193 protein-coding genes, 5 tRNA genes, 4 pseudogenes and 1 riboswitch (1 of these 203 cut by a window edge) are annotated in these 228,566 nt (G+C 71.8%); of the genes and pseudogenes, 68 read left to right on the top strand and 134 right to left on the bottom strand.

Features of this window, described 5'->3' with window-relative positions; translation table 11 throughout:
• Positions 1-1,052, top strand: the 3' portion of a protein-coding gene (locus ACFWWU_RS05415; RefSeq protein WP_384139245.1) for an MFS transporter. The gene continues 565 nt to the left of window position 1, outside the view; only the last 1,052 of its 1,617 coding nucleotides appear in the window; its start codon lies off the left edge, out of view; the stop codon is at positions 1,050-1,052.
• A 92-nt stretch (positions 1,053-1,144) separates the two neighbouring features.
• Here ACFWWU_RS05415 and ACFWWU_RS05410 read toward each other — a convergent pair whose 3' ends face one another.
• Positions 1,145-1,729 (bottom strand): flavodoxin family protein, encoded by a 585-nt coding sequence (locus ACFWWU_RS05410; protein ID WP_384139241.1) that lies wholly within the window; start codon positions 1,727-1,729, stop codon positions 1,145-1,147.
• Between the two features lie 123 nt (positions 1,730-1,852).
• Here ACFWWU_RS05410 and ACFWWU_RS05405 point away from each other — a divergent pair, with 123 nt between their 5' ends.
• On the top strand, positions 1,853-2,239 hold the full coding sequence (locus tag ACFWWU_RS05405) for a winged helix-turn-helix transcriptional regulator (RefSeq protein ID WP_384139238.1): 387 nt from the start codon (positions 1,853-1,855) through the stop codon (positions 2,237-2,239).
• A gap of 56 nt (positions 2,240-2,295) precedes the next feature.
• Here the strand turns inward: ACFWWU_RS05405 and mutM are convergent, their stop codons facing one another.
• From mutM to ACFWWU_RS05360, 9 genes are all read right to left on the bottom strand, one after another.
• Positions 2,296-3,156 (bottom strand): bifunctional DNA-formamidopyrimidine glycosylase/DNA-(apurinic or apyrimidinic site) lyase, encoded by an 861-nt coding sequence (mutM, locus tag ACFWWU_RS05400; RefSeq protein WP_384139235.1) that lies wholly within the window; start codon positions 3,154-3,156, stop codon positions 2,296-2,298.
• Between the two features lie 120 nt (positions 3,157-3,276).
• A complete protein-coding gene (gene rnc / locus ACFWWU_RS05395; protein ID WP_384139232.1) occupies positions 3,277-4,089 on the bottom strand; it encodes a ribonuclease III in 813 nt (270 codons plus the stop codon).
• A gap of 20 nt (positions 4,090-4,109) precedes the next feature.
• Complete coding sequence (rpmF, locus tag ACFWWU_RS05390) at positions 4,110-4,283, bottom strand: 50S ribosomal protein L32 (protein ID WP_015036448.1); 174 nt, start codon at positions 4,281-4,283, stop codon at positions 4,110-4,112.
• A gap of 2 nt (positions 4,284-4,285) precedes the next feature.
• On the bottom strand, positions 4,286-4,993 hold the full coding sequence (locus ACFWWU_RS05385; RefSeq protein ID WP_384139582.1) for a YceD family protein: 708 nt from the start codon (positions 4,991-4,993) through the stop codon (positions 4,286-4,288).
• Positions 4,994-5,066: 73 nt separating this feature from the next.
• On the bottom strand, positions 5,067-6,128 hold the full coding sequence (locus ACFWWU_RS05380; RefSeq protein ID WP_384139229.1) for an ATP synthase F0 subunit B: 1,062 nt from the start codon (positions 6,126-6,128) through the stop codon (positions 5,067-5,069).
• 110 nt (positions 6,129-6,238) lie between these two features.
• Positions 6,239-6,718 (bottom strand): pantetheine-phosphate adenylyltransferase, encoded by a 480-nt coding sequence (gene coaD / locus ACFWWU_RS05375; RefSeq protein WP_314620756.1) that lies wholly within the window; start codon positions 6,716-6,718, stop codon positions 6,239-6,241.
• A gap of 26 nt (positions 6,719-6,744) precedes the next feature.
• Positions 6,745-7,329, bottom strand: coding sequence for a 16S rRNA (guanine(966)-N(2))-methyltransferase RsmD (gene rsmD, locus ACFWWU_RS05370; RefSeq protein WP_384139226.1), 585 nt, complete (start codon positions 7,327-7,329; stop codon positions 6,745-6,747).
• 67 nt (positions 7,330-7,396) lie between these two features.
• Entirely contained in the window at positions 7,397-9,607 is a 2,211-nt protein-coding gene (gene recG / locus ACFWWU_RS05365; RefSeq protein WP_384139223.1) for an ATP-dependent DNA helicase RecG, read from the bottom strand.
• Between the two features lie 40 nt (positions 9,608-9,647).
• Positions 9,648-11,369 (bottom strand): DAK2 domain-containing protein, encoded by a 1,722-nt coding sequence (locus ACFWWU_RS05360; protein WP_384139220.1) that lies wholly within the window; start codon positions 11,367-11,369, stop codon positions 9,648-9,650.
• A gap of 143 nt (positions 11,370-11,512) precedes the next feature.
• Here ACFWWU_RS05360 and rpmB point away from each other — a divergent pair, with 143 nt between their 5' ends.
• Positions 11,513-11,698 carry a 50S ribosomal protein L28 gene (gene rpmB / locus ACFWWU_RS05355; protein ID WP_003957616.1) on the top strand — a complete coding sequence of 62 codons (186 nt, stop codon included), beginning with the start codon at positions 11,513-11,515 and terminating at the stop codon, positions 11,696-11,698.
• Between the two features lie 135 nt (positions 11,699-11,833).
• Here rpmB and thiD read toward each other — a convergent pair whose 3' ends face one another.
• Together thiD and ACFWWU_RS05345 are read right to left on the bottom strand one after the other, a co-directional pair.
• Positions 11,834-12,652, bottom strand: a complete 819-nt coding sequence (thiD, locus tag ACFWWU_RS05350) for a bifunctional hydroxymethylpyrimidine kinase/phosphomethylpyrimidine kinase (RefSeq protein ID WP_384139217.1) — start codon at positions 12,650-12,652, stop codon at positions 11,834-11,836.
• The gene (locus ACFWWU_RS05345) at positions 12,649-13,611 is read right to left on the bottom strand and encodes a thiamine-phosphate kinase (protein ID WP_317599510.1); all 963 of its coding nucleotides are present in this window, start codon (positions 13,609-13,611) and stop codon (positions 12,649-12,651) included. The genes thiD and ACFWWU_RS05345 overlap by 4 nt, the downstream gene beginning before the upstream one ends.
• Before the next feature lie 233 nt (positions 13,612-13,844).
• On the opposite strand from ACFWWU_RS05345, the gene ACFWWU_RS05340 reads away from it, so the two are divergent.
• Together ACFWWU_RS05340 and ACFWWU_RS05335 are read left to right on the top strand one after the other, a co-directional pair.
• A complete protein-coding gene (locus ACFWWU_RS05340; protein ID WP_015036438.1) occupies positions 13,845-14,078 on the top strand; it encodes an Lrp/AsnC family transcriptional regulator in 234 nt (77 codons plus the stop codon).
• A 20-nt stretch (positions 14,079-14,098) separates the two neighbouring features.
• Positions 14,099-14,596, top strand: a complete 498-nt coding sequence (locus ACFWWU_RS05335) for a DUF3515 domain-containing protein (RefSeq protein WP_384139213.1) — start codon at positions 14,099-14,101, stop codon at positions 14,594-14,596.
• Between the two features lie 77 nt (positions 14,597-14,673).
• Here ACFWWU_RS05335 and ACFWWU_RS05330 read toward each other — a convergent pair whose 3' ends face one another.
• From ACFWWU_RS05330 to ACFWWU_RS05320, 3 genes are all read right to left on the bottom strand, one after another.
• A complete protein-coding gene (locus ACFWWU_RS05330; RefSeq protein WP_384139210.1) occupies positions 14,674-15,813 on the bottom strand; it encodes a D-alanine--D-alanine ligase family protein in 1,140 nt (379 codons plus the stop codon).
• A 124-nt stretch (positions 15,814-15,937) separates the two neighbouring features.
• Positions 15,938-16,939, bottom strand: coding sequence for an NAD(P)H-dependent glycerol-3-phosphate dehydrogenase (locus tag ACFWWU_RS05325; RefSeq protein ID WP_079039181.1), 1,002 nt, complete (start codon positions 16,937-16,939; stop codon positions 15,938-15,940).
• Complete coding sequence (locus ACFWWU_RS05320) at positions 16,936-17,688, bottom strand: lysophospholipid acyltransferase family protein (RefSeq protein WP_384139207.1); 753 nt, start codon at positions 17,686-17,688, stop codon at positions 16,936-16,938. Before ACFWWU_RS05320 ends, ACFWWU_RS05325 begins: the two co-directional genes overlap by 4 nt.
• A 126-nt stretch (positions 17,689-17,814) precedes the next feature.
• Here ACFWWU_RS05320 and cofC point away from each other — a divergent pair, with 126 nt between their 5' ends.
• Both cofC and ACFWWU_RS05310 read left to right on the top strand, forming a co-directional pair.
• Positions 17,815-18,462, top strand: a complete 648-nt coding sequence (gene cofC, locus ACFWWU_RS05315) for a 2-phospho-L-lactate guanylyltransferase (RefSeq protein ID WP_384139204.1) — start codon at positions 17,815-17,817, stop codon at positions 18,460-18,462.
• 10 nt (positions 18,463-18,472) lie between these two features.
• Positions 18,473-18,682 carry a hypothetical protein gene (locus ACFWWU_RS05310; protein WP_150265720.1) on the top strand — a complete coding sequence of 70 codons (210 nt, stop codon included), beginning with the start codon at positions 18,473-18,475 and terminating at the stop codon, positions 18,680-18,682.
• Positions 18,683-18,766: 84 nt separating this feature from the next.
• Here the strand turns inward: ACFWWU_RS05310 and ACFWWU_RS05305 are convergent, their stop codons facing one another.
• From ACFWWU_RS05305 to leuC, 4 genes are all read right to left on the bottom strand, one after another.
• Positions 18,767-19,477 (bottom strand): HU family DNA-binding protein, encoded by a 711-nt coding sequence (locus ACFWWU_RS05305; RefSeq protein ID WP_384139201.1) that lies wholly within the window; start codon positions 19,475-19,477, stop codon positions 18,767-18,769.
• Between the two features lie 143 nt (positions 19,478-19,620).
• Positions 19,621-19,848, bottom strand: coding sequence for a hypothetical protein (locus ACFWWU_RS05300; RefSeq protein WP_030325570.1), 228 nt, complete (start codon positions 19,846-19,848; stop codon positions 19,621-19,623).
• A gap of 104 nt (positions 19,849-19,952) precedes the next feature.
• Positions 19,953-20,546, bottom strand: a complete 594-nt coding sequence (gene leuD / locus ACFWWU_RS05295; protein WP_384139197.1) for a 3-isopropylmalate dehydratase small subunit — start codon at positions 20,544-20,546, stop codon at positions 19,953-19,955.
• Positions 20,547-20,552: 6 nt separating this feature from the next.
• A complete protein-coding gene (gene leuC, locus ACFWWU_RS05290) occupies positions 20,553-21,977 on the bottom strand; it encodes a 3-isopropylmalate dehydratase large subunit (protein ID WP_384139194.1) in 1,425 nt (474 codons plus the stop codon).
• Between the two features lie 140 nt (positions 21,978-22,117).
• On the opposite strand from leuC, the gene ndgR reads away from it, so the two are divergent.
• Complete coding sequence (gene ndgR / locus ACFWWU_RS05285) at positions 22,118-22,834, top strand: IclR family transcriptional regulator NdgR (RefSeq protein WP_017235973.1); 717 nt, start codon at positions 22,118-22,120, stop codon at positions 22,832-22,834.
• Positions 22,835-22,975: 141 nt separating this feature from the next.
• On the opposite strand, the gene ACFWWU_RS05280 is transcribed toward ndgR, so the two are convergent.
• The 9 genes from ACFWWU_RS05280 to ACFWWU_RS05240 form a co-directional block, all read right to left on the bottom strand.
• Positions 22,976-23,048, bottom strand: a tRNA-Glu gene (locus ACFWWU_RS05280).
• Between the two features lie 41 nt (positions 23,049-23,089).
• A tRNA-Gln gene (locus tag ACFWWU_RS05275) sits at positions 23,090-23,161 on the bottom strand.
• A 14-nt stretch (positions 23,162-23,175) separates the two neighbouring features.
• Positions 23,176-23,248, bottom strand: a tRNA-Glu gene (locus ACFWWU_RS05270).
• Between the two features lie 84 nt (positions 23,249-23,332).
• Positions 23,333-23,405, bottom strand: a tRNA-Glu gene (locus tag ACFWWU_RS05265).
• A gap of 41 nt (positions 23,406-23,446) precedes the next feature.
• Positions 23,447-23,518 (bottom strand) — tRNA-Gln (locus ACFWWU_RS05260).
• A 93-nt stretch (positions 23,519-23,611) separates the two neighbouring features.
• Entirely contained in the window at positions 23,612-24,334 is a 723-nt protein-coding gene (locus tag ACFWWU_RS05255; RefSeq protein ID WP_384139191.1) for an HAD family hydrolase, read from the bottom strand.
• A 116-nt stretch (positions 24,335-24,450) separates the two neighbouring features.
• Positions 24,451-25,926 carry a glutamate--tRNA ligase gene (gene gltX / locus ACFWWU_RS05250; protein ID WP_384139188.1) on the bottom strand — a complete coding sequence of 492 codons (1,476 nt, stop codon included), beginning with the start codon at positions 25,924-25,926 and terminating at the stop codon, positions 24,451-24,453.
• Positions 25,919-26,713: a fumarylacetoacetate hydrolase family protein gene (locus ACFWWU_RS05245; protein ID WP_384139186.1), complete on the bottom strand. Its 795-nt coding sequence runs from the start codon at positions 26,711-26,713 to the stop codon at positions 25,919-25,921. Before ACFWWU_RS05245 ends, gltX begins: the two co-directional genes overlap by 8 nt.
• A 90-nt stretch (positions 26,714-26,803) precedes the next feature.
• A complete protein-coding gene (locus tag ACFWWU_RS05240; RefSeq protein ID WP_384139183.1) occupies positions 26,804-27,034 on the bottom strand; it encodes a hypothetical protein in 231 nt (76 codons plus the stop codon).
• Positions 27,035-27,605: 571 nt separating this feature from the next.
• Between ACFWWU_RS05240 and ACFWWU_RS05235 the strand changes: the two genes are divergently transcribed.
• The 8 genes from ACFWWU_RS05235 to ACFWWU_RS05200 all read left to right on the top strand — a co-directional run bounded on the left by ACFWWU_RS05235 (position 27,606) and on the right by ACFWWU_RS05200 (position 38,338).
• Entirely contained in the window at positions 27,606-31,487 is a 3,882-nt protein-coding gene (locus ACFWWU_RS05235; RefSeq protein ID WP_384139180.1) for a nitrate- and nitrite sensing domain-containing protein, read from the top strand.
• A gap of 9 nt (positions 31,488-31,496) precedes the next feature.
• Positions 31,497-31,910 carry a roadblock/LC7 domain-containing protein gene (locus ACFWWU_RS05230; protein WP_015036421.1) on the top strand — a complete coding sequence of 138 codons (414 nt, stop codon included), beginning with the start codon at positions 31,497-31,499 and terminating at the stop codon, positions 31,908-31,910.
• 132 nt (positions 31,911-32,042) lie between these two features.
• A complete protein-coding gene (locus ACFWWU_RS05225; protein WP_384139177.1) occupies positions 32,043-32,447 on the top strand; it encodes a DUF742 domain-containing protein in 405 nt (134 codons plus the stop codon).
• The gene (locus ACFWWU_RS05220; RefSeq protein ID WP_317599476.1) at positions 32,428-33,018 is read left to right on the top strand and encodes an ATP/GTP-binding protein; all 591 of its coding nucleotides are present in this window, start codon (positions 32,428-32,430) and stop codon (positions 33,016-33,018) included. The genes ACFWWU_RS05225 and ACFWWU_RS05220 overlap by 20 nt, the downstream gene beginning before the upstream one ends.
• 371 nt (positions 33,019-33,389) lie before the next feature.
• Entirely contained in the window at positions 33,390-36,713 is a 3,324-nt protein-coding gene (locus ACFWWU_RS05215; RefSeq protein WP_384139173.1) for a nitrate- and nitrite sensing domain-containing protein, read from the top strand.
• A 7-nt stretch (positions 36,714-36,720) separates the two neighbouring features.
• On the top strand, positions 36,721-37,134 hold the full coding sequence (locus ACFWWU_RS05210) for a roadblock/LC7 domain-containing protein (protein WP_053725133.1): 414 nt from the start codon (positions 36,721-36,723) through the stop codon (positions 37,132-37,134).
• Positions 37,135-37,227: 93 nt separating this feature from the next.
• The gene (locus ACFWWU_RS05205) at positions 37,228-37,776 is read left to right on the top strand and encodes a DUF742 domain-containing protein (RefSeq protein ID WP_384139170.1); all 549 of its coding nucleotides are present in this window, start codon (positions 37,228-37,230) and stop codon (positions 37,774-37,776) included.
• Entirely contained in the window at positions 37,757-38,338 is a 582-nt protein-coding gene (locus ACFWWU_RS05200) for an ATP/GTP-binding protein (protein WP_024756258.1), read from the top strand. The genes ACFWWU_RS05205 and ACFWWU_RS05200 overlap by 20 nt, the downstream gene beginning before the upstream one ends.
• Positions 38,339-38,499: 161 nt before the next feature.
• On the opposite strand, the gene ACFWWU_RS05195 is transcribed toward ACFWWU_RS05200, so the two are convergent.
• The 5 genes from ACFWWU_RS05195 to ACFWWU_RS05175 all read right to left on the bottom strand — a co-directional run bounded on the left by ACFWWU_RS05195 (position 38,500) and on the right by ACFWWU_RS05175 (position 47,459).
• A complete protein-coding gene (locus tag ACFWWU_RS05195) occupies positions 38,500-38,703 on the bottom strand; it encodes an acyl-CoA carboxylase subunit epsilon (protein WP_384139168.1) in 204 nt (67 codons plus the stop codon).
• 15 nt (positions 38,704-38,718) lie between these two features.
• Positions 38,719-40,302: an acyl-CoA carboxylase subunit beta gene (locus ACFWWU_RS05190; protein ID WP_024756260.1), complete on the bottom strand. Its 1,584-nt coding sequence runs from the start codon at positions 40,300-40,302 to the stop codon at positions 38,719-38,721.
• 163 nt (positions 40,303-40,465) lie between these two features.
• Positions 40,466-42,802, bottom strand: a complete 2,337-nt coding sequence (locus ACFWWU_RS05185; RefSeq protein WP_384139165.1) for a polysaccharide lyase 8 family protein — start codon at positions 42,800-42,802, stop codon at positions 40,466-40,468.
• 132 nt (positions 42,803-42,934) lie between these two features.
• On the bottom strand, positions 42,935-46,819 hold the full coding sequence (locus ACFWWU_RS05180) for an endo-alpha-N-acetylgalactosaminidase family protein (RefSeq protein WP_384139162.1): 3,885 nt from the start codon (positions 46,817-46,819) through the stop codon (positions 42,935-42,937).
• Between the two features lie 130 nt (positions 46,820-46,949).
• Positions 46,950-47,459, bottom strand: coding sequence for a hypothetical protein (locus tag ACFWWU_RS05175; RefSeq protein ID WP_384139159.1), 510 nt, complete (start codon positions 47,457-47,459; stop codon positions 46,950-46,952).
• A gap of 264 nt (positions 47,460-47,723) precedes the next feature.
• On the opposite strand from ACFWWU_RS05175, the gene ACFWWU_RS05170 reads away from it, so the two are divergent.
• Positions 47,724-48,341 (top strand): YceI family protein, encoded by a 618-nt coding sequence (locus ACFWWU_RS05170; protein WP_384139579.1) that lies wholly within the window; start codon positions 47,724-47,726, stop codon positions 48,339-48,341.
• A 127-nt stretch (positions 48,342-48,468) separates the two neighbouring features.
• On the opposite strand, the gene ACFWWU_RS05165 is transcribed toward ACFWWU_RS05170, so the two are convergent.
• Together ACFWWU_RS05165 and ACFWWU_RS05160 are read right to left on the bottom strand one after the other, a co-directional pair.
• A complete protein-coding gene (locus ACFWWU_RS05165) occupies positions 48,469-49,626 on the bottom strand; it encodes a serine hydrolase domain-containing protein (protein ID WP_384139156.1) in 1,158 nt (385 codons plus the stop codon).
• A gap of 41 nt (positions 49,627-49,667) precedes the next feature.
• Complete coding sequence (locus tag ACFWWU_RS05160; protein WP_384139153.1) at positions 49,668-50,114, bottom strand: DUF4267 domain-containing protein; 447 nt, start codon at positions 50,112-50,114, stop codon at positions 49,668-49,670.
• A gap of 197 nt (positions 50,115-50,311) precedes the next feature.
• Between ACFWWU_RS05160 and ACFWWU_RS05155 the strand changes: the two genes are divergently transcribed.
• Positions 50,312-50,503: a hypothetical protein gene (locus ACFWWU_RS05155; RefSeq protein WP_384139150.1), complete on the top strand. Its 192-nt coding sequence runs from the start codon at positions 50,312-50,314 to the stop codon at positions 50,501-50,503.
• Between the two features lie 48 nt (positions 50,504-50,551).
• Positions 50,552-51,700, top strand: a complete 1,149-nt coding sequence (gene dnaN / locus ACFWWU_RS05150) for a DNA polymerase III subunit beta (RefSeq protein WP_384139147.1) — start codon at positions 50,552-50,554, stop codon at positions 51,698-51,700.
• 60 nt (positions 51,701-51,760) lie between these two features.
• On the opposite strand, the gene ACFWWU_RS05145 is transcribed toward dnaN, so the two are convergent.
• From ACFWWU_RS05145 to sigJ, 5 genes are all read right to left on the bottom strand, one after another.
• On the bottom strand, positions 51,761-53,098 hold the full coding sequence (locus ACFWWU_RS05145; RefSeq protein WP_384139144.1) for a hypothetical protein: 1,338 nt from the start codon (positions 53,096-53,098) through the stop codon (positions 51,761-51,763).
• Between the two features lie 105 nt (positions 53,099-53,203).
• Entirely contained in the window at positions 53,204-54,835 is a 1,632-nt protein-coding gene (gene cimA / locus ACFWWU_RS05140; RefSeq protein WP_384139141.1) for a citramalate synthase, read from the bottom strand.
• Positions 54,836-55,118: 283 nt separating this feature from the next.
• Positions 55,119-56,459, bottom strand: coding sequence for an MFS transporter (locus ACFWWU_RS05135; protein ID WP_384139138.1), 1,341 nt, complete (start codon positions 56,457-56,459; stop codon positions 55,119-55,121).
• A gap of 75 nt (positions 56,460-56,534) precedes the next feature.
• Positions 56,535-57,080 (bottom strand): TetR/AcrR family transcriptional regulator, encoded by a 546-nt coding sequence (locus ACFWWU_RS05130; protein WP_384139576.1) that lies wholly within the window; start codon positions 57,078-57,080, stop codon positions 56,535-56,537.
• Between the two features lie 185 nt (positions 57,081-57,265).
• Complete coding sequence (gene sigJ, locus ACFWWU_RS05125; protein WP_384139136.1) at positions 57,266-58,192, bottom strand: RNA polymerase sigma factor SigJ; 927 nt, start codon at positions 58,190-58,192, stop codon at positions 57,266-57,268.
• A gap of 126 nt (positions 58,193-58,318) precedes the next feature.
• Between sigJ and ACFWWU_RS05120 the strand changes: the two genes are divergently transcribed.
• Positions 58,319-58,714: a hypothetical protein gene (locus ACFWWU_RS05120; protein ID WP_384139133.1), complete on the top strand. Its 396-nt coding sequence runs from the start codon at positions 58,319-58,321 to the stop codon at positions 58,712-58,714.
• On the opposite strand, the gene ACFWWU_RS05115 is transcribed toward ACFWWU_RS05120, so the two are convergent.
• From ACFWWU_RS05115 to ureA, 3 genes are read right to left on the bottom strand one after another with little or no spacing between them, the layout of a single operon-like run.
• Positions 58,689-59,705, bottom strand: coding sequence for an agmatine/peptidylarginine deiminase (locus ACFWWU_RS05115; protein WP_384139130.1), 1,017 nt, complete (start codon positions 59,703-59,705; stop codon positions 58,689-58,691). The genes ACFWWU_RS05120 and ACFWWU_RS05115 overlap by 26 nt on opposite strands.
• A gap of 23 nt (positions 59,706-59,728) precedes the next feature.
• Entirely contained in the window at positions 59,729-61,411 is a 1,683-nt protein-coding gene (locus ACFWWU_RS05110) for an urease subunit alpha (protein WP_384139127.1), read from the bottom strand.
• Positions 61,411-62,121 (bottom strand): urease subunit gamma, encoded by a 711-nt coding sequence (ureA, locus tag ACFWWU_RS05105; RefSeq protein WP_384139124.1) that lies wholly within the window; start codon positions 62,119-62,121, stop codon positions 61,411-61,413. The genes ACFWWU_RS05110 and ureA overlap by 1 nt, the downstream gene beginning before the upstream one ends.
• Before the next feature lie 147 nt (positions 62,122-62,268).
• Between ureA and ACFWWU_RS05100 the strand changes: the two genes are divergently transcribed.
• Complete coding sequence (locus ACFWWU_RS05100; protein WP_384139121.1) at positions 62,269-63,693, top strand: cytosine permease; 1,425 nt, start codon at positions 62,269-62,271, stop codon at positions 63,691-63,693.
• A 3-nt stretch (positions 63,694-63,696) separates the two neighbouring features.
• Here ACFWWU_RS05100 and ACFWWU_RS05095 read toward each other — a convergent pair whose 3' ends face one another.
• The 4 genes and pseudogenes from ACFWWU_RS05095 to ACFWWU_RS05080 form a co-directional block, all read right to left on the bottom strand.
• The gene (locus ACFWWU_RS05095) at positions 63,697-64,785 is read right to left on the bottom strand and encodes a branched-chain amino acid aminotransferase (protein ID WP_384139119.1); all 1,089 of its coding nucleotides are present in this window, start codon (positions 64,783-64,785) and stop codon (positions 63,697-63,699) included.
• Between the two features lie 259 nt (positions 64,786-65,044).
• On the bottom strand, positions 65,045-66,085 hold the full coding sequence (locus ACFWWU_RS05090; RefSeq protein WP_317599419.1) for a 3-isopropylmalate dehydrogenase: 1,041 nt from the start codon (positions 66,083-66,085) through the stop codon (positions 65,045-65,047).
• A gap of 80 nt (positions 66,086-66,165) precedes the next feature.
• Positions 66,166-66,297, bottom strand: coding sequence for a hypothetical protein (locus ACFWWU_RS05085; RefSeq protein ID WP_329621017.1), 132 nt, complete (start codon positions 66,295-66,297; stop codon positions 66,166-66,168).
• 263 nt (positions 66,298-66,560) lie between these two features.
• A pseudogene (locus ACFWWU_RS05080) lies at positions 66,561-67,455 on the bottom strand (LysR family transcriptional regulator).
• 119 nt (positions 67,456-67,574) lie between these two features.
• Here ACFWWU_RS05080 and ACFWWU_RS05075 point away from each other — a divergent pair.
• Together ACFWWU_RS05075 and ACFWWU_RS05070 are read left to right on the top strand one after the other, a co-directional pair.
• Entirely contained in the window at positions 67,575-68,576 is a 1,002-nt protein-coding gene (locus ACFWWU_RS05075) for a zinc-binding dehydrogenase (protein ID WP_384139115.1), read from the top strand.
• 20 nt (positions 68,577-68,596) lie between these two features.
• Positions 68,597-68,773, top strand: a pseudogene (locus tag ACFWWU_RS05070) (PadR family transcriptional regulator); the annotation flags it as partial.
• Between the two features lie 34 nt (positions 68,774-68,807).
• On the opposite strand, the gene ACFWWU_RS05065 reads toward ACFWWU_RS05070, so the two are convergent.
• Positions 68,808-69,344, bottom strand: a complete 537-nt coding sequence (locus tag ACFWWU_RS05065) for a GNAT family N-acetyltransferase (protein ID WP_384139113.1) — start codon at positions 69,342-69,344, stop codon at positions 68,808-68,810.
• A gap of 111 nt (positions 69,345-69,455) precedes the next feature.
• Between ACFWWU_RS05065 and ACFWWU_RS05060 the strand changes: the two genes are divergently transcribed.
• Positions 69,456-70,337 carry an alpha/beta fold hydrolase gene (locus tag ACFWWU_RS05060; protein WP_384139110.1) on the top strand — a complete coding sequence of 294 codons (882 nt, stop codon included), beginning with the start codon at positions 69,456-69,458 and terminating at the stop codon, positions 70,335-70,337.
• An 80-nt stretch (positions 70,338-70,417) separates the two neighbouring features.
• Here ACFWWU_RS05060 and pruA read toward each other — a convergent pair whose 3' ends face one another.
• Entirely contained in the window at positions 70,418-72,049 is a 1,632-nt protein-coding gene (gene pruA, locus ACFWWU_RS05055) for an L-glutamate gamma-semialdehyde dehydrogenase (protein ID WP_384139107.1), read from the bottom strand.
• Between the two features lie 30 nt (positions 72,050-72,079).
• The gene (locus ACFWWU_RS05050; RefSeq protein ID WP_384139104.1) at positions 72,080-73,006 is read right to left on the bottom strand and encodes a proline dehydrogenase family protein; all 927 of its coding nucleotides are present in this window, start codon (positions 73,004-73,006) and stop codon (positions 72,080-72,082) included.
• Positions 73,007-73,190: 184 nt separating this feature from the next.
• Here ACFWWU_RS05050 and ACFWWU_RS05045 point away from each other — a divergent pair, with 184 nt between their 5' ends.
• Positions 73,191-74,303 carry a PucR family transcriptional regulator gene (locus ACFWWU_RS05045; RefSeq protein ID WP_384139101.1) on the top strand — a complete coding sequence of 371 codons (1,113 nt, stop codon included), beginning with the start codon at positions 73,191-73,193 and terminating at the stop codon, positions 74,301-74,303.
• Between the two features lie 28 nt (positions 74,304-74,331).
• On the opposite strand, the gene ACFWWU_RS05040 is transcribed toward ACFWWU_RS05045, so the two are convergent.
• The 7 genes from ACFWWU_RS05040 to ACFWWU_RS05010 form a co-directional block, all read right to left on the bottom strand.
• A complete protein-coding gene (locus ACFWWU_RS05040; protein WP_384139098.1) occupies positions 74,332-74,913 on the bottom strand; it encodes a TetR/AcrR family transcriptional regulator in 582 nt (193 codons plus the stop codon).
• A gap of 89 nt (positions 74,914-75,002) precedes the next feature.
• Positions 75,003-76,592 carry a phosphoglycerate dehydrogenase gene (serA, locus tag ACFWWU_RS05035; RefSeq protein WP_384139095.1) on the bottom strand — a complete coding sequence of 530 codons (1,590 nt, stop codon included), beginning with the start codon at positions 76,590-76,592 and terminating at the stop codon, positions 75,003-75,005.
• Between the two features lie 266 nt (positions 76,593-76,858).
• The gene (ilvC, locus tag ACFWWU_RS05030) at positions 76,859-77,860 is read right to left on the bottom strand and encodes a ketol-acid reductoisomerase (protein WP_024756290.1); all 1,002 of its coding nucleotides are present in this window, start codon (positions 77,858-77,860) and stop codon (positions 76,859-76,861) included.
• 119 nt (positions 77,861-77,979) lie between these two features.
• Positions 77,980-78,507: an acetolactate synthase small subunit gene (ilvN, locus tag ACFWWU_RS05025; protein ID WP_121833425.1), complete on the bottom strand. Its 528-nt coding sequence runs from the start codon at positions 78,505-78,507 to the stop codon at positions 77,980-77,982.
• Positions 78,508-78,538: 31 nt separating this feature from the next.
• The gene (locus tag ACFWWU_RS05020) at positions 78,539-80,389 is read right to left on the bottom strand and encodes an acetolactate synthase large subunit (RefSeq protein WP_384139092.1); all 1,851 of its coding nucleotides are present in this window, start codon (positions 80,387-80,389) and stop codon (positions 78,539-78,541) included.
• A 229-nt stretch (positions 80,390-80,618) separates the two neighbouring features.
• Positions 80,619-83,486: a putative bifunctional diguanylate cyclase/phosphodiesterase gene (locus tag ACFWWU_RS05015; protein WP_384139089.1), complete on the bottom strand. Its 2,868-nt coding sequence runs from the start codon at positions 83,484-83,486 to the stop codon at positions 80,619-80,621.
• Positions 83,487-83,927: 441 nt separating this feature from the next.
• Positions 83,928-84,893 (bottom strand): 2-hydroxyacid dehydrogenase, encoded by a 966-nt coding sequence (locus tag ACFWWU_RS05010; protein WP_384139086.1) that lies wholly within the window; start codon positions 84,891-84,893, stop codon positions 83,928-83,930.
• A 75-nt stretch (positions 84,894-84,968) separates the two neighbouring features.
• On the opposite strand from ACFWWU_RS05010, the gene ACFWWU_RS05005 reads away from it, so the two are divergent.
• The 3 genes from ACFWWU_RS05005 to ACFWWU_RS04995 all read left to right on the top strand — a co-directional run bounded on the left by ACFWWU_RS05005 (position 84,969) and on the right by ACFWWU_RS04995 (position 87,604).
• On the top strand, positions 84,969-85,991 hold the full coding sequence (locus ACFWWU_RS05005) for an aldo/keto reductase (protein WP_384139083.1): 1,023 nt from the start codon (positions 84,969-84,971) through the stop codon (positions 85,989-85,991).
• Positions 85,992-86,129: 138 nt separating this feature from the next.
• Positions 86,130-87,284 (top strand): PQQ-dependent sugar dehydrogenase, encoded by a 1,155-nt coding sequence (locus ACFWWU_RS05000; protein WP_384139080.1) that lies wholly within the window; start codon positions 86,130-86,132, stop codon positions 87,282-87,284.
• Positions 87,281-87,604, top strand: coding sequence for a DUF6191 domain-containing protein (locus ACFWWU_RS04995; protein WP_384139077.1), 324 nt, complete (start codon positions 87,281-87,283; stop codon positions 87,602-87,604). Before ACFWWU_RS05000 ends, ACFWWU_RS04995 begins: the two co-directional genes overlap by 4 nt.
• Here the strand turns inward: ACFWWU_RS04995 and ACFWWU_RS04990 are convergent.
• The 6 genes from ACFWWU_RS04990 to ACFWWU_RS04965 form a co-directional block, all read right to left on the bottom strand.
• Complete coding sequence (locus ACFWWU_RS04990; protein ID WP_384139074.1) at positions 87,488-90,544, bottom strand: AAA family ATPase; 3,057 nt, start codon at positions 90,542-90,544, stop codon at positions 87,488-87,490. The genes ACFWWU_RS04995 and ACFWWU_RS04990 overlap by 117 nt on opposite strands.
• A gap of 7 nt (positions 90,545-90,551) precedes the next feature.
• A complete protein-coding gene (locus ACFWWU_RS04985) occupies positions 90,552-90,746 on the bottom strand; it encodes a hypothetical protein (protein ID WP_384139071.1) in 195 nt (64 codons plus the stop codon).
• A 161-nt stretch (positions 90,747-90,907) separates the two neighbouring features.
• On the bottom strand, positions 90,908-91,495 hold the full coding sequence (locus ACFWWU_RS04980; protein ID WP_384139068.1) for a hypothetical protein: 588 nt from the start codon (positions 91,493-91,495) through the stop codon (positions 90,908-90,910).
• A gap of 35 nt (positions 91,496-91,530) precedes the next feature.
• Positions 91,531-92,106 carry a GNAT family N-acetyltransferase gene (locus ACFWWU_RS04975; RefSeq protein ID WP_384139066.1) on the bottom strand — a complete coding sequence of 192 codons (576 nt, stop codon included), beginning with the start codon at positions 92,104-92,106 and terminating at the stop codon, positions 91,531-91,533.
• Entirely contained in the window at positions 92,084-94,342 is a 2,259-nt protein-coding gene (locus ACFWWU_RS04970) for an MMPL family transporter (protein WP_384139063.1), read from the bottom strand. Before ACFWWU_RS04970 ends, ACFWWU_RS04975 begins: the two co-directional genes overlap by 23 nt.
• Positions 94,343-94,541: 199 nt before the next feature.
• Entirely contained in the window at positions 94,542-96,641 is a 2,100-nt protein-coding gene (locus ACFWWU_RS04965; protein ID WP_384139060.1) for a phosphocholine-specific phospholipase C, read from the bottom strand.
• Between the two features lie 293 nt (positions 96,642-96,934).
• Between ACFWWU_RS04965 and ACFWWU_RS04960 the strand changes: the two genes are divergently transcribed.
• On the top strand, positions 96,935-98,872 hold the full coding sequence (locus tag ACFWWU_RS04960; RefSeq protein ID WP_384139057.1) for a protein kinase: 1,938 nt from the start codon (positions 96,935-96,937) through the stop codon (positions 98,870-98,872).
• Positions 98,873-98,946: 74 nt separating this feature from the next.
• On the opposite strand, the gene gatB is transcribed toward ACFWWU_RS04960, so the two are convergent.
• The 10 genes from gatB to mnmA all read right to left on the bottom strand — a co-directional run bounded on the left by gatB (position 98,947) and on the right by mnmA (position 110,757).
• Entirely contained in the window at positions 98,947-100,458 is a 1,512-nt protein-coding gene (gatB, locus tag ACFWWU_RS04955; protein ID WP_384139054.1) for an Asp-tRNA(Asn)/Glu-tRNA(Gln) amidotransferase subunit GatB, read from the bottom strand.
• 16 nt (positions 100,459-100,474) lie between these two features.
• Positions 100,475-100,708 (bottom strand): hypothetical protein, encoded by a 234-nt coding sequence (locus ACFWWU_RS04950; protein WP_328491032.1) that lies wholly within the window; start codon positions 100,706-100,708, stop codon positions 100,475-100,477.
• Between the two features lie 5 nt (positions 100,709-100,713).
• Entirely contained in the window at positions 100,714-102,213 is a 1,500-nt protein-coding gene (gatA, locus tag ACFWWU_RS04945; protein WP_317599378.1) for an Asp-tRNA(Asn)/Glu-tRNA(Gln) amidotransferase subunit GatA, read from the bottom strand.
• Positions 102,214-102,219: 6 nt separating this feature from the next.
• On the bottom strand, positions 102,220-102,516 hold the full coding sequence (gene gatC / locus ACFWWU_RS04940) for an Asp-tRNA(Asn)/Glu-tRNA(Gln) amidotransferase subunit GatC (protein ID WP_015036350.1): 297 nt from the start codon (positions 102,514-102,516) through the stop codon (positions 102,220-102,222).
• Positions 102,517-102,609: 93 nt separating this feature from the next.
• A complete protein-coding gene (locus tag ACFWWU_RS04935; RefSeq protein ID WP_384139051.1) occupies positions 102,610-104,748 on the bottom strand; it encodes a putative bifunctional diguanylate cyclase/phosphodiesterase in 2,139 nt (712 codons plus the stop codon).
• 310 nt (positions 104,749-105,058) lie between these two features.
• Positions 105,059-107,266 (bottom strand): NAD-dependent DNA ligase LigA, encoded by a 2,208-nt coding sequence (ligA, locus tag ACFWWU_RS04930; RefSeq protein ID WP_384139048.1) that lies wholly within the window; start codon positions 107,264-107,266, stop codon positions 105,059-105,061.
• A gap of 32 nt (positions 107,267-107,298) precedes the next feature.
• On the bottom strand, positions 107,299-108,318 hold the full coding sequence (locus ACFWWU_RS04925; RefSeq protein WP_384139045.1) for a methionine synthase: 1,020 nt from the start codon (positions 108,316-108,318) through the stop codon (positions 107,299-107,301).
• A complete protein-coding gene (locus ACFWWU_RS04920) occupies positions 108,315-109,019 on the bottom strand; it encodes an SDR family oxidoreductase (RefSeq protein ID WP_384139042.1) in 705 nt (234 codons plus the stop codon). Before ACFWWU_RS04920 ends, ACFWWU_RS04925 begins: the two co-directional genes overlap by 4 nt.
• Positions 109,020-109,026: 7 nt before the next feature.
• Complete coding sequence (locus ACFWWU_RS04915) at positions 109,027-109,566, bottom strand: TIGR00730 family Rossman fold protein (RefSeq protein WP_384139039.1); 540 nt, start codon at positions 109,564-109,566, stop codon at positions 109,027-109,029.
• Between the two features lie 51 nt (positions 109,567-109,617).
• On the bottom strand, positions 109,618-110,757 hold the full coding sequence (gene mnmA, locus ACFWWU_RS04910; RefSeq protein ID WP_384139036.1) for a tRNA 2-thiouridine(34) synthase MnmA: 1,140 nt from the start codon (positions 110,755-110,757) through the stop codon (positions 109,618-109,620).
• Positions 110,758-110,817: 60 nt separating this feature from the next.
• Between mnmA and ACFWWU_RS04905 the strand changes: the two genes are divergently transcribed.
• Entirely contained in the window at positions 110,818-111,477 is a 660-nt protein-coding gene (locus ACFWWU_RS04905) for an N-acetylmuramoyl-L-alanine amidase (RefSeq protein ID WP_384139033.1), read from the top strand.
• 39 nt (positions 111,478-111,516) lie between these two features.
• Here the strand turns inward: ACFWWU_RS04905 and ACFWWU_RS04900 are convergent, their stop codons facing one another.
• From ACFWWU_RS04900 to ACFWWU_RS04850, 11 genes are all read right to left on the bottom strand, one after another.
• Positions 111,517-112,680 (bottom strand): cysteine desulfurase family protein, encoded by a 1,164-nt coding sequence (locus tag ACFWWU_RS04900; RefSeq protein WP_384139030.1) that lies wholly within the window; start codon positions 112,678-112,680, stop codon positions 111,517-111,519.
• Between the two features lie 91 nt (positions 112,681-112,771).
• The gene (locus ACFWWU_RS04895; protein ID WP_384139027.1) at positions 112,772-113,638 is read right to left on the bottom strand and encodes a thioesterase family protein; all 867 of its coding nucleotides are present in this window, start codon (positions 113,636-113,638) and stop codon (positions 112,772-112,774) included.
• 23 nt (positions 113,639-113,661) lie between these two features.
• The gene (locus ACFWWU_RS04890) at positions 113,662-114,339 is read right to left on the bottom strand and encodes a trimeric intracellular cation channel family protein (protein WP_384139024.1); all 678 of its coding nucleotides are present in this window, start codon (positions 114,337-114,339) and stop codon (positions 113,662-113,664) included.
• A 198-nt stretch (positions 114,340-114,537) separates the two neighbouring features.
• The gene (locus tag ACFWWU_RS04885) at positions 114,538-115,674 is read right to left on the bottom strand and encodes an ABC transporter ATP-binding protein (protein ID WP_384139573.1); all 1,137 of its coding nucleotides are present in this window, start codon (positions 115,672-115,674) and stop codon (positions 114,538-114,540) included.
• Between the two features lie 8 nt (positions 115,675-115,682).
• Positions 115,683-116,789, bottom strand: a complete 1,107-nt coding sequence (locus ACFWWU_RS04880; protein ID WP_384139021.1) for an ABC transporter ATP-binding protein — start codon at positions 116,787-116,789, stop codon at positions 115,683-115,685.
• A complete protein-coding gene (locus tag ACFWWU_RS04875) occupies positions 116,786-117,784 on the bottom strand; it encodes an ABC transporter permease (RefSeq protein ID WP_317599346.1) in 999 nt (332 codons plus the stop codon). Before ACFWWU_RS04875 ends, ACFWWU_RS04880 begins: the two co-directional genes overlap by 4 nt.
• Positions 117,785-117,898: 114 nt before the next feature.
• Positions 117,899-119,671: an ABC transporter substrate-binding protein gene (locus ACFWWU_RS04870; protein ID WP_384139016.1), complete on the bottom strand. Its 1,773-nt coding sequence runs from the start codon at positions 119,669-119,671 to the stop codon at positions 117,899-117,901.
• Positions 119,672-119,790: 119 nt separating this feature from the next.
• Positions 119,791-120,828, bottom strand: a complete 1,038-nt coding sequence (locus ACFWWU_RS04865; protein ID WP_384139013.1) for an ABC transporter permease — start codon at positions 120,826-120,828, stop codon at positions 119,791-119,793.
• A 363-nt stretch (positions 120,829-121,191) separates the two neighbouring features.
• The gene (locus ACFWWU_RS04860; RefSeq protein WP_384139010.1) at positions 121,192-121,983 is read right to left on the bottom strand and encodes an enhanced serine sensitivity protein SseB C-terminal domain-containing protein; all 792 of its coding nucleotides are present in this window, start codon (positions 121,981-121,983) and stop codon (positions 121,192-121,194) included.
• Between the two features lie 89 nt (positions 121,984-122,072).
• Positions 122,073-122,813: an enhanced serine sensitivity protein SseB gene (locus ACFWWU_RS04855; RefSeq protein ID WP_384139007.1), complete on the bottom strand. Its 741-nt coding sequence runs from the start codon at positions 122,811-122,813 to the stop codon at positions 122,073-122,075.
• Between the two features lie 139 nt (positions 122,814-122,952).
• Complete coding sequence (locus ACFWWU_RS04850; RefSeq protein ID WP_384139005.1) at positions 122,953-123,621, bottom strand: AAA family ATPase; 669 nt, start codon at positions 123,619-123,621, stop codon at positions 122,953-122,955.
• A 151-nt stretch (positions 123,622-123,772) separates the two neighbouring features.
• Positions 123,773-123,871: riboswitch (glycine riboswitch) on the top strand.
• Between the two features lie 172 nt (positions 123,872-124,043).
• On the opposite strand from ACFWWU_RS04850, the gene gcvT reads away from it, so the two are divergent.
• The 5 genes from gcvT (at position 124,044) to ACFWWU_RS04825 (ending at position 129,126) form a co-directional block, all read left to right on the top strand.
• Entirely contained in the window at positions 124,044-125,168 is a 1,125-nt protein-coding gene (gene gcvT, locus ACFWWU_RS04845) for a glycine cleavage system aminomethyltransferase GcvT (protein ID WP_384139002.1), read from the top strand.
• 98 nt (positions 125,169-125,266) lie between these two features.
• Entirely contained in the window at positions 125,267-125,644 is a 378-nt protein-coding gene (gcvH, locus tag ACFWWU_RS04840) for a glycine cleavage system protein GcvH (protein ID WP_384138999.1), read from the top strand.
• A 31-nt stretch (positions 125,645-125,675) separates the two neighbouring features.
• Complete coding sequence (glyA, locus tag ACFWWU_RS04835) at positions 125,676-126,944, top strand: serine hydroxymethyltransferase (RefSeq protein ID WP_384138996.1); 1,269 nt, start codon at positions 125,676-125,678, stop codon at positions 126,942-126,944.
• Between the two features lie 159 nt (positions 126,945-127,103).
• A complete protein-coding gene (locus ACFWWU_RS04830) occupies positions 127,104-128,474 on the top strand; it encodes an L-serine ammonia-lyase (RefSeq protein WP_384138993.1) in 1,371 nt (456 codons plus the stop codon).
• 76 nt (positions 128,475-128,550) lie between these two features.
• Positions 128,551-129,126, top strand: a complete 576-nt coding sequence (locus ACFWWU_RS04825) for a DUF7010 family protein (RefSeq protein WP_384138990.1) — start codon at positions 128,551-128,553, stop codon at positions 129,124-129,126.
• A 14-nt stretch (positions 129,127-129,140) separates the two neighbouring features.
• Here ACFWWU_RS04825 and ACFWWU_RS04820 read toward each other — a convergent pair whose 3' ends face one another.
• The 8 genes from ACFWWU_RS04820 to ACFWWU_RS04785 form a co-directional block, all read right to left on the bottom strand.
• Positions 129,141-130,058: a CopD family protein gene (locus tag ACFWWU_RS04820; protein WP_384138987.1), complete on the bottom strand. Its 918-nt coding sequence runs from the start codon at positions 130,056-130,058 to the stop codon at positions 129,141-129,143.
• Positions 130,059-130,126: 68 nt separating this feature from the next.
• Positions 130,127-130,342 (bottom strand): EF-hand domain-containing protein, encoded by a 216-nt coding sequence (locus tag ACFWWU_RS04815; RefSeq protein ID WP_384138984.1) that lies wholly within the window; start codon positions 130,340-130,342, stop codon positions 130,127-130,129.
• A 95-nt stretch (positions 130,343-130,437) separates the two neighbouring features.
• Complete coding sequence (locus ACFWWU_RS04810; protein WP_384138982.1) at positions 130,438-131,622, bottom strand: hypothetical protein; 1,185 nt, start codon at positions 131,620-131,622, stop codon at positions 130,438-130,440.
• The gene (locus ACFWWU_RS04805) at positions 131,622-132,401 is read right to left on the bottom strand and encodes a polysaccharide deacetylase family protein (RefSeq protein WP_384138979.1); all 780 of its coding nucleotides are present in this window, start codon (positions 132,399-132,401) and stop codon (positions 131,622-131,624) included. Before ACFWWU_RS04805 ends, ACFWWU_RS04810 begins: the two co-directional genes overlap by 1 nt.
• Before the next feature lie 397 nt (positions 132,402-132,798).
• Complete coding sequence (locus ACFWWU_RS04800) at positions 132,799-133,305, bottom strand: ATP-binding protein (RefSeq protein WP_384138977.1); 507 nt, start codon at positions 133,303-133,305, stop codon at positions 132,799-132,801.
• A gap of 70 nt (positions 133,306-133,375) precedes the next feature.
• On the bottom strand, positions 133,376-134,143 hold the full coding sequence (locus ACFWWU_RS04795) for an enoyl-CoA hydratase/isomerase family protein (protein ID WP_384138974.1): 768 nt from the start codon (positions 134,141-134,143) through the stop codon (positions 133,376-133,378).
• A 117-nt stretch (positions 134,144-134,260) separates the two neighbouring features.
• A complete protein-coding gene (locus tag ACFWWU_RS04790) occupies positions 134,261-135,529 on the bottom strand; it encodes an Ig-like domain-containing protein (protein WP_384138971.1) in 1,269 nt (422 codons plus the stop codon).
• Between the two features lie 205 nt (positions 135,530-135,734).
• Positions 135,735-136,901 (bottom strand): Ig-like domain-containing protein, encoded by a 1,167-nt coding sequence (locus ACFWWU_RS04785; protein ID WP_384139570.1) that lies wholly within the window; start codon positions 136,899-136,901, stop codon positions 135,735-135,737.
• A gap of 235 nt (positions 136,902-137,136) precedes the next feature.
• On the opposite strand from ACFWWU_RS04785, the gene glgX reads away from it, so the two are divergent.
• A complete protein-coding gene (gene glgX, locus ACFWWU_RS04780; RefSeq protein ID WP_384138969.1) occupies positions 137,137-139,338 on the top strand; it encodes a glycogen debranching protein GlgX in 2,202 nt (733 codons plus the stop codon).
• A 38-nt stretch (positions 139,339-139,376) separates the two neighbouring features.
• Here the strand turns inward: glgX and ACFWWU_RS04775 are convergent, their stop codons facing one another.
• The 4 genes from ACFWWU_RS04775 to ACFWWU_RS04760 are packed head-to-tail and all read right to left on the bottom strand — an operon-like array spanning position 139,377 to position 143,038.
• Positions 139,377-140,030 carry a response regulator gene (locus tag ACFWWU_RS04775; protein ID WP_384138966.1) on the bottom strand — a complete coding sequence of 218 codons (654 nt, stop codon included), beginning with the start codon at positions 140,028-140,030 and terminating at the stop codon, positions 139,377-139,379.
• Positions 140,027-141,337 (bottom strand): sensor histidine kinase, encoded by a 1,311-nt coding sequence (locus ACFWWU_RS04770; protein WP_384138963.1) that lies wholly within the window; start codon positions 141,335-141,337, stop codon positions 140,027-140,029. The genes ACFWWU_RS04775 and ACFWWU_RS04770 overlap by 4 nt, the downstream gene beginning before the upstream one ends.
• 40 nt (positions 141,338-141,377) lie before the next feature.
• Entirely contained in the window at positions 141,378-142,136 is a 759-nt protein-coding gene (locus ACFWWU_RS04765; RefSeq protein ID WP_384138960.1) for an ABC transporter permease, read from the bottom strand.
• A complete protein-coding gene (locus ACFWWU_RS04760) occupies positions 142,133-143,038 on the bottom strand; it encodes an ABC transporter ATP-binding protein (protein ID WP_384138958.1) in 906 nt (301 codons plus the stop codon). The genes ACFWWU_RS04765 and ACFWWU_RS04760 overlap by 4 nt, the downstream gene beginning before the upstream one ends.
• A gap of 158 nt (positions 143,039-143,196) precedes the next feature.
• Here ACFWWU_RS04760 and ACFWWU_RS04755 point away from each other — a divergent pair, with 158 nt between their 5' ends.
• From ACFWWU_RS04755 to ACFWWU_RS04730, 6 genes are all read left to right on the top strand, one after another.
• Positions 143,197-144,990: an ABC transporter ATP-binding protein gene (locus tag ACFWWU_RS04755; RefSeq protein WP_384138956.1), complete on the top strand. Its 1,794-nt coding sequence runs from the start codon at positions 143,197-143,199 to the stop codon at positions 144,988-144,990.
• Positions 144,987-146,837 carry an ABC transporter ATP-binding protein gene (locus ACFWWU_RS04750; protein WP_384138953.1) on the top strand — a complete coding sequence of 617 codons (1,851 nt, stop codon included), beginning with the start codon at positions 144,987-144,989 and terminating at the stop codon, positions 146,835-146,837. The genes ACFWWU_RS04755 and ACFWWU_RS04750 overlap by 4 nt, the downstream gene beginning before the upstream one ends.
• A 310-nt stretch (positions 146,838-147,147) precedes the next feature.
• Positions 147,148-147,354 carry a TetR/AcrR family transcriptional regulator C-terminal domain-containing protein gene (locus ACFWWU_RS04745; RefSeq protein WP_384139567.1) on the top strand — a complete coding sequence of 69 codons (207 nt, stop codon included), beginning with the start codon at positions 147,148-147,150 and terminating at the stop codon, positions 147,352-147,354.
• A gap of 221 nt (positions 147,355-147,575) precedes the next feature.
• Positions 147,576-149,606 carry a M4 family metallopeptidase gene (locus tag ACFWWU_RS04740; RefSeq protein WP_384138951.1) on the top strand — a complete coding sequence of 677 codons (2,031 nt, stop codon included), beginning with the start codon at positions 147,576-147,578 and terminating at the stop codon, positions 149,604-149,606.
• A 90-nt stretch (positions 149,607-149,696) separates the two neighbouring features.
• Complete coding sequence (locus tag ACFWWU_RS04735) at positions 149,697-150,353, top strand: response regulator (protein WP_384138948.1); 657 nt, start codon at positions 149,697-149,699, stop codon at positions 150,351-150,353.
• Positions 150,346-151,866 (top strand): sensor histidine kinase, encoded by a 1,521-nt coding sequence (locus tag ACFWWU_RS04730; RefSeq protein WP_384138945.1) that lies wholly within the window; start codon positions 150,346-150,348, stop codon positions 151,864-151,866. Before ACFWWU_RS04735 ends, ACFWWU_RS04730 begins: the two co-directional genes overlap by 8 nt.
• A 6-nt stretch (positions 151,867-151,872) precedes the next feature.
• On the opposite strand, the gene glgP is transcribed toward ACFWWU_RS04730, so the two are convergent.
• From glgP to ACFWWU_RS04700, 6 genes are all read right to left on the bottom strand, one after another.
• Positions 151,873-154,428, bottom strand: coding sequence for an alpha-glucan family phosphorylase (gene glgP, locus ACFWWU_RS04725; protein WP_384138942.1), 2,556 nt, complete (start codon positions 154,426-154,428; stop codon positions 151,873-151,875).
• 133 nt (positions 154,429-154,561) lie between these two features.
• Positions 154,562-155,974: an FAD-dependent monooxygenase gene (locus ACFWWU_RS04720; protein ID WP_384138940.1), complete on the bottom strand. Its 1,413-nt coding sequence runs from the start codon at positions 155,972-155,974 to the stop codon at positions 154,562-154,564.
• A gap of 19 nt (positions 155,975-155,993) precedes the next feature.
• Positions 155,994-157,100, bottom strand: coding sequence for a monodechloroaminopyrrolnitrin synthase PrnB family protein (locus ACFWWU_RS04715; protein ID WP_384138937.1), 1,107 nt, complete (start codon positions 157,098-157,100; stop codon positions 155,994-155,996).
• 183 nt (positions 157,101-157,283) lie between these two features.
• The gene (locus ACFWWU_RS04710) at positions 157,284-158,717 is read right to left on the bottom strand and encodes an MFS transporter (RefSeq protein WP_384138934.1); all 1,434 of its coding nucleotides are present in this window, start codon (positions 158,715-158,717) and stop codon (positions 157,284-157,286) included.
• Positions 158,714-160,144: a 4-hydroxyphenylacetate 3-hydroxylase family protein gene (locus ACFWWU_RS04705; RefSeq protein WP_384138932.1), complete on the bottom strand. Its 1,431-nt coding sequence runs from the start codon at positions 160,142-160,144 to the stop codon at positions 158,714-158,716. The genes ACFWWU_RS04710 and ACFWWU_RS04705 overlap by 4 nt, the downstream gene beginning before the upstream one ends.
• Positions 160,145-160,297: 153 nt before the next feature.
• Positions 160,298-161,299, bottom strand: a complete 1,002-nt coding sequence (locus ACFWWU_RS04700; protein WP_384138929.1) for an AraC family transcriptional regulator — start codon at positions 161,297-161,299, stop codon at positions 160,298-160,300.
• A 118-nt stretch (positions 161,300-161,417) separates the two neighbouring features.
• Between ACFWWU_RS04700 and ACFWWU_RS04695 the strand changes: the two genes are divergently transcribed.
• The 5 genes from ACFWWU_RS04695 to glgB all read left to right on the top strand — a co-directional run bounded on the left by ACFWWU_RS04695 (position 161,418) and on the right by glgB (position 170,505).
• A complete protein-coding gene (locus tag ACFWWU_RS04695) occupies positions 161,418-162,359 on the top strand; it encodes an SDR family oxidoreductase (RefSeq protein WP_384138926.1) in 942 nt (313 codons plus the stop codon).
• 314 nt (positions 162,360-162,673) lie between these two features.
• The gene (locus ACFWWU_RS04690) at positions 162,674-164,659 is read left to right on the top strand and encodes an alpha-1,4-glucan--maltose-1-phosphate maltosyltransferase (RefSeq protein WP_384138923.1); all 1,986 of its coding nucleotides are present in this window, start codon (positions 162,674-162,676) and stop codon (positions 164,657-164,659) included.
• Positions 164,656-166,350, top strand: a complete 1,695-nt coding sequence (treS, locus tag ACFWWU_RS04685; protein WP_384138921.1) for a maltose alpha-D-glucosyltransferase — start codon at positions 164,656-164,658, stop codon at positions 166,348-166,350. Before ACFWWU_RS04690 ends, treS begins: the two co-directional genes overlap by 4 nt.
• 233 nt (positions 166,351-166,583) lie before the next feature.
• Positions 166,584-167,933: a maltokinase gene (locus tag ACFWWU_RS04680; protein WP_384138918.1), complete on the top strand. Its 1,350-nt coding sequence runs from the start codon at positions 166,584-166,586 to the stop codon at positions 167,931-167,933.
• Between the two features lie 301 nt (positions 167,934-168,234).
• Positions 168,235-170,505 carry a 1,4-alpha-glucan branching enzyme gene (gene glgB, locus ACFWWU_RS04675; protein ID WP_384138915.1) on the top strand — a complete coding sequence of 757 codons (2,271 nt, stop codon included), beginning with the start codon at positions 168,235-168,237 and terminating at the stop codon, positions 170,503-170,505.
• Here the strand turns inward: glgB and ACFWWU_RS04670 are convergent.
• Both ACFWWU_RS04670 and ACFWWU_RS04665 read right to left on the bottom strand, forming a co-directional pair.
• Complete coding sequence (locus ACFWWU_RS04670; protein ID WP_384138912.1) at positions 170,492-172,726, bottom strand: HelD family protein; 2,235 nt, start codon at positions 172,724-172,726, stop codon at positions 170,492-170,494. The genes glgB and ACFWWU_RS04670 overlap by 14 nt on opposite strands.
• A 108-nt stretch (positions 172,727-172,834) precedes the next feature.
• Positions 172,835-173,542: a DUF4386 domain-containing protein gene (locus ACFWWU_RS04665; RefSeq protein ID WP_384138909.1), complete on the bottom strand. Its 708-nt coding sequence runs from the start codon at positions 173,540-173,542 to the stop codon at positions 172,835-172,837.
• Between the two features lie 84 nt (positions 173,543-173,626).
• On the opposite strand from ACFWWU_RS04665, the gene ACFWWU_RS04660 reads away from it, so the two are divergent.
• Positions 173,627-174,328, top strand: coding sequence for a TetR/AcrR family transcriptional regulator (locus tag ACFWWU_RS04660; protein ID WP_384138907.1), 702 nt, complete (start codon positions 173,627-173,629; stop codon positions 174,326-174,328).
• Between the two features lie 56 nt (positions 174,329-174,384).
• On the opposite strand, the gene ACFWWU_RS04655 is transcribed toward ACFWWU_RS04660, so the two are convergent.
• The 4 genes and pseudogenes from ACFWWU_RS04655 to ACFWWU_RS04640 form a co-directional block, all read right to left on the bottom strand.
• Positions 174,385-174,726, bottom strand: a complete 342-nt coding sequence (locus ACFWWU_RS04655) for a thioredoxin family protein (protein ID WP_384138904.1) — start codon at positions 174,724-174,726, stop codon at positions 174,385-174,387.
• Between the two features lie 5 nt (positions 174,727-174,731).
• Entirely contained in the window at positions 174,732-175,160 is a 429-nt protein-coding gene (locus ACFWWU_RS04650) for a MerR family transcriptional regulator (protein ID WP_384138901.1), read from the bottom strand.
• Between the two features lie 101 nt (positions 175,161-175,261).
• Positions 175,262-175,663: pseudogene (locus ACFWWU_RS04645) on the bottom strand (nitroreductase family deazaflavin-dependent oxidoreductase); the annotation flags it as partial.
• A gap of 100 nt (positions 175,664-175,763) precedes the next feature.
• The gene (locus tag ACFWWU_RS04640; RefSeq protein ID WP_384138898.1) at positions 175,764-176,294 is read right to left on the bottom strand and encodes an Lrp/AsnC family transcriptional regulator; all 531 of its coding nucleotides are present in this window, start codon (positions 176,292-176,294) and stop codon (positions 175,764-175,766) included.
• Between the two features lie 67 nt (positions 176,295-176,361).
• Between ACFWWU_RS04640 and ACFWWU_RS04635 the strand changes: the two genes are divergently transcribed.
• Together ACFWWU_RS04635 and ACFWWU_RS04630 are read left to right on the top strand one after the other, a co-directional pair.
• On the top strand, positions 176,362-177,294 hold the full coding sequence (locus tag ACFWWU_RS04635; RefSeq protein WP_384138896.1) for an NAD-dependent epimerase/dehydratase family protein: 933 nt from the start codon (positions 176,362-176,364) through the stop codon (positions 177,292-177,294).
• Positions 177,294-178,175, top strand: a complete 882-nt coding sequence (locus ACFWWU_RS04630) for an aldo/keto reductase (protein WP_384138893.1) — start codon at positions 177,294-177,296, stop codon at positions 178,173-178,175. The genes ACFWWU_RS04635 and ACFWWU_RS04630 overlap by 1 nt, the downstream gene beginning before the upstream one ends.
• 385 nt (positions 178,176-178,560) lie before the next feature.
• Here ACFWWU_RS04630 and ACFWWU_RS04625 read toward each other — a convergent pair whose 3' ends face one another.
• Positions 178,561-179,970: a cation:dicarboxylate symporter family transporter gene (locus ACFWWU_RS04625; protein ID WP_384138890.1), complete on the bottom strand. Its 1,410-nt coding sequence runs from the start codon at positions 179,968-179,970 to the stop codon at positions 178,561-178,563.
• Positions 179,971-180,120: 150 nt separating this feature from the next.
• Here ACFWWU_RS04625 and ACFWWU_RS04620 point away from each other — a divergent pair.
• The 4 genes and pseudogenes from ACFWWU_RS04620 to ACFWWU_RS04605 all read left to right on the top strand — a co-directional run.
• A pseudogene (locus ACFWWU_RS04620) lies at positions 180,121-181,701 on the top strand (ATP-binding protein); the annotation flags it as partial.
• A 713-nt stretch (positions 181,702-182,414) separates the two neighbouring features.
• Positions 182,415-183,110, top strand: a complete 696-nt coding sequence (locus ACFWWU_RS04615; RefSeq protein ID WP_384138887.1) for a response regulator — start codon at positions 182,415-182,417, stop codon at positions 183,108-183,110.
• A gap of 145 nt (positions 183,111-183,255) precedes the next feature.
• Complete coding sequence (locus ACFWWU_RS04610) at positions 183,256-183,864, top strand: helix-turn-helix domain-containing protein (protein WP_384139565.1); 609 nt, start codon at positions 183,256-183,258, stop codon at positions 183,862-183,864.
• A gap of 143 nt (positions 183,865-184,007) precedes the next feature.
• The gene (locus ACFWWU_RS04605; protein ID WP_384138884.1) at positions 184,008-184,748 is read left to right on the top strand and encodes a tyrosine-protein phosphatase; all 741 of its coding nucleotides are present in this window, start codon (positions 184,008-184,010) and stop codon (positions 184,746-184,748) included.
• On the opposite strand, the gene ACFWWU_RS04600 is transcribed toward ACFWWU_RS04605, so the two are convergent.
• From ACFWWU_RS04600 to ACFWWU_RS04570, 7 genes are all read right to left on the bottom strand, one after another.
• The gene (locus ACFWWU_RS04600; RefSeq protein WP_384138881.1) at positions 184,745-186,034 is read right to left on the bottom strand and encodes a benzoate/H(+) symporter BenE family transporter; all 1,290 of its coding nucleotides are present in this window, start codon (positions 186,032-186,034) and stop codon (positions 184,745-184,747) included. The two genes, ACFWWU_RS04605 and ACFWWU_RS04600, sit on opposite strands and share 4 nt — an antisense overlap.
• Positions 186,035-186,135: 101 nt before the next feature.
• Positions 186,136-187,260, bottom strand: coding sequence for a PLP-dependent aminotransferase family protein (locus tag ACFWWU_RS04595; RefSeq protein WP_384138879.1), 1,125 nt, complete (start codon positions 187,258-187,260; stop codon positions 186,136-186,138).
• Positions 187,261-187,291: 31 nt separating this feature from the next.
• On the bottom strand, positions 187,292-188,365 hold the full coding sequence (locus tag ACFWWU_RS04590; protein WP_384138877.1) for an alpha-hydroxy acid oxidase: 1,074 nt from the start codon (positions 188,363-188,365) through the stop codon (positions 187,292-187,294).
• 128 nt (positions 188,366-188,493) lie between these two features.
• Entirely contained in the window at positions 188,494-189,261 is a 768-nt protein-coding gene (locus ACFWWU_RS04585) for a sulfite exporter TauE/SafE family protein (protein WP_384138874.1), read from the bottom strand.
• Positions 189,262-189,330: 69 nt separating this feature from the next.
• Complete coding sequence (locus ACFWWU_RS04580; protein ID WP_384138871.1) at positions 189,331-190,140, bottom strand: TauD/TfdA family dioxygenase; 810 nt, start codon at positions 190,138-190,140, stop codon at positions 189,331-189,333.
• Between the two features lie 612 nt (positions 190,141-190,752).
• On the bottom strand, positions 190,753-191,856 hold the full coding sequence (locus ACFWWU_RS04575; RefSeq protein ID WP_384138868.1) for a helix-turn-helix domain-containing protein: 1,104 nt from the start codon (positions 191,854-191,856) through the stop codon (positions 190,753-190,755).
• Positions 191,857-192,129: 273 nt separating this feature from the next.
• Positions 192,130-193,155, bottom strand: coding sequence for an ATP-dependent 6-phosphofructokinase (locus tag ACFWWU_RS04570; protein ID WP_384138866.1), 1,026 nt, complete (start codon positions 193,153-193,155; stop codon positions 192,130-192,132).
• 341 nt (positions 193,156-193,496) lie between these two features.
• Between ACFWWU_RS04570 and pta the strand changes: the two genes are divergently transcribed.
• From pta to ACFWWU_RS04550, 4 genes are all read left to right on the top strand, one after another.
• A complete protein-coding gene (pta, locus tag ACFWWU_RS04565; RefSeq protein ID WP_384138863.1) occupies positions 193,497-195,590 on the top strand; it encodes a phosphate acetyltransferase in 2,094 nt (697 codons plus the stop codon).
• Positions 195,587-196,825 carry an acetate kinase gene (locus tag ACFWWU_RS04560; RefSeq protein WP_384138861.1) on the top strand — a complete coding sequence of 413 codons (1,239 nt, stop codon included), beginning with the start codon at positions 195,587-195,589 and terminating at the stop codon, positions 196,823-196,825. The genes pta and ACFWWU_RS04560 overlap by 4 nt, the downstream gene beginning before the upstream one ends.
• Before the next feature lie 82 nt (positions 196,826-196,907).
• Positions 196,908-198,338 carry a pyruvate kinase gene (gene pyk / locus ACFWWU_RS04555; protein WP_384138858.1) on the top strand — a complete coding sequence of 477 codons (1,431 nt, stop codon included), beginning with the start codon at positions 196,908-196,910 and terminating at the stop codon, positions 198,336-198,338.
• Positions 198,339-198,469: 131 nt separating this feature from the next.
• Entirely contained in the window at positions 198,470-198,982 is a 513-nt protein-coding gene (locus tag ACFWWU_RS04550) for a hypothetical protein (protein WP_384138856.1), read from the top strand.
• 75 nt (positions 198,983-199,057) lie between these two features.
• On the opposite strand, the gene ACFWWU_RS04545 is transcribed toward ACFWWU_RS04550, so the two are convergent.
• The 4 genes from ACFWWU_RS04545 to ACFWWU_RS04530 form a co-directional block, all read right to left on the bottom strand.
• Positions 199,058-200,440, bottom strand: a complete 1,383-nt coding sequence (locus ACFWWU_RS04545; protein ID WP_384138853.1) for a hypothetical protein — start codon at positions 200,438-200,440, stop codon at positions 199,058-199,060.
• Complete coding sequence (locus tag ACFWWU_RS04540) at positions 200,430-200,999, bottom strand: DUF6114 domain-containing protein (protein WP_384138850.1); 570 nt, start codon at positions 200,997-200,999, stop codon at positions 200,430-200,432. Before ACFWWU_RS04540 ends, ACFWWU_RS04545 begins: the two co-directional genes overlap by 11 nt.
• 105 nt (positions 201,000-201,104) lie before the next feature.
• A complete protein-coding gene (locus tag ACFWWU_RS04535) occupies positions 201,105-201,773 on the bottom strand; it encodes a DUF6230 family protein (RefSeq protein WP_384138847.1) in 669 nt (222 codons plus the stop codon).
• Positions 201,774-202,378: 605 nt separating this feature from the next.
• A complete protein-coding gene (locus ACFWWU_RS04530) occupies positions 202,379-203,350 on the bottom strand; it encodes a tetratricopeptide repeat protein (protein WP_384138844.1) in 972 nt (323 codons plus the stop codon).
• Between the two features lie 321 nt (positions 203,351-203,671).
• Between ACFWWU_RS04530 and ACFWWU_RS04525 the strand changes: the two genes are divergently transcribed.
• Both ACFWWU_RS04525 and ACFWWU_RS04520 read left to right on the top strand, forming a co-directional pair.
• Positions 203,672-204,301: a TetR/AcrR family transcriptional regulator gene (locus ACFWWU_RS04525; protein ID WP_384138842.1), complete on the top strand. Its 630-nt coding sequence runs from the start codon at positions 203,672-203,674 to the stop codon at positions 204,299-204,301.
• A 96-nt stretch (positions 204,302-204,397) separates the two neighbouring features.
• On the top strand, positions 204,398-204,817 hold the full coding sequence (locus tag ACFWWU_RS04520; RefSeq protein ID WP_384139562.1) for a PPOX class F420-dependent oxidoreductase: 420 nt from the start codon (positions 204,398-204,400) through the stop codon (positions 204,815-204,817).
• A gap of 199 nt (positions 204,818-205,016) precedes the next feature.
• On the opposite strand, the gene ACFWWU_RS04515 is transcribed toward ACFWWU_RS04520, so the two are convergent.
• From ACFWWU_RS04515 to ACFWWU_RS04500, 4 genes are all read right to left on the bottom strand, one after another.
• Entirely contained in the window at positions 205,017-206,717 is a 1,701-nt protein-coding gene (locus ACFWWU_RS04515) for a methylmalonyl-CoA mutase (RefSeq protein ID WP_384138839.1), read from the bottom strand.
• 85 nt (positions 206,718-206,802) lie between these two features.
• A complete protein-coding gene (locus ACFWWU_RS04510; RefSeq protein WP_384138837.1) occupies positions 206,803-207,135 on the bottom strand; it encodes a DUF3817 domain-containing protein in 333 nt (110 codons plus the stop codon).
• 89 nt (positions 207,136-207,224) lie between these two features.
• Entirely contained in the window at positions 207,225-207,734 is a 510-nt protein-coding gene (locus ACFWWU_RS04505) for a MarR family winged helix-turn-helix transcriptional regulator (RefSeq protein WP_384138834.1), read from the bottom strand.
• A gap of 42 nt (positions 207,735-207,776) precedes the next feature.
• The gene (locus tag ACFWWU_RS04500; RefSeq protein WP_384138831.1) at positions 207,777-209,195 is read right to left on the bottom strand and encodes an MFS transporter; all 1,419 of its coding nucleotides are present in this window, start codon (positions 209,193-209,195) and stop codon (positions 207,777-207,779) included.
• Between the two features lie 163 nt (positions 209,196-209,358).
• Between ACFWWU_RS04500 and ACFWWU_RS04495 the strand changes: the two genes are divergently transcribed.
• Positions 209,359-210,351, top strand: a complete 993-nt coding sequence (locus tag ACFWWU_RS04495) for a DUF5937 family protein (RefSeq protein WP_384138829.1) — start codon at positions 209,359-209,361, stop codon at positions 210,349-210,351.
• Positions 210,352-210,426: 75 nt separating this feature from the next.
• Positions 210,427-211,455: a glycoside hydrolase family 6 protein gene (locus ACFWWU_RS04490; protein ID WP_384138826.1), complete on the top strand. Its 1,029-nt coding sequence runs from the start codon at positions 210,427-210,429 to the stop codon at positions 211,453-211,455.
• Between the two features lie 17 nt (positions 211,456-211,472).
• On the opposite strand, the gene ACFWWU_RS04485 is transcribed toward ACFWWU_RS04490, so the two are convergent.
• The 7 genes from ACFWWU_RS04485 to ACFWWU_RS04455 form a co-directional block, all read right to left on the bottom strand.
• Positions 211,473-213,434 carry a galactose oxidase-like domain-containing protein gene (locus ACFWWU_RS04485; RefSeq protein WP_384138823.1) on the bottom strand — a complete coding sequence of 654 codons (1,962 nt, stop codon included), beginning with the start codon at positions 213,432-213,434 and terminating at the stop codon, positions 211,473-211,475.
• A 3-nt stretch (positions 213,435-213,437) separates the two neighbouring features.
• Entirely contained in the window at positions 213,438-215,252 is a 1,815-nt protein-coding gene (locus tag ACFWWU_RS04480; RefSeq protein ID WP_384138820.1) for a glycosyltransferase family 2 protein, read from the bottom strand.
• Positions 215,253-215,342: 90 nt separating this feature from the next.
• Positions 215,343-216,038 carry a TetR/AcrR family transcriptional regulator gene (locus ACFWWU_RS04475; protein ID WP_384138817.1) on the bottom strand — a complete coding sequence of 232 codons (696 nt, stop codon included), beginning with the start codon at positions 216,036-216,038 and terminating at the stop codon, positions 215,343-215,345.
• Positions 216,035-216,718, bottom strand: a complete 684-nt coding sequence (locus ACFWWU_RS04470; protein ID WP_384138815.1) for a DUF4166 domain-containing protein — start codon at positions 216,716-216,718, stop codon at positions 216,035-216,037. The genes ACFWWU_RS04475 and ACFWWU_RS04470 overlap by 4 nt, the downstream gene beginning before the upstream one ends.
• Entirely contained in the window at positions 216,715-217,437 is a 723-nt protein-coding gene (locus tag ACFWWU_RS04465; RefSeq protein WP_384138812.1) for a hypothetical protein, read from the bottom strand. Before ACFWWU_RS04465 ends, ACFWWU_RS04470 begins: the two co-directional genes overlap by 4 nt.
• Before the next feature lie 155 nt (positions 217,438-217,592).
• Positions 217,593-217,886, bottom strand: a complete 294-nt coding sequence (locus ACFWWU_RS04460; protein WP_384138809.1) for an MTH1187 family thiamine-binding protein — start codon at positions 217,884-217,886, stop codon at positions 217,593-217,595.
• Positions 217,883-218,236 (bottom strand): DUF3817 domain-containing protein, encoded by a 354-nt coding sequence (locus tag ACFWWU_RS04455; RefSeq protein WP_384138806.1) that lies wholly within the window; start codon positions 218,234-218,236, stop codon positions 217,883-217,885. Before ACFWWU_RS04455 ends, ACFWWU_RS04460 begins: the two co-directional genes overlap by 4 nt.
• Before the next feature lie 107 nt (positions 218,237-218,343).
• On the opposite strand from ACFWWU_RS04455, the gene ACFWWU_RS04450 reads away from it, so the two are divergent.
• Genes ACFWWU_RS04450 through ACFWWU_RS04440 form a run of 3 tightly spaced genes read left to right on the top strand, consistent with a single transcriptional unit; the run spans position 218,344 to position 220,414 of the window.
• Positions 218,344-218,982 carry an AIM24 family protein gene (locus ACFWWU_RS04450; RefSeq protein ID WP_384138803.1) on the top strand — a complete coding sequence of 213 codons (639 nt, stop codon included), beginning with the start codon at positions 218,344-218,346 and terminating at the stop codon, positions 218,980-218,982.
• Positions 218,982-219,632: an AIM24 family protein gene (locus ACFWWU_RS04445; protein WP_384138801.1), complete on the top strand. Its 651-nt coding sequence runs from the start codon at positions 218,982-218,984 to the stop codon at positions 219,630-219,632. The genes ACFWWU_RS04450 and ACFWWU_RS04445 overlap by 1 nt, the downstream gene beginning before the upstream one ends.
• Positions 219,629-220,414, top strand: a complete 786-nt coding sequence (locus tag ACFWWU_RS04440; protein WP_384138798.1) for an AIM24 family protein — start codon at positions 219,629-219,631, stop codon at positions 220,412-220,414. Before ACFWWU_RS04445 ends, ACFWWU_RS04440 begins: the two co-directional genes overlap by 4 nt.
• A gap of 34 nt (positions 220,415-220,448) precedes the next feature.
• Here ACFWWU_RS04440 and ACFWWU_RS04435 read toward each other — a convergent pair whose 3' ends face one another.
• A complete protein-coding gene (locus ACFWWU_RS04435) occupies positions 220,449-221,651 on the bottom strand; it encodes an RNA-guided endonuclease InsQ/TnpB family protein (protein ID WP_384138795.1) in 1,203 nt (400 codons plus the stop codon).
• 290 nt (positions 221,652-221,941) lie between these two features.
• Between ACFWWU_RS04435 and ACFWWU_RS04430 the strand changes: the two genes are divergently transcribed.
• Positions 221,942-222,418, top strand: coding sequence for a MarR family winged helix-turn-helix transcriptional regulator (locus ACFWWU_RS04430; RefSeq protein WP_384138792.1), 477 nt, complete (start codon positions 221,942-221,944; stop codon positions 222,416-222,418).
• 62 nt (positions 222,419-222,480) lie between these two features.
• Here ACFWWU_RS04430 and meaB read toward each other — a convergent pair whose 3' ends face one another.
• Together meaB and ACFWWU_RS04420 are read right to left on the bottom strand one after the other, a co-directional pair.
• On the bottom strand, positions 222,481-223,437 hold the full coding sequence (gene meaB / locus ACFWWU_RS04425; RefSeq protein WP_384138789.1) for a methylmalonyl Co-A mutase-associated GTPase MeaB: 957 nt from the start codon (positions 223,435-223,437) through the stop codon (positions 222,481-222,483).
• Between the two features lie 35 nt (positions 223,438-223,472).
• Positions 223,473-224,675 carry an acetyl-CoA C-acetyltransferase gene (locus ACFWWU_RS04420; protein WP_384138786.1) on the bottom strand — a complete coding sequence of 401 codons (1,203 nt, stop codon included), beginning with the start codon at positions 224,673-224,675 and terminating at the stop codon, positions 223,473-223,475.
• Positions 224,676-224,813: 138 nt separating this feature from the next.
• On the opposite strand from ACFWWU_RS04420, the gene mce reads away from it, so the two are divergent.
• Positions 224,814-225,266: a methylmalonyl-CoA epimerase gene (gene mce, locus ACFWWU_RS04415; RefSeq protein WP_024755277.1), complete on the top strand. Its 453-nt coding sequence runs from the start codon at positions 224,814-224,816 to the stop codon at positions 225,264-225,266.
• A 185-nt stretch (positions 225,267-225,451) separates the two neighbouring features.
• The coding region (gene scy / locus ACFWWU_RS04410; protein WP_384139559.1) for a polarized growth protein Scy at positions 225,452-228,566 on the top strand (3,115 nt) is incomplete at its 3' end.

The raw sequence follows: 228,566 nt of genomic DNA, 5'->3' as shown, positions 1-228,566 counted from the left end.
GTGGCATCGCCGACGCCCCGAGCGAGGAACGCCCCCGCATCGATCTCGTCGGCGCCGTGCTCTCCGCCCTGGGGATCGGGGTCTTCGTCTACGGCGTCCTGCGCTCGGACGAGTGGGGCTGGCTCCGGCCGAAGCCCGACGCGCCCTCGCTGCTCGGGATCTCCCCGGTCGTCTGGATGATGCTCGCGGGGCTCCTGCTGATCTGGCTCTTCCTCCGCTGGGAGGCCCGGCTCGTGGAGCGGCGCCGGGAGCCGCTCGTCGACCCGGCCATGCTGCGCAACAGACAGCTCACCGGTGGGCTGACGATGTTCTTCTTCCAGTACCTCGTGCAGATGGGCGTGTTCTTCGTCGTACCGCTCTATCTGTCGGTCGCCCTGGGCCTGTCCGCGCTCATGACCGGCGCCCGTCTCCTACCGCTCTCGCTCACCCTGCTGGCAGCCGCGGTCCTGATCCCCCGCTTCCTCCCGGACGTCTCCCCGCGGCGGGTGGTGCGGCTCGGCATCCTCGCGCTGCTCGTCGGCGCGGTGATCCTGATGGGCGCGCTCGACGCGGGGGCCGGTGCGGAGATCGTCACGGTGCCCCTCCTGTTCGTCGGGCTCGGCATGGGCGCGCTGGCGTCCCAGCTCGGGTCGGTCACCGTGTCCGCGGCGCCGGAGGAGCAGAGCGCGGAGGTCGGAGGCGTCCAGAACGCCGTCACCAATCTCGGTGCCTCGATCGGCACGGCACTCGCCGGGTCGATCATGATCGCCGCGCTCACGTCGTCGTTCCTGACCACCGTGGACCAGAACCCGGCGGTACCGGCCGAGGTCACGAGTCAGGCGACCGTCGAACTCAGCAGCGGTGCGCCCTTCCTGTCGGACGCCCAGCTCACGACCGCCCTCGACGAAGCCGGCACGAGCCCGGAGGTGACCTCGGCCGTGCTGGACGCGAACGCCGACGCCCGGCTCGACGGCCTGAAGGCCGCACTCGCCGCCCTCGCCTTCGCCGCCGTTCTCGCGCTCTTCTTCACCCAGCGGATCCCGACGACCCAGCCCCGCGCGCCGACAGCGTAGCGACGGACGGCCACGGTGTGGGCGCCTACGCGGAAGGGCCCGGTCACCGCAGTGGTGGCGGGGCCCTTCCGCGTACGGTTACGTTCCGGACGTCAGGCGGCGGCCTTGCCCACGACGAAGGTGCGGGCGGTCGCGGCGACGCGGTGGCCGAGGTGCTCCGCGGTGGCGACATCCGCCTTGTGGACGCCCTCGGGGCCCAGGTCGGTGTGGGTCTGGGCGCCGGCGCCGGAGAAGAAGCCGAGGCGGTTGAGGTCGTTCTCGGAGGCCTCGCTGCTGTTCCAGCCGGGCTTCAGGCCGAGGTTGACCCAGGTCATGCCGTGCTGCCCGGCGAGGGTCTGGAAGAACTGCAGGGTGTGCAGCTTGTCACCGCTCTTGGAACCGGAGTTGGTGAATCCGGCGGCGAGCTTGTCCAGCCAGGCGTCGGTGAACCAGCGCTTCGAGGTGGCCTCGGCGAACTGGTGGAAGGCGCCGGAGGCGGTGCCCATGTAGGTCGGGGAGCCGAAGACGATCGCGTCGGAGGAGTCGAGCAGCTCCCACTCGGCGTCGGTGATCCCGTCGACCTTGATCAGGTGGACGGTGGCGCCCGCGTCGACGGCACCGTCGCGGACGGCTTCGGCGAGGACGGCGGTGTGGCCGTAGCCGGAGTGGTAGGCGATGGAGACGACGGGGGTGGTCACAAGAAGCTCCTCGAAGGTCTGCGGGGGGTACGACCAGAAGTAGAGCACTAACTTTTGGAAAGCGCAAGAAGATGGTTAGCGCTGCCGTGGCGGTAAGCGCTGCACGCGAGTACGGTGGTGGGCATGACTGACGACCTCGCCTACGACGTGTTCGCGCGGGCCTGCCCGTCGCGCGGCACGCTGGAGCATGTGACGGGCCGCTGGGGCAGCCTGACCCTCGGCGCCCTGTACGACGGGACGTTCCGCTTCAACGAGCTGCGGCGCCGGGTCGACGGCGTGAGCGAGAAGATGCTGTCGCAGACCCTCCACGCCCTGGAGCGCGACGGCCTCGTCCACCGGGACGCGCAGCCCACGAACCCGCCGCGGGTCGATTACCGGCTCACCCCACTCGGCCGCGAGATCGCGGAGCGGCTGATCGGGCTGATCCAGCTGGTCGAGGACCGCATGCCGCAGGTCGAGGCGGCTCGCGTGAGGTACGACGGGGAGCGCGCGGCCCCGGTCACGGCCTGACCGTCACGGACCCGATCGTCACGGACCCGACCGTCACGGCCTGATCGGCCGCCCCGTCACGCGCTCGGGCGCGGCGGACGCTGGCAGCGCGGGCAGAAGTAGCTGGAGCGGTTCATCCAGGGGCGTCGGCGCATCGGCGTACCGCAGCGGTGGCACGGCTCGTCCTCGCGCCCGTAGGCGTCGAGCGAGCGGTCGAAGTAGCCGGACTCGCCGTTGACGTTCACGTAGAGGCTGTCGAAGCTGGTGCCGCCGACCGCGAGGGCTTCGTTCATCACGTCCCGGGCGTGCCCGAGGAGCTCCGCCGAGCGCGGCCGGGTGATCGTGGCGGTGGGCCGGTCGTAGTGCAGCCTGGACCGCCAGAGCGCCTCGTCCGCGTAGATGTTGCCGACGCCGCTGATCAGCGACTGGTCGAGCAGGGCCCGCTTGACGGTCGTACGGCGCTGCCGCAGCGCGCGGTGGAACGCGGCCTCGTCGAACTCGGGGTCCAGCGGGTCCCGGGCGATGTGCGCGATGACGTCCGGCAGCCCGTCGGGGGTCTGGTCGTGCAGCGAGAGCCCGCCGAAGGTGCGCTGGTCGACGAAGCGGAGTTCGGTGCCGGCCGTATCGTCGAAGCGGATCCGGACGCGGAGGTGCTTCTCGTCGGCGGCGTCCTCCGGCTGGACGAGCAGCTGGCCGCTCATGCCGAGGTGCCCGAGCACGGAGGTGCCGGTGTCGGCCAGCGGCAGCCACAGGTACTTGCCGCGCCGCCGCGCCACCTCGAACCGCTGCCCCTTCAGCCGCGCGGCGAAGTCCGCGCCGCCCGTCGGATGGCGCCGTACGGCCCTCGGGTGCAGCACCTCGACCTCGGTCACGGTCCGCCCGGCGACCCAGCGCTCCAGTCCGCGCCGTACGACCTCGACCTCGGGCAGCTCGGGCACGGGGACTCCTCCGGACGTCTTCGATCGACAGCGCTTCAACCCTACCGGCGGACACGCGGGGGAAAAGACGAGAACCCCGCCCTGGGGGCGGGGTTCTCGGGAAGCGGTGGACGAAGGCCGTCAGGCCGTCGCACCGTTCGCGGACGGAGAGGGGTCGGCGACCTCTCCCGTGCCGGCTTCGGCAGCGGCCTTGGCCGCCGCCACGCGCTCGTCCGCGGCGGCGCGAATCTCGCGCCACGCGGACTCCGCGGCCTGCTGTTCCGCTTCCTTCTTGCTGCGGCCGGTGCCGGTGCCGTACGAGACACCACCGACGCGGGCGGCAGCAGTGAAGACCTTCTCGTGGTCCGGGCCCTCTTCGGTTACGAGGTACTCCGGCACACCCAGGCCCTCGGCCGCGGTGAGCTCCTGGAGACTGGTCTTCCAGTCCAGGCCGGCACCGAGGTTCGAGGACTTCTCGATCAGCGGGTCGAAGAGCCGGTGAACCAGCTCGGACGCCGCGTCGAGGCCCTGGTCGAGATAGACCGCGCCGATCACCGCTTCAAGGGTGTCGGCGAGGATGGACGCCTTGTCCCGGCCACCCGTGCCCTCTTCGCCCCGGCCGAGCCGGATGAAGGAGCCGAGTTCGAGGCCGCGACCGACCTCCGCAAGTGCACGTGAGTTGACCACCGCGGCCCGCAGTTTGGCCAGCTGGCCTTCGGGCAGGTCGGGGTGGGTGCGGTACAGCGTGTCCGTGACCACCAGGCCGAGCACGGAGTCCCCGAGGAACTCCAGCCGCTCGTTGGTGGGCAGACCGCCGTTCTCGTACGCGAACGAACGGTGAGTCAGTGCACGCACCAGAAGGGCGGACTCGAGCTGATAGCCGAGCCGCCCTTCCAGAAGCGTGTGGGACGAGGCATGGTCCGTCTTGTCGTCCGTCTTGCGGGACTCAGACATTGCGCCTCTCACCAGCCCAATCAGACCGAGAGGACCTGGCGCTTGTTGTAGGTGCCGCAGCTCGGGCACGCGATGTGCTGCAGCTTCGGCTCCTGGCAACGCTCACACGAAACCAGGGTGGGGACCGCAGCCTTCCACTGCGACCGGCGGTGGCGCGTGTTGCTGCGCGACATCTTCCGCTTCGGAACAGCCACGGCTACTTCTCCTGCTTCTCGGCGGCGCTTCGGACGTCCCCGTCAGAGGCTTTGCCGCTCATGTTGTCCTTCTCATCGGTTCCCAGCGAACCGGCGAGTCCCTGCAATGCCGCCCAACGGGCGTCGACGGCATCATGGTGGTGGCCCGGGTTCTCGTTCAGGTTGGCTCCGCATTCGGAACACAGACCCGCACAGTCATCCCGGCACACCGGCTGCATCGGCAGTGCGAGCACCACCGCATCACGCAGCATGGGTTCGAGGTCGAACATGCCGTCCTCGAGGGGGGTCATGCTCTCGTCTTCCTCGGCTTCGTCGTCCGCGGCCGCCTTGGAGCGGCCCCGGTCGTCGGAGTCGGGGTACGAGAACATCTCCTGGAAGTCCACGTCGAGCTCCAGCTCGACGGGCTCCAGACACCTTACGCACTCCCCCTCGGCCGATGCACGGGCGGTGCCTGTGACAAGCACCCCTTCCATGACCGACTCAAGACGGAGATCGATTTCCACGGGAGCGCCCTCGGGCACTCCGATGACCCCTTCGACGCCGAGGGCCGTGGGGGCCTCGGCGGAACGCGAGAGCCGCTGGAGGGCGCCAGGACGCCGCCCCAGCTCGTGCGTGTCGAACACGAGGGGGTTGCGGTGGTCGAGGCGCGTGCTCAGGGCTCTTCCTGCTTTCGAATCGTGAGGGGGCTGCCAGAAGCGGGCAGCGAGGATCGCGGAATACGCGCGACCGAAGAGCCAGGATACTGGACGCTTCGCCCAGGGCCCAATCCGGGCCCCGTGCCCCTTACTGCCCCTGTTCGTACCGGCGCAACTGCTCCAGGTCGATCATGCCCGTGTCGAAGAAACTGGTCTCGTCGAGCGCGGCGGCCGGCTGCTGCTGCGGGGCCTGGGGCTGGTACTGGTGCTGCTGCGGCTGCTGCTGCTGCTCGTAGCCGTACTGCCCCTGGTAGGCGTACGGGTCGGGCTGCTGCTGGTAGCCGTACGGGTCCGGCTGCTGCTGGTAGCCGTACGCCTGGTCCTGCTGCGGCTGCTGATGCTGCTGGTACGCGTAGGGGTCGGGCTGCTGCTGGGCCGGGATCTGCGCGGGGGCCTGCGCGGGGACCGGGACCGGCTGGGGGTCGGCGAGCTCCGCGAGCCCGGCGAGGTAGTCGGCGTCGCTCGTGTGCACCGTGCCGCCGAGGCCGTCCTGGGCGGCCATGTGCTCGCCGAGGTCGTCGGAGGCGATCCGGCCGTGCAGCTTCTGCCGGCCGCGACCGACGGCCTCCAGGGTCTTGCTGAGGACCGCTTCGAAGGCGCCCAGCTTGGCGTCCACGTACTCGTCGGCCCGCTGGATCAGCGTCTGCGGGTCCGCGCTGTACTCGGGGGCGTCCTCGTCCGCGTAACCGTCCTGGTCGAGGCCCGGCCCGCGGCCGAGGAGCTTCTCGCGGCCCCGGTCGACGGAGCCGATGGTCTTGTTGAGGACGACCTCGAAGTTCGCGAGCTTGGAGTCGACGTAGTCGTCGGCCTCGGCACGGACCTCCTCGGCCTCGCGGCGGGCCTCGGCGAGGATCCGGTCCGCCTCGCCCTGCGACTCCCGGGCGACCTGGGTGTCGGAGACGATCGAGCCGCGCTCGGCGTGGGCGGCCTCGATGATCCGCTCGGCCTCCTGGCGGGCCTGCTCGACCAGCTGCTCACGGCCGCCGATCAGCTCCTGGGCCTGGGCGAGGGAGCCGGGCAGGGCGTCCCGTACCTCTTCGAGCAGGGAGAGCAGCTCGGCGCGGTTGACCACGCAGGATGCCGACATGGGCATGGAACGGGCGCCCTGAACGGTCGCGACGATCTCGTCGAGCTTCTTCTGCACGTCCACCGGGTGCTCGCCACTCTCTACAGCTGGATGGAGACGGACGGGACGACTGTAAGGGCAGTCGGCTCCCGTCCGACACCAGGTGACGGAGCGTCAGTGGAGGTGGCCGCGTGTCACTTCCGCGCGAGGCGCTCGGTCAGCCGGCCGAGGACCTGCGGCGGGACCAGGTGGGAGACGTCGCCGCCCCAGGCCGCCACCTCCTTGACCAGCGAGGAGGAGAGGAAGCTGTACGTCGGGTTGGTGGGGACGAAGAGGGTCTCCACGCCCGAGAGGCCGATGTTCATCTGCGCCATCTGCAACTCGTAGTCGAAGTCGCTGACCGCGCGCAGGCCCTTGACGATGGCGGGGATGTCCCGCTGCTTGCAGAAGTCGACGAGCAGTCCATGGAAGGACTCCACCTCGACGTTGCCGAAGTCGGCGGTGACCTCGCGGATCAGCTCGATCCGCTCGTCGACCGTGAACAGTCCCTGCTTGGACTGGTTGATCATCACCGCGACGTGTACGACGTCGTACAGCTTGGAGGCGCGGGCGATGATGTCGAGATGTCCGTTGGTGATGGGGTCGAAAGACCCCGGACAGACGGCGCGGCGCAACGTGAGTCCCTCGCTCTCCGGTCCGGTCATGGTGCGTCTTCGCACGTAGAGGCGGCGCGACCGTACCAAAACGTTCCCTCGCCGTAACGACGGGCCCGCAGTGGCTCGAATCCGGCCGGCCAGCCGAACTCCCCGCCTCGGGTGCTGCGCTCCACGGTGACGAGGGCATCGTCCGTGAGCCAGCCTTCCGAGCGGAGTGTGAGGAGGATCTCGCGAAGATCGTCGTCCGCGACGGCGTACGGGGGGTCGAGGAAGACCAGGTCGTACGGGTCGGCCGGGGCCGGTCCCGTCACGATCTGCTCGGCCTTGCCGGTCCGCAGCTCGGCGCCGGGCAGGCCGAGTGTCCTGATGTTGTCGCGGATCGTCTTCGCGGCGCGGGGCTCGGCCTCGACGAGGAGCGCGTGGACCGCGCCCCGGGAGAGCGCTTCGAGCCCGACGGCGCCGGAGCCCGCGTACAGGTCGGCGACCCGGGTCCCGTCGAGGGTGCCGAGGAACGCCTCCCAGGTGGAGAAGAGGCCTTCGCGCGCCCGGTCGGAGGTGGGGCGGGTGCCGGTGCCGGGGGGCACGGCAAGTCGGCGTCCGCCGGCGGTGCCGGCGATCACGCGGGTCATCGGTGTCCTCGTTCTCCGTAAGCCATTGCGTTCGCAACAGCTTAGGGCGGTTGCCGCCGCCCCGGGGTCAGCCCTTCTCCAGGTATTCCTCCCGGTCCTTGTCGAGCAGGGCTTCGAGGGCGGTGCGCAGTCCGGGGTGGGCGGTGAGGTCCGGGTCGGCGAGGACGAGGGTGGTGGCCTCCTCGCGGGCGGCGGCGATGACCTCCTCGTCGTCGATGACGGTGAGCACCTTCAGGGAGGAGCGGACGCCCGACTGGGCCTGGCCGAGGACGTCGCCCTCCCGGCGCTGTTCGAGGTCGATGCGGGAGAGCTCGAAGCCGTCGAGGGTGGCGGCGACGGCGCCGAGGCGCTGCCGGGCGGGGCCGGCCTCGGGCATCTCGGTGACGAGGAGGCAGAGGCCGGGGGCGGATCCGCGGCCGACGCGGCCGCGGAGCTGGTGGAGCTGGGAGACGCCGAAGCGGTCGCCGTCCATGATCACCATGGCGGTGGCGTTGGGGACGTTGACGCCGACCTCGATGACGGTGGTGGCGACGAGGACGTCGAGCTCGCCGGCGGCGAAGCGGCGCATGACGTCGTCCTTGTCGTCGGGGTGCATGCGGCCGTGCAGGACGGCGATCCGCAGGCCCGCGAGGGGGCCGGTGCGGAGCTTCTCGGCGACCTCCAGGACGGCGAGCGGCGGGCGCTTCTCGGCCTCGTCCTCGGCGGACGCTTTGGACTTCTTCTTCTGGTCCTCCTCGTCGCCGATCCGGGGGCAGACGACGTACGCCTGGTGGCCGTTCTCGACCTCCTCGCGCACCCGCTCCCAGGCGCGCGCGAGGAAGTGCGGCTTGTCGGCGGCGGGGACGACGTGGGTGGCGATCGGGGAACGTCCGGCGGGCAGCTGGTCGAGGACGGAGGTCTCCAGGTCGCCGAAGACGGTCATGGCGACCGTGCGCGGGATGGGGGTGGCGGTCATCACCAGGAGGTGCGGCGGTTGTTTGCCCTTACCGCGCAAGGCGTCGCGCTGTTCGACGCCGAAGCGGTGCTGTTCGTCGACGACGACCAGGCCGAGGTCGTGGAACTGGACCTTGTCCTCGATCAGCGCGTGCGTGCCGATGACGATCCCCGCCTCGCCGGTGACGAGGTCGAGCAGGGCCTGCCGGCGGGCGGCGGTGCCCATGGAGCCGGTGAGCAGGACGACCTTGGTGGCGCGGTCGGCGCCGCCGAGCATGCCTCCCTCGGCGAGCTCGCCCATCATCTCGGTGATCGAGCGGTGGTGCTGCTGGGCGAGGACCTCGGTGGGGGCGAGCATCGCGGCCTGTCCGCCGGCGTCGACGACGGCGAGCATGGCGCGCAGGGCCACCATCGTCTTGCCGGAGCCGACCTCGCCCTGGAGGAGGCGGTGCATGGGGTGTTCGGTGGCGAGGTCGTCGAAGATCTCGCGGGAGACCTTCCGCTGGCCGTCGGTGAGGGTGAAGGGCAGCTTGGCGTCGAAGGCGTCGAGGATGGCGCCGGGGACGGGGCGCCGGGCGACGGCGGGGAGTTGGGTGTCGGCGTGCCGCCGGCGGGCAAGGGCGACCTGGAGGACGAAGGCCTCGTCCCACTTGAGCCGGTCGCGGGCGTCGGCGACGTCCGCCTTGGTACGGGGGCGGTGGATCTTCCGCAGGGCTTCGGGCAGCTCGGCGAGGCCGCGGCCCTCGCGCAGGGCTGGCGGCAGGGGGTCGGCGGCGTCCTCGGCGTGGGGCAGGACGGCGTCGACGGCCTTGGCGATCTTCCAGGACTCCAGTTTGGTGGTGGCCGGGTAGATCGGGATGAGGGCCCCGGCCCAGCCGGCCACGGTGTCGGCGCTCGCGGTGGTCTCGTCGCCGTCGCCGCGGAGGAGTTCGTACGCGGGATGGGCGAGCTGGAGACGGCGGTTGAAGAGCGAGACCTTGCCGGAGAACATCGCGCGGGTGCCGGGCAGCAGGTCCTTGTGCGGCTTGTGCACGCCCTTGCCGAAGAAGACCAGTTGGAGGCGGCCGCTGCCGTCCGTGATGGTCACTTCGAGGCGCTGGCCGCGTCCCTTGGAGCCGTTGAAGGTGAGCACGCGGGCGTCTGCGACCTGCGCGACGACCGTGACGTGTTCGTCGAGCGGCAGGTCGGAGAGTGTGGTCAGTTCCCCCCGCTCGGCATACCGGCGGGGGTAGTGGTGGAGCAGGTCACCGACCGTGTGCAGGTCGAGTGCCTCGGCCATGACCTTGGCGGTGGCGGGGCCGAGGGACTTCTTGAGTGGTTCGTCGAGCGCGGGCACGCGTTCCATTGCACACCACGCCACCGACAGTCGGGGTGTTCCACCCGGGTCATTCCACTCCGATGAGCAGCGGCGGGGCCCCTTCGCCCGCGTGGTACGTGGTCGTGTCGACGGCCAGGTAGCCGCTGCGGACGTGGCGTTCGAGGGTGGCGGCCAGGTCGGGCGGGGTGTCGTCGGCGACGATCAGGGTGACGAGTTCGCCGCCCGCCGACAGCATGCGGTCGAGGACCGTGCGGGCCGTCTCGGTGAGGTCCTCGCCGATGACGGCGACGTCGCCCTCGATGAGGCCGAGGATGTCGCCGGCCTGGCAGACGCCGGCCGAGGTGAAGGACTGGCGCTCGGCGACGGCGAGTTCGGCGTAGCGGGTGGCGCCGGCGGCGGCGGTCATGGCGACGACGTCCTCGTCGAAGCGGCGGTCCGGTTCGTGGACGGCGAGGGCGGCGATGCCCTGGACGGCGGCCCGGGTCGGGATGAGGGCGACGCGGATGCCCTCCGCCCGGGCCCGTTCGGCCGCGGCGGCGGCGGTCCGGCGGAGTTCGGTGTCGTTGGGCAGGAGGACGACCTCGCGGGCGTGGGCCCGTCGGATCGCGTCGACGAGTTCGTCCCCGGCGGGCTGTTCGCCGGGGCGCGTCTGGACGGTGGTCGCGCCCGCCTCGGCGCACAGTCCGGCGAGGCCCTCGCCGGGGACGACGGCGACCACCGCGCGCTGGGCCCGCGCCCCGCGCGCGTCCGTCTCGGCGACGGCGCTCGCGAAGTGGGTGACGCGGATCCGGTGGGGCCGGCCCGCCTCGATGCCGGCCTCGACGGCGGCTCCCGCGTCGTCGGTGTGCACGTGGACGTTCCACAGTCCGTCGCCGCCGACGACGACCAGGGACTCCCCCAGCGCGTCGAGGCGGGACCGCAGCAGGTCCACGGCCGCGTCCTCGGCCTCCAGGAGGTAGATCACCTCGTACGCGGGTCCGTCCTCGGTGCCGCATTCCCCGGGCGCGGCGGGCCGGGCCGGCACGACCACGCCGTGCGGCGCCGCCTCCGGGCGGTCCGGCGTCCGGCCGGTCACGGTCTCCACGAGCGCTCCGAGGACGGTGACCAGGCCCTGTCCGCCGGCGTCCACGACCCCGGCGCGGGTGAGGACGTCCAGTTGGCCCCTGGTGGTCGCCAGGGCGGTCTTGGCGCCCTCGTAGGCGCTTCCGGTCACTTCCGCGAGTCCGCCGCCCCCGGCGCAGGCCCGTGCGGCGGCGGAGGCCACCGTGAGGATCGTGCCCTCGACGGGGTGGGCGACGGCCCGGCGGGCCGCGTCGGCGGCCTCCGCCAGGGCGCGGGCGAGGTGATCACCGTCACGCCCCTCGGCGAGGACGGCGGCCATGCCGCGCAGCAGCTGGGCGAGGATGGTCCCGGAGTTGCCGCGGGCGCCGAGCAGGGCCCCGTGCGCCATGGCCCGTACGGTCTCGGCGGCGTCGGGTGCGGCGGCGGCGAAGACGGCTTCGACGGCCTGGTGGGCGGCTTCCGCCGTCAGGTACAGGTTGGTGCCGGTGTCCCCGTCCGCGACCGGGTAGACGTTGATCGCGTCGATCTCCTCGCGCTCCCGCCCGAGGGCGTCAAGCGCCCGCGCGGACCAGGTCCGGAGCGCTTCGGCGTCGAGCTCGACGAGCTCCTCGGGAGGCTGAAGGGCTCGCGACAACGGGGGTCCTCCTTCGGCGGTGAGCTCACCGCAGGGTAGACCCGGGGTGTCCTGCTCGTGACCTGGGCCCGGAGCGAGGTCGGCGCAGGCCATGGTAGTTTCGTTCCACCGAAGCAGGCGTTGTATGCTGCTTCGGTTGCCCGGTTCACACCGGGCCATCCCCCGGCAAGCCACTTCAGACTCCTGATTCCGGTGCGCCGGATTTCACTGTAATCCTGAAGTCTTTGGAGTGACCCGTGGCTGCCAACTGCGACGTCTGCGGCAAGGGGCCGGGCTTCGGCAACAACATTTCGCACTCGCACCGCCGTACGTCCCGTCGCTGGAACCCGAACATCCAGCGCGTGCGTGCCGTGGTCGGTCGGACGCCGAAGCGGCTCAACGTCTGCACCTCGTGCATCAAGGCCGGCAAGGTCTCGCGCTAATCGCGACGTTCCGTCGTAGCGCAGCCCCTGCGGTTGCCTTGAGAGGCCGGTTCACCTAGGTGAACCGGCCTCTTGCCGTACCCGGAATCTTTCCCGGAAGCGGTACCGGACTCCTTTCCGGGAGCCGGTGTACGGCTATGCCCTGAACCGCCAGCCGTGGTCGACCGGGCCGATGCCCGCGCCCAGGGCGAATCCGGCGGCGATGGCCCCGGTCACGTACTCCTTGGCCTGCCGTACCGCCTCCGGCACCGCCAGACCCTTGGCGAGCCCCGAGGCCACCGCCGAGGCGAGCGTGCAGCCCGTGCCGTGCGTGTGCCGGTTGTCGTGCCGGGGCGCGCGCAGCCAGTGCTCCTCGGTGCCGTCCGTGAGCAGGTCCACGGCCTCCTCGCCGGTGGGCAGGTGCCCGCCCTTGATCAGGGCCCAGTCCGCCCCGTACGACAGGATCGCCCCGGCCGCCCTCCGCATGTCGCCCTCGTGCACGACGTGGACGCCTGTGAGCTGCGCCACCTCGTCCAGGTTGGGCGTGGCGACGGTCGCGACCGGCAGCAGCTTCGTCCGGACGGATTCCAGGGCCGAGGCGGCGAGCAGCGAGTCCCCGTGCTTGGAGACGCCGACCGGGTCCACGACCACGGGCGCCGCCGTCCCGGCGAGCAGTTCGGCCACCGTCTCGACGAGCCCGGCGGACGCCAGCATGCCCGTCTTCACGGCCTGGACGCCGATGTCGTCGACGACGGCCCGGTACTGGGCCCGTACGGCCTCCTCGGGCAGCTCCCAGGCGCCCTGGACGCCCCGCGAGTTCTGGGCGGTGACGGCGGTGAGCACGCTCATGCCGTGGACGCCGAGCGCGAGCATCGTCTTCAGGTCGGCCTGGATGCCGGCGCCGCCGCCGGAGTCGGATCCGGCGACGGTGAGGACGAGCGGGGGCGCGAGCGAGGGCTGCCCGAAGGGGGTCACTCCGTCTCCCCGAAGTGGTCCCAGCCGCCCGTGCTGTGCCAGGGGGCCCCGTCCACGGTGACCTGCGGCAGCGCCGAGGGGTTCAGGACCTCGCCGATGACCTTCCAGCGGGCGGGGAGCTTCACGTCCGGCGGGAAGGTGGCCACGATGGCGTGGTCCTCTCCCCCGGTGAGCACCCACTGCATGGGGTCCACACCGACGGCCTGGCCGATGTCGTTCATCTGGGTGGGGATGTCGATGAGCCCGGAGCGCAGGTCGATGCGGACCTTGCTGGCCTCGGCGATGTGACCGAGGTCGGCGATCAGGCCGTCGCTGACGTCGCACATGGCGGTGGCGCCGAGCCCCGCGGCGGCGGGGCCCGCGTGGTACGGCGGCTCGGGCCTGCGATGGGCCTCGACGAAGGCGCGGGGCGAGCGGAAGCCGCGGGAGAGGACGGCGTATCCGGCGGCGGACCAGCCGAGCCAGCCCGTGTAGGCGACGACGTCGCCGGGCTGGGCCCCGCCGCGGGTCACCGGGTCGTGGTTGCGGAGGTCGCCGAGGGCGGTGATGGCGATGGTGATGGTGTCGCCCCGGACGACGTCGCCGCCGACGACGGCCGCGCCCGCGACCTGACATTCGTCGCGCAATCCGTCCATGAGTTCGACGGGCCAGGTGGCGGGCAGTTCGGCGGGGACGACGAGGCCGAGGAGGAGCGCGGTGGGGACCGCGCCCATGGCGGCGATGTCCGCGAGGTTCTGCGCGGCGGCCTTCCGGCCGACGTCGTACGCCGTCGACCAGTCGCGGCGGAAGTGACGTCCTTCGAGGAGGATGTCCGTGCTGGCCACCACGCGCCGGTCGGGTGCGGAGACGACCGCGGCGTCGTCGCCGGGCCCGATCCGTACCGCCGGGGTGGAGGTGAGCCGGGACGTGAGCTCTCTGATGAGCCCGAACTCGCCCAGCTCTCCGACTGTGCCCTTCACCGCGTCTCACCTCGTGTCTTCGTGCCGGCCGGCGGGCGGGGGCGCGCCTGGGCGTGCCGCGGGTCGCGGGCCGTCACCGTGCTGGGTACCGTCAAGTAGACCGTCAACTTCTGTCGTGCGTACGCCACAACGCGAGGGCCCCGGGACACGTGGGTCTCCCCGCGGCCCACGGCGACGCGGTACCGTGGCGTCCCTTTCTCCCACAAGATCCTCGTGGTCGCCCTGGAGGTTCCGTGGTACAGGCGTACATCCTCATCCAGACCGAGGTGGGCAAGGCGTCGACCGTCGCCGACACCATCTCCAAGATCCCGGGGGTGCTCCAGGCCGAAGACGTGACCGGACCCTACGACGTGATCGTGCGCGCGCAGGCGGACACGGTGGACGAGTTGGGCCGCATGGTGGTCGCCAAGGTCCAGCAAGTGGACGGCATCACGCGCACCCTCACCTGCCCGGTCGTTCATCTGTAGCCCCCGTCTACGCTTGGCCGGTGAAGTCTTCCCACCGGCCCTTCGGCCTGCCCGCCGCCGTCACGGCAGCCGTCCTGCTGCTGGCCGCCACCGGCTGCTCCTGGACGGACGCCGGGGCGTCCGTGGCGGTTCCCCGCCCCCCGGCGGCGGAGGCTGACCTCTGCCAGGCGCTGGAGAAGGAGCTGCCCGACACCGTGGCGGGTCTTGAACGGAGTGATCCTGAGCCGGGCTCCGAGCTGACCGCCGGGTGGGGTGACGGTGCGATCGTACTGCGCTGCGGGGTCCCCCGGCCCGAAAAGATGAGCGATCCGAACTCCCAGGCCGTCGAGGCGAACGGGGTGAACTGGATGCTGGAGCGGCCGGAGGGCAGCGGACCCCGTTTCACGTCGGTGTACCGGGAGACGTACGTCGAGGTGACGCTGGACGAGCGGTACACGCACGACGCCACACCGCTCGCGGATCTCGCCGCCCCCGTGGAGAAGACGATCCCCTGCGGCCTTGATCCGGAGTGCGTCTAGGCGCACTCCGGATCTCACGGTCGGGGTCCGGGTCCGGACCGGTTCGGCTCCGGCTCCGGCTCCGGCTCCGGCTCCCGCTAGCGCAGGCCCGTGGAGCGGGTCAGCGCGGCCTGGATCAGCCGGTCGACGAGCTCGGCGTAGCTCACGCCGCTCTCCTGCCACATGCGCGGGTACATGGAGATGGGCGTGAAGCCCGGCATGGTGTTGATCTCGTTGATGACGAACTCGCCGTCCTCGGTGAGGAAGAAGTCGGCGCGGACCAGGCCCTCGCAGGAGACGGCCTCGTAGGCGGCGACGGCCAGGCGCTGGATCTCGGCGGTGGCCTCGTCACCGATCGGCGCGGGCACGATGCCGGAGGCCGAGTCGATGTACTTGGCCTCGAAGTCGTAGAAGTCATGGTCCGTGACCGGCGGGATCTCGGCCGGCACGCTGGCGCGCGGTCCGTCCTCGAACTCCAGGACGCCGCACTCGATCTCGCGGCCGCGCAGGAGCGACTCGACGAGGATCTTGGGGTCGTGGCGGCGGGCCTCCTCGATGGCCTCGTCCAGGCCGGAGAGGTCGTCGACCTTGGTGATGCCCATGGACGAACCGCCGCGGGCCGGCTTCACGAAGAGCGGCCAGCCGTGGTCGGCGGCGAACTCGACGATCTTCTTGCGGGCGGCGGCCGGGTTCTGCTCCCACTCGCGCGGCCGGATGACCTCGTACGGGCCGACCGGGAGGCCGAAGGAGACGAAGACGCGCTTCATGTACTCCTTGTCCTGGCCGACGGCGGAGGCGAGCACGCCCGCGCCGACATAGGGGACGCCGGAGAGCTCCAGGAGGCCCTGGAGGGTGCCGTCCTCGCCGTACGGGCCGTGCAGCATCGGGAAGACCACGTCGACCTCGCCGAGGGCACGCGGGACGGAGCCGGGCTCGCTGAGGACGACCTCGCGGTTCGCGGGGTCGACGGAGAGGACGACACCGCCCTCCGCGGACTCGGCCAGGTCGGCGACGTTCGGCAGGGCGCGGTCGGCGATGGCCATGCGCTCGGGGGCGTCGGCGGTGAGCGCCCAGCGCCCGTCCGTCGTGATGCCGATGGGCAGCACGTCGTACTTGTCCCGGTCGATGGCGCTCAGGACGGCGCCCGCCGTGACGACGGAGATGGCGTGCTCGGAGCTGCGACCGCCGAAGACGACGGCCACGCGCGGCTTGCGGGGGCTCTGGGTGTTCTCGCTCATATCGCGATGAGCGTACCCTGCGGCTACCGAACGGCTGAGCGCCCCGCTCCCTCCGCGCGCGTCCGGCGCAGCGGCCGTGCCGCCGCGCCCGCGCGTGTACGTACACGCGTCCGTCACGCGTCCGTCAGCGGCGCTCGGACTTCGCGCTGCGGGACATCAGCTCCTTGAGGGCGACGACCGGCGGCTTGCCCTCGTGGACGATCGAGACGACGGTCTCGGTGATCGGCATGTCGACGCCGTGGCGGCGGGCCAGATCGAGCACGGACTCGCAGGACTTGACGCCCTCGGCGGTCTGCTTGGTGGCCGCGATGGTCTCCTGGAGGGTCATCCCGCGGCCCAGGTTGGTGCCGAAGGTGTTGTTCCGGGAAAGCGGCGAGGAGCAGGTGGCCACCAGGTCGCCGAGGCCCGCGAGGCCGGAGAAGGTGAGCGGGTCGGCGCCCATGGCGAGGCCGAGGCGGGTGGTCTCGGCGAGGCCGCGGGTGATGAGCGTGGCCTTCGAGTTGTCGCCGAGTCCCATGCCGTTGGCGATGCCGACGGCGAGCCCGATGACGTTCTTGACCGCGCCGCCGAGCTCGCAGCCGACGACGTCGGTGTGTGTGTACGGGCGGAAGTACGGGGTCATGCAGGCCGCCTGGAACCGCTGCGCGACCGACTCGTCGACGCAGGCGACGACGGCGGCGGCGGGCTGCCGGGAGGCGATCTCCAGGGCCAGGTTGGGTCCGGTGAGGACGGCCACGCGCTCGGCGGGCACGTCCGCGACCTCCATGACGACCTCGCTCATCCGCTCGGCGGTGCCGAGTTCGACGCCCTTCATGAGGGAGACGAGGACGGTGTCGGGGGCGAGCAGCGGCTTCCAGGCGGCGAGGTTGCCGCGCAGGGTCTGCGAGGGGACGACGAGGACCGTGAAGTCGGCGTCGTGGGCGGCCTCGGCCGGGTCCGCGGTGGCCGTGATCGCCCTCGGGAGTTCGATGCCCGGGAGGTAGTCGGGGTTGACCCGGGTGGCGTTGATCTCCTTCGCGAGCTCCGCGCGGCGGCCCCAGAGGCTCACCTCGCAGCCCGCGTCGGCGAGCACCATGGCGAACGCGGTGCCCCAGGATCCGTTGCCGAAGACGGCTGCCTTGGTCACTTGATGCCTCCCTCGGCGGCCTTGCGCCGCTGTTCGAGGCGGGCCTTGCGGTGGTCGTACGGTGCGGCGGGCGCCTTCTCGCCGCGGATCTCCTCCAGGAGCGCGGTGATGGCGGCCATGATGACCTCGGTGGCCTCGCGGAGCACCTCGGGCGTCGGCTCCAGGCCGTCGAAACGGGAGAGGTCGACGGGCGGACCGGCCTGCACGGTCAGCGTCTTGCGGGGGAACAGGCTGAGCTTCTTGCCCTTGGCGTACGGCGGCATCGCGAGGTTGGCGCCCCACTGGGCCACCGGGATGACCGGGACCTTGGTGAGGAGCGCGACGCGGGCGGCGCCGGTCTTGCCCGCCATGGGCCACATGTCGGGGTCCCGGGTCAGGGTGCCCTCCGGATAGAAGGCGACGCACTCGCCGCGCTCGATCGCGTCGACGGCGGCCCGGAAGGCGTCCAGCGCGTTGGTGGTCTCGCGGTAGACGGGGATCTGGCCGGTGTTGCGCAGCATCATGCCGACGAAGGGGCTCTTGAAGAGGCCCGCCTTGGCGAGAAGGCGCGGGACCCGACCGGTGTTGTACTGGTAATGCGCGTAGGACAGCGGGTCCAGATAGGAGTTGTGGTTGACCACGGTGATGAATCCGCCGTCGGCCGGAATGTGCTCCATACCGCGCCAATCCCGCTTGAACAGACCCACCAGGGGGGGTTTGGCGATGGCCGCCGCGAGGCGGTACCAGAAGCCGATTCTGCGGCGGGGCACTCGGACACCTTTCTCCGGGACTGGCTGGCAGGGGGTCAAGTGTCGCCCCATGCTCCTGGTCTGTCGAGGACACGGTACGCCCCGGGGCCCCCGCCGGACCGCGCGGGCGGGACAGAATGGGCCCCGATGAACAGTGACGCGGACGACGGCTGGTGCCTCGTCTTACCCCTGAAACCCCTTGCCCTGGCGAAGAGCAGACTGGCCGCGGCGACGGGAGCCCTGCTGCGCCCCCGGCTCGCCCTGGCGTTCGCCCAGGACACGGTGGGGGCGGCGCTGAACTGCGCGCGCGTACGGGATGTGGTGGTCGTCACGGACGATCCGACGGCCGGGACCGCCCTCGCGGCCCTGGGGGCGCGGATCGTGCCGGACCTTCCGGCGGCGGGACTCAACGCGGCGCTGGCGCACGGGGTCGGCGCGATACGGGAGCGGCGGCCGCAGGCGCGGGTGGCGGCGCTCAACGCCGATCTGCCGGCGCTGCGGACCGCGGAGCTGGCCCGGGTCCTGGACACCGCCCGGAAATTTCCGAGGGCATTTCTCTCGGATGCCGCCGAAATAGGTACGACATTCCTCTCGGCGGGTCCGGGGGTGAAATTGGAACCGGCATTCGGGGGCGCGTCGAGGCTGCGCCATTTGTCGTCGGGTGCGGTGGAAATCCGGCTGACCGGGGTGGATTCCGTACGCCGGGACGTGGACACCGGCGAGGATCTGGCGGAGGCGGGGGCGCTGGGGCTCGGCCCGTGGACGGCCGCCCAGTGGCTGCGGGCGGCCGGATAGGCTGCGGTTCATGCAGGCGACCGCGTTCACGTACGACTCCGAGACCCGCAGCGGAAGTGTGCTGCTCGACGACGGCACCCCGGTGGAGTTCGGGGCGGAGGCCTTCGACGCGGGCGGGCTGCGGCTGCTGCGGCCGGGGCAGCGGGTGCGGATCGAGGCGGAGCCGGGGACGTCGGGGGCCGGCCTGCGGATCACGCTGGTGACGCTCCAGACCTTCTGAGCGGTCCTCCTCTCCCCCGTCCGAACGCGCCGCGGGCCGGGCTCCTTGGTGGGGAGCCCGGCCCGGCGGGTGGTACCGCTCGTCCTACTTCTTGGCGGCGGCCTTCTTGGCGGTCGTCTTGCGCGCCGTGGTCTTCTTCGCGGGCGCCTTCGTCGCCGTGGCCTTCTTCGCGGCCGGCGCGGTCTTCTTGGCCGTGGCCTTGACGGTCTTCTTCGCCGCGGTCGTGGTGGTCTTCTTCGCGGCGGCGGTCGTGGTCTTCTTCGCCGCCGTGGAGGCCTTCTTCGCCGCCGCGGTGGTCTTCTTCGCCGTGGCGGTCGTGGTGGTCTTCTTGGCCGGGGTCGCCTTCTTCGCGGCGGCCGTCGTGGCCTTCTTCGCCGGGGTCGCCTTCTTCGCGGCGGCCTTCTTGGCGGTGGTGGCCTTCTTCGCCGCGGCCTTCTTCACGGTCGCGGAGGCGGCACCACCGGTGAGGCTGCCCTTGGGGGCCTTCTTGACGGAGACCTCGCCACCCTTGGGGAGCTTCTTCGAGCCGCTGACCAGGTCCTTGAAGCCCTGACCCGCGCGGAAGCGCGGAACCGAGGTCTTCTTGACCCGGACGCGCTCGCCCGTCTGCGGGTTGCGGGCGTAGCGGGCCGGACGGTCGACCTTCTCGAACGAGCCGAAGCCCGTGACCGAGACCCGGTCGCCCCCGACCACGGCACGCACGATGGCGTCGAGCACGTGGTCGACGGCTTCGGCGGCCTGCTGGCGACCGCCCATCTTGTCGGCAATCGCTTCTACGAGCTGCGCCTTGTTCACGTCTTCCCCTTCGGAGACATTGCCAGAACGAAAGTGTTCAAGCTTTTTCGCACGTTAGGCATGTATATACCGCAAATCAAACACGAAACGGGCTAATCACCCTAGTGCCGCAACGCAAAAGACCCGCCGCGGAGTTCCTGGTGTCAGTCGTCCTCTGGGAATCGGCCCTCGTCGAGGTCCTTCATCAACCGGTCCAGACGCGTTGCCGCGTCCTTGAGATCGTGCTTCGCCGCGGCCGTCACGACCAGCAGCTTCCGGGACAGCGCCATCCTTACGCCCTCCGGGACTTGCAGTGAGCGCACTCTTGTGTGCGCTTCCTTCAATCGGGCGGCGACTGACTCGTATAGCTCGAGTTGGCTGTCGCGTTCCATGCACCGATTGTGCCATCTAGGGCGAGTTGTCGCCCGACAGGGTCCCAACAAGCGACTGCGCCCCCCACCAGGCGGTGGGGGGCGCAGTCTTGGAAAAGCGCTGCTCAGACCGTAATTGTACGGGGCTTATGGGCCGGTCGTGCCGCCTCGTAGGCCGCGATGTCGGCTTCGTTCTGAAGGGTGAGGCTGATGTCGTCGAGTCCGTTCAGCAGACGCCAGCGGGCGTTCTCGTCGAGCTCGAAGTCCGCGTCGATCCCGGCGGCCAGGACCTTGCGCTGCTCCAGGTCGACCGTGACCTCGGCGGTCGGGTCGGCTTCGGTCAGCTCCCAGAGGGCGTCCACCGTCTCCTGCGGCAGGACGACGGTGAGCAGGCCGTTCTTCAGCGAGTTGCCGCGGAAGATGTCGGCGAAGCGGGCGGAGATGACCGTCTGGAAGCCGTAGTTCTGGAGCGCCCAGACGGCGTGCTCACGGGAGGAGCCGGTGCCGAAGTCGGGGCCGGCGACCAGGACCGAGGCGCCCTGCCGCTCGGGGCGGTTGAGGATGAACTCGGAGTCCTTGCGCCAGGCCTCGAAGAGGCCGTCCTCGAAGCCGTCGCGGGTGACCTTCTTGAGCCAGTGCGCCGGGATGATCTGGTCGGTGTCGACGTTGCTGCGGCGCAGCGGGACGGCCCGGCCGGTGTGCGTGGTGAAAGCTTCCATGGTTCCTCAGACCCCCGCGGTGGTGGTGGCGTCGGACAGATCGGCCGGGGAGGCCAGGTGGCCCAGGACGGCGGTGGCGGCGGCGACCTGGGGCGAGACCAGGTGGGTCCGGCCGCCCTTGCCCTGCCGGCCCTCGAAGTTGCGGTTGGAGGTGGACGCGGAGCGCTCACCGGGGGCCAGTTGGTCGGGGTTCATGCCCAGACACATCGAGCAGCCCGCGTGCCGCCATTCGGCGCCGGCCTCCTTGAAGACCTTGTCCAGGCCCTCCTCCACGGCCTGCAGGGCGACCCGGACGGAGCCGGGGACGACCAGCATGCGGACGCCGTCGGCGACCTGGCGGCCCTTGAGCAGTCCGGCGGCGTTGCGCAGGTCCTCGATACGGCCATTGGTGCAGGAGCCTACGAAGACGGTGTCGACCTTGATGTCGCGCAGCGACTGCCCGGCGGTCAACCCCATGTACTCCAGGGCCTTTTCGGCGGCGTGGCGCTCCGAAGCGTCTTCGTACGAAGCCGGGTCGGGGACGTTCGCCGAAAGCGGCGCGCCCTGGGCCGGGTTGGTGCCCCAGGTGACGAACGGCGCCAGCGAGGCGGCGTCGATGATGACCTCGGCGTCGAAGACGGCGTCCTCGTCGGACTTCAGCGTCTTCCAGTACGCGACGGCGGCGTCCCAGTCCTCGCCCTCGGGGGCGTGGTCGCGGCCCTCCAGGTAGGCGAAGGTGGTCTCGTCGGGGGCGATCATGCCCGCGCGGGCGCCGGCCTCGATCGACATGTTGCAGATGGTCATCCGGGCCTCCATCGAGAGCTTCTCGATGGCGGAGCCGCGGTACTCCAGGATGTAGCCCTGGCCGCCGCCGGTGCCGATCTTCGCGATGATCGCGAGGATCAGGTCCTTGGCGGTGACGTCCTCGGGCAGTTCGCCGTCGATCGTGATGGCCATGGTCTTCGGGCGGGCGAGCGGCAGCGTCTGGGTGGCGAGCACGTGCTCGACCTGGCTGGTGCCGATGCCGAACGCCAGCGCGCCGAAGGCGCCGTGCGTGGAGGTGTGCGAGTCGCCGCAGACCACGGTCGTGCCCGGCTGGGTCAGGCCCAGCTGCGGTCCGACGACGTGGACGACGCCCTGCTCGACGTCGCCCAGCGGGTGCAGCCGGACGCCGAACTCGGCGCAGTTCTTCCGCAGGGTCTCCAGCTGGGCGCGGGAGACGGGGTCCGCGATGGGCTTGTCGATGTCGAGGGTCGGGGTGTTGTGGTCCTCGGTGGCGATGGTGAGGTCGAGGCGCCGCACCTGCCGGCCGTTCTGGCGGAGGCCGTCGAAGGCCTGCGGGCTGGTCACCTCGTGCAGCAGGTGCAGATCGATGAAGAGGAGGTCGGGCTCGCCCTCGGCGCGCCGGACGACATGGTCGTCCCAGACCTTCTCCGCGAGTGTCCTACCCATCGCTTTCCCTCCGGCCGACGTCTACGCCGGCACAACTAGAGACCCGTTTCGCGGGCCGTTGTGCGGCCGCCTCTCCAGAGTGCCAAGGTCCTCGGAAAATTGAACTTGCGTTTCACAGAGTGAGACGCGAATATCGTTGCATGGACAACTCTAGCGGCGTAGGCGTTCTCGACAAGGCAGCCCTTGTCCTGAGCGCCCTGGAGTCCGGTCCGGCCACCCTCGCAGGACTGGTCGCGGCGACGGGACTCGCACGACCCACGGCACATCGTCTCGCCGTGGCACTGGAACACCACCGGATGGTGGCGCGTGACATGCAGGGCCGGTTCATCCTCGGACCGCGCCTCTCGGAGCTCGCGGCCGCGGCCGGCGAGGACCGCCTGCTCGCGACCGCCGGCCCCGTGCTGACGCATCTGCGCGACGTCACCGGCGAGAGCGCGCAGCTCTACCGGCGCCAGGGTGACATGCGCATCTGCGTGGCGGCGGCCGAGCGGCTCTCGGGCCTGCGGGACACCGTCCCGGTCGGCTCGACGCTGACGATGAAGGCCGGCTCCTCGGCGCAGATCCTGATGGCCTGGGAGGAGCCCGAGCGGCTGCACCGCGGCCTCCAGGGCGCCCGCTTCACGGCGACGGCCCTGTCGGGCGTACGACGCCGCGGCTGGGCCCAGTCGATCGGCGAGCGGGAGCCGGGCGTCGCGTCCGTCTCCGCGCCGGTACGCGGCCCTTCGAACCGCGTCGTGGCCGCCGTGTCGGTCTCGGGTCCGATCGAGCGCCTGACGCGCCACCCGGGCCGTATGCACGCCCAGGCGGTCATCGACGCCGCCGCCCGCCTCTCCGAGGCGCTCCGCCGCAACGGCTGACGCCTCCGTCCCGGTCCGTCCCCCGGCCCACCGCTTCAACGCCGCAGCGGTGGGCCGGAGTTGTACCCGCTTCTCCTACGTGACGGTCGATGCCGAACAGCAAAAAAGCCCTCCCCCGAAGGGAAGGGCTTCCTCGTTCTGTACCCCCGACCGGATTCGAACCGGCGCTACCGCCTTGAGAGGGCGGCGTGCTAGGCCGCTACACAACGGGGGCCCTTGCGGATCAGATCCGCGGGTGCAGATGAGCTCTGCGAGCTGGCCTACCTGGACTCGAACCAAGAATGACGGTACCAGAAACCGTAGTGTTGCCAATTACACCATAGGCCATGGTGGTTACACCGTACCCCCGACCGGATTCGAACCGGCGCTACCGCCTTGAGAGGGCGGCGTGCTAGGCCGCTACACAACGGGGGCCCTAGCGATCCCACCCGGCATGAGCCGGGTGATGTCACCGCGGATTCACCGGGAGCTACCCAAGTGTTCCGCAGGATGGATCTGTACCCCCGACCGGATTCGAACCGGCGCTACCGCCTTGAGAGGGCGGCGTGCTAGGCCGCTACACAACGGGGGCTTTGTGGATGCCATCCACGAGTTGCAGATGAGCTCTGCGAGCTGGCCTACCTGGACTCGAACCAAGACTAACGGAACCAGAAACCGTCGTGCTGCCAATTACACCATAGGCCACCGGGGCAACGTCCCCACCAGGGAGGACCTTACTCGGCTTGCGCTTTCCGGGTTCTTGCCTTTCGGCTTGTTCCCCTCGGCGCAGAAAGAACATTACCCGAAGGTGGACGGTGCTCCAAAACGGGTATCCCCGCCGAGCAGGGCGGGGAGCTGGCGGAGGTCCGTGATCCGTCGCAGCTCGGGCCGGCCGCCGGTGTCCGCGCGGTCCAGCCAGATGCCCAGGAGCCCCGCCTCCACCGCGCCCCGCGCGTCGGTGTCGGGCTGGTCCCCGACGTACGCGATCTCCTCCGGTGCCAGGCCGAGGGCCGTGCAGGCGGCGTGGAAGGCCGCGGGGGCCGGCTTGGCGACACCGAGCTCGGCGGCGCACAGGACGGCCTCGAAACGGTCGCGTACGCCCAGGAAGCGGAGCTTGGGTTCCTGGGCGTGGATGCTGGAGTTCGACAGGACCGCGTGCCGGTAGTCGTCCGCGAGCAGGTCGAGGACGGGCAGGGCGTCGGGGAAGAGCTCCCAGGCCGCCTGGTAGTGGACGACGTACCGGTCGAACCAGTCGTCGGCCCCGGCGGCGGAGAGCGCCGGCGCCCCGAGGAAGTCCCGGACCCGGGCCCGCCGCTGGTCCTGGAAGTCGCCGCCCTCGATCTCGAAGCGGCGCCAGTGCAGTTCCGTGAGCTCCTTCCAGCGCGCCAGGGCCTGGTCGACGGAGTCGTACCCGTCGAGCAGCCCTTCGGCCGCGAGGTGCCCGCGCATGCCGACGCGGTCGGCACCCTCGTAGTCGAAGATCGTGTCGTCCACGTCCCACAGGACGGCGCGGATGCTCATGCCACGACCGTACCGCCGCCTCCCCGTCCCGCGCGGCTGTTTCGTCCGGGCCGGGAAACGCCCTGGGGGCGGCGACCGGAGTTCCGGTCGCCGCCCCCAGGGACGGAGTACGAGGCTCAGCCGGCGAGCTTCGCCAGCGCGGCGTCGATGCGCGCCAGGGACTTCTCCTTGCCCAGGATCTCCAGGGACTCGAAGAGGGGGAGGCCGACCGTGCGGCCGGTGACGGCGACGCGGACGGGGGCCTGGGCCTTGCCGAGCTTGAGGCCGTGGGCCTCGCCGGCGGCCAGGACCGCGTTCTTCAGGGACTCGGGGTCGCTCCAGTCGGCGTCCACGAGCTTCTCGCGTGCCGTGGTGAGCAGCGCGGCCGGCTCGCCCTTCATCGCCTTGTCCCACGAGGGCTGGTCGAAGACCGGCTCCTGGAGGAAGAGGAAGTCGACGTTGGCCGTGATCTCCGAGAGGACGGTCATACGGGTCTGGGCGTGCGGCGCGATGGCCTCCCAGGCGGCGCGGTCGAAGTCCTCGGGCGCCCAGTTGGCGTGCGGGGCCTGGAGCCAGGGCTCGCAGGCCTCGGCGAAGGCCTTCACGTCGAGCATGCGGATGTGGTCCGCGTTGATCGACTCGGCCTTCTTGAGGTCGAAGCGCGCCGGGTTGGCGTTGACGTCGGCGATGTCGAACTTCGACACCATCTGCTCGATGGTGAAGATGTCCTGGTCCGCCGAGAACGACCAGCCCAGGAGGGACAGGTAGTTCAGCAGGCCCTCGCGGAGGAAGCCGCGCTCCCGGTAGAGGTTGAGGGAGGCCTCCGGGTCGCGCTTGGAGAGCTTCTTGTTGCCCTCGCCCATGACGTACGGCAGGTGGCCGAAGGCGGGGATCTCCTTGGCGACGCCCAGCTCGATCAGCGCCTTGTAGAGCGCGATCTGGCGCGGGGTGGAGGAGAGCAGGTCCTCGCCGCGCAGGACGTGGGTGATCTCCATCAGGGCGTCGTCGACCGGGTTCACCAGGGTGTACAGCGGGGCGCCGTTGGCGCGCACGATGCCGTAGTCCGGGACGTTGTCCGGGGTGAAGGTGAGCTCGCCGCGGACCAGGTCGGTGAAGGTGATCGGCTCGTCGGGCATCTTGAAGCGGACGATCGCGTCGCGGCCCTCGGCGCGGTAGCGCTCGATGCGCTCGGCGCTCAGGTTGCGGCAGGTGCCGTCGTAACCGGACGGCTTGCCGGCGAGGCGGGCCGCGTCACGACGGGCCTCCAGCTCCACGGCCGTGCAGAAGCAGTGGTACGCGTAGCCGCCGGCGAGCAGCTTCTCCGCGACGTCCTTGTAGATGTCCATCCGCTGCGACTGGCGGTACGGCGCGTGCGGGCCGCCGACCTCCGGGCCCTCGTCCCAGTCGAGCCCGAGCCACTTCAGGGAGTCGAGCAGCTGGTCGTACGACTCCTCGGAGTCGCGGGCCGCGTCGGTGTCCTCGATGCGGAAGACCATGGTGCCCTCGTTGTGCCGGGCGAAGGCCCAGTTGAAGAGAGCGGTGCGGACCAGGCCCACGTGGGGGTTGCCGGTCGGCGAGGGACAGAAACGGACGCGGATGTTCGCGTTAGCCACGCTTGATCACCTTATTGGTGAGAGTGCCGATGCCTTCGATGGTGACGGCGACCTCGTCGCCGACGTTGAGGGGGCCGACCCCGGCGGGGGTGCCGGTGAGGATGACGTCGCCGGGGAGCAGCGTCATGGCCTCGGTGATGTGGACGACCAGGTCCTCGATGGAGCGGACCATGTCGCTCGTCCGACCCAGCTGGCGCTGTTCGCCGTTGACCGTGGCCTGGATGGTCAGGTCGCTCGCGGCAGCGATGCTCATGTCCGTCTCCACCCAGGGCCCCAGGGGGCAGGAGGTGTCGAAGCCCTTGGCGCGGGCCCACTGCTTCTCGCGCTGCTGGACGTCGCGGGCGGTGACGTCGTTGGCACAGGTGTAGCCGAAGATGACGTCCTTGACGCGCTCGCGGGGCACCTCGCGGCACATGCGGCCGATCACCACGGCCAGCTCGGCCTCGTGGTGCAGCTCGTTGGAGAAGGAGGGGTACTCGATGGCGTCGCCGGAGCCGATCACCGAAGTGGTGGGCTTGAAGAAGGCGACGGGTACGTCGGGGACCTCGTTGCCGAGTTCGGCGGCGTGCTCCGCGTAGTTGCGGCCGATGGCCACGACCTTGTTGGGGAGCACGGGCGGCAGGAGCCGTACCTTGCCGAGCGGGACCTTGGTGCCGCTGAGCTCGAAGTCGGTGTACGGGATGCCCTTGATGATGTCGAGGACGAGGCCGCCGGACTCGACGGTTCCCTCGCCCTCGACGGCGCCGAAGGCCACATTGCCGTCGATGGAGAATCTGGCGATGCGCACGAGTGCTGTCGCCCCTCACTTGGTGCTGGCTGGAGTCTGACGCTCCAGGCTAACGCGGCGAGGGGGCGCCGACCGGCGGTGTCGGCGGTGTCAGCGGGACGCGGAGGCGTACGGGGCGGGCTCGTAGGGCGCGGGGGCGGTCATGAGGACGGTGCGGCGCGGGTTGGCCGTCTGCCCGGGGAGTTCGGTGGCGTACTCCGGCAGGGCGCCCCGGCCGAGCTGTGCGGCGTCCTCGAGGTGGACGAGGGTGGAGCGGCGGGGGTTGGCCGTGGACTGGAGCGTCGCGGTGTTCGCGGTGTTCGCGGTGTTCGTGGGGTTCATGGTGTTGATCAGACCCTGTCCCGGGAGGGGCGCCCGTGCGGGCGCGAGCATCGTGTAAAGCGTCAGGCTAAACATGCGATTCCCTTCGAATGCATGGCTAAGGCATCGATCATCGTGTGAGTTTGCTCACCAATCACTCCACATTCCCGGCATTACGGACTGCCGCGACCCGTCACGGAAACGGGCATTCCGGCACTGAATGCTCTATTCCGCTCCTGATCATCGCGACTGGGACACACGGGCACGTGGACCCATTCGAGGAGAAACGCCCGAATCCTCCGTGATCATCTTCTACATGGGGTGACATCTCGGGTACGGGTTGTCATCCCGCTCCGGGTCCGACACGGGGCCCTTGTTGGAGGTCCGGCACTGTGCTGGAATTCCACGCACCGTCGCGGGTTTCAAGCCGGCGCGCAGGGGGCGCAACGCAGCGCCGGTTCCGAGTGGCGGGGAAGGGGGAACTGCGCCGGTCACCGACGACCACCTTGGGGCGCATCCTGCGTCCCTACGACGCCGACACCGTCCTCTCCGTTCACCCGGAAGGACGCCTGGTCCAGAGGTTGCGACGCTAGTGCAGGGACGTTTCAAGAGGGATGGCTCGGGGTCTCCCCAGGCCCGTCAGGGCCGAGCCGAAGCTCCGGCGGAGCAGGAACCGCGTGCCGGGACCGACCGCGGTCCCTCGGCCTCGCACACCCCCAACCAGGGTCAGGGACCGTCCGGCGACGGCGGTGACGGCAGGCGCGCGAGCGCCGGGGCCACACCGGCCGAGCCCGCCGCGACTCCCGCCAAGCCCAAGGCCGGGAACGAGGTCGGCCCCCGAATAGCCCTGCGCAACTGGCGCATCTCCACGCGTCTGGTCGCCCTGCTGACCCTGCCCGTGGTCGCGGCCACCTCCCTGGGCGGTATCCGCATCAGCGAGTCGCTCCAGGACATCGAGCAGCTCGACCACATGCAGCTGCTGACCAAGCTGACCCGTGAGGCGACCGACCTCGCCCAGGCCCTCCAGGCCGAGCGTGACCTCTCCGCCGGCCCGCTGGCCAACGACAGGCCCACCAGCGACTACCAGGTCTCCAACCCGCGCAAGCGGACCGACCGCGAGTACAAGGCCTTCCTCGACGCCACCGAGGAGATCCCGAGCACCGAGGACGACGAGGCGCTGCGGAGCATCCGCCAGAACGTCAACCAGATCGCCTCGCAGGTCATCGGGCTCCACACGATCCGCGGCAACGCCTACGAGAAGGGCGTCTCCCACTCGGTGACGGTCGAGGCGTACAGCCGTCTCATCCGTTCGCTGCTCAGCCTGTCCCAGGACATGGCGCAGGCGACCAGCAACCCCGAGATGATCAAGCGGACCCGGGCGCTCGCCGCCTTCTCGTCCGCCAAGGAGTACGCCTCCATCCAGCAGGCGATCATCGCCGGAGCGCTCCCCCCGAGCGACAGGACCCCCGGAAAGATCCAGCAGGGCGACCGCCTCTACGGCGAGGCCGCCTTCAACTCCGAGGGCGTCGAGCTCAAGTCCTTCCAGGCGATCTACGAGTCGACCGGCGGCGACGCCGAGGAGCTGACCGCCGTCCTCAACACCGGCGACCCGTCCATCGCCGCCGCCGACAAGTACGCCGAGCGCGTACTGAAGTCGGACGAGGCGATGCCCGGCGGCACCAGGCGCGGCCACCTGAACTTCACCGACGAGTACGGCACCAAGATCACCGCCATGAACCGCATCGAGCGCATCCTGCTCGGCGACATGGAGACCATGGCGCGTGAGCTGCGGCAGGAAGCCCAGCGCGAAGCCATCATCAACGGTGCCCTGATCCTCCTCGTCCTCGGTGTCTCGCTCATCGGCGCCTTCATCGTGGCCCGGTCCATGATCCGCTCGCTGCGCCGGCTCCAGGACACCGCGACCAAGGTCGCCCAGGACCGCCTGCCCGAGCTCGTCAGGCAGCTCTCCGAGTCGGACCCGCAGGACGTCGACACCTCCGTCGAGTCCGTCGGTGTGCACTCCCGCGACGAGATCGGCCAGGTGGCCGCGGCCTTCGACGACGTGCACCGCGAGGCCGTCCGCCTCGCCGCCGAGCAGGCCCTCCTCCGGGGCAACGTCAACGCGATGTTCACCAACCTCTCGCGCCGCTCCCAGGGCCTCATCCAGCGTCAGCTCTCGCTCATCTCCGAGCTGGAGTCCCGCGAGGCCGACCCGGACCAGCTGTCCTCGCTCTTCAAGCTCGACCACCTCGCGACCCGCATGCGCCGGAACGGCGAGAACCTCCTCGTCCTCGCCGGTGAGGAGCCGGGCCGTCGCTGGACGCGCCCCGTCCCGCTGGTCGACGTGCTCCGCGCCGCCGCCTCCGAGGTGGAGCAGTACGAGCGCATCGAGCTGGCCGCGGTCCCGGCGACCGAGGTCGCCGGCCGGGTCGTCAACGACCTCGTGCACCTCCTCGCCGAGCTGCTGGAGAACGCCACCTCGTTCTCCTCCCCGCAGACCAAGGTCCGCGTGACCGGTCACGCGCTGCCCGACGGCCGGGTGCTCGTCGAGATCCACGACACCGGCATCGGCCTCTCCCCCGAGGACCTCGCCGCGATCAACGAGCGGCTCGCCTCGCCGCCCACCGTGGACGTCTCGGTCTCCCGCCGCATGGGTCTCTTCGTGGTCGGCCGCCTGTCCCTGCGACACGGCATCCGGATCCAGCTGCGCCCCTCCGACTCGGGCGGCACCACCGCGCTCGTCATGCTTCCGGTCGACGTCGCCCAGGGCGGCAGGAAGCCCATGCCCAAGCCGAACGGCGCCGGCCAGGGCGCGATGCCCCCGGGTGCCTCGGCCCCCGGCGGCCGGCTCCCCAGCGGTCCCGGCGCGGCCGGTGGCCCCGGCGGACGTCCGGGTGCTCCCGGCGGTGCCCCCTCGTCGGCGGCCGGCCGGATCGGCGCCGGTGCCACCCGCGGCCAGGTCGGTTCGAGCGCTCCGCGCGCCGCGCTGCCCGGTCGTGAGGGCGCCCCGCTCACGGGTGGCCCCCAGCCGTCGCGTACCCAGCAGCCGCAGCACGCGCAGCTGGACCAGACCGGGCAGCTGCCGCAGGCACCCCAGGCGCCGCGGCAGGAGCCGCTGCGTCCGGCCCCCGGCGCGGGCGGTCTCATCGGCGGTGCGGCGAGCGCCATCCCGTCCCGTACGGACGTGTGGGGCAACCAGGGCGGCCAGAGCAACCAGGGCGGCCGGCAGGCCGGGCCGGGTGCCCAGCAGCAGGCCCCGCAGGGCGAGCAGCCCGCCGGTTACGGCGCCCCGCGCGCCGAGCTCCCGGGCGGCAACCCTCAGCCGCAGCGCCCGCAGGCCGCGAGCTGGGGCAACGACCCGGCGCAGCAGCCGGTCCGGCGCCCGCAGCAGGAGATGAGCCCGCTGGACGCCCCGCGCGGTCACGAGGACCCGGAGACGACGGGCCGGTACGCGGCTCCGGCGGCCCCCCAGGGCCCCGGCTCCACGGGCCAGTTCCCGCGCCCCGACTTCGGCGCGCCGCAGCAGGCCCCGCAGGGTCAGCAGGCGCCCCAGGCCCCGCAGATCCAGACGTACCAGGGCGGTGTGCAGGACCCGGGGTCGACGGCGCAGTTCCCGCGGCCGGACTTCGGTGCGTCGCAGGGTCCCGGTTCCACGGGCCAGTTCCCGCTGCCGGACTTCGGAGCCGCGCAGGGTCCGGGCTCCACGGGCCAGTTCGCGCGCCCCGACTTCGGCGCCCCGCAGCAGGCGCCCCAGCAGGCCCCGCACGCACAGCAGCAGCAGCAGCAGCAGCCCCAGGGCTACCAGGGCGGCCAGCAGCAGCAGTTCGGTCAGCAGCCTTACGTACCGCAGGCCCAGCAGGCCCAGCAGCAGGCTCCGGCCCCGCGGCAGCGGACCGGCGGCCCCGACTTCGGTGCCCCGGCTCCGGCGAACGAGCAGGCCGAGCAGCCGCGTCAGCCGCAGCTCCAGCAGCCCCGCCGTCCGGAGGCGCTGCCGCCGGCCGGCGCGGGCGACGGTCGTACCCCGCTGTACGACACGCTGGAGACCAACTGGTTCCACCAGGAGCAGGGCCAGCAGCAGGCCGCGCCGCAGGGGCAGGCCCCGGCCGCCCCGCAGGCGCAGCGTCCGGCCGGGGGCCCGGCCGGTGCCGGTGCCGTCGACGGCCGGCAGAACGGCGGGGCCGCCTGGCGGACCTCGCCCAACGACGAGCTGGTGCGTCAGGCCGAGCGGGTGCGCAAGCCCGCGGCCGGCGGCGTCACCACCTCCGGTCTTCCCCGGCGCGTGCCGAAGGCCAACCTCGTACCCGGGACCGCACAGGAGCAGGCGCACACGGCCGGCCCCCAGGTCTCGCGTGCACCCGACGACGTCCGCGGCAGGCTCACCAATCTGCGCCGCGGCATCCAGCAGGGCCGACAGGCGGGCAACTCGACCACGGGTAACCACCCGCTCGGTCCGAACCACCAGCAGGAGCGCTAGTTGAACGCGATGAGCCAGGCGGCGCAGAATCTGAACTGGTTGATCACCAACTTCGTGGACAACACCCCTGGGGTGTCCCACACGGTGGTGGTCTCCGCCGACGGACTCCTGCTGGCCATGTCCGAAGGATTCCCCCGTGACCGCGCCGACCAGCTCGCGGCGGTCGCGTCCGGACTGACCTCGCTGACCGCGGGCGCGTCCCGGATCTTCGAGGGGGGCCCCGTCGCGCAGACCGTGGTGGAGATGGAGCGCGGCTTCCTCTTCCTCATGCAGGTCTCCGACGGCTCCTCACTGGCCGTGCTCGCCCACCCCGAGTGCGACATCGGCCTCGTGGGCTACGAGATGGCGCTGCTGGTCGACCGGGCCGGCAGCGTGCTCACCCCGGATCTCCGAGCGGAGCTCCAGGGCAGCCTGCTCCACTAGCGGGTTTCTCGCACCGACAGGGCGGTACGCCCCTCCGTACCGCCCTGAACATGTTCATCGTCCGGCCGCCCCACCCGGCCCCCCACCGGCCCCATCAGACGGCGGAAGCTCGCTGTCACGCCCGGAGGATTCATGACCCCGCCCCCCGCCTCTCACGATCCGTACGGCGCCTCAGTCGACGAGTACGGATACGAGGGCGACCAGCCGCTGGTGCGTCCGTACGCGATGACCGGCGGCCGGACCCGGCCGCGCTACCAGCTCGCCATCGAGGCGCTGGTCAGCACCACGGCCGACCCGGCACACCTCGCCACCCTGCTGCCGGAGCACCAGCGCATCTGCCACCTGTGCCGCGAGGTCAAGTCGGTGGCCGAGGTGTCGGCGCTCCTTTCGTTGCCGCTCGGTGTCGCCCGGATCCTCGTCGCCGACCTGGCAGAGGCCGGCATGGTGGCGATCCACCAGCCGGGCAACGGAGAGACCGGCGGCACGCCGGACGTGACACTGCTCGAAAGGGTGCTCAGTGGACTTCGCAAGCTCTAGCGGCGGCGCCGGCTCTCCCAGCCGGTCGACCACCAGCGCGAAGATCGTCGTGGCGGGCGGCTTCGGCGTGGGCAAGACCACGTTCGTCGGCGCCGTCTCGGAGATCAACCCGCTGCGTACCGAGGCCGTCATGACCTCCGCCTCGGCGGGGATCGACGACCTGACCCACACCGGAGGCAAGACCACCACCACGGTGGCTATGGACTTCGGCCGCATCACCCTCGACCAGGACCTGATCCTGTACCTCTTCGGTACGCCGGGCCAGGACCGCTTCTGGTTCATGTGGGACGACCTGGTCCGCGGCGCCATCGGCGCCGTCGTCCTCGTCGACACCCGCCGTCTCGCCGACTGTTTCCCGGCCGTCGACTACTTCGAGAACAGCGGCCTGCCGTTCGTCATCGCCCTCAACGGCTTCGACGGAAGCCAGCCGTACCAGCCCGAGGAAGTCCGCGAGGCCCTCCAGATCGGTCCGGACACCCCGATCATCACCACGGACGCCCGCCACCGCGCGGACGCCAAGAGCGCGCTCATCACCCTCGTCGAGCACGCCCTCATGGCCCGTCTGAAGTAGCGGGCCGCAGGATCGGACGGCCCGTCGGACCGTGGACGGGCCCGTGCGTTTGTCATATGCCTTCGTGAGGGGTGATCTGTGTCCTTCGACACGGACGCCCCCGCGTTCATAACGTTTCGACAGAGAATTGGGGCGCCTCGGACACCCGACGCATTCGACCGGTGTCACAGCGCTCACATGAGCCCCGCCATTTGGCGGGGCTCGCTCTTTATGCCCGTTTTATGTCGGGCCTGGACCACGGAAAGCGGTCGCTTCCCACTGTTTGGAACGGAACCCCTTCACGTGCTGCAATTCATGAACTCCCGAGTAGTACGGCCCTGAACGAAACACCGGCACAACGTAGGTGCCGACGCCGAGAGGTTGTTGGTCGAGTGAGGCGCAGCAAGGAAAGCTCCGCGGAGCAGGAGACGCGGGGCAACTTCACCCCGCCGTCGCGCACAGCGGTGTCGCCCGCGGACGTGCCCGTGACACCGCCGCCGGCGGCGACCCCGGGCAACTCCAGCAAGCTGTCGCCGCGCAACTGGCGGGTGCCCACCCGCCTGAACGCGATCCTCCTGATACCCGTGCTGGTCGGCCTCGTCATGGGCGGCTTCCAGGTCAAGGGAGCCATCGACACCTGGCAGGAGGCGCAGGACGCCGAGAAGACGGCCCTCATCGTGCGGGCCGCCTCGGAGTACAGCACCGCGCTCCTCAACGAGCGCGACCTCACGGCCGCGCCCCTGCTCGCCGCGAAGACCCCCGAGGACCGCAAGGCCGACGCGGTCGAGCAGGCGTACGCGGCGACCGACGCCGCTCGTCTGAAGTTCGACGAGGCGGCCAAGAACCTTCCCTCGGGCCAGGGTCTGGAGCGCCGTCTGCGGCTCTTCAAGGACGAGGAGCCGAAGCTCGACGCGCTCCGCAAGGCCGCGTACAGCCGCTCGCTCGACCCGGTGAACACCCAGCTCGGGTACACCGGCGTCCAGCACTACCTCACCGAGTTCTCCAACGAGCTCGGTCTCGGCACCGGCAACGTCACCACCTACGGCCGCAGCGTCTACGCCGTCCAGCTGGCCAAGGGCGCCGAGTCGCTCCAGCGCTCCATCGGCACGCAGCTCCTGGTCCGGCCCAGCCGGACGGAGGCGGTCTTCGCCCAGCAGTCCGTGGCGTTCAACTCGTACAACTACCTGGAGCAGATCGCCCTCGGCGAGTACGGCTCCGGCGCCCTGCCCGAGGACGTCGAGCTCCTCAAGAAGGTCATGGCCGGCAAGGCCGCCGAGGGCGCGAAGCAGATGCAGGCCGCCGACGTCGAGCTGCCCAAGGGCAAGGACGGCTCCGTCTACTCCGGCGTCGCCTCCGCGATCGGCACCGCCAAGTCCCCCGAGGCGCTGGCTGCCCTGAAGTCGAAGGGCATCACGGCCGAGAGCTGGATGGCCGTCGCGACCGCCAAGTTCGAGGGCTACTCCGAGGTCGAGAAGGCGCTCGTCGACAAGGCCGTGACCGAGGCCGTCAAGATCTCCGACGAGGCCAAGACGGACGCCTGGGTCATCGGTGGCATCGTCGTCATCGCCCTGCTCACCGCCTTCATCCTGGCCGGCATGATGGCCCGCCAGATGAGCCGCGCGATGCAGCAGCTGCGCACCGCCGCCTTCGGCATCGCCGAGCAGCGCCTGCCGATGCTCGTCGACCAGCTCTCCCGTACCGAGCCCGGCCGGGTCGACACCCGCGTACAGCCGATCCCGATCGACTCGCAGGACGAGATCGGCGAGGTCGCCCGCGCCTTCGACCAGGTCCACCGCGAGGCCGTCCGGCTCGCCGCCGAGCAGGCCATGCTCCGTGGCAACGTCAACGCGATCTTCACCAACCTCTCGCGCCGCAACCAGTCGCTGATCGAGGGCCAGCTGACCCTCATCACCGACCTGGAGAACAACGAGGCCGACCCGGACCAGCTGGAGAACCTCTTCAAGCTGGACCACCTGGCGACCCGTATGCGCCGCAACGGCGAGAACCTCCTCGTCCTCGCCGGCGAGGAGCCGGGCCGCCGCTGGGACCAGCCGGTGCCGCTGGTCGACGTCATGCGCGCCGCCTCCTCCGAGGTGGAGCAGTACGAGCGCATCGAGCTGGCCGGCGTGCCCGAGGCCGAGATCCACGGCCAGGCCGTGACCAACCTCGTCCACCTGCTCGCCGAGCTCCTGGAGAACGCCACCACGTTCTCCTCCCCGCAGACCAAGGTGCGCGTCACCGCGACCCGTCTCCCCGACGGCCGCGTGATGGTCGAGATCCACGACAAGGGCATCGGCCTCACCGCCGAGGACTTCGCGGACATCAACCACAAGCTGGCCAACCCGCCGACCGTGGACGCCGCCGTCTCGCAGCGCATGGGCCTCTTCGTGGTCGGCCGCCTCGCCGACCGGCACGGCATCCGGGTCCAGCTCCGCCCCTCGGGCGAGCAGGCCGGGACGACCTCGCTCGTCATGCTGCCGGACGCGATCACGCACGGTGGCGGCGGCGAGCAGCCGGTCCACGACGACTTCACCGTCTCGCAGATCATTCCCCAGCAGCAGCAGACCGCCTTCGAGGCTCCGGCGCCGCAGGCGATGCTGACCGCCGCCGACCTGGGCTTCGACGACTCGCGCTACGAGGAGCAGGGCGACGGCGAGCGCGAGCTCGACCCGGTCAACCGCTCGCTGACCCGCGAGGAGCGGCGCGCGGCCCTGGGCGCCCAGGTGCAGGGCGGCGACCGGCCGCTCTTCCGCGACGAGGCGGAGCCCGCCGCGCAGGAGTACGGCCAGGGACAGCAGGAGTACGGCCAGGGCCAGGAGTACGCGCAGCCCGAGGCGTACGGCCAGGAGTACGCCGGTGAGTACGCGCAGCAGCCCCAGCAGCCGCAGGAGTACGCGCAGCACCAGGAGTACGCGCAGCAGCCCCAGCAGCAGTACGGCCAGGCCCAGGGTCAGGCTCAGGAGTACGCCGGCGAGTACCCGCAGCAGGGCTACGAGGCGTACCCGCAGTCCGGCTATGCGGAACCCACGTACGAGGCTCCGGCAGTCGAACACCAGCAGTACGGCAATGCGTTCGATCCCCAGCCCCACCAGGGCGAGTGGCAGGACCAGAGTGCCTACCAGGGTGGCTACGGACAGCAGTACGGAGCGGAATCGGAATCTGCTCCGGCCGCTCCCGAACAGGCCCCCGACCGCGTAGGCTTCGACCGTCCGGGTCCCACTCCGAACCCCGCCCCGGACGCCGGCCACGCGCTGACCGACGCAGGTCTGCCGCGCCGCGGCAGCGTCGCCCCGCAGGCGCAGCAGCAGGCGCCGCGACAGACACCGCCCGCGCAGGCCCAGCAGCCCGCTCAGGCGCAGCAGCCGGTGCAGGCCGAGCAGCCGGCGGGGTCGGTGGAGCAGCAGAAGGAAGCCGACGGCCCCGAGGCCTGGCGCTCGGCCAACGACGAGCGCTGGCAGCGGGCCGGGAAGCTGAAGGACCCGAAGGCGGGCGGGGTCACCTCGTCCGGTCTTCCCCGGCGGGTCCCGAAGGCCAACCTGGTCGAGGGCACGGCGGAGCAGACGCCGCAGGGCGGCCCCCAGGTCTCCCGCGCACCCGAGGACGTACGGGGCAGGTTGAGCAACCTGCGCCGCGGCGTCACGCAGGGACGCAACGCGGGAACGGACACGAACGGATCGGGCCTCGGCCCGGGCAGTACCTACAACCAGGAGCGTTAGTGTGAGCATGAGCCAGGCGGCGCAGAATCTGAACTGGTTGATCACCAACTTCGTGGACAACACCCCTGGGGTGTCCCACACGGTGGTGGTCTCCGCCGACGGACTCCTGCTGGCGATGTCCGAGGGTTTCCCTCGTGACCGAGCCGACCAGCTGGCGGCCGTCGCCTCCGGACTGACCTCGCTGACCGCGGGCGCGTCCCGGATCTTCGAGGGTGGTGCGGTCAACCAGACCGTGGTGGAGATGGAGCGCGGCTTCCTCTTCATCATGTCGGTCTCGGACGGCTCCTCGCTGGCCGTGCTCGCGCACCCGGAGGCCGACATCGGCCTCGTGGGCTACGAGATGGCACTGCTCGTGGACCGCGCGGGGTCCGTCCTGACTCCTGACCTCCGGGCGGAGCTTCAGGGAAGTCTTCTCAACTAACAGACAGACAGTGCGTTTCACGTCACCGCACCGTAAGGTGCGGTGGCGCGGCTCCAAGGGACATGGAACCGCGAGGCAGTCGGAGGAGGAGACGTGGGAACACCCCCGGGCGCAAGCCACTACAACGGATACGACGCGTACCAGGCGCCGCAGGGCGACACCGCGCAGAACCGGTTCAACTTTCCCTCCGCCCCGAGCAGACAGGGCGTTTCGCAGCCCTATCGGCAGCCTCAGGCCCAGCACACGCCCGCGGGTTCGCCGAGCGCCTCGCGCGCTTCGTCCTCGGGCGGTACGGGCGGGCACAACCCGCTCGTGCGTCCCTACGCGATGACCGGCGGCCGGACCCGGCCGCGCTACCAGCTCGCCATCGAGGCGCTGGTCAGCACCACGGCGGATCTGGCCAGGCTGCAGGGGCAGTTGCCCGAGCACCAGCGGATCTGCCAGCTGTGCATCGAGATCAAGTCGGTCGCCGAGATCTCGGCCCTGCTCTCCATTCCTCTCGGCGTCGCCCGGATCCTCGTCGCCGACCTGGCGGAGGCCGGACTTGTCGCCATCCACCAGCCAGGCGGCGACGAGGCCGCCGGCGGCCAGCCAGCCGTGACACTGCTCGAAAGGGTGCTCAGTGGACTTCGCAAGCTCTAGCGGCGGTGCAGCCCGCTCAACCACCAGCGCGAAGATCGTGGTGGCGGGCGGCTTCGGCGTGGGCAAGACCACGTTCGTCGGCGCCGTCTCGGAGATCAACCCGCTGCGTACCGAGGCCGTCATGACGTCTGCGTCCGCGGGCATCGACGACCTCACGCACACCGGCGACAAGACGACGACGACTGTCGCCATGGACTTCGGCCGTATCACCCTGGACCAGGACCTGATCCTGTACCTCTTCGGTACGCCCGGTCAGGACCGCTTCTGGTTCATGTGGGACGACCTGGTGCGCGGCGCCATCGGCGCCGTCGTCCTCGTCGACACCCGCCGTCTCGCCGACTGCTTCCCCGCCGTCGACTACTTCGAGAACAGCGGCCTCCCCTTCGTCATCGCCCTCAACGGCTTCGACGGACACCAGCCGTACCAGCCCGAGGAAGTCCGCGAGGCCCTCCAGATCGGCCCCGACACCCCGATCATCATCACCGACGCCCGTCACCGCGCGGACGCCAAGAGCGCGCTCATCACCCTCGTCGAGCACGCCCTCATGGCCCGCCTGCGGTAGTCCCGACGGACGTCCGTACGCATCTCGGAAGGAGACCCCGCGCACCGGTCGGTGCGCGGGGTCTCCTTCGTTCGTCCGACGGGCGTCCGGCGGGCGCCCGACGGCGGTACGCCGAAGGCCCCCGCTCCGGGTGGGAGCGGGGGCCTTCGGTGCGGCGGGGGTCAGCCCTGCCAGGAGTGGGAGGGGCGGAAGCCCGACTGGCGCTCCAGACGGCGCCAGCCGGCCGTGGAGCGGCCGTCGTGCGCCGCCGCGACCTCATCGGGGCGGGCGGACGCGCGGGCGAGCAGGACCGCCGTGATGGCGGCGAGCTCCTCGGGGTCGGCGTGGCCCTTCTCTACACGGAGAAGATTGGCAGGGGTGGTCACGTGAGGTGGCTCCTCTTACTGAGGCGGGTTGCCGTGCTTGCGGGACGGCAGGTCGGCGTGCTTGGTGCGGAGCATCGCGAGGGACCGGATGAGCACCTGGCGGGTGTCGGCGGGGTCGATGACGTCGTCGACCAGGCCGCGCTCCGCCGCGTAGTACGGGTGCATCAGCTCGGCCTTGTACTCCTTGACCATGCGGGCGCGCATGGCGTCGGAGTCCTCGGCCTCGGCGATCTGCTTGCGGAAGATCACGTTGGCGGCGCCCTCGGCGCCCATGACCGCGATTTCGTTGGTGGGCCAGGCGTACGTCAGGTCGGCGCCGATGGACTGGGAGTCCATGACGATGTAAGCGCCGCCGTAGGCCTTGCGCAGGATCAGGCTGATCCGGGGCACGGTCGCGTTGCAGTACGCGTAGAGCAGCTTCGCGCCGTGGCGGATGATTCCACCGTGCTCCTGGTCGACGCCCGGCAGGAAGCCGGGGACGTCCAGAAGGGTGATGATCGGGATGTTGAAGGCATCGCACATCTGTACGAAGCGGGCGGCCTTCTCGGAGGCCTCGATGTCCAGGACACCGGCCAGCGACTGGGGCTGGTTGGCGACGATGCCGACGACCTGGCCGTCGAGCCGGGCCAGGGCACAGATGATGTTGCGGGCCCAGCGCTCGTGGATCTCCAGGTAGTCGCCCTCGTCGACGAGCTCCTCGATGACCTTGTGCATGTCGTACGGGCGGTTGCCGTCGGCGGGCACCAGGTCGAGCAGGACGTCGGAGCGGCGGTCCGCCGGGTCCTCGGAGGCGACGGTGGGCGGGTTCTCGCGGTTGTTCTGCGGGAGCATCGACAGGAGGTAGCGGACCTCCGCGATGCAGGTCTCCTCGTCGTCGTACGCGAAGTGCGCGACGCCCGAGGTCTCGGCGTGCACGTCGGCGCCGCCGAGGCCGTTCTGGGTGATCTCCTCGCCGGTGACCGCCTTGACGACGTCCGGGCCCGTGATGAACATCTGCGAGGTCTCGCGGACCATGAACACGAAGTCGGTCAGGGCCGGGCTGTAGGCCGCGCCGCCGGCGCACGGGCCGAGCATCACGGAGATCTGCGGGATGACTCCCGAGGCCTTGGTGTTGCGCTGGAAGATGCCGCCGTAGCCGGCGAGCGCCGAGACGCCCTCCTGGATGCGGGCGCCGGCGCCGTCGTTCAGGGAGACCAGCGGGGCACCGGCCGCGATGGCCATGTCCATGATCTTGTGGATCTTCGTCGCGTGGGCCTCGCCCAGCGCGCCGCCGAAGATCCGGAAGTCGTGCGCGTAGACGAAGACCGTGCGGCCCTCGACCGTGCCCCAGCCGGTGATGACACCGTCGGTGTACGGCTTCTTCGCCTCCAGGCCGAAGCCCGTCGCCCGGTGGCGGCGCAGCTGCTCGACCTCGCTGAAGGAACCGGCGTCGAGGAGCAGCTCGATGCGCTCACGAGCGGTCAGCTTGCCCTTCGCGTGCTGGGCCTCGGTGGCGCGGTCACTCGGGCCGCGGAGCGCCTGCTCGCGCAGGACGTGCAGCTCGGCCACTCGGCCACGGGCGTCAGCGGGCTCGCTCGGGATCTGGTCCACAACGGTCATGTACCGACCCTACGAAGTCGGACAAGAAAACCCCGCCGTCGACTCCGTACAGTCTCCTGTGTCGATTCCTGGTGGGGCTGGACAGAACCGTCGCCCGTCCAGCCCGAGTCAACAGCCAGGCACCCCCCGTGTTTGTGGGGTTCTCACATAGACGATCGAGGTTTTAGACGAGCACCTCGCAACGGTGCGTAGCTCCCGCCGTACCGGGGGTGATCCGCAGACGGAGCGAACCGCCGGTGCCGAGCACCTCCACCGAGGGGTCGTGGGCGAGCACCCGGCGGACCGGGCGGTCCCAGACCAGCTCCAGCGGCTGACCCGTGCGGGGCGGTTCGGCGACCCTCAGGTCGAGCACCGAGCGACGCCGGCGGGCGAGGACGCTCGCCGGGGCTGTGACCGTGAGCGCCCCCACCGTACCGGCCTGCCAGAAGTTCGCCGCGGTCAGTCCGAGGGACGGGACGGCCACCGCCTGCCGTTCGGCGGTGTTGTCGAGAACGTGCAGCCAGCCGGGGTCGGCGGCGCGGGCGGCGATCCGGCGCCGGGAGGCGCCGGGCATCAGGACGTACGCGTAGGAGGCGGCGACCGGGTCCGTGCCGTGGTCGAGCCAGAGCGTCCGGTAGCGGCGGGTGCGGCGCTCGGTCGAGCTGGTGGTGTTGATGTCGCTCCAGGCGCCGGTGCGGTCGTCGAGGAGGGTGTGGAGGTTCCCCATGCCCTCGGACGAGGCGTCCGCGGGGAAGACCCAGCCGCCGTGGCCGTCCAGGTGCGCCCAGCCCTCGCCGGTGGTGAACGCCCGGTCGCCGCTCTCGCCGAGGAGCCGGTTGTCGACGACCGTCTCGACGGGCACGCCGTCGGTCGCGGTGATCCCCGCGCCGAGGCAGATGACGGCGTCCGCCGCGCAGAACCAGGACTTCCGGGCCTCCAGGGTGGAGCCGAGGCCCTTGAGGTGCTGGCCGACGGCCGCGTACTCGCCGTCGGTGGCGCCGCCGACCCACCGTACGGCCGGCTTGGGCGCGCCCCACTCGCCGCCGGCCCGGTCGGCGAGGCGCCGGGTGGAGACGGTGGTGCCGGGGAGCCGGTACGGGTCGACGGTGGGCCAGAACCAGTCGGTGTACTGGTCGCCGAGCTCCGGGGTCCACCAGGAGAGCATCCCGGCGCCGGTGTGCCAGCCGCGGGGGTTCTCGCCGTTGCCGCACTCGTAATACGAGATCCGCTGCGAGGCCATGGCGATGTTGGCGGCCCAGCCGGGGCGGCGGTGCACGGCCCGGTCCATCGCGGTGAAGAGCCGGTGTCCGGTCGGCTCGGGCGCGGCGGGGACGGGGGCGGCGGCCACGGCGTGCAGCCGGGCGAGGTCGGCGACGCCGAACTGGCGGGCGGTGAGGATCGGGGAGACGGTGTCGCGCCGGATCCACCCCTTCACGCGCGCGTGCCAGCGGTCGCGCTCGGCGGGCGAGGCCCCGCCGGCGAGGAGGGCTATCGCGGCGATGACGCCCTGGCCGTGGAAGTGGTCGGAGCGCATGATCTGCCGGTCGTCGTTCTTGAGGTATCCGCGGCTGATGGCGCGGCCGTTGACGCTGTCCATCATCAGGCCGTCGTAGATCAGGGGCGCGTAGGCCTTCTCGACGCTGTCGAGGACGATCTGCCGGTTCGGGTCGGTGACGGCCCAGGTGGAGCCGGCGAGGAGCGAGAAGAGCCGGCCGAGGCCGTCGAGCATGACCTGCCCGTAGGTGCCGGAGTAGGCGACCCAGGTGTGCTGGACGAAGGAGCCGTCGGCGTAGAGGCCGTCGCCCTGGGTCACGTACGGGAAGACGGGCGAGAGGGCGTCGCGGGCGAGGGCGATCTTGGCGGGGTTCGCGCCGAGGACCCCGCGCAGGGCGACCGAGCGGCAGAGGTCGACGCGGTTGGCGCCGGTGGAGGTGCCGCTGTAGGTCATGAGCACCGAGTCCGGGACGAAGTGGTCGACGGCGGCGCAGGCGGCGGCGATCCGTTCGGCGCCGAGGTGGGGGTGGAGTGCGGCGACGACGTCCATGAGGAGGCGGGGACTGCCGATCTGCCACTCCCACCAGTTGCCGTAGCGGGGAGCGCCCGCGCGGTAGACCGTGGCGGAGAGGTGGTCGAGGCCGGTCAGCACGTCGGCGAGCAGGGCCGGGTCGCCGGTGAGGCCGGTGCCGGGCTGCGCGTACGCCTGGGTCATGGTCCACAGACGGCTGTAGCTCTGGGTGATGCCGGCCGGCGGGTCGAAGGTGACGCCGGGCCAGAGTGAGGTGGGCGCGGGGGCCATGGAGGCGCGGAAGGCACGGGCGAGCGTGCCCGTCTCGGCGAGCTTGGAGGCGTAGGGCTCGGCCCCGGCGTCGAAGCCGGAGCCGAGCGAGAGGTCGAGCCAGCGGAGCCGCAGCGCCTCGAACTCGCTCTCCGCCGCGGAGGCGGGGAGCGGGAGTCCGAGGGCCGCGGCCGCGGCGGAGGCGGTGATCAGGAACGTACGGCGGGACCAGGCGGGGACGGGCACGGGAGCCTCCCGGGGGGAAGTGGTGGAGACCGTTCGGCGCCTGGTGTAACACCGGTTTTCCGACGCAATCAATGAGCACGGCACAGCCGGGCACCGGTTCGTCGAAAGCGCTTACCGCCTTGTGTCGGCTGCTCAGCCTCCGCAGTGGAAGCGGGCGTTCCCCCAGTCCGCGTGGTCGTTGCCGTTGCCGTCGCCGCCGTCTCCGACCACCAGGTCGACATAGGTGGCGCCGGTGACGTCGGCGGTCAGCGACCAGGCGGTGTCCGTGGCCTTGAGGACCGGGGACTTCACCTTCTCCGTTCCGTCCGCGAGCACGCTGAACTGGACGGTGCCCCGGCTTGTCTGGACGTCGTCGACGCCGACCTCGGCGGTGAGGGAGGTGCACCGGCCGCCGAGGTAGTAGCGGACCTTCGCGGGGGCGTGGCTGCCGAGCCCCTTGGCGTACGTCACTCCCCCGATCCGCAGCGGGGAGCCGTCCCCGGTGCCGGTCTCGCCGTTGGAGAGGTCGCGCTCGACGGGTCCCCAGCCGTTGGTGGCCGACGTCCAGTCGAGGTCGCTCGCCCAGCTGTCGGCGGTGGGCGGCGGGGGCAGGGTGCGGACGGTGGTGGCGGCGGTGAGCTTCCGCGCCCCTCCCCCGAGGGTGTACGTGACCTCGGCGCCGAGCGTGTACGGCCGGTAGGCGGCGTCCACGGGCGGGGTGATCCGCCAGGTGACGGTGGTGCTGCCGCCCGCCGCGACGGGGTCGAGGGCGACGGGGGCGGCCGGTTCGGCGGTCCAGCCCCCGGGGAGGGTGAGCGCGGCCCGGGCGCCCGTGATCGCGGCGGCCTCGTCGTTGCCGAAGGTCGCCGTGACCTCGTTGGCGCGGCCGGGCTCCAGGGTCTCGGGGGCGGTGACGGCGAGGGTGCCGCAGGCGGCCCGCTCGGTGGCCGGGCCGAGGTCGGTGACGGTGAAGGAGTCGAGGACGAAGTCGGCGCCGTCGGGGGCGTCGCCGCGCTTGCGGAGCCCGGTCCAGGTGTCGCCGCAGCCGGCCGTCACGGTCTCGGAGAAGTGCCCGGTCGTCCGCTGCTGCCCGATCGGGGTGCGGCGGGTCTCGACGGCCGGTCCGTCGCCGGTCGTCCGGTCGTAGCCGGTGACCCACTCGTAGGCGCCCGCGTGGCTGGACTGGTAGTCGTACGCGACGCGGTAGGTGTGGCCGTCCTTCATCGGGACGGTCCAGGGTGCGGTGCGGTAGACGAGGCCGCTGTTCTCGTCGTGCGACTTGAGGGACTCGGCGCCGCCGATGACGTCGTCGATCGGCTTTCCGTTCCAGCCCGCCTGGGTGTACGGGGCGTGCAGCTGGGCGATGTGGGTGCGCGGGTCGGTCGTCCCGCCGGAGTCGCCCTTGAGGAAGGGGCCCCAGCCCTGGTCGACGGCCTCGAAGTCCTCGTACGCGGCCGCTCCGGCCTTCGTCGCCGGTGCGTTGGCCACGATCCGGACGTCGTCGATCCGGACGGTCGCCGGGCTGCCGCTCGCGGCTTCGATCCGCAGCGGGGTGGAGCCCTGCGCCGGTGCCGTGAAGGTGACCTTGGCGCGCTGGAAGCGGGTGCCGTTCCAGTCGGAGGCGGCGACCCGGTCGTCGAGGGCGGAGCGCTCGACGGTGACGGAACGCCCGCCGATGGAGAGGGTGGTGGGGCGCGTCGTGCCGGGTTCGACCTCGATGAGGGCGGAGGCGGTGTACCGCTTGCCGGGGGTGAGGCCGGTGATCTGCTGGCGTACGGACGCGGTGGCCGGGCCGCTGAGCTTCGCGCTGTTGCGGCCCTGCGCGTCGGTGTCACGGGCGACGGTGCCCGCCTTGGACCAGCCGCCGAGTTCGGCGTCGTTGAAGCCGGGGTCCTTCACCGGGGTCCCCTGGCCCCACCGCGGGGCGGGCTGCGCGGGGGCGCGGTTCGGGTGGAGGACGTAGGGCTGTCCGGCGACGGCGTCGAGGGTGATCTTCCCGTCGACGGGTCGCACGGTCGCGGTCTTCACCCGGCCGTTGTCGGTGAGCCGGTACACGGAGTACGAGCGGGTTCCGGCGGGGACGGCCCAACTGGTCGTGCCGCCGGTCTTGTTGTAGTGGTAGAGCTTCTTGCCGCCGTCCCAGGGAAGGAGGTAGTTCTCGCCGTCGAGGACCTTGCGGCCGTTCTCGTGGAAGGTGCGGCGGCCGTTCTCGACGGTGCCGCGGACACCGCCGGTGAAGGTGATGTCGTTGCCGTTCCAGCGGGTGATCCTCTGCTGCTGGAGGTACTTGGCGGGGAGGTTCCGCTGCCAGATGTTGGCGGTGAAGTCGTTCCAGTCGGTCTCGCCGGTCCAGCCCTCGAAGTCGACGAGCGCGGTCTGACCGAGGACCGGGTGGTTGTTCCAGACGTCCTTCTCGCCGTTGCGGATGAAGCGGATGATCTGAGAGTTGAGGCCCTTGTTGGTGGCGCCGCCGTAGTCGAGGTCGTTGGCCCAGTGGGACCAGAGGGAGGCGCGCTCGAACTTCTCGGACCACTCGGTGGCGACGTTCCAGCCCTGCTTCTGGACGGCCTGGACCGTCTTGTCGGCGATCCAGCCGTGCGTGTAGTAGACGTCGATGTAGAGGGCCGAGAGGTTGGGGTCGGTCTCGTCGCGCAGCTGCTGGAAGCGGCGGGCGAGGTCGCCGCTGTTGACGTCCCGGCGCTGGTCGATGTAGTAGCTCTGGTTGAGCCAGTTCCAGCCGGGCTTGGTCTTGTCGACCAGGGTCTCGCTGAAGTTCTTCGCCTCGGGGTACGACTCGGTGGCATTGACGTGGACGCCGAAGCCCGCGCCCCACTTCTTGCCTTCCCTGAGGAGGGTGTTGAGGTCGGCGAGGCCGCCGGCGCGCTTGTTGTAGTTGCCGCCGTAGTCGGGGTGCGCGGAGTCGTGGCCCTCGGAGCCGTACCCCTTGAGCAGCGCGAACTGGCCGAGGCCGTCGGTGGCGAGCGAGATCCGCTTGACGTCGTCGAGGGTGCGCAGGAAGGGGTGGGTGGCCTGTGAGGCGAAGTTGAACGGGATGTGGGCGACCACCCGGTCGGGGGTCTGCTCGCTGCCGGGCGCCTTGATCCCGATCGTACGGAAGGCGAGGGCGCCGTCCTGCCAGTCGGTGGCGCCGTCGGCGTTGGCGTCGGGGGTGACGACGACCTTGGCCCAGGGCAGGCCGTCGCCGCTCTCGGGCTGCGGGGCGCCGGCGCCCCGGTAGGTCCACTGGCCGGACCAGACGCCGACGCGGGTCTCGGTCGCGGTCGCCCTGGCCTGGTGCCAGAAGCGGGCGCCGTCGCGGGCCGAGGCGCCGGCGGGCTTGTCATGGCTGGAGTTGGACTCGACGGCGGCGGCCAGCCGGCCGGTGTTGACGATCGCGTAGCTCGCGCCGACCGCCGAGCTCTCCGCCGGGGTGGCCGCGGTGACCTGGGAGAAGACGTCGGCGGTGCGGGTGGAGTCGGGGTCGAGGCGGGTGAAGGCGGTGGCGGCGCCACCGTCCGACGAGCCCACGGAGACCAGGTCGTGGCCGGGGATGTCGAGGGTGCCGACGCGGAAGGTGTCGGTGTCGCGGACGGCGGTGACCCGGAAGGTGGTGGTCCGGCCTTCGACGCTCAGGCTCGCGTCGATCTCGACGCCGGGCAGCGCGGGGAAGGCGAGGGTGTACGCGGCGGAGGCGGCCGTCAGGACGGGGGCGCCCTTGGCCTGGACGGCGTACGGGGTGCCGTTGAGGACGACCTGCGTCACCGGTGCCGTACTGCCGAGGAGACGGGCGCCGCCGGCCCGGTCGGTGTACGAGAGGACGCGGGGGAAGTCCTCGGCGACGGCGACGGAGAGCTGGGCGGAGGTGATGACGGCCGAGGCGGTGTCCTCGGCCCTGGTGTCCGCGACGGCGGTCCGGGTCTCGGCGAGGGCGGGTCCCGCCAGGGCGAACACGGCCGACGAGGCGACGGCGAGCGCGCAGGCCGCACGGATTCTTCGCGACGTGAGAACGGATTCGGGGAGGGGCTTGGGGAGGGGCATGCGCACTAGTTGGCCCCCGCCCCGGCGGCACCGTCAACGAGATCGCGCCGCGCGGGCCCCTCCAGTCCAAGAACCCCCTCCGGTTAGTCCAAGTGGCCACCGGAGGGGGTGCTTTCGGACGGGCGCGCGGTCAGCAGCCGCCGCAGTTGTAGAAGGTCACGTCCCAGTGGTTGCCCTCGTCGGCGTAGACGTTGCCCGCGCCGGACTTCCACTGCGGGGCTCCGTCACCGCGTACACCGATGTACGTGAAGGTGTTCTTGATGTAGTTCCCGACGCAGGTGTACTTGCTGAAGTCGAGCTTGTAGCCGTTCCAGTGGGAGTACGTGCCGCTCGCGTGGCCGGTCTCGGTGCCGCCGGTGATGTTGAGGGCGCAGCCGCTGGCGCTCTTGAGGGTCTGGGCGCCCTGGGCGGTGGCCAGGTTGAGCTGGTCGAAGGACGTACAGGTGGAGACGTTGCGGTTGGAGCAGTTGCCGGACGACGACCAGGTGATCCCGGAGGACCGGAACATCGACGTCGCGGTGGCATGGCTGATCTTGGTGACCGCATGGGCCTCGCCTGCGGCGGTGAGGACGCCGACGCCGGGGGCGAAGAGCGCCCCGAGGACGAGGGCGAGGGCGGTGAGGACGGAGCGGAGCTTCATCGGGAGTGCCTCCTGCTGGTGACCGTGACGGTTGGGGACGGCGGTGCAGGTGGTGCCGGCGGTACGGGTGGCGCGGGTGGAACCGGTGGATCCGGTGGCGCAGGGAGATGGTGCCGCAGTTCTACGCGCGTCCGAAAGAGGGCCTCGGCGTCTTTCTGCGCCGTGCGGGTGAACATCTTCCATAGATGTTGAAAGTTGAACGGAATGGGGCTACAGTCATTCTCGTTGAAGGTTCAACCAATCCCGATCAAGGAGCTGTCCGCCATGGGTCTCTTCGGCCGCAAGAACACCGAGTCCGCCACTGCCACCGCCACCGCCACCCTCGCGGTCGACCCGGCGCTCGCCGCCCTGACCGGCGACTACACCATCGACCCGGCCCACAGCAGCATCGGGTTCACCGTCCGTCACGCCATGGTGACGAACGTCCGCGGCACCTTCGCCGAGCACGAGGGGGCCCTGACGCTGGACGGCTCGAACCCCGGCGCCTCCTCCGCCTCGATCGACGTCAAGATCGCCTCCATCGACACGGGCATCGGCGACCGCGACGGCCACCTGCGCAGCGGCGACTTCTTCGACGCCGAGCAGTTCCCGCTGATGAGCTTCCGCTCCACGCGCGCCGAGCAGCTGGGCGGCGAGATGTACCGGGTCACCGGCGACCTGACGATCAAGGACGTCACGAAGCCGCTCGCCATCGACCTGGAGTTCAACGGCACGGCCACCGACGTCTACGGCAATGAGCGCGTCGGCTTCGAGGGCTCGGCCGAGATCCTCCGCTCCGAGTGGGGCCTGACCTGGAACGCGGCCCTGGAGACCGGCGGCGTGATGGTCAGCGACAAGGTCAAGCTGAACTTCGACATCTCCGCGATCAAGAACGCCGCCTGATCGAGCACCGCCCGATCGGCCGGCCACACGAGCGCGCCCGCCCTCCGCAGCAGCGGAAGGCGGGCGCTCGGCGTTCGTACGGGGCCGGTTCAGACCGCCTTCGCCGCCGCGTTCGTACGGGGCGGGTTCAGACTGCCTTCGCCGCCGCCTCCACGACGGCCGGAACCAGCCGGATGTTCTCGGCGGCGCCGGGGCCTCCGGCGAAGGCGAAGCGGCGGCGCGCGTAGCCGTAGGCCAGGCCGGTCGCCGGGTCGGCGAAGGCCTGGGAGCCGGGGGCACCGCTGTGGCCGACGGCGGCCGCGCTCAGGGACGGGTAGCGGGTGGCGAGCGGGACCAGGCCGAGAGCGAAGGCGTTCTCCGTCCCGGTGACGAGGTCGGTGCCCTGCGAGTGGATCCGGGCGAACTCGGCGAGGGTCTCGGGCGCGAGGAGCGGGGGCCGGCCGTCGAGCTCGCCCGCGATCGCCGCGTACATCCGGGAGACGCCGCGTGCGGAGCCCACGCCGCCGCCGGAGAGCGGCGCCCGCTCCCGCACCTGCCGGGAGTTGGCGTACTCGACCATGTCGAAGGGCGTCTCTGCGTGGAAGTTGAACGCGACGGCCATGAGGCTGTCCGGGGCGATCGGGTTCTCCGCGAGGAACGCCTGCTCGGCGGGGGTGGGCTGCATCGGCAGGGCCGTACGGAACCGGGGCTCCAGCTCCTCGGGCAGGCCGAGGTGGTACTCGATGCCGTACGGGGCGCGGACCCGCTCCTCGTACAGCTCCTGGACCGACCGGCCGGTGGCCCGCAGGACCACCTCGCCGACCAGGGCGCCGATGACCAGGGCGTGGTATCCGTGCCCGGTGTCCGGCTCCCAGTAGGGGCGCTGGCCCGCGAGGCGGGCGGCGATCAGCCGGTCGTCGGCGAGCTCCTCGGGCGAGAAACCTCCCTCGGCGCCGATCACGCCGGAGCGGTGGGCGAGCAGCTGACGGAGGGTGATCCGCCCCTTGCCCTCGGCCGCGAACTCGGGCCACCAGGAGGAGACTTCCCGGTCCAGGTCGAGGGCGCCCTCCTGGACGAGAAGGGCGGTGATCAGCGCCATGGCGCCCTTGGAGCAGGAGTAGAGCCCGAGCAGCGAGTCCCCGTCGACACCGTCACCGCCCCACAGGTCGACGACGAGACGGCCGCGGTGGTGGACGGCGAGCTGCGCACCGCCGTCCCGCGCCTCGTTCGCGGCGACCTCCGCGAAGACCTCTCGTACGGACTCGAACCCGGGTTCCACCGTGCCGTGGACGCGGACGTCGCTCATCGCGTTTCTCCCCATGTCTGCCGCTGTCGTGATCAACCTGATCAAACACCAGTGCGGTCGAGAGCGCGATCGGCTTCCCGCGCACCCGAGTTCGCCGCCGCTCCGTCCCGGGACGTCACGAAGAGCAGGCCCGCCGCGAGGAGGACCACGACGCCGGTCGCCGCGTGGATGCCGAGCGCGGCGGCGTATCCGCCTCCGTGGGCCAGGACGGCGAGGGCGTCCCCGAAGGGGACGATCGCGAGGAGCAGCATCACCCAGGCCAGCGGGCGGCGCTTGCCGAGGGCGAGCAGGGTGAGCACGATCGCGCCATTGGCGAGGTCGCGGACCGCCTTGACCGAGAAGTATCCGGCGGCGTCGCCCTCGGGCCAGGAGGGGATGCCGAAGCCGGCCGCGGCCATCTCCGGAGCGAGCAGGAAGTTCGTCCCGAACCAGAGGCAGGCAAGGCCGAGCAGGACGGACAGGACGGTGGCGAGGCGGTACGTCTTCATGGTTCCCCCAGAGCATCGATCTAGCATCGCTAGGACTGATAGCAACCCTAGACCTAGCACCGCCCCCATGTCTAGCAGCGCTAGATTTCGGCGATGTCCGCGCATCAGAACCGAGGGCGCGAACGAGCCGAGCGCCACCGTCTGCGTCGCCGACCTACCTCGCCTTCGCCCGCGCCCATCCCGCCCTGTGCGAGGCGATGTTCGTACGGCGCACCTCGCTGGAGTTCGCCACCGAGGACTCCCCCGAGGTCCTCAAGGCCGCTTTCGCCGAGTTCCTGCACACCGTGGGGCCCTCGCGGGCGGGCGCGACACCGACACGCTCGCCGAGCTCGCCTGGAGCGCCCTGCACGGCGACCGGCTGCGGCCCGACCTCGCCGCCGGGCGCGTGAATCTGCTGGTCAACGGCATTGTCAGTGGGGGTCGCTAGCGTCGGTGGCATGGAATTCCGTATCGACAGCAGTGTGTTGACCGATGCCGTGGCCTGGGCGGCGCGCGTGCTGCCGGCCCGCTCCCCGATGCCCGTCCTCGGCGGTCTGCTCCTGGAGACGGCCGAGGGGCGGCTGCGCGTCTCCGGCCTCGACCACGAGGCCTCCGCCCGCGTCGAGGTCGAGGCCGACACGGTCGCCGAGGGCCGGGCCCTGGTGCTCGGCCGCCGGCTCCTCGACATCTGCAAGGTGCTGCCGCACGGTCCCGCTGAGCTCGCGGTGGAGGGCGCCCGCCTCACGGTGACCTCGGGCGGCGCCCGCTTCGGCCTCTCGCTGCTGCCGGTCGACGACTACCCGGCCCCGCCCGCGCTGCCCGAGGTCCGGGGCCTGGTGGACGGGGACGCCTTCGCCGCGGCGGTCGCCCAGGTGGCCGTGGCGGCGGGCCGCGACGACTCCCTGCCGGTCCTCACCGGGATACGGCTCGCGCTGGACGGTTCGACGATGACGGTGGCGGCGACCGACCGCTACCGGTACGCGGTCCGCACCCTGGAGTGGCACCCGGACTCCGGGACTCCCGCCGGGGCGCCCGGGGGGTCCGGGGCGTCCGGGGCCTCCACGGCGCCCGAGCCCGCCGACGTGGTCGTCCCGGCCCGCCGGCTGACCGAGATCGCCCGCTCCCTCGCGGGCGGCGGCCCGGCCCGCCTCGCGCTCGACACCGGTTCGATCGGCTTCGAGAGCGCGGGCATGCGCACCACCACCCGGCTGCTCGACGGCCGGCTCCCCCGCCACGACAAGCTCTTCGCTCTCGGCGACCACGCCCTGGCGGTCACGGAGCGGTCGACGCTGACCGAGGCCGTCAAGCGGGTGGCGGTGGTCGCCGAGGGCGACAGCCCGGTCCAACTGACCTTCACCGCCTCGGGGGTCCACCTCCAGGCGGGTTACGAGGACGACGTGGCTTCCCAGCACCTCCCGGGCACCCTCACCGGGACGGACTCCATGACGGTCGCCTTCAATCCCGGCTACCTCCTGGACGCGCTGACCTCCCTGGACGCCCCGGAGGTCCGCTTCCACCTCCTCGGCCCCGGCCAGCGGGCGCTGCTCACCGACGCCGAGGACCCGACCCACCGACACCTGCTGATGTCGGTGAAGCCGCTGGTCTGACCTGAACTCCGGCCGCCCTCCGGATATGTCGCCCCCCAGGCCCGCCCGCCGAAGCCGCGGTCAGAAGCCGCCGCCGCCGTCGAACCCGCCGCCGCCGCCGAAGTCGCCGCCTCCGCCGAAGTCGCCACCGGAGAAGTCACCGCTGGAGAAGTCGCCACCGGAGAAGTCGCCGCCCTCGAAGTCGCCGCCGCCGTACTCGGAGGCGTACGCGGGGGTGGCGAGCGCGGAGCCGAGCATGGTGCCCACGAGGAGGCCGGGAAGGAGGCCGCCGCCGAAGTAGCCGCCGGCCCAGGGGCCGTAGGCGGGGCCCGCCTCCCAGTAGGGGCGGCGGCCCGAGTCCGTCTCGACGGTGCGGGCGAGGGGGTCGAGTCCGTCGTCGAGGCGGGCGGCGTCGGCGGCGCAGACCGGGACCTGGCGGGCCGCGATGCCGGCGGGCCGCCACTCGCGGTCCTCGGTGGAGAGGCCGTGGCGCGGGTCGAAGAAGCAGGGGGCGCGCCGCTCGGGCAGCGGGCGGGACTCGCGGCGGGCGGCGAGGAGGGCGAGGGAGAAGCGGCCGTCGTCCAGGGCCTGGGTGACCGCGCGGACGTCGTGCGGGTGGGCCGCGGAGCCCATCAGGGACTTGGCTTTGTCGTACGAGTCGAGGGCGCGTTCGTAGTCGCCGCGTCGGGCGTCGTCGGCGCCGGGCTCAGCGGGGTGGAAGTCGAGGCGTTCGAGCTCCTCGCCGAAGGCGGTGATGTCCTCGTCGACGACGACCCGCAGCTTGTCGAGGGCCGCCCGCTCCTCGGCCTCCTTGCGGAGCCTCTTGCGGCGGACGACGGAGTAGGCGGCTCCGCCGCTCACGGCGACGACCGCGCCGAGCGTGACGAGCCCGGCGACGGGGACCCCGGAGTCCGCGCCGACGGCGCCCCAGGTGGAGGGGGCGGAGCCGCGGAGGGTGGGGAGGGCCTGGTCGGCGAAGTTGTTCAGCTCGGTGGCCGCGTCGACGCCGGGCTGGCGGACGGAGGTGACGAGGTTCTGCACGGCCTGCTGCGAGATGACGGAGGAGTCGGCCTTCGCGTCGAAGCCGTCGCCGAGGCGGATCGCGTACAGGCCGCTGACACCGGTCTGGGTGCGCAGGATCTGGAAGAGGTCCTCCTGCGGGAACTCGGCGGTCGCCGGCAGGACGGCCACGAAGAGCGGCTTGTCCGCGTCCTTGATCTTCTGGGCGAGGGCGTCCGCTTCGGCCTGCGAGAGCTGGTCGGCGGCGCCCGGGTCGACGTACACCGGGCCCTGTTTCAGGGCGGCGGCCGCGTCGGGTATCCCCGCGGCCCTGGCGCCCACGGAGGGGGCCAGGGCCAGGAGCAGCAGAAGTATCAGCCCGGCGAGGGCCGACAGTGCGGAAAGCGGCCTGGTCCTCATGTATCGAAGTTACCCGAATGGGAACAAACAAGACATAGGTGGCCGATCCGGTTTGCCAGGTGGCCGATAGGTGGCCGATCCCCTTGGTCAGCCGGTCGGTCCGGTCTACTCGGCGGGGTCGATCCCGGCCCGCAGCAGCCCGTACGTGAAGGCGTCCTCCAGGGCCTGCCAGGAGGCCGCGATCACGTTCTCGCCGACCCCGACCGTGGCCCACTCGCCGCGGCCGTCGCTGGTCGTGATCAGGACGCGGGTCGTGGACTCGGTGCCGTGGCGGCCCTCCAGGATGCGGACCTTGTAGTCGACCAGCTCGAACTTGGCGAGCTGCGGGTAGATCCGCTCCAGGGCCACCCGCATCGCCAGGTCGAGGGCGTTGACCGGGCCGTTGCCCTCGGCGGTGGCGACGATCCGCTCGCCCTTGGCCCAGAGCTTCACCGTGGCCTCGTTGGCGTGGGTGCCGTCGGGGCGGTCCTCGACGATCGCGCGCCAGGACTCCGTACGGAAGTAGCGGCGGGCGCGACCCTCGGCCTCCTCGCGGAGCAGCAGCTCGAAGGAGGCGTCGGCGGCCTCGTACGTGTAGCCCTGGAGCTCGCGCTCCTTGACCCGCTCGACGACGCGGGCGACGAGCGCGCGGTCGTCGCCCAGGTCGACGCCGAGCTCCTTGCCCTTGAGCTCGATCGAGGCGCGGCCGGCCATGTCGGAGACGAGCATCCGCATGGTGTTGCCGACGAGCTCGGGGTCGATGTGCTGGTAGAGGTCGGGGTCGACCTTGATGGCGGAGGCGTGGAGCCCGGCCTTGTGCGCGAAGGCGGAGACGCCGACGTACGGCTGGTGCGTGGAGGGCGTGAGGTTGACGACCTCGGCGATGGCGTGCGAGATCCGGGTCATCTCGGCGAGGGCGCCCTCGGGGAGGACCTTCTTGCCGTACTTGAGCTCCAGGGCGGCGACGACGGGGAAGAGGTTGGCGTTGCCGACCCGCTCGCCGTAGCCGTTGGCGGTGCACTGCACATGGGTGGCGCCCGCGTCGACGGCGGCCAGGGTGTTGGCGACGGCGCAGCCGGTGTCGTCCTGGGCGTGGATACCGAGGCGGGCGCCGGTGTCGGCGAGGACGGTGGAGACCACGGCCTGGATCTGGGCGGGGAGCATGCCGCCGTTGGTGTCGCAGAGGATGACGACGTCGGCGCCGGCCTCGCGCGCGGCGCGGACCACGGCCTTGGCGTAGTCGGGGTTGGCCTTGTAGCCGTCGAAGAAGTGCTCGCAGTCGACGAAGACGCGGCGGCCCTGGGCGGTCAGGTACGAGACGGTGTCGCGGACCATCTCCAGGTTCTCGTCGAGGGTGGTGCGCAGGGCGAGCTCGACGTGCCGGTCGTGGGACTTGGCGACGAGGGTGATCACCGGGGCGCCGGAGTCGAGCAGCGCCTTGACCTGCGGGTCCTCGGCGGCGTTGCCGCCGGCCCTGCGGGTCGCGCCGAAGGCCACGAGCTGCGCGTTCTTGAACGCGATCTCCTGGCGGGCGCGGGCGAAGAACTCCGTGTCGCGCGGGTTGGCGCCGGGCCAGCCGCCCTCGATGAAGCCCACGCCGAAGTCGTCGAGGTGGCGCGCGATGGTCAGCTTGTCGGCGACGGTGAGGTTGATGCCCTCGCGCTGCGCCCCGTCGCGCAGCGTCGTGTCGAAGACGTGGAAGCTGTCGTCGACGTGGCGGTCGTCGAGACGCGGGCTCTCGCCGTTCTCCGTGGTCATGACTGTGATGGCTCCTGTCGGATGTGGCTCCGGAAGGTCTGGATCCACTTGCCCCCATTCTCACGCGCTGTCCGCTTCCGGCATGGGTGGGGCCGGAAAACGAAAAAACCCCTCGCGGGTGCGAGAGGTCTGCGCGCGGGTCTGAGGCACGGTGTCCACTGCCGCGGGGGTTGTGCCGCGGAGTCAGTGGCCACTGCGGACCGGCGCGCCGCTGCCGATAATCATCGTGGTAGCAAGCACGCCGGAAGTCTGACACAGGTGAGGGGCCGCCGGGACAGCGGTCTCACGATACGGGCAGCTGATCTCGTTTCTGGCCGGGCAGGGTGCCGGGGCCACCGGAGCCGGCGGCGCCGACCCGGCCCAGGTCGATGTCCCGGGTCTCCCGCATGGCGAGATAGACGACCAGGGAGACGGCCGCGCAGCCCGCCACGTACCAGGAGAAGCCGGACTCGATCCCCGCGTTCTTGAACCACAGCGCCACGTACTCGGCGGTGCCGCCGAAGAGGGCGTTGGCGACGGCGTACGGGAGGGCGACGCCGAGGGCGCGGATGCCGGTCGGGAAGAGCTCGGCCTTCACGCAGGCGTTGATGGAGGTGTAGCCGGTGACGACCAGCAGCGCGAGCAGGGAGAGGCCGAGGGCCGGCCAGAAGGAGCCCGCGTGCTTCAGCATCGCCAGGATCGGCACGCTGAGGAGGGTGGAGCCGATCGCGAAGGTGATGAGGAGCGGGCGGCGGCCGATCCGGTCGGAGAGCCGGCCGGCCAGCGGCTGGAGGCAGGCGAAGACGATGAGGGCGCAGAAGGAGACCAGCGTCGCGGTCTGCTTGGGCAGTCCCGCGGAGTTGGAGAGGTACTTGGTGAGATAGGTGGTGTACGTGTAGTAGGCCACGGTCCCGCCCATGGTGAGGGCGACCACGAGGAAGGCCTCGCGCCGGTGCGCCCAGAGCGCCTTGAGGGTGCCCTGCTCGCCGGCGGCGACCCCGTCGCCCGCGCTCTCCTCGTACACCTCCGTCTCCAGCATGGTGCGGCGCAGGTAGAAGACGACGGCCGCGCCGAGGGCGCCGATGACGAACGGGATGCGCCAGCCCCAGCCGTGCAGGGCCTCGCTGGACATCGTCTGCTGGAGGACGATCAGCAGGCCGAGGCCGAGGACCTGGCCCGCGGTCATCGACACGTACTGGAAGCTGGAGGCGAAGCCGCGGTGCTCCGGCGCCGAGGCCTCCGTGAGGTAGGTGGCGCTGGCCGCGTACTCGCCGCCGACGGAGAGCCCCTGGAGGAGGCGGGCGATCAGGAGGACCGCGGCGCCGCCGTAGCCGGCGACGGCGTAGGTGGGGGCCACGGCGATCAGGAGCGCCGAGGCGGACATCAGGGTGACGGTGAGAGTGAGCGCCGTCTTGCGGCCCTTGCGGTCGGCGACCCGGCCGAGGAGCCAGCCGCCGACGGGCCGCATGAAGAAGCCGACGGCGAAGATGCCGGCGGTGTTCATGAGTTTGGCGGTGTCGTTCCCCTCGGGGAAGAAGGCTCCCGCGAAGTAGGTGGCGAAGCTCGCGTACACGAACCAGTCGAACCACTCGACCATGTTGCCGGCGGAGCCGACCCAGATCTTCTTCCAGTGCTCTCGTCCCATGGACCGGAACCGTGCCGGAGGTCACGCCCGGCCAACAAGGCTGTAGCGCACAACGATCCTGTGTACTTACGTGCGTTACGGTCGCGGCAGCAGGTCCTGCTCGACGAACTCCCGTACGTGGTCGAGGACTTGCTCGCGACCGGTGCCCGGGATCCCGACGGCCACATGCACACTGAAGCCGTCGAGCAAAGCCCTCGTACGGGTGGCGAACCGGTCCGGGTCGACCGCCCGGAACTCCCTCCGCGAGATCCCTTCGGCGAGGATCGCGACCAGGTCCCGGTGCCAGGCCCCCTCGATGGCGGCCTGCCGGGCGCGGGCGTCGTCGTCGGCGTTCTGCGAGCGGTTCCAGACCTCCAGCCACAGCGTCCAGTGCGGGTCACGCGGCCCGTCGGGCACGTACACGTCGACGTACCCGTCGAGCCGCTCGCGCGCGGTCCCGGGCCGGGAGAGCAGCGCGCTCCGCGCGGCGCCGAGCCGCCCCTCGCTCCACTCCAGGGTCTGGAGCAGCAGCTCGTCCTTGGTGCGGAAGTAGTAGAGCAGGTGCCCGCTGCTCATCCCGACCTGCCGCCCGAGCCCGGCCATGGTGAGCCCGTCGAGCCCGCGCTCGGCGATGGTGTCCATCGCCGCGGCGAGCACGTCCTCGCGGGGCGGGGCGGCCTGGTTGCGGCGGCGGGGAGGGGGTGGGGTCGGGTCGCTGCTCTGACTCACCCGTATGTTCTACAGGATGGCCCCGTCGGGCCCGGTCCGGGCCCCGTCAGGCTCGGTCCGCGGGCCCCCGTCAGGCTCGGTCCGCGGGCCCCGTCAGGCTAGGTCCGGGCCCCGTCAGGCCGGCTCCCGGTCCACGCGCGGAGCTTCTCCGGGTTGCGGACCGCCCAGATGCGGGTGACGCGGTCGCCGTCGAGCGCGAACGCGGCCACGGTGACGGTGACGCCGGTGTGCTGGGCGACGAGCCCGGGCACGCCGTTGACCGTCCGCTCCAGGAGCCTCAGCCCCGGGGCCTTGTCGGCGATGTGGATCAGGTACGCGGCGATCTGCTCGGCGCCCTCGACCGGGTGCAGCACGGTGCCGACCAGGCCGCCGCCGTCGGAGACCATGACGGAGTCGGGGTCGAGGAGACCGACGAGGGCCTCGATGTCCCTGGCCTCCCACGCCTCCTTGAAGTGCCGCACCAGACCGGCCTGCCCCGCCGAAGGAGCCGACGGCGCCGAGTGGGCCCGCTCGGCGCTGACGCGCCGACGCGCCGAGGTCGCCAGCTGGCGGCAGGCGGCGGGTGTCCGCCCGATGATCTCGGCGATCTCCGCGAAGGGGTAGCGGAAGACGTCATGGAGGACGAACGCCACGCGCTCGGCCGGCGTCATCGACTCCAGGACGACGAGGAAGGCCATGCTCACCGACTCGTCCAGGGTGATCCGGTCGGCCGGGTCGTCCCCGCCGGCCCACTCCGCGCGGTCGGGCAGCGGCTCGGGGACCCACGCCCCGACATAGCGCTCGCGCCGGGCCCGCGCCGAGCCGAGCACGTCGAGGCAGATGCGTCCGGCCACGGTCGTCAGCCAGGCGCCGGGCGACGCGATGGCCGCCTGCTCCCGCCGCGACATCGCGTACCAGCGGGTGTACGTCTCCTGCACGGCGTCCTCGGCCTCGGCCGGCGAACCGAGCAGCCGGTAGGCGAGGTTGGTGAGGTGGCGCCGCTCGCCGACGACGGCGTCCGGTTCCGCCTCGGACTGTGTGCTCATGATGGCGACCGCTCCCCGCTTCTCCCCGTGGGTCCGACGCCTCACCTCACATTTCGCGGGGCTGCGTCGTCGGACTGTCGAGAGAGTACCGATCCACCGCCGCGAGGCAGAAGAAGGGACCACATCATGGCCGTACAGACGACTCCGGCACCGGGCAGGTTCACGTTCTCGCAGGTCGCGGTCGCCCTGCAGACCCTGGCCCTCTTCTTCCAGGCGGTCACCGCCGGCATGCTGCTGTCCGGGTCCCTCGGCACGACGCTGCACGACGCCGGCTCGAAGGTGATGTACGGCGCGTCGATGCTGTACCTCCTGGCCGCGATACTGGCGTGGCGGCGGGGCGGGGGCTCCCCCCGCCCCGCCCTGTACGCCACCGGCTTCCTCGTGCTCGCCTCGGCGCAGGTGGTGCTCGGCGTCGCGCACGTGCCGTCGGTCCACGTCCCCCTGGGCATCGTGATGTTCGCCCTGAGCGTCCTGGCGCTGGCCGCCACGGTGCGGACTACACGCGGGGCTGCTGCTGCGTGATGCAGTGGATGCCGCCGCCGCCCGCGAAGATCGCCCTCGCGTCGATCAGGGTCACCGTGCGCTCCGGGAAGAGGCGGCGGAAGATCTCGGCGGCGAGCTCGTCGTGCGGGTCGTCGAAGGCGCACAGGACCACGCCGTCGTTGCACAGGTAGTGGTTGATGTAGGAGTAGTCGACCCAGTCGCCCTCCTCGTCCTTGAGGACGGTGGGGGCGGGGATCTCGACGACCTCCAGGGGGCGGCCCTGCGCGTCCGTCTGGCCGCGGAGGATGCTCACGTACATCCGCGAGCGCTCGTAGTCCGGGTGGGCCGGGTCCTGCTGGCTGTGGACGAGGACCGTGCCGGGGCGGGCGAAGGCGGCGACGATGTCGACGTGGCCCTGGGTGCCGTAGAGGCCGTAGTCGCCGCTGAGGCCGTGCGGAAGCCAGATGGCCTTGGTGGTGCCGAGCTTGGCGTGGATCTCGGCCTCGACCTGCGCGCGGGTCCACCCCGGGTTGCGGCCCGAGCCGAGCTGGACGGTGTCGGTCAGCAGGACCGTGCCCTCGCCGTCGACGTGGATCGCGCCGCCCTCGTTGACCAGGGGTGAGGAGAGTACGGGGACCCCGGCGGCGTCCGCGACATGGCAGGCGATCTTGGAGTCGTGCTCCCAGCGGGCCCAGTCCTGGGCGCCCCATCCGTTGAACACCCAGTCCACGGCGGCCAGTTCGGTGCCGTTCGTGACGAAGGTCGGGCCGATGTCCCGCATCCAGGCGTCGTCGAGGTCGCGCTCGACGAGCTCGACGTCCTCGCCGAGGAGGGCGCGCGCGGACTCCGTGTCGCCGGGGGCGACGACCATCGTCACCGGCTCGTGGCGGCGTACGGCCCGGGCCACGGACGCCCAGGCGGCGCGCGCCTCGGCGAGCTCCTCCTCGTTGGTGAAGGTGGGGTTGGCGCCGGGCCAGGCCATCCAGGTGCGCTCGTGCGGCATCCACTCGGCGGGCATACGGAAGGTCATCACAGGGTCCTAAGGAAGGAAGGTCAGAGGAAGTAGAGGCGGTTGAGGGAGACGGTCTCGGCCGCCTCGGAGCGGATCGGGGAGCCGTCGAGCGAGACGAGACCCGTATGGCCGTCGACCTGCACGTCTCCGGTACGGGAGTTGAAGACCAGGTCCGCGGGGCCGATGCCGCGCGTGCCGCGCACGGGGACGCGGCGGCGGCGGGTCGGCAGCGCGTCGGAGCCGAGGTCGACGGCGGCCCGCGCCACGAACGCGACCGAGAGGTCGGCGGCCGTGGCGCCGTGCGCGCCGAACAGCGGTCCGAGGACGAGCGGTTCACAGGTGTCCGTGGCGGCGTTCGGATCGCCCACGACCCCCCACGCGGGGAAGCCGGACTTCAGCACCAGCTGCGGCTTGGCTCCGAAGAACTCCGGCCGCCACAGCACGATGTCGGCCAGCTTGCCGACCTCGATCGAGCCGATCTCGTGTGCGAGGCCGTGGGCGATGGCGGGGTTGATGGTGAGCTTGGCGATGTAGCGGAGCACGCGCGCGTTGTCGTCGTGCGCGCCGTCGCCCTCCAGCGGGCCCAGCTCGGCCTTCATCTTCCCGGCCATGGCGAAGGTCCGGCGTACGGTCTCGCCGGCCCTTCCCATCCCCTGCGCGTCGGAGGAGGTGATCCCGATCGCGCCGAGGTCGTGCAGGACGTCCTCCGCGCCCATCGTCCCGGCCCGGATCCGGTCGCGCGCCATGGCGGCGTCGCCCGGGAGGTCGGTCTTCAGGTCGTGGACGGAGACGATCATCCCGTAGTGCTCGGCGACCGCGTCGCGGCCGAAGGGCAGGGTGGGGTTGGTGGAGGAGCCGATGACGTTCGGCACGCCCGCCATCTTCAGGACGTTGGGTACGTGTCCGCCGCCGCAGCCCTCGATGTGGAAGGCGTGGATGGTCCGGCCGTCCAGGACCCGGAGGGTGTCCTCCACGGAGAGGCATTCGTTGAGGCCGTCGCTGTGCAGGGCGACCTGGACGTCGTGCTCCTCGGCGACCCGCAGGGCGGTGTCGAGGGCCCGCGTGTGGGCGCCCATGTCCTCGTGGACCTTGAAGCCGGACGCCCCGCCCTCCGCCAGGGCCTCCACGAGCGGCGCCGGGTCCGAGGACGAGCCCCGGGCCAGGAAGCCGATGTTCACCGGCCAGGCGTCGAAGGCGTTGAAGGCGTGGCGCAGCGCCCAGGGCGAGTTGACGCCGACGCCCCAGACGGGGCCGAACTCCTGGCCGATGATCGTGGTGACGCCGCTCGCGAGCGAGGCCTCCATGATCCGGGGGGAGAGCAGGTGGACATGGGTGTCGACGGCTCCGGCGGTGGCGATGAGGCCCTCGCCGGAGACGATCGAGGTGCCGGTGCCGACGACGACGTCGACGCCGTCGAGGGTGTCGGGGTTGCCGGCACGGCCGATGGCGTGGATCCGGCCCTCACGGATGCCGATGGACACCTTGCGGATGCCCTGCACGGCGTCGATGACGAGGACGTTGCTGATGACGACGTCGCAGGTCTCGCGGACGGCGGCGGCCTTGAGGTGGAGGCCGTCGCGGGCGGTCTTGCCGAATCCGGCGAGGAACTCGTCGCCGTGTTTCTGGGAGTCGGCCTCGACGCGGACGACGAGCCCGGAGTCGCCCAGGACGACGCGGTCGCCGGCCCGGGGGCCGTGCACGGAGGCGTACTCGTACGGGTCCATCAGTTGCCCTCGATTCCCAGGTAGCCGCACGCCCGCGCCCTGCGCAGGGCTTCTTCCTTCGCGCCGGGCGCGTCCAGCGGGCCGTCGACCAGGCCCGCGAAGCCGATGGCGACGCGTGCGCCGCCGATCGACACGAGGCCGACCTCGGCCTCGCCGCCCGGGTCGAAGCGGAAGGAGGCGCCGGCCGGGATGGCGAGCCGCATGCCGTAGGAGGCGGCCCGGTCGAAGGCGAGGCGCGGGTTGGCCTCGAAGAAGTGGAAGTGGGAGGTGACGCTCACGGGCACGGTCGCCGTGTTCCGTACGAGGAGGGTGACCTCGGGCGCGGGCTCCGGGTGCTCGGGGCCGGGGAGCAGGGCGCCCGGCGCCCGCGCGCCCAGCCGCCCTCCCCCTGCTTCGCGGGGGGACCCCCAGCCGATCGGGTCGGAGACGACCGCGAGGCGGGAGCCGTCGTCGAAGACGGCCTCCACGTGGACCTCGGTGACCACGTCGGCGACGCCGGGGAGGACGTCGTCGGGGCCGAGGACCGAGCGGGCCTCGGCGATCGCCTCGGCGAGTCGCTTGCCGTCGCGGGCCGCCTCGCAGACGGTGTCCGCGATGAGCGCGGTCGCCTCGGGGACATTGAGCCGTAGGCCCCGGGCCCGGCGGGCACGGGCGAGCTCGGCGGCGCCGAAGAGCAGCAGCCGGTCGCGTTCCGTGGGGGTCAGTCGCACGTCCGAAACACCTCCTGTTTGAGCGCCACTCTAAATGTTGAGACGCCATGAGCCAAGCATTGACGCGACCGACGGGCTTAGGTCACATTGAGCGTCACTCTAAATGCGCGAGCCGCTCTCGCCCCGCTGCCCTCCCCAGGAGTCCTCATGCCGATAGAACAGCGCGGAGTCGACACCGTCCCCGAGGCCGAACGCACCAGCGGCCCCCGCGATCTCTTCTCGATCCTGCTCGGCTCCAACCTCTGTCTGGGCGTGATCGTCTTCGGCTGGCTCCCGGTCTCCTTCGGCCTCGACCTCTGGGGCTCGGTCACCTCGGTCGTCGCCGGGACCGTCGTCGGCGTCGCCGTCACCGCCCCGCTCGCGCTCGTCTCCCTCCGTACCGCCACCAACCTCTCCACCTCCTCCGGCGCCTTCTTCGGCGTCCGCGGCCGGCTCGTCGGCTCGGTGGTCGGACTGCTGCTGTCGCTCGGCTACACCGCGCTGACGCTGTGGATCGGCGGGGACGTCATCGTGGGGACGCTGGCCCGGCTGACCGGCCTGCCGACCGGCGGCGCCTCGCACGCCGTCGTCTACGCCCTGCTCGCCGCGGGCACGGTCGTCGCCGCGGTCTACGGCTACCGGCTGCTGCTCAAGCTGAGCAAGGCCCTCGCGGTCGGCATGACCGTGCTCCTCGCGCTCGGCCTGGTCGCGTACGCCGGGGACTTCACGGCGGCCGCCGTCCCGGAGACCCCGTACCTGCTCGGCTCGTTCTGGCCGACCTGGCTGCTCTCCGCGGTCGCCGCCGGGCTCAGCGGGCCGGTCGCCTTCATCACCCTGCTCGGCGACTACACCCGGTACGTCTCACCCGAACGGCACAGCGCGAAGAAGGTCTGGCGCGCCACCTGCCTCGGCCTGCTCGTCGGCCTGCTGATCCCCCAGCTCTTCGGTACGTACACGGCGCTCGCGGCCCGGGGGGCCCTCGACTACGCGGGGCCGCTCGTCGACGCCTCCCCCGTCTGGTACCTGGTGCCGCTGCTCCTCGCGGCCACGGCCGGCTCCGTCGGCAACGCGGGGCTGATGCTGTACTCGATGGGGCTCGACCTCGACGCGATCCTGCCGCGGGCCACCCGGGCGCGCGCCACGCTCGTGGTCGCGGCGGTGGCGACGGCCTTCGTCTTCCTGGGCCACTTCGCCTCGGACGCCCAGACGGCGATGACCTCGTTCGTCCTGCTGCTCACCGCGATCGGTACCCCGTGGGCCGTGATCACCCTGATCGGGCACGCGCGCTGCGGAGGGACGTACGACCCGGAGGCCCTCCAGGTCTACAACCGCCGCTCGCGCGGCGGGATCTACTGGTTCTCGGCGGGCTGGCACCCGCGCGCCACCGCCTCCTGGGCGATCGGCGCGGCCGTGGGCCTGGCCGGGGTGTCGACGCCGCTCTACGAGGGGCCGCTGCTCGCCCTGACGGGCGGGATCGACTGCAGCTTCGTGCTGTCGGGGGTCGTGGGCGGCGCGCTGTACGCCGTACTGACGCCGACGAGGGCCCCGGAGACGGTCCCTGCCGTCTCCGAGGCCCTCGTGGAAGTGGAGTAGCGACTAGCCCAGCTCGTGCATCCAGCCGTGGACGTCCTCGGCCTTGCCGGTCTGGACGGCGAGCAGCGCGTCGCGCAGCTTCATCGTGACCTCGCCGGGCTCGCCGCCCGACTGCTGCCACTCGCCCCGCTCGGACTTGACCGTGCCGACCGGGGTGATCACGGCGGCCGTGCCACAGGCGAAGACCTCGGTCAGCGTGCCGTTCGCGGAGTCGACCTGCCACTGGTCGATGGAGACGCGGCCCTCCTCCGGCTTCAGACCGAGGTCCGCCGCCAGCTTGAGCAGCGAGTCACGGGTGATGCCGGCGAGGAGCGAACCGGTGAGCGTCGGGGTGACGAGCTTGTCGCCGTACACGAAGTACAGGTTCATGCCGCCGAGTTCCTCGACCCACTTGTGCTCCACGGCGTCGAGGTAGGCGACCTGGTCGCAGCCCTTCTCCGCCGCCTCGGCCTGCGCGAGCAGGGAGGCCGCGTAGTTGCCGCCGGTCTTGGCGTCGCCGACGCCGCCGGGGACGGCGCGGACGCGGTTCTCGGAGAGCCAGATGGAGACGGGCTTCACGCCACCGGGGAAGTACGGGCCGGCCGGGGAGGCGATGACGACGAAGAGGTACTCGTTGGCCGGGCGGACGCCCAGACCCACCTCGGTCGCGATCATGAACGGACGCAGGTAGAGCGAGGCCTCGCCGCCGTGCGCCGGGACCCACGCCTTGTCCTGTCGGACGAGCACGTCACAGGCCTCGACGAAGGTCTCGACGGGCAGCTCCGGCATGGCCAGGCGGCGGGCGGAGGACTGGAAACGGCGGGCGTTGGCGTCCGGGCGGAAGCTGGCGACCGAGCCGTCGGGGCGGCGGTAGGCCTTCAGGCCCTCGAAGATCTCCTGCGCGTAGTGCAGGACGTTCGTCGCCGGGTCCAGGTGCAGCGGGCCGTACGGCACGAGCTGGCCGTCGTGCCAGCCGCGACCCTCGGTCCACCGGATGGTGACCATGTGGTCGGTGAAGTGGCGGCCGAATCCCGGGTTGGCCAGGATCGCCTCGCGCTCCACGTCGGACAGCGGGCTGGAGGAGGGCTTGAGCTCGATCGTGGGCGTCGTCATGAGTGCGTGTCCTTCACCGGTTGTGTGTGTCGGACCGCGCTCATGCCTCACTCATCGGCTGACGCCCATGACTGTGTGGACGTCCGAGCATGCCCGCATGCCGCGGCCCCACGTTCGATTATCGCTCGCGGGGACCGGAGCACGAAACGGGTGAACGCGGTCCAGGGTTCGATGGTGGCACCCTTCGGCCGCACAGGTACAGCCGCCGGGTGCAGGTGCGACCCGGCGGCTGCTGTCAGATGTCAGTCGGCTGCGCGGGTCAGCTCGCTACTCGCGCGGCGAGCGCGTCGCCGATCTCGGCCGTCGTACGAACGGCGGCACCCCGCTCGGTGAGGTCGGCCGCGACGGCCTTCTCGACCCGGACCGCCTCGGCCTCGTAGCCGAGGTGGCGCAGCAGGAGGGCGACGGAGAGGACGGTGGCCGTGGGGTCGGCCTTGCCCTGACCCGCGATGTCCGGCGCGGAGCCGTGGACCGGCTCGAACATGGACGGGAACTCGCCGCTCGGGTTGATGTTGCCCGAGGCGGCGACGCCGATGCCGCCGGAGACGGCCGCGGCGAGGTCGGTGATGATGTCGCCGAAGAGGTTGTCGGTGACGATGACGTCGAAGCGGGCCGGGTCGGTGACGAGGAAGATCGTCGCGGCGTCGACGTGCAGGTAGTCGGTGGTGACCTCGGGGAACTCCGCGGCGACCTTGGTGAAGATGTTCGTCCAGAGGTGGCCGGCGAACGTCAGCACGTTGTTCTTGTGGACCAGCGTCAGCTTCTTGCGCGGACGGGCCTGGGCGCGGGCGAAGGCGTCCCGGACGACCCGCTCGACACCGAAGGCGGTGTTGACCGAGACCTCGGTGGCGACCTCGTGCGGGGTGCCCTTGCGGATGGTGCCGCCGTTACCGGTGTACGGGCCCTCGGTGCCCTCGCGGACCACGACGAAGTCGATCTCGGGCTGCCCGGCGAGCGGGGTGGCGACGCCGGGGAGCAGCTTCGAGGGACGCAGGTTCACGTGGTGGTCGAAGGCGAAGCGGAGCTTCAGCAGGAAGCCGCGCTCCAGGACTCCGGACGGCACCGACGGGTCGCCGATGGCGCCGAGCAGGATGGCGTCGTGCTTCTTGAGGGAGTCGAGATCGGCGTCGGTGAGGGTCTCACCGGTGGCGTGGTAGCGCTTGGCGCCGAAGTCGTACTCCTCGGTCTCCAGCTTCACGTCCTGGGGAAGGACGGCCGAGAGGATCTTGAGGCCCTCGGCCACGACCTCCTGGCCGATGCCGTCGCCGGGAATGACTGCGAGATTGATGCTGTGAGACATGTCGGCACCCTACTCTTCGTCCCATCGTCTGACACGTTCTGTCCATCATGTGGACGAACGGACAGCCCGAACGGACGACTTCAGTGGCCGGTGGAGCCGCCGTTGTCACGGCGGTCGAGGGCGCGCTGGAGTGCGGCGGCGGCGTTCTGGCGAGCCTCGTCGCTGGAACGGCCGGCGGAGTGGCGGACGCGGCGGGTGGTCTGAGAGGCCATGAGGGATCGACTCCTTGAGATCAGTGATGATCCGAAAGTGCGGAGATCAGTGGTGATCGAAGGTGCCGGCAGGGGCGGGGAGCGCCGCCGCAGGGGTTGCCTGCACAGGGGCGTCGCGCTCTCGACCGCCATTCGCTGATGTAGCGAGACGTTCGGCTCCTACAAAGCTAGGGCAGGGCGCCGCATCTGTCTCCACAATTACTCGGACTTCCTACTATCTGAGACGGCGCGGGACTCTGGGTCCCGTCGGGGTCGCCCGAGGGTCACCCCGCGACGGCCCGCAACTCCCTGATGAGCGCCCGTACGGCGAGGGAGGCCGCCAGTTCGGGGGTGGTGACGTAGCCCACCGAACGTGTCGGGCGCTCCGGACCGAGATCGGTGATCTCGACCGAGGGCGGCGCTCCGACCAGCGAGAGCTCCGGCATCACGGCCATCCCGTAACCGGTGCTCACCATCGAGAGCACCGCTCCGTCGTCCTCGGCCTGCACCGTCGCCGGCGGCAGCCACTCCTGCCCGGCCCACCATTCCCGGGTGTACGAGGTGCAGTTCTCCGTCCAGTCGACCAGCGGCAGCGAGCGCGGCGCCGGGTGCCCCGCCGGGTGCACCAGCGCGTACCCCTCCTCCACCAGCACGCCCCCGACCAGCTCCGGCAGCACGGGCGAGGTGGTCCCGATGGTCGCGATCCCCAGGTCCGCCCGCCCGTCGAGGACTTCGCCCGCCGTGCCGCGCCCGACCTCCCGCACGATCCGCACCTCCGGCACGATCTCCGGGTGCCGCGCCGTCAACCGCCCGAGGGCGCGCGGCAGCAGATGCAGCGCCGCACTGCGGAAGGCCACGATCCGCAGCGGCCCGGCGGGGGAGCCCGACGCGCCGTCCCGCACCGCACCGCGCACCTCGGCGGCCATCACGTCGAGGAGCCGGAGCACGCGCCGGGCGTGCGCGAGGGCCCGCTCGCCCGCCGCCGTCGGAGTGGACGGCACCCAGCTTGCGCTCACTCCCCCGCACCGAGTGCGAGACGGCGGACTGGGTCATCCCGAGGGCGACAGCGGCGGCGGAGAAGCCACGCTCGCGGCCGACGGCCACCAGGACGCGCAGTTCGCGCGGGGCGAGGTCGTCGGTCCTCGCCGTTCCGTCGGCCCTCGCCGTTCCGTCGGCCATCGCCGTTCCGTCGGCCATCGGGGCTCCCACCTGGCTGTATGAGCGGCATTCATGGATCGGCCGCAGCCATCGACGCTACCCCCTGCCCGGGCCGCGGATCCCCTCCTACCGTCACCTCCATGACGAACGACACCATGATCACCGTCCAGCAGACCGCCCGCCCCACCGGCTTCCCCACCCCCGACCTGTTCTCCTTCGTCGAGTCCCCCGTCCCGGCGCCGGAGCCGGGCACCGCCCTCGTCGAGAACCTCCAGTGGTCCGTCGACCCGTACCACCGCGAGGCGATGGACACGGACGAGATCTGGACCCTGGACTCCCCCATGGAGGGCCGCACCCTGGGCCGCGTGCTCGACTCCCGCGACCCGGCCCTGCGCCCCGGCGACCTCGTCCTGCACCGCAAGGGCTGGCGCACCCACGCCCTCGTCACGAAGGACGAGGCACGCCCGGTCCCGGACTTCGAGGGCGTCCCGCTCGCCGCGCATCTGAGCCTGCTCGGCGGTACGGGCCTGTCGGCCTACGTGGGCCTGACCCGGATCGCGCGGCTCCAGCCGGGCGAGGACCTCTTCGTGTCCGCCGCGGCGGGCGGGGTCGGCACGGCGGCGGGACGGCTCGCCCGGCTGCTCGGCGCGGGGCGGCTCGTGGGCAGCGCCGGTTCGGCGCGCAAGGTGGCGTACCTGACGGAGGAGGTGGGTTTCGACGCGGCCTTCGACTACCACGACGGGCCGGTCACGGAGCTCCTCGCGAAGGCGGCCCCGGCCGGGCTCGACGCGGTCCTGGACGGGGTGGGCGGCGAGCACCTGGAGGCCGCGATCGCCTCGCTGCGCCCGTTCGGCCGGATCGCCTGGGTCGGCGCGGTGGGCCAGTACCACTCGCTCTCCGCTCCCCCGCCGGCCCCGCGCAACCTCTTCGACGTGGTCGGCAAGAGCATCCGGCTCGAAGGCTTCCTCGTACGCGACCACACGGACGCGCTGGAGGAGCTGTACGACCTGGCCATCCCGCACCTGCGCGACGGATCGCTGCCGCTGGACGTGACGGTGGTGGAGGGGTTCGGGCACATCGTCGACGCGTTCCTGGGGATGCTGCGCGGCGAGAACCTCGGAAAGATGCTGGTCGCCGCGTAAGCCCGACACTCCTATCCCGTGTGCATTCCTACGAGATCGCCAAGGCGCTCGCCGAGGCGGGACTCGGCGAGATCAGGGGCGGGACGCTCCATCCCGTGCTGAACCGCCTGGAGGAAGCCGGCCTGGTGGAGGCCGAGTTCCGCGCCGCCGAGCGCGGACCGGGCCGCCGCTGCTACCGGCTCACGGAGCGCGGGCGCGAGGAACAGAGCCCGCCCGCGCCCTGGCCCTCCCTCACATCACGTCCCCGTCGCGCCAGTCGAAGACGAGCGGGTCGGCGGGGTCCGGCAGGGCCCGGCCGCCCGCCGCCCGCAGGAAGACGGACCCCTCCTCCTCCGCGAGGCGGACGATCCCCCCGGGGCCGAGGACCTCGATCCGCCCCTCCCAGACGCGCCAGCCGCGCGCCCGGTAGAGGACGGCCCCCTCGTCCGAGGCGCTGAGCGCCCCGAAGGCGTACGCGCCGTCGATCACCCGCTCCAGGCCGTCCATCACGGCCCCGCCGAGCCCCCGCCGCCGGAGGTCGCTCCGGACGGCGACCCCTTCGACGTACCCGACGCGGTACGAACGCCCCCGGTGGAGCACGCGGCGCATGACGACGGCCCCGTGGGCGGCGATGCCCGGTCCGTCCTCGATCCAGGCGTGGACGCCGCCGAGGGTGTGGTCCCAGTCCTCGTCGGCGAAGTCGCCGTCGAAGGCGGAATCCAGCATCGCGCGGACGGAGCGGAGCAGCCCGGCCCCGAGTTCATGGGTGGGCGCGATCCTCAAGGTCATGCGCTCACCCTCCCACAACCTCACCTAACCCCTTAATAGTCATTGACAGGTTAGCCCGGGCCTGATTGAGTCAAGCCATAACCAGTGAGACGTACTTAAGGAGTTAGAACGATGACCGTGCTGCCGATCCACCACCGCACCGCCACCGTCCGCGGCCACGAGATCGCCTACCGCGAGGCCGGCCCGGCCGACGCCCCCGTCCTGCTCCTGCTGCACGGCTTCCCCACCAGCTCGCACATGTTCCGCGACCTGATTCCGCTGCTCGCCGACGACTACCGGCTGATCGCCCCCGACCACCTGGGCTTCGGCCGCAGCGCGGCTCCCTCCGCCGCCGACTTCGACTACACCTTCGCCGAACTGGCAGCGCTCACCGACGAGTTCACCGAGACCCTGGGCCTGGACCGGTACGCCCTCTACATCCAGGACTACGGCTCCCCCATCGGCCTGCGCCTCGCCCTCGCCCACCCCGAGCGCGTCACCGCGATCATCAGCCAGAACGGCAACGCCTACGACGAGGGCCTCGGCGCCGAGGCCTGGGCCCCGGTCCTCGCGCTCATCGAGAACCGCACCCCCGAGACCGAGGAGCCCGTCCGCGGCATCCGCTCCCTCGACGGCATCAAGTGGCAGTACGAGACCGGCGTCCCGGCCGAGTACCGCGACCTGCTCAGCCCCGACGCCTGGCACCACGACGCCACCCTCATGGCCCGCGACGGCCAGGACGAGATCCAGCTCGGCCTCATCGCCGACTACGGCTCCAACTTCGCCCTCTACCCCGCCTTCCAGGAGTACTTCCGCACCTCCCGGGTCCCCCTCCTCGCGGTCTGGGGCGAGGGCGACCAGGTCTTCGTCCCGGCGGGCGCCGAAGCCTTCCGCCGCGACCTCCCGGACGCGGAGATCCACCTCCTGCCCACGGGCCACTTCGCCCTGGAGACCCACGCGCCGGCGATCGCGGCGCTGATCGGCGACTTCCTGAAGCGTCGCGCCGGGGAATGAGAACCGCCCCCGTCCTCAGTTGGGGGACCGAGGAGGGGGGCGGTGTCAGGGGGCGGGCCTCAGCGAGGCCCGGAGGGGCGTCAGCCCATGTGCGGGTAGCCGTACTCGGTCGGCGGGACCAGCGTCTCCTTGATGGCGCGGGTCAGCGTCCAGCGCATCAGGTTCTGCGGGGCGCCGGCCTTGTCGTTCGTACCCGAGGCACGGCCGCCACCGAAGGGCTGCTGGCCGACGACGGCACCGGTCGACTTGTCGTTGATGTAGAAGTTGCCCGCGGCGAAGCGCAGCTTCTCCATCGTGTACGCGGCGGCCGCGCGGTCACCGGAGATGACCGCGCCGGTGAGGGCGTAGTCCGAGACCGACTCCATCTGGGTCAGCATCTCGTCGTACTTCTCGTCCTCGTAGACGTGGATCGCGAGGATCGGGCCGAAGTACTCGGCCTTGAAGACCTCGTTCTCCGGGTCGGTGCACGCGATGACGGTCGGGCGGACGAAGTAGCCCACCGAGTCGTCGTAGGTGCCGCCGGCGACGATCGTGCAGGTCGGGTCGGCCGCGGCACGGTCGATCGCGGCCTTGTTCTTGGCGAACGAGCGCTCGTCGATGACGGCGCCGATGAAGTTCGACAGGTCGGTGACGTCACCCATGGTGATGCCGTCGACCTCGGCCGCGAACTCCTCCTTGAAGCCGTCGTTCCAGATGGAGGCCGGGACGTACGCACGCGAGGACGCGGAGCACTTCTGGCCCTGGAACTCGAAGGAGCCGCGGGTCAGGGCGGTCTTCAGGATGGCGCGGTCGGCGCTCGGGTGGGCGACGACGAAGTCCTTGCCGCCGGTCTCGCCGACGATCCGCGGGTACGAGCGGTACTTCTCGATGTTGGTGCCGACCGTCTTCCACAGGTGCTGGAAGGTCTTGGTCGAACCGGTGAAGTGGATACCGGCCAGGTCGGGGTGGTTCAGGGCCACCTCGGAGACGGCGATGCCGTCGCCGGTCACCAGGTTGATGACGCCCTTCGGCAGGCCGGCCTCCTCCAGGAGCTCCATGAGGAGCACGGCGGAGTGCGTCTGCGTCGGGGACGGCTTCCAGACCACCACGTTGCCCATGAGGGCGGGGGCGGTGGGCAGGTTGCCCGCGATGGCCGTGAAGTTGAACGGCGTGATCGCGTAGACGAAGCCCTCCAGCGGGCGGTGGTCCAGACGGTTCCACACACCCGGGGAGTTGGCCGGCGGCTGCTCGGCCAGGATCTGGCGGGCGTACGCCACGTTGAAGCGCCAGAAGTCGACGAGCTCGCACGGGGTGTCGATCTCGGCCTGCTGGGCGGTCTTCGACTGGCCGAGCATGGTAGACGCGGCGAGCGTCTCGCGCCACGGGCCGGCGAGCAGCTCGGCGGCGCGCAGGATGATCGCGGCGCGGTCGTCGAAGGCCATCGCGCGCCAGGCCGGAGCCGCGGCGAGGGCGGCGTCGACGGCGTCCTGGGCGTCCTGCGTGGTGGCGCCGCGGAAGGTGCCGATGACGGCCTTGTGGTTGTGCGGCTGGACGACCTTGAACTCCTCGCCGCCGCCGAGGCGCTTCACGCCGCCGATGGTCATCGGCAGCTCGCGCGGGTTCTCGGACAGCTCCTTGAGCTTGATCTCAAGGCGGGCGCGCTCGGGCGAGCCGGGGGCGTAGCTGTGCACCGGCTCGTTGACCGGAGCGGGGACCTGGGTGACAGCGTCCATAAGTCTCGTGACTCCTTGTGAGAGGTGGGCTCAGCCCTTGGTGAGGATGGAGCGGACGAAGAACAGCAGGTTGGCCGGCTTCTCCGCGAGACGGCGCATGAAGTAGCCGTACCAGTCGGTGCCGTAGGCGGTGTACACGCGCATGCGGTGGCCCTCGGCGGCGAGACGGTTCTGCTCCTCGCTGCGGATGCCGTACAGCATCTGGAACTCGTACTCGTCCAGCTTGCGCCCGGCGCGGCGGGCCAGCTCCTGGCCGATGGAGATCAGGCGCGGGTCGTGGGAGCCGATCATCGGGTAGCCCTCGCCGTCCATCAGGATCTTCATGATCCGGACGTACGCCTTGTCGATCTCGGGCTTGTCCTGGATGGCGACGGAGGCGGGCTCCTTGTAGGCGCCCTTCACGATCCGGACGCGGGAGCCGTTGGCCGCGAGGCGGCGGGCGTCGTCCTCGGTGCGGAAGAGGTACGCCTGGATGACGCAGCCGGTCTGCGGGAAGCTCTTCCGGAGCTCCTCGTGGATGGCGAACATCGAGTCGAGGGTGGTGTGGTCCTCGGCGTCCAGGGTGACGGTGGTGCCGATCTCGGCGGCGGCCTCGACGACCGGGCGGACGTTCGCGAGGGCGAGGTCGTGGCCGCCCTCCAGGGACTGGCCGAACATCGACAGCTTGACGGACATCTCGGCGCGGGCGCCGAGGCCCAGCTCCTTGAGACGGCCGATGAGCTCCAGGTAGGCGTCCCGGGCGGCGTAGGACTGCTCGACGGTGGTGATGTCCTCACCGACGACGTCGAGGGTCACCTCCAGGCCGCGGTCGCTCAGCTCCTGGACGATCGGGACGACGTCGCCGACCGACTCACCGGCTATGAAGCGGGCGACGACCTGCTTGGTCCCGGGGGCGGCCGACACGAGACGGCGCATCTTGTCGCTGCGCGACGCGGCGAGAATCACGGGACCCAGCACGGGGCACCTCCAGAAGGACAGGGTGACGAATAGTGCTGTACCCGGTCTTTCGTAAGAAACCGGTAACAGCACGGAGAACCACCGTGAAACCTATGGATCGCTCCGATCCTCTGCCATCGACAGCTGTCACGCATCCGTGCGCGGCATCTCATACACATGTCTGAGGGGGTGCGAGAATGGCGCTGTGAAGGGCGATTACCAAGAACTGGTCGACGAGATCTCCGCGCTCCTGGGCGCCCCGGCGACGCTGGAGAACCGCGATTTCGGGCTGATCGCCTTCGGGGCGCACGACAGCGACGACGACGCCGCGATGGACCCCGTCCGGACGCGGTCGATCCTGACCCGGAAGTCGACCCCGGCGGTCCGCGCCTGGTTCGAGGGCTTCGGCATCACCCGGGCGACGGGCCCGGTCCGCATCCCGGCCGCCCCGGACGCCGGGGTGTTCCGGGACCGGATCTGCCTTCCCGTACGCCATCGGGGCGTCGTCCTCGGGTACGTCTGGCTCCTGGACGCCGAGCCCGGCCCCGCGCCCGCCCGGCTCGCGGCCGCCATGGAGGTCGCCACCCGGATCGGCGGGCTCCTCGCCGACGAGGAGCGCGCGGACGCCGACCTCTCCCGCGAGTTCGTCGCGGTCCTGACCGCCGGGCGCGGCTGGCAGAGCGACATGGCCGTCGCGGCGCTCCGGGCAGCCCTGGGCCCCAGCGCGGACGGTCTGCACACCGTCGTCTGCGTGACCCCCTGGCAGGGCGACGCCCCGTCGATCCGGGCGGTCCCCGGCGCGGCGGCGGTCGCCACGCTCCCGGAGGGCAAGTCCCTCGCCGTCCTCGTACGGCTGCGCACGGCCGAGGACCTCGCCCCCGCCCGCACGGCCGCGGAGCGGCTGCGCGCCGCCGCACCGGCCGGCATCGCGACGCCCCGCCGGGGCCTCGCGGAGCTTCCGGCGGCCTGGCGCGAAGCCAGCACGGCGGCCCGCGCCGCCACGGCACAGCCGACGCTCGGCCCGGTCGCGGAGTGGGCCGGGATCGGCCCCTACCGCCTGCTCGCGGCGCTCTACCACCCCGAGATCGACCCCGCCGTCGCGCCGCTGCTCGCCCCGGCCCACGCCGAACTGGCCCGCACGGCCGAGGTGTTCCTCGACAACGCGGGCCAGGCGGGCCGCACGGCGGCGGCCCTGGGCATCCACCGGCAGACCCTCTACTACCGGCTGTCCCGGGTCGAACAGCTCACGGGCCTGGACCTGGACGACGGCGAGGACCGGCTGCTGCTCCACATGTCCCTGAAGTCCGCGAAGCTGTAGACGGGGGCCGCGGGAGGGTGACCCGCCGTCAGTCCCGCTCCCCCATCAGGACCTTGAGCCCCTCCGTGAGGTCCCCCGCGCTCGGCGCGGTCTCCGGGTCGACCATCCACTGGATCATCACGCCGGTCGCGAGGGCCTGACAGAGCAGCCCCGCCACCCGCGCCTTCTCCGGGTCCGCCGCGGGGTCGATGCCGAGGAAGCCCTCGGCCATGCCGAGGCGCCCCTCCCGCTGCGGCTCCTTGATGGCGTCGCGCAGCTTCTCGTCGTCGTCGAGCCGCGTGACGATCTCGGTCTGGAGCTTCCACACGGGCCGGCTGGCCTCGGCCGCCCCGATCACCTGCTCCCAGACGGCGTGGAAGCGCGCGTACGGGTCGGTCGGCAGCTCCCGCTTCTCCTCGCCGGTGCCCGCGGGGCCGACCTGCTCGCCCCACTCCTCGGTGAGGGCCAGGAAGGCCTGCTGGAGCAGGGCGTCCTTGGAGCCGTAGTGGTAGCCGATGGAGGCGAGGTTGGTGCCCGAGGCGGCGACGATGTCGCGGGCCGTCGTGCGCCCGTACCCCTTCTCCAGGAGGCAGCGCTTGGCACCTTCGAGCAGGTCTTCCTTGTGTCCCATGACAGCACTGTACCCGGCCGCTAGACAATCGTGTAAGACGAATGTCTAGAGACCGGGTACGCGTACGCGTGTGCGCAGGGTGCCGTGCGTCAGATCAGGTTGACCGAGCGGGCCGAGGCGGCGCCGATCTCCTCGGCGATCTCCGCCAGGACGGCCGCCGGCAGCGTGTCGTCCACGGTGAGCACGACGAGCGCCTCGCCGCCCTCCTCCGCGCGGGAGACCTGCATGCCCGCGATGTTCAGACCGGCCTCGCCGAGGATCCGGCCGACCGTGCCGACGACGCCCGGGCGGTCCTCGTAGCGCAGCACGACCATGTGGTCGGCGAACGCCAGGTCCACGTCGTAGTCGCCGACCGCGACGAGCTTCTGGAGGTGCTTGGGGCCCGCCAGCGTGCCGGAGACCGCGACCTCCTCGCCGTTCGCCAGCGTGCCGCGCACGGTGACGACGTTGCGGTGGTCGGGCGACTCGGAGCTCGTCGTCAGACGGACCTCGACACCGCGCTCCTGCGCGAACAGCGGGGCGTTGACGTACGACACGGTCTCGTCGACCACGTCCTCGAACACGCCCTTGAGCGCGGAGAGTTCGAGCACCTTCACGTCGTGCTGGGTGATCTCGCCGTAGACCTCGACGTCGAGACGGGCCGCGACCTCGCCCGCGAGGGCGGTGAAGATCCGGCCGAGCTTCTCGGCGAGCGGCAGACCCGGCTTCACGTCCTCGGCGATCACGCCGCCCTGGACGTTGACCGCGTCCGGGACCAGCTCGCCCGCGAGTGCCAGACGCACCGACCTGGCGACGGCGATGCCGGCCTTCTCCTGGGCCTCGTCCGTGGAGGCGCCGAGGTGCGGGGTGCAGACGACCTGGTCGAGCTCGAAGAGCGGGGAGTCCGTGCAGGGCTCCTTCGCGTACACGTCGAGGCCCGCACCGGCGACCCGGCCCTCCTTGAGGGCGGAGAAGAGCGCCGCCTCGTCCACGATCCCGCCGCGCGCGGCGTTGACGATCCGGACGGAGGGCTTGACCTTGTGCAGCGCCTCGTCACCGATGAGACCGAGGGTCTCGGGGGTCTTCGGCAGGTGGACGGTGATGAAGTCCGCGACCTCCAGGAGCTCGTCCAGGGCCAGCAGCTTCACCCCCATCTGGGCGGCGCGGGCCGGCTGCACGTAGGGGTCGTACGCGACGATCTTCATGCCGAAGGCGGACATGCGCTGGGCGACCAGGACGCCGATGCGGCCGAGGCCGACGACGCCGAGGGTCTTCTCGCTCAGCTCGACGCCCGTGTACTTGTTGCGCTTCCACTCGCCGTTCTTCAGCGCGGTGTTGGCCTGCGGGATGTTGCGCGCGGTGGCGACCAGCAGACCGCACGCGAGCTCGGCGGCGGTGACGATGTTCGAGGTCGGGGCGTTGACGACCATCACGCCGGCCTTGGTGGCGGCGGAGACGTCGACGTTGTCCAGACCGACACCGGCACGGGCGACGACCCGGAGCTTGTTCGCGGCGGCGAGGGCCTCGGCGTCGACCTTGGTCGCGGACCGGACCAGGATCGCGTCCACGTCGGCGATGGCGGGGATCAGCTCGGCGCGGTCGGCGCCGTTGCAGTGCCGGATCTCGAAGTCCGGGCCCAGCGCGTCGACGGTGGCGGGCGACAGCTCTTCAGCGATGAGTACGACAGGTTTCGAGCTCACGTGAGTCCTCACAGATCCAGTGCGGACGGCCGTCCCGACGGCCGCAGGCGGTGGAGGGGGCTTGCCGCGTGAAAGCGCACGACGCTGTGGGCCTGACGCGTATGTTGTTGAGAAGTGTAGTGGTGCATCGGCGCAGCTCATACGCCTCGGCGGAAGGATCACCCGTCCGTGGTTGGACGAGGTGTCCAACGATGCGGGAAGGGGCCGGACACAGTGTCCGGCCCCTCCCCCTACGCCCCAGGGGCGTGGGGGGACCCCCAGAAGGCTTACGCCTCCTCGTCGTTCACCCAGCTCATGAGCTTCCGCAGCTCCTTGCCGGTGGTCTCCAGGAGGTGGTTGGCGTCCTGGGTCTTGTACTCGTTGTACTTCTTCAGGCCGCCGTGGTACTCGGCCATCCACTCCTTGGCGAAGGTGCCGTCCTGGATCTCCGCGAGGACCTTCTTCATCTCGGCCTTGGTGGCGTCGGTGATGATCCGCGGGCCGGTGACGTAGTCGCCCCACTCGGCGGTCTCGGAGACCGACCAGCGCATCTTCTCCAGGCCGCCCTCGTACATGAGGTCGACGATGAGCTTCAGCTCGTGGAGGCACTCGAAGTAGGCGATCTCCGGCTGGTAGCCGGCCTCGGTCAGGGTCTCGAAGCCCGCCTTGACCAGCGCCGCGGTACCACCGCAGAGGACGGCCTGCTCACCGAACAGGTCGGTCTCGGTCTCTTCCTTGAAGGTCGTCTTGATGACGCCCGCGCGGGTGCCGCCGATGCCCTTGGCGTACGAGAGCGCCAGCGCGAAGGCGTTGCCGGTCGCGTCCTGCTCGACGGCGGCGATGCACGGAACGCCGCGGCCTTCCTCGTACTGACGACGGACCAGGTGGCCCGGGCCCTTCGGGGCGACCAGGGCGACGTCGATGCCCTCGGGGACCTCGATGAAGCCGTAGCGGACGTTCAGGCCGTGGCCGAAGAAGAGGGCGTCGCCCGCCTTCAGGTTGTCCTTGATGGACTCCTCGTAGACCTTGGCCTGGATCGGGTCCGGGGTCAGGATCATGATGAGGTCGGCCTCGGCCGCGGCCTCGGCGACGGAGACGACGCGCAGGCCCTGCTCCTCGGCCTTGGCCTTGGACTTGGAGCCCTCCTGGAGACCGACACGGACGTCGACACCGGAGTCACGGAGGGACAGCGCGTGGGCGTGGCCCTGGCTGCCGTAGCCGATCACCGCGACCTTGCGGCCCTGGATGATGGACAGGTCGGCGTCGGCGTCGTAGAAGAGCTCGGCCACTGGAAATCTCCTTGAGGTGCTGGTGTTGCGTCCCACCGTACGGGGGAGCGCTTGAGGGAAGCTTTGGGGTCTCGTCAGTCGGACCGTCGGATGGACCGGCGGTTGACCTCCGATGACTCTCAGGCGCTGCGGTCGAGGGCCCGCAGGGACCGGTCCGTGATGGACCGGGACCCACGCCCTATGGCGATCGTGCCGGACTGGACGAGCTCCTTGACGCCGAACTGCTCCAGCATCTTGAGCATCGCGTCGAGCTTGTCACTCGAACCGGTGGCCTCGATGGTGACCGCCTCGGGCGAGACGTCCACGGTCTTGGCGCGGAACAGCTGCACGATCTCGACGATCTGGGAGCGGGTCTCGTTGTCGGCGCGGACCTTCACCAGGACGAGCTCGCGCTGGATCGCGGCGCTGGGCTCGAGTTCGACGATCTTCAGGACGTTGACCAGCTTGTTGAGCTGCTTGGTCACCTGCTCCAGGGGCAGGCCCTCGACATTGACCACGATGGTGATGCGGGAGATGTCGGGGTGCTCGGTGACACCGACGGCGAGCGAGTCGATGTTGAAGCCGCGGCGGGAGAAGAGCGCGGCGATCCGGGCGAGGATGCCGGGCGTGTTCTCGACGAGGACGGAGAGCGTGTGCTTGGTGGACATGTCTGGGTCTCTTCCTTTTCGCTCTTCGCTATCAGTCGTCTTCGCCGTCGCCGAAGTCGGGGCGCACGCCCCGCGCGGCCATGACCTCGTCGTTCGAGGTGCCCGCGGCGACCATCGGCCAGACCTGGGCGTCCTCGTGGACGATGAAGTCGACGACGACCGGACGGTCGTTGATGGCGTTCGCCTCGGCGATGACCTTGTCCAGGTCGGCCGGGTCCTCACAGCGCAGGGCGACGCAGCCCATGGCCTCGGAGAGCTTGACGAAGTCGGGGACGCGGGTGCCCTTGTTCGCCTGGACGTCGTCCGGGCCGGAGTGCAGGACCGTGTTGGAGTAGCGCTGGTTGTAGAACAGGGTCTGCCACTGGCGGACCATGCCGAGGGCGCCGTTGTTGATGATGGCGACCTTGATCGGGATGTTGTTCAGCGCGCAGGTGGTGAGTTCCTGATTGGTCATCTGGAAGCAGCCGTCACCGTCGACCGCCCAGACCGTGCGGTCCGGCATGCCGGCCTTGGCGCCCATCGCGGCGGGGACCGCGTACCCCATCGTCCCGAGGCCGCCCGAGTTCAGCCAGGTGGCCGGCTGCTCGTAGTCGATGAAGTGGGCTGCCCACATCTGGTGCTGGCCGACACCCGCGGTGAAGATCGTGCCCTCGGGTGCGAGCGCGCCGATGCGCTGGATGACCTGCTGCGGCGAGAGGCTGCCGTCCTCCGGCAGGTCGTAGCCGAGCGGGTAGGTCTCGCGCCAGCGGTTCAGGTCGCTCCACCAGGCGGTGTAGTCGCCCTTGTTGCCCTCGCTGTGCTCGGCCTGGACGGCCTGGACCAGGTCGGCGATGACCTCGCGGGCGTCACCGACGATCGGGACGTCGGCGGCGCGGTTCTTGCCGATCTCGGCCGGGTCGATGTCCGCGTGGACGATCTTGGCGTACGGGGCGAAGCTGTCGAGCTTGCCGGTGACGCGGTCGTCGAAGCGGGCGCCGAGGGCGACGATCAGGTCGGCCTTCTGGAGCGCGGTGACGGCGGTGACCGCGCCGTGCATGCCCGGCATGCCGACGTGCAGCGGGTGACTGTCGGGGAAGGCGCCGAGGGCCATCAGGGTGGTGGTGACCGGGGCGCCGGTGAGCTCGGCGAGGATCTTCAGCTCGGCGGTGGCGCCGGCCTTGATGACGCCGCCGCCGACGTACAGGATGGGCCGCTTGGCCGCGCTGATCAGCTTGGCCGCCTCGCGGATCTGCTTGGCGTGCGGCTTGGTCACCGGGCGGTAGCCGGGCAGGTCGGTCTGCGGCGGCCAGCTGAAGGTGGTCTTCGCCTGGAGGGCGTCCTTCGCGATGTCGACCAGGACCGGGCCGGGGCGGCCGGAGGAGGCGATGTGGAATGCCTCGGCGATCGTCCGCGGGATGTCCTCGGCCTTGGTGACCAGGAAGTTGTGCTTGGTGATCGGCATCGTGATGCCGCAGATGTCCGCCTCCTGGAAGGCGTCCGTGCCGATGGCCTTCGAGGCGACCTGGCCGGTGATCGCGACGAGCGGGACGGAGTCCATGTGCGCGTCGGCGATCGGGGTGACGAGGTTGGTCGCGCCGGGGCCGGAGGTCGCCATGCAGACGCCGACCTTGCCGGTGGCCTGCGCGTAGCCGGTGGCGGCGTGGCCCGCGCCCTGCTCGTGACGGACCAGGATGTGGCGCACCTTCTCCGAGTCCATCATCGGGTCGTAGGCCGGGAGGATGCAGCCGCCCGGAATGCCGAAGACGGTGTCGGCGCCGACTTCCTCGAGAGAACGGATGAGGGCCTGCGCGCCCGTGACGTGCTCGACGGTGGTGGCGGGCTGCGCGCCGCCGCGGGGCCGCGGCTGCGGATGGTGCCCGGTGGCCTGGTCGGTCATCAGCATCTCTTCTCGAAGCAGAGGGTGTTTGCGAGGCGTTTTGCGAGGTTTTGCGTCGCCCTGGGGGTGATCCAGTGCAACAAAAAACCCCTCGTGCCGTGAGGCAAGCGAGGGGAGCGCGTCGGGTGCTTTCTCAGCCGGGCCTGTCGATGGCCCCGCTTCAGCCGACGCGCTTTCCAAGTACGAGAATTCGGGTGCGCATGGCACTGACCCTCCCTCTCCCACCTCACCGGTGTCAAGTGGGTGGGACGGGCGTCTCAGTATTTGAGCGGAACGGGGGACGGGTTCCGGCCCGTACGGGGACCGCTCCGGGGAGCGGGTACTCGTCCCGCACGAGAGCCCTGCGCAGGCGGTACTCGTCGAGCGGGCCCGCGAAGGCCATGCCCTGGGCGTGACTGCAGCCCATGGCGCGCAGGGCGAGCACCTGCTCCGGTACGTCGACGCCCTCGGCGACGGTCTGCATCCCGAGTTCGCCGGCGATGCGGAGCACACCTCTGGTGATCTTGCGGAGCCGGGCGGACTCGACCACGCCCTCGACGAGGCCTCGGTCCAGCTTCAGTATGTCGACGGGAAGCCGCCGGAGGGCGTCGATCGCCACATGTCCGCCGCCGAATCCGTCGAGCGCGATCCGCACGCCGAGGCGGCGCAGGGTCACCAGGCGCTGTTCCAGCTCGTCGAGCGAGGTCCGGGGGTCGCTGTCGGCGAGCTCGATGATCAGCGAGCCGGACGGCAGCCCGTGCCGGGTGAGCAGCGATTCGACCGAGCCGAGCGGGAGCGAGCGGTCCAGGAGGCGGCGGGCGGAGAGCCGGATGGACACGGGCGCGCGGTGGCCGATTCCCGCCCGCTCGGCGGCCTGCTCCACCGCCTCTTCGAGGAGCCAGCGGCCGAGCTCGGCCGTGCGCTCGCCGTCGTCGGTGACGCGGAGGTACTCGGCGGGGGTGAAGAGGATGCCCTGGGTCGAGCGCCAGCGCGCCTGGGCACTGACGGCGGAGATCCGGCCGGTGGCGAGGTCGACGACCGGCTGGTGGAGCAGGGCGAACTCGCCGTCGTGGAGTGCGGTGCGCAGCCGGGCGGCCAGCTCGGTCCGCCGTACGACCTCGGCCTGCATCTGGGGCGCGTACAGCTCGACGCGGTCTTTGCCGGCGGCCTTGGCCCGGTACATCGCGAGGTCGGCGTTGCGCAGGAGGTCGCCCGCCTCCATGCCGGGCTCGGCGAAGGCGACGCCGATGGAGGCGGCGACCCGCACCTCGTTGCCGCCGTCGACGCGGTACGGCCGGGAGAGCGTGAGCCGGAGCCGGTCGGCGATCTCCTGGACCTGGCTCTCCCGGGCGGCCTGTTCACGGCCGCCGTCGCCGAGGATGAGGGCGGCGAACTCGTCGCCGCCGAGCCGGGCGGCGGTGTCCCCGGCCCGTACGGACTCCTGGAGCCGGCGGGCGGCCTGGACGAGGAGGTCGTCGCCCGCCTGGTGGCCGAGGCGGTCGTTGACCCCCTTGAAGCCGTCGAGGTCGATGAAGAGCACGGCGGTGCCGGGGTCGGAGCACCTGCGCCCGCTGAGCGCCTGCCGGACCCGCCGGGTGAAGAGCGCCCGGTTGGGCAGGTCGGTCAGCGGGTCGTGCTCCGCGTTGTGCTGCAACTGGGCCTGGAGGCGGACCCGTTCGGTCACGTCCCGGCTGTTGAAGATGAGGCCGCCCTGGTGGCGGTTGACGGTCGACTCGACGTTGAGCCAGTCTCCCCCACTCTCGGCTTCGCTCGAGCGGGAGGTACCCCCATGGCCCGAGCGGAAGCGGCACTCGATCCGGGTGGTGGGTTCCTCGGCGGGCGAGGCCGCGAGGAACCGGCGCACCTCGTGGACGACGGCGCCGAGGTCCTCGGGGTGGATGAGGGAGGCGAGCTCGGAGCCGATGAGCTCCTCCGCCTCGCGTCCGTACACGCCGGCGGCGGCCGGGCTGACGTAGCGGAGTATCCCGGACGGCGCGGCGATCATGATGACGTCGCTCGACCCCTGCACGAGGGACCGGAAGTGGTTCTCCTTCTGGGCCAGTTCGTGGGTCAGCGCGATGTTGTCGAGGAGCATGATGCCCTGCCGGACGACGAGGGCGAGCACGACCGCGCAGCCGGTGAGGACGACGACCCGGTCGACCCGGCGGCCCTCGACGACGTTGTACAGGATGCCGAGGGTGCAGACCGCGGCGGCGAGGTACGGGGTGAGGGCGGCGAGCGAGCCCGCGACCGGGCGGCTGTGCAGCCACGGACCGCGGGCGGCGGCCGTGCTGTCGGGCAGGCGCCGCACCCCCCAGGGGGCGTACGCGAGGAGCAGGGAGCCGGCGAACCAGCCGGCGTCCAGCAGCTGGCCGGACGCGTAGTTCTCGCGGAGCAGCGGCGAGGTGAACAGGGCGTCGCACAGGACGGTCAGGGCGAGCGCGGCGATCGCGGTATTGGTCGCCGAGCGGTTCGCCTGGGAGCGCCGGAAGTGCAGCGCGAGGACCATGCTGACCAGGACGATGTCGAGCAGCGGGTACGCGAGCGACAGCGCGGCCTGGGCGACGGACTCGCCGTCGAAGTGCGCGGTACGCGCGAGGGCGAGGCTCCAGGAGAGCGTGAGCAGGGAGCCGCCGATGAGCCAGGCGTCGAGCGCGAGGCAGACCCAGCCGGCCCGGGTGACGGGCTTCTTGGCCAGGACGAGGAGCCCGACGACGGCGGGCGGAGCGAAGAGCAGGAAGAAGAGGTCGGCGACGGAGGAGTCGGGCACCTGCGTCCGCAGGACGACCTCGTACCACCCCCACACCGCGTTCCCCGCGGCGGCCATGAAGGAGGAGAAGGCGAAGAGCAGCCAGGCAGGGCGGTCGCCGCCGCGGTGGGCGCGGGCGTAGAGGAAGCAGGAGACCGCGGCGGTGAGCGCGGCGGCACTGAGTCCGAAGTCGCCCATGAAGAGGGCGAGTTCCGGCGATCCCCAGCCGAGCGAAGCGCCGGTCGTGTAGGCCGCGCAGATGAGCCCCAGGGCGACTTGAGCGACGATCGAGCCGGTTCCGGGACGATCGCGGCCGGGATGCCCGGAGTCGCCGCCGACGGGACTGCGCGCGACGACCGCCCCGGGCGCGCTCACCGGCCCCTCCGGCGTCGCGCCGGCACACCCGGCCGGCTCGTGCGGACGCGCGGGCGGCTCCTCGGCACCCCCGGGGGCGTGCCCGTCGCAGTCGGGCGGCCCGGCGGCGCGTGGCGTGCGGGGCGGCGTGGCCTGTCCCGGCACCGAACGCGCGAGGCCGGCCGCGAGGCGCGGGAGGATTGCCGGTGGCGTCGCCGCCGCGTCGGATCGTCGGTCCTCCGGCCGTGCTTCACCCGTCGCCCCCCTCGAACTCTGATGACCCGTCACTTCGCTCCCCAGCGTCAGCCCGTCATCGACGCAGCCCCCCGCTCCGGGACGATACACCAGGACCGTCACTCAGGGACAGGGTCGCAGTACTCTCCGTGACTACATGGGGGCTTGTGAGCGGCGCGCGTCGGGGCGCACACCGCCCGCCCCCGGCCGACCCGGTCCGGCGCGGGCTCAGGCGGTGGTGAGGATGACGTTCGCCAGCTCCTCCCCCGCCGCGAACCTCCGCAGCTGTCCGGCGATCAGCCGCTTCGCGCGCGGCATGAACGCCGAAGTGGAACCGCCCACATGGGGACTGATCAGGACACCGGGAGCGTGCCACAGAGGATGTCCGGCCGGCAGCGGTTCCGGGTCGGTGACGTCGAGCGCCGCCGTGATCCGCCCGCTCTCGACCTCCTTGAGCAGCGCGGCCGTGTCCACGACCGGACCGCGGGCGACGTTCACGAGCAGCGCCCCGTCCTTCATCCTGGCCAGGAAGCCGGCGTCGGCGAGGTGGTGGGTCGCGGGCGTGAGCGGAGTGGACAGTACGACCACGTCGGCCTCCGGGAGCAGGGCGGGCAGCTCCGTGAGAGCGTGGACCGGGCCGCGCTCCGTGGCGCGCGCGGAGCGCGCGACGCGCGCCACCCGCGCGCACTCGAACGGTGCGAGCCGGTCCTCGATGGCGGCGCCGATCGACCCGTACCCGACGATCAGCACGGACTTGTCGGCGAGCGCCGGGTAGAAGCCCGCCCGCCACTCCTCGGCGTCCTGGCCGCGCACGAACCCGGGGATGCCGCGCAACGAGGCCAGGATCAGCGCGAGCGTGAGCTCGGCGGTGCTGGCCTCGTGCACGCCCTTCGCGTTGCAGAGGGCGACCCCGGGCCGCAGCGAGGGGATGCCGGGCGTGACGTGGTCGATGCCCGCGGACAGCGTCTGCACGGCCCGGACGGAGGTCATCGCCGGCAGCGGCCGTACGGCGATCTCCGACCCCTTCATGTACGGGACGACGTAGAAGGCGCAGCGCGCGGGATCGGCGGGGAACTCCGGTCCGCCGTCCCAGAAGCGGTAGTTCAGGCCCGACTCGCCCGGTGCGGGGAGTCCGTCGATCTCGTCCGCGGGAACCGGAAGCCACACGTCTGCGGTGCTGTCTTCGAAGGTCATGACCGGGAGGCTATGCGAAGAATCCCGTACGCCATTGGTTACTTTGGGGGACGGCACAGGGAGGGGTACCGGCAGGTGGAGCGCAGGACTATCGGGGCGACGGCGCTCGGCGTGGGTGCGATCGGCCTGGGGTGCATGCCGATGAACTGGGCGTACAGCCGTTCGCAACAGCGGGGGGACCGCTCACTGCGGACCGTGCACGCGGCACTGGACGCCGGCATGAGCCTGCTCGACACCGCCGACATGTACGGGCCGTTCACCAACGAGCTCCTGGTGGGGCGGGTGTTGAAGGAGCGGCGGGCGGAGGCCTTCGTCTCGACCAAGTGCGGCCTGCTCGTCGGCGACGGCGGCGGGCGGCGGCACGTCGTCGCCAACGGCAGGCCGGGGTACGTGCGTCGGGCCTGCGACGCCTCGCTGCGGCGGCTCCAGACCGATGTGATCGACCTCTACCAGCTCCATCGCGCGGACCCCGAGGTGCCCGTCGAGGAGACCTGGGGCGCGATGGCCGAGCTGGTGTCGGCGGGCAAGGTGCGGGCGCTCGGGCTGTGCGCGGTCGGCGCGCGGTCGGCGCGCAGGGGCGCGACCGGGGCCGCCCGCGACGGATATGAGGGAACGATCCGCCAACTGGAGCGGATCCAGCAGGTCTTCCCGGTGGCGGCGGTCGAGGCCGAGCTGTCGGTGTGGTCGCCGGAGGCGCTGGTCCGGCTGCTGCCGTGGTGCGCGGCCCGCGGGGTGGGGTTCCTGGCGGCGATGCCGCTGGGGAACGGTTTCCTCACGGGGACGCTGACCCCGGGCGGCGGCTTCGAGTCGGACGATCCGCGCGCCCGGCACCCCCGGTTCACGGCCGAGATGATGGCGGCGAACCAGCCGCTGGTGGCGGGGTTGCGGCGGGTCGCCGCGCGGCACGGGGCGGAGGCCACCCCGGCGCAGGTCGCGCTGGCGTGGGTGCTCGGTCGCGGGCCGCACGTCGTGCCGGTGCCCGGCGCGAAGCGGGAGCGGTGGGTCGTGGAGAACGCGCGGGCGGCCGGGCTGCGGCTGACGGAGGGGGACCTCGCGGAGATCGCGGGGCTGCCGGCGCCCCGGGGGTCGTGGGACTAGAGGGTGTCCGACCCCGATCCGCCGGACAGGTCCTGCGCGCCACGCCGGAATGGGTGTTCGTGGGCGGGAACCTGATCGGGTCGAGCGGTGTATCAAGGGTGTGAGGATGCCGCTCGACTCGTCGAAGGGGACCGGACCATGAGCCGTCCTGTTGTGCTGAAGGCCCTGTGGGGCGCCGCCGTGCTGGTGCTGGTGGCGGGCTGCTCCTCGGGCGGTACCGAGGATCGGCCCGGTACGGCTCCGCCGACGTCGGTCTCGGCGCCCGCGTCCGATCCGCCGGCGTCGGCGTCCGCGACGGCGTCCGGGAGCGCGTCCCCGGGCGGCGGGCGGGTGTCGGTGGCGGGCACGCTCACCGAGGGGCTGAAGTCGCCCTGGGGGCTCGCCGAGCTGCCGGGAGGCGACCTGCTGGTCTCCTCGCGGGACGAGCGGACGATCACCCGGGTCGACGGGAGAAGCGGCGCGAAGACCTCGCTCGGCGAGGTGCCGGGGGTGGTGCCGGGCGGTGAGGGCGGGCTCATGGGCCTGGCCGTCCGCGACGGCTGGGTCTACGCGTACCTGACGGCCGCCTCGGACAACCGCATCGTGCGCATGCGGTACGGCGGCGGGGACGGCGACCGGCTCGGGGCGCCGGAGCCGGTGCTGACCGGCATCCCGAAGGGGGTCGTGCACAACGGCGGGCGGATCGCGTTCGGGCCGGACGGGATGTTGTACGCGGGGACGGGCGAGACCGGCGAGACCGGCCTGGCCCAGGACCGGGCCTCGCTCGGCGGGAAGATCCTGCGGATGACGCCGGAGGGCAGACCGGCGCCGGGCAATCCCTTCGCCGGCTCGGTGGTCTATTCGTACGGGCACCGCAATGTGCAGGGGATCGCCTGGGACGCCGCCGGGCGGCTGTGGGCGGCCGAGTTCGGGCAGAACACCTGGGACGAGCTGAACCTGATCGAGCCGGGGAAGAACTACGGCTGGCCCGAGGCCGAGGGACAGGCGGGCCGGGAGGGGTTCGTGGACCCCGTGGCCCAGTGGCCGACCTCGGAGGCCTCCCCGAGCGGCATCGCGTACGCGCGGGGCGCGATCTGGATGGCCGGGCTCAGGGGCGAGCGGCTGTGGCGCGTTCCGCTCTCCGGAGAGGAACGGTCCGGGGACCCCGAGGCGTTCCTGTCAGGTGAGTACGGCCGCCTGCGCACGGTTCTCGCCGGGGGCGACGGCCGGCTCTGGCTGATGACCAGCGAGACCGACACCCGGGGCACGCCCGAGCCCGGGGACGACAGGATCCTCCGGCTGGAGGTGAGGTGAGGGAGGCGGTGACCGTGTTCGATCCGATCGCGGAGCTCTTCGCGCCGGGGCGCCGGCACGCCGAGGAGGAGCTGCGGCGGCAGGCCCTCACCCGGGAGGACCCGGGAGACGGGGACCCGGGGCGCGGCCCGATAGACCTGACGTCGGGCCGGGTGACCATACGGATCCCCCGCCCCGGGGCGGGCTCGGACGCTCGCTCGGGATCAGAGGGTCGTGTCGAGCAGGTGGAGTCGGTGGGCGAGGGCGGCGGCCTCGCCTCGGCCGGCGACGCCGAGCTTGGCGAGGATGTTGGAGACGTGGACGCTCGCCGTCTTCGGTGAGATGAAGAGCTCCTCGGCGATCTGCCGATTGGTGCGGCCGACGGCGACCAGGCGCAGGACGGACTGTTCGCGCGGGGTCAGGCCGAAGCCGTCGTCCCCGGGCTCCGCGGGTGCCGGGAGCTGCTTCTCGGGTGCGAGGGAGAGGCGGGCCCGGGCACAGAGGAGTTCCACGTCCTCGCGGAGCGGGCGGGCTCCTAGGCGGACGGCGGTGGCGTGGGCCTCGCGGAGCAGGGCCGTGGCCTCCTCCCGCCGGCCGCCCTCGACGAGCAGGGCGTCGGCGAGGCGGTGGCGGGCGCGGGCCAGCTGGGCGGGGCGGTCCAGCGGCTCGTAGGCGGCGACGACCTCGGTCCAGCGGGTGGCGGACTCGCCGCCCTCGGCGCGGGCCAGCTCCTGGGAGACCTGGAGGGAGTGGGCGGCCCAGACGGGGGCCGGGGCGGCGAGGTCACGGACGCAGCGGCGGATCAGGGCGAGCGCCTCGGCGCGGCCTTCATCGGCGGCGGGCAGTCCCCGGCTGTCGGCCTCCGCGGCGGCGGCGGTGAGGACGAGCGGCCAGCCGTAGCGGTGGGTGCCGGGCGGGAATCCGCCCTCCGCGGCGGCGACGAGCTGGGCCCGGACGTCCTGGACGCGGCCCTCGGCGGCCGCCACGGCGATCGCGACCTGGGCCATGGGCAGGGTGTACTGCGGGATCGGGTCGCGGGTGCCGTAGACGGCGCAGGCGTCGGCGAGGTGGCGGATGGCCGCCTCCAGCTCGCCGCGCGCCGCGGCGAGCTGGGCCAGGCGGAGGGAGGCCGAGCCGCGGGGCTTGGTGCTGGTCGCGGAGCGCTGGAGCCGTTCGGCCGCTTCCCGCACCTCGTCCCAGCGGCCAAGGGAGAAGAGGGACTCGGCGCGGTTGGCCTCGACCCAGCCGACGCTGTCGACGAGTCCGTACGAGCGGGCGAGGCGGATCCCGGAGTCGGCGATCTCGACGGCCTCGTGGGAGCGGCCGAGGGCCTCCAGGGAGGAGGAGATGTTGATGTGGGCGCGCGAGGCCTCGGCGAACTGGCCGAGGGCCGTGGTCCGCTCCCGTACCTCGTGCATCTCGGCGAGACCGGCCTCGACGTCTCCGGCGGCGGTCATGATGGTGCCGAGGGTGAGGCGGGCGTTGAGTTCGATCGACTCGGCCTTGACGTGCCGGGCGTACTCGACGGCGCGTTCGGCGGCGGTGAGGGCCTCGGGGCCGGGGTTGCGGAGCATGCCCCAGCCGGCGGCGCCGACGAGGACGACGGCGTGGACGGCGGACGGCGGGAGGCCCTTGACGAGTTCCTGGGCGCGGGCGATCTCCTCCGAGCCGTCACCGCGGCCGAGGTTGGACTGGAGGCGGGCCTTCTCGGTCCAGAACCAGGCGGCGCGCAGGGGGTCGTTCACGTCCTCGCTGTCGAGGAGACGGAGCGCCATCCGGCCGATCTTCAGGGCGCGCTCGCGTTCGCCGCTGAGCCGGGCGGCTACGGCGGCCTCGGCGAGGAGGTCGAGGTAGCTGAGCGGGGTGGTCTCGGGGTCGCAGCCGCAGGGAGGGTAGGCCTCGGCGTAGTCCATGGGCCGGAGCTCGCGGCGGATCTCGGCGGGGGCCTCGTCCCAGAGCTCCATGGCGCGCTCCAGGAGCCGGAGCTGCTCGGCGTACGCGTGGCGCTTGCGGGTGGCGACGGAGGCGCGGAGGACGGCCGGGAGGGCCTTGGCCGGGTCGTGCGCGTGGTACCAGTACGTGGCGAGGCGGGTGGCCCGCTCGTCGGGCCGGACGAGCGCGGGGCCGGTCTCCAGGGCCTCGGCGTAGCGGCGGTTGATGCGGGAGCGTTCGCCGGGGAGCAGGTCGTCGCTGACGGCCTCGCGGACGAGGGAGTGGCGGAAGCGGTAGCCGTCGCCGTCGGGGACGGCGAGCAGGATGTTGGCGCCGACGCAGGCCCGCAGTGCCTCGATGAGCTCGTCCTCGGTGAGCCGGGCGACGGCGGCGAGCAGGCCGTACTCGACGGTGGAGCCTCCCTCGGCGACGATCCTGGCGACCCGCTGGGCGTCCTCGGGGAGCGCCTCGACCCGGACGAGCAGGAGGTCGCGCAGGGAGTCGCTGAGCTGGCCGGGGGCGCAGCCGGCCTCGTGGGAGACGACGAGCTCCTCGACGAAGAAGGCGTTGCCGTCGGAGCGTTCGAAGACCTCCTCGACGAGCCCGGGGGCGGGTTCGGCGGCGAGGATGCCGGTGAGCTGGCGGTGCACCTCGGTGCGGGTGAAGCGGGAGAGCTCGATGCGGCGGATGGTGCGCAGCCGGTCGAGTTCGGCGAGGAGGGGGCGCAGCGGATGGCGGCGGTGGATGTCGTCGGCGCGGTAGCTGGCGACGATCACGATCCGGCCGCGGCGCAGGGTGCGGAGGAGGTAGGTGAGCAGGTGCCGGGTGGAGGTGTCGGCCCAGTGCAGGTCCTCCAGGACGAGCACGACCGTGCGGTCGGCGGCGAGCCGCTCCAGGAGCCGTACGGTGAGTTCGAAGAGGCGGGCGGTGGAGTCCTCGTCGGAGGGCTCGTGGCTGCCGGGGTCGCCCAGCTCGGGCAGCAGTCGGGCGAGCTCGCCCTCCTGGCCGTCGGCGGCGGCGGTCAGTTCGTCGGGCAACTTGCGGCGGAGCGAGCGCAGGGCGGTGGCGAAGGGCGCGAAGGGCAGGCCGTCGGCGCCGAGCTCCACGCAGCCGCCGACGGCGACGACGGCGCCCCGGTCGCAGGCCGTGTCGAGGAACTCCTCGATGAGCCGGGTCTTGCCGACCCCCGCCTCACCGCCGACGAGCAGCGCCTGGGGCTCTCCCGCGGTCGCGCGGGAGAGCGCCTCGGTGAGGGCGGTGAGTTCGCCGGCGCGGCCGACGAAGACGGGGCTGACTGACCTGGTCTCCACGGCGCCGAGCATCGCACAACCATCCGTACGGTCACTCATACGGGGGTCACGCGGCCCGGACGAAGTGACCGCGTCCGCCGCTCACCCGCCCCTCGGTGTCGTGGCCCCCACTGCGACGGCCGAAGCGGCGCAGACCCCGGGCGGAACCGGTCGACTCGGCGACCTCATGGGTCAGGCGCCGGGCGGCGGCCTCGCGGACGAGCTGGGCGTGGTTCATGCGGTGGAGTTCGTACTCGAACATCGGGTGCTCCCTGGTCGCTTCGGGTTTCGGTATCGCTCCTTGCGATGCCTCTACTCTCGGGTCCCAGGGGGTGCGGTCACATCGGGCGAGTGCCGCATGTTCGGGGTACGGGGGGCCTTAGGCGGGCCTCAGGGGGTCCTTAGACGGAGTGGGTACCCGGCTCAGGACCCGGCGGTGGGCAGGCTCAGGAAGAGGTCGAAGTAGGTGCCCACCGACAGGAGCAGCCCGAGTCCGCCCAGGACGGCGCCGCCGAGGGCGACCGCCCGGACCCAGACGGGGCGGTCGGGGCGGGCGAGGACCAGGACGAGGACGGCGGTGACGAGCGCGAGCAGCGCGAAGACGCCGTTGACCAGGGCGGTGCTGTGCCAGGCGTCGCCGTAGATCTCGGAGATCTGCTGGGCCGGAGGGGCGGACTGGCTGTTGATCTGCCCGAGGAGCGTCTCGCGCTCGGAGACGACGTTGCCGGTCCAGGTGCCGGTGAGCGCGACGGCGCCGAGGGCGGCGGAGACGACGGCCGCGCCGCCGGCGCCGACGCCCGAGGAGGCGGGGGCCTCCGCGAGCAGCTCGTCGTCCAGCTCGTCGTCGTCCAGCTCGTCGTCCGACGCGTCCGGCTCGTCGGCCTGCGCGGCGAGCGGCTCGACGGAGGCCTCGGCCGCGGCGGTGGCCTCGGCGGTGGCCTCGGCCGCCGGCTCCGTCGCCGGCTCGGCGGTCTTCTCGTCGATCTTCGCGTCGGTCTTCGTGATGTCCATGCGGCGCACGCTAGGCGGCCCACATGAGAACCGTCTTAAGACGCCGTCGTCTCCGCCGCGGCCTTGGCGGCGCGCCACTCGGGCGCGAGGACGGCCCAGACCTCGGTGTCCGCACGGGAGCCGCGGTGCGGGTAGTTCTCGCGCAGCACGCCCTCCCGGGACATTCCGAGGCGGCGGGCCACGGCGATGCTCGGTCCGTTCTTCGAGGAGGCGTGCCATTCGACGCGGTGGATGCCGCGCTCCTCGATCGCCCAGTCGATGATGACCCGGCAGGCCCGGGTGATCAGGCCCTTCCCGGCGGCGGCGGGCTCCAGCCAGCAGCCCGCCTCGGCGCTGCCGTTCACGACGTCCATGGTCCGGAAGAGGACGCCGCCGACGAGCGTGCCGCCGGTCCAGATGCCGTAGACGCGTCCGGCGTCGTTCGCGGCCTTCTCCGCGTACGAGCGAAGGAAGGAGCGGGCGGAGTCGAGGTCCGCGACGAAGTCCGGCAGGGCGATGTGCTCCCCGACGAACTCCCGGCCCCGGTCCATGTGGGCGAGGAACTCCTCCGCCTGCCAGGGCTCCAGGGGCCGCAGCTCGGCACCGTCGTCACCCAGCGATATCGCGAACATCGTCGTTCTCCTCGACCGTCGGAACCGTCACACGTTGCCCTGGGATCTTCGCACGGGCGTCCGCCGCGGCACGGCTCTCGGGCGGCTCGATGCTGATCCGGGGCAGGATCCGGTCGAGCCGCTTCGGCAGCCACCAGTTCGCCCCGCCGAGCATGTGCATGAGGGCCGGGACGAGCAGGGTGCGCAGGACGAAGGCGTCGAGGGCGACGGCCGCGGCGAGCGCGATGCCGAACATCGCGATGACCCGGTCGCCGGAGAGGACGAAGGCGAGGAAGACCGCGATCATGATGACTGCGGCGGAGTTGATCACCCGGCTGGTCTCGGCGAGGCCGACCCGTACCGCCCGCCGGTTGTCGCCGGTCTCCAGCCACTCCTCGTACATCCGGCTGACCAGGAAGACCTGGTAGTCCATGGAGAGTCCGAAGAGGACGGAGACCATGATCACGGGAAGGAAGGGTTCGATCGGTCCGGCGCTGCCGAGGCCGAGGAGTTCGCTTCCCCAGCCCCACTGGAAGATCGCCACGACGATGCCGAACGCGGCGGCGACGGCCGCCACGTTCATGGCGGCGGCCTTGAGCGGGATGCCGATCGAGCGGAAGGCGAGCAGGAGCAGCAGACAGCCGAGCGCGATGACGACGCCGACGAAGAGCGGCAGCTTGCCGACGATGATCTCGGCGAAGTCGTCGTAGGAGGCGGTGACGCCGCCGACGTGCACGTCCAGGGAGGTGCCGGCCTCGGTCTTCGGCAGGACGTCCGTGCGGAGCCGGTCGACGAGGTCGCTGGTCTCCTTGGACTGGGGCGAGGAGTCGGGGACGACTGTGAGGACGGCGGTGTCGCCGGAGCTGTTGTACGTGACCGGGGAGACGGACGCGACCCCGCGGGTGGCGGAGAGCGCGGCCGGCAGCTGGTCGAGGGCGACCCGGTCGTCGGCGCCGTCGAGCCCGGCGACGAGGGTGAGCGGCCCGTTGACCCCCGGCCCGAAGCCGTCGGCGATCAGGTCGTACGCCTGCCGGGTGGTCGCGGTGGCCGGGCCGTTGCCCTGGTCGGAGGTGCCGAGGTGGAGCGCGAAGGTGGGCAGCGCGAGGACGGCCATGACGACGGCGGCCACGGCCCCGAGGAGCTTCGGGTGGCGCTCGACGAAGGCGGACCAGCGGGCGGCGAAGCCCGTGGGGAGCTCGGGCTGCGGCCCGCGCTCGGCGAGCGTCCGCCGTTCGCGCCGGGACAGGGCGCGCATGCCGATGAGCGAGAGCAGCGCGGGCAGCAGCGTGACGGAGGCGGCGACCGTGAGGACGACGGTGAGGGAGGCGGCGATGGCGACGCCGTTGAGGAAGCTGAGCCGCAGGATCAGCATGCCGAGGAGGGCGATGCAGACGGTGGCCCCGGCGAAGACGACGGCGCGGCCGGTGGTGGCGACGGCGATCCCGGCGGCCTCGGGAACGGAGAGCCCGCGTTTCAGGCCCTTCCGGTGCCGGGTGACGATGAAGAGCGCGTAGTCGATGCCGACGCCGAGGCCGACGAGCATGCCCAGCATGGGCGCGAAGTCGGCGACGGTCATCAGGTGGCCGAGCAGGACGATCCCGGAGTACGCGATGCCGACGCTGACCAGCGCGGTCGCGATGGGGAGCACGGAAGCGGCGAGCGAGCCGAAGGCGAGGAAGAGGACGACGGCCGCGACGGCGACGCCGACGACCTCGGCGATGTGACCGCCGGGGGCCTCGGTGAGGGCGACGGCGGTGCCGCCCAGCTCGACCTGGAGGCCTTGGCCCTCGCTCCCCGCCTCGACCGCCTTCGCGGTGTCGACGAGTGCCTTGGCCTGGGCCTCGGGGATGTCGTCGGCCTGCGCGCCGAAGGTGACGGTGGCGTAGGCCGTGCGACCGTCCTCGCTGATCCGTCCGGCGGCGTCGGCGGTGTCCCCGTAGGGGGAGACGACGGTGGCGATCCCGGGGAGTTCGGCGACCTCGTCGAGCATCGCGGTCATGCGCCGTTCGACGGCGTCGGCGCGGACGCTGCCCTGCTCGGTGTGCCAGACGATGGTGTCGCTGTCGCCACCGAGGCCGTGGAAGCCGCGGTCGAGGAGGGCGGTGGCCCGGCCCGATTCGGTGCCGGGGACCTCGTAGTCGTTGGAGTACGCGCTGCCGGCGAGCACCGCGCCGGCGCCGACCCCGCCGAGGGTGAGGAGCCAGAGGAGAACGACGACGAGACGGTGCCGGATGCACCATCGGGCGATGGCTGCCAAAGGACGTGCTCCCTGGGTGGTTCGTGGATCTTGCACGGGAGCGGCCCGAGAAGAACGCATGACCTAATTGCGCCCACTCTTGCAGCCAAACGTGATCGTTTGCCCCTTTCGTGTCGATGCTCACAGCCGTGTCCGGGGGCTCGGGACCGACGTCCCGGACCCCCGCACACGGAGTGGAGCCCGCCCGGAGACGGTGGGGTCATCCGGAGACGCTGGGGCGTCCGTTCTCGATGTGGCCCATGAGGCGGCGGCGGAAGCCACCGGGCGCGGTGACCTCGACGTCGTACCAGCCGTGCGCGTCGGCGGCCGAGTGCACGACCGTACGGGTCTTCCCGGGCTTCACGGTGACCGTGCGGGTCCAGTCGGCGAGGTCGTCGAGGTCTTCGGGGTCCATGTAGCCGAGCGGCCGGACGGTGAAGGCGAGGGGGGCCGGGCCCGTGTTCCGTACGGTCAGGTGCAGGTCACGGTCGTGATGATCGATACGGGAGGCCAGCTCGGCGCCGCCGGCCGCGGGGCCCTCGAACTCGCGGCGGAAGCCGTTCGGGCCGGTGATCGTGAAGCGGTAATGATCACCCGTAACGGGGACGGTCCACTCCCCCGTCCCCCTGACGTCCCGGTGCTGCGGGACGGCGAACTCGCCCGCGTACGGATAGAGGGCGAAGTGCGCGCTCGCCCTGCCGGTGTTGCGCAGGGCCACGGTCACGGCCCCGGGGGCGACGGTCGCGGAGGCGTCCGGCTGGTACGGCAGGGGGCGGGCCGGGCGGACGCCGGGCTCCTGGACGGGCATCCGCTGGACGGCCGGGGGCTGGGGCCGCCAGCGGCCGGTGAACGGCGGGATCGGGCCCGGCTGCTCGACGGGCGGCTGCCGGCGGCCGCGCTTGAAGTCGAAGGCGGAGGTGAGGTCGCCGGTGACGGCCCGGCGCCAGGGCGTGATGTTGGGCTCGGCGATGCCGGTCAGCTTCTCCAGGAAGCGGATCACGGAGGTGTGGTCGAAGGTCTCGGAGCAGACGTAGCCGCCGACCGACCAGGGGGAGACGACGAGCAGCGGGACCCGGATGCCGAGGCCGGTGGGCTGGCCCTTCCAGCGCTCGTCCGTGTTGTCGGCCGGCGGGACCGGCGGCGGCACGTGGTCGAAGAAGCCGTCGTTCTCGTCGTAGTTGATCAGTACGACGGTGTGGCGCCAGACGTCCGGATGCGAGCCGAGGGCGTCGAGCACCTTGTAGACGAGACTGGCGGAGGCGATCGGCGAGGACGAGCCGGGGTGCTCCGAGTCGATCGCGGAGGGCACGAGGTACGAGACCTCGGGAAGCGTGCCGGCGGCGATGTCGGCGCGGAAGGCGTCGGCGAGGGTGCCGCTCTCGACGCGGCGCAGTCCGCGCTCGAAGAGGGAGCGCTCGGCCCCGGTGAGACCCGCGACGCCCTCCTCCAGGAGACCGAGGAGCCGGGTCCGCTCCGCGGCGTCCTCGGTGTCTCGGACGGCGGCGTAGAAGGACTCCATGAAGGTGTGTCCGCCGGTCCCGGCGAGGGCCTTCCGGGCGATCTTCTTGAAGGTGGTGAAGAACTCGATGTTGTTGTCGGTGAAGTTCTCCCACTCGGTGTACGTCTTCCAGCTCCGCCCGGCGGCTTCGAGCCGCTCGGCGTAGGTGGGCCAGCCGTAGCCGGGGTGGGTGCCCTCGGCGTAGGCGGCGTTCGTGACGGCCCGGCTGCCGTCGGCCTCGAAGCCGGTCCAGCCGGACCAGAGGTGGTTGCGGTTGGGGCTCGTCGAGGTGTGGATGGACGAGTGGTACGCGTCGCAGAGGGTGAACGTGTCGGCGAGCTCGTAGTGCAGGGGGATGTCGCGCCGGTCGTAGTACGCCATGGTGGCGGCCGTCTTGGCCGAGACCCAGCCGTCCATCCAGCCGCCGCGCCAGGCCTTGCCGCCGCCGCTCCAGGAGTGGTCGAGGTCGCCGATGTACTGGAGGTCCTTCTGCTGCGTCTCGGCGGCGCCGCGGATCGGGAACGGCAGCACGGTCCGGCCGAGCGCGGCGGGCTGCTCGAACACGGACTTGCCGGAGGGCAGCTCGATGGCGTTGCGGTCGGAGAATCCGCGGACGCCGCGCAGAGTCCCGAAGTAGTGATCGAAGGAACGGTTCTCCTGCATCAGGATCACCACGTGCCGCACCGCCCCCATCCCTCCGGCCGGGGGTTCCGCGGCCATCGCCGCCTGCAACGACGGCGGCAGCAGCGAGCCGGCCGCGGCGACACCGAGGGCGCCGCCGCCCAGTGCGAGGAGCCTTCTGCGGGACATCTCGGATGACAAGACCGACCTCCAGTCGACGGCCAATGGTTCTCCTTCGAGCCATTGGGTGGTACGTCGGGGACGGTAGTGAGGCGGGATGACGGCGAGAAGACCCGACGGGGGCGCGGTGGTGAACGTCCAAGAGGCCGTGCCGGGAATCCAAGCGATTTCCGGCCATCTTCGCCCCTCGCTGAAAAGGCCCGGAGCACCGGACCCGAGCACCGGACCCGAGTACGGGACCGCTCCCGCGTTGACCTCCGACGCACCGGAACGGCAAGCTGACCCTCTGTCAATCACTGTGCCCTGGGGGAAACTTGAGCAACACGGCACACCACATCGGGCCCGACTCCACGCCTGACCGGTACCGGCTCCTCCGGTCCATCGGGCGGGGCGGCGAGGCCGTGCTCTATCTCGCGGAGATCCAACTGGCCGGCGGCACGGAGCCCGTCGTCGTCAAGATCCTCGACTCGAAGACGACGATCACGCCCGAGGTCTTCGAGCGGATCAGCCAGAAGTGGAACGAGCAGGCGGAGCTGCTGCGCTTCGTCCACCGCCCGGGCGTGGTCGGGGTACGGGAGCACTTCCAGGGCCCGCCGATCCACCGCCCCGGCGAGTCCGGGACCATCACCGGCCGGGCCCTGGTGCTCGTCATGAACCACGTCGACGGCCTCGACCTGCGCGACTGGCGGGCCGAGCGCACGCTCACCACGCCGGCCGAACGGCGCGAGGTGATGCGGACCCTGGAGCAGCTCGCGGACGTCCTGGACTGGTTGCACTCCGGGAAGGCCACGCCCTCCGGGCGGACGGTCGTCCACGGCGACCTGTCGCCGGGCAACGTCATGGTCGACGAGCACGGCCAGGCCACCCTGGTCGACTTCGGTCTGAGCAAACTGACCGCCGACCACCAGACCGCCGAGGTGTGGTTCACCCCGGGTTACGCGGCACCGGAGATCTTCGCGGGCAAGCGCACCCCGAGCACCGACCGCTACGCCTTCGGCGCCATCGCGTACTTCCTGCTCAGCGGGGAGTCCCCGCCGGCCGCGCCCGAACAACTGGTGTCCGCGCTCGGCTCGCTACCGCAGATCGCTGGGCTGCCGGCGGAGCAGCGCGAGCGGGTCCTGAGCATCGCGGCCGCCGACGCGGACCGCCGCCCGCTCTCCCTGTCGTCCTGGGTGAAGGACGTCCGGCACGGGATGGTGTCCACGACGACCTCGCGCCCGGCGACGGTCGAGGACGCGGTCCCGCCGGTCCCCACCGCGCGGCCCCTGGCGGCGCCCGCGGTGCCGCCGGTGGCGCCTCCCGTGGCCCCGCCCCCGCCCGCGACCCCGCCGCCCACGCCGGCGACCCGACAGCCCCTGACCCCACCGCCACTCGCGGCCCCGCAGCCGGTCGTGGCCCCCCAGCCCGCCGTGGCCGCGCAGCCCGCCGTGGCGGCCCAGCAGCCCGTCGCACCGCAGCCGTCCGCCGAGCCGTCCGCCGAGCCCGCACCCGGCTTCGGTCCGCCCGCGCGCGACGGATCCGGGCCCGGCACCGCCGCGGCGCCCCCGCGCGCGCGGAAGCGGCGCAACGCGGTGCTGGCCGCGGTCCTCGCCGCCGCCCTGCTGGTCAGCGGCATCGTCATCGGAGCACGCTTCCTGGGCGACGGGGCGTCCGGAGGGAACGGCGGCGCGAACGGCGCCAAGCCGGGCAGCTCCACGACCCCCGCCACCACGTCCGGCACGCCTACCACGTCCAGCACGCCCGGAGACGGCACCGGGTCCGCGTCCGGGTCCGGGTCCGGAGAGACCTCCGCCACCGCGTCTCCGACCGACAGCGCGTCCCCCTCCGGGCACACACCCGGCCCCGGCCCGAACTCGGTCTCCCTCACCACTCTCGACACCGTGGCCAGGGGCCAGTACGCCTCGCTGGAGGTCGGCAACGGCACGGTGAAGGCCACCTACTACGAGACGGCGCTGGTGCCCACGGGCATCGACGAGGAGTGCTCGGGCTCCGCCGAGTACAACCTGAGCACCGAGTGGAAGACGCTCACCCTCCTCGCCGGGGTCGACGACGCCTCCGAGAACACCGCCGCCCGGCTCACCATCAGTGTCGATGGCAAGGCCGTCCACACCGGTGTGGTCAACCTGGGCTCACCCGAGAAGCTGACGCTCGACCTCGATCACGGACTGCGCCTGCGCATCGCGTACCAGGACCCGGGAGACTCCTGCGACATGGGCCGGCTGGTGCTCGGCGAACCGACGCTGAGCAAGTAGCGGTACGGACATACGGACGGCCCCGCACCGGAACTCCGGTGCGGGGCCGCTCACATGTCCGTACGAGAAGAGGCTCAGCCCTCGCTGACGCCCAGCTTCTCCAGGATCAGGTCCTTGACCTTCGCCGCGTCCGCCTGGCCGCGGGTGGCCTTCATGACCGCACCCACCAGGGCGCCGACCGCCGCGACCTTGCCGCCGCGGATCTTGTCCGCGATGGCCGCGTTGCCCGCGATGGCCTCGTCGACCGCCGTACCGAGCGCGCCGTCGTCGGAGACGACCTTCAGACCGCGCTTCTCGACGACCGCGTCCGGGGTGCCCTCGCCGGCGAGAACGCCCTCGATGACCTGGCGGGCCAGCTTGTCGTTCAGGTCGCCGGAGGCGACCAGGGCGGAGACCCGGGCCACGTCCGACGGGGTGATCGCCAGCTCCTCCAGGGAGACGCCCTGCTCGTTGGACGAGCGGGCGAGCTCGCCCATCCACCACTTGCGGGCCGACGTCGCGTCCGCGCCCGCCTCGATCGTGGCGACGATCGAGTCGACCGCGCCCGCGTTGAGGATGGACTGCATGTCCAGCTCGGACACGCCCCACTCCTCGCGCAGCCGGTTGCGGCGCAGGCGCGGCAGCTCGGGCAGCCCGCCGCGCAGCTCCTCGACCCAGGCACGGGCCGGGGCCACGGGGACGAGGTCGGGCTCCGGGAAGTACCGGTAGTCCTCGGCGTTGTCCTTGATCCGGCCGGAGGTGGTGGAGCCGTCGTCCTCGTGGAAGTGACGGGTCTCCTGGATGATCGTGCCACCGGCGGTGAGCACGGCCGCGTGGCGCTGGATCTCGAAGCGCGCCGCCCGCTCCACCGAACGGAGCGAGTTGACGTTCTTCGTCTCCGAGCGGGTGCCGAACTTCTCGACGCCGTGCGGACGCAGCGACAGGTTCACGTCGCAGCGCATCTGGCCCTTGTCCATGCGCGCCTCGGAGACACCGAGGGCGCGGATCAGCTCGCGCAGCTCGGCGACGTACGCCTTGGCGACCTCGGGGGCCCGCTCGCCCGCACCCTCGATCGGCTTGGTGACGATCTCGATGAGCGGGATGCCGGCCCGGTTGTAGTCCAGCAGGGAGTGGGACGCGCCGTGGATGCGGCCGGTGGCGCCGCCTACGTGCAGCGACTTGCCGGTGTCCTCCTCCATGTGGGCGCGCTCGATCTCCACGCGGAAGATCTCGCCGTCCTCCAGCTGGACGTCCAGGTAGCCGTTGAAGGCGATCGGCTCGTCGTACTGGGAGGTCTGGAAGTTCTTCGGCATGTCCGGATAGAAGTAGTTCTTCCGGGCGAAGCGGCACCACTCGGCGATCTCGCAGTTCAGCGCGAGGCCGATCTTGATGGCGGACTCGACGCCGATCGCGTTGACCACCGGCAGCGAGCCGGGCATGCCGAGGCACGTCGGGCAGGTCTGCGAGTTCGGCTCCGCGCCCAGCTCGGTCGAGCAGCCGCAGAACATCTTCGTCTTGGTGCCGAGCTCGACATGGACCTCCAGGCCCATGACGGGGTCGAACGCCGCGAGCGCCGCGTCGTACGACAGCAGTTCAGTGACGGTCACAGTGAGACTTTCCCTCTCAGCCCAGCAGGACGTCGTCGTCGCCCAGGCGCTTCAGCTCCCGGTAGAGGATCGCCAGGCCGGTAACGATGGCGGCGGCGGACACGGCGGAGTCGATCAGCCGCAGCATGTCGTTGTCGTTGCGGGCCAGCTTGACCTGCTTCGCAACACTCACCGCACCGAAGGCGGTGGTCGCCAGCGAGACGTAGACGCCGGTCTTGGACTTCTTGAAGTTCTTGGCCTTCTTTGCCATGGCACTCACAGCGACGGAGCCTCCTCAAGCAGCGGATGCCCCCACTTTTCCACGAATGCGGCCTCGACGGCGGCGCCGACCTTGTAGAGCCGGTCGTCCTTCAGGGCGGGAGCGATGATCTGCAGGCCGACCGGCAGCCCGTCCTCGGGCGCGAGGCCGCACGGCAGCGACATAGCGGCGTTGCCGGCCAGGTTGGTCGGAATGGTGCACAGGTCCGCGAGGTACATCGCCATCGGGTCGTCGGCGCGCTCGCCGATCGGGAAGGCGGTGGTGGGGGTCGTCGGGGAGACGATCACGTCCACCTCCTCGAAGGCCTTCTCGAACTCGCGGGTGATGAGGGTGCGGACCTTCTGGGCCGAGCCGTAGTACGCGTCGTAGTAGCCGGAGCTCAGCGCGTACGTACCCAGGATGATGCGGCGCTTGACCTCGTCGCCGAAGCCGGCCTCACGGGTGAGGGCGGTGACGTCCTCGGCGGACCGCGTGCCGTCGTCGCCGACCCGCAGGCCGTAGCGCATGGCGTCGAAGCGGGCCAGGTTCGAGGAGCACTCGGACGGCGCGATGAGGTAGTACGCCGAAAGGGCGAGGTCGAAGGTCGGGCAGTCCAGCTCGACGATCTCGGCGCCCAGCGACCTGAGCAGCTCGACGGACTCGTCGAAGCGCTGCACGACACCGGCCTGGTAGCCCTCGCCGCGGAACTGCTTGACGACGCCGACGCGCATGCCGGCGACCGAGCCGTTCCGGGCGGCCTCGACGACCGGCGGGACCGGGGCGTCGATGGAGGTCGAGTCGAGCGGGTCGTGCCCGGCGATCGCCTCGTGCAGGAGGGCCGCGTCCAGGACCGTACGGGCGCAGGGGCCGCCCTGGTCGAGGGAGGAGGAGAAGGCCACCATGCCGTAGCGGGAGACCGCGCCGTAGGTCGGCTTGACGCCGACCGTGCCGGTGACGGCGGCGGGCTGGCGGATGGAGCCGCCGGTGTCCGTGCCGATGGCGAGCGGGGCCTCGTACGCCGCGAGGGCGGCCGAGGAGCCACCGCCGGAGCCGCCGGGGATCCGGGTCAGGTCCCAGGGGTTGCCGGTCGGACCGTAGGCGCTGTTCTCCGTGGAGGAGCCCATCGCGAACTCGTCCATGTTCGTCTTGCCGAGGATGACGACGTCGGCGGCCTTGAGGTTCTTGACCAGGGTCGCGTCGTACGGCGGGATCCAGCCCTCCAGCATCTTCGAACCGACGGTCGTCGGAATGCCGACCGTGGTGAAGATGTCCTTGAGGGCGAGCGGGACGCCGGCCAGCGGGCCGAGCTTCTCGCCGCGGGCACGCTTCTCGTCGACGGCGCGCGCCTGCGCGAGGGCGCCCTCGCGGTCGACGTGCAGGAAGGCGTGGACCTTCTCGTCGACGGCCTCGATGCGGGCGAGGTGGGCCTCGGTGACCTGGACCGCGGTGAGCTCGCCGGCGGCGATCTTCCCAGCGATCTCGGCGGCCGTGAGCTTGATGATGATGTTGTCCGTCATGACGTGTTAGTCCTCCCCCAGGATCTGCGGCACCTTGAAACGCTGCTGCTCCTGGGCCGGGGCGCCGGAGAGCGCCTGCTCGGGGGTGAGCGACGGACGGACCTCGTCCGCGCGCATGACATTGGTCAGCGGCAGCGGGTGGGAGGTCGGCGGTACGTCTTGGTCGGCGACCTCGGAGACGCGGGCGACCGCGCCGATGATGTCGTCGAGCTGGCCGGCGAAGTGATCGAGTTCTTCGCCCTTCAGCTCCAGACGCGCCAGCCGTGCGAGGTGGGCGACCTCCTCGCGCGTGATGCCAGGCATGCGGATCCTCACGGGGTGAGCTTGATGGTATTGGCCCATCCTATGGGGCCGGTGCCACTCCCCGTGAAACGGTCGGGCCGGACGGGGCGGGCCCTACGGGACGACCTGGCCCGAGGAGTGGTCGACGTCGACCTCGGTGGCCAGGTCGGCGGCGAGGTCGGCGGCGATGTCGACGGGCCGGCGCCAGCCGCGCTCGCCGCGCGCCAGCAGCCAGGCCGTCGCCTCGGCGGGCGGCATCGCGGCGGCGACCAGCCAGCCCTGGACGGCGTCGCAGCCCAGGTCACGGAGGCGCTCCCAGGTCTCGTCGTCCTCCACTCCCTCGGCGACGACGAGGAGGCCGAGGGAGTGGGCGAGGTCGAGGGTGCAGCGGACGATCTCGGCGTCCTCGGTGTCGACGGCGAGCCGGGCGACGAAGGAGCGGTCGATCTTCAGTTCGCTGACGGGCAGCCGGCGCAGGTGGACGAGGGAGGAGTAGCCGGTGCCGAAGTCGTCGAGGGACATCTTGACGCCGTGGCCGGTGAGGCCGTTCAGGGTGTCGGCGGCCCGCTGGGGGTCCTCCAGGAGCACGTGCTCCGTTATCTCCAGCTGGAGGGCGCCGGCCGGGACGCCGTGTCGGGCGAGGCGGGCGGCGACGGCGCCCGCGAAGCCGGGGGTGTGGACGTCCCGCGGCGAGACGTTGACCGCCACCGGGACGTTGAGGCCCTGGGCGCGCCAGCGGGCGACCTGGGCGAGGGCGGTCTCCAGGACGTACTCGGTGAGGTGGGGCATCAGGCCGGAGGACTCGGCGATGGCGATGAACTCGTCCGGCGGGACCTTCCCGCGCTCCGGGTGGACCCAGCGGACGAGCGCCTCCAGGCCGGCGACCTGGCCGTCGAAGCGGACCTTGGGCTGGTAGTGGAGTTCGACGTCGCCGGCGTCGAGGGCGCGGCGCAGGTCGCCGAGGAGGCCGAGCCGGTCGGGGGTGTTGGAGTCGCGCTTGGACTCGTAGACCTCGACGCCCGTGCGGTCCCGCTTGGCCTGGTACATGGCGACGTCGGCACGGCGCAGCAGGCCCTCGGCGTCGAGGGCGTGGTCGGGGAAGACGGCGACGCCGGCGCTGGCCTCCAGGACGAGGGTGAGTCCGTCGAGGTCGAGCGGGGAGGAGAGTTCGGCGACGAGGTGGCGGGCGACGCGCTGGGCGCTGGTGGTGGAGTCGGCGGTGGGCAGCAGGACGGCGAACTCGTCGCCGCCGAGCCGGGCGGCCTCGGCGCCGCGGGGCAGGGCGAGGCGCAGCCGGTCGGCGATCTGGAGGAGCAGCCGGTCGCCCGCGAGGTGTCCGAGGGTGTCGTTGACCGATCTGAACCGGTCGAGGTCGATCAGGACGAGGGCGGCGCGGGCGCCTTCGCCCTCGGCCTCCTCCAGGGCCGTCCAGGCCCGTTCCAGGAGCCACTGGCGGTTCGGGAGTCCGGTCAGCGGGTCGCGCAGCTGTTCCTCGGCGCGGGCCCGGGCGATCCAGAGGGTGGAGTCGAGGGCGATGAGGGGGACGGCGAAGAGGGGCAGGAGGACGGGCCGGGTGGCGGCGACGACGCAGATGAGCGGGGCGATGCCGAGCAGGGCGACGGCGACGAGCCCCTGCCGGAGGAGGGCGGTGCGGGCGATGGTGGGCAGTCCGCGGCCCTGGGGCGCGAGCGTGTACCACAGCAGGACCCGGGTCACCACGAGGTAGGCGGCCGCGGCGAGGACGACTTCCGGGAGGTCCCCGATCGCCCAGTCGAGGGGCTGCCAGGGCTCCTCGACGGTCGGTACGTCTCCGAAGAGGGCGAGGACGAGGGCGGCGGCGCCGACCCCGAGGACGTCGGCGGCGCCGTGCAGCAGGCCCTGTCGCCAGCGGTGCCGGCGGGCGGCGCCGACGAGGGCGACGACGGTCAGCGAGACGAGTCCGGCGGGCACCCAGCCGTACAGCAGGAGCACGGCGAGGGTGAGGGCGGCGCCGGAGCCCGTGCCGCCCCACCAGCGGTCGCGGCCGAGTGCGACCAGGTGGCCGACGATGAGGCCGGTGAGGACGGCGAGGGACCAGCCGGCGGCCCCGCCGGGGAAGAGTCCGTGTCCGGTGCTCAGGGCCCGCTGGAGGCCGACGACGAGCACGACGGCGGCGATGCCCACCACGGCTGCGGGCAGCCGGGAGGTGAGGCCCGTGGGGACCACACGGCCGTACGGCCGTGGGGCCGGGGCGGCGCTCTCGGTCGGTTCCATTCCCGTCCCTCTCACAGGCGGCGGTGCCGTCGGTGTGCGATGGGCCGCGCTCGCGCGGCCGTCCGTGGTCCGGCCGTCCGCCATGCGGCCGCCACCGGGCGGCCGTTCCTCATGCCACTGGGCCGTTCGTCCTGGCGCGCACGACCGGCAGCCCTCGCGCGGACGTGCGGGACAGGACGCACGGTCACCACAGTAGGCCGCCGAGGGCTCCGACGGGCAGCGCTCTCCCTGTCTTGCCCGAATGCGACCCGGCCACCCGTAACGATCTGGTATGCGCCGAACGGGTGACCTCCCAGGGGGCCGGCGGCGGCTATTCGGCGACCGGTACCGCGGCCTCGCGAGCGGCTTCGGGACCTTGTTCGAGCAGGACGGAGAAGCCTTCCTCGTCCAGAACCGGAACCTTCAGCTGCATCGCCTTGTCGTACTTCGAACCAGGGTTTTCGCCCACGACCACGAAGGCGGTCTTCTTCGAAACGGAACCGGTCACCTTCGCTCCGAGCGCCTGGAGGGATTCTTTTGCGCCATCCCTGGTGAACTTCTCCAGGGTGCCGGTCACGACGACCGTGAGACCTTCCAGCGGACGCGGTCCGACGTCCTCACCGGCGCCCTCGTCCTCCAGCGTCACTCCGGCGGCGCGCCACTTGCGCACGATCTCGCGGTGCCAGTCCTCGGCGAACCACTGCTTCACCGCGGCCGCGATGATCCCGCCGACACCGTCGACGGCCGCCAGCTCCTCCTCGCTCGCCTGCTCGATCCGCTCCAGGGAGCGGAACTCACGGGCCAGCGCCTCGGCCGCGACCGGACCCACGTGCCGGATCGACAGACCGTTGATGAAGCGGGCGAGCGGCCGCTCCTTGGCCGCCGCGATGTTCTCCAGCATCGACAGGGCGTTCTTCTTCGGCTCGCCCTTCTGGTTGGCGAAGACCGTGACGATCTTCTCCTCGCCGGTCTTCGGGTCCCGCTTGGGCAGCCCGCTGTCCGGGTCGAGGACGTACGCCTTGATCGGCAGCAGCTGCTCGATGGTGAGGTCGAAGAGGTCGCCCTCGTCGACGAGCGGCGGTGGGGGCGCCCCCTGCTCGTAGAGCTCGGGGGAGGGCTCCAGGGGGCGGGTCAGCGCCGCCGCCGCCACCGAACCGAAGTTCTCGATGTCCAGGCACTGGCGCCCGGCGAGGAAGAAGAGCCGCTCGCGCAACTGGGCAGGGCAGGTCCGCGCGTTCGGGCAGCGGAGGTCGATGTCGCCCTCCTTCATCGCCTTCAGCGGCGTCCCGCACTCCGGGCACTCGGCGGGCATCACGAACTCCCGCTCGCTGCCGTCCCGCAGGTCGGCGACCGGCCCGAGGATCTCGGGGATCACGTCTCCGGCCTTGCGCAGAACGACCGTGTCGCCGATCAGCACGCCCTTGGCCTTCACCACCTCCTGGTTGTGGAGGGTGGCGAACTCGACCTCGGAGCCGGCCACGGTCACCGGCTCCACCTGCGCGTACGGCGTGACGCGCCCGGTGCGGCCGACGCCGACCTTGATGTCGACCAGCTTGGTGTTGACCTCCTCCGGCGCGTACTTCCAGGCGATGGCCCAGCGGGGGGCGCGCGCCGTGGAGCCGAGCCGGCCCTGGAGCGGGATCTCGTCGAGCTTGACGACGACCCCGTCGATCTCGTGCTCGACGGAGTGACGGTTCTCGCCGAAGTACGCGATGAACTCCCGCACGCCGTCGAGCGAGTCGACCACCCGATTGTGCCGGGCGGTCGGCAGGCCCCACTCGTGGAGCAGCTCGTACGTCTCCGCGAGCCGGGAGATCTCGAAGCCCTCGCGGGCGCCGATGCCGTGGACCACCATGTGGAGCGGGCGGGAGGCGGTGACCTTGGGGTCCTTCTGGCGCAGCGAACCGGCGGCCGCGTTCCGCGGGTTGGCGAAGGGCTTGTCCCCCGCCTCCACCAGGCGGGCGTTGAGCCCCTCGAAGGCCTCCATCGGGAAGTAGACCTCGCCGCGGATCTCGACGAGGTCCGGGACGCGGTCGCCGTGCAGCCGGTCCGGGATGTCGGCGATCGTCCGTACGTTGGGCGTGATGTCCTCGCCCGCGCGGCCGTCGCCGCGGGTCGCGGCCCGGGTCAGCCGTCCGTGCTCGTACGTGAGGTTCACGGCGAGGCCGTCGACCTTGAGCTCGCACAGGTAGTGGTAGTCGGGGGTGCCGACGTCCCGCGCGATCCGGTCGGCCCAGGCGGCCAGTTCCTCGTCGTCGAAGGCGTTGTCCAGGGAGAGCATGCGCTCCCGGTGCTCGACGGAGGCGAAGTCGGTCTCGTACTGCCCGGCGACCTTCTGGGTCGGCGAGTCCGGCGTCCGCAGCTCCGGGTACTCCTCCTCCAGCGCTTCGAGCGTGCGCAGGAGCGTGTCGAACTCGCCGTCGCTGATGACCGGCTGGTCCTTCACGTAGTACCGGAAGCGGTGCTCCTCGATCCGCTCCGCCAGGTCGGCGTGCTTCTCCCGTGCCTCGGCGGGCAGGGCCCCCTGTTCGACTGCCACCTTCGTCCGTCCTCCCGTGCCTCGAAACCCGGTCACTCTGGGTTGTCCGCCAGCGATCTCGCCGCCCGGGCGCAGTGGGCGAGCGCCGCGCGGGCGTAGGCGGGCGAAGCGCCCGCGAGCCCGCACGTGGGGGTGACGACCACGGACTCCGCGAGAGTCCCCGGATTCAGCCCCAGCCTGCGCCACAGCGTCCTGACACCCATGACGCTACCGCCCGGGTCCGACAACGGGCCGTCGGTGGACGGCACCACACCGGTGAAGAGCTTCGTGCCCGCTTCCACGGCCTCGCCGATCGGCTCCTCGTCACGTTCGGTGAGGAGCCCGAAGTCGAACGAGACCCCGGCGACGCCGGCCCGGCGCAGCAGCGCGAAGGGGACGTCGGGGGCGCAGGAGTGGACGACGACCGGTCCGTCGTGGACCGCGAAGACGTCCCGCAGGGCGCTCTCGACGACCTGCCGGTCGACGGCCCGGTAGGTGCGGTAGCCGCTCGCGGTACGGACCTGTCCGCGCAGGACGGGCGTGAGCGAGGGTTCGTCGAGCTGGAGGACGATCCGGGCCCCGGGGATCCGCTTGGCCAGCTCCGCGAGGTGGGTGCGGAGCCCCTCCGCGAGGGAGCCGACCAGATCGCGGCAGGCGCCCGCGTCGCCGAGGGCCGCCTCGCCCCCGCGCAGCTCCAGGGCCGTGGCGAGCGTCCACGGGCCGACGGCCTGGACCTTGAGCGGGCCCTCGTACCCCTGGGTGAACTCCTCCAGGGCGTCCAGGTCCTCGCCGAGCCAGGAGCGGGCCCGCTTGGTGTCCCGGCCGGGCCGGTCGCTGATCCGCCAGCCGCTCGGCTCGACGTGCGCGTACAGGTCGACGAGCATCCCGATGGTCCGGCCGATCATGTCGGCGCCGGGCCCGCGGGCGGGCAGCTCCGCGAGGAAGGGGAAGTCCTCGAAGGAGCCGGTGACCGTCTTCGCGGCCTCGCGGGCGTCGCCGCCGGGCAGGGACCCGACGCCGGTGGCGGGACCGAAGGCCCTCGCGTCGCCCTTGTCTGCGTCTGTTTCGCTCATGCCTGTCGCCCCGGACGGACGGTCAGGTCGTTGATCTCAGCGTCGCGCGGCAGGTCGATCGCGGTGAGGATCGCCGTCGCGACCGACTCCGGGTCGATCCACTTCGACGCGTCGTACTCCTTGCCCTCCTGCTGGTGCACCTTGGCCTGCATGGGGCTCGCGGTGCGGCCCGGGTAGACCGAGGTCACCCGCACGCCGTTGGCGTGCTCCTCGTGGCGCAGGGAGTCCGCGAGGGCCTTGAGGCCGTGCTTGGAGGCGGCGTACGCGCTCCACTCGGCGTGCGCGGCGAGCCCGGCACCCGAGTTCACGAAGACGACGTGGCCCTGGGAGACCCGCAGCTGGGGCAGGAGGTGCCGGGTCAGCTCGGCCGGGGCGACCAGGTTGACGTTGAGCTGGTGGTGCCAGGTCTTCGGGGTGAGCTCCCCGACCGGCCCGAGGTCGACGACGCCCGCGATGTGCAGCAGGCTGTCCACCTGCTCCGGCATGGTCTGGTGCGAGAAGGCCCAGGACAGCCGGTCCGGGTCGGCCAGGTCCCCGACGAGCGTCCGCGCCCCGGGGAACCGCGCGGCAAGCTCCTTGGCGCGGCCCGCGTCGCGCGCGTGCAGCACGAGTTCGTCCCCGCGCGCGTGGAGGCGGCGCGCGACGGCCGCGCCGATGCCGGAACCGGCTCCGGTGATCACATGTGTAGCCATGGGCACCATGCTCGCATCAGCGGGACGCGATGTTCCCCTCAAGGTGGGCGAGGGCCGTCGGGCCGTCCTCCGCGAAGAAGACGAGGTCGGTGAGCGGGATCGGCAGGAAGCCCTCGTCCTCCATGCGGCGGAGCTGGGTCTTCAGGCCGTCGTAGAAGCCCGCCGTGTTGAGCAGGACGACCGGCTTGGTGTGCCGGCCGTGCTTCTTCAGCTCCAGGATCTCGGTGGCCTCGTCGAGGGTGCCGATGCCGCCGACCATGACGACGATCGCGTCGGACTTGGCGAGGAGGAGCGCCTTGCGCTCGGCCAGGTCCCGGGCGACGACCATCTGGTCCGTACCGGGGCGGGCCTTGGCCTGGAGGAAGTCGACGGAGACGCCGACGAGCCGGCCGCCCGCGTCCTCGACGCCGTCCGCGACGACCTTCATCAGGCCCGTGTCGGAGCCGCCCCAGACGAGGGTGTGGCCGGCCTTGCCGAGGAGGCCGGCGAACTCGCGCGCCGGAGCCGTGTAGCGCTCGTCGAGATCGGCGGCGGAGAGGAAGACGCAGATGTTCATGCGCTCCACCGTAGGGGGTGACCAGCGGCTTCCCGGACCTCCGCCGGCCGGTTACGCCGGGGTGGGCTCCGTCGTGCGGCGGGTCGTCGTGGCGATCGTGGCCGAGCCGACGACGCGCGTGCCGTCGTAGAGCACGATCGCCTGGCCGGGGGCCACGCCGCGGACCGGCTCGTCGAAGGTGACCGTGAGCTCGCCGTCCGCCAGGATTGCCGTCACCTCGGTCTCGCCGCCGTGGGCGCGCAGCTGGGCCGTGTAGCGGCCGGAGCCCTCGGGGGCCGTGCCGCACCAGCGGGGCTTGATCGCGGTGAGGGCGGTGACGTCCAGGGCCTCGGCGGGGCCGACCGTGACCGTGTTGTTCACGGGCGAGATGTCGAGGACGTAGCGGGGCTTGCCGTCCGCGGCCGGGTGGCCGATCCGCAGCCCCTTGCGCTGGCCGATGGTGAAGCCGTACGCGCCGTCGTGGCTGCCGATCTTCGCGCCCGCCTCGTCGACGATGTCGCCCTCCGCCTTGCCCAGGCGGGAGGCGAGGAAGCCCTGGGTGTCGCCGTCGGCGATGAAGCAGATGTCGTGGCTGTCGGGCTTCTTGGCGACCGCGAGCCCGCGCCGCTCGGCCTCCGCCCGGATCTCGTCCTTGGTGGTGAGGGTGTCGCCGAGGGGGAACATCGCGTGGGCGAGCTGCTTCTCGTCGAGCACGCCGAGGACGTACGACTGGTCCTTGGCCATGTCGGAGGCGCGGTGCAGCTCGCGCGTGCCGTCGTCGTTGAGGACGACCGTGGCGTAGTGACCGGTGCAGACCGCGTCGAAGCCGAGGGCGAGGGCCTTGTCGAGCAGCGCCGCGAACTTGATCTTCTCGTTGCAGCGGAGGCAGGGGTTGGGCGTGCGGCCCGCCTCGTACTCGGCGACGAAGTCGTCGACGACGTCCTCGCGGAACCGCTCGGCGAGGTCCCACACGTAGAACGGGATGCCGATGACGTCGGCGGCCCGGCGCGCGTCGCGCGAGTCCTCGATCGTGCAGCAGCCGCGCGCTCCGGTGCGGAACGACTGCGGGTTCGCGGAGAGCGCGAGGTGCACGCCGGTGACGTCGTGGCCCGCTTCGGCGGCACGGGCGGCGGCGACGGCGGAGTCCACGCCGCCGGACATGGCGGCGAGGACCCGGAGGGGGCGGGGGCGCGAGGGCGGAGTCTGAGTCATAGCCCTACCAGGGTACGGGGCCCGGGAACCATGGTCGCGGGAGTAAGCGTTCTCTTGGGCATGGGGAGCAAGGGGAGCGGTGCGGACAGGCGGGTGGGGCGGCGGGCCGTCCTGCTCGGCGGCGGGGTCGCCGTGCTGGGCACGGCCGCGCTGGCCAGGGACGAGCTGGCGCGCGCGTGGTGGCGGCTGCCGGGGATGGAGGGGAAGCGCGTCGAGGGCGAGCTCGACCACAAGCGCGCCGAGTGGACGTCGGCGGCGGAGGCGAACTGGCGGCGGGCCGACCGGCCGGACGACTACGGGATAGACCGGGTCGTGATCCATGTCGTGCAGGGCAGTTACGCGACCGCGCTGAAGGTCTTCAAGAACCCGTGGCACGGGGCCGCCACGCACTACGTCGTCCGCAAGGACGGCCATGTGGCGCAGATGATCCGGGAGCTCGACGTCGCGTTCCACGCGGGGAACCGCGACATGAACGAGCGGAGCATCGGCATCGAGCACGAGGGGTTCGTCGACCGGCCGCAGGACTTCACGGCGGCGATGTACGCGGGGTCGGCGCGGCTGACGGCCGACATCTGCGCCCGGCACGGGATACCCGTGGACCGGGAGCACATCATCGGGCACGTGGAGGTCGAGGGCACCGACCACACCGACCCCGGGCCGCACTGGGACTGGGACCGCTACCTGCGGCTCGTGCGCGAGGCGTCGAAGAAGCCCGTGTGAACCGGACGTGCCGGGCGTCCCCCGGCCGAGGCCCGCGCCTCAGCTAAGGCCCGCGGTCCTCGCCCGTTCCACGGCCGGGCCGATCGCCTCGGCGACGGCCGTCACGTCCTCCTCGGTGGAGGTGTGGCCCAGGGAGAAGCGCAGGGTGCCCCGGGCCAGGTCCGGGTCGGTGCCCGTGGCCAGCAGGACGTGGCTGGGCTGGGCGATGCCGGCGGTGCAGGCGGAGCCGGTGGAGCAGGCGATGCCGGCGGCGTCGAGCAGCAGGAGCAGGGAGTCGCCCTCGCAGCCCGGGAAGGTGAAGTGGGCGTTGGCGGGGAGCCGCTCGACGGGGTCGCCGCCGAGGATCGCGTCGGGGACGGTCGTCCGGACGGCGGTGACGAGTGCGTCGCGCAGGGCGCCGACCTCGCGGGCGAACTCCTCGCGGCGCTCGGTGGCGAGCCGGGCGGCGACGGCGAAGGCGGCGACGGCGGGCACGTCGAGGGTGCCGGAGCGCACGTGCCGCTCCTGGCCGCCGCCGTGCAGGACGGGGACGGGGGCGTACTCGCGGCCGAGGAGCAGGGCGCCGATCCCGTACGGGCCGCCGATCTTGTGGCCGGAGACGGTCATCGCGGCGAGGCCGGAGGCGGCGAAGTCGACCGGGACCTGACCGACGGCCTGGACGGCGTCGGCGTGCAGGGGGACGCCGAACTCGGCGGCGACGTCGGCGAGTCCGCGGACCGGCATGACGGTGCCGATCTCGTTGTTCGCCCACATGACGGTGGCGAGGGCGACGGACCCGGGGTCGCGGGCGATCGCCTCGCGCAGGGCCTCGGGGTGGACCCGGCCGTAGCGGTCGACGGGCAGGTACTCGACGTCGGCGCCCTCGTGGGTGGCGAGCCAGTCGACGGCGTCGAGGACGGCGTGGTGCTCGACCGGGCTGGCGAGGACGCGGGTACGGCGCGGGTCGGCGTCGCGGCGGGCCCAGTAGAGGCCCTTCACGGCGAGGTTGTCGGCCTCGGTGCCGCCGGAGGTGAGGACGACCTCGCTGGGCCGCGCGCCGAGCGCGGCGGCGAGCATCTCGCGCCCTTCCTCTACGGTCCGCCGGGCGCGCCGGCCGGCGGCGTGCAGGGAGGAGGCGTTGCCCGTGACGGCGAGGTGGGCGGTCATCGCCTCGATCGCCTCGGGCAGCATGGGCGTGGTCGCGGCGTGGTCGAGGTAAGCCATGGTGGGTCGATTCTACGAGTCCACCACGGCGGCCTCGGCGTCCGGCCTGTTTACGCTCCTGCTCACACCGTCACGCGGGTCGCCCGGGGGTTCAGGCGCGCGGGGCGCGGGCCAGTTGGCGGGACTGGGCGACCAGGCGGTCGGCGCTGTCCCAGACCTCGGCGTCCTCCTCCAGGAAGCCGCCGGCGAGGTTACGGGTCGTGATGGAGACCCGCAGGGGGCCGGGGGCCGGGCGGCAGCGGACGTGGGTGGTGAGCTCCACGGTCGGGGTCCAGCCCTTGAGGCCGAGCTCGAAGGAGGTCGGCGGCAGCGCGTCGACCGTGAGCAGCAGGGAGAGCGCGTCCGGCTCGCGGCCGTCGGCGAGTCCGAACCAGGCCCGCATCTCGCCCTTGCCCGACGGGGCGCCGACGGCCCAGCCCACGCACGCCGGGTCGAGGCGGAGGTCCAGGCGGTCGGCGATGGCGGAGGAGCCGGGGATCCTCGGGGCCGGGTTGTCGGCGGCGCTGAAGCAGTTCTCGATCGGGGCGAACGCGGGCGGCGTCGCGGTGGTGCGGACGTCGTCGGCGAGGGCGTCGAGGTCGCCGTACGAGGCGAGGACGCGGATGCGTTCGACCTCGGTGCCGTCCTCGGCGTACTGGAAGAGCGAGGCCTGCCCGGTGGAGAGGGTCCGGCCGGTACGGACGGTCTCGGTCCGGATCACCGCGGGACCGGGCACGGACGGCGTGAGGTAGTGCGCCGAGATCGTGAACGGGTCGGGGTGCGGGAGGTGGTCGCCGAGGGCGCGGCCGAGCAGGGCGAGGAGGTAGCCGCCGTTGACGGCCTGGATGATCGTCCAGCCGGCGGAGAGGTCGGCGTCGTAGACGCCGGGGGCCCGGAGGGTGACGGCGGTGTCGCGGTCGAACTCGCTCGCGGTCTCGACGGCGGTCGTCGCGGCGGTCGTCTCGGTGCTCGTGCTCATGGTTCCGACGGTACACCGGCTCATTACTGAGCGGTAGCTTTTTGTGGTTCCTCGCGGGCGGAGGAGCGGCGGTTCCAGGCGCGGGGCGCGCGCCAGTGGTAGTGCATCGCGAGGAGCCGGAGGACGAAGGCCGTGAGGACGGCGGCGCCGCTGGTGAAGGCGTTCAGCATGTCGAAGCGGATGCAGAGGACGACCATCGTCGCTCCGACGATCGCGGGGACGGCGTACAGGTCCCGGTCCCAGCGCAGCAGCGACGGCACCTCGTTGGCGAGCACGTCCCGCAGGACACCGCCGCCGACGGCGGTCGCGAGCCCGAGCGCGGCGGAGGAGGTGAGGCCGAGGCCGTAGTCGTACGCCTTCGTCGTGCCGGTCACGCAGAACAGCCCGAGGCCGGCGGCGTCGAAGACGTTGACGGCGGTCTGGGTCCGCTCGACCTCCGGGTGGAGGAAGAAGACGAGGACGGTCGCGACCAGCGGCATGACGAAGTAGCCGAGATCGGTGAAGGCGGCCGGGGGTACGGCGCCGATGATCAGGTCGCGGAGGAGACCGCCGCCGAGGGCGGTGACCTCGGCGAGGACGGCGATGCCGAAGACGTCGAAGTTCTTGCGGACGGCGAGGAGGGCGCCGGAGATGGCGAAGACGAAGATGCCGACGAGGTCCAGGGCGTGCTGGACGTCGGGGCTGAACAGATCGTGGAGCACCGCCCCATTGTCCCGGTAGTTCCCGTGGGGGCGGCGACTCCCCCACCCCGCCCCTCCCCGAAACCCTGACGGGACCGGGGGCTCCCGCCCCCGCCCCCCGCGCGCGCGTCCGCCGCGCGACGCGGACGACCTGACCGCCCGCCCCGCGGGCGGCACGCCGGAGGCCCCTGCCGCTTCTGCGGCAGGGGCCTCTCGGTGTCACGCCTTCGGAGCGTCGCCCTCGGGCGACGACTGCGGCGCCTCGGCCCCAGGCGCGGCCTTCGCCACTGCCTCGGACTCCGCCGCCGGCTCCGTCGCCTTCTCCTCGGACTTCGTGATCTCGACCGACTCCCGGGCCCCCGGGATCGTCAGGGACTCCGCGTTCTCCGGGTGGTGGCAGGCCACGCGCTGGCCCGGGCGGAGTTCCAGGAGCGGGGGCTCCTGGGTCTTGCAGAGGTCCGTCGCCTTCCAGCAGCGGGTGTGGAAGCGGCAGCCCGGCGGCGGGGCGATCGGGGACGGGACGTCGCCGGTGAGCAGGATGCGGTCGCTCTTGACGCCACGCCGGCGCGGGTCCGGGATCGGGACCGCGGACATCAGGGCCCGGGTGTACGGGTGCATCGGGTTCTCGTACAGGGACTTGCGGTCCGCGAGCTCGACGATCTTGCCGAGGTACATCACCGCGATGCGGTCCGAGACGTGCCGGATGACCGAGAGGTCGTGCGCGATGATCACGTACGTGAGGCCGAGCTCCTGCTGGAGGTCGTCCAGCAGGTTGACCACCTGGGCCTGGATGGAGACGTCCAGGGCCGACACCGGCTCGTCCGCCACCACCAGCTTCGGCTTCAGGGCCAGGGCCCGGGCGATGCCGATGCGCTGGCGCTGGCCGCCCGAGAACTCGTGCGGGTAGCGGTTGTAGTGCTCGGGGTTGAGGCCCACGAGACCCAGGAGGCGCTGGACCTCCTTCCGCACGCCGCCCTCGGGCTCGACGCCCTGGAGCTTGAAGGGCGCGGAGACGATCGTGCCGACCGTGTGGCGCGGGTTCAGCGAGCCGTACGGGTCCTGGAAGATCATCTGGATGTCCCGGCGGAAGGGGCGCATCCCGCCGACTCCCAGGTGGGAGATGTCCTTGCCCTGGAACTCGACCGTGCCGTCGGTCGGTTCGAGCAGCCGGGTGATGAGCCGGCCCATCGTGGACTTGCCGCAGCCGGACTCGCCGACGACGCCGAGGGTCTCACCGGGCAGGACCTCGAAGTCGATCCCGTCGACCGCCTTGACCGCACCGGTCTGGCGCTGGAGCAGCCCCTTCTTGATGGGGAAGTGCTTCTTCAGGCCGGTGACCTTGAGGAGGGGTTCCATGGTCTCGCTCACAGTTTCGGCGCAATCTCTTCGGTCCAGATCCGGGTGCGCTCCTCCTGCGGCATGTGGCAGGCCGAGAAGTGGCGGTCGCCGGCCGGCGCCAGCTCGGGCCGCTGGGTGCGCGTGATGCCGCCCTTGGGGACGTCCGCGTACGGGCAGCGGGGGTTGAAGGCACAGCCGCTCGGGATGTTGATGAGGCTGGGCGGGTTGCCCTTGACCGGGATGAGCCGCTCGGTCTGCTCGCGGTCGATCCTCGGCATCGAGCCGAGCAGACCCCAGGTGTAGGGGTGCTGCGGCTCGTAGAAGACGGATTCGGCCGGTCCGCGCTCGACACAGCGCCCGCCGTACATCACGAGGATGTCGTCGGCGAGCTCGGCGACGACGCCGAGGTCGTGGGTGATGATGACGACCGCCGAGCCGAACTCCTTCTGGAGGTCCCGCATCAGGTCGAGGATCTGCGCCTGCACGGTCACGTCGAGCGCGGTGGTCGGCTCGTCCGCGATGAGCAGTTCGGGGTTGTTGACGAGCGCCATGGCGATCATCGCGCGCTGCCGCATGCCGCCGGAGAACTCGTGCGGGTAGTTCTCGAACCGCTTGGCGGGCTCGGGGATGCCGACCCGGTCGAGGAGTTCGACGGCCCGCCGGCGCGCCGTCTTCTTGTCCACGTTGTTGTGGACGCGGTACGCCTCCACGATCTGGTGACCGATCGTGTAGTACGGGTGCATCGCGGACAGCGGATCCTGGAAGATCATCGCCATCTCGCGGCCGCGCATCCTGCGGACCTCGTCGGGGTCCGCGGAGAGCAGCTCACGGCCGTTGAGCCAGATCTCGCCGGAGATCCTCGCCTTCTGGCGGCCGTACTGGCCGACCGTGTGCAGGCCCATGATGCCGAGCGACGTGACCGACTTGCCGGAGCCGGACTCGCCCACGATGCCGAGGGTCTTGCCCTTCTCCAGCTGGAAGCTGAGGCCGTCGACCGACTTGACCAGACCGTCGTCGGTCGGGAAGTGGATCTTCAGGTCGCGTACGTCGAGGAAGGCGTCCGACGGGGCGTCCTTCGAGCGTGCGACGGGCTCTCCGAGCGCCGCGCCCGTCTTCGTCAGCTTGTCCGTCATGCGAGCCTCACTCGGGGGTCGATCACCGCGTACAGAAGGTCCACGACGAGGTTGGCGATGACCACGCAGGCGGCGGTGATGAGGGTGACGGCCAGGATCAGCGGCAGGTCACGCTCGCTCACGCCCTTGATGGCCAGGCCGCCGAGGCCGTGGAGGCTGAACGCGGTCTCCGTCAGGATCGCGCCGCCGACGAGGGCGCCGAGGTCCATGCCGAAGATGGTCAGGATGGGGGTCATGGTGGAGCGCATCGCGTGCTTGCCGAGCACGACAGGCTCCGGCAGACCCTTGGCCCGGGCGGTACGGATGTAGTCCTCGCCGAGGACCTCCAGCATGGTGGCGCGGGTGAGCCGCGCGTACATCGCCGCGTACAGGAAGGCGAGGGTGACCCAGGGCAGGAGCAGGCCGCCGAACCAGCCGGTGAAGGACTCGGTGATCGGCGTGTACGAGGCGTCGACCCACTGGAGCTGGGTGCGGAAGACGAGCATCGCCAGCATGGCGGTGAAGAAGATGGGGAGCGAGACGCCCGCGAGCGCGGTGATCATCGCCGCGCGGTCGATGATCGTGCCGCGCTTGAGCGCGGAGATCACACCCGTGGACACACCCAGGACCAGCCACAGCACGGCGGCGCCGAGGACCATGGAGAGGGTCACGGGGAAGGCGTCGACGATCATCGTCCACACCTCCTGCTCGGTGCGGAACGAGTAGCCGAAACAGGGCATCGCGCAGTGGATGGTTTCGCCACCGCCCGTGTAGTCCCGGCCGACGAAGATGCCGGAGACGAAGTGCCAGAACTGAACCAGGATCGGCTCGTCCAGGCCCAGCTTCTGACGGATGCCCTCAATGGAAGCCGGATCCGCCTGCTTGCCGACGAACATCGCGGCAGGGTCGCTGCCGGTCATCTTGGGGATGAGGAAGAAGATGCTGAGCGTCACGAGTGTGACGACGAGCAGCATCGCGACGACTGCGAAGAGCCGTCGGACTATGTATGCAAGCATGCGGTCGGCCGGTCGGCGGCAGGGGGATCCGATCGGATCCCCCTGCCGCCGCCCTCGGCCATCACCTGCCCTTCGGACCTGGCGGCGGGTGGTGCGCCGGTGTAGCGGGTCGGATTACTTGACGACGCCGAGCGACGCGTAGTCGTAGCGGCCGTTGTAGGCGTCCGCCGTGTAGACGTTGGTCAGCCGGGAGCTGCGCCAGATGATGTTCTTCTCGTGGGTGAAGGGCAGGTAGACCGCGGCCTCCGAGACCTTCGTGTTGATCTGCTTGTAGAGCTCGCCGGCCTTGTCGGGGTCGGTCTCCTTCAGCGCCTGGTCGAACAGGCCGTTGATGGCCTTGTCGTTCAGCTCGGAGAAGTTGTTGTTACCGCTCTGGAGGATGAAGCGGCCGTCGACCAGCGGCTGGAGGAAGCCCTGCCCGGTCGGGAAGTCGGCGCCCCAGCCCATGATGATGATGCCGTAGCCCTTGTCCTTGACGACCTTCGGCGAACCGATGATGCCGGACGTCTGGGCGCCGTCGAACAGGTCGATCTGGGCGTCGATGCCGACGGCCTTCAGCGACTGCTGGAGGGACTCGGCGGTCGCGATCTCGACCTTCTTGTTGTTGCGGACCGCGATCGTGGTCTTGAAGCCGCTCGGCTTGCCGCACTTCTTGAGCGCGTCCTTCGCCTTGGCGAGGTCCGGCGCGCCGGCGAGCTTGCCGTACGGGTCGGCCTTGGCGTCGGCACCCTTGAGCGCCGGCGGCAGCATGTTGGTGGCGATGTCGCCACCGCCCTGCGGGCCGCCACGGGCGGTCTGGAGGGACTTGGAGTCGGCCGCGTAGATGATGGCCTTGCGGCACTCGACGTTGGGGATCACCGTCTGCGGGAAGACCGCGTAGCGGATGAAGCCCGTCTGCGGGTTGTCGACGTTGCCCTTGTGCTGCTGGAGCACCTTCTGGCGCGCGGCGGCGCCGACACCCGTCGCGTTGATGTCGAGGTCGTACTCGCCCTCCACCAGACGGTTGTCCATGTCGTCGGCGTTCGTGGTGAACGTGACGCTGACGGTGTCCGGCAGGGCCTTGCGGACCGTGTCGGTCTTCGCGTCCCACTTGTCGTTGCGGACGAGCTTGATCGACTTGTTCGGCGTGTACGACTGCCACTTGTACGGGCCGGACGAGAAGGGCTTCAGCTGGTACTTGGCCTTGGTGTCCTTGTCCTGGCGGACCGGGGACGCGGCGGGCATGGCCAGCATCTGCAGGAAGTCACCGTTGGCGACCGGCAGCTTGAAGATGATGGTCTTGTCGTCCGGGGTCTCGATCGCCTTCAGGCCGAGCTTGTCCGCGGAGGTGTCCTTGTACGGGCCCTTGTACTCGCCCTTGGGGTCGAGGACCTGCTGGAGGTAGATCGGGCCGCCGGAGATGACGTCCTGGGCCCAGATGCGCTCGATGCCGTACTTGATGTCCTTGGAGGTGATCGGCTTGCCGTCCTCCCAGGTGACCCCGTCCTTCAGCGTGAAGGTGTAGGTCAGGCCGTCGGCCGAGACCTTGCCGGTGTCGGTGGCGAGGTCCGAGACGAGCTCGGTGGAGGCGGCGCCCGGCTCGGCCTTGAAGGTGACCAGCTGGCGGGTGTAGTAGCGGGCGAAGTCCCACACGAAGCCGTAGTAGCCGCGCTGCGGGTCCCACGAGTCGGCCTCCTGCGAGCCGATGAACTTCAGCTCGCCGCCCTTCTTGTCCGAGGGGTTGGCGACCTTGTTCACGGCGGCGTTGAAGCCGGCCGTGCTCGTCTTGCCGTCCTTGCCTTCGGTCTTGCCACCGCCACCGCCGCACGCGGTGGTGACGACCATCGTGGCCGCTGCCAGCAGCGCGCCCGCGGCGATTCTGCGCCTCTGAGAGCTCATCAGTGTCATGGGTCTCGCAACCTCCGGAGTAGTGACGGCCGTCATGTCGGTCCGCCGTTGGGGGATGAGCCTCCTGTCGCCAGCGGCAGGGGCGGGGCTTGTGTCGTCTTGGGTCCGTCGACGAGCGGTCAGCGGGAGCCCTTCGGGTCGAGCGCGTCACGCACGCCGTCGCCGAAGAGGTTGAACGCCAGGACGGTGATGAAGATCGCGAGGCCGGGGATCACCATGAACACGGGGTCCGCCTCGTACGTGGTGATGGCCGTCGACAGCATCTGGCCCCAGGAAGCGGTGGGAGGCTTCACACCCGCGCCGAGGAAGCTGAGCGCCGCTTCGGTGAGGATGTTGGTGGGGATCATGAGGGTCGCGTAGACCATGATCGGGGCGATCAGGTTGGGCAGCAGCTCGCGGCGCAGGATGTAGAGACGGCCGGCGCCGAGGCTCTGGGCGGCCTCGACGTACTCGCGGTTGCGCAGCGAGAGGGTCTGGCCGCGGACGATGCGGCCCACGTACGGCCAGCCGAAGAAGCCGATCACGACCACCAGGGCGGCGATGCGCACGCCGGAGCCGTCGAGGCCGAGGAGCTGGTTGGGCAGCACCGAGACCAGGGCGATCGTGAAGAGGAGCTGCGGGAAGGCGAGCATGACGTCCATGACCCGGCTGAGGGCCGCGTCGATCCAGCCGCCGAAGTAGCCCGCGACGATGCCGAGCACGGTGCCGAGGACGACCGCGAAGACCGCGGCGAGGAAGGCGACGAGCAGCGAGATCCGGGCGCCGTAGACGATCCGGCTGAAGACGTCGCGGCCGTTGACCGGCTCGACGCCCAGGAGGAAGTCGGAGCTGATGCCGCCCCAGGACCCGATCGGCGTGCCGAAGAGCGGGTCGATCTGGTCCTCGTGGAACTCGTCCGGCGGGTGGCCGAGGAGGCCGACGATGACCGGGGCGAAGATCGCGACCAGGACGAGGAAGACGACGACGAAGGCGCCCGCGAGGGCGAGCTTGTCGCGCTTCAGGCGCGTCCAGGCGATCTGCCAGGGCGAGCGGCCCTGGATCGCCTTGACGGAGGCGTCGGAGGTGCCGGAGTTGTCCGGAGCGCCGGGAGCGTCGGGCGTGCCGACGACGGTGGCGGTCGACTCGCCCGCACTCGTCTCGTGCAGTGGTGCCGTCATCGTGGTGAGGACCCCTCTCGGCCGCCGGTAGCCGGCCCTTGCCCTGCCGCGGGTAGCGGCTCGGTGGAACAACCTGCGGGGCTTCGATTCGAAGGGAGCCGAACGCCCGGTGTTCCGGGGAGTCTTCAATGCGCTTGTGATCACCCGCCAGCCCTGACGAGGAATGTTTGCTCAAACGTGATGCGGTGCTGCGACTTCCGTTATCCGGACGTCGCGATCACCTGAGCGGACCATCTCGGGTCCTCTTCACCGCAATCGGACATGTCGCACAACTAGGCGTTCGAGGTGCGGTATTGGGGCGAACAACGGCCTCCGGAGAAGACTCCGGAGGCCGGTGGGGCGCAGGGGGAAAAGAGTGGCGTCTCAGTATCCGGACGGAGTCGGCGGCGGGTAGCCGTATCCCGGCACGGCGGCGGATCCGCGTCCGGCGTGCGCCTCGCGGTCGTAGAAGGGCCGCGCGTTGGCACTCAGCCAGAGGGCCACCGGGTCGTACGCGTCGGAGAGCGCGACCGTCGAGACGGGCAGCCCGTCCGGCACGGCGGAGATCGACTGGCGCATCATCGCGCGGACGGAGTCGACGGCGGCCGCGGAGGTGTCGTACAGGTCGAGTCCGACGGCGAGGTACGGGGAGCCGAGCGCGGGCTGCACCCAGCCGCGGCGCAGCGACCGAACGGCCGGCGTGCGGTGCGCGTTCTGCGTGAGCAGGGCGTAGAACTGCGGGATCTCCAGTGCGGGTTCGCTGACGCGCAGCGGCCCGGCGGGCATCCGGTCGAGGCCGGTGGCGATGCGGCGCAGGTCGGCCCACGGGATGCCGACGCCGCCGCCGGGAGCGTGCGGATTCAGCCAGATGCCCCAACGGTCGGGGTAGAGGGCGCGGGCCATCTCGCGGCCGGTGACGAGCTCGTGGGCGCGGTTCCAGCCGGAGGCGGCGAGCTCCTGCGCGGAGGTCACACAGGGCGCGTAGCCGAAGCCGTCGACCTCCATGTTCCCGTACTGGGCCTCGGACGAGCCGGGCGAGCCCTGCCAGAGCAGCATCCAGACCTCGCCGTCGGCCAGGGCGTGCAGCAGCCGCTCGTACGCGTCGTAGCGTCCGGGTGCCACCTGGCGCAGCATGTGCTCGACCTGACCGGTCGCAGCGGTGCCTGACGCGCTCACCCTGGGTCCCGCCCCTCTTCCGTTCACCACGTCCGCCCGGACGTCGTCCGTCCGGCTACCGATTCAGTTCAGCTTAAACAGGGTGCCGCTCACCCGGCGGCGCGCTGGTAGAAGGGGCGTACCCGCTCCAGCATCCAGTCGCCGACCGGGTCCTGCGCCATGTCGAGCAGGATGAGGTTGACCGGCCAGGCGACCTCGACGCGGCCGAGGGCGCGGCCGAGGGCGTCCAGGGGAGCGTTGCGGTCGACGCCGTCCCAGGCGGCGAGCTGGACGCCGATGAAGAGGGCGGGTTCGGTGCCCTCGACGCTCGCGAGGGCGCGGCGGGCGGTGGCGACGACGCCCGCGGCCTCGAATTCGGCGGAGGCGGCGGCGAGGAAGTCGACGGGGTCGTCCTGCCAGTCGGGCTCGAAGAGCCGGACGCGGCCGCCGGTGGCCGGGCCGTCGAGCGGGGTGCGGCCGGCGCGGCAGAGTTCCGCCACGGCGGGCGGGGGCAGCGGGACGCCGACGGTGCCACCGGGATTCACGGCGATGCCCAGCTGCGGGGGCAGGCCGCGGGCGAAGTCGCGGGCGGGGGCGACGGTGTAGGACATGTGCGTGCCGACACAGGCGAGGAACTGCTGCTCGGAGCTGAAGACGGGGACGAAGGCCGCGCCGTCGATCTCCATGGTGGCGAGGTCCAGGTCGGGGCTGTCGGGGCCGCCGCCGTTGGGCAGGGGGACCCAGACCGGGCTGCGGCCCAGCACCTCGACGAGTCGGCCCCCTGCGGCGGGGTTGCCGAGCGAGGCGGCCAGCACCTCTTCGAGCTCATTGCCCGGCCACGTCACGTCCACGGTCCCTCTTCCCCTGTCTCGCGCGGGCGCACCCTCCCGCGCCGCCCCGCAGCACCCTAACGCCGCCCTGGCGCCGCCGTGGCCAAAAGCAGTGGGTACGAGCAAGAGAGGGGCCCTCGGGCCGCGCCAGGGTCGACCCTCAGGCCGTGTCGCGGAAGCCGATCCTCCGCAGGGCGTCCGCGGCGTCCCGGTCGAGGAGCGTCGCCGAGGCGCAGCCGTGCGGCAGGGCCCCGGACTCGGCGGCCCGCAGGAGCCGGCCGACGGCCCGCCGGTGCCGGGCGAAGGCGTACGCGGAGACACCGCGGCCCCGGGCGCGCTGGCCGTCGCGCGCGGTGTCCGGGTCGACGTCGAGCAGGACCAGGTGCAGGGCGCCGCCGCGGCGGCGCGCCTCGCGGGCGAGCCAGCCCCGCACCCAGGACTGGGTGCCGCAGTCGTGCACGACGACGCTCGCGCCGGAGCGCAGGGCGTGGCGCAGTCCGGCGTAGTGCGCGACCCGTACCAGGGGGCGGTAGACCGCGTAGGGCAGGAAGCGCGGCATGCGGGCCTCCCAGCGCTCGCGGACGTCCTGGGAGTCGATGCCCCGGCCGTCGGCGGCGCGCCGCATGAGGGTGGACTTGCCGCTGCCGGGCAGCCCGGAGACGACGACGAGGTCGCCGGCGGCGAAGGTGAGGGCACGGGGCCCCCGGCCGCCGCGCTCGCGCAGGTCCCGCAGGAGCCGGCCGCGGCGGCCGGTCCTGGCCCTGGCCCGGGCACGCTGGGTCGGAAGGCCGGTACTGGTTCCGTATGCGCCGGTGTGCTGGATCCCCATCGTTGCTCCCCCTGCCGGGCCTCAGGAGACCCTTGCCCACAAAGTGTAAAGAAGCGGTAATGAGATACAAGTGATGTGCCGCGCGGAGCACGCGTGCAATGATGTGCGCGCCAGGCGCGCTCAGTCGCCATACAACCTCATACCGGCCGCTCGAATCCGCGCGGGAGAGTTCCGGAACGCTCACGCGTCCGGACGCCGAAGGAGCAAGACCCTCCCTTGAATCTCTCAGGCCCCGTACCGCGTGGATGAGGCAGATCTGAAAAGCGGGACACCCTGCCGTGTCCCCACCCAAGGTGCAAGCCGACCTCTCGGTGACGAGATGCTCTCGGTGAACCTCTCAGGTTCCATGACAGATGGGGAGGACGTCCTCGCCCGTCATGTGTTTCGTCACCGAACCGCCCTTGGGATCCGGGAGCCACCCCATGAGCACTGCCCCCCGTCTTACCGCCCTCGATGCGCTGCATCGTTCGCTGGGCGCGACCATGACCGACTTCGCGGGCTGGGACATGCCGCTGCGCTACGCCAGCGAGCGGGACGAGCACATCGCCGTCCGGACCAAGGCGGGCCTCTTCGACCTCTCCCACATGGGTGAGATCACCGTCACCGGGCCGCAGGCCGTCGAGCTCCTCGACCACGCCCTCGTCGGCAACATCTCCACGGTGGGCGTGGGCCGCGCCCGCTACACGATGATCTGCCAGGAGGACGGCGGCATCCTCGACGACCTGATCGTCTACCGCCTCGGCGAGACCGAGTACATGGTCGTCGCGAACGCCTCGAACGCGCAGATCGTCCTGGACGCGCTGACCGAGCGCGCGGCCGGCTTCGACGCCGAGGTCCGCGACGACCGTGACGCGTACGCCCTGATCGCGGTCCAGGGCCCGGAGTCCCCCGGCATCCTGAAGTCGCTCACCGACGCCGACCTGGACGGGCTGAAGTACTACGCCGGCCTGCCCGGCACGGTCGCGGGCGTGCCCGCGCTGATCGCCCGTACCGGCTACACCGGCGAGGACGGCTTCGAGCTGTTCCTGAAGCCCGAGCACGCCGAGGGCGTGTGGAAGGCGCTGACCGAGGCGGGTACCCCGGTCGGCCTCATCCCCTGCGGCCTGTCCTGCCGTGACACGCTCCGCCTGGAGGCGGGCATGCCGCTGTACGGCCACGAGCTGACGACCGCCCTCACCCCCTTCGACGCCGGTCTCGGCCGGGTCGTCAAGTTCGAGAAGACGACCAACGACGGCCGCTTCGTCGGCCGCGAGGCGCTCGAGAAGGCCGCCGAGCGCGCCGAGACCGCCCCGCCGCGCAAGCTCGTCGGCCTGATCGCCGAGGGCCGCCGGGTCCCGCGCGCCGGGTTCTCCGTCGTCAAGGACGGCGTGGTGATCGGCGAGGTGACCTCGGGCGCCCCGTCCCCGACCCTCGGGCAGCCGATCGCGATCGCCTACGTGGACGCGGCGCACGCCACGCCCGGCACCGAGGGTGTAGGTGTGGACATCCGCGGTACCCACGAGCCGTACGAGGTCGTGGCGCTGCCGTTCTACAAGCGCCAGAAGTAGCGCGGCAAGCGCCTTAAGTGACGCAGTCGTCTCATCCCGGGTCTCATCCCGCGAGACCCACGTTCATCAGTACTCCCCCGATCCAGGAGAATCAGGTCATGAGCAACCCCCAGCAGCTGCGCTACACCAAGGAGCACGAGTGGCTGTCGGACGCCGTGGACGGCGTCGCGACGATCGGCATCACGGAGTTCGCGGCCAACGCGCTCGGTGACGTCGTCTACGCCCAGCTCCCCGAGGTCGGCTCGACCGTCACCGCGGGCGAGACCTGCGGCGAGCTGGAGTCGACGAAGTCCGTGAGCGACCTGTACTCCCCCGTCACGGGTGAGGTCGTCGAGGCCAACCAGAACGTGGTGGACGACCCGTCGCTGGTGAACACGGCTCCGTTCGAGGGTGGCTGGCTGTTCAAGGTACGTGTCGCGGGCGAGCCGGACGAGCTGCTCTCCGCCGACGAGTACACCGCGTTCTCCGCCGGCTGAGACCGGGCCCGAGACCCCTAGGGATCGATTCATGTCGCTTCTGAACACTCCCCTCCACGAGCTGGACCCCGACGTCGCCGCCGCCGTCGACGCCGAGCTCCTTCGTCAGCAGTCCACCCTCGAGATGATCGCCTCGGAGAACTTCGCTCCGGTCGCGGTCATGGAGGCCCAGGGCTCCGTCCTCACCAACAAGTACGCCGAGGGCTACCCGGGCCGCCGCTACTACGGCGGCTGCGAGCACGTCGACGTGGCCGAGCAGATCGCGATCGACCGGGTCAAGGACCTGTTCGGCGCCGAGTACGCCAACGTCCAGCCGCACTCCGGCGCCTCCGCGAACCAGGCCGCCCTCTTCGCGATCGCCCAGCCGGGCGACACGATCCTGGGTCTGGACCTGGCGCACGGCGGCCACCTCACCCACGGCATGCGCCTGAACTTCTCCGGCAAGCAGTTCAACGTGGTCGCGTACCACGTGGACGAGGCCGGTCTGGTCGACATGGCCGAGGTCGAGCGCCTCGCCAAGGAGCACCGCCCGAAGGTCATCATCGCGGGCTGGTCCGCCTACCCGCGTCAGCTGGACTTCGCGGAGTTCCGCCGGATCGCCGACGAGGTCGAGGCGTTCCTGTGGGTCGACATGGCCCACTTCGCGGGCCTGGTCGCGGCCGGTCTGCACCCGAACCCGGTCCCGTACGCGGACGTGGTGACCTCCACCACGCACAAGACGCTCGGCGGCCCCCGCGGCGGCATCATCCTCGCGAAGAAGGCGTTCGCGAAGAAGCTGAACTCGTCGGTCTTCCCCGGTTTCCAGGGCGGCCCGCTGGAGCACGTGATCGCGGCCAAGGCCGTCTCCTTCAAGGTCGCGGCCTCGGAGGACTTCAAGGAGCGCCAGCAGCGCACCCTGGACGGCGCCCGCATCCTCGCCGAGCGCCTGGTCCAGGACGACGTCACCGCGCACGGTGTCTCGGTCCTGTCCGGCGGCACGGACGTGCACCTGGTCCTGGTCGACCTGCGGAACTCCGAGCTCGACGGCCAGCAGGCCGAGGACCGTCTCCACGAGGTCGGCATCACGGTCAACCGGAACGCCGTTCCGAACGACCCGCGGCCGCCGATGGTCACCTCGGGTCTGCGCATCGGCACGCCGGCGCTCGCGACCCGCGGCTTCGGCACCGAGGACTTCACCGAGGTCGCCGACATCATCGCGGAGACCCTGAAGCCGGGCTTCGACGACGAGAAGGCCGCGGCCCTCAAGGCCCGGGTGACCGCGCTGGCCGACAAGCACCCGCTGTACCCCGGCCTGAAGTAGTTTCGTACGATTTAGTTCCGGTTTCGTTCGTACGGTATCTCCGGGGCACCGCGCACACTGGACAGTGAGCGTGGTGCCCCACGCCATGTCCGACGCATTCACGCTTCTCTGCACCACCCCGGCAGACAACGGCGTCTAGCCCCCACAAGGAGTCCTTCCGTGGCCATCTCGGTCTTCGACCTGTTCTCGATCGGCATCGGCCCGTCGAGCTCCCACACGGTGGGCCCCATGCGCGCGGCCCGGATGTTCGCCCGCCGGCTCAAGAACGAGGGTCTGCTCGCCCACACGGCGGCCATACGGGCGGAGCTGTACGGCTCGCTGGGCGCGACCGGCCACGGCCACGGCACCCCCAAGGCGGTGCTCCTCGGCCTGGAGGGCAGCTCGCCCCGCACGGTGAACGTCGAGACCGCGGACGAGGAGGTCGAGCGGATCAAGTCGAGCGGCCGGATCAACCTCCTCGGCGCGCACGAGATCCCCTTCGACTTCGACGCCGACCTGATCCTGCACCGCCGCAAGGCGCTCCCGTACCACGCCAACGGGATGACGATCTTCGCGTACGACGCCGAGGGCGCGCTCGTCCTGGAGAAGACGTACTACTCGGTCGGCGGCGGCTTCGTCGTCGACGAGGACGCCGTCGCGGGCGAGAACCCGATCGTCCCGGACGACACCGTCCTGAAGTACCCCTTCCGCACCGGTGACGAGCTGCTGCGGCTCGCCAAGGAGACCGGCCTCTCGATCTCCTCGATGATGCTGGAGAACGAGAAGGCCTGGCGCACCGAGGAGGAGATCCGCGCGGGTCTCCTGGAGATCTGGCGGGTCATGCAGGCCTGTGTCTCGCGCGGCATGTCCCGCGAGGGCATCCTGCCCGGCGGCCTGAAGGTGCGCCGCCGCGCCGCGAACACGGCCCGCAAGCTGCGCTCCGAGGGCGACCCGGCGGCGCTCGCGATGGAGTGGATCACCCTCTACGCGATGGCCGTGAACGAGGAGAACGCGGCGGGCGGGCGGGTGGTCACCGCCCCGACGAACGGCGCGGCCGGCATCATCCCGGCGGTCCTGCACTACTACATGAACTTCGTCCCGGGCGCCGATGAGGACGGCATCGTCCGCTTCATGCTGGCGGCCGGCGCGGTCGGCATGCTCTTCAAGGAGAACGCCTCCATCTCCGGCGCCGAGGTCGGCTGCCAGGGCGAGGTCGGCTCGGCCTGCTCGATGGCGGCCGGCGCGCTCGCCGAGGTCCTCGGCGGCACCCCCGAGCAGGTGGAGAACGCGGCCGAGATCGGCATGGAGCACAACCTGGGCCTGACCTGCGACCCGGTCGGCGGCCTCGTGCAGATCCCGTGCATCGAGCGGAACGGCATGGCGGCGGTCAAGGCGGTCACGGCCGCGAAGATGGCGATGCGCGGCGACGGCAGCCACCTGGTCTCCCTCGACAAGGTCATCAAGACCATGAAGGAGACGGGCGCGGACATGAGCGTCAAGTACAAGGAGACCGCGCGCGGTGGTCTCGCGGTGAACATCATCGAGTGCTGAACCGTTTACTCGGACGGTCGGCGCCGGTGCTCCGGAAGGGGCACCTCCGCCGGGGCGCCGCTGTAGTGTCCGCGTCATGACGACGCACCCCCAGGCGGAGACCGCCGACGCGGAATGCCGTGCCCTCACCCGCGGTCTGCGCCGCCGCGGCGCGATCGTCCTCGCCGTGTTCGCCCTCGTCTGGGCCTTCGCCGGAGGTTCCGGGATCGCGTCGGTGGCGGTGTCGGGCATCGTCGGCACCCTCGCCGTCATCGTGACGGCCGGTGCGCTGGTGGCGGCTCGCCGGGGCACCGCCGGACCGGTGACACGGACCGTGACGCTGCCGGAGAAGTGGAACCGGGGGGTCGGCCTGGTCAACGCCGCCGAGCTCGTGGCGATCTTCGCGGTGATCGCCGCGTCGAACGCCTCGGGCCACCCGGAGTTCATCCCGGTCGGGATCTGTCTCGTCGTCGGTCTGCACTTCTTCCCCCTGGCGCGCCTCTTCGACCAGCGTCAGTACACGGGGACGGCGGTCGCCCTGACGGCGGTCGCGCTGGTGGGTCTCGCCGTCCTCGCGGCCGGCGCCTCGGCGGAGACGATCCGCGCGGTGGTGGGCCTGGGCGCGGCGGTCGTGCTGTGGGCCTCGTCCTTCCACGTCGCCCTGCGGGGCTGAGCGGCTGCTCGGACTCAGGGCGCGAGCCAGTGCGGGTCGGGCACGACCGTGAGGAGCGCCGAGACGACGACGATCACCCCCAGCGCGGCCACTTCGATCCGCGCCGGGGCCTCGGCGTCGCCGCCGGACAGCATCCGGCTCCTGGCCGCCAGGGCCAGCAGGCTCACCCCGCCGAACAGCAGCAGCTTGACCAGCAGGATCCGGCCGTAGGCCGTGGTCAGGACGGCGTCCAGCGGCAGCCTGCGCAGGGTGGAGGCCGTGCCGGTGACGGCGAGGGCCGCGTAGACGCAGGCGGCCATTCGGGCGTACCGGACGAGGACCTCGCGGCCGCCGCGCCGCAGCCGCATGGTGCGCAGCACGTACAGGAGCGTGCCGAGCCACAGTGAGGCGCCCGTGAGGTGGACGACGGTGAGCCCGATGCCCACGGCGGGGGTGTACGTCTCGGTGTGGGCCCGCACGGCCTCGCTGACGACCGCGGCGGCGAGCGGGACGGCGGCGAGGCCCGGGCGCCGGGAGGCGGCGCACACGGCGGCCAGGGCGAAGGCGTTGGCGGTGACGAGCAGCAGGCGGCCCTCGCGCAGTCCGTACACGACGGGCAGGCTCAGCCCGCTGACGACGGCGAGGAGCAGCAGGAGTCCGGCGGAGGCGGCCGCGGCGAGCAGGGCCGCGGGCACGGAGAGGGCGCGGGGCCGTGGCCCGTCCCCGGCGAGGCGGCGTCCGGCGAGTTCGCCGACGTGGACGGCGAGGCCCGTGAGGACGAGGAAGCGCAGGAGCGCGGTGGTGCCGGCGGCGGGTATCCGGAGCTCGCCGGTGCCCGTCTGGGCGAGGCCGGCGCCCAGCAGCGCCAGGCCGATGACGGCGAGGGCGGCGACGGCGGCGAGAACCGCCGCCGTCAGACGGCTCGGGGTACCGCAGGGTCCGGGAAGCGTCACCGGACGATCGTCACCGAGCCCCGGACGGGCGGCAACTCAGCGTTGCGCCGCCCGCCCGGGCGGGCGGATCAGGCCTTGCTGTAGTGGGCCCAGAACTCGTCCCAGGACAGGACGCCGTCGCCGTTGCTGTCGCGCTGCTTGATGAGGACCTCGGCGACCGTCTCGGTGACGTTGAAGTCACCGAACTGCGCCATGAGGCTCTTGTACTCCGCAGCGGTGATGAAGCCGTCCCCGTCCGCGTCGAACTTGCTGAATGCCGTGCGTGCCGACTCGATGTCCGCCACTGCTTCCGCCCCTTCTCGGTGCTTGTCTGACGGTGGTCAGATTAGCGGGCCCGCCGCTGCCGGATGATGGCGACCACTGACCACCGTGGTGACGCCTACCGGAAGATGCCCGTGTGGCCGAGGGAGTAGCGGCCGGGCTGGGGGTAGACCGCCAGGCCGTGGGGGCCGCCGCCGACCGGGATGCGGGCGAGCTGCTTGCCGCTCGTGGTGTCGATCGCGTAGACCTCGGAGTCGTAACGGCCCGACAGCCACAGCACCTTGCCGTCGGCGGAGACGCCGCCCATGTCGGGGGAGCCACCGTCCGGGAGCCACCACTTCTTCGTGAGCTTGTTCTTGACGAAGTCGAAGACGGAGACCGAGCCCTCGCCGCGGTTGGGGACGTACATCTCGCGTGAGTCCCGGCTGATGTAGAGGCCGTGGCAGCCCTTGCCGGTGGGCAGCAGGGTCGGGGTGGTGAACTTCTCGCCGTCGAGCACCCACATGCCGTGGGCCATCATGTCGGCGACGTAGAACGTCTTGCCGTCCGGGGAGATCTTCACGTCCTGCGGCATCGCGCCCTCGAAGGGCAGTTTCTGCTGACCGATCACCTCCATCTTCTCGGTGTCGACCTTGAGGAGTTCGCCGGAGAACTCGCAGGAGACGACGAAGTACCGTCCGTCGGCGGAGAAGTCGGCGTGGTTGACGCCGTAGCAGCTCACCGGGACGGTCTTCTTCCGTTCCATGGTGTGCGGGTCGCGGAAGACGAGTTCGCGGTCGAGGGATGCCATGACGACGGCGTACTTGCCGTTGGGCGTGAAGTAGAGGTTGTACGGGTCGTGGACCTCGACCGGCTTGCCCGCGACTCCGGTGGCGGGGTCGATGGGGGTGAGGGTGTGGCCCCGGTTGTTGTTGACCCAGAGGGTCTTCATGTCCCAGGAGGGCACGACGTGCTGGGGCTGGATGCCGACCGGGATCGTCTCGATGACCTGGTAGGTCGCGGGGTCGATGACCGAGACGGTGTTGGAGTTGGTGTTGGGGACGTAGACCCGGGAGGGGAAGTCCTTGACCACCGGGGAGAGCTTGCCGGGCCGGTCGGCGGCGTAGACGTCGTTCGGGTCGAGGAGCGGCGGCATGCCGGGGAGCCCGGCGGGCGCCGCGGCCGGCTTGGGTACGGCGGGGGCGGCGGCCTTCTTGACCGCGGCGGCGCCGTCCTCGGGCCGGTTCGCGCCGCCGCAGCCCGCGAGGGTGACGAGCAGGGCCGCGGCGAGGAGGGCTCCGCTTCGCCCGGTGAGGTGTGCCATCAGGTCAGCAGCTCCGTGGTGGTGACCGCGCGCAGTCCGCGGCGGTCGAGGTCGGTGAGGAGGAGGGGCAGCGCGGCGGCGGTGTCCGGGTAGCCGAAGTGCAGGCTGACGACGGATCCGGGCCGGACGGGGCCGGTGACGTTGCGGACGATCGCGGCGGCGCCGGGTGAGGTGTGGTCGAGGGAGTCGACGTCGTACGAGAGGGTGTGCGGGTATCCGGCGCGGTGGGCGGCGCGCAGGACGGCGGGGGTGGCGTGCGGGGTCCTGGAGGGCCGGAACCAGGTGCCGACGGAGCCGGTGAGGCGGCGCAGGCGGGTGGCGCAGGCCTCGATCTCCGCGTGGGCCTCGGCCTCGGTCATGGCGTTGATGTCGGTGTGGTGCTGGGTGTGGTTGCCGAGGTCGTGTCCGCCGTCGAGGATGCGGCGGGCCATGCCGGGGTGTTCGTCGAGCCAGCTGCCGACGGCGAGGACGGTGACGCGGGCGCCGGCCTTCTCCGCCTGGCCGAGGAGGGTGCGGGCGAGGGCGGGGTCGCCTTGGCCGTGGAAGGTGAGGGCGACCCGGGGCCGGTCGCGCGGGCCGTGGTCGATCTCGGCGGGGAGGCCGGGGAAACGGCGCGGGGCGGGGGCGGCGACCGGGGCCGGGGCGGTTCCGGGCGCGGCCGCGGGGCGGCGGGAGGCGGGTTCGGCGCGGGGCTCCGTACCGCAGGCGGTGGCCAGGGCTCCCGCGAGGGCGGCGGTCGCGCCCGCCCGGAGGGCACCGCGGCGGTCGGTCGGCTTCACGCGACCAGTAAAGAGGGATGTCGACCGAATCGTGATGATTAGGCCGATTCAGGACGTTTGCGAGCCACTCCAGGGCGTCCAATATGCGGACGAGCCGGGGAAACAATCGATGAACTGCATAGCCATTCAATGTTTGCAAGGCGAGTGCCGCAGGTCACCAATGATTCATAGACGATCAATCCCTATTTGCCCGATTCTGTACCGGTAAGGACTTTTGGCGGCAAGGCCACCTGTCTGCCATAGTCGGGGACACGACCCCCATTGACCCGGGCCAGGTCGACATAGCAGCCGTGGATACACCCCCCCCCCGTCCACGGCGCACCACACGAGAGCCCCCAGGCGCCCCACTACGGCGGACGGGGGCTTTCGTGTGTCCGGAGCCGTCCCGGGAGGCGCTTCAGGCGCGGTCGGCGACCCGCATCTCGAACCAGGTCGTCTTGCCGCGCGGAGCGAGGTCCACGCCCCAGCGGTCGGAAAGCTTGTCGACGAGGAAGAGCCCCCGGCCGCTCGTGTCGAGCTCGCTCACGGGCATCAGGCAGGGCAGTCCGCGCGAGGGGTCGCGGACCTCGATCCGGATCCAGCCGCGCCGCCGGTGCAGCCGCAGCGCGAAGGACCGGGCGCCGGTGTGCCGGACGGCGTTGCCGACGAGTTCCGAGACGAGCAGCACCGCGTGCTCGGCGATCTGCGGGCCGAGCCCCCACTGGCGCAGGACCACGCCCTGGGTGAGCCGGCGGGCCACCCACGCGGACTCGGGCCGGGACGGCAGCGTCACGTCGCCCTCGGCCGGGTTGCCGTACAACTCCAGTACGTCGGCGACCTGTTCGTCATCCACGGCCGGTGACCACCGTGCGGCGGCGGCGCTGCCGCGCTGCCACGGTTGCTCCGTACCCTCCAGGCCCGCCATGCCCCCATCATGGCCGCACGGAGCCGTCCGCGGGGGCCGTTCCGGCGGAATCGGCCCCCTCCGAGACGGCTCAGGCGAACTTCGCCTTGCCCGGGCCCTCCTCGACGAAGCTGCGCATCCCGTTCTCGCGGTCGGCGGTCGCGAACAGCCCCGCGAACCAGGTGCGTTCGATGGCGAGACCGGTGTCGATGTCGGCCTCCAGCCCCTGGTCGACCGCCTCCTTCGCGGCCCGCAGGGCGACCGCCGGACCCTGCGCCAGCTTCGCGGCCCAGGCGTGCGCCTGCTCGTACACCTCGGCGGCCGGGACGACCCGGTCGACGAGGCCGAGGGTGAGGGCCTCGTCGGCCTTCACCATGCGGCCGGTGAAGATGAGGTCCTTGGCGCGGGAGGGGCCGATCAGCCGGGAGAGCCGCTGGGTGCCGCCCGCGCCGGGGATCAGACCGAGCAGGATCTCCGGCTGGCCCAGCTTCGCGTTGTCGGCGGCGATCCGGTAGTCGGCGCAGAGCGCGAGCTCGCAGCCGCCCCCGAGTGCGTAGCCCGTGACGGCGGCGACGACGGGCTTGGGGATGCGGGCGATCGCCGTGAAGGAGTCCTGGAGGGCGCGCGACCGCTTGACCATGGCCACGTGGTCCATGACCTGCATCTCCTTGATGTCCGCGCCGGCCGCGAACACCTTCTCGCCGCCGTAGAGGATCACGGCCCGCACGTCGTCGCGGTCGGTCGCCTCCTGGGCCAGCTCGCGCAGCCGGTCCTGGACGGCGATGTCGAGGGCGTTCATCGGGGGGCGGTCGAGGCGGATCGTGCCGACACCATCGGCGACTTCGAGGTTCACAGTCATGGGGGAAGGTTAGTGCGCGGGGGGGGCTGGGGGCCTCCCCCGGAAGGCACAGCACGCGGAGGGGCCCGGTGCTGTTGCTCACAGCACCGGGCCCCTCGGGCTACCTGCGGAGGCGGACTAGGCGGTCCACTCCGACCACGGCATGTTCCAGCCGTTGAGGCCGTTCTCCGGCTGGATCTGCTTGTCCTTGGAGTTCTTCACGACGATCACGTCACCGATGATCGAACGGTCGTAGAACCAGGCCGCGGGGGTCGAGCTGTCGCCCGCACCGCGCGTGTCCGACAGACCGACGCAGCCGTGGCTGACGTTGGAGGAGCCGAAGGTGCTCTTCGGGGCCCAGTAGTTGCCGTGCACGAAGGTGCCCGAGGTGGACAGCCGCATCGCGTGCGGGACGTCCTTGATGTCGTACTCGCCGCCGAAGCCGACCGTGGCCCCGTTCATGCGGGTCACCTTGTACTTCTCGCTGATGACCATCTGACCGTTGTACGTGGTCGTCGACGGGGCGCCCGCGGTGATCGGCAGCGTCTTGATGATCGAGCCGTCCCGCTCGATCTTCATCGTCTTGGCGCTCGCGTCGACGGTGGAGACCTGGCGGCGGCCGATGGTGAAGGTGATCGTCTTCTTCTGCTTGCCGTAGACGCCCGGGCGTCCCTCGACGCCGTCCAGGTTGAGGTCGACGGTGACCTTGGTGCCCGCGGCCCAGTACTTCTCCGGGCGGAAGTCGAGGCGGTCGTTGCCGAACCAGTGCCCCTCGATCTCCACGGCCGGCTCGGCCGTCACCTTGATGGCCTTCTCGACGGCGTCCGGGTCGGTGATGCCCCGGGTGAAGTTGACGGACACCGGCATGCCGACGCCGACGGTCGAACCGTTCTCCGGCGTGTAGTGGCCGATGAAGGTGTTCTTCGGGACCAGGGTGGTGAAGGTGGTGTCCTTCGCCGACTCACGGCCCTCGGCGTCCTTCGCGATCGCGTGGACCTTGTACTGCGTCCCCGCCGAAAGGTGGGCGCTGGGCGCCCAGCTGGCCCCGTCGGCCGCGATCTTGCCCTCGACCGCGGCGCCCTTGGAGTCGGCGACCGTGACCGTGGTCAGCTTGCCCTGCTCCGCGGTGACCTTGAGGGCCCCGCTGGTGGCGACCGAGTCGGCGCCGTCCTTCGGAAGGATCGTCACGACCGCCTGGGAGGCGGCGTTCTCCGGCTTGCCGCTCCCCTGCGACGCCGGGTCCTGGCCGCCCTTGCCGCCGCCGGTGGCGGTCTCGCCGCCGCCGCAGGCGGTGAGGACGATGAGCAGCGCCCCCGCGGCCAGCGCCTGCAGACGGACGCCCCCGCGTCGTCGGCCGCGCCGGCCCCTCGCTCCTACCGATGCCCCCGATATCGGCTGCCCGTTCACTGTGGTCGTCTCCCCTCACACGGCCTGGCAACGCCACGGCCCCACCCCCGTGCGCATCCACTCGCACACACGGCGCTAGATAATCACACCGCAGGACACGAAAGATCCTCGTGAATGTCACCGTTCCGTCCCGATCGACGTGCTAGGGCGACAGGGTGATGACCTGGGGGTGAGAGGGGCGCGAGGGGGACGCGAGAGGCTCGGCTCAGCGCAGCGCCGAACCGGCCTTCCACTGGACCCAGTCCATGTTCCAGCCGCCGAGCCCGTTGTCGGGAGCGACCTTCCGGTCACGCGAGTTGACCACCTCCACCACGTCGCCGATGAGCGTCCGGTCGAAGAACCAGCCCGCCGGGGAGTCCGCGCTGCCGCCCTTCTCGTCCCGCAGCCCCACGCAGCCGTGGCTGACGTTGGCGGAGCCGAACGTGCCGGGCGAGGCCCAGTAGTTGCCGTGCAGGAAGGTCCCCGACTCGGTGAGCCGCATCGCGTGCGGGACGTCCTTGATGTCGTACTCGCCGCCGAAGCCGACCGTCCGCCCGTCCATCCGCGTCACGTCGTACAGCTCCGTGACGACCATCTTCCCGTTGTACGTGGTCGTCTTCGGCGCGCCCGCGGTGATCGGCACGGTGGCCAGGACCTCGCCGTTCCTGCGGACCTCCATGGTGTGCGCGGCGGCGTCGACCAGGGAGACCTGGGAGCGGCCGACGGTGAAGCCGACCTTCTTGCGCTGGATGCCGTACACCCCGGGCGCCCCCTCGACGTCGCGGAGCGCGAGCTCGACGGTGACCTTCGTACCGGGCTGCCAGTACGCGGCGGGGCGGAAGTCGAGCCGCTCCTTGCCGAACCAGTGGCCGACCACCTCGACCGGCGGGTCCGAGGTGATCCGGACGGCCCGCTCGACGGCGTCCCGGTTCTCGATGGGCCGGTTGAAGGAGAAGGAGACGATCATGCCGGTGCCGACAGTGGAACGGTTCTCCGGCTTGAAGTAGCCGATGAACCGGCTCTCCGGCACCACGGTCGTGAAGGTGGTGTGCCGGGCCGAGCGGCGGCCGTGCGCGTCGAGCGCGACGGCGTCCACGCTGTACTTGGCGGCCAGCGCCAGCCGGGCGTCGGCCCGGGGCCGCCAGCGCAGCCCGTCCGCGGAGATCTCACCGGCGACCCGGGTCCGCTGGGCGTCCTCGACCTGGACGACCGTCACCCGTTCGAGCCGCCCGCTGTCCACCCGTACCTCGACGGGGCCCTCGGCCGGCACCCCCCGGCTGCCGTCCTCCGGATTCACCCGGATGACGTCCCCGGGTGCCCGCGCCTTGCCCGGCAGGGAGATGTCGATGCCCCCTTGGCCGTCCGCTCCTGTGCAGCCCGCGAGGCCCGCCATCAGTCCCGCCACCGCGAGGGCGTACCTCGCCCGCTTCCATACACGATTCACGCTCGGCCCAACGACAGGCCCCCTCCAGGGGAAACGTGCGTGCGGGCCATGTTGGGAGCACGGCCGTGCGGGCAGAACAGGGAGGACGACGAGAAAGAGCGACGCGAGGGAGCGGCGGCCGGGACGCCACCGCTCCCTCGGGTGCGGGCCCCACGAGCCCCACGAGCCGCGGGAGGCCGGGACGGTGTCGAGCGCAGCCGAGCAGGAGGCGGTACAGGAGCATGCCCTTGAGCGGGCCGGGCCGCCGGTGTGGCCGGGGGCGCCGACGCCCCTCGGCGCCCGCTGCCGGGTCGGGCCCGGTGGGGTGACGGGCACCAATTTCGCCCTGTGGGCGGGGGGCGCGGAGGCCGTCGAGCTGTGCCTCTTCGACGGGGACGGCACGGAGCGGCGGCTGCCGCTGACCGAACTGACCCATGAGATCTGGCACGGCTTCGTGCCCGGGATCGGCGCCGGGCAGCGGTACGGCTACCGGGTGCACGGCCGCTGGGACCCGTGGACGGGCGCCCGCTGGAACCCGGCGAAGCTGCTCCTCGACCCGTACGCGCGAGCCGTCGAGGGAGACTTCTCGCTCCCTCCCGAGGTGTACGGACACGTGCGGGACTGGCCGCAGCAGCACGTCGCCGACACCGTCCGCGACGACCGGGACTCCGCCCCGTACGTCCCGAAGGGGGTCGTCGTCCACGACGACGACGACTGGTCGGACGACCGCAGGCCCAAGACGCCCTGGCAGGACTCCGTCATCTACGAGCTGCACGTGAAGGGCTTCACCCAGCAGCACCCCGGCATCCCGGAGCGGCTCCGCGGCACGTACGCGGGGCTCGCGCACCCGGCGGCGATCGAGCATCTCGTCGGGCTCGGGGTGACGGCGGTCGAGCTGCTCCCCGTGCACCAGTTCGCGCACGAGGACCACCTCCTGCGGCGCGGCCTGAGCAACTACTGGGGCTACAACTCCCTCGGCTACTTCGCCCCGCACGCCGCCTACTCGTCCTCCGGGACGACCGGGCAGCAGGTCGGCGAGTTCAAGCGGATGGTGCGGGCGCTGCACGCGGCCGGGATCGAGGTCATCCTCGACGTCGTCTACAACCACACGGCGGAGGCGGGCGAGCTGGGCCCCACCCTCTCCCTCAAGGGCATCGACAACCGCGGCTACTACCGGCTCCAGTCCGACGCCCGCCGGTACGCCGACTACACGGGCTGCGGCAACACGCTGCACGTCGTCCAGCCGCAGGTGCTGCGCCTCATCACCGACTCGCTCCGCTACTGGGTGACGGAGATGGGCGTGGACGGCTTCCGCTTCGACCTGGCGGCGGCCCTGGCCCGCTCGATGCACGACGTCGACATGCTGTCCCCGTTCCTCGCGGTCATCGCCCAGGACCCGGTCCTGCGCCGGGTCAAACTGATCGCCGAACCCTGGGACGTCGGCAACGGCGGCTACCAGGTGGGGGCCTTCCCTCCCCTCTGGACCGAATGGAACGACCGCTACCGGGACGCCGTCCGGGACTTCTGGCGGGGCGCGCTGCCCGACGTGCGGGACCTCGGCTACCGGCTCTCCGGCTCCAGCGACCTCTACGCCTGGGGCGGGCGGCGGCCGTACGCCTCCGTCAACTTCGTCACCGCGCACGACGGTTTCACGCTCCGGGACCTCGTCACGTACGAGCGGAAGCACAACGAGGCCAACGGCGAGGGGAACCGGGACGGCACCCACGACAACCGCTCCTGGAACTGCGGGACGGAGGGCGAGACCGACGACCCGGAGATCCAGGGGCTGCGGCTCCGCCAGCTCCGTAACCTCCTCACCACCCTCCTCCTCTCCACCGGCGTCCCGATGCTCGTCGCCGGCGACGAGATGGGCCGCACCCAGGGCGGCAACAACAACGCGTACTGCCAGGACAACGAGATCGGCTGGCTCGACTGGTCGCTACCGGAGGACCCGGGGCGGGCCCAGCTCCTCGCCCTGACCCGCCGGCTGCTCGCCCTGCGCCACCGCCACCCGGTGCTGCGCCGCCGGGCCTTCTTCTCGGGGCGGCCGCAGGGCGCGGACGGGCTGCGGGACCTGGCGTGGTTCGGCGCGGACGGCGACGAGATGACGGAGCGGGACTGGTACGCGCCGACCGCGACGCTCGGCCTCTACCTCTCGGGCCGGGACATCCCGGGCCGGGACGAGCGGGGCGAGCAGATCACCGACGACAGCTTCCTCGCCGTCCTGCACGCCGGATCGGAGCCGCTGGAGTTCCTCCTGCCGGGACCGCCGTGGGCGGAGTCGTACGAGCTCGTCGTGGACACCACCCTGGAGGACCAGTCGGGTGCGCCGGGGACGGAGCACCGCGGCGGTGAGACGATCACGGTGGGCGCGCGCTCGACGGTGCTGCTGCGGGTGAAGGCCTAGGCGGTGTGCTGCCGATCAGGCCGGATCAGGGAGCGGCGTCAGGCGCGGCCCAGGATGCCGCGGTCGTAGCCGGCGGCGACGGCGGCCGCGCGGTCCTTGACGCCCAGCTTGGCGTAGATGTGCGTGAGATGGGTCTTGACGGTGGCCTCGCTGATGAAGAGCTCGGCGGCGATGGCGCGATTGGCGGTGCCCTTCGCGACGAGGCCGAGGATCTCGCTCTCGCGGGCGGACAGGGTGGTGTCGGCGACGGCGGGGGCGCGGACGGCGGTGACCAGGCGGGTGGCGACGGCCGGGGAGAGGACGGTGCGGCCCTCGGCCGCGGACCGCACGGCAGCGAACAGCTCCTCGCGCGGCGCGTCCTTGAGGAGGTAGCCGGTGGCGCCCGCCTCGATCGCCGGGAGGGTGTCCGTGTCCGTGTCGTACGTGGTGAGGACGAGGACCCGTGAGCGGGCGCCGCGGCGGGTGAGCTCGGCGATGGCGTCGACGCCGTTGCCGCCGGGCATGCGCAGGTCCATGAGGACGACGTCCGGGTCGAGGCGCAGGGCGAGTGCGACGCCCTCGACGCCGTCGGAGGCCTCGCCGAGGACACGGAAGCCGGAGCCGGAACCGGAACCGGCCGCGGTGAACATGCCGCGCAGGCCGTCCCGTACGACGGGGTGGTCGTCGACGATCAGGAGGGTGATGTCAGTCATGGCGCGCCCAACGGTACGCGAGCGGAGATCGCCGTGCCCTCGCCCGGGGCCGCCTCCACGGTGACGGAGCCGGTGAGCCGTTCGGCGCGGGCGCGCATGCCGTCGAGGCCGAACCCTCCGCCCGTGCCGTCGCGTTCGGACCGGGCGAGCGGGTCGAAGCCGCGGCCGTCGTCCCGTACGTCGAGGGTGATCTCGTCGCCCATGTAGGAGAGGGTGACGCCGGCCCGGGAGGCGCCGGAGTGGCGGGCGGCGTTGGACAGGGCCTCCTGGGCGATCCGCAGGAGGGTGGCGGCGACCTCGTCGTGGAGGGGCAGTTCGGTGCCGGTGACGGTGAACCGGGTGTCGACGCCGGTCCGTTCGGCCCAGTGGGCGACGGTCTTGCGCAGGGCCTCGGACAGGGTGTCGTGCTCCAGGGCGACCGGGCTCAGGTTCCGTACGGAGCGGCGGGCCTCGCCGAGGCTGTCCCGGGCGAGATCGGCGGCCCGCCGGAGGTGGGTGTCGGCGCGCTCGCGGTCGGGGGTGGCGGTCGCCGCCTGGAGCTGGGCGATGACGCCCGTGAGGCCCTGGGCGATGGTGTCGTGGATCTCGGCGGCGAGCCGGCGGCGCTCGTCGGCGACCCCGGCCTCATGGGCCTGGAGGAGGAGTTGGGCCTGGAGGGTGGCGTTCTCGGCGAGGGCCTGTTCGAGCCGGGCGTTGGCGCTGCCGAGTTCGGCGATGGTGGTGGCGCGTTCGGCGGCCCGCTCGGCCTCCTTGTCGCCGAGGTGGGAGAAGACGGAGGCGAGGGAGAGGTTGAGGGCGAACAGCCCGCCGAAGGCCAGCCAGTTGACGAGAGCGGCGGGCGGCAGCCCACCGGACTGGGAGCCGGCCATGGTGACGGCGGTGACGAGGAGTCCGGCACGGGAGACGCGGCGGGGCAGGAGGTGCTCGGCGTCGAAGTAGCCGATGCAGGCGAAGACCGCGAAGAAGGGGTTGAGCCAGGCGAGGGCGAAGGCGAGGGCGGTACGGAGGGTGTAGTAGGCGACGGAGGCGGGCCCGGGCGCCCCGAAGACGAGCACGGGCGCCGTACAGGGCGGTTCGGCGTCCGGGCCGGACTCCGGGTCCCGCGCGCGGGCGGCCCGGGCGCAGTGGCCGTTCCACGCCACCTGGAGGGCGAGCGCGGCGAGTGCCAGGACTCCGGCGACGACCGCCTCCCCGCCGCTCATCAGTTCGTTCGCCGCCGCCGCGGAGATGACGGTGGCGACGGCGAGCAGCCCGTAGGGCCCCCAGCGGAAGAACCGGCGCCAGCGTTCCTCGACGGTGGTGGGCATCGGGCCCCTCCCCTTCTCCCTCGTCCTCACCCGTGGACGGTCACTGCCAGCGGAACCAGCGCACCGAGGCCGCGGTAAGCACCACCGCCCAGCCGCCCATCACGGCGAGCGCGGCCCCGTCGGGCCAGCCGCCGGACGTGGCCGTGTCCAGTGCCTGGGAGGCGGCGCCGTACGGGGTGAACTGGACGATCTGCTGGAGAGTATCCGGCATGGCCTGGACGGGCACCCAGACGCCCGCCGTGAACATGGTGGGGAAGAAGACCACCGAGCCGACGGCGGTGGCGACCTTCTGGGTACGGGAGACCGCGCACACGGCGCCGCCGAGCGCGAGGCCGCCCGCCACCGCGAGGAGCAGGGCGAGGGCGTAGCCGGGGAGGTTCTCCGGCAGGGCGACGCCGAAGGCGAGCCGGCCGACCGTGATCACGAGCAGCGAGGAGACGAGCGCGGCGACGGCGTGCAGGGCGAGCTGGGCGGTCAGCAGCGCTCCGGGGCGTACGGGCGTGGTGGACATCCGGCGCAGGATGCCGCGTTCGCGGTAGCCGGCGAGCACCGGGGGCATGGCCTGGAGCCCGGACATGATCAGGGCGAAGAGCACGGAGACGGGGACGTACAGGTCGATGACCCGGCGCCCGCCGAGGTCGTCGGAGGCCTCCCGGAAGGAGGGGATCAGGCCGAGGATCACGAACAGGACGGTCGGCGAGACCATCACCCAGAACAGGGTGCCGGGCTCCCGGGCGAAGAGCCGGGTCTCGGTGCGCAGCACGGCACGGGTGGCGGTGGTGGTGGCGGTGGCGCTCATCGGGGGTCGGCTCCTGTCAGGTCGAGGAAGGCGTCGTCGAGGGTGGCGTCGGTGACGCGGAGCTGGCCGGCCGTGGCGCCCCGGCGGGCGAGGAGGGAGACGAAGGCGGCGACGGTCTCGTCTGTGCCGCGGACGACGGTCCGGCCGTCCTTCGTCTCCACGCCCGTGGCCCCCGGCAGCGCGCCGAGTTCCGCCGGGTCGAGCGGGGTGGACGCGGCGAAGGAGATCTCCTTGGCGGCGGACGACCGCCCGATCAGCCCGTCGGGGGTGTCGAGCGCGGCGATCCGGCCCCGGTCGATGACGGCGATCCGGTCGCAGAGGCGCTGCGCCTCCTCCATGAAGTGGGTGACGAGCAGGACGGTCACACCGCCCGCCCGGACGGACTCGACGAGCGCCCAGGCCTCCCGGCGGGCGCGCGGGTCGAGACCCGTGGTGAGTTCGTCGAGGACGACGACCCGGGGATCGCCGATCAGCGCGAGGGCGATGAAGAGCCGCTGCTTCTGCCCGCCCGACAGCTTCCCGAACCGGGTCCGCAGATGCGGCAGGAGCCCGAGCCGCTCCGCGAGCTCCTGCCGGTCGGCGGGCCGCTCGTAGAAGGAGGCGTACAGGTCGAGCGCCTCACGGACGGTCAGCTTCGGCTGGAGTTCGCTCTCCTGGAGCTGGACGCCGAGGACCCGGGTGACCTCGTCACGCTGCGTCGCGGGGTCGTACCCGCAGACGCGCACCCGTCCCTCGTCGGGGGTCCGCAGTCCCCCGACACACTCCACGGTGGTGGTCTTGCCGGCGCCGTTGGGCCCGAGGATCCCGAAGATCTCGCCCTCGCCGACCTCGAAGGAGACCCCGTCGACGACCTTCCGGTCGCCGTACGCCTTGTGCAGCCCCTGCACCTCGATCGCTGTCATGGCTTCAGCCTGGCGATCCGGCCGGGCCGCCGGTATCGGCCATCGCGCTCGAAGCCGCGTCAACCGATCGGTTGATGGCCGGTACGACCCCCGGGCGGGCGAGCCCGGTGGGAAAACCGGATGAGACGTGTCAGTGGTGAACCGTATGGTCGGGCCTGATGCCCGAGAAACCCTTGCCCCCAGAGACCTCCCCCGACCGTTCGGCGATACGCGTGCTGCTGCGGCTGTGGCCGTACGTCCGGCCCGTGCGGGTGCGGTTGTTCGCCGCGGCGGTCGTCGCGATCGTCGCCTCCTGCCTGTCGCTCGTCATCCCGCTCGTCCTGAAATGGATGGTCGACGGACCCATCACCGACCGCGACCCCGGCGGCGTATGGCTGGGGGCGCTCTTCCTCTTTCTGCTCGGCATAGCCGAGGCCGTCCTCTTCGGGTACCGGCGGTGGCTGGTCGCGCGGCCGCTCTCCGGGGTCGAGGCGCGGATGCGGGCCGATCTGTACCGCAGGCTCCAGCGGCTGCCGATCGCCTTCCACGACCGGTGGGCTTCGGGGCAGCTGCTCTCGCGCGGCACGACCGACCTCATGCTGGTCCGGATGTTCCTGGCCTTCCCCTTGACCTTCCTGCTGGTCAACGCCGTGACGATCCTGGCCGGTTATGTGCTGCTGCTCGCCCAGGACTGGTCGCTCGGCCTGGTGCTGCTCACCCCCGTCGTGCCGCTGGTGATCGTCTGCTCGCTCTTCGAGGGCCGGTACGGGGTCGTGGCGCGTCGCGCCCAGGACCAGGTCGGCGACCTGACGACGGTCGTCGAGGAGAGCGTCCTCGGCATCCGGATCGTCAAGGGCTTCGGCCGGCACCGCAGCCAGGCCCGGGCCTTCCGGGCGCTCGCGGAGCTGCTGCGGGGCACCGAGCTGACCAAGGCCCGGCTGCTCGCCATGATCTGGGCGGTCATCACCGTCGTACCCGAGCTGGCCATCGGGGCGGCGCTGGTCCTCGGCACCGTGCAGGTGGCGGACGGGGAGCTGTCGGCGGGCACGCTCGTCGCGTTCCTGTCGACGGCGCTCGCGCTGCGCTGGCCGGTCGAGTCGATCGGCTTCCTCCTGGCGATGAGCCAGGAGGCGGCGACCGCGACGGAACGGTACTTCGAGGTGATGGACGCGGAGGAGGAACCGGACACGCACGTCTCCCCCGCCCCGCCGGCGGACGGCTCCGGCGGGGTGCGCTTCGAGGGCGTGTCCTTCCGCTACCCGGACGCCCCGCCCGGGACACCACCCGTCCTGGACGGCATCGACCTCCACATCCGCCCCGGCGAGACCCTGGCCCTGGTCGGCGGCACCGGCTCGGGCAAGACGACGCTCACCGCGCTCGTACCGCGGCTGCACGAGACGACCGGCGGGCGGATCCTGCTGGACGGCGAGGACATCGCCCTGATGGAGCGGGAGCGGCTGCGGACCCTGGTGTCGGTGGCCTTCGAGGAGCCGACGCTGTTCTCGGCGAGCGTCGGGGAGAACGTCCTGATGGGCGCCGCGGCCGGGGCAGGCGAGCCGGAACTGCGGCGCGCCCTCGGCGTGGCCCAGGCCGACGGCTTCGTGGACCGGCTGCCGGACGGTACGGCGACGCAGGTGGGCGAGCAGGGCCTGAGCCTGTCGGGCGGCCAGCGGCAGCGGCTCGCGCTGGCGCGCGCGGTGGTCGGCAAGCCCCGCTTCCTGGTCCTCGACGACCCCCTCTCGGCGCTCGACGTGCACACGGAGGCGCGCGTGGAGGCGGCCCTGCGGGAGGTGCTGCGCGAGACGACGGCGCTGGTCGTGGCGCACCGCCCGTCGACCGTGATGCTGGCCGACCGGGTCGCGCTGCTCTCGCGAGGACGGATCACCGCGGTGGGCACCCACCAGGAACTGCTGCGGAGCAGCGCGGAGTACGCCTGGCTGATGTCCGGCGACGAGGGGAACGAGCACCGATGACGGACACCATCGTCACGACGAGGGACGACGCCCCGGCGCTCCCCGGAACACCGCCCGCGGATCCGTTCGACCGCGACGACCTGCCGACGCCCGACGGGGCGACGGGCACACTCCTGCGTTCCCTCCTCACCACGCACCGCCTGCGGGTGACGTTCGCCGCGCTGATCCTCCTCGTCAAGGAGGGGGCGGTCCAGGCGGGCCCGTTGCTCGTCGCGTACGCCATCGACCGCGGCGTCCCGGCCTTCCGCGCGGGAGACCACGGCCCGGTGGTGGCGGTGGCGCTCGGCTACCTCCTGTGCGCCACACTCTCGGGACTCCTCCAGTACGCGTTCGTACGGGTGGCGGCCCGCGTCAACCAGGACGTCCTCCTGGACCTCCGGGGCCGGATCTTCCGTCACGCCCAGGTCCTGAGCGTGGACTTCCACGAGCGCTACACCTCGGGCCGCCTGATATCCCGCTCCACGACGGACGTCGAGTCACTCCGCGAACTGCTCTCGGAGGGCCTCCAGGAACTGATCGGCGTAGTCCTCTCCTTCGTGTCGATCACCGTCATCCTGCTCTGGCTCGACCTGGGCATAGGAGCGATGGCCGTAGCGTCCTTCCTCCCCCTCCACCTCCTCGTCCGGCTCTACCGGCGACGCGTGGGCGAGGTGTACGCCGAGCGGTCCACGGCGATCGCGGGCGTGATCGTGAAGTTCGCGGAGACGATGAACGGAATCCGCCCGGTCCGGGCGTTCCGCCGCGAGCAGACCAACGACGCCGAGTTCGCGGTACTCAACCACCGCCACGAGCGCAGCAACGGCGACGCGCTCCTGGAGATGGCCCGCTACGTGGTCGGTTCGCGGCTGGTGGCGAACACGGCGGTGGCGGGCATGTGCCTGTGGGGCGCGTACAGGGTCGCGGACGGCACCCTGGAACTCGGCGTCCTGGCGGCGGCGGTGCTGTACATGCGGCGCCTGTACGACCCGATCGACCGCCTGGGCATGTTCCTCAACTCGTACGAGTCGGCGGCCGCCTCACTGGCCAAGATCGCGGGCCTTCTGGCCCAGGAACCGGGCGTGCCGGAGACGACGGCTCCCCGGAAGCTCCCCGACCGCACGAACGCACCGGGCCGAGAGGTGATCTTCGAAAAGGTCCGCTTCGCCTACCGAACGGGCGGCGAGGTCCTGCCCACCTTCGACCTGACGATCCCGCCGGGCCAGACAGTGGCGGTCGTAGGAGCCACAGGCGCGGGCAAATCGACACTCGCCAAACTCCTCGCCCGCTTCTACGACCCGACGGACGGCCGGGTGCTCCTGGACGGCGTCGACCTCCGGGACCTCACCACCCCGGACCTCCGACGAGGCGTCGTGATGGTCACGCAGGAGGCGTTCCTCTTCTCCGGAACGGTGGCGGAGAACATCGCGATAGGACGCCCGGACGCGACCCGCGAAGACATCGAGAACGCGGCGAAGGCCATCGGAGCCCACGAGTTCATCAAGGGCCTCCCGGACGGCTACGACACGGACGTGCGCAAGCGAGGCGGCCGCATATCGGCAGGCCAGCGCCAGCTGGTGGCGTTCGCGAGGGCGCTCCTCGCGGACCCGGCGGTCCTGATCCTGGACGAGGCGACGAGCTCGCTGGACGTACCGGGCGAGCGGGCGGTGCAGCGGGCGATGGACACGGTCCTGGCGGGCCGTACGGCGGTGGTCATCGCCCACCGCCTGTCCACGGTCGAGGTGGCGGACCGGGTCCTGGTGATGGAGAACGGCCGGGTGGTCGAGGACGGCACGCCCAGGACCCTGGTGTCGGGCGAGGGCCACTACGCGAGCCTGCACCAGGCATGGCGGGACAGCCTGGTGGGCTGAGCCAAGCCGGCCAAGCGGACCCCCAGCGTCTCCCGGGCGGCGGCCGGAGCCGAGGAGGGCGGGTACGGGAAGGCATCGCCGCGGTGTGGACGGCCGCGCCGATCGACCCGAGGATCGCCATCCCGAGCGCGCCGCCCGGCTCCTGCCCCGATTCGGGGAACGGCGCTCGGGGTGTCGACGATGACCCTGTACCGCCATGTGCCGGGCAAGGCGGAGCTGGTGCGGCTGATGGCGGACGCGGCGTGCGGCGAGGTGCCGTTGGGGCCGGTGCCGGCGGAGTGGCGGGTGGGTCTGGAGCGGGGGCACTCCGCTGACGGACACGGGGATCTCCGGCGGCGAGTGGATGGAACAGAATGAGCCACGCTTCGACGCGATCCAGGCGGGCGGTTCGTACCCCGGGCTGAACTCGGTCACGACCGACGGGGCCTACGGTCTGGACCTCGACGCGCTCTTCGAATTCGGACTTCAGCGAACACTGGACGGCATCGCGACCATGATCGACGAAACGTCCGGTTAACGAACACGGGCGTACGGGCAGCGGACGACTTCCGGCCAACTTCCCGACGCACTCATGACAGGTACCCGTCAGTCCTGTCACTCTCTCCCCGGTTCTTCGTATCACTGTTCGCCGCTTCACCCGAACGTGCTCCACAGCTCCGAACGTGCTCCACAGCTCTCCTTGCTCTGCCCGGACGGCCCACCCAGTCCGCCGGTACCCCCCTCGCAAAAGGAGTCTGCGTGAGATCCACGCCCAGCCGTCGCGCCACCGCGACCGGCGCTCTGATCGCTGCCGCCGCCATGCTCGCCGTGAGCGTCCAGACCGGTTCCGCCACCGCGGCCGACGACCCCTGGACCATCGCCCCCAAGGCCCAGCAGGGCACGTCGGCGAACCCCGGCAAGCTCCCGGCCGACCTCACCCCCGCCGAGCGCACCGCGCTCATCAAGGCGGCCGACGCCGACAAGGCCGCCACGGCCAAGTCCCTCGGCCTCGGCGCCCAGGAGAAGCTGGTCGTCCGTGACGTCGTGCAGGACCGCGACGGCACGACCCACACGCGCTACGAGCGCACCTACGCCGGACTGCCCGTCCTGGGCGGTGACCTGATCGTCGCCGAGTCCAAGGCCGGCGCCACCACCGGTGTCACCAAGTCCTCCGGCGCGGAGCTGAAGAACGTCGACCTCTCGGCCACGGTCGCCCCGGCCGCCGCCGAGAAGCAGGCCGTCGGCCTCGCCGCGGCCGACGGCTCCAAGAAGACCGAGGCCGAGCGCGCTCCGCGCAAGGTCGTCTGGATGGCCAAGGGCGCGCCCGTCCTCGCGTACGAGACCGTCGTCGGCGGCCTCCAGCACGACGGCACCCCGAACGAGCTGCACGTCGTCACCGACGCCAAGAGCGGCGCGAAGCTGTACGAGTGGCAGGCCGTGCACAACGGCACCGGCAACACCCAGTACAGCGGCACGGTCACCCTCGGCACCGCGCCCTCGTACACGCTGACCGACACCACCCGCGGCAACCACAAGACGTACAACCTCAACCGGGGTACGTCCGGCACCGGGACGCTCTTCTCCGGCCCCGACGACGTCTGGGGCAACGGAACCCCGTCGAACCTGGAGACGGCGGGCGCCGACGCGCACTACGGCGCCGCGCTCACCTGGGACTACTACAAGAACGTGCACGGCCGCTCCGGCATCCGCGGCGACGGCGTCGGCGCGTACTCCCGGGTCCACTACGGCAACGCGTACGTCAACGCCTTCTGGCAGGACTCCTGCTTCTGCATGACGTACGGCGACGGCGCGGCGAACGCCAAGCCGCTCACGTCCATCGACGTGGCCGCGCACGAGATGACGCACGGCCTCACCTCCGTCACCGCCGGCCTGGTCTACAGCGGCGAGTCCGGCGGCCTCAACGAGGCCACCTCGGACATCTTCGCGGCGGCCGTCGAGTTCTACGCCAACAACGCCCAGGACCAGGGCGACTACCTCGTCGGCGAGAAGATCGACATCCGCGGCAACGGCACCCCGCTGCGCTACATGGACAAGCCGAGCAAGGACGGCTCGTCCAAGGACTACTGGTACGCCGGCATCGGCAGCGTCGACGTCCACTACTCCTCGGGCCCGGCGAACCACTGGTACTACCTGCTCTCCGAGGGCAGCGGCACCAAGACCGTCAACGGCGTGAACTACGACTCGCCGACCTCCGACGGCCTGCCCGTGACCGGCATAGGCCGCGACAAGGCCTCGCTGATCTGGTTCAAGGCGCTCACCACCAAGTTCAACTCCTCCACCAACTACGCCGGCGCCCGCACGGGCACGGTCGCGGTGGCCACGGAGCTGTACGGCGCCGGCAGCCCCGAGGTCCTCGCCGTCCAGCACGCCTGGGCCGGAGTCAACGTCGGTACCCGCCCCGGCGGCACCGAGCCGCCCACGGGCACGGTCTTCGAGAACGCGGCCGACGTCTCCATCCCGGACAACGGCGCCGCGGTGACCTCCACGATCAACGTCACCGGCATCGCCGGCAACGCGCCCGCCACCCTCAAGGTGGACGTGGACATCGTCCACACCTACCGCGGTGACCTCGTCGTCGACCTCGTCGCCCCCGACGGCTCGGCCTACAGCCTGAGCAACCGGTCCGGCGGCAGCGCCGACAACATCGTCCAGACCTTCACCGTGAACGCCTCCTCCGAGGTCGCGAACGGTGCCTGGAAGCTCCGCGTCCAGGACAAGGCCTCGGTCGACACCGGCCGCATCAACAACTTCAAGCTGACCTTCCCGTAACCCGGGACCGTACAGACCTGAAGTGAACTGACGGACGCCCGGAGGGATCCTTCCCTCCGGGCGTCCGCGCGTCTGCATACCCTGGGGCGCATGATCAGGGTGCTGCTGGCGGACGACGAGACGATGATCAGGGCCGGGGTCCGGGCCATCCTCACCACCGACCCCGGGATCGAGGTGGTCGCCGAGGCCGGCGACGGCCACGAGGCCGTCGAACTCGCGCGCGTGCACCGGCCCGACGTCGCCCTGCTCGACATCCGCATGCCCCGGCTCGACGGGCTCGGCGCCGCCGAGGAACTCCGCGGGACCGTCCCGGACACGGCCGCCGTCATGCTCACCACCTTCTCCGAGGACGCCTACATCGCGCGGGCGCTCGCCCTCGGGGTCAGCGGCTTCCTGCTCAAGTCCGGGGACCCGCGCGAACTCATCGCCGGGGTCCGGGCCGTGGCAGGGGGCGGCGCCGCCCTCTCCCCCGCTGTCGCCCGCCGGGTCATCGACACCCTCGGCGGCGAGCGCCTCGGCCGGGCCGCCGCGGCGCGGACCCGCCTGGAGCCGCTCACCGGCCGCGAGCGGGAGGTCGTCGCCCTCCTCGGCGCCGGGCTGTCCAATCAGGAGATCGCGGACCGCATGTACGTCGTCGAGGGCACCGTCAAGGCCCACGTGAGCGCCGTCCTGGGCCGCCTGGGGCTCCGCAACCGCGTCCAGCTCGCCGTCCTCGCGTACGAGGCGGGCGTGGTCCCCGATGCGTGAGCGGCTCTTCGACCTCGGGCTGTGGCTGCTGCTGTGCGTCCCGGTCCTGCTGAGGTCGGACCCCAACGACGGCGGGAGCTGGCCGCAGGTCGCCGCCGGCATCGTGGTGCTCGGCGGCTGCGTCGCGATCAGCCGGAGGTGGCCGCTGGCGCCGATCGCCGTCACGGTCGCGGCGAGCCTGCCCGCCACCCTGGAGCTGTTCACCCCCTCGTACAGCCTGGCGCTCATCGCCTTCGGTTATCTCGCGGGGCGCCGCCAGGAGCACACCCGGGGAGCGCTGTGGCTGTTCGGCGCGGTGGCCGCGGTCGGGCTGCTCCTCACCCGGATCACCGCCACCTCGCTCGGCCAGTGGTTCACGCTGCTGCTCGCGCTGGCCCTGGCGATCGTCGCGCCGTGGCTGATCGGCCGGTACGTCCGCCAGTACGACCGTCTGGTGCACAGCGGCTGGGAGCTCGCCGACCGGATGGAGCGCGAGCAGGCGGCCGTCGCCGACCGGGAGCGGCTACGGGAACGCTCCCGGATCGCGGGCGACATGCACGACTCCCTCGGCCACGACCTGGCCCTGATCGCCGTGCGCGCCGGCGCCCTTGAGGTCGACCCGGCGCTCGGCCCCGACCAGCAGCACGCGGCCGGCGAACTGCGCCGCGCGGCGGCCGACGCGACGGCCCGCCTCCGGGACGTCATCGGCGTCCTGCGCCAGCCCGACGAGGACCCGGCGCCCACGGCCCCGGGCGGCGCACCGGTCGAGGAGCTCGTCTCCCGCGCCCGCGCCTCGGGCCTCGGGGTCACCCTGACGGTGACGGGGAAGGGCCACGAGCCGGACGGGATGGCCGGCTGGGCGCTGCACCGGGTCGTCCAGGAGGCGCTCACCAACGCCGCCAAGCACGCGCCGGGCGGCGCCGTGGACGTCCGGGTCGAGGCCGCTCCCGAGCGCGTCACCGTGAACGTCGTGAGCGGCCCCGGCACGGCCGGGTCGCCGCTCGCCTCGGGCGGCACCGGACTCGTCGGCCTCGACGAGCGCGTACGGCTCGCGGGCGGGGTCCTCACCCACGGACCCACGCCCGAAGGGGGCTTCGCGGTCCGCGCGACCCTGCCGCGCCGCACACCCGCGGGCCCCCCGACGTCCTCCCCCGCCGCGCCGACCTCGGCCCGGGAGCTGGACCGCGTCCGCCGCCAGGTCCGCAAGGGCCTCGCGCAGGCCATCTGGATCCCGCTGGCCCTGCTCGCCGCGCTCGGCCTGCTCATGGCCGGGGTCGCCCTGTGGACCCAGCACCAGTCGTATCTGGAACCGGACGACTACGACCGCATGCGGATCGGCCAGACCCTCAGCGCCATCACCGACGCCGAGGACCTGCCCGACCACCCGCTGGACGGCCCGCCGCAGGGCGTTCCGACGGAGCCGCGCGGCATGGACGAGTGCCGGTACTACCGCTCCACGCTGCTCGCCGCGGTCCCGGTGTACCGGCTCTGCTTCGTCGACGGGCACCTCGCCGAGAAGGCCGAGGTGCGCTGACACCGCCTACCGCAGCAGCACGCCCGCGCCCTCCCCCGCCGTCTCCTCCGGCAGGGCCACGAGCCCCGGTTCGGCCGGGTGGGCGAGGAGCGGGTGGGCGGGCAGGACGCGGACCGTGCAGCCGAAGGAGCCGGTCCGGTCGAGCTCCAGGGTGCCCGCGTACGGCAGGCGCCCCTCCAGGTCCGGGCCGCCCGCCGGCTTCAGCGTGGCGGTACGGGTGTCCGCGAGGGTGTCGTCGGCGTCGACCCGGCCGATGACGGCCTGCACCTCGACGTCGTCGGGGTTGAGCGCGCCGAGGGCGACCCGGACGCGGACGACCGGGGTCGAGCCGAGTTCCGCGTCCGCCGGGTCGTCCGCGAGGCCGTCGCCGACCTCGACGTGGTCGACGGACACCTTGGGCCAGGCGTCCCTGACCCGGGCCTTCCAGGTCGCGAGGTCCCGCGCCCGGTCCGGGGTGAGCGCCCGGCGGGCGTCGGCGGCGGGGACGTACAACCGCTCGACGTACTCGCGGACCATCCGGTCGGCGAGCACCTTCGGGCCGAGGTCGGCGAGGGTGCGCCGGACCATCGCCGTCCAGCCGGCCGGCACCCCGTCGGGGCCCCGGTCGTAGAAGCGGGGGGCGACCCGGCGCTCGATCAGCTCGTAGAGGGCGGCGGACTCCAGGTCGTCCCGGCGGTCCTCGTCGGCGGCGGCCGCGCCGTCGGCGGTGGGGATGGCCCAGCCGAAGTCGGGCTCGAACCACTCGTCCCACCAGCCGTCGAGGACCGAGAGGTTGAGGCAGCCGTTGAGGGCGGCCTTCATGCCGCTGGTGCCGCAGGCCTCCAGGGGGCGGAGGGGGTTGTTGAGCCAGACGTCACAGCCGGGGTAGAGCCCGCGGGCCATCTCCATGCCGTAGTCGGGCAGGAAGACGATCCGGTGCCGGACCCGGGGGTCGTCGGCGAAGCGGACCAGCTCCTGCACGAGCCGCTTCCCGCCGTCGTCGGCGGGGTGCGCCTTGCCGGCGACGACGAGCTGCACGGGGCGCTCGGGGTGGAGCAGCAGGGCGCGCAGCCGGTCCTTGTCCCGCAGCATGAGCGTGAGCCGCTTGTACGAGGGGACGCGGCGGGCGAAGCCGATGGTGAGGACGTCGGGGTCGAGGACGGAGTCGGTCCAGCCGAGTTCGGCGGCGGCGGCCCCGCGCTGCCGCCAGGAGGCCCGGAGCCGTTCCCTCACGTCGGTCACGAGCCGTTCGCGCAGGGTGCGGCGCAGCTCCCACAGCTCCCGGTCGCCGGCGTCGGGGCCGAGCCGGCCGACCTCGGGGGCGACCCAGGTGGGGGCGTGGACGCCGTTGGTGATGGAGGTGATGGGCACCTCGTCGGCGTCGAAGCCCGGCCAGAGCCCGGCGAACATGGCCCGGCTGACGGCGCCGTGGAGGGTGGAGACGCCGTTGGCGCGCTGGGCGAGGCGCAGTCCCATGGCGGCCATGTTGAAGACGCCGGGGTCGCCGCCGAGCGGGGTCTCGTCGCCGAGGGCGAGGACGCGGCCGGTGTCGACGCCGGGGAGCGCGCCGTCCTGGCCGAGGTGGCGGGCGATCAGGCTCCGGTCGAAGCGGTCGATGCCGGCCGGGACGGGGGTGTGGGTGGTGAAGACGGTGCCGGCCCTGACGGTCTCCAGGGCGCTGTCGAAGTCGAGCCCCTCCCCCTGGAGTTCGCGGATGCGTTCGAGGCCGAGGAGTCCGGCGTGGCCCTCGTTGGTGTGGAAGACCTCGGGGTCGGGAGTGCCGGTGAGGCGGGTGTACGTACGGACGGCGCGGACGCCGCCGATGCCGAGCAGCATCTCCTGGAGGAGCCGGTGCTCGCTGCCACCGCCGTACAGCCGGTCGGTCACGCTCCGTTCGCCGGGGCCGTTCTCCTCGACGTCGGAGTCGAGCATGAGCAGCGGGACGCGGCCGACCTGGGCGATCCAGATGTGGGCGTGCAGGCTGCGCCCGGCGGGCAGCGCGAGGGTGACCCGGGCGGGGGCGCCGTCGGCCTCGCGGAGGAGGGTGACGGGCAGCTCGCCGGGGTCGAGGACGGGGTACTGCTCCTGCTGCCAGCCGTCGCGGCCGAGGGACTGCCGGAAGTAGCCGTGCCGGTAGAGCAGGCCGACGCCGATGAGGGGGACGCCGAGGTCGCTGGCGGACTTGAGGTGGTCGCCGGCGAGGATGCCGAGGCCGCCGGAGTACTGGGGCAGGGCGGCGGCGACACCGAACTCGGGCGAGAAGTACGCGACGGCCGCCGGTGGCCGGCCCGGTTGCGCCTGGTACCAGCGGGGGGCGCGCAGATAGGTGTCGAGGTCCTCGGCGGCGGCGGTCAGCCGGGCCAGGAAGTCCCGGTCGGCGGCGAGCGCGGTGAGCCGGGGGGCTTCGAGGGCGCCGAGGACCCGGACGGGGTCGGTGCCGGTCCGGCTCTCCGGGGCGAGGGAGTCGAAGAGCGCGCGGGTGGGTTCGTGCCAGGACCAGCGCAGGTTGTGCGCGAGGTCGGCGAGGGGTCGAAGGGTGTCGGGGAGGACGGGACGCACGGTGAATCGACGGATTGCCTTCACGCTGTCCACCTTCGCAGGCGAGTACGGAGCGGAGCGGACGCACCACGCTGTGCGTCCGGCGTGCCGCTCCGAGGTTAGGACACGGCGGCGCGCCGGACCACGGCGCACGGGGGGCGGGTCGGCGCGGCGCGCGTCAGCCGATGGCGGGGAGCCGTACCTCGTACGGGGAGCCCTGGTTGACCGTGTCCGGGTCGAAGGCCCCGGTGGCGGCGTACCGCCGGGCGACGGCGGCGAGTTCCTCGGCCGGGACGACGTCGTGGATGTCGGTGAAGCCGTGCGGGGCGCGCTCGTGGGCGAGGGTGATGACGACCTCGGGGCCGAGCCGGCGGTTGGCGCGCTGGAGCGCGGTCATGGCGGGGCGGCGTTCGCGCTCGTACGCGGCGAGGCCCTCGGCCGGGTCGTCGTGCCGGGCCAGCGCGTGGGCGAGGGCGCGGGCGTCGACGATCGACTGGGTGGCTCCGTTGGAGCCGGTCGGGTACATGGCGTGGGCCGCGTCGCCGACGAGGGTGGTCCGGCCGTGGGTCCAGCGCTCCAGGGGCTCGCGGTCGACCATCGGGTACTCGTGCGCGGAGTCGGCGGCCCGCAGGATGTCGGGGACGCTGACGCCGTCGAACTCCCAGCCCTCGTAGAAGCGGAGAAACGTTTCCACGGGGACGGAACGGTCCCAGTCGCCCCGCAACCGCTCGTCCCCGGACCCGGCCCCGCACCCGGAACCCGCCCCCGCACCCGCCCCGGACCCTGCCCGCGCGGTCTCCGCCGGGCGGGCCAGCGCCCAGTTCACGAGGACCTCCCGCCCCGGCCCCGTCGGCCGGCTCATCGGGTACACCACGGCCTTCTGCCGGTCGTCGCCCGCGATGAGCATGAACGAGCCCACCGCCCGCGCCGGCATGCGGGACACCCCCCGCCACACCAGCGTCCCGTTCCACGGCGGCCCGCCCTCACCCGGATACAGCGCCGCCCGTACCGCCGATCTGATGCCGTCCGCGCCCACCAGCACGTCCGGTTCGAGCGAGGCCCGGCCCCGGACGGCCCCCGAACGGTGCTCCAGGCGCAGCCGCGGCCGCCCGTCCGGCAGCGGCTCCACGCCGCTCACCCGTACCCCGGTCACCAGCGCCGCCGCGCCGAGCCGGGCCCGGACCGCGCCCGCGAGGACCTGCTGGAGGTGCCCGCGGTGCACGGAGAGCTGCGGCCAGCGGTAGCCCGCGCCGAGTCCGCGCGCCTCGCGGGATATCAGACCGCCCGAGCGGTGGTAGTAGCGCAGCTCGCGGGTGCGCAGGGCGCCCGGCTCCAGCGCGTCGAGCAGGCCGAGGGCGTCCAGTTCGCGGACCGCGTTCGGCAGCAGGTTGAGCCCGGCGCCCACCGGGCGGATCGCGGCCGCCGCCTCGACGACCGTGACCCGCTCGAATCCGGCGGCGTGCAGGGAGAGGGCGGTGGTGAGCCCGGCGATGCCGCCGCCGGCGATCACGATGTGCGGGCTCCGCCCGTACAGGGAGGAAGCATGGGAGAAGGCCGGGGAGAATCCGTGGGAGGAAGCAGGGAGGTTCATCGACAGCTCCTTCGCGTCGCTAGGCGACCGCGGGCCCGACAGGGGCCCCGGCGGGACGGCGCCGCACGGTCGCGCGGCGCACCATGGTCTCGTTCTCCCTGGTCAGGTCCAGGATCGCGCGCAGCAGCGCGATCGGGGCGCCGCCGCTGCCCTCCTCGTACAGGCGCACGTCGTCGCTGTAGGCCTTGCGGGCGATGCCGAGGTGGCGGGCCCGGAACGTCTTGAGGATGCGTAGCACCCGGCCGAGCGCGGCCGCCGAGGCCACGAGTTCGGGCGGCAGCCGGTCCGCCCTCTCCCAGCTCACCGCCGCCGACAGCTTGCTCACCGCCGACACCCCGCCGCGGTGGAGGGCGTGGAACTCCCGCCAGGACGGCAGCGCGTACGGCAGGGACTCGGCCAGGAAGGTGTCGTAGGCGGCGTCGGAGCGGTCGCACTGCCACAGCGTCAGATCGACGAGCCACAGCGGGACCTGCGCGGCGGCCGGCCCCAGGTAGTCGCGGCCCGCCACCTCGACCTCCTCGAAGTACGGCCGCAGGGTCACCGCGAAGTACTCCGGGGAGACCTGCGCGACCGTGAGGTCGATCGCGTCCACCATCGCCCGTACGTGGCGGGCGACCCGGTCCAGGGCGGCGGCGAAACCGGGGTCGTACGGTTCGAGCCGGGCGACCCGGGAGCAGTCGTCGACCGCCGCGACCAGCCCGGGGAAGACCATGCGGACCGACTCCTGGAGCCGGGCCTCGGCCGGATGGCCGGTGTACGAGCGGCGGCGCCGCCCGACCGGGTTCCAGGTCGTGTAGTGGTGGACCGTGTCCCGGGGCACCATGTCCGTCCGGCGGCCGAGGAGTTCGAGGACCGGCAGCGCCTCGGGAACGGCGTCGAGGGGCTGCACCCCGTGGCGTTTCAGCGAACCGAGCAGGATGCCGAGGTCCCGCATCGCGGCCAGCGCGGCCCCGACGCACCACTGCGCGGCCCGGTCCGGATCGGGGACCAGGGCGCGCAGGGCGACGGTCAGGGCGGCGGTGTCGGCCCGGGCGTTCATCGCGGGCACCGCGGCGAGCAGGGCGTCGGCGCCCAGCGGGTCGGCGGCGCGTATGTCCTCGGTCCGATGGCGCGGGTCGCCAAGCACAGGACTGTCCTCTTCTTTTGGGGCTCGGTTCGCCTCCGGGGCGCTGGTGCGGCTGTCTACGGTCGACCGTGCTCGATCCCTCGTTCCTCGGGACCTCCGCGCGCTCTCCCCTTCGACAGCCGCGCGCCCCTTCGGCTCACTCGCCGGGTGGTCGTGGGCATCGTTCACGTGAGGTACGGGTGGTCAGCGGGGGTCCGGTACCCGGGCGGCCTCCGGGGACGGGGCCGGCTCCGGGAGGTGGAGGCGTACGGAGAGCAGTGCGGCCAGGGCGGCGAAGGCGGCGCCGGTGAGCAGCGCGGCGCGGAAGCCGGCCGTCTCCGCGACGGCGCGGGCGGCGCCGTGGGCCCCGGTACGGGAGGTGGCGACGGCCACCAGGACGGCGAGGCCGAGGACGGAGCCGAACTGCTGGCTGGTGTTGACGAGTCCGGAGGCGAGTCCGGTCTCGTCGGGGGCGGCCTCGGCCGTGGCGGCCACGTTGGTGGTGACGATGACGAGGGGCAAGGCGGCGCCGACGATCAGGCTGGGCGCGAGGACCGTGGTCGCGAAGGTGCCGTCGGCGGTGAGCGCGAGGGCCAGCCAGAGGGTCCCGGCGCAGAGCAGGACGAAGCCGAGGGTCATGACCCGGTGCAGGCCGAGCCGGAAGATCAGCCGGCCGGTCTGCGGGGCGACCGCGACGACGACGAGCGAGAGCGGCAGCAGACCGAGGCCGCCGCCGAGGGGCGCGTACCCGAGGACGCTCTGGAGGTAGAGGCTGACCAGGAAGAACATCGGGAACAGGGTGGTCTGGGCGAGCGCGGCCAGGACGTTGGCGAGGCGGAGCGCGGGGCGGCCGAGGACCTGGGGCGGGACGAGCGGGGCGGCGGCGCGGGTCTCGACGGCGGCGAAGGCGAGCAGCAGCGCGAGTCCGGCTCCGCCGGCGGCGAGGGTAGGGGCGGAGGTCCAGCCGGACTCGGCCCCGCCGACGAGCGCGTAGGCGACGAGTCCGAGTCCGGCGGTCGCGGTGAGCGCCCCGGCGAGGTCGAAGCCGCCGGGCCGGAAGCGGCCGGCGCGGTGGTCGAGGAGCCGGGGTGCGAGGCCGGCGAGGACGGCCGCGAGCAGGACGTTCAGCCAGAACGTGGAGCGCCAGCCGAGGAGGTCGGTGAGGGCGCCGCCGAGGACCGTGCCGAGGACGCCGCCGAGGCCGCCCATCGCGGCGAAGGCGCCGAGCGCCTTGTGCCGGGCGGGGCCGTCGGGGAAGAGCAGGAGCAGCAGCGCGAAGGCGGCGGCCGCGGCGAGGGCGGCGCCGACGCCCTGGGCGGCGCGGGCGGCGACGAGCACGGCGGCGCTCGGCGCGAGCCCGCCGACGGCGGAGGCCGCGGCGAGGAGGGCGAGTCCGGCGAGGAAGACCCGCCGGTGGCCGAGGAGGTCGGCGACGCGTCCGCCGAGCAGGAGGAGTCCGCCGAAGGTGATCAGGTAGGCGTTGGCGACCCAGGAGAGGCCGGCGGAGCCGGAGCCGAGGTCCGCGCCGACGGAGGGCAGGGCGACGTTGACGATCGCGGTGTCCATGATCAGGAGCAGCTGGGTGGAGGCGAGCAGCGCGAGTGCCCCGCGCCGCGGCCCCGGTCGTGGTGTCGTCACCGGGTCGTCCCCAGGTCGTAGCCGTCGAGACAGGCCTGGGCGAGCCGCTCGCACTCCCCGGCGGAACCGGCCCAGGTCTGCATGGTCAGGTAGACGTGCGGGGCTCCGTGGTAGAAGCGCTCGTACTGCTCGTGGCGGCCGGCGAACTCGGAACCGAGCGCGTCCCAGGCGAGCTTGAGGAGTTTGAGGCGGTCCTCGGCGGGGTGGCCCGGGGCGCGGAAGTACTGCCGGACCAGCGGGCCGAGTTCGGGGTGGAGGAGGTCCCGGCCGCTCGCGGGGAGCTGGACGAGGGCGCCGCCCGCGAGGAGCTTGATGTCCTGGAGGGCGCGCGGGTAGAGCTCGCCGGCCATGATCCGCTGGGCGAAGGAGATCTCCTGGCCCGGCCTGACGCCGCCGCGGCCCTCGTCGACCTCCTCGTGCGAGGCCTCGGCGGCGAGGACGAAGGCCTTGGCCTGGGCGACCATGCCGAGGAGCCGGCCGAGGGCCTGGGTGACGGGCGGCAGCTTCTCCGTGCCGTGGGAGCGGGCGACGAGGATCGCGAGGCCGGTGAGGAACTCCAGCTTCGTCCAGAAGCGGGTGGCGGACTGGTGGACGAAGTTCAGGTAGGCGGGCGTCCGCCACCAGATGGCGCCGGTGGTGGCCGGGTCCCGGTAGGTGAGGACCCGTTCCCAGGGCACGAACACGTCCTCGCAGACGAGCATCGCGTCGTTCTCGTCGTACCGGGAGGAGAGCGGGTGGTCGAACACGGACCGGGAGCGCGCCTCGTAGGAGGTGCGGGAGATCAGCTTGAGGCCGGGGGTGTCGAGCCGTAAGGAGAACGTCACGGCGTGCTCGGTGTCGTCGTCGGCCAGCGGTTCGATGGTGCCGACGAGGATCTCGTCGGCGAAGACGGCGCCGGTGCCGATGGTCTTGGCGCCGCGGACGACGATCCCGCCGTCCCGCTCCCCGACGATCCGGAGCGTGAGGTCGTCCTCGCCGGGGCCCGATGCGGGGTTGGTGAGGGTGAAGGCGGCGTGCAGGTCGCCCTCGGCGAGTCGGCGGTGGAAGGCGAGGGCGTGCTCCGCGCCGTCGAAGGTGTCGCCGGTGAAGACGGCGGGCGCGGCGGCGAACCCGGCCGCGCCGGCGGCCAGGTAGTCGGGGGTGCGGCCGAGGAATCCGTAGCTCGCCTCGGCCGTCGTCCGGAAGGCCCGGCGGCGGGCCACCAGGTCCTCGTAGGAGCGGGGTACGGCGTAGGCGCGCCGTACCCCGCCCTGGACCAGGACGGGGTGGTGCACGGGATCGTCGGCGAGGTCGTACAGACCGGCGAAGGAGGCCGCGGAGGCCCGGAACGCGGGGTGCGCGGTGACGTCCTTGACGCGCTCCCCGTCGAGCCAGATCTCGCGCCCGTCCCGCAGCGCCTCCAGATACTCCTGCCCGGACCTCGTCACCGGTCGCTCGCCTCTCCTCGGGGTGTCACGGCTCTGCCGTCCCGAGCCTGTCCGGCGAGGAGCGTCCGGGCAATGAACGTCCGTCCAGGGGTCCTTATGAACCGTCCAGGCCCGGCGCGCCGCCTGGACACCCCTCGGGATGACCCCCGCGGATCAGGCGGCGCTGACGACCCCCGCGCGGTACTCGCCCGGCGTCACCCCGAACCACTTGCGGAAGGCGAGGTGGAAGCCGACGGCGCTCTGGTAGCCGATGCGGGCGGGCAGGGCCGACTGCGGGAGCGACGTCTCGGAGAGGAGCCGTACGGCCTCCTGCATGCGGCGGGCGGCGAGGTAGCGGGCCGGGGACTCGCCGACGAGCTCGCGGAAGGCGGCGGTGAACGCGGAGCGGGACATGCCGACCTCCCGGGCGAGGGAGTCGATCGTCCAGGGCTCGGCGAACCGGGTCGCCATCATCACCACCGCCCGGCTGATGCCGGGGTGCCGCAGCAGGGGCAGCGAGGCGGGGTTGCCGGCGAGTTCGCGGAGCAGCGGGCGGAGCGCGAGGACGAGGGCCATCTCGAAGGCGCGCAGGGTGATGAGCCGGTCGCCGGGGCCCACGGGCCGGTCGGGTGCGGCGAGCAGCCGGAGGGTGTCGCGGAGCAGCGGCTCACGGTCGACCTGGGCGCCGTCGAGGACGAGGGCCCAGGGCAGCGAGGTGTAGAGGCCGGTGGCGGCGCTGGCGTCGTAGTGGAGTCCGGCGCAGAGCAGCCGGGCCTCGGGTCCCGTGCCCTCGATGACGATCTCGCCGGAGGTGCCGGGCTGCCGTTCGGGCAGGACGGCCTTGAGCGGGACGCCCTGCCGCTCGGGTCGGTCGGAGAGGCGGTGCGCGGTGCCGGTCGGGAAGACGACGAGGTCCCCGGCGTGCAGTTCGAGGGAGGCCTCCCCGTCGGTGGTGATCCAGCAGTCGCCCTCGACGACGTAGTGGAGGACGGCGCAGCTGCGCTCGGCGTCGCCCTCGATGGCCCAGGGGGCGCGGACGTGCCAGCGGCTGTCGAAGACTCCGGTGAGCCGGAGGGGTTTCAGTAGTTCGCTCAGCAGGTCCTCGTGCTCGGCACCGCGCTCGTGCTGGTCGCGCTGGTCGCGGTGGTCGTGACGGTCGGTTCCCACGGTATCCATGGACGATCCTTCAACTTCCGCCCCGGTTTGTTAATTGAACATCCGAAGCCGCCGCGACGAGCCTGGAAGGCAGCCGACACGACAGCAGCGACAGCCTATCGAAGGGCCTCAGAAACACATGTCCAGTGAGATTCCGATGCGGGTGGCGGTCGTGGGCGCGACCGGTTTCCAGGGCGGTGCGGTGGCCCGACTGCTGGCCGAGCGGCACCACCGGGTCCGTGCCATGACGCGGCGCCCGGAGGCCGACCGGCCGCCGCTTCCCGGCGCCTTCTTCCTCGCCGGCGACCTGGGGCGGCCGGGCGACGTGCGGAGGCTCTTCGAGGGGACGACGCACGCGTTCGTCACGATGCCGCTGGTGTACGACCCCGAGCGGGTGGAGGCGTACGCGCGGAGCATCGCGGCGGCGGCCCTGGAAGCGGGCACGATCCGGCTCGTCTTCAACACCAACACCCGTGTCCCGCACGGCCCGACGGGGTTCGCCGCGTTCGAGACGCGGCGCCTCGCGGAGCGCGTGCTGCGGGACAGCGGGGTGCCGCTCGTGGTCATCCGGCCGCCGGTCTACCTCGACAACCTCTTCTCGCCGTGGAACGGTCCCGCCCTCGTCGACGACGGCGTGCTCGCCTATCCGCTGCCGGAGTCGGCGCGGACGGCGTGGATCTCGCACCGGGGCCTGGCGGAGGCGGCGCTCGCGGCGCTGACCCGGGAGGACCTGGAGGGGCGGACCTTCGACATCGGCGGTGCGGCGGAGCTGACGGGCGGCGAGCTCGCGGCCGCCTTCGGCCGCGGCCTGGGCCGGGCCGTCCGCTACCAGGAGCTGGATCCGGTCGACTTCGAGCACGGGCTCGCCGGGCTCCTCGGTCCCGCGGCGGCGGCCGGGGTGGCCGGGATCTACCACTACATGGCGAGCTCCGCGGATCCGCTGCTCATGGCGGGCGACGACGGGGTGTCGGCGGAGGCGCTCGCGCTCGAACCGGCCCCGGTGGAGGAGTGGGTGGCCCGCCAGCCCTGGCAGGTCTGGTCGACGGACGCGGAGGAACCCGACGGTTCGCGGCGCCGCTGACCCCCCGCGCGCCCGAAGTACGAGCCCCGCCTCTCCCGAGGCGGGGCTCGTACTTGTCCTGCCCGCGCTCTTGCCCGCACGCCTACGCCCGAGTAGTTAACAAAGCGCCGGATTGCCCACCCGAGAACCGTGGGAAGGCTCCTCCGGTACGCCCCCGGACCCCTGGAGATCCCGTACTCCCTGTGCACCCGCCATTCGAGTGAACGCGGACAGGAGCGGCCATGCCCGCAACCCGTCGGCCGTCGACGGAGCTAGAAAGAGCGCACCACCACCCGCACCCCCGTAACCCGTCAGGTGATGCTGTGAATCCGCTCATGGGACGCATTCCCGTACTCGACGTACGCCCGCTGGTCGACTGTGGCCGGCGCCCCGCGAAAGCGGTGGCAGGAGAGACCTTCGAGGTGACGGCGACCGTCTTCCGCGAGGGTCACGACGCGGTCGCCGCCAATGTCGTGCTGCGCGGCCCGTCCGGCCGCCCCGGCCCGTGGACCCCGATGCGCGAACTGGCCCCCGGTACCGACCGGTGGGGCGCCGAGGTCACCCCGGACGCCGAGGGCCCGTGGACGTACACCGTGGAGGCATGGAGCGACCCGATGGCCACCTGGCGCCATACGGCGAAGATCAAGATCCCGGCCGGGATCGACTCCGAACTGGTCCTCGCCGAGGGGGCCGAACTGCACGAGCGGGCCGCGAAGGGCGTCCCGAAGAAGGGTGGCGGCCGGGAGGCCGTGCTCGCCGCCGCGGACGCGCTGCGCGATGTCACCCGCCCGGCGGCCGTCCGGCTCGCGGCGGCGCTCGCCCCGCGCGTCGTCGAGTCCCTCGACCGCCACCCGCTGCGCGAACTCCTCTCCTCCTCCCCCGCGTTGCCGCTCCAGGTGGAGCGGGAGCGGGCCCTGTTCGGCTCCTGGTACGAGTTCTTCCCGCGCTCGGAGGGCGTGCGGAAGGTCAAGGGCCGTACGGTCCCGGGCAACTTCCGCACCGCGGCGGAACGCCTCCCGGCGGTCGCGGCGATGGGCTTCGACGTGGTGTACCTGCCGCCGGTCCACCCGATCGGCGAGACCCACCGCAAGGGCCCGAACAACTCCCTGTCGGCGTCCCCGAACGACGTGGGCGTGCCGTGGGCGATCGGTTCCCCGGAGGGCGGGCACGACGCGCTCCACCCGGACCTGGGCACCTTCGAGGACTTCGACGCCTTCGTGGCGCGGGCCCGGGAGCTGCGCCTGGAGATCGCCCTGGACTTCGCGCTCCAGTGTTCACCGGACCACCCGTGGGTGGAGAAGCACCCGGAGTGGTTCCACCACCGCCCGGACGGTTCGATCGCGTACGCGGAGAACCCGCCGAAGAAGTACCAGGACATCTATCCGATCGCGTTCGACGCCGACATGGACGGGATCGTCGCGGAGACCGTGCGGGTGCTGCGGCACTGGATGGCCCACGGTGTGCGGATCTTCCGCGTCGACAACCCGCACACCAAGCCGGTGGTGTTCTGGGAGCGGGTGATCGGCGAGATCAACCGGGCCGACCCGGACGTGATCTTCCTGGCGGAGGCGTTCACGCGGCCGGCGATGATGCGGACGCTCGGCGCGATCGGCTTCCAGCAGTCGTACACGTACTTCACCTGGCGCAACACCAAGGAGGAGCTGACGGAGTACCTCACCGAGCTGTCCGGGGAGACGGCCGCGCAGATGCGGCCGAACTTCTTCGTGAACACCCCCGACATCCTGCACGCCTACCTCCAGGAGGGCGGCCGGCCCGCGTTCGAGGCACGGGCGGTGCTCGCCGCCACCCTCTCGCCGTCCTGGGGCATGTACGCCGGGTACGAGCTGTGCGAGAACACCGCGCTGCGGGACGGCAGCGAGGAGTACCTGGACTCGGAGAAGTACGAACTGAGGCCGCGCGACTGGGAGTCGGCGGAGCGAGCCGGGAGGACGATCACCCCGCTGATCACCGCCCTGAACCGGATCAGGCGACGCCACCCGGCCCTCCGCAGGCTGCGGAACATCACCTTCCACGAGACCGACAACCCGCAGGTGATCGCGTACAGCAAGCGGTCGGGTTCGAACACCGTTCTGATGGTCGTCAACCTCGACCCGCACCACACCCAGGAGGCGACGGTCTCGTTGGACATGCCGGAACTCGGCCTCGACTGGCACGAGACCGTGCCGGTGCGCGACGAGCTCACCGGCGAGACCTATCACTGGGGCAGGGCCAGCTACGTGCGCCTAGAGCCGGGTGTCACACCCGCGCACGTCCTCGTCCTGCGACCGTCCCCGCAGACCGGAGGGTCACCCACATCATGACTGTCAACGAGCCCGTCCCCGACACCTTCGAGGACACCCCCGCCAAGGACCGCGATCCCGACTGGTTCAAGCGGGCCGTCTTCTACGAGGTCCTCGTCCGCTCCTTCCAGGACAGCAACGGCGACGGCGTCGGCGACCTGAGGGGCATCACGGCCAAACTGGACTACCTCCAGTGGCTCGGCGTGGACTGCCTCTGGCTGCCGCCGTTCTTCAAGTCCCCCCTGCGGGACGGCGGATACGACGTCGCGGACTACACCTCAGTGCTCCCCGAGTTCGGCGACCTGGCAGACTTCGTCGAGTTCGTCGACTCGGCCCACCAGCGCGGGATGCGCGTGGTCATCGACTTCGTCATGAACCACACGAGCGACCAGCACGAGTGGTTCCAGGAGTCCCGGCGCGACCCCGAAGGGCCGTACGGCGACTACTACGTCTGGGCCGACGACGACAAGCAGTACGCGGACGCCCGGATCATCTTCGTCGACACGGAGTCCTCCAACTGGACCTTCGACCCGGTCCGCAAGCAGTACTACTGGCACCGGTTCTTCTCGCACCAACCGGACCTCAACTACGAGAACCCGGCGGTGCAGGAGGAGATCCTCTCCGCGCTGAAGTTCTGGCTGGACCTGGGGATCGACGGCTTCCGGCTCGACGCGGTGCCGTACCTGTACCAGCAGGAGGGCACCAACTGCGAGAACCTCCCGGCCACCCACGGCTTCCTGAAGCGGGTCCGCAAGGAGATCGACGACCACTACCCGGACACGGTGCTGCTCGCCGAGGCGAACCAGTGGCCGGAGGACGTCGTCGACTACTTCGGCGACTTCCCCTCGGGCGGCGACGAGTGCCACATGGCCTTCCACTTCCCGGTCATGCCCCGCATCTTCATGGCCGTGCGGCGCGAGTCGCGCTACCCGGTCTCCGAGATCCTGGCGAAGACCCCGGAGATCCCCTCCGGCTGCCAGTGGGGCATCTTCCTGCGCAACCACGACGAGCTCACCCTCGAAATGGTCACGGACGAAGAGCGGGACTACATGTACGCCGAGTACGCCAAGGACCCGCGAATGCGGGCCAACATCGGCATCCGGCGCCGCCTCGCCCCGCTCCTCGACAACGACCGCAAGCAGATGGAGCTCTTCACCGCGCTGCTCTTCTCGCTACCCGGTTCGCCGGTGCTCTACTACGGCGACGAGATCGGCATGGGCGACAACATCTGGCTGGGCGACCGCGACGGCGTCCGGACCCCGATGCAGTGGACGCCCGACCGGAACGCGGGCTTCTCCTCCTGCGACCCGGGGCGGCTCTACCTGCCGGCCATCATGGACCCGGTCCACGGCTACCAGGTGACCAATGTCGAGGCGGGCATGGCCTCGCCGTCCTCGCTGCTGCACTGGACGAAGCGGATGATCGAGATCCGTAAGCAGAACCGTGCCTTCGGCACGGGGACGTACACGGAACTCCCGGCGTCCAACCCGGCGGTGCTCGCCTTCCTCCGCGAGGACGGCGACGACCTCGTCCTCTGCGTGAACAACTTCTCGCGGTTCGCGCAGCCGACCGAGCTGGACCTGCGGCGCTTCGCCGGCAGCCAGCCGGTGGAGCTGATCGGCGGGGTGACGTTCCCGGCCATCGGCGAGCTGCCCTACCTCCTGACCCTTGCGGGACACGGCTTCTACTGGTTCCGTCTCAAGAAGGGCTGACCGACGGTCAGTTCGGATTCGTCCGGGGTGGGACGGTTTCCCCCGTCCCCCTCTGGGCACTGTGTCCCACACACGATTCAGGTCCATACGGGCCTTCTTGCCGGGCCCATACGGATCTTCCCCTTCCGACACGTCCCGCACTTCCGGACAGTCCAAGCCGCCATCCGGGACACTCTGCGCATTTGAACGCATACGATGCCCACTTGCGCGCCCCGGGGAAAGGACGCGATGCCATGCCGGAGACCGCATCCACCACCCGGGCCCCGGACGCCCTCCTTCCGTGCCTCGCCCCCCTGCTCCACGAATGGCTGCCCAGGCAGCGCTGGTTCGCGGGCAAGGGCCGCCGGGTCATCGGATTCACGCTGGACGCGGCCACCGAGCTGCTGCCCCTGGACGGCGCGGGACCCGGTCTCCTCCATCTGCTCGTACGGGTCGACCAGCCCGGCCGCCCGGCCGGCACACCCGCCGACTGCTACCAGCTGCTCCTGGGCGTACGGACCCAGCTCCCGCCCCGCCTCGCCCCCGCCCTGATCGGGCGGATCCGGCAGGGCCCGCTCGCCGGACGCGCGGTCTACGAAGGGCTGCGCGACCCGCGGCTCGCGGGACTCCTCTACGAGCGGCTGCGCACCCCGGGCCGGACCGGCCCCCTGCACTTCCACGCCACGACGGCCCTGCCGCCCGCCCTCGCCCCCCGCATGCTCGACACCGAACAGTCCAACTCCTCGCTGGTGTACGGCGATTCCTACATCCTGAAGATCTTCCGGCGGGTCAGCCCGGGCGCCAACCCCGACCTCGAACTCCCCCTCGCCCTGAGCCGGGCCGGCTGCGCACGCGTACCGGCCCCGGTCGCCTGGTTCGAGTCGGGGGCCGCGACCCTCGGCGTCCTCCAGCCCTACCTCCGGGACTCCCGGGACGGCTGGCGGCTCGCGCTCGACGCGCTGGCCGACGGACGGGAGTTCACCACCGAGGCGCGGGCGCTCGGCCGGGCCACGGCCGAGGTCCACCTCGCGCTCGCCGACGCGCTGCCGACCCGGCGGCTGCGGCGCTCCGAGACCGAGCACCTCGCCGCCGCGATGGACCGGCGGCTGCACGCGGCGGCGCAGGCGGTGCCGGCGCTCCTGCCGTACGTACCGGGGCTACGGGCCGTCTTCGCGGCGGCCGGCGAGGCGCCCGGCGCGGGGGCGCTCCAGCGCATCCACGGCGACCTGCACCTGGGGCAGACCCTGCGGGGCTCCGACGGCGGCTGGGCCGTCATCGACTTCGAGGGCGAACCGGCGAAGTCGCTGGACGAGCGGCGGAGTCCACAGCCCACGGTCCGTGACGTCGCGGGCATGCTCCGCTCCTTCGACTACGCGGCCCGTACGCACCGCCCGTGGAACGCGGACTGGGCGGCGCGCTGCCGGGCCGCGTACTGCACGGGCTACGCCGAGGCGGCGGGCGCGGACCCGCGCGCCGACCCCGCCCTCCTCCGCGCCTACGAGACCGACAAGGCGGTCTACGAGGTGGTCTACGAGGCGCGCCACCGCCCGGACTGGCTCCCGGTCCCGATGTCCGCGATCGAACGCCTCGCGACGCCCACATGAGTTCCCGCCCGCGTCCTGCCCGTGTGGGCGATCGCCCCGCACGGCTGGTCCCCCCAGGGCGAAGCCCTAGGGGGAGGGTGGGCACACGGGACGGCGCCCTTGCGGGCGCCTCCGCCCCGGCTCCCCACCCCGAAGGCGGCCACCGGACCCGTTCGGCCCAGCGGCGGGCGGGCCCGTACCGCTCTCGCCTGCGGCGACCGCCACGCGCCCCGTTCGGCCGAGTGTCCCGCGCCCGCGGGATGCCGTTTTCCACCCCGTACGCCCGTACGCCCGTACCCCTCGCCCCTCAGGAGGCACCCCCGTGACCGCCCGATCCGCAGGCAAGACGTCCCGCGCAACGAAGACGCCCGCACCGGACCGGACCGCCGTGCGGAAGGCGCCACCCCTCGATCCGGGGGACCGCGCCCGGCTGCTCGCGGGCGAGCACCACGAGCCGCACGGCGTGCTGGGTGCCCACCCAGTACGCGGTGGGGTCGTGGTGCGTGTGCTGCGCCCGTGGGCGAAGGAGGTCGCCGTCCTCACCAAGGGGCGTCGCGTCGTCCTCCACGACGACGGCGACGGTCTCTTCTCCGGTCTGCTGCCGCTCCTTCGCAAGGTGCCCGCGTACGAGCTGCGGGTTCGTTACGGGGACGACGGGGGTGACGAGCTCGCCGTCGTCGACCCGTACCGCTTCCTGCCCTCCCTCGGCGAGCTCGATCTGCACCTCATCGGCGAGGGGCGGCACGAGGAGCTGTGGACGGCGCTCGGCTCCCACACCCTGACCCACGAGGGCGTGGCCGGCACCCGCTTCGCCGTCTGGGCGCCGAACGCCCGCGGTGTCCGCGTCACCGGCGACTTCACGCACTGGGACGGCACGGCGCTGCCGATGCGCTCGCTGGGTTCGACGGGCGTGTGGGAGCTGTTCGTGCCGGGCGTCGGCGAGGGAGCCGTCTACAAGTACGACATCGCCCGGCCCGACGGGTCGCACACCGTGCGCGCTGACCCGATGGCCCGCCGCACCGAGTGCCCGCCGAACACCGCGTCGATCGTCACCGCCTCGCACTACACGTGGGACGACGCCGAGTGGATGGACGGGCGCGGAGCCCGCCCGCACCATGAATCACCGCTGTCGGTCTACGAGCTCCATCTGCCGTCGTGGAGGCCGGGGCTGACGTACCGCCAGCTCGCCGAGCAGCTGCCCGACTACGTCCGCGACCTCGGCTTCACGCACGTGGAGTTCATGGCCGTCGCCGAGCACCCGTTCAGCGGCTCCTGGGGCTACCAGGTCACCGGCTTCTACGCGCCGACGGCCCGGATGGGCACCCCCGACGACTTCAAGCACCTGGTCGACGCCCTGCACCGGGCCGGGATCGGGGTCCTGATGGACTGGGTCCCGGCGCACTTCCCGAAGGACGACTGGGCGCTCGCCGAGTTCGACGGGCGTCCGCTGTACGAGCACGAGGACCCGCGCCGCTCGCACCATCCCGACTGGGGGACCCTGGAGTTCGACTACGGGCGCAAGGAGGTGCGGAACTTCCTCGTGGCCAACGCCGTGTACTGGTGCCAGGAGTTCCACCTCGACGGGCTCCGGGTCGACGCGGTGGCCTCGATGCTCTACCTCGACTACTCGCGCGAGCACGGCGAGTGGCTGCCGAACGAGTTCGGCGGCCGGGAGAACCTGGACGCGGTGGCCTTCCTCCAGGAGATGAACGCCACCGTCTACCGCCGCTGCCCGGGAATCGTCACCTTCGCCGAGGAGTCCACGGCCTGGGACGGCGTGACGCGGGCGACGGACCAGGTGGGCCCCGGCGGCTTCGGCGGTCTGGGCTTCGGCATGAAGTGGAACATGGGCTGGATGCACGACTCGCTGGGGTACGCGGCGAAGGAGCCGGTGCACCGCAAGTACCACCACCACGAGATGACCTTCTCGATGGTGTACGCGTACAGCGAGAACTACATCCTGCCGATCTCCCACGACGAGGTCGTGCACGGCAAGCGGTCGCTGGTCTCGAAGATGCCCGGCGACTGGTGGCAGCAGCGGGCCAACCACCGGGCCTACCTGGGCTTCATGTGGGCCCACCCCGGCAAGCAACTCCTCTTCATGGGGCAGGAGTTCGCCCAGGGCGGGGAGTGGTCGGCGGAGCACGGGCCCGACTGGTGGCTGCTCGATCCGGCGTACGGGGCGGAGCCCGACCACCGGGGCGTGCGGGACCTGGTGCGGGACCTCAACACCGTGTACGCGGCGAACCCGTCGCTCTGGGAGCGGGACACCGCCCCGGACGGCTTCCAGTGGGTGGTCGGGGACGCCACTGAGGACAACGTCTTCGCGTTCCTGCGCTTCGACGGCTTCGGCTCCCCGCTGCTCGCCGTCTGCAACTTCTCGCCCGTCGTGCGGCACGACTACCGTCTCGGCGTGCCGGACACCTTCGCGTCCTGGGCGGAGGTCCTGAACACGGACGCCGCCCGGTACGGCGGCGGGGACGTGGTGGGCACCGACCCGCTGAAGACCGAGTCGGTGCCGTGGCACGGCCGTTCGGCGAGCGTGCGGATGACGCTGCCGCCGCTGGCGACGGTCTGGCTCAGGCCGGCCTGATCACGCCCAGCCGCTGGGTCGCCCGGGTCAGCGCCACGTACAGGTCGTTGATCCCGTGCGGGCCCCCGGCCACGATGCCGTCCGGGTCGACGACCAGGACCGTGTCGAACTCCAGGCCCTTCGCCTGCCGGGGGTCGAGCAGGACCACCGGCAGGGTGAGGTCGGGCGTCGCTCCGTGGGCGGCGTCCGGCAGGGCCTCGACCAGGCCGGGGAGCAGGCTCTCCGGGGCGATCACGGCGAGCCGGCCCTCGGCCCGCAGCTCGGCGGCGACGGCGTCGGCGGCCTCCTTCACCGGGTCGTCGACCGTGCGGTCCCAGGGCGCGACGCCGGTGGAGCGGACGGACCGGGGCGGTTCGAAGCCCGGGTCGGCGGCCCGCCGCACCTCGGCGGCGACCTCCATGATCTCGGCGGGCGTGCGGTAGTTGACCCCGAGGCGTACGTGCTCCCAGCGGTCCTGCACGTACGGGGAGAGGATCCGCTCCCAGGCGCCGACGCCCGCGGGGTCGCCGGTCTGGGCGGGGTCGCCGACCAGGGTCATGGAGCGGGTCGGGCTGCGGCGCATCAGGAGCCGCCAGGCCATCGCGGAGAGCTCCTGGGCCTCGTCGACGATGATGTGGCCGAAGGCCCAGGTGCGGTCGGCGGCGGCCCGTTCGGCGGCGGTGCGGTGGTCGGCCTCCTCGTGCCGCTCGGCGAACCGCTCGGCATCGATGATGTCGTGGGCGGAGAGGACCTCGGAGGCGTCCTCGTCCAGCTCCTCCTTGTCCTCGAACTCGTAGGTGCGCGAGGCGTACGAGACGTCGAGGACGCCCTGCGCGTACTGGATCTGGCGCTGCCGCTCGGCCTCCTGGGCGGCGCGGGCGGCCGAGTCGTCCTCGCCGAGCAGCTCGGCGGCCTCGTCGAGCAGCGGCACGTCGGCGGGGGTCCACTCCCCGGTGTCGCGGCGGATCGCCGCGGCGTCCTCGTCGTCGAGGTGGGTGGGCTCGGTGAGGTAGTCGGCCAGGAACTCCTGGGGTGTGAGGGACGGCCAGAGGGTGTCGACGGCGGCGTGCACGTCGGGGTTGGCGGCGATGCCCTTGGCGAGCAGCGCCCGGTCGTCGGGGCCGAGGAAGTTCGGGCCGCCGTAGGGGTCGGCGCCGATGCGGTCGGCGAGCTGCTCCGCGAGGGCGTCCAGGATCCGGAAGACGAAGTAGGGGCGGGCGAGGTTGTGCGGGAGGACGGTCTCGCGGGCCTTGTGGCGGGCCTCCAGGGCCATGTCCCAGTCGATGACCAGGTCCCCGTCCTCGTGCGGGACGACGAGGGGCGCGCCGCGCTCGGGGACCTGCTGGCGGTCGCGTACGGCCGCGGCGAGCGCGTCGGCCATGGTGGCGGAGCCCTTGACGGCGGCGGCGCGCGGGGCGTCGGTGCCGGTGGCGCGGACGCCGGGGAAGAGTTCGGCGGGGGTGGCGAGCAGGACGCCGGTCTCGCCGAGGGAGGGCAGGACGTTCCCGATGTAGCCGAGGAAGGCGGGGTTGGGGCCGACGATGAGGACGGCCCGCTTGGCGAGCTGCTCACGGTGGGCGTAGAGGAGGTACGCGGCCCGGTGCAGCGCGACGGCGGTCTTGCCGGTGCCGGGGCCGCCCTCGACGACGAGGACGCCGTGGTGCGGGGAGCGGATGATGCCGTCCTGCTCGGCCTGGATGGTCTGCACGATGTCGTGCATGCGGCCGGTGCGGGCGGCGTCGAGCGCGGCGAGCAGCACCTCGTCGGCGTCGCGGCTCTCGTGCCCGGTGCGGGTGGCGTCGGCGAGGTCGAGCACCTCGTCGTGGAGGGCGGTGACCTCGCGGCCCCGGGTGCCGATGTGCCGGCGGCGGGAGAGCCCCATGGGCTCGTAGCCGGTGGCGAGGTAGAAGGGCCTGGCGATCTCGGCGCGCCAGTCGACGACGAGGGGCGTGCGGTTCGGGTCGTCCCTGCGGATGCCGATCCGCCCGATGTGGTGGTCGCGGCCGTCACGGAAGACGAGCCGGCCGAAGCAGAGCCCGCTCTCCCCCGCGTCGAAGGCGGCGAGCAGCCCGGACTGTTCGGCGACGATCACGTCCCGTTCGAGGCGGCCCTGGTTGCCGCCGACCCCGGGGGTGCGCAGGGCCCGTGCGACGGCGGCCTCGGCCTGGTCCCTCAGGTCGTCGAGTCGTGCGTACAGATCGGTGATGAATTGCTGCTCATTCCGAAATTCCTCGGTTGACAATTCGACTCCCGGCGCGATACAGTGCGTTTATTGAACCTCTCCGTGCCATTTCTTTTTCCGGGCACGGAATCCATTAATATACGCGACGCAATACCCCGACTGTCAATTCTAGTCGGGGTATTTCTGTGTCGGCGCGACGTCCGGCACGGGCGCGAAGCCGCGGGTCAGCAGCCGGACGGCGAGGGTCACCTCCCAGGCGAAGACCGGGAGCGCGGCGAGGGTGCCGGCGGCGGACACCTGCTCATAGAGGCCGAAGAGCACGGCGACCGCGGAGAGGCAGATGAGCGCGCCGCCGACCAGGCCGAGCAGGGCGATCCACGCCGGCACGAGACCCGTGCGGCGCATCACGTACGCCAGGACCAGGGTGTTCGCCCCGAGGGCGACGTTGGGGCCGAGCAGGAACGCCCAGTCGTGCACCGCGATCAGCGCGGTCGCGGTCGCGGTACCACTCGCCTCACCGGCCTGGCCGGCCCCACCGGCCAGATCCTGTCGCAGGGTCACCACCGCGAGGACGCTGACGATGCCGACGGCGATCACGGCGGCTTCGAGCAGCCGGCCGCACACGTACCCGATCGCCAGGGCCTCGTGCCGCCGCCTGATGACGGGGTACAGCGCGACCCCGGTCCCGATCACGGCGACGAGCAGCACCATCTCGCACAGCGCCCCCGCCCGCACACGGGCGTCCGCGCCCGGCCCGACGACGTACGCGGCGCCGTCGAGCACGGGGCCGTACAGCGAGAGTCCCGCGATCGCCGCGACCTCGGTGACCAGGAACAGCGCTCCGGTCACCACGGCGGTCCTCCGTGTCGCATCCACGAGCTTCCCCTTTCCCCCCAGGGGTGTACGGCGTACACCCACCTGTTGAGGGACACGGTAGGTGTACGGCGTACACTCGTCAACATGACTCAGCACCGCGGAGCGGGCGACCGCGCCCCCCTGAGCAGGCAGCGAATCCTGCGCGCCGCCGTCGCGCTGGCCGACGAGACGGGCGCCGAGGCGTTCAGCATGCGCCGCCTCGCCCAGGAGCTCGGCGTGGTCCCGATGGCGCTCTACAAGCACGTGGCCAGCAAGGACGAGCTCCTCGACGGCATGGTGGACGTCGTCGTCGGCGACATCGCCCCGCCGGAGCCCGGAGCGCCGTGGAAGACGGCCGTACGGCAGCAGATCCTCGCCGCCCGGGACGTGCTGCTGCGCCACCGCTGGGCCGCGTCCGTCATCGAGTCGCGCCCCGGTCCGACACCCGCCGTCCTCGCCCACCTCGACTCGGTGATCGGCACGTTCCGGGACGGCGGTCTCTCCGCGGACCTGACGCACCACGCGATGCACGCGCTGGGCACCCGCCTGCTGGGCTTCTCCCCCGAGCTCTTCGCCACCGGCGGGGCGGAACCGTCGCCCGGCGGGGCGGACGAGGCCGCCGCGAAGGCGGCCGCCGCGGCCTATCCCCGGGTCGCGGAGATCGCCGCGGCCGCCGCCCACGACGCGGGCTCGACGGTCGGCGGAGGCTGCGACGACCGGTTCGAGTTCACGTTCGCCCTCGACCTCCTCCTGGACGGCATCGAACGCCTCCACGGCCAGGGCTGGACCTCCAGCATCACCGCTTAGGGCATCGAGCGTGCGTGCCGGACGCCGCGGCTCAGGCGGGACTTTCCGGAGATGACCTAGGGCGCCAGGACGTCCTCCAGTTCCTCCAGGAGGCGGCGCTTCGGGCGGGCCCCGACCAGTGACTTCACCGGCTCGCCCGCCCGGAAGACCATGAGCGTCGGGGTCGCGAGCACCCCGTACTTCACCGTGGTCTCCGGGTTGCGGTCGACGTCGATCTCGACGATCCGCAGCCGGGCCGCCTCCTCCGCGGCGATCGCGGCGAGCACCGGCTTCAGCTGCCGGCACGGCCCGCACCACTCCGCCGTGAACTTCACCAGGACCGGCAGGTCGGCCCCCAGCACCTCCGTGCCGAAGTCCCCGTCCGTGACCTCGGCCACGCCTTCCGTGTACGTCGTCATTCCCGTCACCCCTCCGTATCCGTGCCTGTGTCCCTGTCCCACTCCGTACCGAGCTCGCACCGGGGTTCCGGGCCGTGCCGCAGCTCCGCCTCGGCCCGCAGGAGCTGGGCGCCCATCTGGGCGCGTACCGCCTGGAGCTGTTCGATCAGGCCGTCCAGTTCGGCGACCTTCCGCCGGTAGACGGCGATCGACGCGGGGCAGGCGTCACCCGTCGGGTGCCCCTCCCGCAGGCAGTCGACGAACGGCCGCGTGTCCTCCAGCTCGAACCCGAAGTCCTGGAGGGTCCTGATCTGCTGGAGGAGCCGCAGGTCGTCCTCGTCGTACGTGCGGTACCCCTGCTCCGTGCGCCGCGCGGTCAGGAGGCCCCGGGACTCGTAGTACCGCAGAGTCCGCGTGGTGGTTCCCGCCCGCTCGGCCAGCTCTCCGATGCGCATGTCCCCGAACGTAATCCTTGACGCCGACGTCAAGGCAAGCAGGGAGGCCCCCGGAGGGCTCACCCGGCCGTCCGGTGGCCGGTCGTGCCGTCGCCGGCGATCCGGTGGAGGGCGACGACGGGCAGCACGCGGCTCGTGGCCCGCTGGTAGTCGGCGTAGCCGGGGGCGACGGCGACGACCTTGGCGAAGAGGCCGTCGCGCTCGGCGTCGGAAGCGGGGACGGCGGTGGCCCGCCAGGTGTCCGTACCGAGTTCCACGGTGACCGTGGGGTTCACGAGGACGTTCCGGTACCAGTCCGGGTGCCGGTCGGAGCCGCCGGCCGAGCCGACCACGAGCAGCCGGTCGCCGTCCTCGACGAAGCCGAGCGGGGTGGTGTGGTCTTTTCCGGTGCGGGCGCCGGTGGTGGTGAGAAGGAGAAGCACCCATCCCTCGAAAGGGCCGCCGAGCCTGCCGGCGTTGGTGCGGAACTCATCGATGATCTGTGTGTTGAAGTGGAGGGGCAAAGCCGTCCCAACGGTCCCCTTGCCTCCATGCCTCCGCTTTCCAGCGCGGACCGACACGCGACGTGAGTTCCTTCATCTCAACCTCGGCGGGGCGGGGTTGTCAAGGACGGTGCGGGCCGGGCGGCAGCAGCGGCTTCCGCTCCACCGGGGACGACAGCACGACCGAGGTCGTGGTCCGGCCGAGCGCCGAGGTCTGCTCCAGGACCTCTTCCAGGTGGACGGTGTCGGTGACGGCGACCTTGAGGATCCAGCAGTCCTCGCCCACCACGTGGTGGACCTCCAGGACCTCGGGGCGCGCGGTCAGTTCCAGGGTCCGCGGGTGTTTCAGGGTGTAGCCGCCGTGTGGATCGACCCTGATGAAGGCCTGGATGCCGTAGCCGAGCCGGGCCGGGGACACATGCGCGCCGTAACCGGTGACCGCCCCGCTCGCCTCGAGGCGGCGGACCCGCTCGGTGACGGCCGCGGGGCTGAGCCGGACGCGGCGGCCGAGCTCGCTGAGCTTGATGCGGCCGTCGCTCTGCAGGAGGTCCAGGATCTGCCGGTCGATGGCGTCGAAAGCGGCTGCCGAGGAATCGTCGGCGGCGGGGCGCGAAGGCCGAGGTTCCTTCGGTGCGGCGGCCGGAAATCCCATGAATCCCCCTTCAGATGGCGAACGCACAACGTAACACTTGCCCTGTGACGCAAGGGAGTTGGGATTGATGGACATTCTGGTCATCGGCGGAAATCGCTATTTCGGAAAGCGGCTCATCGCTCTCCTGAGGGAATCCGGGCACCGGATCACCGTGCTCAACCGGGGCTCTTCCGCCGCCCCCGCGGGAATCGAGCAGCTCGTGGCCGATCGCGACGACGAGGCCGCCCTGGAATCCGTTCTGGCGGGCCGTTCGTTCGATGTCGTCGTGGACCAGGTCTGCTATACGCCGCGCCAGGCGGAGATCGCCCTGCGGGTGTTCGCGGCACGCACCGGACGCTATGTGATGACGTCGACGGTGGAGGTGTACGAGTACGAGGACTCCGCCTCGGGCGTGCCGGTCGCCGAGTCCGCCCTCGACCTGGCCGCGGTCGCCGTCGACACGGGCCTGGCCTGGGAGGACCCGGAGTTCCGTGAGGAGAACTACGGGGAGGGGAAGCGGCAGGCGGAGGCGGTGTTCGCGGCCGGGTCCCCGTTCGCATGGACCTCGGTGCGGGTCGGCCATGTGCTGGGCGGCGCCGACGACTTCACGGGCCGGCTCGACCACTACGTCCGGCGCGTCCGGGCCGGCGAACCGATCGCCGTCCCCGTCGTGAACCGTCCGGCGACCTATGTGTACGTGGAGGAGATCGCCGCGTTCCTCGCCTGGACGGTCGAGGCGGAATTCACCGGGCCGGTGAACGCCCATTCCCACGGCCCGCTCACCACGGCCGACCTCTGCGCGGAGATCGAGAAGCAGGTGGGCGGCCGGACGGTGTTCCGGGAGGTGGAGGTCGGCGAGGTCTCGCCGTTCTCCTTCGCCCGCTCGTACGGGATGGACAACTCCCGTGCCACGACGCTCGGCTATTCCTTCGGTCATTCGGCGGAGTGGCTTCCGCGCGCCATTGCCGAGACGGTCGGGGCGATGCGCTTCGAGCCGACGACGTTCGGGGCGGTGCGCTGATGCGGTTCAGGACGCTGGGGGACGTACGGGTCGGGGCGGTCGGCTTCGGCACGATGCCGCTCTCCATCGAGGGCCGCCCCGACGAGGCCCGGGCCGTGGCGACCGTGCACGCCGCCCTGGACGCGGGCGTGACGCTGCTCGACACCGCCGACTCCTACCACCCGCCGGACGGTGCGCCCGGGGAGGGCGAGCTGTTCGTGTCGCGGGCCCTGGCCTCGTACGGCGGCCGGAAGGACGACGTCCTGGTGGCGACGAAGGGCGGGCGCGGCCGGACGGCGGACGGCGGCTGGACCGTGGACGGGCGGCCCGCGCACCTGCGGCGGGCGGCGGAGGACTCGGCCCGGCGGCTGGGCGGGACGCCGATCGGCCTGTACCAGCTGCACAAGCCGGACCCGGCCGTGCCGTACGCCGAATCACTGGGCGCCATACGGGAGTTGCTCGACGCGGGGACGATCCGGCTGGCCGGCATCTCGAACGTGGACGGGGAGCGGATCCTGCTGGCCCGCGACATCCTGGGCGACCGGCTGGTATCCGTACAGAACCGCTACTCGCCGGCGGTCCGGGAGAGCGAGGCGGAGCTGCGGCTCTGCGCGGAGCTCGGGCTCGCCTTCATGCCGTGGAGTCCCCTGGGCGGGATCTCGCGCAGCTCGCTCGACGGGGCGTCCGCCCTGGAGGAGGACCCGGAGTTCGGGGGGTTCCACCGGGTGGCGCGGGAGCGGGGGGTCAGTCCGCAGCGGGTGGCGCTCGCGTGGCTGCTCACGCGGTCGGAGACGGTGCTGCCGATCCCGGGCGCGAGCCGGCCGGAGACCGTGCGGGACTCGGCGGCGGCGGCCGAACTCCGGCTCTCGTCCGAGGAGTTGTCCCGGCTGGCCGTTCAGTAGCCGAAGACACCGCGCCCATCGACGGGGCCGGTGTCTTCCGGCTCCGCGAGCAGCTGCACCTGCGCACGGGTGGCGGCGTCGGGGACGCGACCACGGCTTCCACCGTCCCGCTCACCTCGGCCGGGGACGCGACCACGGCTTCCACCGTCCCGCTCGCCTCGGCCGACGGCGCCGACCGCGGCGGGATTCCGGCCAACCCCCAGGTCATCGCCTCGGGGCCGATCACCCTGACGGACAACGGACCCGGCATGAACGGCGAGGTCCGCGTCGAGGTGTGGGGCACCATCGGGAACGCACGAGAGGGACGGTACGGGTCGCGGCTGCGACCCGTACCGTCCCTCTCCCGGGGCCCGGATCCGGCTCAAGGCCCGGGACCCGGAGTTCTTCAGACGCCCGCGCGGGCCTTCTCCTCGCCGTCCTCGGTCCGCTGGTCCGGGACCGGGGTGGGTGCGTGGTCGTCGACGAGGGTCTTCTCGTCGAAGGGGATGTGCCCGGCCAGGACCTCCGCGACCCTCGCTTTGTCGATCTCCTTCGTCCAGGTGCCGACGAGGACGGTGGCGACGGCGTTGCCCGCGAAGTTGGTCAGGGCGCGGGCCTCGCTCATGAAGCGGTCGATGCCGACGATCAGGCCGACCCCGTCGACCAGTTCGGGCCGGTGGGACTGGAGGCCGCCCGCGAGGGTCGCGAGGCCCGCGCCGGTGACGCCCGCCGCACCCTTCGAGGCGATGATCATGAAGACGAGGAGGGAGATCTGCTCGCCGAGCGAGAGCGGGTCGCCCATCGCCTCTGCGACGAAGAGCGAGGCCATCGTGAGGTAGATGGCGGTGCCGTCGAGGTTGAAGGAGTAGCCGGTGGGGACGGTGATGCCGACGACCGGCTTGCTGACGCCCAGGTGCTCCATCTTCGCGATGAGCCGCGGCAGCGCGGACTCCGAGGAGGAGGTGGAGAGGATCAGCAGGAACTCGCGGCCCAGGTACTTCAGCAGGGTCCAGATGTTGATCCCGGCGACCAGGCGCAGGATCGCGCCGAGCACGACGAAGACGAAGAGCCCGCAGGTCAGGTAGAAGCCGATCATGATGACGGCGAGCGACTTGAGGGCGTCGATGCCGGTCGCGCCGACGACGGCGGCGATCGCGCCGAACGCGCCGACCGGGGCGACCCACATGATCATCGCGAGGATGCGGAAGACGAGCCGCTGGATGTGGCCGATCCCGCGCAGCACCGGCTCGCCGGCGGCGCCCATCGCCTGGAGCGCGAAGCCCGCGAGCAGCGCGACGAGGAGCGTCTGGAGGACCTCGCCCTCGGTGAAGGCGGAGACGAGGGTGGTGGGGATGATCCCGAGCAGGAACTCCGGTGTGGACTCGCTCGCGCCCTCGGCCTGCTTGGCGCCGGCCTCGGCGATCTCCTTGGTGAGGTGGAGGCCGGAACCGGGCTCCAGGATGTTGCCGACGAGCAGGCCGATCGCGAGTGCGACGGTCGACATCACGAGGAAGTAGCCGAGGGCGAGCCCGCCGACGGCGCCGACCTTCGCGGCCTTCCGGACCGATCCGACGCCGAGGACGATCGTGCAGAAGATGATCGGCGAGATCATCATCTTGATCAGATTGACGAAGCCGGTGCCCAGCGGCTTGAGCTCGACGGCGACGCCCGGCGCCAGGAAGCCGACCGCGATGCCGAGCAGTACGGCGCCGATGACGGCCAGATACAGATAGTGGGTACGGTCCCGTCGTGCGGCCACGGGGTCCTCCTCGCGCTGATGGGTGTCCACGTCCCGGTGGACTCCGCGACTATCCATCAGCCTGTGACCGGGGTCACGGTTGCGTACGTTTCGTTCACGACCGAAACATCGCACCGGTCCGGAGCTGGGTGGGCGGCGCGCTGGGGGAAGAGAACGATTCGGGAACGCAATGACCCGGCGCAAATTCCGGCGTGCACACTTACCGGCATGCGTTTCCCCCGCCCCCACCCCCGCAGCCTGGCCGGTCAGCTCTTCGCGATGCAGGTCGTGCTCGTGGCCGTCGTCGTGGCGGGCTGCGCGGTCTTCGCGTACGTCACGGACCTGGCCCAGGCCGAGGAGACCGCGCGGCGGCAGTCCACGGCGACCGCCGCGGCCGTCGCCCACTCCCCCTCCGTGGTGGCCGCGGCCCGCTCGGCCGACCCGGCGGCGGTGCTCCAGCCGTACACGGAGTCGCTGCGCCGCCACGCGGACGTCGCCTTCGTGGTGATCATGGCGCCGGACGGGACCCGCTGGACGCATCCGGAGCCGGACCAGATCGGCCGGACGTACCTCGGTCACATCGAGGAGGCGGTGCGGGGGCGGACCTTCTCCGAGACGCACCTGGGGGTGCTCGGCCCGTCCGTGCGGACGGTGGCGCCCGTGTACGACGACGGCCGGGTCGTCGCCCTCGTCAGCGCGGGCATCACGATCGAGAGGATCAGCGAGCAGGTACGGGAACAGGTGACCGCGCTCCTCGGCATGGCGGGCGCGGCGCTCGCGCTGGGCGGCGCGGGGACGTACGTCGTCAACGCCCGGCTGCGCCGCCACACGCACGGCATGAACGCGGCCGAGCTGAGCCGGATGCACGACTACCACGAGGCCGCGCTGCACGCCGTACGGGAAGGGCTCGTGATGCTCGACGGACGGCGGCGGATCGCCCTCATCAACGACGGGGCACGGGAGTTGCTCGGCCTGGACGAAGGGGTCGTCGGCCGCCCGGCCGCCGAACTCGGCCTGCCCGCGCCGCTCACGGGCGCGCTGCTCTCCTCCGAGCCACGGGTGGACGAGACCCACCTGACGGCCGACCGGGTGCTCGTGGTCAACACCCGCCCGGTGGTGGGCGGGGAGCGGCGCGGAACCGTCGTCACGCTCCGGGACCGTACCGAACTCCAGGCACTGTCAGGCGAGTTGGACTCCGAGCGGGGGTTCACGCAGGCGCTCCGCTCCCAGGCCCACGAGGCGGCGAACCGGCTGCACACCGTCGTCTCGCTCATCGAGCTGGGCCGGGTGGCCGAGGCGGTGGAGTTCGCGACGGCGGAGCTGGAGCTCGCGCAGGCGCTCACCGACCGGGTCGTCGACGCGGTCGGTGAGCCGGTCCTCGCGGCGCTGCTGCTCGGCAAGGCGGCGCAGGCCAACGAGCGGGGCGTGGAGCTGGTGCTGACCGAGGACAGCCGGATCGACGACGGCCGGGTGCCGGCGGCCCTGCCCTCCCGTGACCTGGTCACGATCCTGGGCAACCTCATCGACAACGCCGTGGAGGCGGTGGGCGGGACGCCGCACGCACGCGTGACGGTCACGGTCGCCGCCCGGGCGGGCGACGGCGAGCTGCTGCTGCGGGTCGGGGACAGCGGTCCCGGCGTCCGCCCGGCCGACCGGGACGCGGTCCTCGGCCGCGGCTGGTCGACCCGCGGTCCTGGCCGCGGCCTCGGCCTGGCCCTCGTGGGCCAGGCGGTCTCCCGCGCCGCCGGCACCCTGGAGCTGGCGGACGCGACGGAGGGCGGCGCGGAGTTCACCGTACGGCTGCCACTACCCCGGGATGGCGCCCCGGGGGCGCCCGCCGGTGCGCGGCAGGAGACGGCCGGGCCGGGCGGTGCGGCGCGGGAGACGGCCGGGCCCGACGGTGCGGAGCAGGAGACGGCCGGGCCCGACGGTGCGGCGCGGGAGACAGCCGGACCCAACGGTGCGGGGCCGGGGGCAGCCGGGCCCGCCGACGCGGGGCAGGAGGCAGCCGGACCCGCCAGTGCGGAGCGGGAGTCGGCCGGGCCCGACGGTGCGGAGCGGGAGGCAGCCGAGCCCGCCGGGGCGGGGCAGGAGACAGCCAGGCCCGCCGGGGCGGGGCAGGAGGCAGCCAGGCCCGCCGGTGCGCGGCGAGAGACGGCCGGGCCGGGCGGTGCGGGGCGGGAGACGGCCGGGCCCGACGGTGCGGAGCAGGAGACGGCCGGGCAGGGCGGTGCTCCGCCGGAGGCGGTAGCGGCCTGCTCGAGCGGCCCGTCGGCTTCGGCCGGGGACAAGGCCGACGGCACCACGTCCCCGGCGGCCCGCGACGCGGAGCCGGCGGTTTCCGGCGGTGCTCCGCGCGCGGGTGCGGACGGAACCGCCGTCGGCGCCCTGACGGACCGCGACACTAACGCCGCCACCGGTACGGGTACGGGCACCGGTACTGGGACCGCCACCGCCGCGGCCACCCGTACCGACACCGACACCCGTACCGGCACCGCCCCGATCGGACCCGAGGTGACCCCGTGAGTACGCAGCCCCTCCGCGTCCTCGTCGTCGAGGACGACCCCGTCGCCGCCGACGCCCACGCGCTCTACGCCGGGCGGGTCGAGGGCTTCACCGTCGTCGGGATCGCCCACTCCCGGGCCGCCGCCGTGCGGGTGCTCGACCGGACTCCGGTCGATCTGATCCTGCTCGACCTCTACCTGCCGGACGGCCACGGCCTCCACCTGCTGCGCGCGCTCCGCGCCGCCGGGCACTCCGCCGACGTGATCGCCGTGACCTCCGCCCGCGATCTGGCGGTCGTCCGCGAGGGCGTGTCCCTCGGCGTCGTCCAGTACGTCCTGAAGCCCTTCGCCTTCGCCACGCTCCGGGACCGGCTCGCGCGGTACGCGGAATTCCGGGCGTCCGCCGGGGAGGCCTCCGGGCAGGACGAGGTGGACCGGGCGCTCGCCACGCTCCGGGCCCCGCACCCCGCCACCCTGCCGAAGGGGCTCAGCGCCCCGACCCTGGAGGCGGTCACCCGTACCCTCCGGGACACTCCCGCCGGGGTCACCGCCGCCGAGGCGGGCACGGCGGTCGGGATCTCGCGGATCACCGCCCGCCGCTACCTGGAGCACCTGGTGACCGAGGGCCGGGCCGTGCGCGCCCCGCAGTACGGTCAGATCGGGCGGCCCGAGCTCCAGTACCGCTGGCTCGACGGCCGGGACCGCCGTTACTGACCGGTTCCCACGTTCCTACGACGTCGCACGTTGGGGGAACGCACCGTATCCAGGCGTCACCCTCCGCACCTACGGTGACCGGGTGCACCAACCCTCTCCCCCCTTCAACGCCCTGGCCGCGCGCCGTCTGCGCGAAGGCCTCGGCATGGCCCCGGGACACGTCGCCTACGGTCTTCGCGCCCAGTACGGCATGTTCGTCAACCCCGACACCGTCGTCGCCTGGGAACGCGGCCGTCTCCTCCCGACCGAGCAGGAGCTCACCGCCCTCGCGGGCGTCCTGTGGTGCGCTCCGGCCGAGCTCATCGCCGCCGCCACGACCCTGCGCGAGCACCGGCTGGCCCGCGGGCTCGCGGCGGAGGAGCTGGCCCGGCGGGTCGGCGTGGCGGCCCACGTGTACCAGCGGATGGAGGACGAAGGCCGCTGGCGCGGCACCGAACGCCAGACGGCCGCCCTCGCGGAGGTCCTCGGCCTCGGCCCGCGCGCGCTGATCACGGCGACCGGCGGCGACGACAGCCTCGCCGAGCTGCTGCGGGACGCCGCCACCACCCGCTGGCAGGCCTATGTGAAACCGGCCGTGAAGATGGTGCCGCTGCCCAAGCGGGCCGTGGAGTCGGCGCTCCAGCGGTTGCACACGGACTACCACGCGCGGATGGCGGCGACCAGCAGCTGGGGAGCCTCGGGGGCGACGGGCGACGAGGGGCGCGCGTACCTGGAGGAGATCACCGGGCACTTCTGGGCGGCGGTGGGCCAGTAGCGGGGGTGGACCGGTCGCGGCGGTCGACCAGTAGCGGCAGTGGGCCAGTAGCGGCAGTGGGCCCGTCGCGGCGGTCGGCCAGTAGCGGCGGTCGGCCCGTCGCGGATGCCGGCCCGGCACGGCGAGGCCGTAGATTGGCCGCCGTGAGACGACACATACCCTTCGAACGACTCCACAACTTCCGCGACCTGGGCGGCTATCGGACCGCCGACGGCGGGACCGTGCGGTGGGAGACCCTCTACCGCTCCGACTCCCTGGCCAAGCTCGCCGGAGCCGGACCCGACGACCTCGCCCGCTTCCGCGCGCTGGGCGTGGCCACCGTGATCGACCTGCGCTACCCGTGGGAGATCGACGCCAAGGGCCGCCTGCCGGAGACCGAGAACGCCGCCTGGCACAACCTGTCCATCGAGCACCGGCCGTACGACCAGGCGGAGATCGACCCGGACCTCGATCCGTGGCGCTACCTGGCCGACCGGTTCGCCGAGGTCGCCGAGGACGGTGCGGAAGAGATCCGTACCGCCCTTGAGATCATCGCCTCGGCCGACGGCCCGCTGGTCTTCCACTGCGCCTCCGGCAAGGACCGCACGGGGATCGTCGCGGCCCTCGTCCTCGCGCTCGTCGACGTCCCCGACGAGGAGATCCTCGCGGACTTCGCGCTCACGGAGCTGGCCACGGAGCGGTTGATCGCCGACTGGCGGGCCGGGCACCCGGGCCGCGAGCTCCGCTGGCCGGGGTACGGTCGGGCGCCGGCCGAGATCATCCGGCTGTTCCTCGCGGACCTGCGCGAGCGGTACGGCTCGGTGTACGGGTACGTCACCGGCCCCGTCGGGCTCGACCCGGCGGTGGTGACGGCCCTCAGGGCCCGGCTGGTGGACCCCGCCTAGGGGCTCCTGGTACTCACCCCTCCGTCGAGCGCCCCCGGCTCCTCCGCCGGGGTCCCGCGCCGCCCTCGGACGGTGAGCGCCGCGTGCGTCGCCAGTCCCAGAACCAGGCCCCAGCACGCGGAGCCGACGCCGCCGAGGGTGACGCCGGACGCCGTGGTGAGGAAGGTGACCACCGACGCGTCCCGGCCCCGCTCGTCGGCCATCGTCTGCGCGAGGCTCGTGGAGAACGTGCCGAGGAGCGCCGTCCCGGCGATGACGGCGACGAGTTCGGAGGGCAGCGCCGCGAAGAGGCCCACGAGGGCGGCGCCGCAGACGCCGGTCAGCAGGTAGAAGACGCCGCACGCCAGGCCGGCCACGTAGCGGCGTCGCGGGTCGCGGTGGGCCTCTTCGCCCGTGCTGATCGCGGCCGTGATCGCCGCCAGGTTCACGGCGTGTCCGCCGAGCGGGGCGAGCGCCGTGGAGGTGAGTCCGGTGGCGGTGATGAGCAGCCGGTCGTCGGGGCGGTACCCGCAGGCGGCCAGCACGCCGAGGCCGGGGGCGTTCTGCGAGGCCATCGTGACCACGGCCAGCGGGACGGCGATCCCCACGAGCGCCGAACCGCTGAACTCCGGTGCCGTGAAGACGGGAAGGGTCCAGTCGATGTCGACGGACGCGGCGTGGATGCCCGGCACGACGGCGGTGGCGAGCACGGCCGCGAGGAGCGCCCAGGCCACCGCGTATCTCGGGGACCTCTGCTTGACGGCCAGATAGGTGGCGAGGGACGCGAGGACCGGGAGAGGGGCGCCGTCCAGGGCCGAGAACAGACCGGCCCCGAAGGAGAACAGGATCCCCGCGAGCATGCCCGCCGTGATCCCGGGCGGTACGCGCCGCATGACCCGCCCGAAGACGCCGGTCACGCCGACCAGGGCCATGAGGAGGCCGCTGACCAGGAAGGCGCCGACGGCCTCGGGGTAGGAGTAGTCCCCGAGGCTGCCGACGAGGACCGCGGCGCCCGGTGTCGAGAACGCGGTGATCACCGGCATGCGGGTCCACCAGCTGAGCACGGCGCAGGTCAGGCCGCTGCCCACGCACGCCGCCCACACCCAGGACGCGGTCTGCGCGTCGCTGAGGTGACCGGCGGCCGCTGCGGCCAGGACGACGAGCAGGGGTCCGGAGCACGAGACCACGACGGTGATGAGCCCCGCGAGGACGGCGGAGAGCGAGGCGTCCCGCAGGACTCCTCGGTGTCCTGCGGCCCCGGCCTCCTCCTCGGTGTCGCCCTTGGTGCTCTGCTCGGCCGTGGTCATCGTGCCCTTTCCCCGCCTCGTACTCCCCGTCTCGTACTCCTCGCCGCGTACTCCTCGCCGCGTACTCCTCGCCGCGCCCCTCGCACCTCTCGCCGGCCTCGCTACTCCGCGCGTTGCGCCACGGCCGCGAGCCGCTCGACGCCCTCGGTGAACTCCTCGCCGCCGAGTGACATGAACGGGAGCCGGAGGAACACCGTGCCGGCGGGGGGCGCCGACTCGGCGGGGTAGAAGGCCGAGCCACGCGTGAGGGCGAGGCCCGCACCGGCCGCCGCGGCGAGGAACTTCTCCTCCGTGGCCCGGACCGGCAGGTGCACGCTGATGTAGTAGCCGCCGTCGGGCACGCACAGCGCGACGTCGCCGAGGGCCTTCCGCACCGCTTCGACGGCGATGTCGTGGCGCGGCCGCAGCAGCTTCCGGACGTCCTCGATGTTCTGGCGCACCAGGCCGCTCGCGAAGGCCCGCGCGGCCACCGTCTGGAGCAGTGGGGCCGGCGACAGGTACGTGCTCTCGGCGAGCGCCGCCAGCTCCCTCGGGACGCCGGGCGGAGCGATGACGTAGCCGACCCGCAGTCCGGGGCTCAGGATCTTGCTGAGCGAGCCCATGGTCAGCACTCGGGCGCCGTCGACGGCGTCCGCGAGTTCACCGAGGAGCGCGGGGGCGTCGCCGTCGAAGCGGAGCTCCCGGTACGGGATGTCCTCCAGGATGGTGAACCCGAACTCGGCGGAGAGCCGCACGAGTTCGCGACGCTTCTCCTCGCTCGTGGTCACACCGCTGGGGTTCTGGAAGTCGGGGATCACATAGACGAACGCGGGTACCTCCGTGCGGAGCCGGTCCCGCAGGATGTCCAGGTCGAGTCCGTCGTGCCGCAAGGGCACCCCGGACACCTGGGCTCCGTGCCGCTCGAATATCTGGACCGCGCGGTCGTACGTCGGCGCTTCGGCCAGCACCGACTTGCGCGGGGCGTCCTTGAGGAGGTGGGCCGCGAGCAGGTCGAGGGCCTGGAGGGAGCCGTTGGTGACGAAGATCCGGTCGGGGTCGACGGAGTGGAACGCGCCGAGCTGGTCGCGGAGTTCACGATCGCCGGTGTGATGGCCGATGGGTGCGTACTGGAAGACCCGGTCGGGTTCGGAGGAGAGGATCTCCCCGGTCAGCTCGGCGATGGCGGCGGAGGGGATCGCTTCGAGTGGAGGGATGCCGCGCGAGAAGTGGACGGTCTGGACGGTCACGGGTGGGGCTCCTTGCGTGGGGGGTGGGGGCTCAGCGGGCGCTGACCGCGAAGTCGGCGTCCAGATCGGCGATGGAGTCCGAGCCGAGCTGGAGCAGCGTGTCCTCGATCTCGCTCTTGAGGAGATCGAGAACCGCTTCGACGCCCTGCTGGCCGGCGAGGCCGAGACCCCACAGGTAGGGGCGGCCGATGCACACCACGTCCGCGCCGAGCGCGAGGGCCTTGACGACGTGGACGCCGGAGCGGATGCCTCCGTCCATGAGGACCACGGCGCGGCCGGAGACCGCTGCCGCCACCTGCTCCAGGGCGACCAGGCTGGGCATCGCGCCGTCGAGTTGACGGCCGCCGTGGTTGGAGACGATGACGCCGTCCACGCCTAGGTCGACGCACCGTTCGGCGTCCTCGGCCCGCAGGATGCCCTTGACCACGAGCGGGAGGCGCGTGCGGGTCCGGATCCACTCGAGGTCGTCCCAGGTCAGCGGGTACCGCTCGATGCGGGCGCCGTCCGGGATCTCACCGGTGAGCACGCCCAGCGCGCGCAGGTTGCCGAAGTCGACGTGGGCCGGGGTGCGGAAGCCCGCTCGCTTGGTGCTGATGCGGCGGGCCGCGTAGCTGGCGTCGACCGTGACCACGAGCGCGGTCGCGCCGGCGTCCTCCGCCAGAGCGATCGTCGCGGCGATGTCGTCCCGGGAGCGGTAGGCGTAGAGCTGGAACCAGGAGCCGTTCTTGACGGAGCCGGCGATCTCGGGGAACGCGTGGTGGCTGTCGGTGCTGACGATCGAGAGGGTGCCCGCGGACTCGGCCGCCCGGGCGGTGGCGATCTCGGCGTCGTCGTGGAGGAGCCGCTGGGGGCTGGTCGGGGCGAGCAGGACCGGCAGCGCGAGCTGCTGCCCGAACACGGTCACCGTGGTGTCGGGCTGTACACCCGTCCCGCCGAGGGCCCGCGGGCGCAGCCAGACCTGGTCGAAGGCTTCGGTGTTGGCACGGACCGTGAGCTGGGTGTCGGCGCCGCCCGCCACGTACGCCCAGGACGCGGCGTCGAGTACGGATTCGGCCGCCTGCTCGAAGTCGGTCAGCGTCAGCAGCCCGGATAATTCCCTAGCCATGGGTCCTCTTCCGTCTTCGGAGGTGTTTCCTCCGGGGAGGTGATTCTTGGGACGGGGTGGTTCTTGGGGCGGGGTGGTTCTTGGGGCGGGGTGGTTCTTGGGGCGAGTGCTCTTCAGGCGGGCACTCTTCATGCGAACTGGTCGAATCCCATCTTGATCACCATTCCGGTGACCACGACGACCAGCACGACCCGGACGAACCCGGATCCTCTTTTCATTGCGGTGCGCGACCCGATCATCGCGCCGGTGATGTTCCCCACGGCCATTCCCAGACCGAGGGCCCAGAGGACGTTTCCCTGCCAGGCGAAGACCGCGAGGGCGCCCAGATTGGAGGACGCGTTGATGACCTTCGCCATGGCCGCGCTCTCCAGGAACTGCGTCGCGAGGAGCGTGGTGAAGGAGATGATGAGGAAGGTGCCCACGCCGGGCCCGAAGACTCCGTCGTAGAAACCGATTCCGACACCCGCGAGGAGAATGGCCACGATGCGGCGGCGCGGGGTGACGACGATATTCCGCTGCTGCACCCCGAAACCGGGCCTGAAGGCCACGAAGAGCGCCACCGTGATGAGCAGGCCCATGATGACGGGCCGGAAATAGCTCGCGGGAACACTCGACGCGGACAGGGCGCCGACGGCGCCGAAGGGGACCGCGAGCCCGGCGGCCGGCAACAGCACCGAGCGGTCCAGCTTCGTGCGCCGCTGGTACATGTACGCGGCGGTCGCGGTGCCCATGACCGCCGCGATCTTGTTCGTGCCCAGTGCCACCGCGGGCGAATACTGGGGGAAGGACAACAGGAGTACCGGGATGAGCAGTACCCCGCCACCGCCGACGACAGCATCCACCCAGCCGGCTGCCGTCGCGGCGACGAGCAGGCCGAGCACCTCGTACAGTTCCACTCTTCCTCATTCACGTGGGATGGTCCCGATTCACGGGACCACAGGCCCTGCTGGGCGATACCGGCCGGGTCAGACGACCCCGCGGATCTCCGTCATCGCGGGCAGTACTCGCGGGTGTCGCATCATGCGCTGGGCCCACAACGGGGTGCTGCGCAGGGAGTAGAACCGGCGCAGCCAGCGGTCGCGCCCGTCGTAACGGGGCGTGAAGGCGGTGCGACCGTGCACCACGACGTGGTTGTCCAGGACGACGAGATCGCCCGGCGCGAGCACCAGGTCGCGGCCGACCTCGTCCAGCGCCGCGGCGAGGGCCGACAGCGCCTCCCGTGCCTCCGGCCGGTCGCTCTGGGTGTTGTGCGAGTTGAAGCGCATGAACGGCCGGTCCGCCGGGCCGAAGATCACCGGGTGAGGGCCCGCGGAGGGGCGGGGCCCCGCGATGTCCCGTGTGAACGAGGTCGGGTACAGGCTGTGGAACTGCGGCTTCCGCAGCTCCTCCAGCTGTTCGTCCGTCAGCAGGGGCAGCGCGTTCCGGACGGACGAGACGCGCGTCGCGGCGATCTGCTCGTGGTCCTGCCGCAGGCAGAGCAGGCCCAGGTAGTCCGGGCGGAGCGGGTGGTGCACGTTCTCCGTGTGGAAATCGAAGGCGACCGATCCGCTGTTCTCGATCCGGCCCTCCTCGCCACGTACGGGATGCACGTCGTGGAAGAGTGCCCCCGATTTCTCGTCCTGGTAGCCGGTCAGCGAGCCCAGGAGGTCCGCGACGAGCATGAGGGTGCCGTTGGTCGCGTGATCGTCGAGGATGTGGGGGTCATGGGACTGCGGCGTGTTCGGCAACTCCCCGATGGGGACTCCCCGAAGCAGGCAGTATCCGTTGGATTCCACGTCCGCACCGAAGTCGAGAAACGTTTTGCGCATCCCGTCGGGGAGATCCAGAAGGAGTCCCGAAAGGACGATGGGGATCGAGTCGGACAAGCGTGCGGCAACTCCTGACAACTCGCCGACTTTCGCCGCCTCCGACTCGCTTAATCGGTATTCATTGAGAGCCTGGGCAATTATTCCCATAATTCCTCGCCGATTTAAACTGCGGGTTTTGGCATTACGGCGAAAAACGTATCCCGTTGACGATCTTTCCGTCAACAATCGATTTCGGACAGCGACTCCCCCTGTTAACGGGTCCGGCATTCGGGCGATACCGCGCGAATCTCGCCCACGTTGAGAAATCACCACAATCCATACCGCCCGGTAAGGGGCGTGAGCGAGGTTGATCCTGCCGATCGACCCGCTTGAGCTGCTCCTATGGCGCCAGGTGTCCGGAAGGTGAACGTCCGGATTGTCCCGCTACGGGTCTGCGAGGTGGGCGCGCCGGCACTCGCGTGAGCCCCTCGAAGGTCATTTCGCGCCACCGAGCCAGGGGGAATAAGGGTGCCTTAGGGGCTGTGACGGCGGCCACAGGGCGGCATCGCCCCGTGTTCCCCTTAAGCCGTCCGGACAGTCCTAGCTTCTGCGGTCGAAGCTGAAGAGCTGACCCGCCGCGTCCGGCGCGCACGGGGCCTGCGCCAGTCGCGCCCAGGCCGCCGAGCGGTCACCGACGACGGTGACGCAGCTGCCGGACGTGGCGGAGCCCGCCGGGACGATCCGGTAGCCCTCGACGGGGGTGCCGTACGGCTCCAGCGTGAACTCCTCCACCCGGCTCGGGTCGCCGCACTCGGAGTCCTCGTACGCGGCGTCGGGTATCCGGCCGCCGGAGGGTATGCCGGAGCAGCCGGGGCCGTAGTCCGGGTGGTCCGAAACGATCCTCCACCGGTCGCCGCCGGTCTCCTTCAGCGAGTAGAGCGGCACCTTCGCGTCGGGGCACGGCGCCTGGTGGATCTGCCCGGAGCGCGAGCCGCGCCGCTCGCCGAGGCACAGGTCCTGGCCGATCACCCGGATGCGTACGTCCCCGGCGGCGGGCGCGGTGAGGATACGGGGCGGGTGGGCGCCGTGCCCGTCCCGCAGGACGGCGACGACGCTGACGCCGGCGAGTACGAGACCGGCCAGCGCGACCGACGCGACGAGGGCGCGCCGTATACGGGACCGGGGTCCCGGCCGCAGGGCGTCGGGGGCGCCGTCCGGGGGCGCAGCCGACGCCCCGGGCCAGACGACCGAAGGACCGGCGGCGGGGGCGGGCGCCTGGGCGGAGTCGGGCCCCGCCACCGAATCGGGCTCCTCCGCCGACTCGGCTCCGCCCGCCGGCTCGGCGCCCTCCCCCAGGTCGGCTCCGTCCCCCGGCTCGACTCCCTCCCCCAGGTCGGCGGCGCCGGGCTCGTGCACCCCCCGTACCGCGAGCTCCTTCCGTACCGCCTGCCACTCCGCAAGGCCGCTCGACCCCACCCCGCACGCGCGGAGGAAGGAGACCAGGAGCTCCTCGCGGGGGACGGTGGCGCGGGCCAGCATGTTGGCGACGGTGGACCGGGGCAGGACCTCGCCGCGCGCCTCGGCCCGGGCCGCGAGTTCGCGGTACGTCAGGCCGGACCAGTCCTTGAGCGCCTGGAGGCACGCGACGAACTCCGCGGCGTTCCGTACCTCCCGCGGGTCGGGTGCCCGTTCCGCCGCCATCATCCGCGTCTCCCTCTTCCACCGGACAGGGTTGGGACATGTCCGGGACAAGCCTCAAGCCTTGTTGATCTCGCGCTCCGGCTCAAGAGTGGAACTCGGCATTTCCGGTGGTGATGCCATTACGGACGAGTGGCCCCGACCCTCCACGGGGGGAGTGTCGGGGCCACTCGGGTGTGTCCGGGTCCCGGAGCGGATCCGGGACAGGCCGGGACGCAGGTCCCGGCCGGAAGGACATGCGGAAGGATGTTCGGAAGGGGAGGGCGTCCGGAGGACCGGTCAGAAGACCGACTCGGCCTCGCGGATGCGGTCGTCGGGCACCGTCTTGAGCCGCGTCACGGCCTCGGCCAGCGGCACCATCTCGACGCTCGTGCCGCGCAGCGCCGTCATCCGGCCGAACTCGCCGCGGTGCGCCGCCTCCACCGCGTGCCAGCCGAAGCGGGTGGCGAGCACCCGGTCGTACGCGGTCGGCGTGCCGCCGCGCTGGACGTGGCCGAGGATGACCGGCCGGGCCTCCTTGCCGAGGCGCCGCTCCAGCTCGACGGCGAGCTGGTTGCCGATGCCCTGGAAGCGCTCGTGACCGAACTGGTCGATCTCGCCCTTCTTGTACTCCATCGAGCCCTCGGCCGGATGGGCGCCCTCGGCGACGCAGATGACGGCGAACTTCTTGCCGCGCGCGAAGCGCTCCTCGACCATCTTGACGAGGTCGTCGACCTGGAAGGGGCGCTCGGGGAGGCAGATGCCGTGCGCGCCGCCGGCCATGCCGGACTCCAGCGCGATCCATCCGGCGTGGCGGCCCATCACCTCGACGACCATCACCCGCTGGTGGGACTCGGCGGTGGTCTTCAGCCGGTCCATGGCCTCGGTGGCGACGCCGACGGCGGTGTCGAAGCCGAAGGTGCGGTCCGTGGAGGAGATGTCGTTGTCGATGGTCTTCGGCACGCCGACGACGGGCATGCCCGCGTCGGAGAGCATCCGGGCGGCGGTCAGGGTGCCCTCGCCGCCGATCGGGATGAGGACGTCGATGCCGTACTGCTTGGCCAGGTCGGCGGCCGACTCGGCGGCCTCGCGCAGCCGGTTGCGCTCCAGGCGCGCGGAGCCGAGGATCGTGCCGCCGCGGGCGAGGATGCCGCTCACGGCGTTGAGATCGAGGGGTCGGTAGTGGCCGTCGAGCAGGCCCTTGAACCCGTCCTCGAAGCCGATGACTTCGTCGTCGTGGCCGGTCAGCGCCCGGTGCACGACCGACCGGATCACTGCGTTCAGGCCGGGGCAGTCGCCGCCTGCGGTGAGAACTCCGATGCGCATCGTGCTGTGTCTCCTGCTCGGTCGCGGTCCAGATGAGCCACGGCAATTCTCACACGGCGGACCTGACGGGGACGCTCGACGCTGCTCCGCGCGTCCCTCGCGGAGCCTTCCCGGAGCCCTCCCGGAGCCCTCCCGGAGGCCTTTCGTCCCGGGATTCCGGGCCCTTCGTCCGGCGGGCGACGTAACCAGCCGCGGGGGTATTGTCAAGGGGGTAATGCCGCCCTTTCGGGGGTTTCCGAGGACCGCGGATTGACGCACGGACCGCGCCGGTGCCGTGGGGCACCGCCCGGCCCCGTCCCCCGGAGAGCCCCGTTCCGCAGGACTGGACAGGAGACCACGGCGTGACGCGCAGCGTGTACGTGACCGGGATCGACCGCGGTGACGGCCGCCAGGTCGTCGAGCTGGGAGTCATGGAGCTCCTCACTCGTCAGGTGGACCGGGTGGGGGTGTTCCGCCCGCTGGTGCACGACGGCCCCGACCGCCTCTTCGACCTGCTGCGGACCCGCTACCGCCTCTCGCAGGACCCTTCGACGGTCTACGGCATGGACTATCACGAGGCCTCGGACCTCCAGGCCGAGCGGGGCACCGACGAACTGGTCTCGCAGATCGTCGACCGTTTCCACGCCGTCGCCCGCGACTACGAGGTCGTCCTCGTCCTCGGTACCGACTTCGCGGCCACGCAGCTCCCCGACGAGCTCGCGCTCAACGCCCGCCTGGCCAACGAGTTCGGCGCCTCCGTCATCCCGGTGGTCGGCGGCAAGGGCCAGCCGTCGGAGTCCGTACGGGCCGAGGCCCGCAACGCCTTCCGGGCGTACGACGGACTCGGCTGCGACGTGCTCGCGATGGTCGTCAACCGGGTCGCGGGCGAGGACCGGGAGATCATCGCCGAGCGGCTCTCCGCCCGGCTGCCCGTGCCCTGTTACGTCCTGCCGGACGAGCCGGCACTCGCCGCGCCCACCGTCTCCCAGATCACCCACGCGCTCGGCGCCTCCGTCGTCCTCGGCGACGACGCGGGCCTCGGGCGCGACGCCCTGGACTTCGTCTTCGGCGGCGCGATGCTGCCGAACTTCCTCAACGCGCTGACCCCGGGCTGTCTCGTCGTCACCCCCGGGGACCGGGCCGACCTGGTCGTCGGCGCGCTCGCCGCGCACTCGGCCGGCACCCCGCCGATCGCCGGCGTGCTGCTCACCCTCAACGAGCGGCCCAGCGAGGAGATCCTGACCCTGGCGGCCCGGCTCGCGCCCGGCACCCCGGTCATCTCCGTACCGGGCAACAGCTTCCCGACCGCGACCGAGCTCTTCTCCCTTGAGGGCAAGCTGAACGCCGCCACCCCGCGCAAGGCGGAGACGGCCCTCGGCCTGTTCGAGCGGCACGTGGACACCGCGGACCTGCTCAAGCGGATCTCGGTCGCCCGCAGCGGCCGCGTCACCCCGATGATGTTCGAGCACGAACTGCTCGAACAGGCGCGCGCCGACCGGCGCCGGGTCGTGCTTCCCGAGGGCACCGAGGAGCGCGTGCTGCGCGCCGCCGACGTCCTGATCCGCCGTGACGTCTGCGACCTGACGCTGCTCGGCGACGTCGAGACGATCCGCAAGAAGGCCGCCGACCTGAGCGTGAACCTGGGTGACACGCAGCTGATCGACCCGCAGACCTCGGAGCTCCGCGACTCGTTCGCCGAGAAGTACGCGGCGCTCCGCGCCCACAAGGGCGTCACGGTCGAGCTCGCGTACGACGTCGTCTCCGACGTGAACTACTTCGGCACGCTGATGGTGCAGGAGGGGCTGGCCGACGGCATGGTCTCCGGCTCCGTGCACTCCACGGCGGCGACGATCCGCCCGGCCTTCGAGATCATCAAGACGAAGCCGGAGGCGTCGATCGTCTCCTCGGTCTTCTTCATGTGCCTCGCCGACAAGGTGCTCGTCTACGGCGACTGCGCGGTCAACCCCGACCCGAACGCCGAGCAGCTCGCGGACATCGCCGCCCAGTCGGCGGCCACCGCGGCCCGCTTCGGCGTGGAGCCGCGGATCGCGATGCTCTCGTACTCCACCGGCACCTCGGGCTCCGGCGCGGACGTCGACAAGGTGCGCGAGGCGACGAAGCTGGTCCGCGAGGCGCACCCGGAGCTGCGGATCGAGGGCCCGATCCAGTACGACGCGGCGGTGGAACCCTCCGTCGCCGCCACCAAGCTGCCGGACTCGGAGGTGGCCGGGCAGGCGACCGTGCTGATCTTCCCCGACCTCAACACCGGCAACAACACCTACAAGGCCGTGCAGCGTTCGGCCGGCGCCGTGGCCGTCGGCCCGGTGCTCCAGGGTCTGCGCAAGCCGGTGAACGACCTCTCGCGCGGCGCGCTCGTCAGCGACATCGTCAACACGGTCGCCATCACGGCGATCCAGTCCCAGGTCCCCTCCCAGGGTCAGGAGCTCGAAGCATGACCGCCACCCCCACCCACACCCGTGTCCTCGTCCTCAACTCCGGCTCGTCGTCGGTCAAGTACCAGCTCCTCGACATGGCGGACGGCAGCCGGCTCGCGCTCGGCCTGGTGGAGCGGATCGGCGAGGAGACCTCCCGTCTGGTGCACACCCCGCTCCAGGGCGGCGGAGGGGAGAAGCGCGAGAAGAACGGTCCGATCCCCGACCACGCGGCGGCGCTGAAGGCGGTCGCCGAGGAACTGGCGGCGGACGGCCTCGGCCTGGACTCCCCCGAGCTGGCCGCGATCGGTCACCGGGTGGTGCACGGCGGACTGCGGTTCACCGCCCCGACGGTCGTCGACGACGAGGTGCTCGCGGAGATCGAGCGGCTCGTGCCGGTCGCCCCGCTGCACAACCCGGCGAACCTCACCGGCATCCGTACGGCGATGTCCCTGCGTCCGGACCTGCCGCAGGTGGCGGTCTTCGACACGGCCTTCCACACGACGATGCCGGAGTCGGCGGCGCGGTACGCGATCGACGTGGCGACGGCGGACGCGTACCGGATCCGGCGGTACGGCTTCCACGGCACCTCGCACGCGTACGTCTCGCGCGAGACGGCGAAGCTCCTCGGCAAGGCGCCCGAGGAGGTGAACGTGATCGTGCTGCACCTGGGCAACGGCGCCTCCGCCTCGGCGGTGGCGGGCGGCCGGTGCGTGGACACCTCGATGGGCCTGACGCCCCTGGAGGGCCTGGTCATGGGCACCCGCTCGGGCGACATCGACCCGGCGGTCACCTTCCACCTCAAGCGGGTGGCGGGCATGGACGACAGCGAGATCGACGGCCTCCTGAACAAGAAGTCCGGCCTCGTCGGGCTCTGCGGCGACAACGACATGCGGGAGATCCGCCGCCGGGTGGACGAGGGCGATCCCGCGGCGGCCCTCGCCTTCGACATCTACATCCACCGGCTGAAGAAGTACATCGGCGCCTACTACGCGGTGCTCGGCCGGGTGGACGCGGTGGTGTTCACGGCGGGGGTCGGCGAGAACGCGGCCCCGGTGCGGGAGGCTGCCATCGCGGGCCTGGAGGAGCTGGGTCTCGCCGTGGACGCGGACCTCAACGCCGTACGTTCCGACGAGGCGCGGCTGATCTCTCCGGACTACGCGCGGGTGGCGGTCGCCGTGGTGCCGACCGACGAGGAGCTGGAGATCGCGCGGCAGAGTTTCGCGCTCGTTTCGCGCTCGGCGAGCTCGAACGAGTGAACGCTTGAGCGGGCCCGCGCCCATTTGTACTTTCCGCCAGTCGGAATATTCCGCAGTGAAACAAACCGATAGGATCCGCCTCATGCGCCGTTCCAAAATCGTCTGCACGCTGGGCCCCGCCGTCGACTCGTATGAGCAGCTGAAGGCTCTCATCGAGGCCGGTATGAACGTGGCCCGATTCAACTTCAGCCACGGGTCCCAGGCAGAACACCAGGAGCGGTACGACCGCGTCCGGCAGGTCTCCGCGGACACCGGGCACGCCGTCGGCGTACTCGCCGACCTCCAGGGCCCCAAGATCCGCCTGGAGACCTTCGCCGAGGGTCCGGTCGAGCTGGTGCGCGGTGACGAGTTCACCATCACCACCGAGGACGTCCCCGGCGACAAGTCCATCTGCGGCACCACCTACAAGGGTCTGCCCGGCGACGTCTCCAAGGGCGACCAGGTCCTCATCAACGACGGCAACGTCGAGCTGCGGGTCGTCGAGATCGACGGCCCCCGGGTCAAGACCGTGGTCATCGAGGGCGGTGTCATCTCCGACCACAAGGGCATCAACCTGCCCGGCGCGGCCGTCAACGTCCCCGCCCTGTCGGAGAAGGACGTCGACGACCTCCGCTTCGCGCTCCGCATGGGCTGCGACATGGTCGCCCTCTCCTTCGTCCGCGACGCCGACGACGTCAAGGACGTCCACAAGGTGATGGACGAGGAGGGCCGCCGGGTCCCCGTCATCGCCAAGGTCGAGAAGCCGCAGGCCGTCGAGAACATGGAGGCCGTCGTCGCGGCCTTCGACGCGGTCATGGTGGCCCGTGGCGACCTCGCCGTCGAGTACCCGCTGGAGCGGGTCCCGATGGTGCAGAAGCGCCTCGTCGAGATGTGCCGCCGCAACGCCAAGCCGGTCATCGTCGCGACCCAGATGATGGAGTCGATGATCACCAACTCCCGGCCGACCCGCGCCGAGGCGAGCGACGTCGCCAACGCGATCCTGGACGGCGCGGACGCGGTCATGCTGTCGGCCGAGTCCTCGGTCGGCGCCTACCCGATCGAGACCGTGAAGACGATGTCGAAGATCGTCACCGCGGCCGAGGAGGAGCTGCTCTCCAAGGGCCTCCAGCCCCTGGTCCCCGGCAAGAAGCCGCGCACCCAGGGCGGCTCCGTCGCCCGCGCGGCCTGCGAGATCGCCGACTTCCTGGGCGGCAAGGCGCTGATCGCCTTCACCCAGTCCGGCGACACGGCCCGCCGCCTCTCCCGCTACCGGGTGCAGCAGCCGATCCTCGCCTTCACGACGGACGAGAACACCCGCAACCAGCTCACCCTGAGCTGGGGCGTCGAGTCCTTCCTCGTCCCGTTCGTGGAGACCACGGACGCGATGGTCGACCTCGTGGACGCCGAGCTCCTGAAGCTCCAGCGCTACAACGAGGGCGACACCATGATCATCACGGCCGGCTCGCCCCCCGGCGTCCCCGGCACGACGAACATGGTCCGCGTCCACCACCTGGGCGGCGGCGAGCACGCCTGACGCCCCGCTCGATTCGCATACGACTGTGGGCCGCACCCTGGAGACGGGGTCGCGGCCCACAGCCGTATGTCCCCGGCGGTCTCCGTACCATCGGGGAGAACATCCGGTCGGCATGGAGAGGTTCGAGGCCCATGGCGGATGCCGAAGTGTCCCCCGGACTCGAAGCGTCTCCCGCACTCCGGGAGGCCGTACGACGGCTGGAGGCCCTGACCGGCAGGGTCGTGGCCGACATGGCCGACGGCCACGCCCGCTGGGAGCTGTACCGGGCCGCCCTCGCGTCCGATACGGCGCGGCCGCACCTGCTTCCCGCGGTCGCCGCGGAGACGGACGCCGCCCTCGCCTCGGCGGTCGTCGGCGACGCTCTGGAACGGGTGCCCCGCGCCGAGCGTGCCTCCTGGGTGCGGGCTCTCGCCCCCACGGCGCGCGCCTTCAGTGAGCGCCGGGCCCGCGAACTGGGAACCCTGGAGGACCTGCTGTCCGGGGCGGGTGCACCGACGCCGGGAGCCGAGCTGATCGACGGCTGGAGCGACTGGCTCCAGCTGCGGATCGCCGCCGAGGTGTCCGACGAGTCGCTGCTGCGGCTCCTCGCCGCGACGGGCCGTACCAAGCGCGTCCGTCGCACGGCGGCCGGGGCACTCGGCTGACGGTGCCGCACGACGGCCTCCCCTCCCGTGTGGGAGGGGAGGCCGTCGCGTGCGGCTCCCGGAGGAGTACAGAGATCAGTTGGGCTCGATCGTGTTGCGGAGGCCCGGGACCTTGAGGGTGCCGCCGAACTGGCCCGCCTGCTTGAGCTTCACCTGGGTGAAGAAGGCGAAGGGGACGTCCAGCGGGGGCGGGGACTCCGGGCCGAAGGTGATCGGGATGAGGCCGAAGAGGTTGCCCTTCAGCTCCTCCGTGTACATGGTCACCGTGCCGTCGGTGATGGTCGATGTCGAGCCCTTGTCGGAGCGGACGTGACCCGTACGGCCCTCCGAGTGGACCGTCAGCTGGTGGAGGTCCTTGATGTCGACACCGCTCGCGGTGAACTTCAGGACCTTCTTGATCTTGCCGCTGCCGGTCTTCACCTCGACGATGCCGTGGTACTTGAGGCCCTTGAGGGTGAGGAGCGTGCTTTCCAGGCGCCACGGCTCGTCCGGGAGCAGCGGGATGCCCGGCTCCAGTTCGGCCGCCGCGAGCGCCTCCGGGTCCAGCTCGGGGCACGGGAAGCGCGGCTTGGCGCCGTCGGGTATGGACTCGTCCTTTTTGGGGTCGAGGCCCTGGGCGCTCTCCGGGAGCTCCTTGACGGTGACGCCGGCCTTGTCGGCCGCCTTCTCGATCGCCTTCTTGGTCGCGTCGGCGGCCGGGTCGGCGGTCGCCTTCGGCTTGGCGGGCGCGGTGGCGGTCGCGGTGGGGGGCGCGGTGGCGGTGGGGGTCGCCTTCGCGGTGGCGGTCGCCGTCGGTGAGGCGGTCGCGGTCGGCTCGTCGGCGGTCGCGGGCTTCTGGACCGGGGCAGCCGTCGTCGGTGCAGCCGTCGTGGCCGTCGGCTTCGGGTCCGGGCCGTCGAAGAGGTCCTTGATCGCGTCGCCCACGCCCAGCGGGTCGAGCGGGTTCGTCGACTTCGTGGGGACGGGTGTGGCCGTGGCGGTAGCCGTGGCCGAGGGGGTCGCGTTCGCCGCCGACTCCCGCGTCTGCTGCGTGGTCGCCTGGCCGGTCTCCGTCGCGGTCGGCGTCGGGGTGGCGGTCGGGGTCGCCGTCGCCGAAGCCGTGGCCGTGGGGCCGGTCGTCGCCGTGGCACTCGGGCTCACGGTCGCGCTCGCGGTCGCCGAGGGGGTCGCCGTCGGCTTCGCGCTCTCCGTGGGCTTCGCCGTGGCCGTCGCCGTCTCCTCCGGAGTCGGCTCGTCCGAGCGGGTCACACACGGGCCGGGCGCGAAGGGGATGTCCTTCTCGTCGGCGAGGGCGAGCTTGGGCGTGAGGCCCATGCCCACGAACACCGCGGTCGGCATGGCGGCCAGCGCCATCGCCTTGCCCGCGGGGCCCTGGATCCTGTTCAGCAGCGACTTGCGCGGGGCCGCGTGCCGCGGGCCCTCCTTCGCGAGCGCCGACTGAGTCTCGTCACCCCGCACTGTTCCTCCCGCCATTGGCGTCGGTCATCGTTTCGGTCGCCGACTCGTACGTCTCGCGCTGCTCCGGGACACCGGCCGCCACGACGACCTCGGTCTCGAGCTCGGCGCCGGCCTCCTCGGAGGCCTCAAGCTGACCGTCGTGCTGTGCGTCGTCGTCGGTCTCCTCGACCGGGGGCGCGGGCGCCCACGCGGCGGACATGCCGCCTCCGATCAGGGAGAACAGGAACCCGATGACCAGACCGCCGAAGTTCGACACCGGGATGGAGACCAGCGCCAGGACGATCGTCGCGACGCCCGCGAACACCCGGACGACGGGCTGGAACCACATCGTGAGACCGAGCGTGATGAGCAGGACGCCGATGATCAGCGCTCCCGCTCCGGCGGTCGTCTGCATGGCGAGCGTGGCGTTGCCGAGCCGAAAGTCCCCGTACGGGAGATAGGCGATCGGTACGCCGCCGATGATGGTGAGCAGTCCCGCCCAGAAGGGCCGGGTCTGTCGCCAGACCTTGAACCGGTTCTCCTTGGGGACTTCGCGGGAGGCGGGGATCTCGGCGCTCATGGAAACAGCTCCCTGGAAGCGGTGTTGCTGAGAAGGTGAAGAAGGTGGTGCCGTCGGCCGGAGCGGGTGGGGCCGTACGGGACGGCCCACACCCTCCGGACCGGGTCAGTCCTTGAAGCACTCCTGCGCCGTGCCCCTGTGCAGCGACAGGTTCAGGTTCGGGAGCTTGAAGGTGGCGGCGGTGGTCGCCCACGCCTTCTGCTCGACGTCGTTCAGCACCGCCTCCTCGGCGCGCTGACCGAAGCCGAACGGGTTCGCCTTCGTGTTGGGCTGGATGCCCGGCTTGCCCGGGACGGGCTTGCCGTCAGGGCCGTGGTTGAGCGCACCGGCCGCGACGCCGATGTCGATGTTCTTGAACTCGGCGTTGGTCTTGAGCGAGGAGACATCGAGGTAGATGTCCTCCGCGTAGACCTTGTCCTTGCCGGTACCGGCCGTGAGCCTCAGCGTGACGTCACCGACGAACGGCACCTTCGGCGTCACCACCGACTGGCACATGTCGGTGATCCAGGCCTTCGAGAAGCCCGAGACGGCGACCGGGGCGGCGAAAGCGTTGCCCTCCAGGTCCTTGCCGCCGTTGACGCTGCCGTACTGGACGAAGTCCTCGCCGACGAGGCTCTTCGCCTTAACCTTGAATTCCTGGCCGGAGATGCTGAAGGACGCGGCCAGCGCACCCTGGGCCAGACCGACGCCGATCGCGGCCGTCGCGGCCACGCTCGGGACCATGACGACGGCGAAACGCTTCCATCTGGTACCGCCACGAACCTGGGACTTCATGAGAATTCCTCCTTCTCGGACGTACATCTCCGGAAGGGCCGGGGGGCCCGTCCCGGGATGGGAGAAGAGCTACGTCCTCGGGAAGGGAAGCACCGAGGCATCAGGCGGCGCGATGCGCGTCCGAATCACCGGCGATCACCCCCGAGCGACAACCATGAGCCACGCTGTGCGCGTGGCCGGGTTGGACAGGCCCCGTTCGGTGAGAGCGGGAACCCCCCTGTCCACGGCCGGCGCCTGGGGCACCGGCCCGCCCGGTGGGGACCCTCGCCGCGTTCCCGGTTGGTTGCCGGGGTCTGCGGTTCGGACCGAGCGTCGCCGATCGTGGTCGATTCCGGGCCGTCGCACAAGGGGGTTCGTTACTGGCTAGTAACGGGTGGATAACCGGGGCATGGCGGGGCGGGGCCGAACGGGCACACAGGGTGCGGTCGGGTGATACGCAATATCAGCAGATCGCCGGATGAAGCCGGACAGAATCATCGGCTCGATTTACTGCAAGTAACAGCGGCCGCGATTACCAAGTTTTGGTAAAGCGCGGCCGCTGTTCGTCGCTGTGTCGCCAAATCGTCGGACGATCCGGCGGGTGGGGAACACCCCGGGGCGAGATCTCAGAAAAGCACCCGGGCGAGGGACTGGCGGGCCGCCGTCACGCGCGGGTCGTCGACGCCGATCACCTCGAAAAGCTCCAGGAGCCGCAGCCGCGCCGCGTCCCTGTCCTCGCCCACCGTGCGGCGCACGGTCTCCACGAGGCGCCCGAAGGCGTCCTCGACATGGCCGCCCACCAGGTCGAGGTCGGCGGCGGCGATCTGCGCGGCGACGTCGGCCTGGTCGTCCGCCGCGTTCTTGCGTACGACGGCGGGGTCGAGGTCCTGCACCCGGGCGAGGAGCTCGGCCTGGGCCAGGCCCAGCTTGGCCTCCGGGTGGGCCGGGTCGTCGGCGAGCACGTTCTTGTACGCCTGGACGGCGCCGGCCAGGTCACCCGCGTCGAGCGCGGACATGGCCGCTTCGAGGAGGGCGTCGTACGGGCCGGCCGGGCGCTCGGCGACGGCCGGGCCGTCGCCGTCCGCGTCGCCGGCCACGGCGATGCCCGTCAGACCGAAGCGCTCCTCGCCGACCTGGATCAGCTGGTCGAGGGTCTCCCGGATCTGGGCCTCGGGCACCGCGCCCTGGAAGAGCGGCAGCGCCTGGCCGGCGACCACCGCGAAAACGGCCGGAATTCCCTGGATGCCGAACTGCTGCATCAGCATCTGGTTGGCGTCGACGTCGATCTTCGCGAGCAGGAAGCGGCCGTTGTACTCGACGGCCAGGCGCTCCAGGAGGGGGCCGAGCTGCTTGCACGGCTCGCACCACTCGGCCCAGAAGTCGAGGACGACGGGGACCTCGGCGGAGCGCTGGATGACATCGCGCTCGAAGCCGGCCTCGTCGACGTCGATCACCAGGGCGGAGGGGGGCACCGCGGCGGAACCACCCTGCCGGGCGGCCTCGGCCCGGACCTGCTCCGCCTTGGCCTTGGCCTCTCCGGCCGCCTTCACCGCGGCGAGGTCGACGACGCCGCTCATGGACATGTTTCGGGGCTGCATGCGTACATCCTCCCCCTTCCGCGCGCGTAACCGGTAAGTCATGGCTGAACCGTGCCGCCCGGGGGTCTCCCGCCGGTGTACGAGACGCCCGGGCGACACGGTTCTTCGTCTTCGTTCCGCACCGGATCCCCACCCGGTGCACCGCCGGGTCCCCACCCGGCACATGGTTGTCGCTAGGGCCGCTCAAAGCCTTTCGCTACAGGTCGTAGCGTAACTCTCCGGGAGGATCGGCGGGGAGGGCGCGGCAGCGATCCGCTCGGTGAACTGCCTCACATCCCGCGCCTCTGGCGCCGTACCTACCGACGGGTATGGTCGACGTCCATGTGCAGCAGTACCCCCCGCAACAGCCGTACCGGACGCCCCCGCTCCACCGAGGCCGACGCGGCCATCCTGGAGGCGACCCGCGCCGCCCTGGTCGACCTCGGCTGGTCCAAGCTCACGATGGGGGACGTCGCCGGCCGCGCCGGGGTTGCGAAGACGACGCTCTACCGCCGCTGGGCCAACAAGAACGAGCTCGTGGTGGACGCCGTGGCCGTCCTCTTCGACGAACTCGAACTGCCCGACCTGGGTTCCCTCCAGGCCGACATCGAGCATGTCGTCCTCCAGTTCGCGGCGCTCCTCGAACGCCCGGAGACCAAGACTGCCCTGATGGCCGTGGTGGCCGAGTCGACCCGGGACGAACCCCTGCGCGAGCGTATCCGCGCCTCGATAGTCGACCGCCAGAAGCGGCTCGTCCTGGCGGGCCGCCGGCGGGCGCAGCAGCGCGGCGAACTCCCTTCGGACCGCGATCCGGTGGCCGTGGACGCCACGGACGACCTGATCTTCGACGTCATCGCGGGCGCGGTCGTCCACCGCGCCCTGGTGAGCGCCGAACCGGTCGACGAGGAGTGGGTGAGCCGCCTTTCGGCCCTCCTGGTGGGAGGCCTCGGCGCGGTGGCGGCGCTCGGCTGAGGCGGCCATCGACTCAGATGGCCATCGGCTGAGGCGGCCATCGACTGAATGGGGCGGCGGAAAGTCGCGGGCGCGGGCCACCGGCCGACCCCTACCCTGACCGCCGTGACGACTCACCTCACGGACTCCGTCCGCGCCCTGCTCGACGACGTCAACCCTGCCGTGCTGGCCACGATCCAGCCCGACGGCTCCCCGCAGACCTCGGTCGTGTGGGTCGGCCGCGACGGCGACGACCTGCTGATCTCCAGCCAGGACGGCCGCCGCAAGATCAAGAACATCCGGGCCGACGCCCGGGTCAGCCTCACCGTCCACGACCGCCGCGACGCGCTCCTCTACGCGGAGATACGGGGTACGGCGACGGTCTCCGAGGACACCGGCCGCGCGCTGGCCGTCGCGCTCGCGGAGAGCTACGAGGGCGAGGGCGCCGGCCAGGAGTACCTGGAGCTGCCGCCGGAGGAGGTCCGGGTGGTGGTCCGGATCACCCCGACGAAGATCCTGGGCACGGCCGCGAAGTAAGTCAGGTCTCGCGGCGAACGACAAGGGCGGTACGGGGATTCCCGTACCGCCCTTGTCGTCGTATCGGTGCCTCAGAGGCCCGGAGGCCGGGAAGGCCGGAGGCTCGGAAGGCCGGGGGCTCGGAAGCCCGGCGCCTCGGAGGCCCGGAGGCCCGGAAGCCCGGCGGCCCGGAAGCCCGGCGGCCCGGAAGCCCGGCGGCTCAGAAGCCCGGGGGCTCCGTGTAGATGCCCCACTCGTCGCGCAGGGCGTCGCAGATCTCGCCGAGGGTGGCCTCGGCGCGTACGGCCTCCAGCATCGGGACGATCATGTTCGAGCCGTCCCGGGCCGCCGCGAGCATCGCGTCGAGCGAAGCGCGGACCTTGGCGTCGTCGCGGCGCGCCTTGCGCTCGCCGAGGACCCGGACCTGCTCCCACTCGACCTCGTGGCTGACCCGCAGGATCTCCAGGTCGCCGGTGACGGAGCCGTGGGCGCAGTTGACGCCGACGACCCGCTTCTCGCCCTTCTCCAGGGACTGCTGGTACTGGAAGGCGGACTCGGCGATCTCGCCGGTGAACCAGCCGTCCTCGATCCCGCGCAGGATGCCCGAGGTCATCGGCCCGATCGGGTGCTGCCCGTCCGGGTGGGCGCGGCGGCCGCGCTCCTTGATCTGGTCGAAGATCCTCTCGGCGTCGGCCTCGATGCGGTCGGTGAGCTGCTCGACGTACCAGGAGCCGCCCAGCGGGTCGGCCACGTTGGCCACGCCCGTCTCCTCCATCAGCACCTGCTGCGTGCGGAGCGCGATCTCGGCGGCCTGCGCGCTGGGCAGCGCGAGCGTCTCGTCCAGGGCGTTGGTGTGGAGGGAGTTCGTGCCGCCGAGGACGGCGGAGAGGGCCTCGACCGCCGTACGGACGACGTTGTTGTACGGCTGCTGGGCGGTGAGGGAGACACCGGCGGTCTGGGTGTGGAAGCGGAGCCACTGCGCCTTGTCGGTCTTGGCGCCGTAGACCTCCTTCATCCAGCGCGCCCAGATCCGGCGGGCCGCGCGGAACTTGGCGATCTCCTCGAAGAAGTCGAGGTGCGCGTCGAAGAAGAAGGAGAGGCCGGGGGCGAAGACGTCGACGTCGAGGCCGCGCGAGAGACCCAGCTCCACGTAGCCGAAGCCGTCGGCGAGGGTGTACGCGAGCTCCTGCGCGGCCGTCGCCCCGGCCTCGCGGATGTGGTAGCCGGAGACGGAGAGCGGCTTGTACGCGGGGATGCCCTGCGCGCAGTGCTCCATCAGGTCGCCGATGAGGCGCAGATGGGGCTCGGGCTCGAAGAGCCACTCCTTCTGCGCGATGTACTCCTTGAAGATGTCGGTCTGGAGCGTGCCGTTGAGCAGGGCCGGGTCGACACCCTGGCGCTCGGCGGCGACCAGGTACATGCAGAAGACGGGCACGGCGGGCCCGGAGATCGTCATCGAGGTGGTGACGTCGCCGAGCGGGATGTCCTTGAAGAGGACCTCCATGTCGGCGGCGGAGTCGATGGCGACACCGCAGTGGCCGACCTCGCCGAGCGCCTTCGGGTCGTCGGAGTCGCGGCCCATGAGGGTCGGCATGTCGAAGGCGACGGAGAGGCCGCCGCCGCCGGCCTCCAGGATCATCTTGTACCGCTCGTTGGTCTGCTCGGCGTTGCCGAAGCCCGCGAACTGGCGGATGGTCCAGGTCCGGCCCCGGTAGCCGGTCGCGTGGAGTCCCCGGGTGTAGGGGTACTCGCCGGGCCAGCCGATCCGCTCGAACCCCTCGTAGGTGTCGCCGGGCCGGGGCCCGTAGACGGGCTCCACGGCGTCGCCGGAGAGCGTGGTGAAGTCGGCGTCCCGCTTGCGGGCCTTGTCGTAACGGGCCTGCCAGCGACGGCGGCCTTCCTCGATGGCGTGAGCGTCCATGCACTCGAATTTACTAGGACGTCCTAGTAAATGTCGATGGGAGACCGCCGTACGCATGCGTACGGCGGTACCCGACCCGTCCCCGTCAGGCCTTGACTGCGGCCGGGGAAGCGCCCGTGACCAGCGGCGACGTCTCGCGGACGACCTTGCGCTCGACGAAGAAGGCGGCGAAGGGAATCGTCCCGGAGAGCAGCACCCACAGGAGCTTGCCGAACGGCCACTTGGCCTTGGAGCCCAGGTCGAAGGCGAAGACCAGGTAGATGATGTAGAGGACGCCGTGGGTCTGGGAGACCGCGAAGGTCACGTCCTCGCCCATGTCGAACCCGTACTTGAAGATCATGCAGGTGCACAGCACGAGCAGCATGACGGCGGTCACGTAGGCCATGACGCGGTAACGGGTCAGCACGCTGGATTTCATGCCGTCGAGCGTAACGGCACGTTCCGGGCGATCTTCGCGCGGGTCGGCCCTCGTCGAACGCGCGGGTCGGCCCTCGTCGAAGGCGCGGATCAGCTCTCGTCGAAATCGTGCGCGCTCACCCGCAGCGGGCGCAGCATCGCGAAGATCTCGCCGCATTCCTCGGCGTCGTACGCACTGAGCCCGAACTCCATCTCCATCAAGTCGCGGGTCGCGGACTCGACCACCTCGCGCCCCTTCTCGGTGATGGTCGCGAGGGTGCCCCGGCCGTCGTTGGGGTTCGGGCGCTTGTCGACGAGACCGGACTTCACGAGCCGGTCCACCGTGTTCGTCACCGAGGTGGGGTGCACCATCAGCCGCTCGCCGATCTTGGACATCGGCAGCTCGCCCGCCTTGGAGAAGGTGAGCAGGACCAGGGCCTCGTACCGCGCGAAGGTCAGCCCGTACGGCTTGACGACGGCGTCGACCTCCGCGAGGAGGATCTGCTGGGCGCGCATGATCGAGGTGATCGCGGCCATCGAGGGGACCGGGCCCCAGCGCCTCTGCCAGAGTTCGTCGGCGCGGGCGATGGGGTCGAAGGGGAGACTGAGCGGCTTCGGCACGCGTCGACCTTACCCATGGGCCAATGGGCGGTCAGCCCCGTCTCATTTCTCGGTCGCCCCGGAGGCCTTGAGCTCCGCCGCCGCGGCGAGGAGACAGACCGTGCCGACCACGCCCGTGCCCGCGACGACCGTGTGCACCGGGGCGAACTCGGCCGCGATCCCGGCGCCCGCCATGCCGATGCCCTGGACGGTCATCATGCCCGCCGTCATCAGGGTCATGGCCCTCCCCCGCTGCTCCTCGGGGACGGCGACGACGAACCAGGCGTCGAGACCGAGGGTGTACGCGCCGGTGGCGCCCGCCAGGACGAGCGCGACGACCGCGAGGGCGACGCCGGGCTCGGCGGCGTACAGGAGGTACGGGAGGACGCCCGTCACCGCGAGCGGGAGCACGATCCGGGAGCGGGTCGCGGCGGAGAGGAACGAACCGGCGAACAGCTCGCCCGCGATCGTGCCGACCGGCAGCGCGCACATGAGGAGGCCGACGGCGGCGGTGGAGACCCCGATCTCGTCGGCGTAGGGGGCGGCGAGCGCCTCCGGTACGACGGCGAAGAGCGGCGGCACCCAGAACATCAGCATCAGGGCGCGCACGCGCCGGTTCCGCAGGACCGCCCAGGTGCCGGAGAGCCCGCTCGCGGCCGCCTTCCCGGCGGCGCGCGCCGGGCGCCGCACGGTGCCGAGCCGGAGCAGCAGCGCCGAGACGAGGAAGGTGACGGCGGTGACGGCGAGGGCGCCGCGCGGCGGGACGACGGTGAGGAGGACGCCGCCGACGGCGAAGCCGGTGAGCAGGGCGCTCTGCGAGACGATCCGCAGGAGGGAGCGGCCGAGGACGAAGAGGTCGCCCTCGCCGAGGATGTCGGCGAGGGTCGCCATCCGGGTGCCGTTGAAGACGGGCGAGACGACGGCGATGGCGCAGCGCAGGGCGAGCAGGACGGCGACGGGGGTCGCGGGGACGACCATCACGGCGACGCAGGCGGCGCAGACGAGGTCGCAGACGACGAGGATCCGGCGGGGCGGGAGGCGGTCGGTGAGACCGGCGAGGAGGGTGCCGCCGAGGAGGTAGGGGAGGAAGCCGAGGGCGAAGGTGAGGGAGGAGAGGAGCGGGGAGCGGGTGAGGTCGTAGACGAGCACGGTGAGGGCCAGCTCGCTGACGACGACCCCGAGGAGCGAGAAGAGGTGCGCCACGAAGACGAACCGGAACTCCCGCACCCGGAACACGGCCCGGTACCCGGGCCGGTCGGCCGGGACGACGGGCACGCCGGCGGGGGGCTGGGCGGAGGGCGCGGGGGTGGCGGGGGCGCCGGTGACGGGTGCAGAGGTGGTGGGCGCAGAGGTGGTGAGCACAGGGGTGGTGAGCACAGGGGTGACGGGCGCAGGGGCGACGGGCACGGAGGTGGCGGGTGCGGAGGTGGCGGGTGCGGAGGTGGCGGGCACAGGGGTGCCCCGGGAGGCGGGCTTCGGCATGGTCGCAGCGTGCCGTCGACCGGCGTCCCCGCCCTAGACTTTCGGCTCCACACGAATGTTCCGGCGTCTCGGCGTCTCGGCGTTCCGGCGTTCCGACGTTCCGGCGCTCCGGCGCTCCGGCGTTCCGGCGTTCCGGCGTTCCCCGTTCGGCGAGAGGCCCCCCGTGCCGTACCACCTGCGCTTCGGCGAGGCCGACCCGTTGCGGATCCGGTTCGCGATCTCGCCGCTCTGGGAGACGCACTCCGCCGTGCGGGTCCTCGCACGGCCCGGGAAGCAGAGCTACCACCTGCCGTGGCTGCGGCGGATCGCGGGCGCCGCGCGGGATCTCGACCTCGGGCCGCTCCAGCTCCTCATGCCGCTCCGCGGGCACAGCCCGGACTTCCTCTATCCGCCGCCGCTCGGGCCCGTCGCCACCTTCGACGAGGAGATCGCCGCGGTACGGGAGACCGACCCGGCCCTCGCGCTCGTCGACTTCGAGCGGGCGCTCGCCGAGACCCCGGGGGCGGCCGGTACGGAGGAGGGCCGGCGGCTGCTCGCCGATCCGGCCGACGGGGTGCGGCGGCTGACCGTCCTCCTGGAGGCGGCCTGGGAGGCGCTGATCGCTCCCGAGTGGCCCCGGCTGCGGGCGCTCCTGGAGGCGGACGTCGCGTACCACTCGCGCCGGCTCGCGGAGGGCGGGCTCGAACGGCTCCTGGGCGAGCTGCACCCGGCCTTCGCCTGGGCCGCCGAGACCGCCACCCTCCAGGTCGCCTACGCCGGGGAGCACGACCGTCCGCTGGACGGGCAGGGGCTCGTCCTCATGCCGTCGGTCTTCACCTGGCCCGACGTGGTGAGCGGCTTCGATCCGCCGTGGCAGCCGACCGTGGCGTATCCGGCGCGCGGGATCGGCGGGCTGTGGGCCGAGCCCCGGGAGCGCACTCCGGAGGCCCTCGGACGCCTCCTCGGACCGGTGCGGGCGGACGTGCTGTGCACGCTGACGGAGCCGATGGGAACGACGGCGCTGGCCCATCTCCTCGGCCGGGCGCCCTCCACCGTCTCCACGCATCTGTCGGTGCTGCGGGACGCGGGGCTGCTCGCCTCCCGGCGGTACGGCCACCAGGTGCTGTACGAGCGGACGCCCCTCGGGATCGCGGTGTCGCAGCCCGGAACCGACTGACCGTCATGTCACGATGGCGCCGATTGTCCTGAACCCCGTACCCGTCCGCCCGACGTACCCGACCCTGGGGGCCGGATGTCCCGCCGCACCGTCACCGCCGCCGCCCTGACCCTCGTCTCCGCGCTGCTCCTGACCGGATGCTCCGGGGACGAGCCCTCGAAGACGCCGGTCGGCCCGCCCTCCGCGGCCGGTGAGGCCTCGGGCGAGGCGCCGGCCCCCTCCGCCGGTTCGCCCTTCTGGGTCGACCCGGAGAGCGACGCGGCGAAGCAGGTCAGGACGTACGAGGCGCAGGGCAGGACCGAGGACGCCGAGATCCTGAAGCGGATCGCGGAGCGGCCGGTCGCGGACTGGCCGGCCGGGGACGACCCCGTCCCCGAGGTCACGCGCGCGGTCAGGGGCGCGGCGGCCGAGGGCAGGACCCCGGTCTTCGTCGCGTACAACATCCCCCACCGCGACTGCGGGATGTACTCGGCGGGCGGCTCGCGCGACGCGCAGGCCTACCGGAACTGGGTCGACTCCTTCGCCTCCGCGATCGGCGACTCGCCAGCGATCGTCGTCCTGGAGCCGGACGCGGTGCCGCACATCGTGGACGGCTGCACCCCGGCGCAGTACCACGACGAGCGCTACGGGCTGCTCGCCGAGGCGATCGAGCGGCTCAAGCGGCAGCCGCACACAAGGGTCTACCTGGACGCGGGCAATCCGGCGTGGATCGACGACCCGGGCAAGCTGGTGGAGCCGCTGCGCCGGGCGGGCATCGCCCGCGCCGACGGCTTCTCGCTCAACGTCTCCAACTTCCAGACGAACGACACCGTGAAGGGCTTCGGCTCGACGCTGTCGGGGCTGCTCGGCGGCGCCCACTTCACGGTGGACACCAGCCGCAACGGCGACGGCCCCCTCCCCGGTGACCGGGCGGAGGCCTGGTGCAATCCGCCGGGGCGGGCCCTCGGCGTACCGCCGACGGACCGGACCGGGGACGAGCTGGTCGACGCCTATCTGTGGATCAAGCGCCCCGGCGACTCGGACGGCCAGTGCCGGGGCGGACCGGCCGCCGGGACGTGGTGGCCGGAGTACGCCCTGGGCCTCGCCCGCCGCGCCAAGGCGTAGTCACCCGACCACTCCGCTCACTCGACCTGGATCCACTTCGCCTCGCTCGGGATGCCGTTCGCGTCCGTCACGAAGAGCATGTACCAGCCGGGCGGCACGAGCGTGCGGTCCTGCGGTACGTCGACGGTGACCGTCTTCCCGTCCTGCCCCTTCGTCAGGCCGAGCTCCACCGAGCGCTGTTCGACGTCCGTCGTGTGGGTGACGGCGCTGGGCCGCATCAGCCGGGCCTTGACGATCCGCCCGGCGTCGGTGGTCCTGAAGGTGGCGCGGCCGTTCTGGTCGAGCTCCTGCGGGCCCTCCCCCAGGGCGGGCCGGTCGGTGCCCGCCTGGTGGAGGTAGGGCGGGGTGAAGACCTCGATGCGCTGCTCGAACGTACCGAGCTTGGTGTTGTCCTTGTCGTCGAAGAGCGGGTCGGAGCCGAAGGTCGCGACCCGGCCGTCGGGGAGCAGCAGCGCCTCGGAGTGGTAGTTGCGGCCGATGGTGGGTGCCGCGGCCTCGGTGAAGGCGTTGGTCCTCGGGTCGTAGAACTGCGCCTTGAGGATGTCGCTGCCGCTGCGGCCCCGGTACTGCTCGGATCCGCCGCTGGTGAAGACGGTGTCGTCGGGCAGCAGGACGCTGCTGAGGTAGCGGGTGCCCTGCGGGAGCGCGGGCCCGTCGGTGAAGGCGGGACTGTCCTTGGAGAGGTCGACGATCGAGGTGCGGGCGGTGGACTTCGGGGACTCGCCGACCCCGCCGCCGCCGAGGACCATGACCTTCTGGTTCTGGGCGGGCGGCAGCATCAGCGAGGCGGAGGTCTCCAGCTGGTCGGGGTCGGTGAGCCCGCCGAGCTTGGTGAAGGCGTTCTTCTTCAGGTCCCACAGGCCGGGTTCGCGGCCCTTCTCGGCGGGGCCGTAGCCGGCGTTGGAGCCGGTGTAGAGGAGCTTGCCGCCCTGGGTGAGGAAGAGGGACGGGTAGGTGGGGAAGTAGCGGAAGGGGCCCTTGGACCACTTCTTGGTCTTCGGGTCGTAGATCTCGTTGTCGCCGGGGACGACGTCGCCGACGTCGTTGAGCCCGGAGACGGCGAGGACCTTGCCGTCGTCGAGGGTGACGAGGGTGGGGTACCAGCGGGCGTCCTTCATGGGCGCCACCGGGATGTACTTCTCGGCCCGGGGGTCGAACTCGTAGGCGCCCTTGATGCCCTGGAAGTCCTGCTTCTCGGTGGTGAGCTTCTGCGCGAGCCCGTAGACGTCGTCGGCCGCCTCGCCCTTGAGGCCGACGACCTCGTACTGCGCGGCCTCGGTGGTGAGGGCCTGCGGGCCCGCCTTCCGCGCCTCGACGAAGACCCGCGCCTCCGCCGCCGTGACCTTGGTCTTCCACGGCTTCATCTGGCCGCTCTTGAAGTACGAGATCTCGAACTCGCGCTTGGCCTTGGGGACGGTGACGTCGAACTTGGAGACGTACTCGACCCCGGACGGGGAGCGGAAGACGGTGCCCTTCTTGAGGGTGACCGCCTTGTCGGGGCTCTCGTTCTTGACCCGCATGCCGCCGCCGGCCTTCTCGACCCCGCCTTCGAGGACCTCGTAGCGGGCGGTGCCGCCGGCGACGAGCAGCCGTCCGTCGGCGAGCTGCGTGTGACCGGAGCAGAAGAAGTCGACGGGGGTGGGGATCTTCTTGAAGGTGTTCTTCGCGGGGTCCCAGAGGATGGTCTCGAAGGTCCCGGCGTCGAAGTTCTTCTGGTCGTTGCCCGAACCGGCGATCAGCAGCACCTTCCCGGTGTGCAGGAGGGCCGCGTGGATGGCGTTGACGCGGTACTCCTCGGGGACGTCCACCTCCGCCCAGGAGCCGAACTCCTTCTTGTAGCCGGGCTGGGCGATCTTGTACGCGTGGTACTTCTCCTCCGCGAAGGAGACGGCGGCGGGGGCGTTGAGCGCGGCGAGGACCAGGACGGCCCCGCTGCCGAGCAGGGTCTTCTTGAACTTCTTCGACGGCCGGTAGGCCATGGCTCAGTTCCCTCCGGTCGTCGTCGGGGCCGGGGCAGCGGACGTGGGCGGGATGGCGGTCGGGAGGACGGTGACCGCTTCGCGGGCGTCGGCGAGGCCGCGGCTGCGGGCGCGGGCCCTCGCGCGGTCCCGGACACGCTGCACGCGCCGGGCCCGTACCGTCGTCCACGCCCAGAGGGTGACGGGGGCCAGGGCGATGACGAGGGCGAGGGACGCCCAGGTGCGCATGGCCGCGTGGGTGTGGCCGTAGTGGACGGAAGCCGCGAGCGAGGCGATGAGGATCACCGCCCAGTAGAGGTGGATGCGGAAGGTGGCGATCCGGTCGGGGCTGGCCTCGCCGCCCTTGGGGGTGACGACGAAGCGGCCGCGGGTGCGCAGGACCGCCGAGCCGAGGGACTTGAGGTAGATGGGCGCGGAGAGCGCGGACATCGCCATGCCCGCGAGGCCGCCGGAGCCCTCGGGTTCGTGGGGCGAGACGTTGTGCCGCCGGTTCCAGAGGTAGAGCCCGATCTGGAGGGCGACGGCGTCGCTGTAGATCATCAGCCACACCGAGGTGGAGACCTGGGTGCCGGAGGCGCCGAACCAGAGGTAGAGGACGCCGCTGAGGATGCCCACGAACCAGTTGACCGCCGTCATCGGGTAGTAGACGAGCATCAGCGTGTAGTTGAGGAAGCGGCCCGGCGGAGTACGGAAGGGCGCCTTCCAGAACTGCTTGACGATCGTCTCGTACGTGCCACGGGACCAGCGCAGCTGCTGGGTGAAGAAGTCGGTCCAGGAAGCCGGTCCCTCGCCGACGGCGAGCACGTCGGGGGTGTAGACGGAGCGCCAGAAGTGGCCGGTGCGCGGGTTCTTCCTGCGGTGCAGTTCGAAGCCGGTGGCCATGTCCTCGGTGATGGAGTCGTACAGGCCGCCGATCTGCTTGAGGGCGGAGATCCGGACGACGTTGTTCGTGCCGACGAACATGGGCGCGCGGTAGCGGTTTCCGGCCCGCTGGATGAGGGCGTGGAAGAGGAACTGCTGCGACTCGGCGGCCTTGGTGACGATGTTGGTGTAGTTGCCGTACACCTGCGGTCCGACGACGAACGCGATGTCGGGGTCGCGGAAGTAGCCGAGCATCCGCTCCAGGAAGTTGGGGAGCGGTATGTGGTCGGTGTCGACGGAGGCGAAGAAGTCGTAGTCGTCTCCGTGCATGGCGAGCCAGGCGTTGTAGTTGCCGTGCTTGGTCTTCGCCTTGTGCACGCCCTTCTCGCGGTTCCACTCGGGGACGCCGGCGCGGGTGAAGTGGCGTACGCCGAGCTCGGCGCAGAGCGCCTTGGCGTCGGCGGAGTCGCCCTCGTCGAGGAGCCAGACGTCCAGCGGCCCGTCGTGCCGCAGCCGGACGGCGCCTTCGAGGGTGCCGCGGACCATGGAGAGCGGTTCCTTGCCCGGGACGTACGTGGTGAGGAAGGCGACGCGGGTGCCCGGCTCGGCGCGGACGGGTATCGGGTCGCGGGCGACCATGGTGGCGTGGGCGATCGACGTGACGTTCACCAGCATGAAGAAGCAGATGAGACCGATCGACACGAGCATCACGGTGTCGAGGTGGACGAGCCAGCGGTCGCCGCCCTCGCGGACGGTCCAGTGGCTCGGCCAGACGAGATAGGCGAGGAGCAGCGCCGACAGGAGCGGTGCGAGGCACATGAGCAGGACGGCTCGTGTTCGGTGCGGCTCCTTCGAGAGCAGACTTCGGTACTGCACCGTGTAGGCCGCCGTGTCCGGTTCCGTCAGCGGACCGGCGAGTCGGCTGTAGGTGTCGTAGTCGTAGCCTCCCGGCCGCACGGTGCCTCCAGCTGTCGTCGAACGGGTCGATACCCCAACAAAAGGGGACTTCGTTCGGCGTGTCGACTGGAGTAGTCCGAGTGGGCGTTCTTACCGGCCGCGACCGCTCTGCCGACGCAGTGTGTACGTGACGGCCTTCCGGGCGACCGGGTTCAGCTCCTCGACGGCGGCCATCAGGGCACCGAGCTGCTCCAGGGCGGTGAGCGCGGCCTCCGCGCCGGCCGGGTCGACGCCCTCGTACAGTTCGAGGCCGACGAAGGAGGCGGCGACCGCGCGGGCGAGCCCGGCGGGGTCGGTGAACCCGTCGAACGGCGTCCCCGCGAGGACCCGGACGAGGACCTGCTCGATCTCGGCGATCCACAGATCGAGCCCGGCGACGGTGGCCGGGGCGAGCCGGGGGTGTGCCTGGGCCCCGGCGAGCAGCTGGCCGAGGACGGCGACGTGCCCGGCGTCCCGCTCCTCGGCATGCATCTCGCGCCCGAAGGCGAGCAGCTCGGAGAGGCTGCCGACGGAGCGGAGCCGCTCGCGATGGCGGGCGACCCGCAGTTCCGCGCCGTGCCGGCAGGCGGCGGAGAGCAGCTCGTCGACGGAGCCGAAGTGATAGAAGACCAGGGCCTGGTTGACCCCGGCGGTGGTCGCGATCGCCCGCGCGGAGGCCTTGGCGATGCCCTGTTCGACGAGGGTGCGCAGAGCGCCTTCGAGCAGCTTCTCCCGGGTCTCCTGACTCCGGGCGTCCTGCCCCTTCACGCCGACGGCGACCTTCCCGATCACTGCCTCCCCACTCACGCCCGTACCTCCTCGCGCACCGGGCGCAGCCCCGCGCGCACCCCGTGGGAGCCTACGTCGGCGTACTCGGCGGTGAAGGATCCCTCGTACCCGAAGAGCGGCCCGAAGTACCGGTTCACCACCCGGACGTTGATGCGGAAGCGGCCGGTGCGCTCGTCGAAGGACTCGCGGACCTCGGCCCGCCCCCCGACGAGTTCAGGGACACGCACGTCCAACGGCCCTTCCCTGAAGCGGTGTTCGCCGGAGGTGATGAGCAGCGAGCCGTCGGGTTCGGCGGTCGGGTGCAGATCGCTGGCGAGGTGCTGGTGGGTGCCGAGGTAGTCGAGGACGCAGCCCCGCTCGGGACTGTGGACCATGGTGGCGTCGAAGCGCCGCGGGCCGCCGGGCAGGGCGAAGGTCCGGACGAAGGTGACGGTCTCGCGTCCGTACGAGTCGGCGTACGGCACGTTCTCGATGACGAAGGGGACGTCGCGGCCGGTGCGGGGCAGCAGGATGTTGCGCAGCCCGCCGACCGCGAGGAACGGCTTCACGAAGGCGCGGCCGTGCCAGACCCGGTCCATGACGCCCCGCCCGACGCACAGCTCCCCGCTCGCGAGCCCCACCGAGAAGCGCCGCTGGAGCTCCGGGTGGAGCCGCTCGAAGGCGGCGTCCCCCATGACGGTGCGGAAGATCGAGGTCACGGCTGCTCCAGAGCGGCGAGGAGCCGGGGCTCCCGAGTACGGGCGGGCGGGACGCGCAGACAGCGGCGGGCCGCGGGGGTACGGGACGAGGGCGGTACGAGGACGGCGGTGGCGAGCCCGAGGGCGGTGAGCGGCACGGCGGCGAGCGACAGCGCGCCGAGCGGCAGGGAGGCGACCGCGCACGGCACCGCCACGAGCAGCAGCCGGGCGGCGGTTTCGCGGAGCCAGCGATTCCGGGAATGCTCAGGAGTGACGCCCGACTCGCACCAGAGCCGCAGCCGGTCGAAGGACCAGGCGGTGGCCCAGCCCACGAGGGGCCGGAAGACGAGCCGGTCGGCGACGCGGCCGAGACGGCCCCAGCGGGGCCGGTAGTCGTAGCCGGTGAGGAAGCGGACGCCGTCGGGCGTGGGGACGTACCGCCAGTAGCCGCTGCCCTCGGCGAGGAGCGACAGCGGGTGGGACGAGGAGAAGCGGAGGGCGGAGACCCGGTCGCCGCCGACCCGGTGGCGCTCCCCCGCGGAGACACCGGTGCCGGCGACGGCCAGGAAGGGCAGGACGCGGGTCGCGTACCGGAAGTGCTGCGGCTCGCCCTCGGCGCGCGGGAGGTAGGAGATCTCCGTGAACCTCAGGTCCCAGCGCTGATGACGGGCGGGTTCCTGCGTGCGCTCCCAGAGCGTCTCCAGGTCCACGCACACCCGCGTCTCGATGTAGAGACCCATTGGCGTCCCCCCAGCTCATCCGGCATCTTGAGCGACCGCTCAAAACTGCCCCGCGAGTGAAGGTAGCCGATGTTGAGCACTCGCTCAACCATGTGACGACAAGAAACCCCCGGCCCTGGATCAGGACCGGGGGTCTCGGCTGTCTCGCTTCGGCGTCAGGCGCCGAGGTGGCGCTCCACCGTGTCGACCTTCGAGGTCAGACCGTCCGTCACACCCGGCCGGATGTCGGCCTTCAGGACGACCGAGACGCGCGGCGCGCGGGCCTCGACGGCGGCGACGGCACGCTTCACGACGTCCATCACCTCGTCCCACTCACCCTCGATGGACGTGAACATGGCGTCGGTGCGGTTCGGGAGACCGGACTCGCGGACGACCCGGACGGCGTCGGCGACGTACTCGCCGACCTCCTCCCCCACCCCCAGCGGGGTGACCGAGAACGCGACGATCACGCCTGCACCGCGCCCTCGGCGCTCTCCGCGCGGGCGCGGGAGGCGGCGACCGCGTCGGCGGCCTCGCGCTTCAGCTTGCGCTCGGCGTAGAAGCCGCCCAGGGGCAGCACCGAGAGGACGAAGTAGAGCGCGGCGGTGCCGAAGCTCCACTTGGTGCGGTTCCAGGCGTCCAGCCAGAAGAGGACGTAGAGGATGAACAGCACGCCGTGGACCGCGCCCATGACCGGCACCGCGTTGAAGTCCGTCGTCCGCTTGAGCACCGAGCAGACGAGCAGAAGCAGGAACGAGACGGCCTCCGGCGCGGAGACGAGCCGGAGCCGGTGGAGGGAGGAAGCGGTCTTGATGTCCACGGAGGGGGTCACCTTCGTTCGATCTTGTGAACGGATGCACAAGGGCCCGTCCATTGTGCACGTCCACTTTGCTGTCTCTTTATCCGGGTCCCCAGTACCGTCAGCGGGTGGCAACGTTCCGACTCCAGGGCAGCAAGGTGCTCGCGGTCTCCATGACCGGCGACGCCGTCAAGGCGAAGAACGGCTCGATGGTCGCCTACGACGGCCAGATGGCGTTCAAGAAGATGAGCGGTGGCGGTGAGGGTCTGCGTGGCATGGTGACCCGCCGGCTCACCGGTGAGCAGATGGAGGTGATGGAGGTACGCGGCCAGGGGACCTGCTGGTTCGCCGACCGGGCCTCCGAGATCAACCTCGTGTCCCTGCACGGCGAGAAGCTCTGGGTCGAGGCGAGCAATCTGCTCTGCACCGACGCGGGGCTGCGCACCGGCACCAGCTTCACGGGGATGCGCGGCGGCGCGACCGGCAACGGTCTCTTCACGACGACCGTCGAGGGCACGGGCCAGGCGGCGATCATGTCCGACGGCCCGGCGGTCGTGCTGCGGGTGACCCCGCAGTACCCGCTCCAGGTCGACCCCGGCGCGTACATCGCCCACCAGGGCAACCTCCAGCAGCACTTCCAGTCCGGTGTGACCTTCCGCACCCTCATGGGCGAGGGCGGCGGCGAGGCCTTTCAGATCCGCTTCGAAGGGGACGGCCTCGTGTACGTCCAGCCGAGCGAGCGGAACACGATCGGGGGCGACGTCTGATGCCGTTCCGCGAGATCAACGCGAAGATGGTCGAGGCGACCGTCATCCCCGGGCAGCGGATGTTCAGTCAGCGCGGGGCGATGCTCGCGTACCGCGGCGACGTCACTTTCACGCCGAACACGGCGGGCGGTCAGGGCGGCGTGATGTCGATGATCGGCCGCCGCGTGGCCGGCGAGGCGACGCCGCTGATGAGCGTCGAGGGCAACGGCACGGTGATGTTCGGGCACGGCGGCCACCACATCCAGGTGATCGCGCTGACGGGCGACACCCTGTACGTCGAGGCCGACCGGCTCCTCGCCTTCGACGGCACCCTGGAGCAGGGCACGATGTTCATGGGCTCGCAGGGCGGGGTCATGGGCATGGTCCGCGGTCAGGTGACCGGCCAGGGCCTCTTCACCACCACCCTCAAGGGCCACGGCTCGGTGGCCGTCATGGCGCACGGCGGGGTCATCGAGCTGCCCATCACCCCAGGCCGCCCGGTGCACGTGGACCCGCAGGCGTACGTGGCGCACCACGGCGACGTACGGAACAAGCTCTCCACGGCTCTGGGCTGGCGCGACATGGTGGGGCGCGGCTCGGGCGAGGCGTTCCAGCTGGAGCTGAGCGGCAGCGGCGCGGTGTACGTCCAGGCCTCGGAGGAGAAGCTGTGAGCACCCCGGTGATCCACGACCCGACGACGCTTCCGTCGGACGACAACGTGAACCCGTACACCTTCTGCGTGGAGCTCAAGGGCTCCCAGTGGTTCCTGCAGAAGGGCAAGATGATCGCCTACTACGGGCGGATCGAGTTCAACGGCATCGGGCACGGGCGGCTCGACCGGCTGGTCCGTACGTCGTTCCACTCGCCGCTGCACGCGAGCGACTGGGTGGTCGCGGAGGGCAGCGGGAAGATGCTGCTCGCGGACCGGGCCTTCGACGTGAACTCGTTCGACCTGGACCAGGGCAACCTGACGATCCGTTCGGGCAATCTCCTCGCCTATCAGCCCACGCTGGCGCTGAAGCAGTCGATCGTGCCGGGCTTCGTGACGCTGATCGGCACGGGCAAGTTCGTGGCCGCGTCGAACGGCCCGGTGGTCTTCATGGAGCCGCCGATGCGGGTGGACCCGCAGGCGCTGGTCGGCTGGGCGGACTGCCCCTCGCCGTGCCACCACTACGACCACGGCTACATGACGGGCGTGATGGGCGGCGTACGGGCCCTGACGGGGATCGGCGGCACCTCGGGCGAGGAGCACCAGTTCGAGTTCATGGGCGCGGGCACGGTCCTGCTCCAGTCGACGGAGCTGCTCATGCCGGACCGGGCGATCGGCGGACCGCCCGCGCAGGCGGGTGTGCCGGGCGGTCACGGAGCACACGGTTCCGGCCAAGCCGTACCCGGTTCGGCACCGCGCCTTCCCGGCCAGCTCGGCGACCTCCAGCGTCGCTTCGGGCTTTGACTGCCCCTCTGCCCCAGGGCAGAAGGATTCCGGCTCACGCTGCCCGACGCCCCGGCGGGGCCACGGGTCTTCCGCGATCAGCACCGGCCGGGGCCAGACCTGCCCGGACAAGCATCACACGTGCGGAGTTCTTGTCCCTGGGGGACGAGGCTCCGCACGTGGTGCAGGTATAGGTACGCTCAGACAGCGGGAGTGCGTGCTTGGCTCTCGCTCCGCAAGTGCCGCAGTCCATCGTGGTGTGTGCGGGGCGCACGAGCCGCAGGTCCCGGCCGTGCTTACGCGCCATGTTGATCAGTTCGTGCTTGGTCGCGGCGATCGCCGCGTCGGCGGCCTTCCGGGCCATGGTGGACTTCGCGAGGAATTTCGGCCTGAAGTCCTCGACGGCGATCCGGTCGAAGTGCGTCACGACGCGCTTGGCCCACTTGCGCGCCATGTCCTGTCGCTGCCGGGCGATCTTCTTGTAGACCTTCGCGGCCTGCCGCTTCGCCTTGCGATAGCCCTGGGAACCGGCCTGGCCACGTACGGGTTTCCTCCGGGCCATCATCCGCTGATACCTGGCGAGCTTCGCGGCGGACTTCTTCCCGTACTCGAGAGGGGAAAGGTCGTGGTCGTCGCTCGTGGTCGTCGCGGTCTCCCGCACTCCCCAGTCGATTCCGATACACCGGGCGGTTTCAGGTAGCGGCTGCGCCTGGACCCTCACAACGAACGAGGCATACCAGTGACCGAGGCGGTCCCGGTGGACACGGACGCTGGATGGCTGGTCCGGGAGGTCTCGGGACCACACCACCGTCAGGACGATCCCACCTGCGAGGTGGAGTCGACCGTCCCTCAAACGAAAGCCGCGCCGCGTGTAGTTGAGCGTTGGATCGGCGAAGTCCCTCTTCTTGAACCGGGGCATCCCCGCCCGCTGCGACATCGGCCGCCGGGCCTTGATGTCGCTCAATGCCTTCGTGCGCGCCGTGGCGAAGTCCCGAATGATCTGCTGCTGCGGCACCGAACCACCCGCACGCAGCCACTCGTGCTCCCCCCGCCAACCGGTCAGCATCTTGTCCAGGCGCGCGGGGCCACAGGCCTTTTTTGCCTTGTGTGCAGCACGCGAGGAGGCCACGCACTCGTTCCACACCCAACGGCATCGGTTCCACTCATCGAGCAGCGCGGCAAGCGCTCCCGACGACACCCTCAGGCGGTAGGTGTACCGGGCATGCCCGGCGGCTACGTCTCCCCTTCTTTCCCCCATGGCGTCACGGTAGGGCCGAGATCGATCCGCGAGCCGTGGTTCTGCCCGAACCACTCGAACAGGTGACGAGTCGGCGTGAAATCCGGCTTTCGGGATCGACCACCCGTCGGTAGGCGGATTCCAGCCCACCGCAGGCAGGGAAGACCTCTCCCCACAGCGTGAGCGGTAGTCTGCGGAGTGTGACGCCCTCGAACGTCTGCGCCGGTGCTCGGCGCGATCGTCTGCGCCGGTGCCGGGCGTCACACCCCCAGGCTTCGTCAAGTATTCAACTTCTTAGGTAGAATCCATACATGGAGACCGAGACGGCCACCCCGTGGCTCACCGACGGCGAGCAGTGTGCGTGGCGCACGTTCCTGGACGTCAACAGGATGTTGATGCACCAGCTGGAGAGGGATCTCCAGCCCTTCGGCCTGACGATGAACGACTACGAGATCCTGGTGAACCTCTCGGAGTCGGCGGACCGCCGGCTGCGCATGAGCGACCTCGCCGCGGCCACCCTCCAGTCGAAGAGCCGGCTCTCCCACCAGATCACCCGGATGGAGAACGCCGGACTCGTACGGCGCGAGAACTGCGAGTCCGACCGGCGCGGGCTGTACGCCGTCCTCACGGACGACGGCATGGAGACCATGCGCAAGGTCGCCCCGCACCACGTCGACTCGGTGCGCAGGCACTTCATCGACCAGATGGGCTCCGAGGCCCTCGGTGACCTCCACGAGTCCCTGAAGCCGATCGCGGAGCAGCTGCGCGGGCGCCGCGGCAAGCCGTAGCCGACACGTGAGTACGCGAAAGGGCCTCCCCGGCGATTCGGGGAGGCCCTTTCACGTACCGCTCAGTTGCCCGTCAGGCTCGCGACCAGTTCGTCGGAGGCCGCGTACGGGTCGAGCTCGCCCGCGACGATCCGCTCCGCCAGCGCGTCCAGGCGCCGGTCGCCGTGCAGGTCGCCGATGCGCTCGCGCAGGGCCGTGATGGTGATCGTCTCGACCTCGCGGGCGGCACGGGACCGGCGGCGGTCCGCCAGCACCCCGTGCTCCTCCATCCACGCGCGGTGCTTCTCCAGGGCCTCCACGACCTCGTCGATGCCCTCGCCGCGCGCCGCGACCGTCTTGACGATCGGCGGCCGCCAGTCACCGGCGGAGCGTGCCTCGCCCAGGCCCAGCATGTGGTTGAGTTCCCGGGCGGTGGCGTCCGCGCCGTCCCGGTCGGCCTTGTTCACCACGTACAGGTCGCCGATCTCCAGGATGCCCGCCTTCGCGGCCTGGATCCCGTCGCCCATGCCCGGCGCGAGGAGGACGACCGAGGTGTCGGCCTGGGAGGCGATCTCGACCTCGGACTGCCCGACGCCGACCGTCTCCACGAGGATCACCTCGCAGCCCGCCGCGTCCAGGACGCGGATGGCCTGCGGCGCCGACCAGGCGAGACCGCCCAGGTGGCCGCGGGTGGCCATGGAGCGGATGTAGACGCCCGGGTCGGAGGCGTGCTCGGACATCCGGACCCGGTCGCCGAGCAGCGCTCCCCCGCTGAACGGGGAGGACGGGTCGACGGCCAGGACGCCGACCCGCTTGCCCGCCTTCCGGTACGCGGAGACGAGCGCGGAGGTCGACGTGGACTTGCCGACGCCGGGCGAGCCCGTCAGGCCCACCACGTAGGCGTTGCCGGTCAGCGGCGCGAGCGCCGCCATCACCTCGCGCAGATGCGGGGACGCCCCCTCCACGAGCGAGATCAGCCGGGCCACGGCCCGCGGCCTGCCCTCGCGCGCCTGGGCGACGAGTGCGGGGACGTCCACCATCTGCACTGCTCCTTAGGTGCCGGATTACTTGCCGGTTACTTGCCGGCGACGCGGACGATCAGCGCGTCGCCCTGGCCGCCGCCGCCGCAGAGGGCCGCCGCGCCGATGCCGCCGCCGCGCCGCTTGAGCTCCAGGGCGAGGTGCAGCACCACACGGGCGCCGGACATGCCGATGGGGTGGCCAAGGGCGATGGCGCCGCCGTTGACGTTCACCTTCTCGGGGGTGACGCCGAGGTCCTTCATTGACTGGACGGCGACCGCGGCGAACGCCTCGTTGATCTCGATCAGGTCGAGGTCGTCGACGGTCAGGCCGTCCTTCTTCAGGGCGTGCAGGATCGCGTTGGACGGCTGCGACTGGAGCGAGTTGTCCGGGCCGGCCACGTTGCCGTGGGCACCGATCTCGGCGATCCAGTCCAGGCCCAGCTCCTGGGCCTTGGCCTTGCTCATCACGACCACGGCGGCGGCGCCGTCGGAGATCTGCGAGGAGGTACCGGCGGTGATGGTGCCGTCCTTCGCGAAGGCCGGGCGGAGCTTGCCGAGGGACTCGGCGGTGGTCTCGGCGCGGATGCCCTCGTCCTTGGAGAAGACGACCGGCTCGCCCTTGCGCTGCGGGATCTCGATCGGGGTGATCTCGGCCTCGAAGATGCCGTTCTTCTGCGCGGCGGCGGCGCGCTGGTGCGAGAGGGCGGCGATCTCGTCCTGCTCGGGGCGCTTGATGCCCAGGCGGGTGTTGTGCTTCTCCGTGGACTCGCCCATGGCGATGTTCTCGAAGGCGTCGGTGAGGCCGTCGTACGCCATCGCGTCGAGCATCTCGATCGCGCCGTACTTGTAGCCCTCGCGGGACTTCGGCAGCAGGTGCGGGGCGTTGGTCATCGACTCCTGGCCGCCGGCGACGACCACGTCGAACTCACCCGCGCGGATCAGCTGGTCCGCGAGGGCGATCGCGTCGAGACCCGACAGACACACCTTGTTGATGGTGAGGGCCGGGACGCTCATCGGGATGCCGGCCTTGACGGCGGCCTGGCGTGCGGGGATCTGCCCGGCGCCCGCCTGGAGCACCTGGCCCATGATCACGTACTGCACCTGGTCGCCGCCGATGCCCGCACGGTCGAGGGCGGCCTTGATCGCGAAGCCGCCGAGGTCCGCGCCCGAGAAGGACTTGAGCGAGCCGAGGAGGCGACCCATGGGCGTGCGGGCGCCCGCGACGATCACTGAGGTGGTACCGGTCGTTCCAGACATGAGGCACGGCCCCTAGGGATGAGGAGTGAACGAGGGTTTACCGCCAATGTACTGAGGGGCGCGCTTCGCGGTCACCGGGCAGCCGGTGTGATCGCGCGCACGTTGCGTAACCGCCTTCCTGGCGATGGACTAGGGGGCATGCTGACGCGAATCGACCACATCGGGATCGCCTGTTTCGACCTCGACAAGACTGTCGAGTTCTACCGTGCGACGTACGGATTCGAGGTGTTCCACACCGAGGTCAACGAGGAGCAGGGCGTCCGCGAGGCCATGCTCAAGATCAACGAGACCTCCGACGGCGGGGCCTCCTACCTCCAGCTCCTGGAGCCGACCCGGGAGGACTCGGCGGTGGGCAAGTGGCTCGCCAAGAACGGCGAGGGCGTGCACCACATCGCCTTCGGCACCGCGGACGTCGACGGCGACGCCGCGGACATCCGCGAGAAGGGCGTCCGCGTCCTCTACGACGAGCCGCGCATCGGCTCGATGGGCTCCCGCATCACCTTCCTGCACCCCAAGGACTGCCACGGCGTGCTCACGGAACTGGTCACCTCGGCGAAGCCGTCCGCTGACCACTCCTCAGCGGAGCACTGACCTCCGGATTCCTGGCCCGGTAGAGTGGGCGGCTCCGGGCCGGGGCCGGTCGGGGCTGCTCCACGTGGCACCGAAGTCGGGATGTCGGGGTCGTCCGATCTGCCACGATTCCCCGGGGGTCCGTCCTCGTCGGTGAGGACGGTGCTCGTTGGAGTGTTGCGACCAGGGGACGGATGGACCGCGCAGTGCGGGGCTACGAACGCCAGGAGAGCCACCGAGCTGAAGACGACCATCTCGCCCGGTTCGAAGCCGAGATGGACCGGCTGAAGACCGAGCGGGAGAAGGCCGTCCAGCACGCCGAGGACCTCGGTTACCAGGTCGAGGTCTTGCGTGCCAAGCTCCACGAGGCGCGCCGCACCATCGCGTCCCGACCCGCGTACGACAGCGCGGACATCGGATACCAGGCCGAGCAGCTGCTGCGCAACGCGCAGGCGCAGGCCGAACAGCTCCGCCAGGACGCCGAGCGCGAGCTGCGCGAGGCCCGCGCCCAGACGCAGCGCATCCTCCAGGAGCACGCCGAGCACCAGTCCCGGCTCCAGGCCGAGCTGCACAACGAAGCGGTCCAGCGCCGCCAGCAGCTGGACCAGGAGCTCAACGAGCGCCGGCAGACCGTCGAGGCGCACGTCAACGAGAACGTCGCCTGGGCCGAGCAGCTGCGCGCCCGTACGGAGTCCCAGGCCCGCCGCCTGCTGGAGGAGTCCCGCGCCGAGGCCGAGCAGTCGCTCGCCGCGGCCCGCGCCGAGGCCACCCGGCTCGCCGAGGAGACCAGCCGCCGCGTCGGCGCCGAGGCCGAGTCCGCGCGCGCCGAGGCCGAAGCGATCCTGCTGCGCGCCCGCAGGGACGCCGAGCGGCTCCTCGGCGCCGCCTCCAGCCAGGCCCAGGAGGCCACGAGCCACGCCGAGCAGCTCCGCTCGACGACCACCGCCGAGACGGACCAGGCCCGCCGCCAGGCCACCGAGCTCTCCCGCGCCGCCGAGCAGCGCATGCAGGAGGCCGAGGAGAAGCTCCGACTGGCCCGTGCCGAGGCCGAGAAGGCCCTCACGGAGGCCAAGGACGCCGCCGCCAAGCAGCTCGCCTCCGCGGAGTCCGTCAACGAGCAGCGCACCCGCACGGCCAAGGCGGAGATCGCCCGGCTCGTCGGCGAGGCCACCAAGGACGCCGAGGCCCTGAAGGCCGAGGCCGAGGAGAAGCTCCGCGAGGCGACCGCCGAGTCGGAGAAGCTGCTCTCGGAGGCCGCCGAGAAGGCCCGTACGGCCGTGGCGGAGGACTCCGCCGCCGCGCTCGCCAAGGCCGCGCGCAGCGCCGAGGAGATCCTCACCAAGGCGTCCGACGACGCCCGCGAGACCACCCGCAAGGCCTCCGAGGAGGCCGAGCGGATCCGCCGCGAGGCCGAGGCCGAGATGGACCGGCTGCGGACCCGCGCCGAGGAGCAGGCCGACGAACTGCTCGGTTCGGCGAAGGACGACACCAAGGAGTACCGCGCCAAGACGGTCGAGCTCCAGGAGGAGGCCCGCCGGCTGCGCGGCGAGGCCGAGCAGCTGCGCGCCGAGGCCATCGCGGAGGGCGAGCGGATCCGCGGCGAGGCCCGGCGCGAGGCCCTCCAGCAGATCGAGGAGGCGGCCGGCACCGCCGAGGAGCTGCTCACCAAGGCCCGTACGGACGCCGAGGAGCTCCGCACCAAGGCCGGCGCCGAGAGCGAGCGGGTCAAGTCGGAGGCCGTGGAGCGCGCCCAGACGCTCCGCGCGCAGGCCGAGGAGACCCTGGAGCGCACCCGCGCCGAGGCCGAGCGGCTGCGCGCCGAATCCGAGGAGCAGGCCGAGTCGGTCAAGGACGCGGCCGAGCAGGCCGCCGCCGGGCTGCGCGCGGACGCCGAGCGGGCCGCCGAGGCCCGCCGCGCCGAGGCCGCCGAGGAGCTGACCCGGCTGCACACCGACGCCGAGACGAAGGTGGCGGCGGCCGGGCAGGAGCTGACCGACGCCCGCGCCGAGAGCGAGCGGATCCGGCGCGAGACCGCCGAGGAGACGGAGCGGCTCCGCGCGGAGGCCGCCGAGCGCATCCGTACGCTCCAGGAGCAGGCCGAGCAGGAGGCCGAGCGGCTGCGGACCGAGGCGTCGGCCGACGCCTCCACCGCCCGCGCGGAGGCCGAGACCGCCGCCGTACGGCTCCGCACGGAGGCCGGCGAGGAGGCCGAGCGCCTGAAGTCGGAGGCGCAGGAGACCGCCGACCGGGTGCGGGCGGAGGCCGCGGCCGCCGCCGAGCGGGTCGCAGCCGAGGCCGCCGAGGCACTGGCCGCCGCGCAGGAGGAGGCCAACCGGCGCCGCCGCGAGGCCGAGGAGACGCTGGAGTCGGCCCGCTCCGAGGCCGGCCGCGAGCGCGAGCTCGCCCGTGAGCAGTCCGAGGAACTGCTCGCCGCCGCCCGCAAGCGCGTCGAGGACGCCCAGACCGAGGCGCAGCGCCTGGTCGAGGAGGCGGACGCGCGGGCGACCGAGATGGTCACCGCCGCCGAGCAGACCGCCCAGGAGGTGCGGGACTCGGTGGCCGGGCTGCGGGAGCAGGCCGAGGAGGAGATCGCCGGGCTGCGCAGCGCCGCCGAGCACGCGGCCGAACGGACGCGTACCGAGGCGCAGGAGGAGGCGGACCGGGTCCGGGCCGACGCGTACGAGGAGCGGGAGCGGGCGTCCGAGGACGCCTCCCGCACCCGGGCGCGCGCCCAGGAGGAGTCGGAGGCCGCGAAGGCGCTGGCCGATCGGACGGTCGGGGACGCGATCGCCGAGTCGGAGAAGCTGCGGGCGGACACCGCGGAGTACGCGCAGCGGGTACGGACCGAGGTGACGGACTCGCTCGCCTCGGCGGAGCAGGACGCGGCCCGTACGCGGGCGGACGCCCGGGACGACGCGAACCGGATCCGTTCGGAGGCCGCCGAGAAGGCCGAGACGGTGGTCGGCGAGGCGCGCGCGGAGGCGGACCGGATCGGCGCCGAGGCGGAGCAGGCTCTCGACGAGGCCCGCAAGTCCGCCGACAAGCGCCGTTCCGACGCCGCGGAGCAGGCCGACGCGCTCATGGCGGAGGCGACGAGCGAGGCCGAGCGGCTCACCGCCGAGGCGATCGCGGAGGCCCGGCGCGTCACCGCCGAGGCGACGGCGGAGGCCGAGCGGCTCACCACCGAGGCCGCCGAACTCCTGGAGAGCACCGAGCAGGACGCGCGGCGGCTCCGTACCGAGGCCGAGCAGGTCAAGGCCGACGGGGAGGCGCACGCGGAGGCGCTGCGGAGCGCGGCGATCGCCGACAGCGAGCAGGTCC

This window comes from Streptomyces sp. NPDC058650, from assembly GCF_042717315.1.
Lineage (GTDB): Bacteria > Actinomycetota > Actinomycetes > Streptomycetales > Streptomycetaceae > Streptomyces.
This window is presented reverse-complemented; position numbering and strand designations above follow the sequence as displayed.

What these genes read in the sequence shown, in the direction of transcription:
- ACFWWU_RS04435 (WP_384138795.1), bottom strand. Translation starts at nt 221,651, where the DNA reads ATGGGGGAAAGAAGGGGAGACGTAGCCGCCGGGCATGCCCGGTACACC.
- ACFWWU_RS05135 (WP_384139138.1), bottom strand. Translation starts at nt 56,459, where the DNA reads ATGGGACGAGAGCACTGGAAGAAGATCTGGGTCGGCTCCGCCGGCAAC.
- ACFWWU_RS05240 (WP_384139183.1), bottom strand. Translation starts at nt 27,034, where the DNA reads ATGAACCCCACGAACACCGCGAACACCGCGAACACCGCGACGCTCCAG.
- ACFWWU_RS05100 (WP_384139121.1), top strand. Translation starts at nt 62,269, where the DNA reads ATGCCGATAGAACAGCGCGGAGTCGACACCGTCCCCGAGGCCGAACGC.
- ACFWWU_RS04810 (WP_384138982.1), bottom strand. Translation starts at nt 131,622, where the DNA reads ATGGCACACCTCACCGGGCGAAGCGGAGCCCTCCTCGCCGCGGCCCTG.
- ACFWWU_RS04760 (WP_384138958.1), bottom strand. Translation starts at nt 143,038, where the DNA reads ATGACAGCGATCGAGGTGCAGGGGCTGCACAAGGCGTACGGCGACCGG.
- ACFWWU_RS04540 (WP_384138850.1), bottom strand. Translation starts at nt 200,999, where the DNA reads ATGAGCGCCGAGATCCCCGCCTCCCGCGAAGTCCCCAAGGAGAACCGG.
- recG (WP_384139223.1), bottom strand. Translation starts at nt 9,607, where the DNA reads ATGGAACGCGTGCCCGCGCTCGACGAACCACTCAAGAAGTCCCTCGGC.
- ACFWWU_RS05065 (WP_384139113.1), bottom strand. Translation starts at nt 69,344, where the DNA reads ATGACCTTGAGGATCGCGCCCACCCATGAACTCGGGGCCGGGCTGCTC.
- ACFWWU_RS04640 (WP_384138898.1), bottom strand. Translation starts at nt 176,294, where the DNA reads ATGGGATTTCCGGCCGCCGCACCGAAGGAACCTCGGCCTTCGCGCCCC.
- ACFWWU_RS05360 (WP_384139220.1), bottom strand. Translation starts at nt 11,369, where the DNA reads ATGGCCTGCGCCGACCTCGCTCCGGGCCCAGGTCACGAGCAGGACACC.
- ACFWWU_RS04825 (WP_384138990.1), top strand. Translation starts at nt 128,551, where the DNA reads ATGACGACGCACCCCCAGGCGGAGACCGCCGACGCGGAATGCCGTGCC.
- ACFWWU_RS04905 (WP_384139033.1), top strand. Translation starts at nt 110,818, where the DNA reads ATGGGGAGCAAGGGGAGCGGTGCGGACAGGCGGGTGGGGCGGCGGGCC.
- ACFWWU_RS04465 (WP_384138812.1), bottom strand. Translation starts at nt 217,437, where the DNA reads ATGGGTCTCTACATCGAGACGCGGGTGTGCGTGGACCTGGAGACGCTC.
- gatA (WP_317599378.1), bottom strand. Translation starts at nt 102,213, where the DNA reads ATGACGGACAACATCATCATCAAGCTCACGGCCGCCGAGATCGCTGGG.
- ACFWWU_RS04975 (WP_384139066.1), bottom strand. Translation starts at nt 92,106, where the DNA reads ATGTTCGCGATATCGCTGGGTGACGACGGTGCCGAGCTGCGGCCCCTG.
- ACFWWU_RS04680 (WP_384138918.1), top strand. Translation starts at nt 166,584, where the DNA reads ATGCCGGAGACCGCATCCACCACCCGGGCCCCGGACGCCCTCCTTCCG.
- ACFWWU_RS04990 (WP_384139074.1), bottom strand. Translation starts at nt 90,544, where the DNA reads ATGAGTGACCGTACGGATGGTTGTGCGATGCTCGGCGCCGTGGAGACC.
- ACFWWU_RS04895 (WP_384139027.1), bottom strand. Translation starts at nt 113,638, where the DNA reads ATGAGCACGAGCACCGAGACGACCGCCGCGACGACCGCCGTCGAGACC.
- ACFWWU_RS05060 (WP_384139110.1), top strand. Translation starts at nt 69,456, where the DNA reads ATGACCGTGCTGCCGATCCACCACCGCACCGCCACCGTCCGCGGCCAC.
- ACFWWU_RS05165 (WP_384139156.1), bottom strand. Translation starts at nt 49,626, where the DNA reads ATGAGCGACGTCCGCGTCCACGGCACGGTGGAACCCGGGTTCGAGTCC.
- ACFWWU_RS04980 (WP_384139068.1), bottom strand. Translation starts at nt 91,495, where the DNA reads ATGGACATCACGAAGACCGACGCGAAGATCGACGAGAAGACCGCCGAG.
- ACFWWU_RS04800 (WP_384138977.1), bottom strand. Translation starts at nt 133,305, where the DNA reads ATGGCGGGCCTGGAGGGTACGGAGCAACCGTGGCAGCGCGGCAGCGCC.
- glyA (WP_384138996.1), top strand. Translation starts at nt 125,676, where the DNA reads ATGTCGCTTCTGAACACTCCCCTCCACGAGCTGGACCCCGACGTCGCC.
- ACFWWU_RS05090 (WP_317599419.1), bottom strand. Translation starts at nt 66,085, where the DNA reads ATGTCTCACAGCATCAATCTCGCAGTCATTCCCGGCGACGGCATCGGC.
- ACFWWU_RS05115 (WP_384139130.1), bottom strand. Translation starts at nt 59,705, where the DNA reads ATGACCTTCCGTATGCCCGCCGAGTGGATGCCGCACGAGCGCACCTGG.
- ACFWWU_RS04515 (WP_384138839.1), bottom strand. Translation starts at nt 206,717, where the DNA reads ATGGACGCTCACGCCATCGAGGAAGGCCGCCGTCGCTGGCAGGCCCGT.
- ndgR (WP_017235973.1), top strand. Translation starts at nt 22,118, where the DNA reads ATGGACAACTCTAGCGGCGTAGGCGTTCTCGACAAGGCAGCCCTTGTC.
- pruA (WP_384139107.1), bottom strand. Translation starts at nt 72,049, where the DNA reads ATGGACGCTGTCACCCAGGTCCCCGCTCCGGTCAACGAGCCGGTGCAC.
- ACFWWU_RS04730 (WP_384138945.1), top strand. Translation starts at nt 150,346, where the DNA reads ATGCGTGAGCGGCTCTTCGACCTCGGGCTGTGGCTGCTGCTGTGCGTC.
- ACFWWU_RS05085 (WP_329621017.1), bottom strand. Translation starts at nt 66,297, where the DNA reads ATGGCCTCTCAGACCACCCGCCGCGTCCGCCACTCCGCCGGCCGTTCC.
- ACFWWU_RS05040 (WP_384139098.1), bottom strand. Translation starts at nt 74,913, where the DNA reads ATGGGACACAAGGAAGACCTGCTCGAAGGTGCCAAGCGCTGCCTCCTG.
- ACFWWU_RS05110 (WP_384139127.1), bottom strand. Translation starts at nt 61,411, where the DNA reads ATGGACCCGTACGAGTACGCCTCCGTGCACGGCCCCCGGGCCGGCGAC.
- ACFWWU_RS05405 (WP_384139238.1), top strand. Translation starts at nt 1,853, where the DNA reads ATGACTGACGACCTCGCCTACGACGTGTTCGCGCGGGCCTGCCCGTCG.
- leuC (WP_384139194.1), bottom strand. Translation starts at nt 21,977, where the DNA reads ATGGGTAGGACACTCGCGGAGAAGGTCTGGGACGACCATGTCGTCCGG.
- ACFWWU_RS04535 (WP_384138847.1), bottom strand. Translation starts at nt 201,773, where the DNA reads ATGAAGTCCCAGGTTCGTGGCGGTACCAGATGGAAGCGTTTCGCCGTC.
- ACFWWU_RS05180 (WP_384139162.1), bottom strand. Translation starts at nt 46,819, where the DNA reads ATGCCCCTCCCCAAGCCCCTCCCCGAATCCGTTCTCACGTCGCGAAGA.
- ACFWWU_RS04880 (WP_384139021.1), bottom strand. Translation starts at nt 116,789, where the DNA reads ATGACGGACAAGCTGACGAAGACGGGCGCGGCGCTCGGAGAGCCCGTC.
- ACFWWU_RS05145 (WP_384139144.1), bottom strand. Translation starts at nt 53,098, where the DNA reads ATGAGGACCAGGCCGCTTTCCGCACTGTCGGCCCTCGCCGGGCTGATA.
- ACFWWU_RS04445 (WP_384138801.1), top strand. Translation starts at nt 218,982, where the DNA reads ATGCCGTTCCGCGAGATCAACGCGAAGATGGTCGAGGCGACCGTCATC.
- ACFWWU_RS05175 (WP_384139159.1), bottom strand. Translation starts at nt 47,459, where the DNA reads ATGAAGCTCCGCTCCGTCCTCACCGCCCTCGCCCTCGTCCTCGGGGCG.
- ACFWWU_RS04915 (WP_384139039.1), bottom strand. Translation starts at nt 109,566, where the DNA reads ATGAACATCTGCGTCTTCCTCTCCGCCGCCGATCTCGACGAGCGCTAC.
- ACFWWU_RS05310 (WP_150265720.1), top strand. Translation starts at nt 18,473, where the DNA reads ATGCAGGCGACCGCGTTCACGTACGACTCCGAGACCCGCAGCGGAAGT.
- ACFWWU_RS04785 (WP_384139570.1), bottom strand. Translation starts at nt 136,901, where the DNA reads ATGGCGGGCCTCGCGGGCTGCACAGGAGCGGACGGCCAAGGGGGCATC.
- ACFWWU_RS05300 (WP_030325570.1), bottom strand. Translation starts at nt 19,848, where the DNA reads ATGGAACGCGACAGCCAACTCGAGCTATACGAGTCAGTCGCCGCCCGA.
- ACFWWU_RS04950 (WP_328491032.1), bottom strand. Translation starts at nt 100,708, where the DNA reads ATGGCAAAGAAGGCCAAGAACTTCAAGAAGTCCAAGACCGGCGTCTAC.
- ilvN (WP_121833425.1), bottom strand. Translation starts at nt 78,507, where the DNA reads ATGTCCACCAAGCACACGCTCTCCGTCCTCGTCGAGAACACGCCCGGC.
- ACFWWU_RS04900 (WP_384139030.1), bottom strand. Translation starts at nt 112,680, where the DNA reads ATGGCTTACCTCGACCACGCCGCGACCACGCCCATGCTGCCCGAGGCG.
- ACFWWU_RS04530 (WP_384138844.1), bottom strand. Translation starts at nt 203,350, where the DNA reads ATGCAGCCCCGAAACATGTCCATGAGCGGCGTCGTCGACCTCGCCGCG.
- ACFWWU_RS04655 (WP_384138904.1), bottom strand. Translation starts at nt 174,726, where the DNA reads ATGACGACGTACACGGAAGGCGTGGCCGAGGTCACGGACGGGGACTTC.
- ACFWWU_RS04485 (WP_384138823.1), bottom strand. Translation starts at nt 213,434, where the DNA reads ATGGCCTACCGGCCGTCGAAGAAGTTCAAGAAGACCCTGCTCGGCAGC.
- ACFWWU_RS05010 (WP_384139086.1), bottom strand. Translation starts at nt 84,893, where the DNA reads ATGACCTTCGAAGACAGCACCGCAGACGTGTGGCTTCCGGTTCCCGCG.
- mce (WP_024755277.1), top strand. Translation starts at nt 224,814, where the DNA reads ATGCTGACGCGAATCGACCACATCGGGATCGCCTGTTTCGACCTCGAC.
- ACFWWU_RS04885 (WP_384139573.1), bottom strand. Translation starts at nt 115,674, where the DNA reads ATGGAACCCCTCCTCAAGGTCACCGGCCTGAAGAAGCACTTCCCCATC.
- pyk (WP_384138858.1), top strand. Translation starts at nt 196,908, where the DNA reads ATGCGCCGTTCCAAAATCGTCTGCACGCTGGGCCCCGCCGTCGACTCG.
- ACFWWU_RS04775 (WP_384138966.1), bottom strand. Translation starts at nt 140,030, where the DNA reads ATGACTGACATCACCCTCCTGATCGTCGACGACCACCCCGTCGTACGG.
- ACFWWU_RS04695 (WP_384138926.1), top strand. Translation starts at nt 161,418, where the DNA reads ATGTCCAGTGAGATTCCGATGCGGGTGGCGGTCGTGGGCGCGACCGGT.
- ACFWWU_RS04560 (WP_384138861.1), top strand. Translation starts at nt 195,587, where the DNA reads ATGACCGCCACCCCCACCCACACCCGTGTCCTCGTCCTCAACTCCGGC.
- treS (WP_384138921.1), top strand. Translation starts at nt 164,656, where the DNA reads ATGACTGTCAACGAGCCCGTCCCCGACACCTTCGAGGACACCCCCGCC.
- leuD (WP_384139197.1), bottom strand. Translation starts at nt 20,546, where the DNA reads ATGGAAGCTTTCACCACGCACACCGGCCGGGCCGTCCCGCTGCGCCGC.
- gatC (WP_015036350.1), bottom strand. Translation starts at nt 102,516, where the DNA reads ATGCCTGGCATCACGCGCGAGGAGGTCGCCCACCTCGCACGGCTGGCG.
- ACFWWU_RS04550 (WP_384138856.1), top strand. Translation starts at nt 198,470, where the DNA reads ATGGCGGATGCCGAAGTGTCCCCCGGACTCGAAGCGTCTCCCGCACTC.
- ACFWWU_RS04925 (WP_384139045.1), bottom strand. Translation starts at nt 108,318, where the DNA reads ATGAGCGAAACAGACGCAGACAAGGGCGACGCGAGGGCCTTCGGTCCC.
- meaB (WP_384138789.1), bottom strand. Translation starts at nt 223,437, where the DNA reads ATGGTGGACGTCCCCGCACTCGTCGCCCAGGCGCGCGAGGGCAGGCCG.
- ACFWWU_RS05210 (WP_053725133.1), top strand. Translation starts at nt 36,721, where the DNA reads ATGAGCCAGGCGGCGCAGAATCTGAACTGGTTGATCACCAACTTCGTG.
- ACFWWU_RS04570 (WP_384138866.1), bottom strand. Translation starts at nt 193,155, where the DNA reads ATGCGCATCGGAGTTCTCACCGCAGGCGGCGACTGCCCCGGCCTGAAC.
- ACFWWU_RS04510 (WP_384138837.1), bottom strand. Translation starts at nt 207,135, where the DNA reads ATGAAATCCAGCGTGCTGACCCGTTACCGCGTCATGGCCTACGTGACC.
- ACFWWU_RS05255 (WP_384139191.1), bottom strand. Translation starts at nt 24,334, where the DNA reads ATGAGCATCCGCGCCGTCCTGTGGGACGTGGACGACACGATCTTCGAC.
- ACFWWU_RS04735 (WP_384138948.1), top strand. Translation starts at nt 149,697, where the DNA reads ATGATCAGGGTGCTGCTGGCGGACGACGAGACGATGATCAGGGCCGGG.
- ACFWWU_RS04575 (WP_384138868.1), bottom strand. Translation starts at nt 191,856, where the DNA reads ATGATGGCGGCGGAACGGGCACCCGACCCGCGGGAGGTACGGAACGCC.
- ACFWWU_RS04490 (WP_384138826.1), top strand. Translation starts at nt 210,427, where the DNA reads ATGTCCCGCCGCACCGTCACCGCCGCCGCCCTGACCCTCGTCTCCGCG.
- ACFWWU_RS05000 (WP_384139080.1), top strand. Translation starts at nt 86,130, where the DNA reads ATGAGCCGTCCTGTTGTGCTGAAGGCCCTGTGGGGCGCCGCCGTGCTG.
- rsmD (WP_384139226.1), bottom strand. Translation starts at nt 7,329, where the DNA reads ATGACCCGCGTGATCGCCGGCACCGCCGGCGGACGCCGACTTGCCGTG.
- sigJ (WP_384139136.1), bottom strand. Translation starts at nt 58,192, where the DNA reads ATGAGCACACAGTCCGAGGCGGAACCGGACGCCGTCGTCGGCGAGCGG.
- ACFWWU_RS04795 (WP_384138974.1), bottom strand. Translation starts at nt 134,143, where the DNA reads ATGACTGTGAACCTCGAAGTCGCCGATGGTGTCGGCACGATCCGCCTC.
- ACFWWU_RS04610 (WP_384139565.1), top strand. Translation starts at nt 183,256, where the DNA reads ATGGCCCCGGGACACGTCGCCTACGGTCTTCGCGCCCAGTACGGCATG.
- ACFWWU_RS04850 (WP_384139005.1), bottom strand. Translation starts at nt 123,621, where the DNA reads ATGGGGATCCAGCACACCGGCGCATACGGAACCAGTACCGGCCTTCCG.
- ACFWWU_RS04755 (WP_384138956.1), top strand. Translation starts at nt 143,197, where the DNA reads ATGCCCGAGAAACCCTTGCCCCCAGAGACCTCCCCCGACCGTTCGGCG.
- ACFWWU_RS04865 (WP_384139013.1), bottom strand. Translation starts at nt 120,828, where the DNA reads ATGACGGCACCACTGCACGAGACGAGTGCGGGCGAGTCGACCGCCACC.
- ACFWWU_RS05075 (WP_384139115.1), top strand. Translation starts at nt 67,575, where the DNA reads ATGACGAACGACACCATGATCACCGTCCAGCAGACCGCCCGCCCCACC.
- ACFWWU_RS05120 (WP_384139133.1), top strand. Translation starts at nt 58,319, where the DNA reads ATGGCCGTACAGACGACTCCGGCACCGGGCAGGTTCACGTTCTCGCAG.
- ACFWWU_RS04720 (WP_384138940.1), bottom strand. Translation starts at nt 155,974, where the DNA reads ATGAACCTCCCTGCTTCCTCCCACGGATTCTCCCCGGCCTTCTCCCAT.
- ACFWWU_RS05020 (WP_384139092.1), bottom strand. Translation starts at nt 80,389, where the DNA reads ATGCTGATGACCGACCAGGCCACCGGGCACCATCCGCAGCCGCGGCCC.
- rnc (WP_384139232.1), bottom strand. Translation starts at nt 4,089, where the DNA reads ATGTCTGAGTCCCGCAAGACGGACGACAAGACGGACCATGCCTCGTCC.
- ACFWWU_RS04420 (WP_384138786.1), bottom strand. Translation starts at nt 224,675, where the DNA reads ATGTCTGGAACGACCGGTACCACCTCAGTGATCGTCGCGGGCGCCCGC.
- ACFWWU_RS04985 (WP_384139071.1), bottom strand. Translation starts at nt 90,746, where the DNA reads ATGTTCGAGTACGAACTCCACCGCATGAACCACGCCCAGCTCGTCCGC.
- cimA (WP_384139141.1), bottom strand. Translation starts at nt 54,835, where the DNA reads ATGACCACGGAGAACGGCGAGAGCCCGCGTCTCGACGACCGCCACGTC.
- ACFWWU_RS04700 (WP_384138929.1), bottom strand. Translation starts at nt 161,299, where the DNA reads ATGGATACCGTGGGAACCGACCGTCACGACCACCGCGACCAGCGCGAC.
- ACFWWU_RS04690 (WP_384138923.1), top strand. Translation starts at nt 162,674, where the DNA reads ATGGGACGCATTCCCGTACTCGACGTACGCCCGCTGGTCGACTGTGGC.
- ACFWWU_RS05330 (WP_384139210.1), bottom strand. Translation starts at nt 15,813, where the DNA reads ATGAGCGAGAACACCCAGAGCCCCCGCAAGCCGCGCGTGGCCGTCGTC.
- ACFWWU_RS04430 (WP_384138792.1), top strand. Translation starts at nt 221,942, where the DNA reads ATGGAGACCGAGACGGCCACCCCGTGGCTCACCGACGGCGAGCAGTGT.
- ACFWWU_RS04650 (WP_384138901.1), bottom strand. Translation starts at nt 175,160, where the DNA reads ATGCGCATCGGAGAGCTGGCCGAGCGGGCGGGAACCACCACGCGGACT.
- ACFWWU_RS04870 (WP_384139016.1), bottom strand. Translation starts at nt 119,671, where the DNA reads ATGACACTGATGAGCTCTCAGAGGCGCAGAATCGCCGCGGGCGCGCTG.
- ACFWWU_RS05155 (WP_384139150.1), top strand. Translation starts at nt 50,312, where the DNA reads ATGTTCGTACGGCGCACCTCGCTGGAGTTCGCCACCGAGGACTCCCCC.
- ACFWWU_RS04590 (WP_384138877.1), bottom strand. Translation starts at nt 188,365, where the DNA reads ATGGCTAGGGAATTATCCGGGCTGCTGACGCTGACCGACTTCGAGCAG.
- mnmA (WP_384139036.1), bottom strand. Translation starts at nt 110,757, where the DNA reads ATGACTCAGACTCCGCCCTCGCGCCCCCGCCCCCTCCGGGTCCTCGCC.
- ACFWWU_RS05190 (WP_024756260.1), bottom strand. Translation starts at nt 40,302, where the DNA reads ATGACCGTTGTGGACCAGATCCCGAGCGAGCCCGCTGACGCCCGTGGC.
- cofC (WP_384139204.1), top strand. Translation starts at nt 17,815, where the DNA reads ATGAACAGTGACGCGGACGACGGCTGGTGCCTCGTCTTACCCCTGAAA.
- ACFWWU_RS05160 (WP_384139153.1), bottom strand. Translation starts at nt 50,114, where the DNA reads ATGAAGACGTACCGCCTCGCCACCGTCCTGTCCGTCCTGCTCGGCCTT.
- dnaN (WP_384139147.1), top strand. Translation starts at nt 50,552, where the DNA reads ATGGAATTCCGTATCGACAGCAGTGTGTTGACCGATGCCGTGGCCTGG.
- ACFWWU_RS04935 (WP_384139051.1), bottom strand. Translation starts at nt 104,748, where the DNA reads ATGGAACCGACCGAGAGCGCCGCCCCGGCCCCACGGCCGTACGGCCGT.
- ACFWWU_RS05170 (WP_384139579.1), top strand. Translation starts at nt 47,724, where the DNA reads ATGGGTCTCTTCGGCCGCAAGAACACCGAGTCCGCCACTGCCACCGCC.
- ACFWWU_RS04635 (WP_384138896.1), top strand. Translation starts at nt 176,362, where the DNA reads ATGGACATTCTGGTCATCGGCGGAAATCGCTATTTCGGAAAGCGGCTC.
- ACFWWU_RS05225 (WP_384139177.1), top strand. Translation starts at nt 32,043, where the DNA reads ATGACCCCGCCCCCCGCCTCTCACGATCCGTACGGCGCCTCAGTCGAC.
- gcvH (WP_384138999.1), top strand. Translation starts at nt 125,267, where the DNA reads ATGAGCAACCCCCAGCAGCTGCGCTACACCAAGGAGCACGAGTGGCTG.
- ACFWWU_RS04920 (WP_384139042.1), bottom strand. Translation starts at nt 109,019, where the DNA reads ATGGTGCCCATGGCTACACATGTGATCACCGGAGCCGGTTCCGGCATC.
- ACFWWU_RS05130 (WP_384139576.1), bottom strand. Translation starts at nt 57,080, where the DNA reads ATGGACACCATCGCCGAGCGCGGGCTCGACGGGCTCACCATGGCCGGG.
- ACFWWU_RS04765 (WP_384138960.1), bottom strand. Translation starts at nt 142,136, where the DNA reads ATGAGCGCCACCGCCACCACCACCGCCACCCGTGCCGTGCTGCGCACC.
- ACFWWU_RS04875 (WP_317599346.1), bottom strand. Translation starts at nt 117,784, where the DNA reads ATGCTTGCATACATAGTCCGACGGCTCTTCGCAGTCGTCGCGATGCTG.
- ACFWWU_RS04750 (WP_384138953.1), top strand. Translation starts at nt 144,987, where the DNA reads ATGACGGACACCATCGTCACGACGAGGGACGACGCCCCGGCGCTCCCC.
- ACFWWU_RS04660 (WP_384138907.1), top strand. Translation starts at nt 173,627, where the DNA reads ATGACTCAGCACCGCGGAGCGGGCGACCGCGCCCCCCTGAGCAGGCAG.
- ACFWWU_RS05095 (WP_384139119.1), bottom strand. Translation starts at nt 64,785, where the DNA reads ATGACGACGCCCACGATCGAGCTCAAGCCCTCCTCCAGCCCGCTGTCC.
- ACFWWU_RS04525 (WP_384138842.1), top strand. Translation starts at nt 203,672, where the DNA reads ATGTGCAGCAGTACCCCCCGCAACAGCCGTACCGGACGCCCCCGCTCC.
- ACFWWU_RS04600 (WP_384138881.1), bottom strand. Translation starts at nt 186,034, where the DNA reads ATGACCACGGCCGAGCAGAGCACCAAGGGCGACACCGAGGAGGAGGCC.
- ACFWWU_RS04625 (WP_384138890.1), bottom strand. Translation starts at nt 179,970, where the DNA reads ATGGATAGTCGCGGAGTCCACCGGGACGTGGACACCCATCAGCGCGAG.
- ACFWWU_RS04630 (WP_384138893.1), top strand. Translation starts at nt 177,294, where the DNA reads ATGCGGTTCAGGACGCTGGGGGACGTACGGGTCGGGGCGGTCGGCTTC.
- ACFWWU_RS05230 (WP_015036421.1), top strand. Translation starts at nt 31,497, where the DNA reads ATGAGCCAGGCGGCGCAGAATCTGAACTGGTTGATCACCAACTTCGTG.
- ACFWWU_RS04500 (WP_384138831.1), bottom strand. Translation starts at nt 209,195, where the DNA reads ATGCCGAAGCCCGCCTCCCGGGGCACCCCTGTGCCCGCCACCTCCGCA.
- gcvT (WP_384139002.1), top strand. Translation starts at nt 124,044, where the DNA reads ATGAGCACTGCCCCCCGTCTTACCGCCCTCGATGCGCTGCATCGTTCG.
- ACFWWU_RS04770 (WP_384138963.1), bottom strand. Translation starts at nt 141,337, where the DNA reads ATGCCCACCACCGTCGAGGAACGCTGGCGCCGGTTCTTCCGCTGGGGG.